This is a genomic window from Hyphococcus lacteus (genome assembly GCF_041058985.1).
GTDB lineage: Bacteria > Pseudomonadota > Alphaproteobacteria > Caulobacterales > Parvularculaceae > Hyphococcus > Hyphococcus lacteus.
In genome coordinates, this window is the sequence record NZ_JBEHZE010000001.1 from 1560387 (window position 1) to 1788407 (window position 228021).

Genomic DNA, 228021 nt, shown 5'->3' on the forward strand with positions numbered 1-228021 from the left:
TGGCAATGTTATCCGCGATGGCCGAGATCGAAGCCGGGCGGTACGATCTTATTGCCGTACTCGGAATTGAAATGATGCGGAATGTGCCTGGTGATCAAGCTGCTAAATTTATCGGTGGCCCGGCAATGTGGGCTGATCGTGAATGTCTTGATGTAAAATATCCGTGGCCGCACATTTTTTCAGAACTCGCCGACGAATATGACCAACGCTATGGTCTTAAGTTCGAGCATCTTGCGCAAATTTCTAAGAATAATTTTGACAATGCGACGCGTAATCCAAATGCTCAATCGCGAAAATGGACGTTCACGGAGGAAAGCTTTCAGGAAAATGATGAAGCAAACCCGCGAATTTCCGGTCGTATACGGCGGTCAGACTGTGGGCAGGTGACCGACGGTGGTGCAATCGTTTTCCTCGCGAGTGAGCGCGCAGCGCGCGAATACGCCAAAAAACATGGTAAGTCGTTAAACAACATAGCGCGGATTGATGGATGGGGTCACAGAACTTCACATATTTCGTATAAGGATAAAGTCGAAGCCAGTCGAGGCAAACCCTACGTAATACCGAATGTTCGGCGTGCAATCGAAGATGCGTTTTCGCGTGCAAATGTATCTATTGATGATCTCAGTGGCATCGAAACGCATGATTGTTTTTCAACAAATGAATATATGGCCATTGATCATTTTGGTATTTCTGCACCAGGTGAAAGCTGGAAGGCAATTGAGAATGGTGACATCGCCATGGGTGGGCGCATCCCCGTCAATCCCAGTGGTGGCCTGATCGGGCTTGGCCATCCTGTAGGCGCGACTGGCGTTCGCATGATGCTTGATTGTGCAAAGCAGGTAACCGGAACTGCTGGTGATTATCAGGTGGAAGGTGCAAACAAGTTTGGTATTTTGAATATTGGTGGAAGCTGTACGACGGCGGCATCATTCGTCGTATCCGCATAAAAAAAAGAGAGCGGCAAAGCGCTCTCTTTTGGATGTTCAGTCGGTCTATTAAATTAGACCGGCGGTCGTCCTCGGATTGCTCTTGCTACCATCGCCAAAACAAACAAGACGAGAAATACGAAGAACAAAATCTGAGCGATACTCGCAGCGCCAGAGGCAATGCCACCAAATCCAAAAATCGCCGCGATAACCGCAATCACAAAAAATGTTAATGCCCAACCAAGCATAAAGTCCTCCTTTGGGTTTCACGATCACGGCACCTAGTTTTCAAAAACGCCGCGATTGAATTGAAAACACAAAGGGTAGAATTTGGTTCCGCATCAATGACTGATGAACAATCAGTTAGCATGTTGCAGACGCCGTAGGCCCCGTTTTACCGGGCGGAATGTATCTGCTTCGCCGATAAGCAACCCAACGGGGCGCAGAAAATCAGAATGATCACAAACGGTTTTAAATATCACGAATATCGGGATTGAAATCACGGCTCCTGCGGGCCCCCACATCCATGTCCAAAAGCTGATATTCAATATAATCGCCAAAGGGCTAATCGTGAGCCTGACACCAATGAGGGTGGGCGTGACGAAGTTCGATTCGATAAAGTTAAATGCGATGAAAATTGCTGGTACCGTGAGGATTTCTATCCACGTATCGAAATAAACCAACCCCGAGATCGCTAGCAATGCTGTTAGAAGGATGGGTCCAAGATAAGGAATGAAATTCAGAATTGCGGCTAGACCCCCCCAGATGTATGGAGACGGCATTCCGATGGCCCACATCGCCAATCCTGTTGCTATGCCTAGCCCGATATTGATAATCAGCATCGTGAACATGTAGGCACCGACTTTTTGTTCGATCGCCCGCAACATTCGGGCGGTCTGCCGCATGCCCTTTATATCCCCCCGAAGAAGAATAAGCTTGCGACGTATATCGATCCTAGAAGCGAGAAAAAAATAAGTGAGAACCGCGGTGAAAAGAATTTGAACAATAAACGTTCGAGCCGATGCGAATAATAGATCACCGATTTCCGGTCCTTGAACGGTAACTTTTTCAGGCCCCTTATCATCACCGAGTTTCGCCAAATCATTGACCTGTTCAGAAACGTTTTGAACTTTTGAGACGGCGTCTTCTACGCCCGCGAGTTTATCGCGGGCTTGCTCCATGACTGTCGGCAATTTTTCGACCCAGACAGTACCCGGTTGGATCACGACGTAGAGGCCATAAATAAAGAGAGTGAATGCTACAACAACGACAATCCCGGCGCGCAAACCTGCGGGGACCGAGCGTTTGTGTAGCCATTCGGTCGCGGGTGCCAATAGTATGCTTAGAACAAAAGCGGTGCAGATAGGGATCAGCACAGGTCTGGCAAACCACAAACCGGTGCATGCGGCGACGATGGCGATGCAACAAGTGCTAATCGCGGTAATAATCAGTACTCTGTCATTAAACGAAAGGGTCTCCGGTTGCCTAAAAAAGTTAAATGCCCCGGTAAGCTTAAAATTGCTGGACGAACCTTTTTCTGTAGCCGAATAGTCAGCAGTCTCAGTGCCTATAGTTTCGCTCATCGATAGATTCCACAGAATTATTGCCCTAACCCAGCACAGAAACAGGGCGAGCAGGGATTGGTTCCGCTGGAAAGGCCGTTTAGGAAATGAGGTCGTTAGGTGGCGTGCCCAACCGTTAATAGGAAAAAACCGGAATAGGCCGCGATGAGTATGAGTGCTAGAATTGCCGCGAGGAGGGCCCGCGCTTTTACGTGTATAAAATTTGTGGTTCTTGCGACATCGGCGACAGCGGCTGCGACATCGGTCGAAATATTGTGGGTGTTGTATTTTGACAGAGCGATCCAAACTCTATGCGGACCGCTTTCGGTTGCGATCATCGCTTCTGCGTAAGCGCGTTCAAATGCGATGCCGGCTACAAGTTCGATTAATGCCTTTTTGGGATTCCATTTGTGCATTCGAATCATCTGCACGGCGGGGGTAATGTAGGGTAGGGTAACCATCGCGTCGCGCACCAAATAAACGCTGATCAAGCAGCCAACGACAATCTTTAGCCCTGTGGCCGTAAGATGCCCATGTGCATAGAGCAGATAAACCGCTCCGATCAGGCCGGCTTTGATGAGCAGATTGAGCGTGAATGAAAACAAGCGTTCAGAAATGACCTGTCCGATTTCCTTGTTCATTTCAGCAAGAGCGATTGCACGCGCCGTTTCAATTTCAGTGGGAAGCTGGGTTTCGATTCCACGATTGATGGCGCGCCGGCCCAGAATTGCTGCGCCGCCGATTGTAGCCGCCATAATAAGTATTCTAGCAATCATTAAGCGTTCCGATGGGATGAATTACGCAACTTCATCAGGGCCAAGCACTTCCACGGGCTCTTGTGCTGACGATGTTTTTACGAATTGCCGAAATAATTCACGCATATCACTTCGATAGATTAGCAATTCTGGATGAAACTGAACACCCATGAAATAATGCATATCTGGATCTTCGATCGCTTGGATAACACCATTTTTTTCTTTGGCAGTAATACACAATCCGTCACCAAGACGTTTTATTGCTTGTTTGTGTAGCGAATTCACGCTGGTGTCGGTGGTGTTAAAGGCCGCGTTCAAAAGCGATCCGGATTGTATTTCTATAGTCTTTCGGAACAGCACCTTTCCCATAAGGCCGTTTGGGTAAGCTGCATTTTCATACTCCGCAGAAACATCTGCATACAGCGCACCTCCGCGGACCACGTTCATCATCTGTGCTCCGCGGCAGATACCCAGTGCTGGGATATCATCACGCCGCGCCTGTTTCGCCAAGTTGATTTCTAGCGCGTCTCGGTTTCGGTCATAAATATAGCCTTGTTTCGGTGTCTGATCATAAAGCATGGGGAATATGTCTTGTCCGCCGCCGAACAACACACCATTGATTAGCGGGCGCTTGCGTTGCTCCGACGGGGTGAGGGCAACCGGATTCCCGCCGCCGATGCGAACAGCCGCCGCAACAGCAGCATATGCCCAATTATCCTTTTTGATTGGTTTGGTAATGCCAATGACAGGACGGGTTAGGTCACTCATTTTGCTGCTCTATCCTTTCATTTCTGGGGGCAAATGGCCGTGCCGCGCGAGCGAGCTAAGAACGAATAAAATACCAAGTCCGGCAAACGGATCTTTGACCTCTGAAAGTTCGTCACTGCTGTTTTTGGCGGTGTCGAACGCTTCGATTAGGCGGAAACAAGCGTCGTCGAGATCTACTGCGTCGGAAATAGCAGATGAGACATTGCCAACTTTTTGCAGGATGTTGGCATTATCCTCACTTTGCCAAGCGTCTTTTAACCGATCAAATTGGAAATCTGATTCAGCGATTTCTTGTGCAGTAGATGCGAGCCAAAGTCCGGGTGTTTTTGTAATTTCACCGACGCGCACAACTGGTGGCTGATCAGTTTCACCCGTCGTAAATAACTGATAAAGCAGCCACGGAAAATCTATTCCTGATTTAATAGAATGAAAAAGGCCCGCCCAAAAACGAGGGTTGACCTCGATAATAGTTGGTGCGTCATCTTTTTTTCCGGTCCAAAGAAAGTCAATTTCTGCGACGCCAGTCCAATTTGTTGCTTTCATCAACGCAGCAGCAGATTCAATAAACGGGCTATCTTCGACAGTTTTACGGAAAGACCCGGCACCTGTATCGATCGGGAAGGACTTTAAGTTGCGATACGCCATATGGGCAAGCAACTCGCCATTACGAAATAACCCTGTGAAACAATAATCTTCACCTTGTGCTTTTTCTTGTATTAATGGTGTTTCACCAGTTTCCTCTTTGAATGCCGTAAGGGCCTCGAGTGCCTCCGCGGTGGTTTCATGTGTGGTGATGCCTCGGCCGCCAACCCCCGCTGTGGGTTTAATCATAAGTGGCGCTTTTAAGGCCCGAATTTTATCTTCTACGTTGTTTAAATCATCAGCATAAAGTGTTTTGGGAATATTTGCGTTTGTTTCCGCTGCTGTTTTCGCTAGATTATGTTTGGGAAAAATTTTCTCGATACTTTCCCATTGCGGGGCAGCGATCGTTATGAGTTGTTCTAACCGGTTTCGGTTTCGCGCGATTGCCGCAGTGTTTTGAAAGACCGGCATTAACAAATATGGCCGGTCGTCTTCAGGCCGAAATTTCCCTATATTTTCGATTAGGCTATCGAAATAGGCGTCTTCATCATCCTCGAGGGGTGGGTGAACAAATGTATCTTCTACATGTCGTGAGAATGACAACACCGTAAGATCTACATTATCGCAGCCGATGACTTCCACGCCATGACGGCTTAGTGATTGCGCTATGACCAGGCTCATCAAGCTTCGACCATAAGTAACAATGACGCGTCCAGGTTTCACGATAACCCCAATTCTTCTTTGTTTCTGTCTGTAGGTTCGGAGGGGAAACGCAGAAGTTTTGTTCTTGGTTCCCTTGGGTTCGATTTACGCAAGACCCACCGGGCGATTCGATCTGGAACCAGACAAAAATGGTTGTGTTGGTTGGGTGGATAACAACAGAATTGAGGCGAAAAATGCAGAAATTAGCAATCGCAACCGCACTATTTGTCGTCAGTAATGTCCTCGGTGGTTGTGCGCTCGGTGTCGCCGCTGGCGCTGGCTATGTTGCCCATGATGAAGCGACCGAAGGTGACGGGAACTTTGATCCGCTTGAGGACGTTCGCGGTGAAGGCGACGGCAAAAACTAGCCCCACAATTGCCTCGCATAGTGACGCCGTCCGATATTCTGATCCATCGGGCGGCGTTGCATTTTAAATCAGGAGAAAATGATGAACGTTACGGATGAACTAAAAAGCGCAGAAACGAAACAAGCCTATGATGAGTTCGCGACCGATTTTCAAAAGCTTCGCGAGGACATTACGGCGCTAAAAGCGGACCTTGCTAACTTGACACAGCAAAGCGCGAATGATGCCAAATCTGCGGTAAAAGAAGGGCTGTCCACCGCCGAAGATCACACCCGTGAAGCAGTAGAAACAGCCGCAGACGAATTGCAAGAAATTCAAAAGCAAGCAGAACGCGCAGTCCGTAAAAAACCATTGAGTGCGTTAGCTGGTGCATTAGCGATCGGATATTTTGTTGCCAGTTTGCGTAGGTAAGTCATGATTATTAGCGCCATTAAAAAGGCACATGACGCTGTTGAGGATGTAGCAGCAGAGGCAGCATTCGGCATTGTCGCCATTCTGCTGGCATGTTTTGCGTATATTTTTGCTGCCATCGGTTTAGCGCTGTGGCTGGCGACGATTGTGCCATTATATGCGTCACTGCTGATTATTTCTATTTTGACAATCTTGTGTTCGGTAATTATTTATATGTTCGGTCAACGAGATACGCCGAGTACCGCATCAGAGGAAGAAGAGTTGTCTAACGGCAGTCAGCTAACAACTTTGGCAAAGACATTTTCCTCTATGGGTGCGCCTCTCGATATTGTTGCCTCAGGGCTTTTTGCTCGACAAATGAAAAAAGCACCGATTGCGACAATCGCGGCGACTGCGGCGCTTGGTGCATTTATTTCGATGATGGCGAATAGCGATAGTGAGGATGATTAGCCAGGCTTATGGCGCTAAGACGCGCAAAGCTTTCTGTCTGGTCTCTACGTTAATCGGGGAAGGCAACTCCATCGCTTCACCATCAATCGTCACTGATAGATACCCGCTATCAGTTGAAACGGACAATTTTTCACACTCGCGGAAGTCAATCAACTCTGAGTTTGCCAGATTACCTGTTACAGCGTCACTTAGGGTTGTGATGAAATCTAAAGCGGATGAAGAGCTTGCTACATATAAACCAATCACACCCTTATCCAAGGAAGATCTGATTGGGCGTAGCGCTTCTGCGCCTTCGTAAACATTATTCGCTGCCATGATTGTGTTCGTCTCGGCGACGCGTTCTTGGCCGTCAATGTGAAGGCGGTATTGCTCGACTGTAGTATGGGTGAGGGATCCGATGATTTCAGTGACAGAATCGATGGTTTCGAAAATGCCTTCCGCATCGCGTAATTGCTCTCGTGAGTCAGCGACAGCAGTATAGGTCCCGAACACAATGTTATTCAGAAATGCGAATTCATTGGCGAAGGCTAGATCGACCGCGCGTTCTTTGAGCGTAGGGATTTGCGCAATCGCGGTGCGGAGGTCGGCATTATAGCCGAGATCTCGGGAAAAAGCGTTCATGGTGCCCCCGGGAAGGGGAACGAGCTTTACGTTATGCCCGGCTACGATGCCGGCAATGGCGGCCAATGTACCATCACCGCCAAGAACAATAATGTATTCAGTATTGCCAGTCTCGATGGCTTTTTTGGCCTTTTCAATAAGTATGCGTGGATGGCCGTTGGCAACGGTTATATGCGCGATATCAGAGATATGTTCTGATAGCCCAGAGATGCATTCTTTAACGCCGAGGGTGCTAACGGCACCGGAACATTCGTTGATCAAAACAAGCGCGTTTTTCATAGGGCATTAACATAGGGAGTAAAATTTTCGTTCCCACCATATTTTGCTGCGAACTAATCGGTCTACCGTGTGTTTTCATTTTATGTTGAGTGAAAAATCCAAAATCGAATTGAATATCGTCACCATGGACGATGTTCGTTTATACGCCGAAAACCGCCTTCCGTCTTGTCGCCGCGAAATTGTAGAGCAAACTTTAATTGAAGACGACAGGGTCCGGGATTTCGTTGAAGCAAAATCCGACGGTCCCGAAAAGCCCGCCGAAGAAACAATGTCACAGCTCAAAGCGTCTCTGGGGGCGTGTGACGATAGTATCTCGTGCTACCGTTCACTTGCGAATTCAGAAGTCCCTGCAAAAGTGTCGGAATTTGCACAAAGTCGAGTTTGGGCAAGGCGGCGCTTATTAGATCGTCTTGTCGCGCTAACGGGCGTGACGGAAGCTCATGAAGGCGGAACAAAAGCCACAGCTTTTCAGAACAACGAAACCTCGGAAAAAATTGCGTCCGTGGTGCGCGCTGACTTGGGGCTGATGATTAAGCTGCGTTCAGCATTCGATTCCGCTAAAGCACCGCTTTGGAAAGCAAGAATAGCGAGTTGGATATCTGATGTCGATAACGACCGACTGCGTATTTCATGGCTATCGAGTGCAGTCGTCTAAGCCGAAAAACCCTTAAATTACAACTTTCTAACCCTTATGGTGCCGTGGGCCCATAGGGATATTACGTGCGGCGGTCGCAATTATCACAGATAGTATTGGAGTAAGTTACGCTTGTGTGGTAAGTGGATGCTAACTTGTTGAATTATTGGAATTTTAGGGTGTTGAATGGCGAATTCGGAAAATTTGAAGCGTACTGAAAAGCTTCAACTCATGTTAGACGAAGAAGAGTTGAAAGCGATTGATGATTGGCGCTTTGAAAACCGTATGCCAACGCGCGCTGCCGCAATACGCGAGCTTTTGCGCCGTGGATTGATTTCAGACCCACATTTTTCTGATCCAGAAACTGAAGATGCTTCGACGCGTGATTTTGGTGTTGTGGATGAGAAAGTGCGTGCAACGCGTGGCGACGATAACAGCTAAAATTTCCTGATTTTAATGCTAGCTATGAACCGGGCAATTTCATAATTGCCCGGTTTTTTTGTGCGTAAAAATTCTTTCAATATGTTCAGTGTTTTAGTGCGGACCTACACAACATACGTCTGTTGTGTAGATGACCCATAAGCGCATTGTACCGTAACAATATGCCTTAACGCATATAGTGTCCGTTGCTTCACAATAGTGAGCATATCCACTTCAGTGGAATAAGTGCCTTATGTTTCATGTGTGTAATGTGTACACGAATTACTTTGATAAATGATTTGGTTCGGTATAGATGGTTGGGTGCTCGCAGCAACTTACAGGTGAAAAAAATGAGCACGACATTTACAACTGACGAACTCAATAATGTTCTTCCCGCGTTGAATCGTTTTGCTTTATCTTTGACGCGGAATGAAGACGCTGCCCATGATCTGGTACAAGACAGTGTTGAACGCGCTCTCGTTAAGTCGGAATATTATGAGCCCGGCACAAATCTTCGGTCCTGGATGTTTACGCTTTGCAAGCGTCTCTTTCTAAATCAAATTCGCAAACAGAAATCTTACGGTGTTAGCGTTGAATTAAGTGATGCGCCACAACAAAAAGTGGCCGCTGATGCACCGCAGGACGTGATTCTTGAATGCAACGAAATGCTTGACTGTTTCGATAAATTACCAAAGCGCGACAGAGTCGTGCTTTCGTTAATCGTGATTGAAGGCATGAAATACGAAGAAGCTGCAAAAAAATTGCGGGTTCCAGTGGGCACAGTGCGCTCGCGCCTATCTAGGGCTAGGTCACGTCTAAAAGAAATGACAGCAGACTGGTCTTCATACAGACAGGATCAACAAGAACAGATGTCTGCCGCTTTCTAAAAGAGTGTTTATCTTTCGAAGCTGAATGGTCCGCCCAGAAATGGGCGGGCCTATTTTTTGAGGATTGTGGCGCAGCATATCGCATTGCGATTGTATCAAAAGGGAACGAAAAAATTGCTTGATCGTTTCTTTAGGAAGGGAATAGGAGAATCAAAATGAAGTCTAAGAATGGATTGATCGGGATTCTGGTGGTTGTTGTCATTGCCATCGGTGCAATTTTTTTGATCAACGAGAGTAACGAAGGCCCGCTGGAAAAAGCCGCCGAAGATTTTGGTGATGCAGCGGATGACGTTGGCGATGAGATCGAAGACGCCGGCAATTAAAATTCGTTTTTATTGACTCAAAAAGGGCATGATCTTCATGCCTTATTACCAGTTGATAAACAGAAAAATCACGAAAGTCGTTATAAGCACGCCCCCGATAAAGCCGAGCAAGATCCAGGCAACTCTTTTGTTACCCCGTGCGATATCGTCAACGTCCTGCATTAGTTTGTCGTGATAGGGCTTATGCGGGGCATTGGGTTTTAACATAGTGCTGCGGAGTTGATTGTCCTGCGCACGTTGATCGAGTAATGACCGCAGTGTTTTGGGGTTGTTCGTTAGCCACAAAAAAACCTGTTCACGCTTATCTGCTGGTAATTCATTGTCGAGATATGACTGCAATTCCAGCTCGCTAGGGGTTGATTTGTGTAATTTGTTCACCGCAAACCTAACTATAATACTCGTGTTTAGCGCTAATACATGCCCTTGATAATAGTTCCGCAGTTCGTTTACGGAAAGGTCTAACCTGACACCCAGCCGCCACAATCGGTGTTTTTGAAGGCTTTTTCGTTGTCAGCGATAAAACCATTTTCGTGGAAAACCCGGGTTTCCACGGTAATATTCGCGATTGAAGCCTTGATATGATTATATGCCGGTGGTTCCTGACGTGTACGAATAGATGTTGCCGTCCCCGCTTGTACCATTACAATTTTTTTGGCGTTGACTTCAAATAATTCTGCGCTGGAGTGATGTACGTGACCGGTGAGGGCGATATCTAATCCGTTTGCGGCAAAGGCCGACATGGCCTCGGCTCCGCGCCCCACTGTACGCGAACCGGCTCTGCCAGGACCAAGCACGAAGGGATGATGCGCCGCGATAATTTTTACGTTCCCCTTTGGGGCGTTTTCAAGATTTTCTGTCGCGCGGAGTATTTGACTACGTGATAGGCGACCATACGACCAATTTAAATCAAGCGCCGCCCGGCGGGCAGTATTAAGTCCTACGATTGTGACGCCCGCGTCGTTAAAAATGGGGTTAATCATGCCGGACATATATCGTTCAAAACGGTTATAGGGCGTAATAAACCGAGACCAGAGGTTTATAACCGGAAGGTCATGATTGCCCGGCACAATTACTTTATTCGCGCTGAGTGCGTTTAGGAAATCTCGTGCGGCTTCAAATTCACGTCGCCGCCCTGCCTGAGTCAGGTCGCCGGTAATGACGATGATATCTGGTTGCTGGGCTTCTAGATCATTCACAAGTGCGTTCACAGCCTGCTCAGAGGCTGCGCCAAAGTGAAGGTCAGAAATGTGCGCAATATGTGTGTTGTTTGCTGTCATTGCCGTACTAACACATATACTGCAATTTCGGCCGATAAATTAATTTGATTTTGTATTGGTTACACTGAAAACAGGCGAATTTGCCATATAGCCGGTCTGCGCTTCTATAGTTTGCCAAAATGGGTAGCGCGTTTGAGGTGTTAAAATTGGCTTTGCGCCAATTATCGCTGCAACCAATGAGAAAGTTGATGCTCTGTTGCTTTGCACGATAGTATTGCATTGAGCCAAACAAAGAAGTTCAAGCAATGCACCTTTAAGGCTTGTTTCCCTCAATGCGAACTCAGCAGAATTATCGATCCGATCTGATATGCTTGCTTTCTTTATACCAATTTTTTGGACTATGCCGTCAAACGCAGCTACGGATGCGGCGCTATCTGAAAATAAGACATAAGAATGGGTTTGGTGTTTTCGGAGTAGCATCCCAATAGTGACGTTCTCATATTGATGAACAATCGCTTCGGGTAGCAAGCCATACATTGCATTGAGGTAGAACGGTAATTCGCGATTCAAGCCTTGTTTGCGTAACAAGAACGCGCGGAATTGTTTACGATGAAGTTCGGCGCGGTCTGTCCGCCGTAAATGAACGCCGGTTAATCGGTCTGACTTAAATGAATCGCGCCATACTTTTGCATGTTGAGGAAATTCATCTTTAAACGGAAGGGTTCGTAAGGTATGAATGAACCGATGAGAAAATTCGGCACTAGATAGCCCAAGTGCCAAACGGTCGTTGAATGCTTCGTAAATGCTGAAGGGCTCCCACGGGTGGGTCTCTACCATAACGCAATTTGATGACGGCGTAGGGCTAACGATCCAGTCTGGTGAAGCTTTAAACAGGTCATGAAATTCGCCAGGGCATGAAGCGTCGTTGATCCAATGAAAATTTATGGGGCGGTCGGGGACACACGCTCTTGCAGCAGCGATTGCGATCAAGCGATTGCCTAAGCCGCCAATTGGCCCTGACCACCAGATATGTTTGGCCTCGTTCACGATCTTCTTATTCCTAACGGCACCTGGGTAGGGCCGGTGAATATCCAAAAAATACTTACCGGTTTATAGCGGGGTGGGAATTACATAATCGTAAAGCGTATATTAAGTATGCTTATGGACGCAAAACTGTTCGATTACCGCTCTGGTTTCTGCCCTGTGGTTTCGTATTGAATAGCTTTCGCGCTTAGCTGTATCCGCCAACGCAGACAGTAACGGTCGGCAATACAGACCATTTGCCAAAACTGGATTCGTAATTCATGTCATTGGGGCGAAAAAACTGGCGGCTGTCATAGCTTCAAAGTTTAACTGCTCGTAGTCGCAGCGCATTCCCTATAACGGAAACAGAACTAAAACTCATGGCCGCCGCCGCAATCATAGGACTAAGCAGCAATCCAAAAACTGGATAGAGAACGCCTGCGGCTATTGGTACGCCGAGTGCGTTATAGATAAAGGCGAAGAACAGGTTCTGACGGATATTTCGCATGGTTGCCTGACTAAGACGACGAGCTTTTGCGACGCCGCGCAAATCGCCTTTGACCAGTGTAATACCAGCGCTCTCCATCGCGACGTCTGTGCCCGTACCCATGGCGATCCCGACGTCGGCTTGGGCGAGGGCGGGGGCGTCATTGATGCCGTCGCCAGCCATGGCGACCTTCGCGCCTGACGTTTGCAGTTCGCGGACAATACGATTTTTGTCTTCCGGAGAAACGTCGGCATGGATTTCGTCGATACCGATCTTCGCGCCAACGGCTTTGGCGGTTGCGCGACTGTCGCCGGTTAACATAACCACTTTGACGCCTGACGCATGCAGCGCTTCTATCGCATCAGGTGTTGTTTCCTTGATTGGATCAGCAACACCGATCAAACCGGCGTGCTTGCCATCAACTGCGACGAACATCACGGTTTGTCCTTCGCGGCGATAGGTTTCCGCCAAAGATGAAAAACGCTCATCGTCGGCACCAACACGTATCATCATCTTTCGATTTCCGAGCGCAATCTTTCGGTCATCGATAGTCGCTTCGACGCCTTCGCCAGTGATGGAATTGAACGCAGATGCAGTTTTTATTTGTGCGCCGCGATCTTTGGCACCTTCGACAATGGCTGCGGCGAGAGGATGCTCGCTGCCCTTCTCGACAGAGGCGGCGAGGGTTAGCAACTCGCTTTCGGTGAACGGCGATTGCGGTTCTACAAGCGCTAATTTCGGGCGGCCCTCCGTCAGTGTGCCAGTTTTGTCGACGACAACGACATCGACTTTTTCGAAGGTTTCGAGCGCCTCTGCGCTTTTGATGAGGATACCGTTTGATGCGCCTTTGCCTGTTCCGACCATGATCGACATTGGTGTCGCGAGACCGAGCGCACACGGACAGGCGATAATCAGGACTGCAACAGCATTGACGGTTGCAAATGCCATTGCGGGCTCAGGGCCGAACAAACTCCAGACGATGAAGGTGACGACCGCAATGATGATAACGGCGGGGACAAACCAGCTAGCAACGACATCAGCGAGGCGTTGAATCGGTGCGCGGCTACGCTGGGCTTCAGAAACCATTTTTACGATCTGAGACAGCATCGTGTCCGCGCCGACCCGCGTTGCTTTCATGACGAAACCGCCGGTTCCGTTGACCGTTCCGCCAGTCACCGTATCACCGGTATTTTTCTCGACCGGGATCGGTTCTCCGGTAACCATAGACTCATCAACCGAACTCTTGCCTTCGATGACTTCGCCATCCACAGGTACTTTTTCACCGGGTCGGACGCGTAGCCGGTCGCCCTCGTGCAGCTCGTCGATGGAAACTTCCTCATCTTCGCCATGCTCGTTGATACGATTAGCGGTTGGAGGTGCTAATTCGAGTAATGCGCGGATAGCGCCAGATGTTTGACCACGCGCACGCAATTCGAGAACTTGTCCAAGCAAGACAAGCGTGGTGATGACCGCCGCTGCTTCAAAATAAACAGCGACATTTCCGTTCATGCCGCGAAAAGCATCCGGAAAAATGCCCGGCGACACTGTGGCGATAATGCTAAAGACATAAGCGACTCCGACACCAAGCGAGATCAACGTGAACATGTTCAAGTTCATGGTACGAAGTGATGCTGCACCGCGTATAAAGAATGGCCGCCCTCCCCATAAAACGACCGGCGTTGCCAATGCGAACTGAACCCACGGGCCCCATGCACCGGGCAGTAGGTGTTCAAACGGTTTGCCGGGGATGAGATCGCCCATCGCGTAAATAAATAGTGGGATACTGAGAGCGGCGCTCACCCAGAACCGGCGTGACATGTCGTCGAGTTCGCTGGTGTCTTCTTCGCCGACCGCAATGGTTTCCGGTTCCAGCGCCATGCCGCAGATCGGACAGCCCGTATTGTTGGTCGCGCGTACTTCAGGGTGCATGGGGCATGTGTAGACGGTACCTGTGTAGTCTTGCGGGACTTGATCGTATTTTCCAGCGTGTGCTGACGACTCGTTCTTCGGGGCGCAGCAATCATGACTGTGTGAGTTATGATTGGACATGGGGACCTCCAAAATGCGCGAAGAGGCGCGGGATTAGGGCGTTATGTGTGGTATACATAATACCCCCATGGGGTATGGTCAAGGTGCGTGATTGTTCTGCGATGGCTTAACACCGTCTTCGCCACGGCGGTCACGCAAGTAAAAGATTTCAACGCTGAAGATGAAAATGATAGCTACGAAGCCAATAGATACTATTAGCGGATCAGCAACGGACTTGATGATAAGAAGTGCCCCAAGCACCGTTGTGTCCAATGCGATAGCGGTAAGCAATATCCAACCCTTCGCATCAACATCATGTCGTAAATGCCGAAAAACGCCCCAATGAATTGCGATGTCCATAATAAGATAAAAAATCGCGCCGAGTGATGCGATGCGGCCCAAATCAAAGAAAACGGCCATGAGAGCCGAGAGTACGACAGTATAAACCAGCGTATGTTTTTGAATGCGCCCTGGCATGCCGAAATGACTATGGGGAATGAGGTTCATTTCCGTCAACATGGCAAGCATACGTGACACAGCAAACACACTCGCGAGCAATCCCGATGCCGTTGCGATGATCGCAATCACGACCGTGAAAATTACGCCGTATTGCCCGAGGGTCGGTCGCGACGCTTCAGCGAGGGCATAGTCTTTTGCCGTCACCAACTCTTCTATTGTCAGCGACGAACTGACAGCGAATGCAACCGACATGTAAACGGCAAGGCAAATGCCCAAAGATAGTATGATCGCCCGACCAACATTGCGATTGGGGTTTTTGACTTCGTCACCGCTGTTGGTGATCGTTGTGAACCCTTTATAAGCGAGGACCGCAAGCGCTACGCCGGCGAGGAATCCGGTAGCCGAAAATTCGCCGTTTTGCGAACTGGAAATTGCTTCAAAAGATAATCCGGACGCCCATAAACCGGCTCCCGCGAACGCAAGAATTCCACCTATTTTCAGAACGGCGGTGATTTTTGAAACCGTGCCGATATATTTGTTGCCTGCGAGATTAATCAAGAATGCGAATAAGATCAGCCCGACAGCAAGCAGTGGAACGAGCGCGCCATTCTTTCCTTCGGCATCGAATAGTTGAAGCGTATAGGTTCCGAAAGTGCGCGCGACGAGGCTTTCATTGATGATCATCGAAAGCGCCATCATTAGGGCGCAGGTACCAGTGACTGCCGATTGCCCATACGCCTTGTGAAGAATCATCGCAATGCCGCCAGCGGAAGGGTATTTGTTCGATACCTTGATATAGGTATATGCGCTGAAAGTGCTGATGATCGCCGCGAGAAAGAACGCCGCAGGAAACCAATCACGGGCGTATTCTGCTACCTGGCCGGTGAGGGCAAAGATGCCAGCGCCAATCATGACGCCGGTACCCATTGCGACCGTCCCTGAAAGTGTCAGGCTTCCTTTTTTGTAGTCACTTTTGCGGTGGTTATCGGACATTAATGTTCGTGTTCTCCTGTGATCGGGGTGGACGACCAATGGATATGGACGATTTTCCACTGATCTTCATTCCGATTCAACACTATCGTTTCCATCATGCGCGAGTGGATTGTCTGATCGCGAAAAGTTCCATGAACTTGAGATTCGGAAATCACTGTCGCTAGATCGTCCGAGGTAATCACATCCCGTTTTTTCAACGTGAATTCGACTGCTGCGGTGAATGCCATATCGGCTGACATGTGATGGCCGGCATATTCCTCGAATGACCGTTCGGCCCCACCACCTTCTGCGATAATCACGTCTGGTGCCAACAAGGCGCGCAGCGCGACTTTATCGCCGGCTCTTAATGCGGTGCCATAGGCTTGCACGACGGCTTCTGGTGAGCCTGCGTCTACGACCGGCGAAACCGTTGATGCGGCCGTGTCATCATCATGATGGCCGTCACTATTATCATGCCCGGAATCTCCGGATTCGCCGCCCGTAGTTTCATCATGGTGGCCATCGCTATTGTCATGATTGCCCGAGGGGCGTGCATTCGCATTGTCGCTATGTTCCTGACCGGGTGCATGTTCATGGTCGTGACCTTCGCCCGTGACAACTGGCATGCTTTTGACGCCAAGACCGTATCCGTAAACAATTTTACCGCCCCACCAGGCGGTTACAGTGAGCGCAAGAGCTGCTGTGGCGAGGAGTGCAATGAACAAAGTCGAGGCAGCCCTCGCGCGGTTTTTCCAGCGCCACAGCGCGAGCAGCAAAATGGCTAAGCCCGATGGAATCGCCCAATTACGGTGAACGGTCATGGCTGCATGCGAAGGCCCGTCATGAGCGACAGTATAATAAGCCTGCAATCCCGCGGCGATCGTTCCGATAATGGCGAGGGCACCAAAAGCGAGCATCCAATCAGCGGCAGGGCGAAGTGTTTCACGCCATTTTCCGTCGCGCACAAACGATGCCAGCGCATAAGATATAAAGGCGGTTATCGACAACGCGTAGGCAAAGTGAACAAGAATTGGATGAATGTTCGGTTCAATGATGTTTTCCATTTTTCTTCCCTTCCTAAAACCAAACTCGCAGGCCGGCGACAAGCGATACGCCACCGGGGTCTTCACCAACCGCGCGTACAAAGTCCGCCGTTTCGCCGATAGACCGCGTCCAGGAGACCCCAACATAGGGTGCAAACTGACGAGTGAATTCGTATCGCAGGCGCGCACCGACCGCCGCCGTGGATAGACCGCTGCCGACTCCAATTTCTTCGACCGATTGAATAGCGAGGTTAAGCTCAGTGCGTGGTTGTAAGATCAGCCGTTGGGTGAGTAATAGCTCATACTCTGCTTCAAAACGGGCAGAGACGTCGCCGTCGTCGCTGACAAACAAGGCTGCATCAATTTCAAACCAATAGGTGGCTAAACCTTGAACCCCGAGAACGCCGAAGGTGCGGTCAGCGCCGGCAATGAAGTCATGACGTATGCCAGCCTGAACATCGAAGTATCGCGAAATGGGCCGTGTCCAGAGCGCTTGGAATTCTGCTTCTTCAAATTCATCCGCGTTGAAGTCGTATTCAAGCTCGGATTTGAATGTCAGTTTGTTGCGGTCGCCGCCCCACCACGCTTGACCATCAAGCACCAGAAGTGGATCGCCATCATTGCTTTGATACTCCAACCGATCGGCGAGGACATAATAGGTGGTCGTGCCGCCGTGTTCTTTTTGAACGGCGCTTCGTGCCGCCGCCATATCCGATGGGCTGTAATATTCATCGGCTTGCGACCATGGCGGGGATTGGTCTTGCGCAGTCGCGGACGTAAATGGGGTGATAGAAACGAGGCTGGCACCGATGACGATTGAAAAATTCATGAACTTTGACATCAGTGTTTGCTCCCATGGTTTATAGTTGAGTGGTCGGGCGCTGAAGTGTCGAGGGACTTCTCGGTTTTGTCCGGGAGGTCCATAGAACCGTGCTTGATTCCTTCGTGTCCCGTTCCTTCATGGCCCATTGCCTCGTGATCCACCTTCATCGGTTCAGGTTTGGGCGGCATTGCGCTATCGCGCGGTAGCACTGAAACGACTTGCATCATGCCAGCGTGCATGTGGAACAAGAGGTGGCAATGAAACGCCCAGTCGCCCACATGTTCCGCTGAGACATCAAACGACAACTTATCTCCGGGTTTTACGTTGACGGTGTGCTTGCGCGGCTTGTGGTCACTGTCATCGACGACGAGATCGAAAAACATGCCATGCAAGTGAATCGGATGCGTCATCATTGTGTCGTTGACCAGCGTGACGCGAAGCCGTTCGCCCTCATGAAAGATGATCGGCTTTTCAACGGCTGAAAATTTCACACCATCGAATGACCACATATAGCGTTCCATATTCCCGGTGAGATGGATCTCCATCTCCCGTTCAGGTGCTCGCGTGTCCGGATTAGGCTCAAGGCTCCGCAACTGTGAATAGCGTAAGGCTCGGTGCGGAACATTCTCAAGGCCGAGCCCGGGTTCGTCGAGACGGTTGGTTGGGGCCATAGCGAGACTGTCGATGCCGGCACCGGTTTTGTGGTTGTGTTCCTGCATCTCGCTGTTGGACATGTCATGAGACATGCCAGCCATTGCGCCGTGCTCCATGCCGCCCATAGCACCATGATCCATCGCCATGCCCATATCCTTGTGTGTTAGGATCGGGCGTTCACGCAACAATGGTTCGCTGGCGCGCATGTCAGGTTCGGGGGCGAATGTCGCGACGACTTGTCCGGATCGGTCGATTGATTCAGCGACGATAGGGAAGGCGCGATTGCGCTTAGGTTCGACAATGACGTCATAGGTTTCGGCAACACCGATCTGAAATTCGTCAGTATCTACTGGCTGAACGTGTAGGCCATCGGCGGCGACTACGCTCATCGGCAAACCGGGAATACGGAAGTTGAAGATTGTCATCGCCGATGCGTTGATGATCCGTAGTCGGACGCGTTCGCCGGCATTGAATATGGCGTTCCAGTTATCCGCCGTCGAATGCCCATTAATCAGATAGGTGTATGCGGCGGCTGTGACGTCGGAAATATCCGTCGCGGACATTCGCATTTCGCCCCACATCGCCCGGTCTTTGATCGTAGCCCCGAGACCATTCTCGCTTGCGTCGCGAACAAAGTCGCCGACAGTGCGTTGCTGAAAATTATACAGCTCATTGTTTTTTTTCAGCTTGGTGAAGACTTTGTGCGGATGATCAAATGACCAGTCCGACAGCACCAGAACATACTCTCTGTCGAATGCGACGGGATCACGCCCAGCCGGATCGATGATGATCGGTCCGTAATGGCCGGCTTGTTCCTGTAATCCCGAGTGAGAGTGGTACCAGTAAGTGCCGCTTTGCGGCAGCGCAAACTTATATTCAAACGTCTCACCGGCACGAATACCGGGAAAAGAAACGCCTGGAACGCCGTCCATGTAAAATGGCACAAGTAAACCGTGCCAGTGAATAGACGTGTCTTCGTCCAGCATGTTTTGGACACGCAGCGATAATTCTTCGCCTTCGCGAAACCGTAAAAGCGGGCCGGGCAAGGTGCCGTTGACGGTGATCGCGTGGCCTGAGCGCCCGCCGATATTGACGGCGCTGTGACCCACGGAGAGGTCGAACGAATTACCCGCCAGTTCAAAAATGCCCTGATTGCCTGCGGTGGCGCTTTTTGCCCATGCAGGCAGCAGGCCGGAAGCGCCCGCCATCAAGCCCCCCGCTGCGGAAGCTTTTAAAAGGTGACGTCTGGTGTACATCAAAAATGCTCCTTGAAATTAGAATGGATGACGAAACTGCGGTCCGCTTTGTGCAGGCGGACCGGTTTTGCGCTAATGGTGGTCGCTGTGGTCCATTTTGTTCATGTCATCCATGGTGCACGAAGCATTGGTCTTCGTTGCCACTGCCATTGCAACTTTGTGCATCTGTGCCATGCAGGCTTCGTGAGCACCGTCATCGACATCGAGCGAACACATCGCGGCGATTGAATAAGATTTGCCCTTTTCCTGTTTCAACAGAAAATGAACATTCTCGCCGATGCCAAAGGCTGATAGATCCACCGGTTTTAGGACGGTGAAATCCATCGTCATTTCGGGCCAACTGATCGCTTCGATGGGTTTGTGAGTAAGATTGAGCCTGGACTTTTTTACGTCGAGCTTGTTGATCACACCTTCGCCCATGGGCTGGTTGCATTTGTCCATTTGTGCGGATGTGTCATCTTGTTTCGCCGCGCCGTGATTCATTCCATCATGACTTTGTTCAGCGATTGCGGGGACAGAGAAGATTGCGGTCGCAGCAATTGTCGCCGCGGCTAGGGATTTTATCATAGCGATATTCCTTTTGGGTACAGAAAACGTGCTGAGAAAAACTGAAGCTAGTAGCGGCGCCAGATAGCCTAGGGGGAGATTGGGCGAACTGGCGCCGCCTGAGCTCACGCGCGTATAAATCAAGATTTACAACGCACGTGATCCAAGCACTCTCTCGAGTGCGAGCTCACAATGGCCCTAGTTTTGCAGTTTGATTTTCAGAGAAATCGGCGTGTCACCGGGCGGACCGTGTTTCCGCAGTGCCGTCAGTACAGCGCGTGATACTATTCGTTCGCTTGAAACGATGATATCGCTCAAGGGTACCGCAACGAAAGGTGAGGGCGGATTGAGCGCGGCGATGAAGTTTATTGACGCCGCGTTGAAGAACTGCGCCGAGTCACAATGTTCGCATGTTGATTGATCAGGGCTGCAAGGAGCATGTTCGGCGGCTGGTTCCCTTTGACGGTCACCATGATGAGCAACATTGACAGCTTGTTTGTGTCCCTGATGGGCGTCATCAACGGTTTGTACTGCGAGCATTTGCGATGATGGGACGGATGCGGCCAGTTCAGCGCAAAAGCTGTGCCCAACGCTTAAGATTAAAGCGAGCGCGGTAAAAATGATGACTTTTAAGCGACTTGTGATCACACCTTGACCATTCTTTGGGTGCTACTTATCTATACCCATATAGGGTATATGTCAATGCTGGGAAATTCGATGTCAGATTCGTCACCAATCATAAAGCGTCTCAAACGGATAGAGGGACAGGTTCGGGGAATCGCCCGAATGATCGAGGATGATCGCTATTGTATTGATATTTTGCATCAGGTGCAGGCAATCAAATCAGCGTTATCGCGGGCTGAGAGTGAAATCCTAAAAGACCATGCCCATCATTGTGTTGCTGAAGCCATCAAATCGGGAAGTGCTAAGGCGCAACATGAAAAGTTTTCGGAACTGATCGATCTGTTCGAGAAAACAAAGCGTTAGATTTGACCAACCACTACTGGCGGGCTGCTGATCAAATCCACCTGCCAATAATATTGCTGGGCATATTATCGAGCTTGTCGAGCCAAAAGGGAATTTGCCTCCACCCGCTCGCATTGGGCAAGCTTTGCAGCGCCGACCATACGATGGCCGATTTCGACAAAGACATGCCGCCACGCCCGAGTGTCATAGCCATCCGCAGAAAAGACGCCGGTATTAATAGATGGCTAAGCGCTTAGCGGTAATCACCTTCGAGTTCAGAAGCGATATAGACTGCTGCTGCCCACGCGGCTACATTTTGGCGCAGCGACTCTAGTTCGATTTTATCCAGCGTGTCGTCCATCGTGTGATGGAGGTCGAAATAGTCTGATCCGTCCTGATACAGACGAAATGCCGGTACACCTACTTGCGACAATGGCATAACATCGGGGCCGCCGCTTGCGTTATTGTTACCGGGGCCAACGCCCAAGCGTCGCAGCGCCTTTTGATAGACGCGGGCTTTGGGAAGCGCATCTTCCGAAAACCGTGTGCGGAATTGCCAAACTTTGCCTGCACCGAAATCAGATTCGGATGCGAGAATATGCTTGTCGAGTTCGTCCGCATGTTCCGCCGCATAGGCACGGGCACCGACTAAGCCAACTTCTTCGGCACCCCACATGATTACGCGAATTGTGCGGGTAGGGCGGCCCGGTAATTCATCAATCAGTTTGGCAGCTGCGACGGTAATCGCGATACCTGCGCCATCATCCACAGCACCGGTTCCCAGATCCCAACTATCAAGATGTCCGCCGATGACGATGAGTTCATCGGTTTTGCCGGGGATTTCACCAATTACGTTGCCGGACTGAACTTTGGCGAGTGTTCGGACAGAGATGTCGAGGGAAACACGCACTGGTTCGTCAGCCAAGGATAGGGCGCTTGCCAAAAGATCCGCATCCGGATTGGAAAGTGCTGCAACCGGAACCGGTGTGACGTTTTCAGCGTAATTCATATTTCCGGTGTGTGGTGTTCGCGACTCGCTTGTGCCGGCAGACCGGATCAATGCCGCTGCAGCACCGCGCTTTGCGGCTTCATTCGCAGCGCCAGAACGCTTGGCAACAGCCCAGCCGTAACCGGAGCCATCCTGTGTGCGCGACATTACTTCGTCGACAAAAACAATCTTGCCTTCCAAGCCATCCAATGGAGCATCTTGCAGATCAAGCAACGTACGGAAGCGAACGATCTCTCCCACAAGGCCACCATCGGGCGTTGCCACGGAATTCCCGAGTGCAGTGATTTTCAAGTCTTGGGGAAATGGCGTTTCGATGCGCGCTGATTCATTGACGCGTTCCCAATAGGGCATATCAAATGTTTCAATACGAACATTTTTGAAGCCGAGGTCTTTCAGCGTTTCTACGCCCCAATCTCTAGCGCGTGCTTCCGCTTCGGAACCGCCAAGCCGCGGGCCAATTTTGGTCGTCAGGCTCTCTACGATGGTAAACGCCCGATCATCTTCCAACCCCTTATCAATAAGGCGGTCAACTGTTGCGGCCTGTTTTGGTGACAGGGCTGGCTCATTTTGCGCAAGAGCCGGCGTTACTCCCAGCAAAATAGAAACGGCTAATAGTATTTTTCGACGCATGGTGATCGCTTTCTATTTTGCTATGACGTTTATCAGGGAAGATGCTATGAGTCTTAGCAATAGTCATCGCTGCGTTAAATGCAACTTTGGCGAGACACGCTGTGTGGTAAATCATTATCGCCCTTAGCCAACCTTTTTTGCCCGCCCCCAGAAATTCTTATGACCATCGATAATAGAGGCGTTGCGCAACATTCTCGCGGCGGCACAACCGGGCAATCGAATATTCGTCGCGCAAACCCTCCAGAACAAATACGGACCTTTTCTTGTCTCGCATAACGCTTGCGCGTTGCACGCCCGCACTTTTTAATGTGGCGACTATTAATTAATGTGGCGACTATTAAATTTGAGAACGCCCCAGCAACAAAATTTGCAATCCAACTGCAAACTACGAACGCAAAAGGGAGCTCGTAAAATGCAAGCCGTTGTAAAACACAAGAGAAATGGCGCGCCTAGGCGACAATGAATTGAACCAATTATGGCAGGAACTTGAAGATTGGAAAAGGACTTTACGCGACTAATTTCAAACGCTTGGAAGTTTTAAGCTGTGCCTCGATTGTCGAACGGCGATGGCATGCCAATTTCGCGCAGTAAGAGTCTGCCAAGCGGGGAAACTTCTACGCCGCCTTTAAATTGTCCCGTGTTACTATCAAAGTCTGGGTATTCGCCGCGTTTCAAGCCGGGAAACCGCTGTTTCAATAGCCCCAGTCGCAATAGGTGATCTTTTCCAGCCTCATACAGAGCATTCTTATCGAGCTCATCGCGTGGAGATTGGTTGTGTATGGGGCCGGGTCTTTCGATTTTGTTCCAAGCATCATTTCGCATTCCGGCTGAACCATAGGACTGGCCATGAGCGTTCAAGATAGCGATTTCATCATCATCAAGCTCACCGAGCAGGCTTAGCAAACGCTTTCGGCGTATCACTTCGACTTCTGGTGCTTTTATGCCGTTAAATACGGCCTCCACAATATGCGTTACTCTTTGTTCTTGCGTTGCGCGCGCTGCCTGATAGCCGCCAGTTTCGATCAAGTCGATTTTTGCAGGGCTCGATAGCGCTTCTTGCATTTCTTGAGTTTCAAGTGACTTGATCCGATCTTCTAATTTCCTGATATAAGAAACCAGCCGATCAAGTCGCTGCTTTGGAATAACTTGGCTGATGATTTCGCCAAGGGGGCCGCCTGCCCATGGGATAATGCCTGCCGCTCCTTTCGCAGTCGAGACAAGCTTGTCTCGTATGTTGTCATCTAATTCATCGGTCATATGATTTGCCAATCACGATGGCTGAATATCTTTCTTCTTGATGATCGCCCATTTTTTGCGGTTCTCATAGGCTTTGCGGGCTTTAGCTCCTAAAAACAGGGTGGAGTTTCCAAGAATATAAAGGCCGGTGGCCTTCATCAGCTCAAGCGCGGTCACAAATGTGCGCATGTGCTGGGGCGGGATAACAGAGCGCGCTGTGTCATTGGCCTGAACGGTTGGGGCGGCGCTTTGCGCCCGCAAGGCTTCGACCTCACTTTGTAATTCTTCATAGCGCATTCTCGCGCCGATCTCAGCATCCTTGTTCATCATGTTGATAGGATTTTTGTCAGGATCAAGGTTGGCATAAGATTGCTCAATGGTCTCAATATCTCTCGGGATGGTGCCGCCATTTTGTTCAATGATGCTGTTCATCTCCTGCTGCGCGTCCGTAATCTGATAATTGAGCTGATCAAGCTCTGCGCCGCTCAGTTCAATGCCGTTCACTAATGTATCGGTCTGCACATGCAGGAAGTTCTGTGTGGCATAGATGTTTGTTGAAATCGCAATGGCGGCAACGGCCAAAGCCAGCATGGCTTTGCCGTAGGATTTGCGGCGCATCATAAAGCCAGCATAGGGAAGGGCGAAGAGCGCGGTGAGCTCCATGCCGCCAGATAAAACGCCATTGGGGATGGCTTGATGAATAGTTGCGGCCATCAAAACCCAGCCCGATATGTTCATATAGGCGCTTGATACCGTAATCGCTGCGATACCGCCAAACAGGCCCCAGCGGGCGTGGTTGAATTCCTCAACCAGTTTATTTGGTTTGCTCGAAGCTCTTGGTGAGGGTTCTGCCGTTTTGGAAAATTGATTTCGGAGTTTTGTTTTTGATGTGTGGTTTTTTGCTGTTTTCATTCCGTAGGGTAACAAAATGATAAATTCAAAAACAAGAATATATTCCTATTGTACCTTCAAAACCTGTGGATAAGTTTTGAGCGCCTGATCGATCCCAGCGCAGTTAAATACAAAATCAAGAATGTGCTGGACTACGGTGATCGGCATTTTGCATCAGGGTATTCCTGCTCAAACTTCCCAGCCGCAGACTAAAAATATATTCCCTTGGAGAGATAAAGCCGAAACATTCCCTCGGAGCCGATAAGCCCAACAAAATCACCTAAGCGTAATGCAGGTCAAGGATTTACCGCCGATAGGCGGCGCGCAGCGTCCTTGAGCAAATAAGCGGGGTGATAAACTCAAGCACACGGACAGCCAGAAGGTGTTGAGTAAAACCGATTTATAAACTTAGGCGGCTTAACCATGATCGCGGCTGTGAAAATGTAGAGTCGTATAGATAGCTATCCTTTGGGGAATACTTTTTTACAAGAGATAAAAATATAGGACGCTCTTTATATGTTAGCCCGGCATTCGGCAAACACCCATCTTTTTCGAATAGTGACAGATTACATTTTCTAGTGGCTAAGAGCATTTCTATAGTACGCATATCTCTTTGATATGATGCGGCATGAAGCGGAGTGTGATTATGGGTCGGCTCTTGGAAATTAACGTCAGCACCTTCAGCGATACACGCCTCTATTGTTGAATAATCTTGATCAACAACCGCCCACCAAAGTTTTTCATTCAGGTTTGGGTGCTTAGGCCGAACTGCTTTAGGTAGTTCCTCTAATATCTGTATTAGTTTATTTCTGTTGTAGTCGTCCATTATTAGTTTAGGCATAAAATCAGTATACATATTATTATTAGTATTGTCACGTTTTTTATTTCTTGACCCAATAGCAGGCCATATCCACGCCTTGTCAGCCGAGGTTGCATGGGCTTGTGTTGCTATAGCTTCTGTTTTGTTGAGGTGTAGTGATATGTGTTGATAAGTTGCGGACCTACCATGTTTAAGATTTAAAAGAATAATGTCTTTATCGTGATCAATAATAAGACCAAAACCTAGATTCACGGGCGAGCCCTTAGTTCTTTCTATCGATTGAGCAAGGAAAAAAGTAAAAGGCCGCTTATCATCAATAATGCCAGACCTAGAGGTCACCGATCCATTTCGCGTGGCCACATTGATCTTTTCCGGGATAAGTTCGATACCCAATTTAGAAGTGCCGGGAATACGCAAATCATAAATTGAAGCCAGCGTTTCGTATCTCGTCTCCACCTTTTCAGAAATTTTTGCATTGTTCATACATATCATGAAATAGCAAAGATGAGAAAATTGTTGTTCCCGAGTATGCAGTATGGATGGGGACAAGATGCCAATTTGTTCACCGTACAGATAAGCACGATAGTATTTCATCGCTCCCCACCGACTTGTGGAGCCATTGAGCAGACTCTGTATGTCCGCAGGAAGCAGGCGTGTCCCCGGCCATCTTATTTTATTTGCAGCTTTGGCGATCTCTTTAGGATCAAGCGACTTTCGATTATTTAAGTCCTGATAAGCAGATTGAATTTTTGCTATCTGGCTGCCGGCAAAAGTCAAAGGTCTCATAATTTCGTACATACAGTGCCCCACACACAATGCGCAGGAGAGTTCATTTTTGGGGCATGTCGTGTCAAGCACGATTTGAGTAGATGTTCTGCAATTTTGAAACAAAATTGCAGAACATAGCGCCCCTAAGCGATTGAAATAAAACGCCTATACGGACAGTTTATATGCATATTCCAATTTTGCGGCCCATTTGTCGATTACAGCGCGGCGCGAGAATACCAAAAGGAAACGGAGCAACAAATGAAAAATCGCAATCACAACGAAAGGGACATGCTTATCAGGAGAGATAAAGAGGGTACGAAGGCTGCATTGCCAGTTTACCTTGTTACTGGTTACGGCCTGGTCGAATTTCATATGACTTTAGCCAATACTGCGGATGCATGTTCCAATCGGGCGACGGTTGAGAATGCGCTGAGTGCGCTGCTTACTGAGTGGCCAATGTTTGGCTTTGGTAAAAGAGCGCTGCTTCAAAGTTTTAAATCCTCCGTTCAGACGCAATGCGATCATGTCAACATGCGTCCGGGTCGAATAAGCCGCCGGTTTATGCGCGCGCCCTTGCTTTTCAGCGTCTTTAGCACGCTTGAAATTCGTGATGCGCGCGAAGTACATAAGGTCTTAGCCAAAGCGGTTGCCGAGACTGATGGTGTGAAAAAGGTTGCGGTGATAAAAATGCATGGCAAACAATTGATTGTCGGCGCGGTCGATAGAGAAAAAGTACGGCGATTGATTGCAGACTCTGGATCAGCAGCGGCCTAATCCCTAACCATGAAATTGGAGCGTCACCGTAACGGGTGACGCTCTTTTTTTGCTCCATTTTTTTGACCATAGAAAGCAACCGTATGCTCACCACGCGGCAGAGAGAGATTTTGCGCCTAATTTCTGAGGGCTACCGGACGGCGTGGATCGCTGCGGCGCTTGGGATTAAACCGGAGACGGTGAATGCGCATATCTTGCGTATCAGGGAGAAATTAAATGCTAAATCAAATGCCCATGCGGTCGCATTGGCCAAGGATTTAGGGATTTTATAGAGACCCATGCCGGTTATTACGCGAGACGCAAGGCTGTTGCCTTGGCGGATACTGGCGGCGCATGGGCTTTAGCCAACTCACTAATGCTCTTTTGAATGGCGAGCTTTTTGGCAAGACGATTGATGCCTTGCGATTCCCGCTGTTCTTGCTTGGCAAGCTGATGCGTTTTGCGCGCCAATCTTGCGGCTTCCTCGCTATGCGCCTGTTTGAGCGCCGCGCGCGCCGCTGCATGTAATCTCTCTCGTTTTGCATCCTCCGCTCCATCAAGCCAGTGCGTGATTTTGCCAATGCCAATGGCCTCACAGACGACTTTGATAAAGCCAGTAGGTTTTTTATCGGCGCGTTTTCGTAAAAACAGTGCGGTTCGCTGGCGTTGCTTCATGGTCAGGGCGCGCCATTCGTGATTATGGCGCGTGGTCATCTCGCGGGACTGCGCGCGTATGCTCTCCCGCCGCATGTGATAAAGCCGGTCGGCCCGTTGGGCCATGCGCCGCAGCTTTTGCATTTGCCGCTGTTCATAAGCTAGATCGCTGCGTTTGGGCGGCGGCTTCTCGCCTGCTTGTTTTCGTAACGCCTGCTCATCCTTGGCTTGCTCAATCGTTGGGTAGGATTCTGGCAAGCCAAGGCGCGCTTTGACCGCTTTGGTTGTGACCCCTTCGAGCTGCCTTGCTAGTGCGTGGATTTGCGCGTCCTGATCAATGACGACAAAAGCGCGGCGCTCCCCTTGCGCGATGATAAACCCACTGTGCGATGCGGCCAGACAAAAGCCTTTCGGATTTTCCGCCTCTTGCCAGAGTTTGGTCAGGAGAGTTTTTCGGGCTTGGGCCGTTTGCTGGTCACGGTTCTTGCCATGCGATAAGCCGTGATCAAAGACAGGGCCGTTTTTACGAGGGCCGTTTTGCGCATAGCCAAGATCAAGCCCGAATTCCTTACTCAAGTCTCGGGCGCAGGTTTTGAGCTTAAAATAATCATGTCCTAAATGGATGGCTCTGAGCTGTCCATTATCAGTTTTGATACGTGACCAGACGACATGGCAATGTTTTCGAATTTTGCCATCCTCGCCTTGCTTTTCATGAAAGACGATAGCGCGCGGCTGGCCCGATAGCCCAAGCCGATCTTCAATATGATCAACAGCCCTTTGCCATTCCTTATCCTGCCAATCCCTCTGGGCCGGATCGGGATTGATTGAGAGCGAGTAAAACGCCTCTTTAGCGTTCGATTGATCGCAGATGAGTTGCCACTCTCTAAATCCATCATAGAGATTATCAGCAACCATGCCGCGCAGCTCGGCAATGCGCACCGTTTCATTGTCTACCGCATTGGATAGATGCAAAGCCAGATCATTGGCCCCGCGCCTTGCCCTGCCCTTTAAGATCATGGGTTGTGATCCATCAGGGTAAAGCACTGATCGCGCAGGAGAAGCAATTCAGAAGCAAGACCAGCGGTGCTATCCGCCTGCGGCTGGCTTTGCTCCAGTTTACGGAGATGATCCATCATCACGGCCAGCGATGATAATACGAGCGCTAAAAACTGGCCTTGGCTCTTGGTAAAGCGGGCCGCTTTTGGGAGCGGTTTATCAAGGGCGATCTCGCGGATGAATGCGCCCATACTTAAGCCGTAAGCGCGGGCTCTAGCCTTGATCGCATTTTTTTCGTCTGCAGTTGTGCGCAGCGTAATCATATCACGGCGCGCAGCTTTCTTATTCTGTGACGCGGTCATGCATCTCCTTTCGTGGTTAAATTTTTTGGAATTTATCCTCTCTTGACCCTGCATCTTGCAGGGTCTTCGCCTGCTGAAAGGCAGGCGAATTCGGGGAGGGATTCAACGGGAGGGGCAGCGCCTCTCCTTTGGCAAGGGCGGTGTGTAAAATACGAAAACGTATTACACCGCATACCTTGCACACATTCTAATGTGCGAAATTACTGTATCAAATGACACGCCAACGGCTCAATAAAAATCTACCCAAGGTCATACCCTGCGGATTCTTAGAACCATTGTGCTTTAGGTTCAGGCTACATCACTATTGATGATGTGACACGGCAGTTGCCTTTTCGTAATCGCCCTTAACGATGGTAACGCCATTACTGCCGCCGTCTATTGACGAGACAACAGACCTGACGATGTCACGATCTTCCCCTAAATCTATAGCGACAATATCGCTAAGATATTGATGGATGGTGTTGTCTGGCTTGCTACGCAAGTCGTTGTTCAAAAACTGCTCAACTCTGGCTGCCACGCGATTGTACTCGCGCGCTTTGCGCTTTTTGGCCTCGTTATTGCCGTGATAGGGATGCCACGAAACACTTATGGGATAGGTTCGCATTTCTCTCTCCGTTTGAAGGTAATACGGCTTCGCGATTCGGATCAACAATCAAGAGGTGCGGTCGAATGAGAAGAATTCCATTTAATATTTAAGCCGAGGTGATATCTTAGGTGCTGGAGAAAAATATAACATGCACTTTGATGATGAACTCTTGCATGCACTTCACAGTAACAATTGGAATGTGGAAGTTGCTTGCGAGGCCAACAAGGGGTTTTGCGATAAGCTGGGTCGACTAGGTCAACAAGGCAAAAAAAATGAATTCAGATAATGCCACGCCTCCAAGGCATGAACAACCAAATTTCAATTTAGAAATCCGCGATGACCGACCTTTCTTCGATTGTGTCCAAGGGGCTCTCAGCGATATTCTGCATCCATTTTTAGTAAACGCCTCAATCGTTGATGGGCAAGAAAAGGCAGCGCTTCTTGTTCAGCCCTTTAATAACGGCGAAACCGATCAACCAACTGAAATTCTGGCAGAGCTATTTGTCATCGACCTTTTGGATAAAGAAAATCTGGAGCGTCTATTTTCAATAATTGCCAAACACAAAGAACATGCTTCCGGACTTCGTAGTGAAGAAGGCGCTGGGAAAGAAAGAGGTGGATTAGTTTGCTTCATTCTGGCGGAAAGCTCAGCTCTCACTTTGCATGATATTTCGCGAGAAGTTCAAAAGCTAAATAGTCAATTTGACTCATCACTCTGGCCTGATGCTTATGCGGTATATGGTCTAGGGGTAATTAACTACGCCGCTTATGTCCCGGGCCGCAAAGAAACTGGTGACTTTTTTCTGCCCCCGAAAGGGATTCGCACAAAAGGGCCAGTCCCTTCGGTGTCAATCCAATTAATTATGCGGGCATCGCGCACGCATGTTTTTGCAAAGGTTGCAAGCCTTCTCGTGGCACGGTGCGGCATCTATGACAATGCAGCAGGGTTGCCGAATTTCATCACTGTTTCGTCGGGCTTTCCTGCGCAAGGTCTGTCGGCGATGACCTATCAGTTTAACCTTTCTGGGATACTCGCTCCCCAAATTTTTGAACAAGCAATTGCAGAGCGAATGCCTGGGGCAAGATTTAACGTCGTGTCAGGTGATGAAAGACTTGCTTCGGTGAGATATTTGGAATGGCAGGACGGTGGCGTCTTTGTCGTTCGGGGTCGTTTCCCAATTGATATATTCCTCTCCTTCATGCAAAGCGTAGTTCCTGCGTTAAAGCCAGAAGACCTGCATTTTTTTAGGCATGATGACGTTCAGGCTTCTTATGTTCTTCCAATTTCGTTCCAGCAGTTTGTACAAACGCTACAGGCATTTTCTCAATGCTCCTCAAACATGGCAATAGAGCCTGATACCCAAAAGCATGTTGTTGAAAAAATCTCCGATGAAGGGACATCTTCGCCATTTATAGCAAGGATGATGCTTGGAATATTTTCTATTAGAGACGCTGTGTTTCATGAAAGCTCACGCCGAAAACGGTTTGATGATCTTTATGAAGATGTCCTCAATGGGGTAAACAGCCTTCGAGAGGCTTGCCAAGAAATTCGATCTACATGGGAAACCCACAAAGGTAGGTTTGAGTCTGGAGAGATTGTAAAAATATCCGGCAATGCGATCCATGTTAACGAGAGCATTGACAGAAGTTTGCGCAGGGAATTTGAAACTCTCTTAAACGCCAGTGCGCGGGTGATAAAGCAGTCTACGCAGAGTCTCCTCAAGGAGTATGGTTTAGATATCGGCTTCTTGTTTAAAAAAGCCTCCACGTTTCAAACTGGTATCAATAAGCTCAGATTAAGTGATCCGCTTGTTGCGGACTATTTATTGTCGGCCCGATCATGGACCGAGCCATTGATACTGATGCGGAACGATCAATTAGAGCATGGGAAACCAATTAGCATAAAGGTTGCTTATTCTGCGTCTGCAAGCGCTCCGACGATAACCGAGCCAAGCATAAGTACTGAGCGCGTTACTGATTTTGCGGATAGGATATTGAATAGCACGTTGAATTTTGTTGAAGATATGATTGTTTATTGCCTTCAGAGGATGATGAGCGATGGCCTAACGGTAGCAGAGATACCAGTAGCGAACCGAGAAAAGTCATCGCCTGAACGATTTTATCTCACAATTGAACCTGGGGGCGATGCGCCATGGCGCATACAGTTTATTGAGGCGGCTTTTGATGATCGGTAAGCTTGCCGTATAACTCTCTAAACGCAGAAAGCGCAGCCTCATCTTGAGGCTGCGCTTTTTTGATTACGATGCGGACGGCGCGTCGTCATAAGGGCCGTGATTTTGGGTGACAGGCAGGATGAAGATGACGCCCTGATGCTGCGCGAGTTCGCTTGGCACAAGGTTGAGTTTTAGGATGCCGCCTTGTTTGCCGTTTTTACGCGGCCAGATTGCGCCAATCTCACAGGCTTGGCCGAGCTTGTCATTGCCATGATCGTCTTGGCCGATAATGCGCGCGAAGGTTACGCGGTGCGTTGGTCTGGTTTTAGCCGTTGCAGTTTTGGATGGTTGAGTGGTCATGAAGATGTCTCCTTTGATTACACAGGCGCGGTTCATTCTGCGCTGATGCAAACCGATAAGACTGGCTTAGACTCATAAAACGCACATGGATTGCCCGGGTCTTCGCAAGGGACTACGTCCCCGCAAGCGGTAAAGACTGGTGCGGTCTGTTCATTGCGTTTTGTGAGACGGCCTGTCAGGATTCATCACCTTGCGCGCGTGAACGCGGTTCCTTGTGAATCGTTAAGAATGTCCTTGCTCGCCTATCAATTCTGATAGGTATAAAAACCGATAGTATCAATACTGATAAATTGCGTGGTGCGCATGGCTGTGCATCAATGAGCCCCAGAGCGGTATGGGGCAACGGAATGACGCGCGCGTAAAATTGCGCAGCGTCAAGATAGCCTGCCGTTTCCCCCATTGCCATTTATGTGCTGTGTTATTGCGGAGTTGTGTTATGCGCAAAATTCTACCCCTTCGGTCTGTGCCGAATATCCGTTCCCTTCTCAAAACTATTTTTGCCAGCGGGCCGTCATTCTGGTTTTTGGCGCTGCATCTGATCCCGATTGCGGGCGCGGTTGCGCTAGTCGTTCTCACCTTCACCGTGTCACTGACACCAAAAATGCTGCAAACGTTTGCACTGCTTTATATGCCGTACTTGACGGGGCAGATTGTCTATCTGATCGCGAGCGGTGAGTGGAGGCAGTTCAGTCGCTGGCTGATAACGCGCCTCGCAGTGATGAAGGATAAGTTCTCATCGGTCACAACCAATGTGCAGCTTGCCGCCAGCCGCATTGGCACCTCAGCGCAGGACGGTTTTTTCTTGACCATGGCCCCGCCTGCGCTCTCCTCGGGTTTGAAAGCACAAAAAATCAGCTACCAAGATGACCGGCATGTCACCATGATTGCAGGCAGCCGCGCCGGTAAGGGCCGCGACTTCATCCTCCCCAATCTCGCCCATTGGCAAGGCTCGGTCATTGCCTATGACCCGAGCGGTGAGCTGGTCAGAGAGACGGCTGAATACCGCGAGAAAGTCTTAGGGCAAAAAATCATTGTGCTTGATCCGTTCGGCGTGAGCGAAAGGCAAAGCGATTGCTGGAATCCGATGGCCGAGATTGATTTTGATGATGATCCGCTCGCCGTTGATAAATGCTACCTGCTCGCCGAAAGCCTGCATCACGAACAATCACCCGATCCATTTTGGATGCATGCCCCGCGCAAGATGCTCGCCTCTGTGATTGGCTATGTTGGGACGCGCTCGATTAAAGAGAATTGCCACCTTTCCATGGTGCGCGATTTGCTGATGACCTCAGAGCCTAAAGCCTTGTGGCTGGCGATGAGCCAGAATGATGCCTTGGGCGGTGTCTTGAAGCGCTTTGGCGAGGCCAATGAGCATCGGCATTTGGAAGAGCTGAACTCAACGATGGAGCTGGCGCGCACGGCCATGAAGTGGCTGGATAGTCCAGTGATGACGCATTTTGCTTCCAGCTCTACATTTTCGATGAGGGAACTTAAAGAAGGCAAGGTCACGCTCTACATCGTCATGCCTGCAGGAATGGGCCAGAGCTATACCGCTTGGATGCGCGCGCTATTCAATGCCGCCTTTGACGTGATGCAAGATACATCCATCCCAAAGCCAAGCCGCGATGTGTTGTTCTTAATGGATGAGTTCCCGCTATTGGGGACGATGGAGCGCATTAAGCGCGCCGCCGGGGAGGCGGCCAAGTTTGGTGTTAAGCTGTTTATCTGCGCCCAAGATGTCACCCAGCTTAAAGAGCATTACGGCCAAAGCTGGGAAACCTTTATCGCCAATGCGGGGCTGCTGATCATGTTCGCCAATAATGATTTAGAGACGCAAAATTATCTCTCAAACCGTTTGGGCAAGGAATATTACAAAAAATATTCCAGCTCTAAAGGCGGCAGCGGGCCACATAAATCCGCATCCACTTCCACAAGTTTAGAACTACGCGATGTGGCGCGCACCGATCAGGTCGGCTGGCAAGTTTCGCGCCAATCGGGCGATGCGTTCTTCTTTATTCCCGGTCTCAAGCCGATGCGCTTGCCGCGCGCCAGCCATGATCAATGGAAGCTGTTACAACTGCCCGAGACGGCGATGAGCCTAAAATCAGAAACACCAGTAAGCCTCAACGGATCAGCGGTGTTGGCCAAGAATAGGGCTTTAAACCCACTGCGCAACGGATCGGCGGAGACACGCTCATGAAAAAGCCTTTTAACGCTAAATCAAATCAGACCTATGCCAGCCGCGAAGCGGAGCTAGAGGCACATGCCAGTCAGATTGATGAGTATCTGAAAACCCCAAAAGCGCCGGGTAGTCATTTTACGCCCCAAGGTGAGATGCGCCGCAACGGTACGCAATACGCGCATAATGCACTGGCTCAAAAGCGCGTTGATATCACCCGCGAGCTTAGCGATATCAAACAAGAAATGGCAAAGCGTAATAAGCAGGAGCAAGCCAAAGCGAAAGCTTTGTAATTAAGTGGACTATTCGGCGTTCTAGGAATGCAACTCCACAGCCTTAGTTTTTGCTCTGGCTCGTGCCTCGGCAAGACCTGTTTGTGCCTTAAGAAAATCTCTTTGATTGTGATAGGCCCGATTCTGAGCAGCAGCCAGTTTCTTTTTTGCCGAGTCAGAAATAGAAGATCCCGTATTGGGCGCTTCTTTCGAGAAAAGTGTTTTCAGAAATTTCATATCAATACTCATACTTTTTTGTGGTTCATCATCATACTCTATAGATTGTTTTTCGACAGGCTTTAAAAGAGTGTCCATTTCATCGGAAATTGTTCTCAATATGCCATTTTCAAATCTATTTCCGTTTAATTCTACCATAAATATTCTGTATACGTCAAATAAATCTGCGATCATCTTCTTCGCTGTAGCATTCACCTCAAGGAGGTGCTCTATTAAGTCCTCATCGACTAATTCGGTGTTTGCTCTTACTAGCCTGCGCGCTTCGGCTGCGAATTCAAGAAGGCTTTTGATCGTCAATATTCTCAATATTGTGATATTAAAGATGAATTCTTTGAGGTCTTCTCTGAGGGCTGCATATTCATGAAGTGTTTCACTCTTGAGGATGCTCACGCTACTCTCTGAGATTTCAAACTCAGTAAGTCCGCGCTGAAAAGTATCAACGAGTTCTAGCAGCCTTACTTCGTCAATATCTTCTTCTTGGAGCGCATACTCGATCTCGCGAAGTTTTATATAGGTTATATACGAGGCGTTGAACTGCGAGGCGCATGCATTGAAAAACCAATCATTAGTCGCCTGCTGAAATTTAAGATCGTCTAGTTCCTTCTTTTTGTGATCTCTACTCTGCGCAGCTCTAATACCCCACCACACACCAAAAATTGTGGCAATGCCGCCGACAAGAGCACCAATCGTTTCCGGTGCAATGTCCCACCAAGATACTGTAGCCTCGACGACTTCGACAGCGGCCTGCTCCGCAGTCGATAAAGACTCCTGTGCAGTATCATCGGCCTGCATGAATTATCCCCACATTACCCCGCTGGGATATTTGCTGTGCAACGTATATTAGTCAAGGCCGGTAAATCGCAGCGAGTTATGTTGTATTTAAGAAGGCAATTTGGCCTAGAATTCCACGCCTAACCTTGTGCCTCAATCACGAATTGGTATTCCATCGGCACGAAAATCAGCATGATGCCGTATGCAGCCAATATATAAAGCGGCAAATTCACGCCTAATTTTGTCTTGATGCTTCCATCCCCGCTGCGCATCCAGTTTATGAAGCGTAAAGGCGCGTAATAGAGAATTGTAATCACGACAATTCCAATCAAGCCGTGGAAGATCGGCTCAGGTGTTTTGTGGATTGTGCTGGCGGCGATAAAGCTACCGTACAGAATGAGTGTGAACAGGCAATCCCATAATGTTGTTGAGTGGGACGCATCATTATAGCCCATGACTTGCCTCTATACATGTGATGATAAATTTTTGTGTGAGCGCGGTTTTGTGCAACCGGGATCTAATACGGATTATCAAATATCAGCATCCATATAATCCAAATCCAAAAAACTATGCCTAAGACATTTAAGCCAAAGGCGGGACCGGGGCTAAAGAATCTGCCAACACCGTCCATAACTTTATCTGTCCTGCTGCCAGTTTTTGCTTTGGCCAGCCAAAGAACGCCCGAAAGAATAGCCACCGCCCCAGCAAGGAATGCGATAAAGCCAACTAATTCTGAATCCATGACGTATTTTCCCTCTACACCACAATTGTAGGCTGCGCCTGTTTCATTCGGCTACATATCAAAACTGATACGGCGTTATGATTGCCCCCTGATCATTTGTAGCGCTGTGACGTCGCGCGGGACGTCACTCGGGCTCACGCCTTTTTCAGCAAGTTATCCACTAGAAAAAGGTTCCCTTTTGCGCTATGCGAGAATGTGTTCCTCAAAGCCAGTATCTATTAGCCAAAACACGAAGGCTAGAAATTGCTTTGTAAGGGAACCCTTTGCGCAAGTCAATTTGCGCCGACCGTGTTTTTGAGCAACAAATATCGAGCAAAAGGAGGCTGGATGCTGATCGGCTATGCGCGGATATCAACGATAGACCAGAATTTAGATTTGCAGCTTGATGCGCTTAAAAAGGCGGGTTGCGAGAAAATCTATCGTGATACTGGCATCTCTGGGGCAAAGGCCAAACGCCCCGGCCTCGATAGGGCAATTAAGCGCCTTAAAGCCGATGACGTGCTGATGGTCTGGCGGCTTGATCGTTTAGGCCGCTCGATGCGGCATCTCATTGAGCTGACCTCGATGTTTGATGCGCGCGGGATTGGTTTTTGCTCGCTGGCCGATGCCATCGATACCTCAACTGCTGGTGGCAAGTTGTATTTTCATCTGATGGGCGCATTCGCCGAATTTGAGCGCAATCTGATCTCTGAGCGTACAAAAGCTGGTATGGCGGCGGCAAAAGCGCGCGGCATTAAAATGGGCAGGCCGAAAAAACACTGCGCTTCCCAAGACAATCAGGTCGCTGACTTTGAAAGCGATGTGCTGAATGAGGCCGCCCGCGCACTTGGGGCAGATAACAAAATTGTCCGTGATCGTCATGAGACGGTGCAATAGTTATCCACAGCTCATTTGTCTGTGTAGGAATATAATCCTCATATGGCGATGCTTATTCTGCTATAGTGAAAACGACATATGGTTTGCTCCCTTTCGCAAAAAAGGTCAGAGCGTTCCAGCTTACAAATTCCCCTTAACACCACGAAAGGAGGCTGCTTGATGACCGAGCGCCAAGAAGAGGCTTTGCCTCTAACACGACCAGATATTCTATCCCCCAATTTAGATGCGGGCCTGCCCCCCGGTTTTGACATCAATCATTATCTGGCGATGGCCCAAGAGTTTGAGATGTCTGAGGATCAAAAGCGCGAGCTGCTACTGATCTTATGGGACATCATGCGCCGCTTTGTTGAGCTTGGTTTTGGTGTGGATTCAATCTCGCTTTTGGGCGATGAAACGAGCCAAAAATCTCGCACAGATGGTGCAGATGTGCTATCATAATAGCGTTATTTAATCAGGTAAAAAGTAAGTTGCGTTGAGGTGTTTTGATGTCGCTGATGATCAATGAAAAAAAGAAAACCCTAGCCAATAGCGCAGTGATTTATGCGCGGGTGTCGAGCGTCAAACAAACAACGCGCGGCGATGGGCTGAACTCACAAATTACGCGCTGCACCGAATACGCCAAATATAAAGGCTATGGCGTGGTCGAGACGTTTAAGGATGATGCCTCGGGTTCGCTGATCAAGCGCCCCGGTATGCAAGCCATGCTCACATTCTTAAAAAAACACCGCGCCAATCCGCATGTGGTCATCATTGATGATATTAGCCGTCTGGCCAGAGGCATTGAAGCGCATCTTAATTTGCGCACCGCCATCTCAGGGGCGGGCGGCATTTTAGAAAGCCCCTCGATAGAATTTGGCGAGGATTCGGACAGCCAGCTTGTTGAGAATTTGCTCGCCGCCGTCTCCCAGCATCAACGCCAGAAGAATGGCGAGCAAACAAAAAACCGCATGCGGGCGCGCATCGCCAATGGCTATTGGGTGTTTCATCCGCCGCTGGGATTTACTTTTGAGAAAACATCCGGCCATTCCAAATTACTCGTGCGCCATGAGCCGATGGCTTCTGTTATCCAAGAAGCATTAGAAGGCTTTGCTTCTGGCCGCTTTGACACCCAAGCTGAAATCCTGCGCTACTTTGAAACTTTGCCCTACTTCCCGCGTGATAAGCGCGGCATCATCCGTCATCAACGGGTGCGTGATATCCTCACCCACCCAATTTATGCCGGAATGGTTGAAGCCCCCAAATGGGATGTATCCTTACGCCAAGGCCAGCATGACGGGCTGATTTCTTATTCGACCTTCAAACGCATCCAAGACAAGCTCAATAACCGGCCCAAGCTGGCGATTAAAAAGAACGTTGCTCAAGACTTCCCGCTTCGCGGTTTTGTAACCTGCGGGGATTGCGGCGTCCCGCTGACCTCATGTTGGGCTAAGGGCCGCTACCGCAAATACCCATACTATCACTGTCCAGCCAAAGGCTGTGCCAGTTACGGTAAGTCGATCAAACGCGCGAGCCTTGAGGGCGAGTTTGAAGAGCTTTTAAGTCAATTACAGCCCACGCGCGGCCTGTTCGATATCGCCCATGAGATGTTCAAAAAGCTCTGGGAGGGCCAGCTTGAGGGCGCGGCTGATGCGCGCCGCCAAATGCAAAAGCAGCAAGAGCAGATCGATCATCAAGTGACCCAGCTCATGGACCGCATTGTTGAGGCCGCATCACCAAGCGTCATAGCCGCCTATGAAAAGCGCATTCAAAAGCTCGAAGCCGACAAGTTGATCCTCACTGAGCGCATCGCGCTGAGCGGCAAACCGCGCAACACCTTCGAGGACTCATTTAGAACCGCCTTCGACTTCCTAAAAAGCCCAGTAAAACTGTGGCGTAGCGGCGAGCTTGCTGCGCGCAAAACAGTGCTGAAACTGACCTTTGCCCAACAGCTTTCCTACGTCCGAGGAGAGGGTTTTAGAACCGCATTCCCAAGCCTACCTTTTGAAATAATTCAAAGACTTAAGGGCGAAGCGCACGGAAATTTTAGCTCTGAAAACGAAATGGCGCACCCGTGAGGATTCGAACCTCAGACCCCCAGATTCGTAGTCTGGTGCTCTATCCAGCTGAGCTACGGGTGCGCAATGCATCGTAAAGGCGATGCGAGGCGCGGGTTTAACCCCAAGCAGCACCTAAATGCAATACCTCTTTGTAGGGGAATCTCCACAGAATTCCTGCGCCGGTCTGATGCGACGCTAATGCGACCCTGTAGGGGTCGAAAGCGTGGCCAAGCTCGCGTATGAAGAGCGATGACCGATTTTGGGTGGTGCGCACCCAAGAAACAACATTGAGGCATAGAATGAACGTTACCGGACTGAAGCTATTGGGGATTTCCAGTCTCGCGGCATTAATCGTGGCTTGCGGCAATAACGAGTCGAAGTCTTCGCAAGCAACGACCGCTGCGGATAACGGTGAACCGGCGACAGCAACAGAATCAGCGACTGAGCCGCAGTGGTTTATCGCGGCGGCAAACCCTTATGCGGTTGAAGCTGGAGCGGCGATTCTCAAAAAAGGGGGTTCCGCGGTTGACGCTGCGATAGCAACCCAAGCGGTATTGGGGCTTGTAGAACCGCAATCTTCGGGGCTTGGTGGCGGTGCCTTTATGATCCATTACGATCAAAACGCGGGAGTGCTTGAGACTTATGACGGTCGCGAAGTGGCACCGGCCTCGGCGACGCCAGAACGCTTTTTGAACGAGAATGGCGAGCCGATGAATTTCTACGATGCGGTGGTCGGTGGTCTTTCTGTGGGGGTTCCCGGCGCTGTGCGGATGTTGGAGCTTGCCCACCAAGAACATGGAAAGCTGGAATGGGCTGATACTTTGGCTGGTGCGACGGCTCTTGCAGAAAACGGGTTTGAGGTATCGCCGCGGTTGAACGAATTACTCGATCGGATTCCTCGTCTTAAACAGCTTCCTGCCGCTGCAAACTATTTTTATGGCGCGGATGGCGCACCGCGTCCGGTTGGTTATCAACTGAAAAATCCGGCCTATGCAAACACGCTCAAGACTATCGCGGAGGGCGGCGCTGACGCCTATTACGAAGGACCGATTGCTGAGGCGATCGTCGAAGCGGTGAACAACGCGCCAAACCCCAGTGGCATGACCCTTGAGGATTTGGCGAATTACCACCCGGTCAAACGCGATGCGGTTTGTGGTGATTACCGCAGCTATCAGATTTGTTCTATGGCCCCGCCAAGTTCCGGTGGGGTTACCGCGATTCAAATTCTTTCGATGCTGGAGCCATTTGATATGGCAGGTGCGGGTGCAGGGTCCATCGAAGCGGTGCACCTTTTATTTGAAGCGAGCCGATTGGCCTATGCCGATCGTAACCGCTACCTCGCGGATAATGAAAATCTTGCAAAAGATGGTGGCCTTACGCCAGCGCAGGTGATCTCTGGATTGTTAAACCCTGCGTATCTTGCTGATCGGTCAGCTTTGATTGACCCGGCGATGGCTGCGACATCAGTCGAACCAGGTGATCCATCAGCATATGAAGTTGATCCGTCAAATGGCACATGGAAGAAGTATGGCGAGGACGCATCGCCCGAACCGCCATCAACAAGTCACTTCGTTATTGTCGATGGTGAAGGCAATGTGGTTTCTATGACGACCACAGTTGAATTTGCTTTCGGAAGCCATTTGATGGCTGCTGGCATGGTGCTGAATAATCAGCTAACGGACTTTTCGTTTTTGCCAGTGCGTGACGGTCGACCGGTTGCCAATGCTGTTGCTCCCGGCAAGCGCCCGCGTAGTTCTATGACACCAGCTATTGTGTTCGATAAAAACGGAAAAGTATGGGCTGCTGTTGGCTCGCCCGGCGGTCCTGCGATCATAGGCTATGTGGTGAAAACGCTGATTGCGATGATTGATTGGGACATGTCGACCCAAGAGGCGGTCAATCTACCGAATGCGGTTTACCCACGTGGGAAACCGGTCCTTGAGGAGGGCGGTTTTGACCCGCAAGTCGTGGCTGGCCTCAAAGCCAAGGGACATGACGTTAGCGAGTCCGGCCTTACGAGTGGTGTACATGCATTTAAACTGCGTGCTGATGGCACTTATGACGGGGGTGCAGACCCGCGTCGTGAAGGTATCTGGATGACAGGTACTGTTGACGCCAACTAAGCTCGTTTAATTGCGATGGGGCAGGGAAATTAAAAACTCTGTCCCCGTCGTATCGCTTCGACCAAGTGAGAGACTGCCGCCATGAGCGCGGATAATTTCTGCAGCGATTGCGATGCCAAGGCCCGATCCGCCCGGTTTTCTTGAACCCTTGAACGGCTCAAATAACTCTGCGCGCGCATGGTCCGGGATGCCTGGGCCAGTATCTGTCACGCGAATTGCAACCTTGTTGCCGTCTATCGCCGCGTCTATTCCGACCTCACCAACAGGACTGTTATCATTGCTGTCGGCAGGCACAGTTTCTGTCATCGCTTCGGTCGCATTACGCACCAAATTAAAGAGCGTGCGATAGAGTTGGGTGCGGTCGGCGACGATCTTTAATTCAGGATCAATGTTGTTTGCATTGGTGACCCGCATCGCAGCGGTGTCTTCAAAGACCTCTTCAGCCAAATCATGCAGCCGGATCGGTGACATATCAAGTAGACGCGCCTCCATCCGGCCAAATGTTAGCGTGTCACGACTAAGGGTGATCGCTCGGTCGAGAGCGGAGAGAAGGCGCGGAGTTAACTTTCTGACGCTTGGGTCATCGGATTTCGATAGCCGGTCAGACATTAATTGCGCTGAGGCTAAGATGTTCCGTAAGTCGTGACTGATTTTTGAAATACCGGCACCAAGCGCGGCCAAACGGCGACGTTCGTTCAATAGATCACGAACACTGCGCTCCATATCAGCAAGGCTTTTTTCCGCGAGACCGATTTCGTCAGTACGCCCTGATGGTTCGAGTATGCCGCGCGCATTTTCTGGGTCCGCATCGAAAGCGGTGATGTTTTCGGTTAAACGGCGGACAGGCTGTACGATGATGCGGTTAAGCGCCCAATAGACCAACATGCCGGTCACGGTAGAGATGACTAAAGAAAGAATAAGAATATTCCGGGCATATGTGTATAAATCTGTGCGGAGAGATTTTTGCGAAACAATGATGTCGACATTCTGATCGGGCGCAAATTGTGGTGCGCCGGTCGCCTGAATCAGTCTGTCGCCGCGAGAAAAAATTGTGCTCCACGCATTTCCAATTAAACTCAATGGGTCATCATCAGCGAGGTCAACATGCTTCATGTTCGGTGCACCGTGGGGATTTACCTCCGGGGCAAGGATCAGCATACGCATGTCATCATTGTTGATGGTTACGCCCTGAATATCTGCGGTTGAAAACAACTGCCGGACTAAATCATCATCAAGGGAGTCTTGGCTAGGTCCTTCGAGGGCGAGTGCCACGAGGTAGGCGGCTTCGATCCGCATCGTAAACCAGTCAAGCCGCTGCTTTGCGATCGAAGGAACCATGACGACCAATTCCGCGATAAATACGAACAGCAATGTCAGCAGCAAGAGCTTCGCAGAAAGCGAGCGCCGGGTTGTCATTGCAGCAAGTGTCGGGATGGACGCCATATTTATGCTCAGTCAAAAATAGCGAGAAGGCTGATGAGTTTACGGGTTCGAGGAGAGAATAGGGTTTTTGAGTACCAATCACCAGCCACCCGTTTATTGGCTTCGCCGCGTGTGGGATAGGGGGCAATCATATCAGTAAAGGTTTTTATTTTTTGTCCGCTAGTAATGGCGAGCGTCCAAGGTTGTAGAAGGTCTCCCGCACCTTTTCCGACAATTCCAGCGCCTAAAACGACGCCCTTTTTATCGGTAATGACTTTGACCATACCGCGCGTGTCGCGCTCGGCGAGGGCGCGGTCATTTTCAAGAAATGGCCAGCGGACGACTTTAATTTCGTCACCATGTTTTTCGCGTGCTGTTTTTTCGTCTAGGCCAATTTGGGCAAGTTCAGGATCAGCATAGGTCACATGAGGGGCCAATCCTTCATTGTTTTTTGCAGGCATTTTGAAAAGAATATTCCGTACCAAAACCGATGCATGATATCCAGCAACATGTGTGAACTGCTTGCCGCCCGCAACGTCGCCAATGGCAAATATGCGTTTGTTTGTGCTGCGTAATCTATCATCTACCTTGATGCCGCTTCGTTCATATTCGACGCCTGCCGCCTCAAGGTTTAGATCATCCACTGTTGGTTTGCGCCCCACAGCCATCAACAAATGTGACCCAACAATAGTGCGATCATCGATATTCACACCGACGCCTGCGTCGGTTTTGATGATCTTGTTTGCTTTCGCACCTTCGACAATATCGATACCATCTTCGCGCAACTGATTTGCGACGATAGCGGTGAGTTCTGGGTCATCTTTGTTCAAAAGGCGATCGCCTTCGATGATTGTAACTTTCGCACCAAGACGCCGATGGGCTTGGGCCATTTCAACGCCGATGGGCCCGCCGCCAATAACAATCAGATGGTCGGGGCGCTCGCGGTTTTCAAAAATGGTTTCGTTTGTAAAAAATGGCACTGATGAAAGGCCATCAATAGGTGGTACAAAAGGCGTTGAGCCTGTCGCGATGACAAAGTGCTTAGCTTTGATTTTTTGGCCGCCAGCAACGACTTCGCGCGGTCCGATAAAGGTTGCATGTTCACGGATCACCGTGACGCCTAACCCTTCGAAACGCTCTTGGCTATCGACCGGCGCAATCGTCGCGATGACATTGTGCACGTGGTCCATCACGGCACCAAAGTCGACATCGGGTTCTGACGATCTAATCCCAAATTTATCGGCATGCCGAATTGCATGGGCGCGACCAGCGGCTGCGATCAATGCCTTCGATGGAACGCACCCGGTATTAAGGCAATCGCCGCCCATGTCACCTTTTTCGATCAATACGACTTTGCGACCTAGCTGTGCGGCACCTGCGGCAACGGAAAGGCCACCAGAACCCGCACCAATAATGCAAATATCTGCGGAAATTGTTTTTGCCATGGCTAATTTGTTTCCTGCGTAGTGATTGAACGATTTGAAAAGTGCTTGAGAAGAACGGGGATCAGAGCAAGCACAATAAGACCAATGATCGGCAGCATGGTTTCGGGTTTGAACAAGACGCCTGAAAGTGAAATGTCTTCACCTGCGTCAAAGGCCGCGCCAGCAGCCGCGCCGATGCTCGCGTAAACAAATGAGCCGGGAATAATGCCGAAGAACGTCCCGATAATGAAATTCCGTGTAGATACGCCCATAAGGCCTGATGCGATATTAACGGCCCAGAAGGGAAAAACCGGCGCTAAACGCAAAATAAACATGTAGCTAAGTTCGCCTTCACGAAAGCCTTGCTCCATGCGTTTGGCAAATCCGCCAGCTTTTTTCGCAAGAAGGTCGCCCAACGCTGTTTTGGCAGCGAAGAAAATGATTGTAGCGCCGAGGGTTGCGGCGAAGACGATCAAGGGTGTGCCTGGCCACAGTCCAAATAGAAATCCACCAAAGATGGTTAGTATGCTTGCCCCGGGAAAGGAGATCGCTACTGCCGCCGCATAAGCACCGACAAAAATGGCCATGGCTAAAAATGGCTGTGCGGTTACCCAATCGCGCAACGCCTCTCGATTGTCGCGGAGGGTATCAAGAGTAAAATAGCGGTGGAGTCCCAGCGAAAAGAAAATGGCTAGGGCCACCAGAATCACTGCGATCGGTAGGACCCGTTTAACAAGGCCGTTAGGGGCGGTAGAACGTGAAGACGACATATTTTCTTTGCTCTTTGTAAAAGTGCTCTCAGGAGAGAGCGTGAAATGAGAGGCACTAAACGGAGCACATGAAAAGCGCGAAGTGGTCTGTCTCGCTTGAGCGCACATCCAAACTGAGGGGCGTTCTAGCGGTTTTTGAGATGCTCAGTGGTAACGATGTCTTGGCGTATTGTAACATGCGCGAGATTACGGGGTGTTCGGGTAAAGGACACAAGAATCACGGGCAGCGGAGAATGTGCCATTTCGGGGAAGATTTGGCGTGAAAAGCCGCCTATAAGCTGAATTTCGTAGCAATAGTGTTGACGATTGCGTCTAGCCGGTTTATGCCCCCGCCTCTTATCAAGAGTATTTATTTTTCGCGGCGCGCGCCGCAGAAATCCGCCTTTAGAGGACTGAACGATGAAACGGACCTACCAACCCAGCCAATTGAAGCGCAAGCGTCGTCACGGTTTCCGCGCGCGTAAAGCGACAAAGGGTGGTGCACGCGTTCTGGCGTCTCGTCGTGCGAAGGGCCGCAAGCGGCTCTCAGCATAAGCCTGTCCTCGAAATCAAAACAAATTCAACGTGATAGCGCTGGAAACAGCGCTTTTGGCGAAGTCATGAAGGTAGGCGTGATCAAAAAACGCCGTGATTTTCTGGCGATGCGAAATGCGGAAAAAGCCCATTCTCCGTCATTTCTGATGCTGGCGCGGCGCAATCCCGATAACGGATCAGACGCGCGCCTCGGGCTTACGGTCACAAAAAAACTTGGTGGTGCTGTGGTGCGAAATCGCATCAGGCGTCGGCTTCGGGCCGCTGCACGCGAGGTTTTTCCGCAAAATGCGCGGGCCGGCGATGATTACGTGTTGATTGCGCGACAAGCGGCGTATGACCGCAATTATGATGCGCTGCTTGACGACATGAAGCGCTCCCTTTTAAGGCTCTCCGGCAACACTACATAGCAAGGGCACGACAGGTCAGTTTGGTCGCGCTCATTTAACCTATCCGCACTTGGCAATATGCCTTTGGCAATAATTCATCGGGAATATTCATGGACCGCAATTTGATCGTAGCGATCGTCCTTTCCATGGGCGTGCTTTTTGCCTGGGATTTTCTAATCGCTGGACCGCAACGCGAAGCTCAAGAGGCATTGCGCGCTGAACAAGCGACGCAAGCGGCCCAAAACAGCGTGGAGAGTGATGACGCTGATATGCTCGGCGGTGGTCCCAAGGTTGAAGACAAAGAACTGACTGTTGAAGCGGCGCTTGCGACCGACGCCAACCGCGTGAAAATTAAAACGCCGACCGTTGAAGGTTCGATCAATTTGCGCGGTGGTCGTCTCGATGATTTGGTGTTGCTGCAATATCATCAAGAAGTTGATGACACGAGCCCGCCCATCCGGCTTTTAAGCCCGTCAGACACAAAGCACGGGCATTTTGTTCAGCAAGGTTGGATGATCGGTCGCGACAACGCCACGAACGCAGAATGGACCTTAAAAGAAGGTTCTGTACTGACGCCAAGCACGCCAGTGACCTTAACGCGAACAAGTGGCGATCTTGTTTTCGAAAAAACCATCTCGATCGACGAAAGATATATGTTCAAGGTATCGCAGAAGGTGACCAACAATGGTGCCTCTGAACGGACCTTACGATCCTACGCGACGGTGACTCAGCGCAATACGCCCGAGGAATACCGGAACTTCATGATTCTTCACGAAGGGCCGCTGGGCGTCATCGGCGAACAACTCCACGAGCGGAAATATAAGACCCTCGCAAAGAACAAAGACAAAAAAGTCGCCGCATCCGGTGTCGGTGGCTGGGTTGGAATTACCAATAAGAACTGGCTCGCCGCAGCCATTCCGCCTGACGACATGGAAATCGAAGCGCATCTTTTAAATCGGGGCGACAACGTAAACCCGATCTTCGAGGCGTTTTACCTGATGCCAAGCGAGATTATCGCGCCCGGTCAATCGGTTGATATTACATCTTATATATTTGGTGGCCCGAAGAATGTTGATCTTCTCCAATCCTATGAAGCGTCTGTAGAAGATGGCGGTCTAAATGTTCGCGATTTCGACAAGGCTGTAGATTGGGGGCACCTGTTTTTCCTAACAAGACCAATATTTTACACGCTAAACTTCTTTGGTAGCCTTACGGGTAATTTTGGTATTGCGATCCTGATCCTGACCCTTTGCATTAAGCTCATTCTCTTCCCTGTGGCCAACAAAGGCTATGAGTCGATGTCGAAGATGAAGAAACTTCAACCAGAGATTAAAAAGCTTCAGGAGAAATATACCGACGACAAAATGAAGCTCCAGCAAGAGATGATGGCGCTCTACAAAAAGGAAAAGATGAACCCGTTGGCGGGCTGTCTTCCGATCCTGTTGCAGATGCCGATTTTCTACGCGCTTTACAAAACATTGTTCGTCACCATCGAGCTACGTCATCAGCCGTTCCTCTATATTTCTGATTTGTCGGCCCCAGACCCCACAACGGTTTTCAATCTGTTTGGATTGTTGCCGTTTGACCCGACCGTGCTGCCATTGATTGGCGGAATGCTGGCGATTGGTGTGCTGCCGGTGATGATGGGTATTGCCATGTGGTTCCAGACAAAGCTGAACCCGCCACCCGCTGATCCGGTACAGGCACAAATTTTTGGCCTGATGCCGTTCATCTTTGTGTTTATCTTTGCGCCATTTGCGGCGGGTCTTGTGCTCTATTGGTTCTGGAACACGACGCTCTCGATTCTTCAGCAATGGCTGATCATGAAAAAGAACGGTGTTTCGATTGATTGGGGCGAGCGATTCAAATTGCCGGGCGGAAAGAAAGACGCCGCTGGCGACGCAAAGTGACAAACCCCGAAGAGTTTTCAGCAGATCAGATAGAAGCCGGTCGGCTTCTATTTGCGCGTCTAGCGGTTTTCATGTTGGGCGTTGCTGAGCTTGATGGTCTGCCGGATGAGGAAGCCCCAGAAGTTGCATTTGCTGGACGGTCAAATGTCGGCAAGTCGTCTTTGTTGAATGCGCTGGTCAATCAAACCGGATTGGCGCGTGCATCGAACACACCGGGCCGCACGCGCGAGCTGAACTATTTTGATCTTGAGGGGCGTCTCCGGCTCGTTGACTTGCCGGGCTATGGCTATGCCCGTGCATCGCGCAAAGATTCGGCTCAATGGATGGCGCTCACCAAAGCGTTCATGCAAGGGCGATCAGTTTTGCGTCGTGTTTTTGTGCTCGTCGATTCGCGTCACGGCCTGAAAGACAGCGATATCGAGATTATGGAGCTGCTCGATGAGGCCGCTGTGATTTATCAGGTGGTTTTGACCAAATCTGACAAGGTCAAGCCGACGGCGCTGGCACACCTAATGAAGGTAACCAGTGATAAGATCGCTCGACGGCCCGCGGCGCATCCGTTTATCCGAGCAACTTCGGCAGAAAAAGGCGACGGTATCGACCTTCTGCGCGCCGATATCAATGCACTAATCACTGCGTAAAGGTTTTGTTAACCTTCGCGATGGCGTCTTAGGGCATGGCAGTTGCGCACTCAAAAAAACAGGACCGCTCACTGTGCCATTGGCGCAGCGTGTTCGCTCAACATTTGAAAGCGGAAAAACGCGCGAGTGCTTATACATTGCGCAATTATATATCGACCCTTAGCCGGTTCGACGGGTTCTTAACGGGTCATATAGGGGCCGTGCCGACCCTTGATGCATTGGCGCGACTAGAAACCAAGGATTTCCGTGCATTTCTCGCGCAACGCAGGAATGAGGGGCTTTCGCCGCCGAGCTTGAAGCTTGAGTTATCGGCATTGAAAACGTTTTTTCGTTTCCTGCGTAAACGTGCGGACATCGACAATGATGCGATCGCGACGATGCGTGGGCCGCGCGCGAAAGAGCGTTTACCGCGACCAATTTCGAAAAAAGATGCTGGTGCTGTGATCGAGGCAGCGGGCACGCTGAAGACGTCTACCCAGAAAGAGAATTGGGAGATGCTTCGAGATGCGGCCCTGATGACGCTGCTTTACGGCGTCGGGCTTCGTATATCAGAGGCGCTTTCTCTTAAGTGGGGAGATGCGCCCCTTGGAGATTCTATACGGATAAAAGGGAAAGGCGCAAAAACACGCGTTGTCCCAGTCGTCCCGGTGGCTCGCGAGGCAGTTAATGCGTATACGGCGCGTTGCCCATATGTGGGTGAGGTCGATGGTCCGCTGTTTTATTCTAAGCGCGGTAAGCCGTTATCAGCGCGCCAAGCGCAGCTAACGATGGCGAAGCTACGCGCTTCGTTGGGGTTGCCAGATAGTGCGACGCCACATGCTATGCGCCACTCTTTTGCGACGCATCTTTTGTCTGCGGGTGGTGATTTGCGCACCATTCAGGAATTGCTTGGCCATTCGTCACTGGCAGCAACACAACGTTATACGAAGATCGACAGTGAAAACCTCTTGCGCGTTTTTGATAAGGCCCATCCCCGGGCCTAGATGTTGTGTTTTAATTCATAGGCTTTCACGTCGCGCTTAATTTCCGGCAACATCAAATACAGAACCAATATGTTCGGAATCGCCATTGCGAAAATCATCGAGTCGATAAAGTCGAGAATTGACGATACCGATAGCGCTGCACTGGCGCACAACAAAACACAGAGTACGACTTTGAAGATTATGTCGATTTGTTTTGATCCGTTGGTTAAGTATCCAACCGCTTGCGCGCCATAAAAAACCCAACTGACTACAGAGGTAAATGCGAATAAAGTCGATGAAATGAGTAAAATAGCTGGAAACCATGCAAATGTTTCGGCAAACGCATTTGACGTGATTTGAATGCCCACGGCGTCTTCTTGATACATGAACGGCTCGTACGCTCCGGTTAGAATGACGACGAGTGCAGTGATTGTACAAACGACAACGGTGTCAATGAACGGTTCAAGAAGCGCGACGTAACCCTCGGTCAACGGCTCGTTGGTTTTGACTGCGGAATGGGCGATTGCGGCGGACCCTACACCAGCTTCGCTTGAGTAGGTCGCGCGGCGCATACCATTGATCAGGGCACCAACCAGGCCGCCTCCGGCAGCCTCGAGACCAAATGCGCTTTTGAAAATGGTGACGAACGCATCAGGTAGCGCTGAAATATTCAACGCAATAATGATGATTGCGGCCCCGAGATAAAGAATGGCCATGAACGGTACTAGCCGACTAGCCATCAGGCCAATGCGTTTTATGCCGCCCAAAGCGACAAAGGCCACGAGCGCCGACATAATCGTCGCAAAGGTCAAAGGCGCTGAAATGCCGGTTACATTCGAAAACTGGGCATGTGACTGATTGATTTGGAAAAAGCTGGCCGAGCCGCCAATGGTCATCAGTGCAAAGAAGATAGCCGCCCCTTTACCGATGGTTTTTAGGCCGCGCCGTTTGAATTCTGCCTCAATGTAATACATCGGCCCGCCGATGCTGCGTCCGTCAGGAAGAATTTTTCGGTATTTTACCGCCATGGCGCATTCGGCAAATTTGGTGGCCATACCAAAAAACCCCGCAAGGATCATCCAAAAGACGGCCCCGGGACCGCCAATGACAATGGCGATCGGAACGGATGCAATATTGCCGAGGCCAATGGTGCCGGAGAGCGCCGCGGAGAGTGCCTGAAAGTGAGAAATCTCGCCGTCCGCACCATGTTGGTCATGTGGGTTGAACACCATGGAGACAGCATGGCGGAAGCCGCGAAAATTGATGAAACGTAGTGAGACTGTCATCACCACGCCCGCAAGCATTAGCCAAACGACCACGAGTGGGAGTGATACGCCGCCAACGTCAACCGAGTAGAATATAATGGACGCAACAAAGTCGCTGACGGGGCTGAGCGTATTGTTGATTGTGTCGGCTAGGCTAGTGGAATTTTCGACGTCGTCCATCATTCCCCCCGAATGGGCTCGTGCCCTTTATTTCAAGCGTGCAAGCCTATCAGGGTTGTTTACTTTGTCACGACTATATTTTTATAGACCGGATAGCGCCAAATCGAGGTCGCGACGTAAATCATCTAAGTCTTCGACACCAACGGACAAGCGCACCAATGCGTCGTCAACGCCAAGCTCGGCTCGGCGCTCTGGCGGAATAGATGCGTGTGTCATAATCCCGGGGTGTTCAATCAGGCTTTCAACACCACCCAGCGATTCGGCAAGTGTGAAAAGTTGAACCCGTTCGAGCATCGTTTTCGCGGCATCTAGCCCGCCCTTTAGAAAGATTGTCACCATACCGCCGAAGGCATCCATCTGGCGCTTTGCGACTTCGTGGCCCGGGTGCGAATTTAGGCCCGGATATGAGACGCGATCAACCGCAGGATGGCTTTCTAGCCATTCTGCCAGGGCCAATGCATTCGACGTTGATCGCTCAAGCCGGAGCGCAAGGGTCTTTAGGCCGCGTAACGCAAGAAAGCTGTCGAACGGTCCTTGAATTCCGCCTACAGAATTTTGTAAAAATGCGAGTTGTTCCCCAAGCTCTTTATCGTTGACGACCAAAACCCCACCGATAACGTCTGAGTGCCCACCAAGGTATTTCGTGGCTGAGTGCATGACGATATCTGCGCCAAAGTCCAGCGGGCGCTGACAATAGGGCGAGGCGAAAGTATTGTCACAACCAACGATGAGACCATGTTTGTGTGCAATTTTTGAAATGGCTTCGATATCAACGACCTTTAATAATGGATTGGTCGGGGTTTCAAGCCAAACAAGCTTTGTCTCAGGCGTGATTGCCGCTTCTAGGTTTTCGGGTTTTGTCAGGTCTACGTAGGAAAACGACATATTGGCAGAGCTTTTCCGTACACGTTCAAAAAGCCGGAATGTGCCGCCATAGACATCATCCATCGCGATCACATTGCTACCTGCGGGGAATAATTCAAGCATGGTTGAAATTGCGGCCATGCCCGAGGCAAATGCAAAACCGCGTGAGCCATTTTCCAAATCTGCAATACAACGCTCATAGGCGTGACGGGTGGGGTTGGCACCGCGCGCATAGACAAAGCCTTTATGAACGCCGGGGCTTTCCTGGGCATAGGTCGACGTTTGATAAATAGGTTGCATGACGGCACCGGTCGTTGGGTCATGTTCCTGACCCGCATGGATGACGCGGGTTGCAAAGGCAGGTCGGTTTTTGCTTTGGTCAGACATAAATCATTGCCTCAATTATTTTTCGCGCGATGGGCGCGATTCTGGAAATGGACTTGGCGTGCGATGGCCCAGACGTCAACCCTGTCGCTTTAAGCGTACAACCGCTTCATCAAGGGTCGAAAGGAAGCGCGACCGATCAGATTTTTGAAACGGGGCAGGGCCGCCAACGGCGTCACCACCGGCCCGCAGGTCCGACATAATGGCCCGTGCGGCAATGGCTGAGCCGATCGAGTCCTTGGTGAACGGCGTGCCTTTCGGGCCGATGACAGTCGCATCCGCCTTGAGGCAGCGCTCTGCCAATAGGATGTCGGCAGTGATTACAATAGAATTCACATGCGCGTGTTCGGCCACGTAATCATCGGCGGCGTCGTAATGGTCATTGACGGTGACGCGATCAATCAATGGGTGGCGCGGGATACGGATCGGCATATTGGCGACTACGGTCACCGGAATTTCGTGCCGAAAAGCGACCTTATAGGTTTCTTCTTTTACAGGGCAGGCGTCTGCATCAATGAAAATCTGAAGTGGTTTGCTCATCTGTTTTGTTTAAACAATTCGGTGGAAATGAACAGGTGGGAAAGCGCTTCATCATGGCGATGGATCCCGGATCAAGCCCGGGATGACGGTGTGCACCAGTTGTCATCCGACGAAAGTCAGGATCCATAACAAAGTCGGTTCGGCGCTTTTAGCCCAACACAGTTTCTTGGGTGTCTTTTGACCAACCTACATAGACCTCAGTGGGCCCATTGACGATGATTGGGCGTTTCATCAACGCGGGGTTGTCATGCATTAATTTGACAGCGCCTTTATCGCTGAGGTTCTCTTTGTCTGTAGGCGGTAAATTGCGCCATGTTGTTGAAGCCTTGTTCAGCAACTTGTCTGTACCGACGGCGGCAGCCCAACGGCCAATTTGCGCCGCACTGACAGGTTCTTCGCGTACGTCATGAAATGCATAGGAAACACTAGCACCATCAAGTGCTTTTTTAGCCTTGCGGCAGGTGTCACAATTTTTAAGGCCGTATACGTCCATTTATGCCACCTGTAGACGAAGATAGTTCAGTAGATCTGTACGAGTGATCAAGCCTTCGAACTTGCCGCCTTTGGTCACAACCGCAACATGACCTTTTGCAAAAATCGGCAACAGCGATTGCATGTCTTGTTTCGCGTCGAGCGTTTCGACGCGATAGGTCATCGCAGATTTTACCGGGTCTTTGAATTTGTCGCGATTTCTAACGACTGCGAACAACAGATCTTCTTCGTCGAGGAGACCAGCCACGTTGCCATCTTCGTCGAGTACCGGTAATTGCGAAATGTCATAGAGTTTCATTTTTCCGTAAGCCGACATCAACGTATCGTCTGGCTGAACGGTAACGGTTTGTTGTTCTGAGTGATGACGGGTAATCAAATCGGTCAAATCATCTTTTGGCGCACGCTTTAGGAAGCCTTGATCATACATCCAATAATCATTGAACATCTTTGAAAGATATTTGTCACCGCGATCACAAACAAAGGCGACCACGCGTTTTTTCTCTTTTTGTTTGCGGCAATGTTTGAGTGCGGCGGCAAGAATTGTACCCGAAGATGATCCGGCAAGAATTCCTTCTTTACGCAGAAGATCTCGCGCTGCCTCAAAGCTTTCTCTGTCGGTGATGCCATATGCAGCCTTGACCCGCGAAAGGTCGGCGATATCTGGAATGAAATCTTCGCCGATGCCCTCGACCAGCCACGAGCCGACTTCGTTCGGAATGGCACCTGTGTTCACATATTCGGTGAGGATCGAGCCTTGTGGATCGGCAAGAATGATCTCTACATCTGGTGCGGCTTCATTGAAGAAATTTGATAGTCCGGTGATCGTACCGCCTGAACCGACGCCGGCAACGATGGCGTCCATATCGCCTTCCATCTGGCCCCAGATTTCGGGGCCCGTGCCGGTTTCGTGGGCCAATGGATTGGCGGTATTGCCGAACTGATTAACATAGAACGCGCCGGTTTCGTTGGCGATGCGTTCTGCCATGTCTTGGTAATAATCCGGATGGCCTTTGCCCACATCAGACCGCGTAAGGCGAACGTCTGCGCCCAGAGCCTTTAGGTGGAAGATTTTTTCCTGTGCCATTTTATCTGGCACAACAATTATTGTTTTATAGCCTTTTTGTGCCGCCACAAGCGCCAATGCAAGGCCCGTGTTACCGGCGGTCGCTTCGATGATTGTGCCGCCGGGCTTCAGTTTGCCTTCGCGCTCAGCGGCTTCGATCATGGCAATCCCAATGCGGTCTTTGATTGACCCGCCGGGGTTGGAAGCTTCGAGTTTCAAAAACAGTTCGCAAGGGCCGGTGTCGATATTTGAAATCTTGACCATGGGTGTCCTGCCGACCCCCTCAAGAACATTATCGTAGACCGGACCGAATGGCGTTTCTTTCATGGAGAAATCCTTAACTGGTGTTGCGGCGACTTAACCCAAAGCCGCCTTGATCCGCAAGTTAACTGGCCGCAGTTCGGCCCGAACCACGTTTAAGATCGCGGATAAAAAAACGAGCCGGGTGGATGGCCTCATAAATCTCGTGATCGGCGGGGGCGGGGCTATTGGCCATCTCTGCGACCATCATTGCGGCTACATAGGGCGCGGTGACCAGCCCTCGAGAGCCAAGCGCCGTGAGGACGAATAGGTTTGGCAACATACTCCCTGCGGGTAAGTTCTCTCGTCGTCCATGGCGTAATCCGTCATACGCCCCAGCGTAAAACCCCCAATCGGGCAATGGCCCCGCCACCGGCAGTTGGTCTGGCGTTGTGCAGCGCACGCTTGCGCGAGATTTGGCGTCGCCCAGGTCACGCACGAGATGGGGCAAATAATGTCCGACCGATTCTATATTGGCTTGGGTATTGTCATTGGTTGATATTGGCTGCGCGCCCAGAGCTATTGGTTCATAGGTCGCCCCGATCACAAGTCCGCCACCGGGAGACGGTGCGGCATAGGGGCCCGTCACATGGATGTGGTTCGGCATTGGCCCTGATGTGAAATGCTCGATTTGTCCTGCTGATCCCGTAAGTGGCAGCCCTCGAATTTGTGTGAATCGCAAGGCATCAAGACCATTGGCGATAATCACCGCATCATAACGATGTGCGTTTTGATCTGTCTCAAGCGACCAGCCATCGGCGCTGTGATCAAGTCGGGTAACGCGTTCATTTACAACAGGCGTATCGCCAAGCAGGCAGGACACAAAATGCGGCGGGGTAACCACGCCCGCTTGTGGGAAGTATAACCCATCCGCATGCTGTTCAATCCACCCTTCGGGTAGAATCTTTTGATCGACGAGCTTTTGATGACGCTCAGCTTCGCGTTCAGTCGCCGCATAGAGTTTCGCGCCGCAAGGCATGAAAAGTGTCGGATATGAAAGCCCGTCGAGCAATCGAAGCGTATGAACATAGGCACTGATATGAAAGCGTCCGGCGGGGAAATCACCCACATCAAGCCGAGGCATGATTAAGCCTGCGATATTTCCCGACGCACCATTTGCAGGCGATACCGATTCAAACACGGTCGGTGAAAATCCTGTGCGACGCAATTCATAGGCGAGGCTTGCGCCGGCGATACCGCCGCCAATTATTGCGACATTTGCGCCTGATTTAAGGGGCGAAGCTGGCGTGTACCAAGATGCACGTTGGGGCGACGGTTCATGGTTCGTTAGTGTACCAACCAACATGTGTTTTTTGCGGCCATGGCCGGGAATTTTTTTCCACGCGAAACCTGCACTTTCTAGGTTACGGCGGACCATTCCGGCGACAGTGAATGTCGCAAAACTTGCGCCTTTTGCTGACAGACGTGCAAGTTCGGTGAAAATTTCTTCCGACCACATGTCAGGGTTTTTCGAAGGCGCAAAACCGTCAAGAAACCAAGCATCGATCTGCCCGCTGGCGCGTCGAAGCCCGTCCAGTCCGTTGCCATAAAAAAGCGTGAGGGTTACGTCGTCGCCAAAGCTTAACTGATGATATCCGGGCAGGGCGGGTGGTAGTTGTTGCCTGAGTGCAAGCGTCAACTCGCTTAGTTCGGGCCATGCCTTATGGGCTTTTTCCAAATCATCCGGCGAAAGCGGGAACCCCTCTACGGACATAAAGTGCAGCTTTGCACCGGTCGGCTTTTTCGTTTTCAGCCACCGGTCCCACGTGACAAGAAAATTGAGACCAGTACCAAAGCCTAGCTCGCCAATATGAAAACGCTCAGCATGTTCAAATCGTTCGGGCAGATTATTGCCGCGTAGAAAGACGAAATCGGTTTCAGCGGGACCGTCACCGGAAAAATAAACATCGTCAAAAATGGGGGAGCGCGGTGAAAGCGTCGTATCCATAGACGAATGGGGCGCAAGCTCGGCGCTTGCACCCCATTCCACAACTGCGTGGTCAATTACGATCGTTGTTCTCTCGCCGCTCATGGGCGACAGACATAACGGATGACCGTCGTCTTGTCTGCGTTAAGCTTTCGCAGGAAACGCAAAGAATTTTTCGAAAGATTTGAGGTTCGCGAAAGGAACTTCAACTGGCTTCATCGTTTCGCGAGCCGTTTCTACTGATGTTTCAGTAAGTTCGCGCGCGCGCTCGATGCGCGTTTCGAATAGCTTTTTCCAGTATGATTGCTGAATGGTCAGCGCGTCAGCAAAGCTTTTTGCATTTGTCAGGTCGTTGGCAAACTGCACAGTTTCAGAAACTTCTTCCTGAGCCGCTTCCATTAAACGCGTGTTTGTTTCGGTCGCGCGTTCTTGGGTGGTTTTGAAACGAGCCTGAAGTTCTTCGGCCAATTCTTCGTTTTTCGCACGTGCTTCTTCGATGTTCTCGCCAAATGATTCCATCATCGTTTCGAACTGTTCTTTTGCCTTGGCGGTCCATTCAGCGCCATTTGAAAATGACATGATGTCGGCCATAGGGTTCGAAGCTTCAGCTTTAGAGGCTGAAGATTTTGTTGTTGTTTTCTTCGCTGCGGTCTTCGTGGTTGCCATGAGGGCCTCCTTTACAAAGTGGTTGCTGCCCGGCATTTGTGCGGTGCAGCATTGGCCTTCACTTAGTGGTTTTTGTGCAGCGCAACAAGGGCTATCTTGAAAATTTTTTATGACGTCAAAAAATGGCTTACTTTAAGGCTTCCAGCACCTTTGCGGACGCATATCCATCGGCAGGAATGCCGACTGATTGTTGAAAAGACCGTAACGCCTTTTTGGTGCCGGCGCCGATAATCCCGTCAACGGGGCCGGGATTGTATCCACGGTCTTTTAGCGCCTGTTGCAGGTCTTTACGTTCAGATAGCGAGAGGGGCCGGTCATCGCGCGGCCAAGCAGCCACGACAGCCCCGCTGCGCCCCGCAATTTCTTCTGAGAGGAGCGAGACCGCGAGTGCATAAGCCGTCGAGCGGTTATATTTTAAGATCGCTTCGAAATTTTCGAATACCAAAAATGCAGGTCCGCTTGCGCCCGCGGGGATAATCAGCCGACCGCGAATATTCGGATCGAAACCATCCACTAAGCTTGGTCCCCTGATTGATGAAAGCCCGGTGGCGGCCCATTCGACGACGGCTTTTTTGATACTTGTATCGGCTAAGGCATAATCGAAATCTGTGGGTAAGCGAACTTCTATGCCCCACGCTTCGTTACCGCGAAAACCGGAAACGCTCAGGTAATTTGCCGTAGAGGCGAAAACATCGCCGAGATTGTTCCAAATATCGCGCTTACCGTCGCCATCATGATCAATCGCATAAGCGAGGTAAGTGGTTGGGATAAATTGCGTGTGCCCCATGGCACCCGCCCAAGAGCCTTTTAGGTCACCACGATTTGCATATCCGTGCTGGATAATTTTGAGCGCGCCGATGAGCTGGCTGCGGCCATAGCCGGTCCGGCGCCCTTCAAAGGCGAGGGTGGCTAGCGCCTGGATCGCATCATAATTGCCCATGATCGCGCCATAAGAGGACTCAAGCCCCCAGATTGCCATGATGATTTCAGCATCAACACCATAAGCTTGATCAATGAGGGTCAAAAGCGCGCGGTTTTCCTGATATTTTGTGCGTCCATTCGCAACACGCGTCGCTGACACAGCGCTATCGAGGTAGTCCCAAATGCCACGTGAGAATTCTGGCTGGTTATCGTTCAGCTCATAGACACGGGTGTTGATGCTTAGGTTATTGAGCGCATCATCAAGCACGGATTGGGAAATGCCAGCGGCCGAAGCCTCGGCACGGAAGCCTGCAACCCATTGCTCAAAATCCGCTGGTTCAGCATGGGCAATATTGGCCAAGGACAGAATTGCGGCAGCGGCAATGGTGCCCAGTCGTTTCTTCATGCTGAATTCCTCATTTATTTTGCGAATCACTAGATCGGCTAAAAGCGCGCATAAATTAGCAATATTCAAACCCTATCGCGCCCGCAAGGCCGGATTATGGCGGGGTTTGTAGAACCAGCACAAGGCGCTAGATTGACCCCAAATCGAGCGGTCAGGACGGTTGCTCGGGTCATTTGAGGGATCATTATGAATAATTCTTTTGCTCGTTCCATGCTTGTTGTTTCTTTGTTTGCATTGAGCGCCGCGTGCTCGCAGCAAGAACCGCCAAAGGTTACCGAACCAAAAGCCGAATCTCATGACAAAGACGCAAAGCAGATTGCGGTTGCATCCAAAGAAGCGCTGGAAACGATGCGAGACCAATTTGCCGTTGTCGATATGGAAGCCGACACGTCATTTTTGACGGACGAAGAAAAAGCCGTCGTCAACAAACTCAACCAAGCGGCTGTGTTGTTGAATGAGATTTATTTCCGTCAACGGAGCGAGCAAAACCCGGAATGGCGCGAAAAAATTGTTGCGAGCGAAATAGCGAATAAAGATCTCGTTCTTGACTTGTTTGACCTCCATTTTGGCCCTTGGGATACGCTCGATCACAACAAGCCTTTTTATGGCAGCACGCCGATGCCTGCTGGCGCAGCATTTTACCCGGAAGATATGACCAAGGAAGAATTCGAAAATTGGATCAATGAACACCCCGAGGACGAGGAGGCGTTCACGAGCGGATACACACTGATCCGTCGAGATGGAAATGGCGGCCTGAAATCTATTCCGTATTCAGAGCATTATCGAGAGTGGTTGGAGCCTGCGGCTGAGCTCATGCGTGAGGCGGCGGATATGACTTCGAATGCAAGTCTTAAGCGGTTTCTAAATTTGCGCGCCGAGTCGTTCTTGACTGACGACTATTTTGAATCTGAAATGGCATGGATGGACCTTGATGGGCCAATTGAAGTCGCCATTGGTCCCTATGAGGTTTATACGGACAAATTGTACGGTTATAAAACGGCGTTCGAAGCGTTCGTTACAATTAAAAACCCCGAGGAAAGCGCGGCCCTTGCGAAGTACAAAAATTTCCTTCGCGATATGGAAGCTAACCTTCCGGTTGATGAGTCCTATAAAAACTTTAAGCGCGGTTTTGAATCACCGATCGCCGTGACCTATCAGGTTCATGGCGGCGGTGATAGTGTGCCGGGCGTTCAGACTGTAGCGTTCAACCTGCCGAATGACGAGCGCGTGCGCGAAGCCAAGGGCGCGAAAAAGGTTTTGTTGAATAATGTACTGGGTGCGAAATTCGATCTCATTCTTGCGCCAATGGCAAAAGATGTTCTGGTGCCGGAACAGGCAGACATGTTGATGAAAACATACATGTCAGGAGAGGTTCTTTTTCATGAGCTCTCCCATAGCCTTGGCCCGGGTTCAATCATCAAGGATGGTGTTGAAACATCTGTAGGTGCCGAACTAAAGGAACTTTATACGCAGACGGAGGAGGGAAAGGCCGATGTCATGGGCGCTTATAATGTTCTTTATATGATGGAGCAGGGCGAGCTGCCGATCGCTGAGAAAGATAACTTTCTTGCGACGTATTTTGTCGGTTTGTTCCGGGCTATGCGTTTCGGGATCAACGAGGCACACGGAGCCGGCGCAGCATTTCAATACTCGTACTTCCGCGAAGCTGGTGCGTTTACTGTTGAAGATGGCAAGTTCAAGCTTGATTTTCCAAAACTCGAACAGGCCGTCACGGACCTGACCCGCGACATCGTAGTTTTACAAGGTAACGGTGATTATAGCGCGGCCAAGGCGTTTCTCGATGAATACGCTCAGCTTGATACTGACGCTGAGAACGTGATCGCTTCGCTAACTCATCTACCGGTTGATATTCAGCCAATATACGACGACGCGCTTTAGTTTTCTGAGAGGAATTTTTGATGCGTAATTCAATTATTGGTTCGATTGCAGCTATTGGTGTTGTGATCGGGAATGCCAATGCGCAAGATGTCGATCTCGCGCATTTATCACTGGTCGCGGGGTATAAAGCGGCATTTACGTGCTCTGGGCATTTCAACGCTGGGCGCTCGCCGGAGCAAATCGCCGGTGACGAACTGAACCGAATTTACCCAGACTATCGTGACGCAATGGCAACGCTGCCAGATGCGGTGATTGATGAAGTAGCGAAAACCGTTTCGGTCGCCTATGCCGATGACGCTGTGCGTATAGCGGCATGGCGGCCCAGACTGGGGTGTGTTCAATATCCAACGGGTGCTGACGAAATAGACCTGCCTGAGGTGAGGTTCGAAAAACTTCGCGACAAGTCGCAAATTTCGTGGCCGCTCGGCGATAAAATTTCGGATGAAATTCTCGCCGATCAGCCGCAGGGGTATAGCCTTGCGGGCGTGGTTGCTGATGCATTTGACCGCGAAACCTATGGCGAAGGTACCGAAACGACTGCGGTATTGGTGGTTGAAAATGGCCGGATCATGGCGGAGAAATACCGCGAGGGATTTGACGCCTTCACGCCCCAACGAACCTGGTCAGTCGCAAAATCAATAGCGGCAAGCGTTATTGGCGCAGCCGTCGAGCAGGATCTTATTGTGGTTGATGCGCCAACAGGGCTGGCAGCATGGTCGTCACCAAACGATCCGCGCGGCGCGATTACACTCGAAAATTTATTGCATATGTCGAGCGGGCTGACTTCGCCAACCGCAGGCAACCGTACTGATGACATATACTTTGGTGGCGGCCGAGTGGTCGACCATGCGATTACCAATAGGTTGGTGGCGACGCCGGGAACGCGTTGGCGCTATGCCAATAACGACACTATGACCGCGATGCGCACGCTCCGTGAGCAGATGGATGATGATAAAGCTTATTTAAGCTTTCCATTTAGCGCCATTTTGGAGCCTTTGGGCATGGATCACACTTTTCTGGAAACAGATTGGAATGGTGATTTCGTAATGTCATCACAGGTCTGGACGACCGCACGGGATCTCGCACGGCTCGGTTTGTTGTATCTAAATGATGGTACGTGGGAAGGTGACCGTATTTTGCCGGAAGGATGGGCCAATTATGTGGCGACACCGGCCCCGGATCAGCCAACCGACCGCGAAGACGGGTCAATGCGACCCGGTTATGGGGCGCAGTTCTGGCTTTTGGGTGAAAGATTTGGATTGCCAGAAGGGACCTATGCGGCTTTCGGTAACCGTGGACAATCACTCGTGATCATTCCTTCACGGAATATTTTAGTGGTGCGTCGCGGGTTCGACGATGGTGGCGGGTTTGATATTGCTCAATTTACCGCTGACACCCTTAAAGTGTTGGAGCACTAAATTTCCGTGATCGCGAATATGTGAGCTCTATGAGATGCTTTACTAGTTGCGAATGATTCGCAAAAATACTAAATCTAATCCACTCAATAAAGTGGATTGGAAAATGGAACAAAGCGCTTTGAAAACAATGACCTATGCCGTCATGCATTTTTGCGTGGCGATTATCGTTGCTTTCGCTGTGACCAGAAGCTGGGTAGCGGCATTGGGTGTCGGGATGATCGAACCTGCGATCCAAACCATCGCCTATACATTTCACGAAAAAGCGTGGGCCCGGAAAAATACCGGGCTTCACCCCGCGCTTTGACGGGCAAGGGTAACTTTAGATCCGGGCTTGCGGCCGAGAATTTCTGAAATCCAAATACTGGTTTTGATGAGTGCATCAAGATCAACACCTGTGGCAAACCCAGAACGTTCAAGTGAATAGGCCACATCTTCGCTGGCGACATTGCCAGACGCGCCTTTGGCGTAAGGGCATCCACCTAATCCGGATACGGATGAGTCGAATACACGAACACCTTCGTCAACAGCGGCCCAAATATTCGCGAGGGCCTGTCCATAGGTGTCGTGAAAATGACCAGCCAATGCGCGTACTGGCACAGCGCCAGCGACGGCGCGGATCAGCGCGCGCGTTTCTTCCGGGGTGCCAACGCCAATAGTGTCACCCAATGATATTTCATAGCAGCCCATGTCGAATAATGCTTTGGCGACAGGAACAACGGCAGCGGGTGAAACATTCCCCTCATAGGGGCAGCCCAGAACACATGATACATATCCGCGAACGCGAATGCCGTCAGATTTCGCCGCTTCTATAACAGGTTTGAATCGCTCAATACTCTCTTCTATGGAGCAGTTGATGTTCTTCTGGCTAAAGCTTTCTGATGCTGCGCCAAAAACCGCAACAGTATCAGCATTAACGGCACGTGCGCCCTCAAAGCCCTTCATATTCGGTGTAAGAACCGGGTAGGACACTCCTTTTTCTCGTTTTACTTTGGACATGACCTCGTCGCTCGCCGCCATTTGAGGCACCCATTTGGGAGACACAAATGCACCGCCTTCAACTGATTTCATGCCCGCATGTGCGAGGCGCTCGATCAATTCGACTTTGGTTGATACGTCTACAGATTGTTTTTCGTTCTGTAATCCGTCACGCGGGCCGACTTCAACGATAGTGACATGTTGGGTCATTTAATCACTCTCTTCAAACTCGACCAAAAGGTCGCCGTCTTTAACCTGATCACCAGCAGAAAAACGATAGGCCTTAATCGTGCCGTCAAAGGGGGCCTTAATGGCATGTTCCATTTTCATGGCTTCCATCATTAATAACGGTGCGCCAGCTGCGATTTTGTCGCCAACCTTCGCAGATAACAATGTAATGACGCCGGGCATCGGGGCAATCAATGAACCTTCGCTAGATTGGTGCGCAGAAATACCCGCAATCGGATTGGGCATTGAAACGTCCCAATAGTTTGCGCCGATCCACACTCTCAACGTGTCCAGATGAGGGACTGCAAAAGCAACGACATTTTTTCCATCCACTTCTAACCTAACGTTACCGTCGTCACTTTTTGAGCCGGAAAAAGAAAAGCCTATCGGTTTTGCTCCACCGTCGCCCTCGCGTCGTGTCGCGGCCGAGGCGTCGGGTTCAAGGGTTGCAGAAAAATGTTTGCCCGATTGTGAAAGCCGTAGAATTGACGGTGTGTTTTCGTAATCAATCCACATGACTTCGTGGGTGGGGCGGTTGAGTCGGAACCCGTTTAATATTGCCCATGGGTCATCATTTGCGGGCTTCGATTGGGCATGCTTCCAAATCGCCGCTGTTGCCCAAATGCGGGCGTCCGCATCAGCGCGATGAAACAATGCGTCTTCGTGCTCTTCGATAAACCGAGTTGAAACATCGCCAGCAATAAAGTCAGGCGCGGCGGCAAGTTCATGCAGGAACTGCGCATTTGTTTCAAGGCCCGCGACGCGTGTTTCGCATAGCGCCGATCGAAGGCACCCTAACGCTTCGTCTCTGGTTTTGCCGTAAGTGATAATTTTTGCGATCATCGGGTCGTAATAGGGCGTGATCGCTTGACCTTGTTCAACACCGGAATCGATCCGCGCTATATCATTTGGAAGGCGCAGGGTTGTTAGTGTACCGATGGACGGTGCAAAATTGCTGACTGGGTTTTCCGCGTAAAGGCGGGCTTCGAATGCGTGCCCGTTTTCCTTTATCTCGCCTTGCGAAAGCGGCAGACCTTCGCCAGCCGCGATCCGTAATTGCCATTCGACGAAATCCAATCCTGTGATCGCTTCAGAAACGGGGTGCTCGACTTGAAGTCGAGTATTCATTTCCATGAAATAGACATTTTCGCTTTGCGGATCATATAGAAATTCAACAGTGCCCGCGCCGCGGTAATTGACGGCTTTGCCGGCATCCACACCTGCTTTTAATAGCGCGGCACGCAATGATGCCGATAGGCCGGGGGCGGGGGCTTCTTCGATAACTTTTTGGTGGCGGCGTTGGACTGAACAATCACGTTCAAACATATGAACAACATTACCCGTGCCGTCGCCGAAAATCTGAACTTCTACATGGCGCGCACGTGCAATATATTTCTCGATCAAAAAGCGATCATCACCAAACGCTGATTTTGCTTCACGTTGTGCTGATTTAAGCGCTTCTTCTAGGTCGGATTCACGTTCGACCATGCGCATGCCTTTGCCGCCGCCGCCAGCTGTCGCTTTTAGCAGTACCGGATAGCCGATTTTTGATGCTTCACGCTTGAATACAGAAACGGACTGATCCGTTCCCTGATAGCCGGGTGTGATGGGAACATTTGCGGCTTCCATCAAATCTTTTGCTGCCGATTTTGACCCCATAGCGCGGATCGTCTCCGCAGTCGGACCGATAAAAACAATACCGGCCTTTTCTAGCGCATCGGCAAACTCTGCATTCTCAGACAAAAATCCATATCCAGGATGAACAGCTTCAGCACCGGTTTTTTTAATTGCTTCAAGAATTGTATCGCTACGCAGATAGCTTTCTGCGGCGGGTGACGGCCCAATATAGACGGCTTCGTCGCATATGCGCATATGGGGGGCACCGCGATCTGCGTCCGAATAAACCGCGACTGTTGATACTCCCATGGCCTTAGCCGTTTTGGCAACACGCACAGCGATTTCACCGCGATTAGCAATCAAAATTTTCTTGAACATATTTGACCTTATGAAACGATATCAAAAGCGGGGTGATAGTGAATGGTTCTGATGTCGTCGGCTTCGACACCTACATCATCATGTGAAATTACGCGAAAAGCATCACCAGCATCAAACCCGGCCCAACTCATTTTGCGTTTGGACGCGGGTTCGAAACCAAAGCGGGCGTAATAGTTGGGATCCCCAAGCACAGCGATCAGGCGTGCATTGTTATCCTCGCATGTTTTAAGGCCGGTACGGACTAATTTAGTGCCGATGCCCTGATTTTGATGTTCGGGGGCAACAGCAAGCGGACCAAGCCCCAATAACAATCCGTCGAGGTCAGGTTTCGATGTTACCGGACTAAATGCACAATAACCCACAATAACACCGCTAATCTCGGTTACGCGCTCAAACTTGGTTGCGTGTTGTGCCCACAATTTTCGAACGAGATTGGCCTCATCCTGGCGTTCAAACGCACTCGCAACCAAAGCAGCCACGGCTTCATAGTCGTCGGTGGTGATCTTGCGAATGAGATGACCTAGACCGGACATTACTCAACCTGCCAATTCGGTTTGCGTTTTTCGAGAAATGCGGTGATGCCTTCTTTGCCGTCGGGACTGGTGCGGGCTTTGGCGATGATCCCGGCAGTTTCTTCCATCACGTTGTCTTGCGGTGTGCGATAGGAAACGCGACGGATCAGCTCTTTTGCGGTTTCTTGTGCGTTGGGGCTGCATAGTAATAGGTTTTTGAGCGTCTCTTCGAGTTCGTCATTGAGCTGGTCCGCAGGGACGCATTTGTGGAGCAGCCCGATACGTTCTGCGTGCGCCGCATCAAACCGCTCGCCCGTTACAAACAATCGCCGTGCTTGCCGCACCGTAATGGCCTGAATGACGAATGGTGAAATAACCGCGGGCACCAATCCTACTCGAACCTCGGTTAGCGCAAAAAACGACGTATCCGCACCAATGGCAATATCACAAGCGGCAATCAAGCCAAGGCCGCCACCCATGGCGGGACCGTTGACCAGTGCGATCGTTGGCTTTGGGGAGTGATAAATCGACGTCAACATATGAGCGAGGCGGCGCGCGTCGTCTTTGTTCTCGGCTGCTGAATATCCTGCGGCGCGTTTCATCATATTAAGGTCGGCACCGGCAGAAAATGCTTTACCATTACCCGTCAACACGATAACGCGAACATTTGGATCGGTGTTGAGCCGACCAATCGAATCGCAAATTTCGCTAATCAATTCTTCGTTAAAGGCATTGCGAATTTCAGGACGATTTAGCGTTAATCGCGCGACGCCACGGCTATCTATCGTGGTAATTAATACCTTGTCGTTCATTTCAGTATGCCTCCCAGTCTTTTTTATTTCATAAGGCAAAACAAGACGCTCCGCCACCATGCGAACTATTTTGCCAGCCTCGTTGTTAGCCCGCTAAATATACCACTCATAAAGGAGGTCCCATGATCCTCGATCCAGATACAGTATGTTCCCTCATATATAAGATTAGGCGTTTACACGGGAAAGAAGTGGCCGGGCAGGATGTCCTTGTGTCGAACAGCATTGACGAAGAAGAGCCTGGTCACAATAGAATGGATGATGCTCTCGTTGAAGGTCAGGATACGGGTAACATCGCAGAGATTGTGGGTCTATTAGAGGGGTTAGAGTCAGAGCAGTTGCAAGAATTAACAGGGGTGTTTCTCCTAGGTCGAGACAGCGAGACCTATGAAAATCTCGAAGCGGCGAAAGCTGCGTCAATGCAAATAACAAAACCAATCATTGATTTAATCCAGGACGACCCTGCGTCTGCGGAATATCTGGTAAGCGGGCTTGAACAGAACAATATTCATTGTGATGCCCGTACCGGGGCTGTTTAAGCATCACATCCGGAAAACACCGAACTTAGTTTCTTCGATAGGGGCATTGAGCGAAGCGGAAAGACACAAGCCCAGAACATCGCGTGTTTGGGCCGGGTCGATTATGCCGTCATCCCACAACCTCGCTGAAGAATAATATGGTGAACCTTGGGTATCGTAACCAGAACGGATCTTCGCTTTAAAGCTTTCTTCGTCTTCTTCTGACCACGTTTCGCCGTCGCGTAAACCGTCGCGTTTAACGGTCGCGAGAACACTTGCGGCTTGTTCGCCGCCCATGACCGAAATACGGGCGTTTGGCCACATGAACATAAAGCGCGGACCATACGCGCGGCCACACATGCCGTAATTACCCGCCCCGTAAGAACCGCCAACCACTACGGTGAATTTGGGGACGTTCGCAGTCGCGACAGCGGTGACGAGTTTTGCGCCATCTTTTGCGATACCACCTTCTTCGGCCGCGCGACCGACCATAAAGCCGGTAATATTCTGTAAAAAGATCAATGGGATTTTGCGTTGGCAGCACAGCTCAATGAAATGTGCACCCTTTTTTGCGCTTTCTGAAAACAAGATACCGTTATTGGCGATGATCCCGACGGGGACGCCATGAAGGCGCGCAAATCCGGTTACCAGTGTCGAGCCGTATAGTGGCTTAAATTCATCAAAGTCGGACCCGTCAACAATTCGTGCGATGATCTCGCGTGCATCATAAGGTTTCCGAGCATCAGCTTCGACAACACCATAAAGTTCTTCGGCATCATAGATAGGCCGAGCGGGTTCGGCCATGGTTACCTTGCCGAGCTTTACCCAGTTGAGGCGTGAGACAATTTGGCGGGCAAGGCCGAGAGCGTGGTCATCATCTTCGGCGAGATGGTCCGCAACGCCAGAGATGCGCGTATGCGTATCGCCTCCGCCTAGGTCTTCTGCTGAAACTACCTCGCCAGTGGCGGCTTTCACGAGAGGCGGCCCTCCGAGAAAAATTGTGCCTTGTTTTTTGACGATGATTGCTTCGTCAGACATGGCCGGCACATAGGCTCCGCCCGCCGTACAAGAGCCATGTACGACCGCAATTTGCGGAATTCCCTTTGATGACATTTGCGCCTGATTATAAAAAATTCTGCCAAAATCATCCTTGTCCGGAAAAACTTCATCTTGCATCGGCAAGAACGCGCCACCACTTTCAACGAGGTAAATACATGGCAAGCGGTTTTCTTGTGCAATTTCTTGGGCGCGAAGGTGTTTTTTTACGGTCAAGGGATGATAGGTACCACCTTTGACCGTAGGGTCATTGGCGACGATCATGCATTCTGTGCCATTGATACGGCCAATACCGGCGACGACCCCTGCGGACATCACATCGCCGCTATACATTTCCCATGCCGCAAACTGACCAATTTCTAAAAATGGTGCACCCTGATCAAGAAGCCGGGTAATACGCTCTCGCGCCAATAGTTTGCCACGCTTTTTGTGTCGCTCGTTGCGTTCTGCGCCGCCACCTTCTGCCACTTGGTCCATATTCGTGCGTAGGGCATCAACGGCCTTACGCATCGCATGTGTGTTGGCGATGAAGCTTTCTGAACGCGGGTCAATCTTGGATTGGATGACGGACATGATCTGTGGCGTTTCCCTTTTGTTTTGAACGGTCTATCAAAGCTATGCAATGAAGGGAATAGGAGCATAACCGATGAAAGTGATCCCAAAATCTGGTGGATTCGGCGCGGTTGTTACCGGTATTGACCTTACACGTCCTTTAACCAATCAACAGGTTTCCGATTTGCGGGCTGTATGGCTGGAACATCAAGTCTTGATATTTCCTGATCATGCTATGAGCGACGATGATCTTGAGCGGTTTACGCTTTATTTCGCAGGGTTTGGAGACGATCCTTTCATCGCACCGATAAAAGGGCGTGACCATATTATCGCTGTTCAACGGGCTGCCGATGAAACTGCCCCGATTTTTGCCGAAAACTGGCACACTGATTGGAGTTTTCAAGAAAAACCGCCAGCCGGGACCTGTTTGTTTGGCGTTACAATTCCGCCTCATGGCGGTGACACACTTTTTGCGAATCAACATTGGGCATTGGAAAGAATGCCGGATGAATTGCGCCAAAAACTTGAAGGCGTTGATGCGATTCATTCAGCGCGTGTGCCATATGCGCCCGGCGGTGTTTATGGTGAACAAGATGCTAAGCACCGTTCGATGGATATTCGTGCATCCAATGACGCAATGGTTGAACAACGCCATCCGATTATTCGGGCACACCCCGAAACCGGACGTGATGCCATTTATGGCTGTATTGGATATGTTACCGGTATCGCAGATATGGACCAGGCTACGGGCATGGCACTACTTGCTGAGTTATATGCCTGGCAAACCCGCGAAGAATTTCAGTATAGGCACAAATGGCAGGAAAACATGTTGGTGATGTGGGATAATCGTTCGGTATTGCATATGGCGACAGGCGGTTATGACGGTTTTGCCCGAAAGCTACATCGAACAACCATCGCGGCATGGGACGGCCACTAGGCGCGAATTGCGTTTAGCGCAATGCGGAATTCGTCGGGAAGGGGCACAGGGCGGCGGCTAGTCCGGTCTACATAAACGTGGACGAAATGCCCTTCGGCAGCGGGTGCTGTGTCCCCGAGTTTGAAGATCGCCAATTCATAACGAACCGATGAATTGCCGATATGGGCGACACGTAGTGCACCTTCGAGCTTTTGTGGAAACTCAAGCGGTGCGAAATATTTGCATCCCGTTTCTATAACAAGTCCGATAACATCACCATTATGGATGTCGAGGGCATTAGCGCTAATCAAATACTCGTTCACAATGGTGTCGAAATAACCGTAATAGGCGACATTGTTCACATGGCCGTATATGTCATTATCGGCCCAGCGCGTTTGTAGCGGTAGGAAATGTTTGTAATCCCCTCGACCGGACATCAAAGAACCTCAGTGTACAGTCGAAGTGCGTCATCATAAGTGACCTCGCGCGGATTACACTTCATCAAGCGCTCAACCTTTATGGCATCTTCGGCGAGTTTCGGCAGGACATTATGAGATACGCCGACATCTGACAGACGGTTCGTCACACCAGTTGCAGCACAGATAGAGAGCATTTTTTCAAGAAATGCATTGGCGTTTTGGGCCGTACCAATTACTGGTCCGAGTTCGGCGTAAAGCCTTTCTGCCACGGGCATATTATGACGCAATACGGGCGCGAGCATCAGCGAGTTAGCAAGCCCATGTGGCACATGGAAATGCACACCGAGCGGATAGGCCATGGCATGTACTGCGGCACAGGGCGAATTCGAAAATGCTTGTCCGGCCAAAAGCGCACCAAGCAACATTGCTTCGCGCGCCTTGGTGTCGCCCGGTTCGTCACATGCATGTTGTATATTGCGAGACAATAAGGCCAGAGCCTTAGTGGCAAGCGCATCCGAGATCGGGTTTTTATAAAGCTTATTGGTGAATGCTTCGATTGCATGGACCATCGCGTCAATGCCGGTGGCAGAGGTCACATGGCGCGGCATAGAAAGCGTTAGCGCGGCATCAAGGATTGCGACATCAGCATAGAGCTGTGGCGCGACAATACCCATTTTCAGATCATCATCGCTTGTAATAATAGAGATGTTCGTGACTTCCGAACCGGTGCCTGCGGTTGTCGGCAGCAACACCAAAGGCGCACGATCACCGCGCACCATGTTCGTGCCATATATTTCGTCGAGCGATTGAGCAGAGTTCAAAAGAACCGCAATGACTTTTGCGGTGTCCATGGATGAACCGCCACCAAAACCGATGACGCCATCGCTGCCATGGTCTTTTGCCGCGGTGACCGCGTTGCGCACGACTTTCGCGGGGGGGTCGGCTTCGACACCATCAAAAAGGAAATAGTCCAAACCGGCTTTTTTCAAACTCGCGAGTGCATCGCCAATCAACCCTGCGCCGATAACCCCCTTGTCAGTGACGATGCATGGCCGCTGCATCCGGTTTTTGATGATATCACCAAGGCGATTGGCCGCGCCGGTTTCGAAAATTAAATTTGCGACCGTATCAAAGGTGAAATTCATCGGTTTTTCCTGATTTATCCAAACCGAACCAATCGGCCAGGGCGAGCATTGGTTACTTCGTCATTGGCGATAACCCGTTGGCCCGCAACAAATGTCGCGCGATAACCGGAGACAGGTTGCAAGAGGCGTTGACCGCCAGCGGGCAGGTCCTGAACCATTTTGGGCGGGCCAAGCCGTAACTTGTCATGTTCAATGATGTTTATGTCTGCACGCAAACCAACTTTGATCCGTCCACGGTCTTTTAGCCTGAGGTAATCGGCCCCATCTGCTGTCAGAAATTTGATGGCGCGGGAAAGGTCAAGCCGGTCATGGTCGCGATCACGGCACCAATGGGTCAATAAATATGTGGGGAAGCTGGCGTCACAGATCGTGCCCACGTGGGCACCGCCATCAGACAAGCCGGGCAGGGCCGCCGGATGGGTGAGCATCTTATGGACATTATCATAGTTAAATTCGGTGTAATTATAGATCGGGAAATAGATGAGCTGTTTTCCATCTAGTTCTAACAACGTGTCGTAGAGTTTTTCTTTGGCGGTGACGCTGTCGCGCCGGGCTTCGGCCCCTAATGACTGTTCGGCAGATTGCTCGTAATCGGGGTTTTCACCAAGTCGGAAAAACTTATTGGCTACGAGTTCGAGTGCCGCAATCATCGTGTCTGCAATCGGCGGAACGGATGATCCTTCGCCCGCAAGCTTGACTGGTTCTTCAGCAAGGCATTTTTTCTTGAACGCCGGGTCGCGCATGATAGCTACACGCTCAGCCAGTGGCTTGTCTTTAATTTCGATATAACTCGGCTGCGCCATCATCGGGTGGAAGGTGCACTGAAGCCCTTGGAAAACGCCAATCGCACGCGGTGCGACCTGAACATGAAAATCGATGCCGTCTTTATTGAGGCGCTCTGTTTCATCAAGAATACGCCGCCAGTCATTGGGGGCCATATCGCGTTGCATTAGGGAAATTGATGCGGGTTTGCCGCCGCCGGCACGGACGAATTTTTCCACGATCTCGAATTCTTCGTCAAATTGGTCGCCCTCGCGTTCGAGATTGAAATCATTGACAATCTGAAGAACGCCATGATCGAGATCTGCCAACGTGCTTGATAGGGCCGTTAATTCACGCAAGCCCGCTTCGGCGCTGGGGGTCCAATCACCATCGGCGGTGCGGTGCACATCGGTGCGACCAATAGAAAACCCTGCGGCACCGGCCTTCATGGCGTCCGATACGATGCTCTGCATTTGTTTTAGATCGTCGTCGGTGGCTTTTTCAAAGGTACTCGCACGTTCGCCCATGGCGTAAACCCGAACAGGATCATGACCAATCATCACCCCAAAATCGATTGTGTGCGGCATTGCATCGATAGCGTCCATATATTCGGGGAAGGTTTCCCAATTCCACGACAAGCCTTCGTGAAGTGCCGTACCCGGAATATCTTCGACGCCTTCCATCAGGCGGATCAAACGGTCTTGATCCTGTGGCTTCACGGGCGCAAAACCGACACCACAATTACCCATGATAACGGTCGTGACGCCGTGGTTGACCGACGGGCGTAACTCTTCGTCCCAAGAAACCTGCCCGTCATAGTGGGTGTGAACATCGACAAATCCAGGGGTGACGATAGCGCCAGCGGCATCCACGGTTTCTTTGGCGGTGTCAGCACATTCGCCAATCTCGGTGATTACGCCGTCTTTAATCCCAATATTTGTACGTATGGCTTCGCCGCCGTTGCCATCGTAAATCAAACCATCAATGATTTTCAGATCGAAGCTCATGTCGCTTTTGCCTTTCGCCAATCAAGATAACGGAACAAAGAGATCATAACGCCGCCAGAGATGAAGTGCCAAACGCCCCATGCAGCTGCGATAGCGGCCGCACCGCCTAAACCTTTTAGTTGTGCCAGCAGCAGAACAACTGCGAGTCCCGCATTTTGAATGCCGACCTCAAAGGTCAGGGTTCTGCGTCGTGCGGGCGTAGCGCCCAAAAGTCGGCCTGATGACCAGCCAAGTCCAAAGGCAGCGGCATTGTGCAGTGCCACAGGAAGCAAAATCAACATCCAGCCCGCGACAAGCATTGGCCAAAAACTGATGACGCCGGTGACAATCACATATCCGAGCACGGCCCCGCCCAGCATCGCTAGTGGCTTGCGAATTTTTTGGGCAAGAGCGGGAAGGTATCTTGCGCCAGACATGCCTAGCCCAAGAGGCACAGCGAGCATCAATGTGGTCTGGATGACAAATTGGGTGCGATCAAAGGCAACAGAGTCGAGCAGAACGGATGTCGGGCCGTAAAGGCCGGACCACAACAAAATGGCCGCGGGGGTCCATAAGGTCGCGATGACACTAGACCCGGCGGTGAGCGAGACCGAATAGGCAATATCGCCCCGGGCACCCCATGTCATGAAATTAGAAACATTTCCCCCCGGACATGCCGCGACGACAATCATCCCGAGCGCAATCGACGGGTGTGGCGCAAGGATGGTGACCAATAGCAATGTTAAAAGCGGCAGCCCAATAATCTGCGCCGCAAGCCCACCCCAGAATAGCTTGGGATCGCTGCGTAGAAATGAGAAATGTTCGGTTCTCAGGCCAAGGGCGATTGCAAAAATCATCAGAATAATCGCCGCTGCCAAAAGGGCCTGTGCCGTGGGGTCTAGCGCGATGGTCAGCTGATCAAGGGCATTTTCATCCATTTAGGGAAATCAAACCACAATCCGCGCATTCATTGGCGCAATGTTTTTAGTAGTAGCCCCAGAGCAAGAGACGACTGATAATCAGGATTATAGAAACTCCTGCCCAGAAGGTAAGTCTGATGCGCAGTGTGCCATACCATTTCGGCGCGCCGCCGTTCGATACCCACGCTAGATCGCGGACGAGTAAATAGACCATCAACACCAAGATGATGAAATGCCGCTGAGCGGCACCAAGGGTTAGAAAGAAAACCCCATTGGGAATAATGGCGAAGAATGCGACGAGCGTAATCAACAAGTTTGGAATGATCGAGCCGCTTTTGTTTGCCCCCAGAGTTATACCCATTCCGGCACCAGCAAAAAAGATAACAAAAACAGCACCGGCGGCCAGCGCGATTTGATGGAAATCGAGCGCAATATATTGGGGTAAAAGGGCCGGGCTAAGCCACAGCGCTGCGGCGGCAACAGCCAATGGGATTAGCCCAAAAAGGCCAAACCGGTTGAGTTCGTGTGCTTGTTTATTTCGCGCCATTTATGCCCCCGCCATATCGCTCAGGCATGCTAACCGAAAAATGTCATTTACGGAATGCGACGCTAGCCAACCAACCCGCCAGCAAAGATATTATGACGCAAAAAATGCCGTAGGAGATCGGGCGCTCAAACGCGAAATCATAGATCCGGCGTTCAAGCCCGACGCGATTTACCCCTAGCTCGGCTTGATCGGACGAAAGCAATTCGCCATTGCGAAAGAGATAAACCGAAACCGTATATTCACCCACGGGCGTGTTCGCCGGAAGGCGTGCATTGATTGTGAATAGGGCACCTTTAGAGAATGCGATGCCGTCAATGCGGGCTTCGTAGAGGCCAAGGGCTTTGGCTTCGGTTAAAAACGCTTCGCGATAAAGTACGGTTTTGTCAATTTCATCTTTGTGATCTGACTGGGTATGAATTTCGATATCAAGAAAATCTGCACCAAGACGATATTGATCTTGGAGAGGGAGCGGGGCGATGTCGGTTACGGGTTTTGTTGAGTTAGTTAGATAAAGACCTGGCGCACCCTCGACGAGATGGGTCTTGCCCGGAACCCATATCAAATTTGCTTTTTCGATTTCGCGAATTTGAAAACGCGCATCTGGCCCACGAATGACCGAAACAATATCGACATTGCCCGCCGGGTCATCAATGCCGGTGATTGCACCGAACAAGGTTAGCTTTGCACCTGCAAAGCCTGTATCAACCTCGACCCGATCGTCCGCGAGGCCCAATTCAATGTTCGCGGCTTTTGCGGGTGAGAGGGCAATCACCGCAAGAATTACGACCAACGCCCTCATGATACACCGTGGACGGTGAATGGGGACGATGGCGGTAGCGCCAATCCGATCAAAAGACGCGCGCAAACTGCAAGTACAATGAGTGCTAATAGCGCCCGCAGATGTTCGGCCCGTAGTTTGATGCCGGCCCGTGCGCCAAGTTGTGCGCCAATAACGCCGCCGACCATCAACAATAGACCGAGTGCGATATCAACGGTTTGGTTTGCGGCTGCATGAAGAATGGTCGTTAGTGCGGTGACAAAAACGATTTGGAATAGCGATGTGCCCACAACCACATTGGTTGGCATGTTGAGGATATAAAGCATCACCGGGACCATGATGAACCCGCCACCGACCCCCATGATTGCCGCCATCAGGCCGCCAAAAAAGCCAAACATAATTGGTGCAAGCGGGCTTATATAAAGTTGGGAAGAACGAAAACGCATAGCAAACGGCATTGCAGCCAGCCATGTCGGGCTACGTCTTTTTCGCGGTCTTGGGCGCGTGTCACGAGCCCGGATCAGGGCGCGGGTACTTTCCAGCAGCATCAATCCGCCAATCGCACCCAGAAATATGACGTAGGAAAGCGAGATCATAAGATCGATCTGGCCCGTCGCACTTAAGGCGCGGAAAATCATCACCCCAATGAAAGAGCCAACCGACCCGCCAAGCACAAGAAAACCGCCCATTTGGAAATCGACGGTTTTGCGTTTTAAGTGAGCGGTGACACCGGATACCGATGACGCAACGATTTGCGTGGTTTCAGTGCCGACGGCGATGGCGGGTGGAATACCGTAAAAAATGAGAAGCGGAGTCATTAAGAAACCGCCGCCGACGCCAAACATGCCGGACAAAAATCCGACTGCTGCGCCCATCGTCATAATCACAAAAGGATCGACGGGCATCTCCGCGATGGGGAGATAAAATTGCATGAGTGAAGCGCCGAAGGTTTAGGAACGCAAATAGTTACAGGTGTTATAGGCTCGCCCGACGCACTGGCGCAAGCAATGGACGTTGCGACAAGGTCGTTATCGCAAGGTCAAGGGGCAATCCGCGAAAGGTTTTAGCCCGTTGTTGTGTTTAGGTTCGCATTTGGATTGGTCTCGTTAGCTGACCAAGCAGCAATGCGCTGATCAATCGATGATTTCTCATCCGCAGAAAGTGATGCGGCAACACCCGCGGCCAGAGGTTCGGCAGCGGCATCACCGTTTCGCGCCGCAAGCGCATACCAGTAATAGGCTTTGCTAGCGTCCTGAATGGCCGATGTCGCGTCGCCAGTGGGGTGGTAGATCGCGCCGAGATTGTATTGCGAATCGACCAGACCGTAATTGGCGGCGCGCTCGAACCACGCAATAGCTTCTTGGCTGTCAGCCGGGCCACCGTCGCCGCGAGCGGTCATGACACCAATGCGGTGCATCGCCAAAACATTGCCGCCATTGGCAGCGCGGCGGAACCATACGCGCGCTTGACCGAGGTCTTGATCGATCCCTTGGCCACTTTTGAACAACTCGCCAAGCTGTAGTTGCGCAGGTGGAAAGCCGAGTGCAGCCGCGTCTTGAAGAAGCGAAATTGCGGTCGCCGCGCTGGTTTCGTCTTCTGCGGCACTAAGGGCTGACATCGCCTCAAGATAAACAGACTGCGGATCAATAGCCGGTGCGGCAGGCACGGAAACAAGCTCGTCAGTGCCAGTGTTCTCGCCAGCAGTCGAAGGTGTGGCCGCGGGCGTCGAAATGGTTGCCGTTTGCGGGTCAGTATTCGGTTTAAGGATGAAGTCTTTCATCAAAAAGATGAGGGCCGCGACGGCCAAAACGATTGCGACACCCAGGGCAATGGTCACGGGTTTTGACGAAGCATTGGCTTGCAAAGATTCGAGCGCTGCACGGTCGTTATTCCGGCTTTCCTGTTCAGCTTCAGTGCTGTCGGGTGTTTCAGCGGTTGCGGCGAGCGGTTGCGGTTCTGTCTCGACTGCGTTGTCTTCAGCCTCACCTTTTTTGCGCGAAAGGCGGCTGCGGGCAGAAGAGAGCGCGGCTGTCAGTTTTGAAAAACGCCCGCCTGATGCATTTTCGGTTTCGTCTGAAGCTACAGTTTCCTGAGCGGCACGGCGGTCACGTGCTTTTCGCTCGCGCGCTTCAAATGCGGCTTCGACGGCTGCCGCACCTTCAAAAACATCTGCTGCTGCTTCGGCGCGTTCCTCGGTTTTTCCCTCTTGCTGGGCGCGTTTTTGGCGTGCGCGCGCCGCGAGAATGGCGCGCTGCTTTGCGGTTAGGTGGGCTAGGGACGGACGTTTATCTGTGGCGGTTGCCCTTGCCGCGTTGGCTTCTTTTGCCCGAAGTCGTGCGGCTTTCAAATAGTCGTCTTTGTTCTTTGGTGGTCCAGCGCTCTCATCGGTCGTGGCGGGTTTGCCTACGATTCCAGCATCGAGGGAGGCAGTGTTGGGCGCTTGCTCATCGTCATCATCATCGGTCGTGGACGCTTCTGTTGTGTCGCTATCGTCGGGGTCGTCGCCTACGATGTCTTCGATTTCGTCGTCCGTGTCTTTGTTGCCAAAGCCATCTCCGGTGAGGGCGTCGCGGACTTCGGCGAGCAAGGCACGAGCGCTGCCGGCTTCCTCGGGTTCAGTTTCAAGATCAGCGTCGGCGACATCATCTTCGATGGTGATGTCATCGTTGGTCTCGGCGGCCGCCTCGGTTTCATCATCCAGTTCGAAGCTGATATCTTCTATTGCAGTGGCTTCGTCGTCTTCATCAATTGAATCATGTGCTGCTTCAGGTGCGTTTTCGTCTGCATTCGCCGGTCCAGCCTCAGCCTCCACATCCGGTGTGTCGGAGAACGCAAACGGATCATCTTCCGGTTCGTCATCGAGGTCGAGCGCGGCCACGGCTTCTTCTATGTCGTCAATCGCCCCATCAACGTCATCGTCACTGAGTTCAGATGTTGTTTCTTCGCCGCTTTCAGCAGCGTCGCTTTCGGCTTCGGGTTCCGGCTCAGCGAGTGCAGAAGCGATATCATCGGAAACATCGGATTCGAGTTCAAAGTCGTCATCAAAGGATGCGACTGTTTCTTCGAAGTCGTCGATTGACGTGGCGTCGTCGGTTTCGACCGCGGTGCGATCAATCTCTTCGAATCGCGCATTCATATCTTCGAGAGAGCGTTGTAACTCTTCGATGCGGGCTTCAGTTTCTTTGCGCGCATTTTCCAACAACGCTTCGACGTCGGCGTTGTCAGCGTCGTTATCGTCTTCGGCCAATAGTTGAGTACGAACTTCGGCAATCGTCTCGGCAACTTTTTGTACGCCGTCTGAACTGCGCTTTTCTGCGGCTTCAATCTGGCTCGATAGTTTAACGATTGTGTTTTCGAGCGAGCGAATTTGATCGCCGCCGCGTTTGATCTCGTCACCCAGAACCCGCAAGCGCGCGCCAGTGCGTTCAACAAATTCCGGATCTGTAGAATCGGCAGCTGCATCTTTGAGCTGCGTCGCTTCGGTGGCAATTCGCTCAGCATTCGCGACGCGCCCGGCGAGGTCTTCGATTGCCGATTTCAGTGAACCGACATCGTTTTGCTCGGTTGGCTCGCCGACTTTATCAACGCGCGCCGCAAATTCTTGTAGTTGCTGTTCGGCGGAATCCAAACGGGTGAGGGTTGTCTTGTGTGCATTGCTGAACTGGACGGCAACCTGAGCGACGGCTTTTTCAAGCGCTTTCAGGGCATCAATGCGGTTGCGGTCGCCCGTGGCGCGCTCAACGCGTTCAATGCGGGTTAGGACATCTTCGTAAGATCCTTCGGCGGGTTTTACGCGTTCGAGTCGTTGGACGCGGTCAACAAAGCCGCCAACATTGCGCGACAGGTCGGTGACCATTTTGGTGTTGCGGTTTTCCGCTTCGACAACCCGATTGCGCAGATGTTCAATCGCGGTGACCAAATCGCGCAGTTTCAGCCCCTCGACTTCACCGTCAGAAATTTCACTATCATCTTGGCCGTGGCTATAGATTCTTCGGTTTAGCCATTCGCCAACGGTCATGCCTTCGCGCCGCGCCGCTTCTTTGGCGGTCTCCCGCGCATCGCGTTCTATGCCTTTGACGCTCCAGGGCGCGTTGGATTTCATGTCGTATCACCGTAATTCGCTGGGGCGAATTCCCCGTATTTCGTCCAAAATCGGCGCGTAAAGCACCAAGGCGAACATTTCACTGGTAAGCTGCTTCGCAAAAGGCGCAAACCCTTAATGAGCAAGGAAAAAGCCCTATTGATTAATGAAAGCTTAACGCTGATTCGGAGCCGATTGCAGGTCATAAACATCCCCACTGTCATCTGTGCTTTAACCTGATCGCGGGGATGTCTACATTACTGATCAAATCAAGACCCCACTGACGGAGTATCCGACTATGACGACCTATAATGCCCCCTTGAAAGATATGCAGTTTGTTCTCAACGACGTCCTGCAACTGTCTAAATATTCTAACCTTCCCAGTTTCTCCGAGGCCTCTGAGGATGTGATCGAGGCGATCCTTGAGGAAGGAGCCAAGATGACATCGAATGTGCTGCATCCGATCAATTTGAGCGGCGATCAGGAGGGGTGTACCCGACACGAGGACGGTTCAGTGACCACGCCGAAGGGCTTTAAAGAAGCCTACGAGATTTATAAACAAGGCGGATGGCAGGGCCTATCGTTTGATCCGGAGTATGGCGGGCAAGGGTTGCCTTATGTATTGGCGGTGGCTGTCAGTGAAATGGTATCTGCGTCCAACATGGCGTTCGGTATGTATGGCGGTCTGGCGCGCGGCGCGGCTGATGCGATCCACGCCCACGGCACCGACGAGCAAAAACAAACCTATTTGCCGAACATGATTTCCGGTGAGTGGGGCGGCACCATGAACCTGACCGAGCCGCATTGCGGCACCGATTTGGGGTTATTGCGGACGAAAGCCGTTCCAAATGGCGATGGCAGCTATAAAATCTCAGGCACCAAAATTTTCATCTCCGCCGGTGAACACGATTTGACCGACAATATCATTCACCTCGTGCTTGCGCGGATCGAAGGCGCACCAGATGGCGTCAAAGGAATTTCACTCTTTATCGTGCCAAAATTCATTCTCAATGAAGATGGCTCGAATGGCGACCGCAATGGCGTGACCTGCGGCTCTATCGAAGAAAAAATGGGTATCCACGGCAATGCGACCTGCGTGCTCAATTATGATGATGCGACCGGTTATTTACTTGGTGAGGAAAACAAAGGCCTGCGCGCCATGTTCACCATGATGAACGAAGCGCGCCTAGGCGTCGGTATGCAAGGCATGGCGATTTCTGAGGTGGCGTATCAAAACGGCGCTGCCTACGCCAAAGACCGGCTTCAAGGTCGTGCGCTAACCGGCCCAGCGGAACCAGAAAAGCCAGCCGACCCGATTATTGTTCACCCCGATGTGCGACGTATGCTGATGGACCAGCGAGCATTCACGGAGGGCGCGCGCGCATGGATGTATTGGTCGGCGCTTTATGGTGACCTTCATAAGCATTCGGAAGATGAAGCCACCCGCCAAAAAGCCGATGATTATATGGGGCTGATGACGCCAATCCTTAAGTCATATCTGACGGAAAAAGGGTATTGGCACGCCACCAACGCCCAACAGATATTGGGTGGACATGGCTATATCGCCGAGTGGGGCATGGAGCAATTTGTGCGCGATGCGCGGATTGCCATGATTTATGAGGGTGCGAACGGCATTCAAGCACTTGATTTGGTTGGCCGGAAACTCATGAAAGATGGTGGGCGTGCATGGCAGACCTATTTTGCGGAAATTGATCAGTTCATTTCCGACAATCAGGGTAATGACGAATTAAAGCCATTCCTTGATGGGTTGGAAAAAGCGAAAACACAGACATTGGAAGGTACCCAGTGGTTTGGCGCGAATGCGATGACCAACTTTAATAATGCTGGTGCAAGTTCCATGGATTATCTGTCACTATTTGCTTTGACCTGTCTTGCTTACTCATGGGCGATGATGGCCAAAGTTGCGATTGAGAAAAAAGATTCTGGCGATGATTTCTATAAGAATAAACTCATCACTGGCCGCTATTTTGTCGAACGCGTGTTGCCTGAAACCGGTATGCACCTTGAAAAAATAAAGACAGGCGCAGATGCGATGATGGCATTGCCAGAAGAAGCGTTTTAAATTTCGTTTTATCCAAACAAAGTGGCGCGAGGGGAAACTCTCGCGCCTTTTTATTTCTCTAATACCGCAAGCTGATTGCAGCCCATTTGAAACGATTGGTAATGCGAGAGTTTAAGACCGAATTCGCTCGCAAAAATTTCACATCGTTTGCGATTGAAAATTACGATGTGATCATCTGCGGCGGCTTTGCTAAAAAGCCCAAGCATCGCACCGATACGGTGAACGACGTCATTGCCAAAGGGGGTTGGGGTCGTAAGCACGATCCGGCCACCGGGCTTCAATGCGCGCGATAGGCCGTCACCGAGAAGTCGCAAATTAAAAATATGTTCGATCAATGCCGACATGACGATCGTGTCGAATTGATTTTCAAATGGCAGCGGATCTTGGTCGATGTTGAGTGCTACAAATTGTGCATGGGGTTTTTGAATACGTGCATCGGCTATTGCATCGGCGCTGATATCAACACCGGTATAGCTTGTGATTTTGTCGGCAACCAGGTGGCCCAACTGGCCGCGCTGGCACCCTATGTCCAATAATTCACCGCGTATGAACGGTTTTATTCGGGACAGTCTTGCTTCTGACAGGTGTTTCGACAGTAGGCCCATGACTAAGATACGCTTTTTATTGGTGAATATGTCGTAACAACGCAAAACTACAGTGAAATCAGTTTGAGCAAGAGACCGGTTCATGCTTAAAAAAAGGTTACACCACAGCGGGGTATTCCCTGATCCCCTGTATTTTCAAGACTAAAGACGCCAAGTTATAGACGCCAGACTACGAGAATGATTGGGCAACAGATCCGTAGGGGCGGATCGAAGCAGAAATTCACTAGGAAGGACTATTTATGGATATGCGCCATTTGACCCTAGCACTTTTAGGGTCAGTTTCTCTTGCCGCTTGTGGGCAAGGGGCTGATGAAGCGACGACAAAGACCGCACCGGTAGAAAACACAGAGGCAGCAACGACTGAGGTTAATGCTGATGCGGTGGCGGCTGAAAGCGAACGTCTAAATCAGTGGTTTGCTGAGCGTTGGGAAGAGGAACTTGATTTCTCGCCCATGTTTAAAACCTATCTTGGCCGCAAAGACGATCAAGAATTGGTCGATGACGTAAGTGAAGCCGCAGAAGATCGCCAATTAGAGTGGCGCCGTGATGCTGTCGCTAAGATGAAGTCGAGTTTTGATTACGATTCGCTGACACCGGAAGCGCAGACATCGTATGACATTTTTGCTTACCAGCTGGACGAAGCCGAAGCTGAACATGAGTTCCGTCGTCGGCATTATGTCTTTCATCAGATGTATGGACCGCATGCGGATCTTTCAAACTTCCTGATCAATTTCCATAGTGTCGAAACAGCTGAAGATATGGATGCCTATATCACGCGTATTGGCGGAATTTCGGTTGCGCTGGAGCAGTCACTTGAACGCGCCAAAATTGCGGCATCCGAAGGGGTTCGTCCGCCACGTTTCGCGTATGATGGCGTGATCAAACAATCGCGTGCGTTGATTGATGGTGCGCCATTCGAAGGCGAGGGCGATGCGCCATTATGGGCCGACGCCAAAAGAAAAATTGATACCTTGCTCGCTGCGGGTGCCATCGACGAAGAGCAGGCGGAAACCATGCGCGGTGAAGCTCGTGAAGCGTTGGTCTCTGTTTATAAACCGACCTATGACGCTGTTATTGCGTGGTTTGAAAGTGATATCGAAAACAGCGACGAGAATGCAAAAGGTGTTGGCAGCCTTCCGCAAGGGAAAGCGTTCTACGAAGAGCGTTTGGCGCACTCAACAACCACAGACATGACCGCTGACGAAGTACATCAGCTTGGTCTTGATGAGGTTGCGCGCATCAGAACCGAAATGGAAGCGATTAAAGAAAAAGTCGGCTTTGAGGGAACGCTTCAGGAGTTCTTTGATTTCGTTCGTGAAGACGAACAGTTCTATTATCCAAATACGGATGAAGGGCGTCAGGCCTATATTGATGCGGCCGATGCAAAGCTCGCTTATATCAAGGATTTGCTGCCGGATTATTTCGGTATCCTGCCGAAAGCGGATTTGGTCGTGAAGCGCGTTGAGGCATTCCGTGAACGTGATGGCGGTGCGCAGCACTATTATCCCGGTACGCCTGATGGTTCTCGTCCCGGTATTTATTATGCGCATTTATCCGATATGGGTGCGATGCCGATCCCACAGCTCGAAGTGATTGCTTATCATGAGGGGCTTCCGGGTCACCACATGCAACTTTCCATCGCGCAAGAGCTGACCGGTGTTCCTGAGTTTCGGACGCAGGCTGGCTTTACGGCGTATTCCGAAGGATGGGGGCTCTACTCAGAGCTTCTTGCTAAGGAAATGGGTGCCTATGATGATCCGTATTCAGACTTTGGCCGCTTGACTACTGAAATTTGGCGAGCCATCCGATTGGTTCTTGATACGGGTATTCACGCTAAAGGCTGGACGCAGGAGCAAGCTGTCGATTATTTCATCGAAAATTCGCCTGCGGCTGAGGGGCAAATCCGCTCTGAGGTAATGCGTTATATTGTGATGCCAGGACAAGCGACGGCCTATAAAATTGGTATGTTGAAAATCCTAGAGCTACGGGCGGAGGCGAAAGAAGCCCTTGGCGATGATTTCGATATCAAGGGTTTCCACGATACAGTGCTGGGTGGTGGTGCGTTACCGCTATCCGTTCTTGAGCGCCGTGTTGACCGCTGGGTCGAAGACCAAAAAGCGTCGTAGCACCAAGAGCTAAATTCAGCGCCGTCAAATGGCTCGAGCTTTATCGAGGTCCGGGCGGCGCTGAAATAATTTGTCTACATACGGACATTGTGGAATGATCGTTGTGTCGTGCAACAGCGCATCTTCCACTGTCTTTTCCACTAATTTCTGAGCAATGGTACCACCGCGCGCTTCGGGCGGCACAAAGGTGTGGTGAACGTTGATTATATTCTTCCGGACTTTGTCATAGGTCAGTTCCGCTGTACCGCCTTTAACCGTTACAAAATATCGTCCGCCCCGGTCGTGTTCCTCGTGTTTGATGTCCAAATGTTCACTCATGATCCGACCTCCGATTAACCGTTGATTAGTAACTTGTGCACAGAATTTAGCGTGCAGGCGGGAAACAATACGGCACCAATATAGTTGCCGCGGATGGTGAAGTCTATTGTCGAGTTTCCTGTAAGGCCATGAAAATAAATGGTAATTTAGATTTTTCATGGAACGCAATATGATCTTCGCTGTTTCCGATTTCTTAGATGTAGCAAAAACGGAGACGAAAATGCGTAAGTCTACTTACCTGTTTGTAGCATTAGACACTAAAGGCAAAACATTGCGCCGGTGTTCACAGCGTTGTGATGGTATTGCCGCTCATGAACGGACTCAAGGCCTGCTGACGTCTACGCCACATGCGGCGGCCGTCTATGGATATGAGCGTCGCGGCCATCAGGTGCATTCCGCTTATCGTACTTAATCAGGCGGCGTTTCTTGCGCGCTTGCTAGCTAGGGATGGCTCAAATATCTCTTCTGCTAGCCATTGCACCACAGGAACACAAACACCGTCGCCGATGAGTTTAAGTGCGGCGGTGTTGTTCGCAGGAAGGCGGTATTCCTCTGGCAAACCCATGAGCCGTGCGGATTCTATTGGCGACATAAGACGTGAGCGGACAGTGCCGTTTTCAACGGCAAATATTAGCTGTCGCGAAGACCCACCTGCAGGTGTTCTTAAACACCCGGCAAGGCCATCAAACCGGGCTTCAACACGCTGAACAGATCGTCCATTTTCGGTGCGGGTGCGCCGAAAGGCCGTTCCGGCTCGACGTGCACCATTTCTTATTAGCGCGTTGACGCGTTCACGCTGAGATGCGCTCATCATATTGAGAAGATGTTCTGTCTGGGCTTGTGAGTGCCAATTGTCGGCGTCCCAATCGACAAGATCGGAAAGACGCTGTTGGCGCAAAGGCGTCGGCGTTTTCGCGAGCCATACCCACTGCATGCGTGCCTGTGGCGATAGATATTCAAGCGCGCTGATCATTGCGGGAGGCGCGAGTGCTTGCGATGGGGGCGTGTCACTTAATGGTGGTGTCACCTCGTCGGCAAAGCCAAGAATAAATAAACGTGGGCGTGATTGTGGGGTAAAAGATTTTGCGTCGAGCACACAGGCCGTCGTGCGATATCCGTTCTGGGTCATACATTCGATGACTGTCGCAAAGTCATGGCCATTATTTGAGGTCAGTAAGCCGGTAACATTTTCGATTGCGATGATTTTTGGGGCGCGGGCACTGGCAATTAATTCTTCGATACGTGACCAGAACGGAAAGAACATGCCGCTACGTGCCGCATGAATACCGCCACGCTCGCCGGCCAATGATAAATCCTGACACGGAAAAGACGCCCAAATCAAATCAACCGGATCAGCGGGTAAATCACGAGTGGAAAGATCGTTGATGTCGCCTTCAATTAGATCTTTGTTTCCAAAATTCTCGCGATAGGCCGCGCATTTTTGCGTATCGATATCATTTGCAAAAAGGCAACGCCACTGATCGCCAAGGCCGATGCGTGCCATGCCGCCGCCGGCAAAAAATTCGAGAAATGTTCGTTGGCTATTCATGGCCAAAATTGATTCCGTTCAGTTCGCTTTCAGCCAATAACCACATAGTGATTTCATAACAGCGGCAATGCTTGTTGAGGATATTGCCGCAATCTAGCCATAATCATCCGCATACGCATGGGGTTCGCCATATTTGCGTCACGATTGCCGTGTTTCCGCCGTAATTCAAGCGATTTCTCGCATTTGTGTAGTCCCGTTTACATTGACCTAATGTTAAACCTGCCGCACATTGGGGTGGGCGCTAAGGGGGCCTCGCATCATTCTATAGGAGAGGCGAATGCCCTTGATGGAAACAATAACAATACTGGCGGATTTCCCGCGAAGGCGGGTTAAGCTAGTTTCTAAATTGGCGGCGATAGCCGTTACAGCCGCATTTAGTTCTGTTTCGTTCGTTGCTCCTGCCAATGCTGCAGGAACCTTTGTTAGTTCTATGGCTGTTTTAGCGGCACCGTCAGATATGATTGTGACGCTTGCTGATGCTCAGGATCGCTCTGGGCGTCGTGGGGGCGGCGATCGCAAGGCGGATCGGTCGAATAATCGTCGGGATGATCGCGGTGCACGGCGGAGTAATAACGCACGGGACGGCGCACGCCAGCGAAATCGCGAGTCACGTCGCGCGGATCGTCCACGCAATCAAGAACGCCGAAATGCGCAAAACCGCGAACAACGGCGCGATGCGCGAAACAATAACGAGCGTCGTCGCAACGCACAAAATGACGGTCAGAACCGTCGTAAAGCCCAGCAAAATGATCGACGGGAACGTCGGGCACAGGGGGCTGACCAACGTCGGGAAACCCGTAGGGCCGAACGCCGTGCTGACCGCAGAGATGCCCGCCGTGAAGCGCGACGCGAAGATCGCCGTGCTGATCGTCGAGATCGCCGCGAAGCTTATCGTGACGGTCGTCGGGATCAGCGCCAGATAGACCGCGGTAAACGACGCGAGGCCTATCGTGATGGCCGCAGAGACCAACGACGGAACTATCGCGACCGTAGAAATGATCGTTACGCACATGACCGCCGGTACCGCCGGGCCGATGGTCGGCGCTATCGCTCTGGTCACTATAAACATCCCAGAGTTCGCTATGGCGGACGGTATTATGGCCACGGGCACGGACCGCGCCGTGGGCATGGATATTGGTGTTCAAGCCACTCAATCTTCCACTATTACAAGGGCTATGACCCGTTTGGTTGGGCCTATGCCAGCTTTGGATGGAATTTATATTCCAGCGCTTATGTGCGCGATTGCGATGTAGTTTCTCAAACCTTCTATCGTCGTGGCCGCCGCTACGAAGAAGTCGCGCTGTTGTGTTATGATAGTTGGGGTTATGGCTATATCAAACCAGGCAGCCGCCGAGTTTATCGCGATTATTGAGCGTAACCACAACAGGTTCCAATCGGAGGGGTGTCGTTCTCGGCACCCTTTCTTTTTGTTTTGAAACGGCTTTCCGCCAACAGATCCATTGACCAAAGTACCCGACTCTGTGGAGAAGTAAGCGTTAATCGCCAGTTTTTGCGTGTCATATGAAATCTTTACTCAGGGCCAAGTCGCATCTGCTTGCCGCTGCATTACTCGCAGCGCCATTTGTTATGGGTAATGCGTTTGCTGCTGGTGGTATCGGGCTTGAGGATGTGCAGGTTGGTGAACGCGATCTGCAAACCCGCATCGCGCTTATCTGTGAGGGGCCGTGCAGTATTGAAAAACGTGCCGATCAACAGTTTTTCTTGCGCGGTGTTTCCTCTGATATGTCGCTTGACCTGACGGATCGTAGCAAAAACCTTGACGGTTTTGAGCTGATCCCCGAAATCTCGGGCAGCCTCATGAGCGTCAATCCTGCGCGATTGATTGAATACGCAAATGCGAAACCGTGCGTTATTTCAGAACGTGCTGCGACATGTATTGATCTATTCTTTGCCGATGCAAAACCGCGCTCAGCGCAGATAGCGACGCCGGTGTTAAATGCTTCGGTGCCGAGTGTTGAAAAGCCGGTTTTGCGTGAAAGTGCGCCCGAGCGGTTGTCGCGCTTTTCTGCGTTGGCCCCGCCAGAGCGTCTGACGCCGCCGACAGGTGCACGTCTCGCGAGTGTGCAACCCGTTCAACAGCCGCCGGTGCCTGCGCTGCGTGAGCAGCAGGTAGTTTCTCGTCCATTACAGGCGCAAGCCGCTCACCGTCAGCTGCAGACAACACCACGAGCGCCCGCGCAACCCTTTAACTATACCGACAGGGTCAAAGCCCTTTTGGGTAAGAACCTGTCGCAGGGATATTGCGCGTCCGCTAAGGCTAGCCTTCAGAGCGACGCATGGGCGCTCGAATCCATGGTTGATGTGGGTTTGTGTGAGGCTGCTGCGGGCAACGCCGAACTCGCCGAGACAATGCTGTCGCGGTTGTTGGAGTATACGCCTGACAATTATGAGGCCCATGTGGGCCGCGCGTTGATTGCGTTACAGGCTGGCGAGAAAAGCATTGCACGGCGCTATTTCCAAGACGCGCTTGATGCGCCGCCCCCAATTGAAGAATCGACCCGTATTGTCGAAGCAATGCGCGCACTTTAGGCGTATTTCCTGCAAATTAGAGGCGGGGGTAGCCTTCCAAAGCTTGACGTTGCTATGGGGCGCTCTTAGCGTCCGCGCAAATTTCAAATGGCTTTGACGAATTGGCGCGAAAACAATGACCACGCAGAAAAAGAAGCAATCCTTTCAGGGGTTAATCCTCACGCTCCAACAATATTGGGCGGATCAGGGCTGCGTTATTTTGCAACCCTATGACAAAGAAGTTGGCGCGGGGACGTTTCACCCGGCGACGACATTGCGTTCTTTGGGGCCAAAGCCATGGAAGGCAGCCTATGTTCAACCATGCCGCCGTCCGACCGATGGCCGCTTTGGATCGAACCCAAATCGCTTCCAGCATTATTACCAGTTTCAGGTGGTGCTTAAGCCGTCACCGGACAATATACAGGAGCTATATCTAGCGTCGCTTGATGCGATTGGGGTTGATCGTTCCGTACACGACATTCGTTTCGTTGAGGATGATTGGGAAAGCCCAACCCTGGGCGCATGGGGCCTTGGGTGGGAAGTCTGGTGCGACGGTATGGAAGTCACCCAGTTCACGTATTTTCAGCAAGTCGGCGGGGTCGATTGCAAGCCCGTAACCGGGGAGATTACCTATGGGCTGGAGCGCCTTGCGATGTATGTGCAGGGTGTCGATAATGGTTACGACCTCGACTTTAACGGTGCCGAAGGCGACGATGCGGTTACCTATGGTGACGTGTTTCATCAGCAGGAAGTTGAGTTTTCAAAGTATAATTTTGATCTCGCAGACACTGATGTATTGCTTGATCAGTTCCGCGAAGCAGAAGCCGCGTGCCTTAGTGTGATTAAAGCGGGTGAGGCGGCTGGGACGTCTTTTGCGCTTCCGGCCTATGATCATTGTATTGCCGCAAGCCATTTATTCAATTTGCTTGACGCGCGCGGCGTTATTTCCGCGACAGAGCGGCAGTCCTATATTCTTCGTGTGCGGACCTTGTCAAAGGCTTGTTGCGAGGCGTGGTTAAAAAGCCCGCAGGGCCGAAGTGCCGGTGCGGGGATCGTCGATTACGCGGAGGCATAATGGTCAGTTTGCCGCTTGAAGGCGGATGTCAGTGTGGGGCATTGCGCTATGAATTAGCGGCAGCGCCCCTGATGATTTACGCCTGTCATTGCACTAACTGCCAAAAACAAACCGGTAGTGCATTTGTTCTATCGGCGACCGTGCCAGAAGCTGCGTTTTCTTTTAATCGCGGTACGGCATCAAAAACCGAATGGACATCCGATGCGGGAAATAAGCGCTTTGGTTATTTCTGCAATGATTGCGGCAGCCGCATTGCCAATGGTCAAAGTCCATCAATTGGTATTTTAAGCCTGCGAGCGGGGACATTCGATGACACTAGCTGGGTTCGCCCTGCTGGTCATATTTGGGTGAAAAGCGCCCAAAACTGGTTCAAGTTTGCTGCTGATGATCTTTTGTCGGACGAGCAGCCTACGGACTACAGCCCTTTTATGACGCGGTTCCAGAGCTTTGGCCTATTCGCTAAATAGCCGAATTTACGCTCCATTGCTCGCTTATCGCGAAACACCGTATAATCCGCCCTCAACATAAAAGGGAGGGTCAACATGCCCAGAGTTTTAGGTTTGAATCTCGTTGGTGTTTTGGTCGCAACGCTTGCGTTCTGGATGGTTGGGTTCGTTTGGTATGGGTTGGTGTTTGCCGAAATTTGGATGGAGGCAAACGGCGTTACGGCTGAAACCGCTGGGGCCGGCGGTAGTCTTTATATGCTTGGGGGCTTCGTCATTACACTGATGCAAGTTATCGGCATTGGCTTGGTGCTGAAGTGGAAAGGTGTCGCCACCATGGGGGCTGCCGTGATGACGGCCGTTATCTTGTGGTTCTTTCTCGCGCTCCCCTTTGCGAATTATGCATATCTCTATAGTCCTGCGCACAACACGACCTTGTTGCTGATTGATGCATCGCATTTACTCGTCGGATGGGTTGTATCGGCGGTGGTGTTGTCCTTGATTAAATAGGGGCGAACGCCCATCATTGATGGAGACAGGGCGGCGTTTGCGCCGCCCGTTTTTTTTTTATGGAGTGCTGCATGGCGTTGACTGCGCCAAAAAGAACCAAACCAAAAACCAAGCGGCGCAAGAAAAAAGCGACTGCGAAAAACAAAGTTGCGCGCGGGTTTCGGCTTGCGGGGTTTGTGCTGTTCGGGCTGGTGCTTGGGTCGGTTGTTTGGGCGGGGCTTTATCGGGTTGCGCCGCCGCCGGGGACGATCTTGATGCTTCAGCGCAAGATGAGCGGCGACGTAATTATCCATCCTTGGGTGCCGCTCGACGAGATTTCGCCGCATCTGGTGACGGCGGTAATCGCTGCTGAAGACACGCGGTTTTGCCTTCATAATGGCATTGACCTAGAGGCCATTGATAAAGCGCTGATTGAGAAAAAGAACGGTCGCAAGCTGCGCGGTGCATCGACCATTTCGCAACAGACCGCGAAGAACGCTTTTTTCTGGAACGGCGGCGGTTGGGTTAGAAAAGGCGGCGAGGCGTGGATGACCGTCGTCATCGAAAGCCTATGGCCGAAACGCCGTATTATGGAAGTTTATCTGAACGTGGCCGAATGGGGTGATGGACATTTCGGAGCCGAGGCAGCTGCGCGTGCGCGCTTCGGCAAAAGCGCACGTGACCTGACCCGTCAAGAGGCGGCATTGCTTGCTAGCGTTTTGCCGAACCCTCATAAATGGCGCGTTGATCCGCCGGGGCCTTATGTTCGTGGCCGGGCAGGAACAATTCGCGCACGAATGAATAACGTGCGCCGCGACGGGCTCGATCACTGCGTTTTGCGTTAACAGGAGTTTTTATGCCCAACGCTTATATCCAATTAGCGATTGCCATTGTTGCTGAAGTTATTGGCACGAGTGCCCTTAAAGCGTCGGACAATTTTACGAACCTGATTCCGTCACTTTTGGTTGTTACCGGTTACGGCATCTCATTTTATCTTTTGGCGAATGTCGTCAAGGAGATTCCAGTTGGTATCACCTATGCGATATGGTCTGGCGCTGGCATCGTGTTAGTGGCACTGATCAGCATTGTTCTTTATCGTCAGATACCAGACCTTGCGGCGTGGTTGGGCATGGCCTTGATCATCGCCGGTATTATGGTGATGAATCTGTTTTCGAATATGAGTGGGCATTAAATGGCGAATACGACCTCCGAACGACACACTGACATCCTGAACGGGTATAAAGATGGTGGATCACGCTTTAATGATTGGTCGCGCGAAAAGCTGGGCGACTTTACCCTGACTGATTGGTCGTGGGGGGCGCTTAATTTGTTGTGGGATATTGATGACCGGTTTGTCATGCCCGATGGCGTGATGTTTGGGGGCCATATTGCGTCAGTGGCCGATCATGTGGCGGGTCTGACGGCGATGACAGTTCTGAGCGACAATAAAGAGCGATTTCGGACGTCCCGGCTTGAGACCAACTTTTTCCGCCCCCTCATGATGCCGCTGGCCAAGATTGCGGGGCGGGTGACCAATGCGTCCAAGACCCTGATCCACGTCGAGGCGGACTTTCTTAATGCAGAGGACAAACTGGCCGTTCGCATCAATGCGGTGCAGGTTCGGCGGATGACCGGCTAAAGCCGCTTGCTCATAGGGCCAAGCCCCACTAGAAACCGGCCCCATGCCAGAACTTCTTTTAGAAATCTTCTCCGAAGAGATCCCCGCCCGAATGCAGCCCCGCGCTGCTGCTGATCTTGAGCGCGCCGTCAACAAGGCGCTCATTGATGCTGGATATCTGCCCGAAGGGGTAAAAGCGTTCTCTGGCCCGCGCCGCCTGACGGTGGTCGCAACCGGTCTGCCGGCGCGTCAGCCCGACCGGCGCGAAGAGAAAAAAGGCCCGCGCGTTGGCGCGCCTGATCGCGCGGTGGAGGGGTTCTTGAAATCTGCGGGCCTAACCTCGCTTGATGAATGCGAGCAACGCGAAGACAAAAAGGGTGCCTATTGGGTCGCGGTGATTGATCAAAAGGGCCGCGAGACCGCCAGTTTTATTGCTGATCTGATCCCTGAAATTGTGAGCGGCTTTTCGTGGCCAAAGTCCATGCGTTGGGGTGATGGCGATCTACGCTGGGTGCGACCGATCCATTCGATCCTATGCGTGTTTGACGGCGAGGTCGTACCGTTTGAGATCGACGGCATTGCCGCCGGCGACAAATCTGACGGCCACCGTTTTATGGGCAAAGGCGAGATCACGGCACGGTCATTTGAGGCATATGCCGGTGCGCTGCGCGACGGCAAGGTGATCCTTGATGCCGAAGAGCGGAAAGAGCTAATCGCTCGCGATGCTGAAACCTTATGCAACGCGCAAGGATTAGCACTCGTTGAGGATGCGGGACTGTTGGCCGAGGTAACGGGGCTGGCGGAATGGCCGATCGTGATGATGGGCACCTATGACGAGAAATTCCTCGCGCTGCCCGATGAAGTGTTGACCGCATCCATGCGCGGGCATCAGAAATATTTCTCGGTCAGCAATCCAAAGACCGGACGGCTCGCGAACAAATTTGTCTATGTGGCCAATCTCGAAGCGCCCGATGGCGGCGCGGCCATGCGCACCGGCTATGAGCGGGTTTTGACTGCGCGGTTGTCCGATGGCTGGTATCTTTATAACCAGGATCTCGGCACGAAACTCGCCGACCGGATCGACGATCTCGACAAGGTTACATTCTTTGAAGGGCTTGGCTCTGTGGGTGACAAAGCCCGCCGGATTGCGGCCCTCGCGCGCGAGATTGCGCCTACGGTCGGCGCGGACCCCGATGTGGCCGAACGCGCAGCGAAGCTGGCCAAGGCCGATTTGGTCACGGGTATGGTCTATGAATTCCCTGAGCTACAGGGCGTGATGGGCCGTTATTATGCGATAGAGCAGGGCGAAAGCGCCGACATCGCTGATGCGATCCGCGATCATTACAAGCCAGCCGGCCAAGATGATGACGTGCCCACCAACCCGGTTTCCGTGGCCGTGGCGCTTGCCGATAAAATTGATACGCTTACGGCCTTTTGGGCGATTGACCAAAAGCCAACAGGCTCGAAAGACCCATTCGCACTGCGCCGCGCCGCATTGGGCGTGATCCAGCTGATCGAAGAAAACACAGTTCGCATAGAGTTGATGCTGCTGGTGAAAGAGGCAATCAGCGGTTTGGGCGCGATCGCAAAGGAAGGTGGATTCGGCGAGAACCTCGTTTCTTTCTTCCATGACCGCCTTAAAGTCTATCTAAAGGACAAAGGCCACAAGCACGATGCGATTGATGCCGTATTGGTCACCGCCGATGGCGTGCTTGCGGATGATTTCGTATTGGTCGCGTCAAAGCTTTCTGCATTGGAAGCATTTCTCAAAACTGATGATGGGGCGAACCTCGCAGCCGCCTATAAACGCGCAGCGAATATTCTGAAGGCGGAAGAAAAGAAAGACAAAAAACCCGCCGATCCGAATGGTGTAGAGGAAAACCGCCTCGCGGAAGCCGAAGAAAAAGCGCTCTTTAATGCGCTGAAAGACGCGGAAACCAAAACCGAAAAAGCGGTCGCCGCAGAGGACTTTGAAGCCGCGATGACAGCACTTAGCGGCCTGCGCGGCCCGCTTGATGCGTTCTTTGAAAAGGTCACGGTCAATGCGGACGATGCGGACCTTCGCGCCAATCGCCTATCGCTATTGGCGCGCTTCCGCGCTGCAACCTCAAGCCTCTCCGATTTCTCAAAACTAGAGGGCTAACACACGCAAGTATAGCTGCAGCGTTATCTTGCAGAATTTGATTTTCGTTACAATAATCGCTCCGCCGTCGGCGTTGAGGATAAGGCTCGCGGTGACAACCTTTTCGGGGTATCGTTGGAAAGCGACTAAACTACCGGGCCTCGTCAGTAAACAACAGCTAAGGCAATTAGAAATGTCACGTCTGGATTTGCTAGAAATGGGTATCTATACAATTCCCGATGTTGCGGAGCTTGTCGAAGCTACACAAGAAGATGTTCGTATATGGGTTGAAGGTAAAAAAAACAGACAAGACCCCGTCATCACAAATCAGCTTGGTCGTGTTGGCGGGAAAACTGCGGTTAGTTTTGCAAATCTGATGGAGCTTAGGTTTATTGCGCGCTTTTCTAACGCAGGAGTACGCTTGAATGAAATTCGGAACATAATGGATGAAGCAAAGGAACTATTGGATCATCCGCATCCGTTTGCAACTCGTTCAGTATTCAAAACAGACGGTCGAAAAATTGTTGCGGAGCTTGCTAGAAAAAACGGCCTAAATTTGATCTATGATCTGCGGTCTACGAATTACGAGATGCCATCTGTTGTAATGAAGTCCTTTAAAGAGAACGTTATATTTGATCCGGATGGAGAAGCTATACAATGGACTCCGAGGCCGGACATTGCGCCTAATGTAATTGTGCATCCGTGCATCGCTTTCGGGCACCCCGTATTAAAACGTAGTCAAATACCAACCGAAACTTTGGCTAAGTCTGTAAAGGTCGAAGGCAATATTGGGTTCGTTGCGGATATCTATGACATTTCTGAACGATATGTCAGAGAAGCTGTGAAGTTTGAGGCTAGCTTAGAGAAAGCCGCTTGAAAGTTGTATTTGATCAGAATGTTCCTATCGGCATGGTGAGAGTCCTAAGAGGCTTCGCTAACGAACGTCAATTTCGCAAAATTTCCGGCCATTTCGACATTAAAGCGGCGGATGATTACGCACCAAAACCCGGTGATTTGGATTATCGTCCAAACGACGACACACCTTGGTTACAGCGATTTGCTGACGATGGCGGCAAGGTAGTAATATCGGGTGATGTAAACATGCGACACCGGCCCCACGAACGGCTCGCTCTAATAGAGCACGGATTTATTGTCATATTCTTTGAGGCGCAATGGTCGGAGTGGAAGTTCTGGCGCAAGTGTGCACTCCTGGTTCTCTGGTGGCCCGAAATCGCAACGAAAGTTAAACGAACTAAGGCGAAAAAATCCTTTTTCGTTGTGCCGGCTAAATGGACAGTGGACGGAAAACTCCGGACCATTCCCAACAAAGACCCGAAGCTGTTAAAGATTGAACGGCGCAGAGCTGTGGAGCGCAGTAAGAAGAAAAAAACGAAAGTGGCCGCAAAGTGCGGTGATGGCCCTTTGTTCGAATATGCGGATAAAGCAACACGGAAACGGAAACGAAAGAAAGATGCCAAGAAAAAAGATAATAAGAAGCGCCCATCTGCACGAAAGCGAGTTGATTCCGGTAAATCACGCCAGTTAATAAAGAAGACATAAGAGATTGAGGTGGATCAGGAAAGCGATGAGCCCGCCGATTCTATCATGGAACGGCTCGGCTCAACATCGTCTAAGCAGTACAGGGATGAGAGGCAATGAAAGACGACGAATTGCGCGAAGTGATTATCACGATGTTTAGTGGCGGGGTCGTAAATACGAAGGCAATCGAAGCGCTTCACGATCGCGGATATATTCGTAACATCTCAGAAACGCCTGACGAAAAACGTTGCTGGGAGATTACCGACGAGGGAAAATCGTTCGCAGGATTGGATGTCTAAAAGGCGAGTCAAATTAGTCGGTTACGGACGTACTTTTTAGATGTATAATTCCTCCCCGCAGGGGCGGCGGCAAATAAATGGCGAACGAGCGAGCGCGGGCGTTACGTAAAAACCGAGCGCAAAGCTTTAGTCCTCATACCCCAGGGTCTTGAGGATGTCCGACCAATCACTGTTGAGTCTTGCGATTGTCTCTGGGCTGAGTTTCTCGCGGAAATCACCGGGCGTGGCTTTGCGGATATGGCGGGTTTTGTCTTCTCTTTTTACCTTTGCCGCAGGGTTGTCATTGGCGAGGCGACGATAGCGTTTTAGCCCGTCTTTCACCCCAAGCCCGTTTAAAAGTTTCTCGAGCCATGATGGCCGGTCGGCAATAAATTCCTCATAACGCAGGAATGTTAGATTGGGCAGGGACAAATATTCATTCGCGTAGAGGTCATAGCGTTTTATAAGGCTTTTGCTCTCGCTACGGACAAATTCGTCGACACCGCGCTCAATTTGGCGTTGACGCCATTCCTCGTCTACGCCGGGGTGGCTGTAGACATATGAAAAAAACATAGAGACGAGAACATCGCGCGGATCGCGCAAATGAAGAATGAATCTGTCGCTCGCGCGGGCATCATCAGGAATTAAAACCGGATAGCGCACCGGGCCGACAAGGCCGGTTTTGCCACCCAGTTGGTGATAAAAATTTTCGTCGCCGGGTTTTTCAGGCTCTTGCAGATTGGGCGTTCTGATATTGGCGGAATGCAGCGGCCAGCCTTCTTTGCGGGCGATGCGGCGCATTACGTCATATACGCCAAGCGAGGCCGCTTTATGTACCGTGAAAATAAGTGCGCGATGTTCCATCAAGGCTTAATCGCGTGAAACTGCGGACGTGTCAAAGTATGGTGTCAATCCTTATAACCCTCCGCGCGTTCGGCACTGGGAAAGAACAAAAATGCGAGCATCAATAGATAGGGCGCATAATCCCAGCTAAGGGCGAGGGCCCACACGTCAGAAAATATATTTGCGTGTTTCAAGACCGCGTCGCGCGGCGTGATGGTCGATAGGCCGGGTACGAATTCCGCATCGACAATTTCCTGACGGCGCGAGATGGTTTCGGGTTCAGGCGGTGGCGGCGTAGGTGAGATCATCTCGCGGAAAATATCGAGGCCACGCGCGGGTGACTTTTCCGCTTCGGATTTTAGCGGCACCGGGGGCTTTTGGCGCTTTTGTTTGCTGATCAAAGATTTTAGCGCGCGCTCTACATCATCTGCATAGCTATCAATGGCTTCGTGTTGGCGCGCAGAAATACGTGCGCCGACCGGGCGTGGATTGGCGCGGTCAAAATTCGAGAGCTGCTGATCGAGCAGGCGTTCGATCCGGCGGTCATGTCGCCAACGGTTGAGTACATTGGCGAAATCGTTGAATTCGGTTTCAAACTCTCGCGACCATTTATCGACATTTTCAAATGCGTTGAGGGAAAGGCGCTTGCTCAGGCTGCTAGTTTTGTTGGCGCAAATATTGGGGTCATACGGATTCATGCCTGACGGGTCATCGGCGTCAATCAAGGTTGTAACGCTTGCTTCTAGGCCCTGATACCACGCCGCCAGCCCTTTGTAGTAATCGCTCACCGCGCCTTGACCTGCGGCTCCAGATTGGCTGCCGCCGCTGCGTTCGGCATCGGCAACCCGCGTCACGTCACGTACCGACAGGCGCAAATCCTCGCGAAACAAGAAATCGCGCTGGCGATAGGTGGTGATTCCGGCGCATTCGGCAGCGAGGCGGTCTATTTCTGCACTATAAGTATGACGGACCGCATCGACGCCACCGACCCCCACGACGGTCGTCCATGTGGAGACAAAAAACAGGATCAACGCCAACGCCGGAATGACCACAAAGAGCTTAAAGGCACGTTCTATAAAAAAGATGAGATCGCCAATCGCACCGCCTTTGATATCTCGTAGCCAATCGCGATGACGAACGAATTCTGCGCCGCCGACCCAAATCGCAACCGCCAAACAAAACACAAAGACCCCAAAGGCAGGCGGCAGGACGGCATTTCGGAAAAAGTCGGTGGATTCCTGAGAGGTAATGAGCCCAAATCCGATGGCGGAGCTGACAGCGCTGAAAAATCCGGCGGTAACCGCCACCACCACGAACAGCCGGTTAAAGAGCGATGACCCTTCGAGCCGTTTGGAGGTGAGGGCGGCGAACAGAACAAGGCCGATAATGGCAACGACGATGCCAGCACCGATGACCGAGGCTGGATCAAGGAAACTGCTTAGTATTTCACCGGGTTCCTGAGCATGGCTACTGGGGTCTTGAGCAAGGGCATTGCCGAAAAAAAATAGCGGTGGGATTAAAAAAACTAAACGTGCGAATGCCCGTTTGAATAAAATGTCGCCGATCGACATAGATCTGGCGTGATGGGCTTTCTCTCCCATGCAATCCCCCAATTGCGCGGCATTCTGCCGGCCATATTCAAACTCAAGGCAACTATTGGCCCACAGAAAGGCGGCTATTGGTGGTCGAATAGCCCTTCGTGAGCCATCCTATCACGTAAAAAAATATGGTGAATAGTTATCCACCACTAATATTCATGGCGTTATATTGATCCGCGATATGTAGATGCGGCAATTTCTGGCTTGGCTGTACGGTTGCGGTGCATTAAGGCATGGTCTGACTGATTTGATGAATAAATTTTGGAATAAGTCTCTATTGGTCGATTGATTTTTAGTAACACATGGCGGGAGCACCATGGGCGATAATATGAAATGGGTTTACAGTTTCGGCGCAGACAACGCAGAGGGCGATGCCTCTTTGCGCAATCTTTTGGGCGGTAAAGGGGCCAATCTCGGTGAGATGGCGAGCCTTGGTTTGCCTGTGCCTCCTGGTTTTACGATCACGACCGAAGTCTGTACTGAATTTTATAAGAATGATCGCACCTATCCGGAAGGATTGAAGGCTCAAATTGATGCTGCGCTCATTCAGGTCGGCGAAAGCGTCGGCATGAAATTTGGTGACAAATCGCGACCCTTGTTAGTCTCCGTCCGGTCGGGCGCGCGTGCCTCTATGCCAGGTATGATGGACACTGTCCTTAATCTTGGCCTGACTGACGAGACAGTTGAGGGCCTAGCGACGCTTTCGGGTGACCCGCGCTTTGCCTATGACAGCTACCGTCGCTTTATCCAGATGTATTCTGACGTGGTGCTCGAAGTTGACCATCACTCATTCGAGGAAATTCTGGAAACCTATAAAGAAGAGCACGACTATTTCCTTGATACGGAAATGACTGCCGATGATTGGCGCACGATTATCTCTGGCTATAAGAAAGTCGTCGAAGACGCCCTCGGCAAGCCATTCCCGCAAGACCCCCAAGAACAGCTATGGGGCGCTATTTCTGCGGTGTTTAACTCTTGGCGTAATGATCGGGCCAACACTTATCGGCGGTTGCACCATATTCCTGAAAGCTGGGGCACTGCCGTTAGCGTTCAGGCGATGGTCTTTGGTAATATGGGGGCGACATCGGCCACGGGTGTTGCGTTTACACGTGATCCGTCAACGGGTGATAATTATTACTATGGTGAATTCCTGATTAATGCCCAGGGCGAAGATGTGGTTGCCGGGATCCGCACACCACAAGCGCTGACCAAAGAATCGCGCCTTAAAATGGGCGATGAAGAACCGTCGATGGAAGAGGCGATGCCGACCGCATTCGCCGAATTGTGTGCGGTATTTGATAAGCTCGAAAAACACTATCGCGACATGCAGGACATCGAGTTCACCATTCAAGATGGCAAACTCTGGATGCTTCAGACCCGTAACGGCAAACGTACGGCGAAAGCATCACTAAAAATCGCTGTCGATATGTGCAAAGAAGGTCTGATTACGGAAGAAGAAGCGATCAACCGTGTCGATCCACATTCGCTCGATCAGTTGTTACACCCATCACTCGACCCTGACGCAGAGCGTGATTTGGTGTTGACGGGTCTGCCAGCATCGCCGGGCGCTGCGTCGGGCGAGGTTGTTTTTAATTCTGACGAGGCCGAACGCCTCGCGCAGGAAGGCAAAAACGTCATCCTAATTCGCGTTGAAACCAGCCCAGAAGATATTCACGGGATGCACGCGGCAAAAGGGATTGTGACAGCACGCGGTGGTATGACTTCACATGCGGCTGTGGTTGCTCGGGGCATGGGGCGACCATGTGTTTGTGGTGCTGGCGATCTCAAGATCGACAAGAGCGAGGCGTTCTTTACTGTTGGCGGTCGCAAAGTCGAAAAAGGCGAAGTCGTTACGATTGATGGCGGCGCGGGTAAGCTCTTTTTTGGCGCTGTTCCTACGGTTCAGCCCGAGCTATCTGGCGATTTTGGCGAGCTAATGGGCTGGGCTGATAAGGTGCGGCGGATGCGCGTTCGGGCGAATGCGGAAACCCCGCATGATGCACAGGTCGCGCGTGACTTTGGTGCCGAAGGCATTGGTCTTTGCCGCACAGAGCATATGTTCTTTGAGGCTGATCGTATTGTCGCAGTGCGCGAGATGATTTTGGCGGAAGATAAAAAAGGCCGCGAGGCTGCATTGACAAAGTTACTGCCAATGCAACGTTCAGATTTCGAGGCGCTGTTCAAAGTGATGGCCGGCTTGCCGGTTACTATTCGCCTGCTCGACCCGCCGCTTCATGAATTCCTTCCGCATTCGGATGATGAGATTGAAGAAGTGGCGAAATCATCTGGTATGGACGCGCAAAAACTAAAGGATCGTGCGCACAAGCTTCACGAATTTAATCCGATGCTGGGTCATCGTGGTTGTCGTTTAGGTGTTTCTTATCCAGAAATTTCCGAAATGCAGGCGCGCGCGATTATGGAAGCCGCATGTAATGTCGCGAAAGAAACTGGCGAGAAGGTTACACCGGAGATCATGGTTCCGCTTGTTGCTAAGCGCGAGGAGTTGGCGTTCTTGAAGGAGCGGATTGATTGTATTGCAATCGAGGTACTCAAGGAAAACGGGATCAAGCTCGACTATCTTGTTGGCACAATGATCGAGTTACCTCGTGCTGCGTTGACGGCAGATGCCATTGCGCAGGATGCTGAATTTTTCTCCTTCGGGACCAATGACTTGACGCAAACAACCTTTGGTTTGTCACGCGATGACTCGGCGTCATTCCTGCCGGATTATATGCGCCAAGGCATTTTCGAGCGGGATCCATTTGTGACGCTTGACCCCGATGGGGTGGGCGCTTTGGTGGAAATTGCCGCAGAAAAGGGGCGTGCGACTCGTCCGAACATCAAGCTTGGGATTTGCGGTGAGCATGGCGGGGACCCGGATTCTATCAATTTTGTCGAAGGGGCGGGGCTGGATTATGTGTCTTGTTCGCCATACCGGACGCCAATCGCCCGTCTTGCTGCAGCGCAAGCAAAACTTCGCAAAAATGACGGTGGATCAACCGCCTAATTGGTAAATATTAATTTCCCCAATTCGCGAATCATAGCGAATACAATGGGTTAGCTCATCCTGAGTAGGGTTAATAAAAGGTTAACACACGCCGATTTCATTTGCGTAATCCACATTGCGGCGCCATATTCTGATCAATCGGCGCGCCCGCAAGGACGCGTCTTTTACGTCCGCCAGTTGTTCCTTGTGAAAGGGTTCATCTTTGGCGGGTCAGACTACGGCGTTACGCAGTTGACGCTGACCGTTGATAGAGATGCCTTTCGCACCAATATTCGCGCGGAAGATGAATTCGAAGAGACGAGTGCACGTTGAAAGTTAGTCGCGATCATCACGGCCACGAGGTCAATTGGACATTACGGAGCCTTTTGGCTGCCGGCATGTTGTCCATTTGTGCTGTCGCGAGCGCCATGAGCGCGACCGTCAATGCGAATCGTGCCGAAGTTCGGCGCGAAACACAAATGGCAATCGCGGAAGAGGCGGCATTAGTCGAAGATCTTGCAAAATATCTAGCGGCTGAAACCGCTGCAACGCGCCGCTCGCTTGAGCAGCCACGCTTGAAGCCAGCAAAAGCCACAAGTGATGTCCTAATGGAGGGCGATCCGCTGAAGTCATTGGCGACGTTTGATTTTACGGCTTTGACGATTGCCAAGATCAACGCCGAAGAGCGTAAATGTCTGGCTGAGGCTATTTATTATGAAGCCCGGTCAGAGCCGCGAATTGGGCAGCTTGCCGTTGCCGATGTAATCCTCAATCGGGTCGCGACCCCGGTTTATCCAAATTCCATTTGCGAAGTTGTCTACCAAGGTTCTGAGCGCCGGACGGGGTGTCAGTTCTCGTTCACTTGTGATGGGTCAATGCAGGCCACGCGCAACAAGCGTAAGTGGAAAGAGTCCGAAGATCTTTCGGGTGCTATTCTTGCTGGCTTGCATGCGCCGGTTAGCCGTAATGCGACACACTATCATGCAGATTACGTCACGCCCCATTGGGCGGATTCGCTGACGCCAACGGCGACTATCGGAACGCATAAGTTTTATAAATTCCCAAGTCGTCGTGCCGTGGCAGCAGCGCCAGCGGCAATGTAATCTGTAGGCAGATTAATTTATAAAAAATCTAAACCGAGATCGAGGTTTGGTGCTGAGTGGGTGATCCATCCAGATGAGATCACGTCAACGCCGGTTGCCGCAATGGCACGAACAGTTGCGGCTGTGACATTGCCCGAAGCTTCTAAAATGGCGCGGCCATCGTTGATTTTAACGGCTTGTCGCAAATCGTCCGTAGACATGTTATCAAGCAAGACTACATCGGCCCCATTGTTCAACGCTTCTTCGAGTTGATCTAGCCGATCGACTTCAATTTCGATTTTGGTCATGTGGCCAATGGTATTGCGCGCCGCCGTGAGTGCTTTTGTAATTCCGTCTGATGCCACAATGTGGTTATCTTTAATCATCACTGCATCATAAAGCCCAAAGCGATGATTATGTCCGCCGCCACAACGAACGGCGTGTTTTTCAAACGCGCGAAGGCCCGGTGTTGTTTTCCTTGTGCAGACAATTTTGGCGGTCGTGCCTTTGGCTTCGTGGACTAACGCCGCAGTCGCCGTCGCAATGCCCGATAGGTGACACATGAAGTTAAGCGCCACGCGTTCAGCCGATAAAATCGCGCGCGCAGTACCGTCGATTGACAGTATGACATCACCCTTTTTTACAGTTGTACCATCACCCTTTTTTACGCTGACAACAGTGTTTTGATCGACGAGTCGAAAGGCAGCGAGCGCTGCATCTACGCCAGCGACAATGCCGGGTTTGCGTGCAGCTATGACGGCACGATTTGTCGCGTCAGCCGGAATAGTCGCGTTGGTTGTGATGTCGCCTGCATCGCCAAAATCTTCGCGTAATGCTCGCGACACAGCATCTTCAACGATAATCGGTAACATCGGGGCAAGGGTCATTCGTCAAACTCGTCTTCATAATCCGCGCCATTCTCATAAGAATCTGTCGTGCAGATTTCTGTATGAAAGGCTTCATCTTCTGTGTCCGGATAGTCGCTTCGGTAATGCCCGCCGCGCGATTCCTCGCGCATCAAGGCTCCCTGAGCAATCAATTCTGCAGTGACTAACGCGCTTTTCAGGCCGCTAGTCATTGCTTTATGTTCGTTGAGTTCATGAATAACGCTCAGAACCTTATTGATGCTTTCGTCATCTCGAACCAGCGCACAACCTGTGCTCATGGCCTGTCGCAAGCGCATCATGGCGTTTTTGTCAGCTGGTTTAGATTCTAAATCCATGCGATCGCCCGGCGCGCCCGCATCATTGGGAACGGTGATTTCTGCGTCACGGAGCTGATCGGCAATTCGCGCACCAAAGACGATGGCTTCTAACAGTGAATTAGACGCCAGCCGGTTTGCGCCATGAACGCCGGTCGAGGCGACTTCGCCAACCGCCCAAAGCCCATCAACAGATGCTTTGCCGTTTAGATCAGTCAACACACCACCCATATGATAGTGGGCTGCGGGGGCAACGGGCATCAACTCAGTTTGCGGATTAATGCCGACGGCTTGGCATGATGCAAAAACCGTAGGGAAGGCTGTCGGGAATGCTTTGCCGATGCTTTCGCGGGCATCAAGACATGCCCCACGACCTGACCGGATTTCAGTTTCAACCGCCCGCGCAACGATATCGCGAGGCGCAAGGTCTCCGGCTTTGTGATAGTCGACCATAAAGGGCCGACCATCTTTGTTGACTAGCTTTGCTCCTTCGCCGCGTAATGCTTCAGTTGCGAGGGGGGCGGGGTCTGCACCGATATCAAGCGCGGTAGGATGAAATTGAACAAATTCAGGGTCGCGGATGATCGCGCCCGCCCGTGCAGCAAAAGCAAGGCCGTGTCCCTGTGCTGGCGTCGGATTGGTCGTGACAGCATAAAGACCGCCGAGACCACCAGTTGCTAAAATCGTTTGACCAGCATCGAACACGGCGCGTTCGCCGGCATCGACGTCAAAGACTAAAGCGCCGCCCACGGTTCCGTTATCATCTACTAAAAGGTCTTCAACAACGATCCGTTCAAGGATTGTAATATGTTTTGACGCGCGCGCGGCCTTGACCAGTGCATCCATGATAGCTGCACCAGCTTGGTCGCCGGTTGCATGCACAATGCGGTCGCGACAATGCGCAGCTTCGCGCCCGACTTTAAGGGCACCGTTTTCATCGACATCAAACGCGACGCCAAAGTGTAATAAATCTTCTACGGCATCTGGCCCGCCATCAGCGAGGATGCTGGCGGCTTCTGGATCAACCAGTCCGGCACCCGCTTGCATCGTATCGGCAAAGTGGAGGTTTGGCGTGTCGTTAGGCCCGACTGCTGCTGCAAGGCCGCCTTGCGCCCACGGGGTTGCGCCACCTTTTCCGACTGGTCGCGCAGTGATGATAGTGACGGGGCGAGGGGCTAGTTTTAGCGCGGTATAGAGGCCCGCAACGCCAGCGCCGACGATTAGAATCTCGTTAGGGGCGCTCATTGGATCACCAAGTTAAATTGATCTAAGGACGTATCCATAAATTTCTTGCCCGCGTCATGCACAGGCAAGAAGTAATCACTAATTTGGGTTTGTGTCATCCAGAATGTCTTTCCCCCGGCCTTTATGGCGCTGCGCGTTATTGGCCCCGTGACTCAACGGCAATGACTTCGGCTGGACGTTCCTGATTATACATTGATTGACGCTTGAGCGGTAATGCGATCATCCGTTCAATGGGGCGGCGTGCTTTCTCAATGATGTCTGCATCGATCAAGACTTCATGTTCCATTGTCTGCAATGCGCGTAGAATTTTTGGTAGCGAAATTCGCTTCATGTGTGGGCAAAGATTACACGGGCGAACGAAATCTACCTTCGGGTTTTCAAGTGCCACATTGTCTGACATCGAACATTCGGTGATGAGAACAACGTTCTTTGGCTGATTATCTTTCACGTAATTGCTCATGCCGCTTGTAGACCCGGCAAAGTCAGCCTCGGCCAAAACTTCCGGTGGGCATTCCGGGTGCGCCAAAACGATCACGCCCGGGGTGCCTTCACGCAGCTCGCGGATATCCTCTGCGGTGAAGCGCTCGTGGACTTCGCAAGCACCAGCCCATGTTACAATTTTGATGTCTGTCATCGCAGCAACATTTCGCGCCAAGAACTGATCCGGGATCATAATAACCGTATCGGTGCCAAACTCTTTTGCGGCATGTTCGACAATTTCAACCGCATTTGACGAGGTACAGCAAATGTCGGTCTCAGCTTTGACGTCGGCGGTTGTGTTTACATAGGTCACGACCGGAACACCGGGATAGCGCTCTTTTAGGAGTCTGACATCAGCACCCGTAATTGACGAGGCGAGGGAACATCCAGCGCGTAAATCAGGGATAAGAACAGTTTTCTCCGGACACAGAATTTTTGACGTTTCCGCCATGAAATGAACGCCGGCTTGTACAATGATGTCGGCGTCTGAGCGTTCAGCCTCTTTTGCTAATTGCAGACTGTCGCCAGCAAAGTCCCCGACGCAATGAAAGATTTCTGGCGTCATATAGTTGTGCGCGAGAATAACGGCATTCTTTTCTTTTTTAAGATTGTTGATCGCGGCGATATAAGGCGCATGGAGCTGCCATTCGATTTCAGGAATAAACTTGGCAACTTTCGGATAGAGATGATCCGTCTTCGCCTTTACGTCTGGGGTATAGGGAAGTTTCTTATTCTCAGCTCCGTTGCCAAAATCTGGCCCAGATGAATCAGGCATGAATGCCTCCAGCTCTTTCTAGCGCCCGGTGGATTGGGCAATATGCTCACCTAGAGCATATATAGGATGAAAAAATCAGCCCTCAAGGGCTTAAGGCCCGCAAATTAGCGATTTTCAGCGGCCCGTCAACAAAGTTTCCCTGAACTTTCAGTGAGTTATTTTGCGATAACCGCAGAAAGGCTTGACCCTAGGCAGGTGTTTCTCCGGGTCTTTTTAGGCGCGGCACAGCAAGACCGGCTGCGGCCCGGTCTTTTAATCCGGCTCGGTCAACTTGGAATAAACCAGCTGGCCGTCCGGCTTGAAGTTGTGCGGTCTCGCCGGTGCCTTCAACGAAGCCAGATTTTTCAACGCTGCGGCGGAAGTTTTGTTTGTGAAACTCAAATCCTACAATTGCTTCGACTGTTTGCTGAAGTTGCAGAAGCGTGAAGGTCGGCATGATCATTTCGAAAATGATCGGACGATATTTTAGCTTTCCCCTAATCCGTCCGATCGCCGTGGCAAGGATGCGCCGGTGGTCGGATATCATTGGCTGGCCCATCGTACCGGCAGTCGGTTGTTTACCTGCGGGGAGGTCGAGATGTGCATCTTTGCGGTCGCGCCAAGCCTCGAACACGAGGCCGGCTTCATACATTAACTCATATCGGTCAATCGTGCGTTCTTCTTCCCAGCCAAATCCGTCGAGACCAAAAGCAATATTTGCGCGGCGTTGACGGGTGTTTTTCTTTTCTGCGGTTGATGATCCATCAATCCATTTGCAGATGCCGGGGATGATCTGATCTCGGAGTATTTTCGGTTCACCCTTCCGCCAATCCTCCCACGGAAATATCGAGTACCAATCCATCCAGACAGCGTCTTCCGCAAGAAGGTCTGCGGGGCCGGGGGCCAGGGCTAGGTAACCAACAGACACAACGCGCTCGCCATGCCCGTCTAAAAGGGCGGCCGCAGGTGCTTCCCGACCTTTATCACCAAAGGTGTATAGTTGTTCCACATAACCTAGCGAGACATGGGTTTGTCGCTCCACCCATTCTCTGACACCGATTTCAAAGGTTCGGTGGCGTTCCGGGTCAAACGGCCCGTATGGCAGGGCAAGTTTATTTTCACCCGAACGAACGCATAGCACTTTGGGGCGATCACCATCGACAACTGCGATTACAGCATTAAGGGCAATCGCGACGTTGGTTGCGTGTGCGGGAACGGGTGTAACAGTCATAGCCGCAATCTATGCGGCGTTATCGGTCTAGTGGCAAGGTGACGATGGGTGCTCCAACGGTTCCGCAGCACGGACACATATCAAGTACCGCGCCAACCATTCGGTCATCGCGGCCCAATATTTTATCGGCTTCGGATACCAATAGCAGGTTCGGGTCAGCGTGGGGTGCCATTGTTCTTAACTGCTCGGCGATTTTACATTCGCATTCTTTATTGTCGCGGACACACATAAGAATATACGCGATGGCGGTTGATCGGGCGACACCGCGATGGCAGTGGATCAAAACGTCTTCGCCAGACTCAGCCCAGCTTTTGGCAAAGTCCAAAATTTTTGGACACCATTTGATTTCATCGTCCGCACCACCATCTAGTTTCATGTGGCGGTTTTCAGCCAGGCCGGAAAACGACGCAGGTTCACAATCATCACAATCAAGGATCGATATCACGAACCCTGGTTTATGGAGCTTGTAGGCCTGTTCCGCGGCCTCTAATGAGCTGATGATGATTGTCGTCATAACCTGTTTGTGCGTTACTTTCTATTTTTACACCGGTAAACCCTGCGGTGAACTATAGATATGCGCATATTTATGACTTTGTGAAGGACTGTGCCCTCACGCTCGCTTGAGGTCTCGCAAATGTTATTAAAGTTCTCAGGTCGTTAATGCGTTTGATAGCGTGTTAAAGCGCTCAATATAGGCGTTTTGCGCCTCTACCGTTGTCATGGCGACAAGGGTGATGGGCGACATGCCTTTCGGCGCTGAGAAAATTTTCCGGGCTTCAACGACGTCAAATCCAGCAAGTTGCACGGCTTCAAAATATGCGCTGGCACGGTCGGCGCGTTTGATAAGCTTTTCAACGCCATCGGGGAGGTGCGCTGGAAGCCCAAACCGCAGGTGAATCGCCTCCATCAACCGGCCTTCAATCGTTTTGTATTGTTCGCCTAGCTGCGCTTTAAATGGCGAGATCATATCGCCAATCACAAATTCTGGGGCGTCATGAAGTAGCGCAGCAAGGCGCCATTTCACCGGCCAATCGGGTTTTAATTCGCCGCAGAAATTTTCGACGATCAGTGAGTGTTGTGCGACGTTGAAGGGAAGATCGCCAATGGTCTGGCCGTTCCAGCGCGCAACACGCGCCAGCCCGTGCGCAATATCTTCGACTTCGATATCAACCGGCGAGGGATCGAGAATGTCCAACCGACGCCCCGACAGCATCCGTTGCCAAGCGCGTGCTGGTGGAGCTGTTTTTTTTATGGATCGCGTCGCCATGAGTCTCTTTTCGTTTTTGAAGGCCCCACGCCGTAGCAAAGGGCTACGGTTGTCGCAACTGATAAACCGATTGAAATTGACCTGCGGATGCGATGAGAGGGGAGATTCTCACGTTGTATCGGATTGAACAGTTCGATGATGTTTTTCAAAATACCCCCTAGTTGGCGTAAAAAAGCAATGAAGAGAGCAAATCAAAAGGCTCAAGAAAAGGGGGCTATGATGCCATCACCTGAATATGAAGAGGCACCGCGTTCAAGCGCTGCTTGGTTATATATTCCCGTATTGTTAATTTTATTCCTAGGCGGAGCGTTGTCATTCGGCGCGTATTTTTTTGGCGATACCCAACTCAGTATAGCTGAATCTTTAGTGGCGGGATATGTCGGCGTAGCAGCAATGATCGTCGCCATCATAATGACTATTGTGGGACTGGTGTTAGGGTTGGTCGGCGCGTTATTCGGAATTGCCACAGCGGGTGGGGCTGTTCTGTTTACGCTGTTTATTATCGGATCGCCGATTATAGCATTGGTATTGATCGTGGTGTTAATGCGCCGTTCTAAGTGTCCAAACCCAGCCGCTCACGAATAAGGTGCGCGCTTGGCATTAGGTTTAAAAAAGGCCGCCTTTAACGGGGCGGCCTTTTTTTGTTTTATTGTGGATCGCTTTGCTGCTCGTCTTCGGCGGCTGGTTTTTTCTTTTTGCTGCCAAAGAGCGCGTTCAGCCCTTCGTTGATAAGTATTTCCTCCGTCGAAGGCGCTTGCGCATTTTCGTCGGTTTCATTGTCTGTAGTGCTTGGTTGCTTGCCGAATAGATCGTCGATAATAGTTTTCCTAGGATCAGTCTTTTCGGTTTCACCGTTTTCTGTTTCGCTGCCTTCAGCATCGTCTTTGTTACGGTTCTTCAAAAGGTTTTGAAGACCGCGTTGCAGACCCGATTTCGCCAATGACTCTGCATCAACACCAATCGTTGGTTTCGAAAACGTACCGCCGATGCGCACCGGAATGGATATCGCACGGCCACCTTCGCCAGTTAATGTAGACATTGCCTTAGGTGATAACCGAAGATCGATTGTCTGCTGCGCGAGGTTTATGGTCCCATTACCTGACATGTTCAGATATGGTCCATTCATCGTGATTGTTGGGGCATTCACAAGCCCATTGGTGATCGAAAAGTCAGACAAAAATTCTGAGAAATCGGTCTGTTTTGATGGTCCGCGTGCCTCGGCCACAGCGCGCTGGAGCGCCGTTGGATTGAACCCTTGTTGAAATTCACCTACAGCGCGGACGAGACCCGCAATGTTGACGCCTTTGAGCGCGCCATCCGCGAGGTCAAATCCGCCTGCGCCGTCAATGCTGTTCATGATGGCGGCTTGGCTAGCGCCACTGGCGTTGAAGTTGAATTTGAATGACCCCAGTCCCAATAAGTTATCGTGTTTCAACAAGTCTTTTGAAAGTGGTTGTGCGCGAACGGCGTTCATGTCGAAATTGCCGGCAAAGGATGGTGTTGCACTGCGGGCATTGAGCACAAAACGACCAGAGCCTTGTCCACCATACATCGACAGTTCCGGAATTTCAGCGGTCATACGCCCCGCATCAACGATAAGCTTGATGCGGCTTTCACCCATTTCGAGATCATTGACATAAATAGCATTCGTCGAAATATCGAAAGCAGCATCCATGTTCCGCAAGCTGGAGAAATCCATTTTGGCATTTGACCATGCAGGGAAGCCATCAGGGCTTGTTGCGGGCGGCGGCATATAAGGGCGAAGGTCAAGTTTATCCGTAGAAAGAACGCCGTCCGCTTTTGGCCGTTGTCCTGACCAATCTAAATTAACAGCACCTTTCGCAGTGATGTCATCGAAAACAATCGTGGCATCGCCCAAGCGTGCAGAATTTTCATTACCGTCAATATTTCCTTGAACGGAAAGTTTGTCAAAGCCGGGTGCCTCAGCCAGCTCGGTACCCATTAGCGCGGCAAGGGCAGGAAGGTCTGGCGCGTTAATTGTTGTGGGACCGGAATACTCAATACCATTTTTCGTTGCGACCGTTAGATCAGCACCGGCGCTGGCCTCGCCTATTTTCAGGTTAAGCTTCAGGTTGCCCGGCTCGTCGGACATGATATCGGAAAGGCTTGTTAGAACCATATCAACCGTTGCTGGCGATCCTTGTAAGGTCATATCCCCACGAGCTTCGAGCGGTTCCGTCAGGCTTTTTAGAATGATTGTGAGGTTGATGTTCTCGGCCGTGTATTTTTGCCCCGCGGCGGCATCCGCATATGTCGCCGAGCCTTCGACGATGCGAACGTCGCCCAGTTTTAACTCGCGCAAAGAGCCGGATGATTCCGCGCTTGTGGTCTCCGATGTTTCGGTTGTGGCCAAATTCCAATTTATGTCGCCAGCTTTGTTTCGCGTCAGGTTGATTTCTGGGCGTGTCAAAATGAACCGGTCAATCTCAACGCTTTCTGACAATAGCGGTAGTAATTTTACACCGATGTCAGCTTCTTCTACGCGAATGAGATAGGGCGCTTCGAACCCATCTTCGTTTGCGATCTGAAGGTCTTTAACGTGAAAGGCGGTGCGCGGAAAAATCCGAAACGAAAGGTCGTCGCCAATAGTGACCTCTCGGCCAACCGCATTTGACGCTGCTGTTTCAATCCGCGCCTTAAAGGCGGAGACAGGAATGAGCCCCGGCAGAAACAGGACGACGGCGAGGGCGATACCGACTAAAGCGACAAGTAAAAATAGAATACGGCTCATGATGTCTCTTTCGCGATTTATTTGATTCCGGGGAAAGACCCGTCTTTGCATAACACATTTAACGGAAAACCACTCCCAATCCAGCAGCAGGCTTCGGAGTCAGTCTAGTTTATGGGCGTATTTTTACGCGCTGATTGTGACAATTCCAAGGGGCGCGGATGTAAGGCTACGGCGTCAGAATTTGGTGCAAACTCGTGTGAAACCGCCGCTGCCGTAATCATGACGTAATTAAGCCGCGAAATGATCAAGATAAGAACGGGCCTTTATGCGACGGAATTTCCGTAATGTACCGTTTGACATAATGAATACCCGTCCGCCCTTTACCCTACCTGCGAGAAAAACTGTCATGCGCCTATCAAACACAATTAGGAACAACCGAAAATTGGTGTTGCTCGTCATTGTCGCGGCGATCGTTGCCGCAGGTTGGCTGGTTATGCGAAGCGTCAATGAAAAGCCGACATACCAAACCTCTGTTGTCACCACGGGGGATCTCGAGGTTTCAATTTCGGCATCAGGTAAAGTACAGCCGAAAAACTATGTGGATGTGGGGGCGCAGGTTTCTGGTCAGTTGGAAACATTTTTCATTGAGGTTGGCGATAGTGTAGAAAAAGGTGAGCTGTTAGCACAAATTGACGAGACGCTTGCCGCAACGAAGGTCGAGGCTGATCGCGCGCAGCTAAAAGAAACCCAAGCAAGCTATGCCCAGCAAGAAGCATCGCTGGAGCTATCAAAGGCAAATGCCGTACGCGCTGAGATGTTGTTTGCAGCCGACGCGATTTCTGAGGCTGAGTACCAAGCCGCAGTTGCCGACAAGAAAATTGCGCTAGCGCGTTTAACCCAGCTTGAAGCGCAGATAGAGCGACAGAATTCTACGCTCGAAGCCGATTTAGCAACGCTTGAATTCACAAAAATCTATGCCCCCATTTCTGGCACTGTGGTCTCGCAAAGTGCGGTGGAGGGACAAACCCTAAACGCAAACCAAACCACCCCAACTATTCTGCGCATTGCCGATTTGTCAGTGATGACAGTAGAAGCCGAAGTCTCTGAGGCAGATGTATTGCGGGTAACCAAAGGCCAGGATGCCTATTTTACGACGCTTGGCGGTGAAGAAAAATGGCAGAGTACGGTTCGGCAGGTTCTTCCGCAGCCGGAGGTTTTGAACGATGTGGTACTTTACAAAGTTCTTCTCGACGTTGCGAACAAAGGTGATGTTCTAAAGCCCGAAATGACAGCGCAGGTCTTTTTCGTATCCGGGCGCGCGACGGATACGGTGTTAGCACCGGTCGCAGCATTGCGCGATGGCCGCGCCGGCAGAGGTGAGCGGGGCGAACGTGGGCGACAATCAGAACGAAGCGGCCTCATGTCGGCCAATGCCCAAGAAGCGAATAGCGAAGCACAACGCAATCCCAACCGTGATGCCATGCGCGATATTATTCGTGAAAACCCCGATGCTGAACGTAAAATGGTACTAGTCATGCGTGACGGGAAGCCAGAACCGCAACCTGTTTTGGTTGGCATTAAAAGCCGCACGCAGGCTGAAATTTTGTTTGGGCTAGAGCCTGGTGACGAGCTTGTCATCGGCGAGGCTCAGGTTCAGCGGCCTACACGACAGGGAAACGGTGATCGTTCGAACCGTCCGCGCGGTATGGGACGGCGTGGCCCGCGCTAACTCTATCAATAGTAAAAGAGCTTGAGATTAAAATGCCAGCCCTGATCAGCCTTGAAAATGTGAGCCGCGTTTACGGAAGTGGTGATGCCGAAGTACGCGCACTTGATGGTGTTAGCCTAACCATCGACGCAGGTGAGTTCGTGGCCATTGTCGGGCAATCGGGGTCTGGTAAATCCACCCTGATGAATATTCTGGGGTGCCTCGACCGGCCAACGGGCGGGTCATACCATGTTCGCGGCATTGAAATATCTTCGCTCGGTCCCGATCAGTTGGCTGGCTTGCGCCGCGAGACATTTGGGTTCGTGTTTCAGCGTTACAATTTGCTTGCGACAGCATCTGCAGCGGAGAACGTCGAAATCCCGGCGATCTATGCGGGAATTGACCGGACCGAACGCCAAGTACGTTCACAAGAGTTATTACAAAAGCTGGGCATTGGTGATCGTGGCCATCATAAACCGAGTGAGCTCTCGGGTGGTCAACAACAACGCGTCGCGGTGGCACGTGCGTTGATGAATGACGCCGAGATAATTCTAGCTGATGAACCAACGGGCGCACTTGATTCAGGTTCAAGCGAAGAATTGCTTCGTCTTTTGGAAGATTTACACAAGGCCGGACGCACCATCATTCTTATTACCCATGATCAATCGGTTGCCGCGCGCGCAAAACGGGTCGTTGAGATTAAGGACGGTAAAATCGTTTCCGACACTGGCGCGACAACGAAGCGATCTGAAAATACGCTATATGAACGTGCGAGCCAGGAAAGCTCTGCGTGGATGCAATTTAGTGAAGCTGTGAAAATGGCGTTTCGGTCGCTTCATGCAAATCTTTTCCGGACGTCGCTGACGTTGCTTGGCGTTGTAATCGGCGTTTCGGCGGTGGTCGCTATGCTGGCAATTGGCGAAGGCAGCCAAAAACAAGTGGTCGCCAGTATTGAAACGATGGGCGCAAATCTTTTGTTCGTAAGACCCGGCGCGCCGGGAACAAGAATCCGCGGATCGGCGATTGCGACTTTAACCGAAGAAGACGCTGCGCAACTGGCTGAGTTAGAGAATGTGATCGCTGCTGTTCCAAGTCGAAGCGGGAGTGAAACATTACGTGCGGGAGGGGCAGATTATAAAACAACTGTTGATGGTGTAACGCCAGCATGGGTTATTGCCAAAAACTGGCCAATGGCACACGGAACATTCTTCACTGACGAAGATGAAACCCGGCGTGCGGCGGTCGTCGTTCTCGGTGCGACAGTCGCCGACAGCCTATTTGATAATCAAGCAGCGGCGATTGGCGAATATGTATTTATTGGCTCTACGCCGTTTGAGGTCGGGGGCGTGTTGGCCGCCAAGGGCGCAACCGCTTGGGGCCAAGATATGGACGACATTGCGCTTGTGCCGTTGAGCACCGGTATGATGCGGATTTTTGGTCAAAACTACCTTAGCTCGATTACGGTTGCGGTCGAAGATGCCAAGAAAATCAGTGAAACCGAAGCGGCGGCAGAATCCCTGTTGCTGGCGCGACATGGTGGTGTCGTTGATTTTAATTTGCGGAACACCGCGTCTATTTTGGAATCTGTTGAAGAAACTCAAAACGCATTTTCTATGTTGTTGGGGTCGGTCGCCGCAATCTCTCTTATCGTGGGCGGTATCGGTGTGATGAACATTATGCTGGTTAGTGTTAGCGAGAGAACACGGGAAATTGGTGTACGGATGGCAACGGGTGCTCGCCGGTCAGATATCATGATGCAGTTTAATACTGAGGCGTTGGTCGTCGGCGGTATGGGCGGCTTATTAGGTGTCTTGATTGGGCTTGGGGTTTCTTTGGCGCTTGCGACGAGTGGCATGTCGATCGCGATAACACCGACGCCGGCGATTCTTGCATTTAGCTCTGCATTGGCGATTGGCCTCATTTTTGGATTTATGCCGGCGCGCAAAGCGGCGCGACTTGATCCCGTTATCGCATTGGCTTCGGAGTAATACGGATGAAAAAAGTTCTTTTAGCCACAACCTGTTTGATGTTGACGGCCTGCACCACAGTACAGCCCCGGAAGGCGACACCAATCGGGATGCCCACAGCCTATGATTTTGCGAGAGAAAACGAGTCCATAACAGAACAAGACACAGTTTGGTGGGAACATTTCGGCGACCCGGCGTTAAGCGCATTAATCGAACAGGCACTGGCTGAAAATCAAGATATTGAAGCCGGATTGGCCGCCGTTCGTGCTTCTCGCGCTGCTGTGCGTGTGACCAATGCGTCTCTTTATCCTCAGCTCAGTGCGGGAGGTTCTGCAAATTCTAATTCCGATGATGGATTAGACGATTTTTCGGCCTCTGCGCGTGGGACGGCGTCTTATCAGCTTGATCTTTTTGGTCAGAACCAAGCTAGCCGCGCATCGGCGACGGCAAATTATGAATCTCAATACTTTAATCAACGGACGTTGGAATTGACAATTTCTTCGGATGTTGCATTCAACTATTTTTCGGTCCTCACACTTCGGCACCGGCTGGAAGTGGCCCAATCTAATCTTACGATTTCCGAGCGGATCAATGAGATTGTAAAGGCTCGTTACGAGGCCGGTAGTGTGTCGCGGTTTGATCTAACTAGTCAGGAGGCTGCCGTTGCAAATGCCCGTGCGCGGCTTCCCCAAATTGAGCAACAACTTGTCAGTATAGAAACGGCACTTGCTATTTTGCTTGGGCAAACCCCGCAAGGTTATGCCGCACCTAGCGGAGAGCTTTTGGCTATGGTGCCGCCAGATATTAATCCAGGGTTGCCATCAGATTTATTGTTGCGTCGCCCGGATCTATTAAGTGCTGAGGCACAGCTGCGTGCAGCCGACGCAGATATCGCCGGCGCACGCGCGGCATTTTTTCCAAGCATTGACCTTAGCGCAGGTGTAAATGCTGGGCTGACCGGCGGCACGAGCGTGCTGGGCACGCTCGCAAGTTCGCTCTCTGTGCCAATATTCAGCGGTGGGCGTCTAGAAGGGCAATTAGAAAGTGCTAATGCGCGCGCCGATCAACAGCTTGCCCGCTATCGCCAGGCGACGCTTAATGCATTGCGTGACGTCGATGTGAGCTTGAGTGCGTTAACAACGGCGGAGAAGCGCGAGGTTCAGCTAGAGATTGCTCGGCGCGCATCGGACCAATCACTCCAGCTCGCGGAGCTTCGCTATAAAACTGGGGCCGATGATTTAACGAGCTTATTGAATGCTCAAACAACTGCGTTCAATGCGGCGGATAGTTTGTTCCAAGGACGGCTTGATCGCTTGTCGGCGGCTATTGATTTATTCGTCGCGATGGGCGGCGGATGGGCCGACGCACCAACATGGGCCAGCTTATAGCGTCGCCCGTTTTTCGTCGGTACGGCGAACCCGAATCGGGGGAAGGTCTCACTCCAGAAAATTCATGAATATGGATAACCTCGGAAGTAAAGGTGCGCGAACATAATTGGAACATTTTGTAAAAAATGTTATATTTCAATGCATTAATTTCTATTGTAAATTGAGAACAAATAGCGTACATAGGTTTTCACATTGACAGGGCGCGGTCCTGTGATGCAACGGAGGCGGCGGTGAATAAAGGCGGATTACGAGTGGTGGATACGGGCAAAGTGGATAAGTCAAAAGCATTGGAATCAGCGATCTCGCAGATCGATAAGGCATTCGGTAAGGGTTCGTTGATGCGCCTTGGTGATCGCGAAGTGGTTGATATCGAATCGATTTCAACAGGCTCAATCGGTCTTGATATTGCCTTGGGTATTGGTGGGCTTCCAAAAGGTCGCGTGATTGAAATTTATGGCCCAGAGAGTTCGGGTAAAACGACTTTAGCATTACATGTCGCGGCCGAAACTCAGCGAAAAGGCGGTACGGCTGCCTTTGTGGACGCCGAACATGCGCTTGATCCGATTTATGCCCAAAAACTTGGGGTCAACCTTGATGATTTGCTGATTTCCCAGCCAGATACCGGTGAGCAAGCACTTGAAATTGCAGATACTTTGGTGCGCTCTGGCGCTGTAGATGTTTTGGTGGTCGACTCGGTTGCTGCTTTAACCCCTCGGGCAGAACTAGAGGGCGACATGGGTGATTCGTTACCGGGTCTTCAGGCGCGCTTGATGAGCCAAGCGCTCAGAAAGCTTACAGGGTCCATTTCAAAATCGAATACGCTGGTGATCTTCATCAATCAGATCCGAATGAAGATCGGGGTGATGTTTGGTTCTCCTGAAACGACGACTGGTGGGAATGCGCTTAAATTCTATTCTTCGGTGCGTCTCGATATTCGCCGGATTGGTGCCATCAAAAATCGCGACGAAGTTGTGGGTAATCAGACCCGAGTCAAAGTCGTTAAGAATAAGGTGGCTCCGCCATTTAAGCAGGTAGAATTCGACATCATGTATGGCGAAGGCATCTCGAAAATGGGCGAATTGATCGATCTCGGTGTAAAAGCCGAAGTGGTCGAGAAATCGGGTTCGTGGTTCTCTTATAATTCTGAACGTGTGGGGCAGGGGCGTGAAAATGCGAAACAGTTCCTGCGCGACAATCCCGCAATGGCGGCTGAGATTGAGACTGCTATTCGGCAGAATGCTGGTCTTGTCGCCGAAGAAATGCTGACTGGTGAAAACGCTAGCGATAGCGGCGATGACGAAGCTGCTGCCGAAGCATAACGCTTAAGGGTATCCACCGGCTGTTAGCATAGGTGCCCTTTCTATAGGTTTGGGCATGATGCTCGGGGGAAAGATATTGGGTGATTTGCATATTCGACTGTCGAATGTGCGTTACGCTAAAAACGGAGGATATCATGCTTGGATACGTAATGCTGGGAACAAATGATTTTGAGAAATCAGTGGCGTTCTATGATACGCTTTTGGGGGAAATGGGGGCAAAGCGTATCTTAGAGGGGGATAGTTTTGTTGCTTGGGGTGTAGACCCTAATCAGGCTGGTCTCGCGGTTTGCAAACCATATGATGGCCAGCCAGCCACGGTGGGCAATGGCTCTATGTCGGCGATTGCATGCGATAAGCCTGAAACGGTGGATAAGTTATACAAAAAGGCGATTTCCCTCGGTGCGACGGATGAGGGGGCTGCGGGGCCACGGGGCGAAAATTTTTACGCGGGCTACTTCCGTGACCTAGATGGCAATAAGCTCAACTTTTTCTGTATTCCTGGATAGGTGCCTGTAATCGGCAGTTAGCGGTTGAGTGCTCAATCGGCGTTCCTTGTGTATTGTCTAGACGAGTGGCTTTGATAGCCTTATGACCATGAACCGCGCGCGCCCTTTAGGCGGCGCGGTTTTTTAAATGTATATGAACAGGCCCATTTCGCATGACGTCGTTAAAAGATATCCGGTCACAATTTTTGAGTTTCTTCGCTGAACAAGACCATTTTATCGTGCCGTCAGCGCCGCTCATTCCTCAAAACGACCCGACACTCTTGTTTGTGAATGCCGGTATGGTTCCGTTCAAGAATACTTTCACGGGTGCTGAAAAACGCGACTATGTTCGGGCAACATCATCGCAAAAATGCGTTCGCGCAGGTGGTAAGCATAACGATCTTGATAACGTAGGATATACTGCGCGCCATCATACATTTTTTGAAATGCTGGGTAATTTTTCTTTTGGTGATTATTTCAAGGAACAAGCAATTCAATCGGCATGGAGCTTGGTGCATAAAGAATTTGGGCTGCCAGCTGATAAGCTGACCGTTACTGTTTATCATACAGATGACGAAGCATTCGATTTGTGGCGTAAAATTTCAGGATTGCCGGAAGATCGGATCATCCGTATCGCGACTAATGACAATTATTGGGCTATGGGTGATACCGGCCCGTGTGGGCCGTGCTCTGAGATTTTCTTTGATCATGGCGATCATATTCCGGGCGGCCCTCCAGGATCGCCAGACGAAGACGGTGACCGATTTATTGAAATTTGGAATCTCGTTTTCATGCAGTTTGACCGAATGCCCGGCGGTAAAGAAGTTCCCCTGCCTAAACCTTCGATAGATACGGGTATGGGGCTTGAACGCATCGCGGCAGTGCTTCAAGGCGTTCATGATAATTACGATGTAGACCTGTTCAAAACACTTATCGCTGCATCCGTTGACCTTACGGGTCGGCCGGCGACGGGTGATGATGCCCCGGCGCACCGCGTTATTGCCGATCATTTGCGCGCAACAAGCTTTCTTATTGCTGATGGCATTGCGCCATCTAATGAAGGGCGTGGTTATGTATTGCGCCGCATCATGCGCCGCGCGATGCGATATGCTCATGGTCTCGGTGCCCGCGATCCATTGATGAACCGGCTTGCACCCGTGCTTGTTCGGGAAATGGGGGGCGCGTTTCCCGAATTGGTTCGTGCTGAAACGCTAATCGTTGAGACTTTACGGTCAGAGGAAGAAAAGTTTAAAAGCTTGCTTGAGCGAGGATTGAAACTTCTTGATGAAGAAACATCCGGCCTTGAGAGTGATGCTCCGCTTCCGGGCGCGGCGGCGTTTAAACTCTATGATACTTTTGGTTTCCCATTGGATTTGACACAAGATGCACTGCGCCGTCAGGGGCGCGAAGTTGATGTGGCAGGTTTTGAAACGGCTATGAAAGCGCAACGCGAGGCTGCGCGTGCGGCATGGGCCGGATCTGGCGATGCCGCAGATGAATCCGTTTGGTTTGATTTGCGTACGGAATATGGCGCGAGTGAATTCCTCGGTTATATCCACGACACGACCGAAGGCGTCATCCAAGCCATCGTTCGTGACGGTAAGCCTGTGGAGAGGGCTGACGCTGGCGACAATGTTGAGATCATTGTCAATCAGACACCGTTTTATGCAGAATCTGGCGGTCAGGCCGGCGATGCGGGTGTGGTGAAATCTGAAAGTGGCGCGAGTATCGTCGTTAAGGACACGAAGAAACGAGTGAATGCGCTTCATGGGCATATAGGCAAAGTTGAGAATGGCTCTGTCAGTGTCGGTGACGCCGTAACACTTTCTATTGATGTTCCGCGGAGAAACCGAACTCGGGCAAATCACTCTGCGACACATCTCGTTCATGCAGCATTACGTGAAGTGCTCGGTGATCATGTGGCGCAAAAAGGGTCTTTGGTTGCGGAAGACCGGATGCGGTTTGATATCACAAATCCAAAAGCAATATCCGAGTCGGAAATTTCAGAAGTCGAGCGCCGTGTAAATGCAGTTATCAGGCAAAATTCAAAAGTTGATACACGGATAATGCCTTATGATGATGCCGTGAAGTCCGGCGCTATCGCACTTTTCGGTGAAAAATACGATGATGATGTTCGTGTGTTAACAATGGGGCATTCCCTCGAGGGTGACGACAAGCCCTATTCGGTCGAACTTTGCGGGGGAACCCATGTTCGCAATCTCGGTGATATTGCGATATTTAAAATTGTCGGGGAGAGCGCGGTTTCGGCAGGTGTTCGCCGTATCGAAGCGGTGACGGGAGAGGCGGCGCGGCTTTATTTGGAAAATCAGGCGAATCTCGCACGGTCTGCTTCGGAAATTTTGAAAACCTCTATTGAAGATTTACCCCAGCGGGTTGAGGTGCTGGTCGCAGAACGTCGTAAACTAGAGCGCGAACTGTCCGAGGCCAAGAAGCAATTAGCCCTTGGGGGTGGTTCGACTTCGGCTGAAGATCAGGTCTTAGAGATTGCTGGGGTTAAATTTATCGGGAAGGTTCTCGATGGTGTCGCTGCTAAAGATCTGCGCGGATTGGTTGATCAGGCCAAGAAGCAACTCGGTTCTGGCGTCGCAGCTTTTGTCAGTGTGAATGGCGGCAAGGCAGCACTTGCTGTTGGCGTTACCGATGACCTGAAAGAACGCCTGTCAGCGGTTGAGTTGGTGCGCGTTGGCGCGAGCGCCATCGGTGGAGCTGGTGGTGGTGGTCGTCCGGATATGGCCCAAGCGGGCGGGCCCGATGGCAACAATGCATCCGAGGCGATCAATTCTATTGAACGGGCAATTAGCGCTTAGTCGCGAATAGACACGTTACCGCCAGAAGATTTTTCAATATTCGTCTGGGTCGGATTGCCATATACGGTTACGTTTCCACCGCTGGAGGCGTCTGCGCTTACACTCCGCGAGGCATAAACATTCAGATTTGCTCCGGATGACACGTCCGCTTCGACTGAATCACAACGTAATTTTTCGGCGTCGAGTTTTGCGCCGCTGCTGCCGTCGGCTTCGAGGTCTGAACAATGCCCCCGAAGTTCCGCGCGAGCGCCACTTGAAACCGATACTTCAAAGTCTGATGCGTCGATGCCATCTGCAAACAGCGATGACCCACTTGAAATTTCGGCTTCCTCAAGCGACGGCATTTCGATGTAAATAGTGACCTTTGAATTTTTGCGACCAAAGAATGCACCGCGCTCACGGCCAATTTCTAGACTGTCATCATCCAATTCAATTCTGAGGCGATCAATAGCTTCTTGCGACCCTTCTGCACGGATCGAAAAGTCTTTGCCGACTCGTGCTTCAACATAAATACCGGTGGAAATATCAAGCTGATCGAACCCGGTGATATCGTAGGTTTTTGTCTCAGCCATTGCCGGGGTAAGCGATAGCGCCAATGCTGCGCCAACAATAGATGTTAGTGAAGTTGAAGCTTTCATCTTTAATCCTCGTTCCGGTTGTTTAGTGGCGACTAGCCTGTGAAGCGGGGCGGATTTTTATCTGCCCGCCCGAAGACTTGTCGATGAATACACGTTCTGGAGCACCGTAGATTGCCATGTGACCACCGCTGGATGCGTCGGCAACGATGGATTGTTTGACGGAAACTTCGCCATGCCCGCCGCTAGATACATCGACGTTGGCGCTCACGCATGTTAGTTTGTGTGCTGTTAAATTGGCACCGCTTGAAATATCAACCGAGCAATCATCGCTGCGCCCATCGACAACTACATAAGAACCGCTTGATAAATCAGCATAGAATGTGGGTGTGTCGATCTTTGACAACGTTGACGTCGAGCCAGACGAAGCTTCAATGCCGGTGATTTTTGGCACCGTTACCACGACGCGGTAATCAGCTTTTTTTTGATGCCAACGTAGGCGATTGAATTCTCTAGTGACTATTAGGGTGCGGTTTTTCACGCTGATGTGGAAATCACTGAAATCGCCATCGGTGGATTGAACTACGACTGATTGGGGTGTGCCGACGGTGGCATCCATCACGATTCCGGCCGATATATCTATGCGCTCAAATTCGGCCAGATCAAAACTACGATCTTCTGCGGCAGCGGGCAGGCTCGCCGCGATAAACAGCCCAACAATAAGTGCGCAACGGTTCATTCAGGTTCTCCAGACGGGATCAATACGCGTATCCCGATAATGGTACCATGCTGCCACGCAGCCAAATGAATTACGAGATATATGCGGTGAGCTGCCGGTTAATTGCGGGGGGAGGAGAGAAATTGGCGTAAAAACTGGGCGGTAAACGCATTTCGGGAGGGTATCCCCCTCCCGAAACCAATAAAATGCTCAGTAAATCTGACCTTAATTGGCCATGGCTTTGCGGAAATTTTCGTCAACTTTTTCGAGGAAACCCGTGGTTGTAAGCCATTTTTGTTCGGCACCGATCAAGAGCGCGAGGTCTTTCGTCATATAGCCGCCTTCGACTGTTTTGATGACAGTTTGCTCTAGGGTGGTGGCGAAATTGGTTAGTTCTTGATTGCCGTCAAGTTTACCGCGGTGTGCGAGGCCACGTGTCCAAGCAAAAATTGACGCGATAGAGTTCGTCGAAGTTTCTTCGCCGCGTTGGTGCGCACGGTAATGACGTGTGACCGTACCATGTGCGGCTTCGGCTTCGACTGTCTTTCCGTCTGGTGACATGAGTACCGATGACATGAGGCCGAGTGAACCAAAGCCTTGCGCAACTGTATCTGACTGTACGTCGCCATCATAGTTTTTACACGCCCAAACATACCCGCCGGACCATTTCATGCAGGCCGCGACCATATCGTCGATCAAACGGTGTTCATAAACCAGATTGTGTTCAGCGAATTTTTCTTTGAATTCGGCTTCGTACATATCGGCGAAGATATCTTTGAAACGACCATCATATTTTTTCATGATGGTGTTCTTGGTTGATAGGTAAAGTGGGTATTTGCGCTGTAGAGCATAGTTAAAGCAGGCGCGGGCGAAATCTTGGATCGATGCATCAAGATTGTACATGCCCATATAGATGCCAGCGCTCGGTGCGTCGAACACTTCATGTTCAATGGTTTCGCCATTTTTGCCTTCCCATTTCAGGGAAAGCTTGCCTTCGCTCGGGAAGAGCATGTCGGTGGCGCGATACTGATCGCCGAATGCGTGGCGGCCGATGATGACCGGCTGCGTCCAGCCAGGCACGAGGCGAGGAACGTTACGGATGATGATTGGCTCGCGGAAAACAACGCCGCCAAGAATGTTACGGATAGTGCCGTTTGGCGACCGCCACATTTTCTTGAGGCCAAATTCTTCGACGCGCGCTTCATCAGGTGTGATGGTCGCGCATTTTACGGCCACGCCGTATTTTTTTGTCGCTTCGGCAGCATCGATGGTGATTTGGTCGTCTGTCGCATCTCGGCTTTCCATACCGAGGTCGAAATATTTCAAATCCAGATCGAGATAAGGATAAATCAGCTTATCCTTAATCATCTGCCAGATGATGCGGGTCATTTCATCCCCGTCCATTTCAACGACTGGATTTTCAACTTTGATTTTCTGCATGGAATTTCCTACCGGACGTAATGAATGCGCTATGAATGCGCGTAATGATGATTTCTAATTAAGGTGGGCGTGGCGCTCTTAGCATTGGGTGCCGCCTCGTGGAAGGGGGGCGCGCCCATTACCGCCCCGAATAGCGAATTTTTGAGTGAGGCAAGCCGAAAGGCAATGATAGACAAGACGATAACCAACCCACAGGCTCCAGGCCGGGTCGCGCGCCGGGATGGCCGAGGAACTTTGGGTGCCGCCCCGATTTTTGTACTGGTCGAGCCACAAATGGGCGAAAATATAGGGGCTTGCGCCCGGGCAATGCTGAATTTCGGGCTGTCCGGCCTTCGGTTGGTGAATCCGCGTGATGGCTGGCCGAATGAGCGTGCCGGCGCGATGGCGGCGGGGGCGACCATCGTTATTGACCAAGCACAAGTATTCGACGCCACGGCCGATGCAATCGCTGACTGCCAATACGTCGTAGCGACCACGGCCCGTCCTCGTGAAGCGTTGTTGCCGGTTTTGACCCCGAATGAAGCAGCGAACGCGCTGAAAAAGCGAATCAGTAATGGCGAAAAATGTGCGGTTCTGTTCGGTGGCGAGCGTTCGGGATTGGCTACAAAAGACGTGGTGCACGCAGATGCGATTGTCTCAATTCCCGTAAATCCGGCATTTGCATCGCTCAATCTTGGGCAGGCCGCGCTTTTAATCGCTTATGAATGGGCCATTGCCGATGGTCGAGAAGCCGTCGCCGTGGCGGCCCCCGATCTGATGCCTGCAACCAAGGAAGATTTCGAAAGGTTTTTTGGACATCTGATCGAAGAGTTGGATAGAGCGGGATATTTTTATCCTGAAGACAGGCGCCTTAATCGGCAGCATAAGCTCAAGGCGGCCTTCCAACGTGCAGGGCTTACGGAAAAAGAAGTAAGCGCGTTGCGTGGCGTAATTAAAGCCCTCGTGATGGGGGCGAAGAATAAATAAAAGTGTGTACTGATAATACCTGAATTGAGATTTTTAATGAGCCAGCACAATAACGTTGAGCGTATTGACCAAGCCGATGCGCTTAGCGGACATCGCTTTAAATACTATGATTTTGCAATGGCGGCATTTGTCGCGATTTTAGTTTGTTCCAATTTGATTGGAGCGGCGAAGTTGGTTCAGTTCTTCGAGTTCAACATTGGCGGCTGGAATGTTGGTATGTTCGGTGCGGGCATTTTGTTCTTCCCGCTCTCTTATGTTCTTGGGGATGTTTTGACCGAAGTCTATGGCTATGCGCGGGCGCGGCGCGTCGTGTGGATGGGATTCGCAGCCGTGATGTTCATGGCGCTCATGTCATGGGTCGTTGTTGCTATGCCGCCAGCACCGGGTTGGGAAGGGCAGGCAGCCTATGAAGCAGTGTTTGGTCTAACCCCCCGGATTGTCATCGCATCTATGGTTGCATTTTGGGCTGGCGAGATGGCGAATGCATTTGTGATGGCACGGATGAAGGTCATATCCGGCGGTAAGCACCTCTGGCAGCGGACGATCGGCTCGACCGTGGTTGGACAGGGCGTCGACAGTTTACTGTTCTATCCGATTGCGTTCCTCGGCATTTGGTCGGTGAACCAAGTGCTGACAGTGTTGGCCACAAATTACTTGCTTAAAGTTCTTTGGGAGGCCGTGTTGACCCCTGTGACCTATCGAGTTGTGCATGCGCTCAAGCGGGCTGAGGGCGTTGATGTCTATGATAGCGAAACGGCATTCACACCGTTCTCGATCAAGTCCTGATCAGCATGCTTGCGAAGGATAAAAAAACCTGAGTAAACTCATCGGTGTATCGATGATGTAAGCGGTGGCGTTTGTGTCGGCGGTGCAGCGAGGTAATGAAAATGCCTGACGATCACAAACAGAGCTTTGCGGTAAAGCCGGACAGATCTCGGACGGGGGGTGGGCCACGCATCGCAATACTGGGTGCCGGCTTTTCTGGGCTTGGTATGGCAATCCGTTTGCGACAAGAGGGTCACGAAAATTTTGTCATTTACGAAAAGGCCGACGAGGTAGGCGGCACATGGCGCGAAAACACCTATCCGGGTGTCGCGTGTGATGTACCGTCACATCTTTATTCATTCTCGTTTGAACCCAATCCGAATTGGTCAAAGCGCTACTCACCGGGCCCGGAGATATTGGATTATCTAAAGCATTGCGCTCAGAAATATGACCTCTACCGATCAATTTCGTTTGGAAAGACAATAACCTCGATCCGGCATGACGGGACGCGCTGGCATATCGAGTTTTCAAACAATGAAACAGCTACCGCGGATATTGTTATCAGCGGGTTAGGCGGGCTTCATGAACCGAACTTCCCGAATTTGCCGGGCATGAATGATTTTGATGGGCCGATGTTTCACACGGCGCAATGGCGCGAAGATGTGGACCTCAGTGGAAAGCGTGTCGCAATCGTTGGATCCGCCGCTAGTGCTGTTCAGGTCATCCCCGAAATCGTTAAGCAAGTTGCGCATCTCGATATTTATCAACGAACACCAAATTGGGTTATGGCGCGGGATAGTTATGCCTATCCCAAATGGCTTAAAGCGATTTTCAAGCGCGTCCCAATTTTGGCGCGCATATACCGTGGTCAATATTTCTCGATGGCTGAGTGGCGGTTTGCTTTATTCAAAAACAAGGAGTCTCGGATAAAGCGGCTATCGCGCAAGCTGTTTACAAAACATATGGAAGCGCAGGTGCCGGAACCTAGCTTGCGTAAAAAGCTAACGCCGACTTATCCAATCGGCTGCAAGCGCATTTTGATCTCGGACGATTATTTGCCTGCGGTTCAACGCGACAATGTTGATTTGATTACAGATGGAATTGAATGTTTCACCACTCATGGCATTCGCTCGGCTGGTGGCCGCGAACGTGATGTGGACGTCGTAATTTTGGCAACAGGCTTTAAGCCGTTCGATATTCTCGACTCAATCGGGGTCATTGGCCCGTCCGGCACGAGCCTTAAAGAAAGCTGGAAAAACGGAGTGGTTGCGCATCGAACAGTTGCGGCACCAGGGTTTCCGAATTTCTTTTTGTTGCTTGGTCCAAATTCCGGTTTGGGGCACAATTCTGTGGTTCTAATGATCGAAGCGCAGGTCAACTATATTCTCAAACTACTTAAAACTGCGGAAATTGGCGACCATCATTTGATTGAGCCTTCAGCCGCCGCCACGAAAGCTTTCGATGCGCGGTTACAAACCGATTTGCAAAGTCGGGTTTGGGCGTCTGATTGCGGGGCATGGTATGTGGACGAAAATGGCCGGAATTTCACGCTTTACCCCCATAGTGTCCGGGAGTATCTGCGAGAAATGAAGACACCGGATTTAAGTGAGTATGTTGTCACTGAACTGGTGTAAATTCTCCTTTTAATTGTAATGAAGAAGTTCACTCAATTCAGGGCCGTAATTTCCTGAAATTTTAGCTCAACTTTTATTGAAAACACTTGTGCGTTCGCGAAATAAGTGCCTTTTGGGGGGCGAGTAACTGTAGTGGGGAAGACCTATGTTGAAATTCTGCGTTTCGGCCTTTGCGGCCATCATGGCTTTCGCGATTGTACCAGCGCATGCAGGCCTAGTTTATATCGGGACCTATGGTGGGAACGATAACGTCTCCGGTAACAATAATGGCCAAAATAACGACATTTCGGATGAGATTTTTGCGTTTAATGGCGACACAACGGTTGAGCAATTAGCAAAAATTGATGTCTGTAATCCAACCTCAGATCAGGACTGCTTACCAAATGGGCAAAAGCCATCTAATGGCGCGGTAAACGCATCAGCGTTTACACTCGTCAATAATGGGGCCGCTGGTTCTGTTGATTTTGATCTGACCGGGACAGGCTACGGGCTAGAATATGTTGTTTTGAAAGCAAGCAATAACTTTGCGTTGTTTTACTGGGATATGGACCCGTTGGTTGGCTCATTCTTATGGCAAATTGCTGGCTTCATCACCAATAATGGTGGCCAGGTGCCGGATCTTTCGCACATCACCTTTTATGGCGGCGAGGCAGTGAGCGACGTCCCGCTACCGGCTGCTGTATGGTTGATGGGCGCTGGCTTGGCGGGCCTTGGTTTTTCAAGCCGCCGGAAAAAAGCGGCCTAAGAAAAGCCTAGAAATGGATGTTTCTGGAAAACCCGCCAACTGGCGGGTTTTTCATTTTCATAATGTTTGACTCGGATAGGACGCACCGGTATAGCCGGGCGCTCTGAAACGGGAAGACGCGTGGACCGCCGTTTTTATCGCATCAAAGATTGGCTTTGATGCCGGGCCGCGTCGTAAGTGAGGAAGAATGTCTAAGCGTATTAACGCCAAGCACAAGCTTGACCGCCGCGTTGGCGAAAACGTCTGGGGTCGCCCAAAATCACCTATCAACAAGCGTGACTACGGTCCCGGCATGCACGGCCAGCGCCGCAAAGGCAAGAAGTCTGACTTCGGCCTACAGTTAATGGCGAAACAAAAGCTTAAAGGCTATTACGGCAGCATTTCAGAAAAGCATTTCGAACGCACATATAATGAAGCCGTTCGTCGCCGTGGTAACACCGCCGAGAACCTGATTGGCCTTCTTGAATGCCGTCTTGACGCGCTCGTATATCGCGCGAAGTTCGTGCCGACTGTGTTCGCCGCTCGTCAGTTTGTGAACCACGGCCACGTTATGCTCAATGGCGTGAAAACAAATATCCCATCAGCGCGCGTGAAGCCTGGGGATGTTGTTGAAATTAAAGAGAAATCAAAGAATATGGCGCTGGTTCTCGAAGCGCTGCAAAGCGCCGAGCGCGATATTCCTGATTATATTGAAGTTGATCCTAAGAAGATGACAGTGACCATTCTGCGCATTCCGGAATTTGCTGAAGTTCCTTACCCGTGCACGATGGAGCCAAATCTGGTCGTCGAATATTACTCTTCGTAAATTCGAACTTCATCGCGAATCAAAAAAGGCTGCCTTCGGGCGGTCTTTTTTTGTGCGCGAAAATCGGTTCGTCGCACCAAAGACTCCATTTGTCCCGCCTAAGAGGCGGTTCATCCTGTTGTTTGAGCGCAACAGCATTGATCGAAGTGGGCCGAAAACTTCACGAAACTGACATAACCACGTGAGGTTCGCCATGATCTGGATATAGTTTTAACAAGTCTGGCAGGGGTGCGGGCCCACAAGTTTACACCGGAGGGGGTGTAAGGGTCGGAGCCGTTGCTGGTTTATGGATCATGCAAGGGAGCACAATATGTCCAAACCTGTAATGCGTAGGGGGGCTACCTGGTCTTTTGACTACGGCCTCTGTAGGGGCAATTATGATTTCTGCGCCAGTTTATGCGCAGGAAGTCGAGACCATCCCCGAAGCGAGTGAAGAGAGCCGTGACGAGCGCGATGTCGTCGTTGTTACTGGCTCACGTATTCGTAAAGATGAATTTTCAAGTTCTGGCCCAATTCAGGTCATTGACCCAGAAATCGGATCACTTGGTGGAACGATCGATGCGGCCGCGTTGATTCAGTCATCATCGGTGGCGTCCGGTTCGGCGCAAACAACTGCGGCGATTTCGTCAAACTTTGTTACCAACGGTGGTGCGGGTGCCGCGACGATATCACTACGTGGTCTTGGTGCTGAACGTACACTGGTTCTCCTGAACAGCCGTCGTGCTGGCCCGGCCGGTACTCGTGGCGCTGTGTCATCATTCGACCTCAACGTTTTGCCGACCTCAATTATTTCAAACATTGAGATCCTAAAAGACGGCGCGTCTTCTATCTATGGTTCAGATGCGGTTGCGGGTGTTGTGAACATCATCACAAAGCGTGACACCGACGGAATCGAGTTTGATTTCTTCGGCACGCAGCCCTTTGATTCTGGTGGCGAAGAATACCGTGCTAGCGCTACATGGGGTAAGACATTTGATCGTGGTCATATTCTTATGTCCGCTGACTATTATAAGCGGAAAGAATTGGCGCGCGGCGACCGCAAGTATCTTGAATGTGGCGAGGAACGCATCTTTGATGCGCCAGGCGGTAATCGGGTTGATCCAATTGATCCGCGCACGGGCAATTTCCGCTGCACAGATGACATCCCTTGGGGCCATGTCTGGGTCTATGACGCACACTATTATGACTATTTGTATGGGTATACGACAAATCCAACGTCAAATATCCCAGCAAGTGGTTTCTTCCAGGTAACACAGTTCCAATACAATTATGATGGCGATAATCTGCAGAACTACATCCCAGGTTTGCCAGCACCGCGTGATGCGTCTGATCTGGGCGTTCCTGCGGGCTTCTTCCCGGTTGCTTATGACCCTGCGTCATCCGCTGTGTTTAACGAGCAATCTCAGTTCGTTCCTGAAGTCACTGTTATTCCAGAAACCACCCGCTATTCGGCATACTTTGATGGAGCTTATCAGCTCACTGAGGGTGTCGAAGTCTATGGTGAGTTTTTGTTCAACCGCCGTGAAACTTATGTGAACAACTACCGTCAGTTCTGGACGTTTGGTCTGACATCTGCGCCATCATCGATTGAATTCTTTGGTGCGGGGCCAAATCCATTTGACGCAGCGACCGGCCCATATTTGACAAGCCCAACAGCGGTCACAAATCACAGCGATAGCTCGCAACGGGTTGACTACTTCCGTGGTGTAGGCGGTTTCCGCGGTGAGTTTGAAGGAGGCGGCCTCGATGGATGGGCATGGGACGTTTATTCCCAATATAGTCGTTCAAAAGGGTTGTACCGAAGTGATCAAGTCTTTCAGGACGCAATCGATTATCAATATGCAATCGGTTATGGTAATTTCCCTGCGGGCTGTGAGGGCAACGTAACACCAATCAGTGGCACAGAGTGTGTGACTGTTGACTGGTGGGATCCTGAGTTCCTTCGCGGTAACATTCCGGCAGACGCCGCTGCGCATTTGTTCGGTACTGAAGAAGGGTCAACAGTTTATACCCAGCTCTATTTCGAGGGTATTTTGACTGGTAACGTCGTTGACCTTCCGGCCGGGCCGTTGGGCGCTGCGTTTGGTGCAACGTGGCGTCGTGATAAAATTGACGATATTCCAGGTGAAATCACACGTGCTCCTGACCCTGCTAATCCGGGCGAATTCGTCAACAATGCTTGGTCAACAAGTGCTGCGGGTCGCACGATGGGGAGTAGTGAGACGCTGGAATTCTTTGGTGAGCTGAATATTCCGCTACTCCATGATATTCCGGGTATTCAATTATTCGAAGTTGGTGCCGCGGGCCGTTACACAGATGTGAGCACGGTGGGTACGGACGAAACCTGGAAGATCAGCGGTAATTGGGTTGTCACCGATTGGCTCAGCTTTGGTGCCACTATGGGTACTTCGTTCCGTGCGCCGGCATTGTTCGAATTATTCTTGGCGGACCAGACGTCATCGCTTAGCCAAAGAACGATCGACCCATGTATTCAATGGGGAACATTGTTGGCTAGTGGCGACATTTCCCAGCAACTTGCCGATAATTGTGCGGCTCAGGGCGTGCCTGCGAACCATCCTGGTGGCGGCATCAGTGCCACGATTATTACTGGTGGTGGCCTAGGAGTGCTTCAGCCCGAAACGTCTAAAGCGAAAACGGCGAGCGCGACCCTGCGCCTTGATCCGATTTTGCCAGACTCAACGCGGATCAGTATTCGTGGCGATTACTTTGATATCGAAGTGAACGGCGAGATCGCGCAACTCGGGGCGAACAACATTATTGCTGGTTGTTTGACGTCGGACTTCTTCCCGACAGATCCGCTGTGTAGTCTTTATACACGTGGCGCTCAGGGCAACGCCAGCAACATCTCTACGGTTCGCGACAGCTTCATTAACGTGAACAGTCAGAAAAACCGTGGTGTCGACGTAACTGTTCGCATCGACCAAGAGCTTCCAAAGAACTGGGGTGATATTCAGATTGTCTCTCAGATGACCTGGCAGCTTGAGGACAATATTGCATTGTTCGCTGGAACGACCGAAAATCTTAATGGTGAAGCGGGTGAGCCGAAATATACTGGTGACCTCAACTTCATCTGGGAAAAAGATTCTTGGTCATTCCTGTGGTCGATTGATTACTTCGGATCGACGAGCGATCTCGAAGACTTTACAAATGCTACCGGTAGCGTAGACGGTTGTGGAATCGCTGATACGTCGCATGTCGCACCTTATTGTGTTGATGTGTATGCGGAGCGGAAAATCTATAACAGTGCTTCGATTGCCAAGACCTTTAATGATGATCAGATCAAATTGGTTGTCGGTGTCGCTAATCTCTTTGACACTGAACCGCCACGTATTTCTGAGAATGGCACAAACCGACGTCAATCTTCGACGGTTGGTTCCGTACCTTATCAATCACAATATGATTTTGTCGGGCGTCGCGTGTTCGTCAATCTGAAAGCGTTTTTCTAAGTTTCAGATATCTTATTGCGGAGGGACGATGGTGCCGCCATCGTCCCTTTTTCTTTTTGGTCTTTTGCTATTTTGGTAAGAACGAATTAGATTTTCCGTTGAATGATCTTCAGAGAAATCAGACACAGGTGCGAGAATGCCACGCGTAAGAATGAAGCCGGACACCCTCAATGAGGAAAATAGGAAATTTGAGCAAACGCGCTTAAGGCAACCAGTTTTTGTGAATTCTGTTCCTAAAAGTGGAACGCATTTGTTGAGAAACATTGTTCGGATGTTTGTTCCAGTGGAGCAACAATATCACGCGCAGTTTATTCAGTACCCAAACCTGCAAGAGCACTTGGAAGCTTTTGATCAGGAGAAATGTAATTTGAGCTGGGGACACCTTTTGTTTTCGGATGCCTCAGCTATGGAATTAACAGGTGCGCGAAAAATCGTTTTGTACCGTGATCCGCATAGTTGGGTGCTCGCGCGCGCGCGATTTTTTCTATCCGACGAATTCACCGGGAATATCGAACACGTAAAGGGCGGCCGGATATCAGTTGAAGAACTGCTTAATTTGATGATTTTTGGCATCTATCAAAAGGTGCCTTCGCTTCTTGATCTTTATATGCATAACGCCGTTGCCTGGATGGGAACGGTCAATGCGATGGTAAAATACGAAGAACTTGTTGGTGCTGTTAAGCGGATCGACGATCTAGAATCTGAAGTTTATTTCCGGAAGTTGTTGGGACAGTGCGGTATTGATCCCATCCCGGACGATTGGCGCGAACGAGTTAAAATCGGCTCTGACCGCAAACAAAGCGGCACGGCACGAGAAAACCTCTCTGGATTGTCAGTGGAAATTCCGAATGAGTTACCAGAGACCCAAAAGAAACTGGTCGAGTTTGTAGCGCCGGGGCTTCGTAAGCTTTTAGGGTACGAATAACATCTATCTTTGGCGACTGCGATAAAGCCCTCCATCGGAGGGCTTTTTTCTATCCGCCTACGCGTTTCTTGAGTTCTACGATGAGGGCATCAATGCCTTTTTCGCGCCCGCCATTGTTGGCTATGATTGATGTAAATTGGCTTCGTTGTTCAATCGCGAGCCAGACATTATCCGCCCCAGCATCAACAACCGTCATCTCTTTGCTGTCACGAGCGCGATAAACTCGCCAGTGAATCACAGCATTGGCAAAAGGGTCGCCCGGTTCGGGGTTTTCGAGTTTTGAATTTACGATGATATCGCGTTCTGATCGATCTACAGAGCCAGTAACTTTAAGGGTTTGACCGGCATAATCGGAAAGCGTGTTTTGATATATTTGCGTCGCGTAGCGTTTAAACAGCGGATAATAAACATCAGCCTGTGTGTCAGTCATCTGGCGCGCATATTGGCCGAGTACGAAACGACCGATACGCCGCATGTCCACATGCTTATCGACGATGTCTTCTATTGCATCAAACATTTGATCGCGGTCACTAACGCTAAGCGCTGGTTCTGCTTCGTCTAGAATGGTTTGGACAAAGGTTTCAGCGTTTTGGTCCGCAAACGCGGGTTGTGCGGTAAGCGCGAGCGTCATTCCTGCAAGGCCGATTGCGGCGCGATTGATCGATCTATAAAGGGGCGGGAAGGGCTGCATGAAAGTCTCCAGTGAATACAAAAGCCAGGGCTATTCTAGATCGTCAAATTCTTCGAAGTCGCCAATGTCCGGAAGGTCGTCAAAGCTGGTCCGGCCATTGGTAATTTCACGCTGACGAGATTGCAGATAAAAACTACGGATCGACGCATAATAATCGAGAGAGTCAGCCTCGATATCGGCGAGAGATTCGATGAGCGGCTCGCGTGCCGAAAGAAGCGTCATACCCGTAGTGCTATACCGGAAATATGCTGCGGCGTCCGTGCGGATCCAAATTGCGGGGTCTGTCCCCATATCAACGGCGCGTCCAAATCCGTCGCGAAGCGTGCTCGGACCAAAGAACGGCAAGACCAAATATGGCCCAGAAGAAACGCCCCAAACGGCCAGTGTTTGGCCAAAGTCCTCAGAATGCTGATCAATGCCCATCCGTTCAGCCGGGTCACCCATGCCGCCAAATCCGATTGTCGAGTTTACAACAAAGCGACTGGCCGTTTTTCCGGCACGGCCAAATTCACCTTGAAGGATGTCGTTCGCGAGGGTGATAGGGGTGCCCAAATTGGCGAGGAAATTTCTGATGCCTTTGCGTTGTTTCTTATGGGTCACAGCGCGGTATGCCTTTGCGGCCGGTACGAATAAAGCCCCATCAAGTCCGTTATTGATCGCAAACATTTTGCGGTTGAACCCCTCCCAGGGGTCAGCAACCGCATTTGTTGATATTGGTGCGCTTTCGAGTTCTGCCGCTAAGCTATCAGGGTCTGGATTGCCAGTAATCTGTGCGTGTGCGGGGACCAGTAATGGTACACACATTGCGATCGGCAAAATGGCTTTGGTCAGAGCAGCAGTCTTCATGTGGGCTTTTCCCCGTAAAGCGAATCGAAACGTCTCGTTACACCGAAATGATGGCCGGTTTCGGGCATGAATATAAGAGGTCCGACCGTCCAAACAAGAAAACCTCGATAGAGTTCACGTGAGGTGAGGCGATCTAGTCCGCATATATCCCCTTGGCGTATGTTGGCGAATCGGTTATTTCGTCAATTTACTCGACTCCGAACCCGGAGTTCGGTCATGAGTAGGGTCTATGCTCAACTGGTTCAAAAAAAATACACCTGTTTGGCTGCCAACTTCTGGGTTTGCTATTACAGGCATTCTTGCAATCGTTCGGTTCAGCCCACCGTCGAGGTGGTCCATGCCTGATTGGTCTGTCGTCGCATTTGTTTTCTTTTCTGGGTGGTTGTTTTGCCAAGCGCTGCATTCTCTTTGGTTTCACGAGAGATCTGTTATTAAGAGGTGGATTGAACGGCGAAAGTTTCGCGCCGTTGTAGAGCCTTATTATCAAGATGAAGCAGAGCCGGGAATTCACTTAATATCCCTTCAGCTTCTCATTGTTGCTCCAGAGTCTATAGATACCAAAGATATTGAAATACATTATTGGCTGGGAGGTCCCAATAACCAGACGGTGGACTCGCGTGTTGATAAATTACCATCCCTTACTAGGGGAAAGCTGCACAATTCAGTGCTTGCTGGATTCATCGTTAATATGTCAAATAAGACCATCGAGTGTGTTTCCGACGATGGCAAAAATAATATTATGATAGACTCGAATACTGTCTATGAAGCGTGCTTCACAATTTCTGCGCAAAAGATAAATCCGAAAACCATTACTCGCAAAGTGACTTTCGAATTCGATTTGTCACGCTTTATTTCTGTGGATTAGGCCAATGTCTCGCGGTAAACATTTAAGCCTAGAAGAGGCTCGCAAGCAGGGCCTGCTCGATCAGTTCGCCAAGGAACACCCGAACGAGGCGGATACGGAACGTTTTGAACGCTTAATGAAGGCTATGGCTTCGGGAAAGAAGCCAACAAAATTGGGAACATCAGCTCGCCCCGTTTCCGAAGATTAAACCGAAACTCAAATTCACCTAAGTAGGTCGGCAAATGTTTCGGGGATACCCACACATGGGTTCCGTAGATGCCGCGTTTAAGCCAAGACCAGAAGCCTTCGATTGTGTTGGTGTGAGTGCTGCCACGAACGTATTCGCCTTTGCGATGGTTCACGCTCGTATGCTTAAAGCCGTGATCGCTTAGCTTTAGAAAGGCTGGACCTTCATCAGTAGCGATCCAGCTATCACGCTTCACCGCATCAGCAACGGAACCGGAAACGACTATGCCGCTGCGATTACGAACAATCTTGGTCATAACTTTGCCGTTGCGCTCAACCATACCGAGCACGATGGTTTTATCTTCTGCACCCTTCTTATCCTTACCGCCAATATATGCCTTGTCCGCCTCAACCAAAGCGCCACCACCACCGAGGCGGTCATTACCGTCAACTTGGCCCATATATTCGCGGATTTTGAAGGCAATGCGCCACGCTGTTTTATAGGTGACACCTAGCTGGCGCTGAATTTCCTTTGCGGAGACACCGTTGCGCGTCGTGGTGAATAGAAACATTGCATAGTACCACTTTTGCAGAGGTGTCCGGCTACGCTCGAAGGGTGTTCCGGCCATCGGGTGAATGTGATGACCGCAATTACAGGTATAGGCGGGCATATTGGAAAGGCGTTTGAAGTCACCAATCACGCCGCAGCGCTCACATACAGGCTCGCTTCCGTATCGGCTGTGGAAAAGGTGATCCAGACAAGCGTCGTCGTCAGGAAACTGTTTGAAAAAGTCTTGGATGTTCATTGCTTTTGCCATGAACCCAATATAGGTATTTGGCTAACATACGTCAAGGGGATATATGCGATCTAGTCCGCCATTGCCAGCATATAAAGATATCTTTATGTTTCGTGGAGGAATCGGTGGTTTGGGAACAGGAAACTAATGGCGCTTGATGTAGCGTTGAATATTTTTCGCGCCATAGGCGAAGAAACACGATTGCGGATCATGGTGCTCCTTAGTCGCGGCGAACTGACGGTGAGTGAAATCACGTCCATTCTCGGCCAGAGCCAACCACGGGTAAGTCGCCATCTAAAAATTCTAGCGGATGCAGGTCTGGTTGAACGTCATCGCGAAGGCGCGTGGATGTTTTATCGCACGACGGCCGACGCCGGGGATAATGATGAGCCGCCTCGGCAGGCTGTATTGCGTGCGGTCTGGGATATGGCAAAAGCGGATGACCGCATTTTAGCGCGCGATTCTGATCGTTTCGATCAAGTGCGGGTTGCCCGTGCCGCACAGGCAGCGGCGTATTTTGAAGAAAATGCCGGAGAGTGGAACCGGTTGCGGAATTTGCACCTACCGGAACAGGATATCGAAGCGCGGATACTCGATATTGTCGGCAGTAATCCGGTTGATCTTTTCATAGACATGGGGACCGGCACAGGGCGGATGCTCGAAATTTTTGCGCCCCTTTATAGTTCTGCGGTTGGCTATGACCTCTCGCCGGAGATGCTGGCGATTGCGCGCGCCAATCTTGATCAGGCGAAGATTGCGCATGCTCAGGTGCGGCATGGAGATATTTTTTCACTGCCCCTTGAAGCCTCAACGGCTGATGTCGTGTGTATCCATCAGGTCTTGCACTTTCTAGGAGATCCTGGCGCTGCGGTAGCAGAGGGCGCGCGGCTTTTGAAAACTGGGGGTAGGCTGATTATTTCAGATTTTGCCCCGCATGATTTAGAATTCCTGCGCGAGGAACATGCGCATCGGCGGTTGGGTTTTTCAGACGCAGAGGTTTCTGACTGGTGTGCAACATCGAAATTGAAGCTCACACAAGTTGAAACATTGTCACCGATTTCTGCTGATAAACAAAGACTTACAGTCAAAATCTGGCGATGTGAGTGATTCTAGTCTTAGCTGAAAACACCTGCCAGCAATAATGCAACAAGAGTAAAGCTGGCCCCACATACTACCCCCGCGATCAAAACCCCGAACACGTCAAATGTGCGCCCCATCATCATTCCCCACCGTGAGCACGACCCGAACCTTGATCGTCGTTTGACATTTTTTCAGGGCGAGACCGCCCTACGGCAAAATTGTGTCGCGTAAACGAAAGTTTTGCAAAGCCTCTAAATTCGCGCGGTACGCATCAAGTGCGCCAGAGCCACGTTAAGCATCTGCTCAGCTTCGAGAACTTTCTGTCTCGCTATTTTTCCACATGTTTGTTTCGCTAAATCGGGGATGGATGGGCCGATTTCTTATGGTGCGGCGTCGAGCCACTGGATTTTGCAGAGCGTGAGACCTATGACCGCTGCCATGTCATTTTGGGATCGCATAGAAACCATTCTGGCCGAGGCGCATAAACGCACCATCGGCGCGATGCTTGATGCGATTGCCGCGCGAAAACAGCGCCGCAATGAAGAGGCTTTTGCGATTGCCCTGATCGCGCTCTCTGCAAAAATGGCCAAAGCTGATGGCGTCGTGACCGACGACGAAGTGTCTGCATTCCGGGATTTTTTCAAAATACCAGAAAAACAGGCCGATCGCGTTCGGATGGTTTATCAGTTGGCACAACAAGATGTGGCGGGATTTTCAGAATATTTGGGGCAGGTCGCGCGGATTTTTGTGGATGCGCCGTCGGTTCTTGAAGATGTTCTCGATTGTTTATTCCACGTTGCTGTTGCTGACGGGGTCGCTCACCCGCGTGAATTGGAATTGCTTGATGAAACCGCAAAGGTTTTTGGGATTTCGAACAGAGCATACCATCGCTTAAAGGCCGCACATCTTGGGCTGGGCGAGGATGACCCGTATCTAATATTAGGTGTGGAGCCGGGAATCGCGCTTGATGAGCTTAAGTCTGTTTATCGCTCGCTGTCGCGAGACCATCACCCGGATGCCTTGATGGGGCGTGGTGTGCCTCCGGACCTTGTTCTGATCGCAGAGCGTAGAATGGCCACAATTAACGAGGCTTATGAGCGAATATTAAAGGACTACATGTAAAAAATATGGTTTCATGTGGGTATGCTGCTGGACGCTGGGCCGGGAGTTTGGTCAGATATAAACTGTAACAAGAGGCGTATTTGTGGATAGCAGTGGAAACAGCAAGGAAATCCAAACCACAGAAAAAGGGTTTTGGCTTCAAATGCTGAAGCAAGCAGAAGAAGCATTTTTGCTTGCTAGCATCATTGTGATCTCGTCGCTTGCTGTGATCTCTTTGGCTATCGTCGCGCCATTTGTTCTAATGATTTCAGCGATAAGCGGCATTTTCTCCGGCGGGAATGAAACCCGCAGATGGCGACCCGTCAACGCTTAATCGCCGTTTGATCAGGTTACTGCTTTTCTAATTAGATAATTTAGATTGATGCAGCACGCTGCATGGCATAAGGCGCGACAGACATGTTCGTCATCCTGAAAGGATAGTTGCTGTGTCTGTTCGTGAAGTCAGCCTGCTTGGTTTGATCTGCCTGGTATGGGGTTTCCATTTTATCATCATCAAGACTGCGGTTGGTATTTTGCCGCCGATTTTCTACGCGGCTGTGCGGCTGTTCTTGGTAGCGATTATTATGTCGCCATTTTTGCGCTGGCGACCAAAAGACATGGTTTTTGTGTTTATTGGTGGGTTATGTTTGGGGGCATTCAATTACGCATTCATGTTTACGGGGGTTGAACTTGCGACGGCTTCGACAGCCGCGATTGCAATGGAATTGACAGTGCCGTTCGCGACCATCCTCGCCATTCTTTTTTTGGGTGACAAGCCGGGCTGGCGACGGATTTTAGGGATCACGCTCGCATTTGTTGGTGTGGCAATCATTGCACTTGGCGACAATAGTAATGGTGATGCTGGTGCGCATGTAGGGCTAGGGATCGGGTTGGTCGCAGCCGGTGCGTTTACCGAAGCTGTGGGTGCTGTCATCGTAAAGCGGACAACGACATTTAAACCGCATGAATTACTTGCGTGGTTTTCGGTTATTGGAACAATCGGCCTGAGCATCATGACAGTGCTATTTGAAAGCGGGCAGCTTGAAGCTGTTCAGTCCGCCAACAAGTGGCTGGTTGTGGGCCTAATTCTTTATTCTGCGCTTGGAGCGTCAATCTTTGGCCATACGACCTATTATTGGTTGTTACAGCGTTTGCCGATTAGTCTCGTCGCGCCGAGTGTGTTGTTCACGACGCTATTGGCGATTACTTTTGGTGTGGTTTTGCTTGGGGATCCATTTGGGCCGCGCATGATCATCGGAGGGTTGATGACCTTAGCCGGCGTGGGCGTGGTTCTTTTGCGTAACGTGAAGAAACAGGCCAAGAATGACGCATTCGTTGAACCACAAGGGTAAATTATGAAGATCATCGAAGCCCCATCGCCGAATTTCGACCAGCGCGGGCGTTCGATCGACAGCGTTATTCTGCATTATACCGGAATGAAAACCGGGGCGGAGGCGCTAGAGCGGTTATGCGATCCCGCTGCCAAAGTGAGCGCGCATTATCTCGTCGAGGAAAACGGCGATACCTATAAGCTCGTGGACGAGGCGTGCCGCGCATGGCACGCCGGTGTCGGTTCATGGAAGGGTGAGGTTGATATCAATGCCCGATCTATCGGCATTGAAATCGTCAATCCGGGTCATGAATGGGGCTACCGCAATTTTCCCGACCCGCAGATTGATTCCGTCATTTCACTAATGAGAAGTATTAATCAACGGCATGATATCGCGCCGGAACGGGTGCTTGCACATTCCGATATTGCACCACGTCGCAAGGAAGATCCCGGTGAAAAATTTCCGTGGCAGAATTTGGCGGATGAAGGGCTTGCTATTGCGCCCTTTCGTGGGGACCAGAAATCCGGCAATGCCGTTGAATATGCTGATGCGCTAAAGGCGCTGTCCATGATCGGTTATGATGCGCCAGCCGGTGATCATGCGGCGGCACTATTGGCTTTTCAGCGACGGTTTTGTCCCCAGTCATTGGGGCAGGGCTTTGATGCGCGGACCAAAGCAGCGTTGATCGTGATTAGCGGCGGTTAAAAGTCAGTGTTAGGACGAGTGCAACCAATGCTGGCGTGGCCTGAGTAAATAAAATAGTTGGCTTTGCGGTCACCGCGCCAAAAATTCCGGCGACGATGACACATAATAATAAGAACACCACGATATCGGTTTTGCGGGTGAGAACACCCCACAAAAGGCCCGCGGCGAGAAAGCCATTATAGAGACCCTGATTTGCGGCAAGAACCGCTGTGTCGGCTGATTGTTCTGGCGTCATCGCAAAAATTTCGCGGCCAATGGGGTGATCCCAAAAGAACATCTCGAGGGCGAGAAAGCCAAAATGCAGTAATGCGACGATGATAACCGTGAATTTTGCCAGTAATTTCATGTCTGTCCCCCGATTTAAGCGCTAAAAGCTACCAGAATTGGAGCAATTCCGCCAATCGGCCTGTCTGCATTGCTGGATACCTTGACCACGGGGCCTAAGCGCTCCAAATCACTTAATGTCAGGCGGTTGGACGGCCGCGGGCGATGCGAATCGCGCGAGGAAAGTCCGGGCTCCATGGAGACAAGGTGCCGGGTAACGCCCGGCCGGGTTGCGCAGTAATGTTTAGCCTGAGGGATAGCGCCACAGAAAACAAACCGCCTCATTTTTTTGGGGTAAGGGTGAAAAGGTGCGGTAAGAGCGCACCGCCGTCTCAGCAATGAGGCGGGCACGGCAAGCCCCGCCTGGAGCAAGACCGAATAGGGATGGCGTGCCTTTCGAGGCGGGTGGGTCTTCGCGCCTAGTCATCCGGGTTGGTTGCTTGAGCGTCGTGTGCAAGCACGCGCCTAGAGGAATGGTCGTCGCTCAGAAATGAGTACAGAACCCGGCTTACAGGCCGTCTGACATTTTTATTCGGATTGGATTTCAATCCGCTGTTATATTCGGTCAAGAGAATCGAAAATTTGGAGACCTTTTTATGCCGTCTTTCGACATCGTTTCAGAAGTTGATCTCGCCGAAGCAGACAACGCTATTCAGAATGTAACCCGTGAAATCACAACGCGTTATGATTTCAAAGGGTCGAAATCGACCATTGAAATGAAAGAAGGCGTCATCACGATTTTTGCGGACGATGACATGAAGCTGCGTCAGATGCATGAAATTCTTCAAGGCAATATGCAAAAACGCGGCATCGAACCCGGCTCGCTCGATTATCAAAAAGAAGAACCCGCGGCGGGCCAGGCGGTTCGTCAACAGGTGTTACTGAAACAAGGGCTTGATAAAGAACTTGCCAAAAAAATCGTCAAAGCAATTAAAGGCGAGAAACTAAAGGTGCAGGTCGCTATTCAAGGCAACGAGTTGCGGGTGACCGGCAAAAAGCGAGATGATCTTCAAGACGTCATTGCGTTTGTGAAGTCCATGAAACTTGAACAACCACTGCAATATAACAATTTCCGCGACTAATTCGATAAGCTGACCAATTTTCGATGCGCTAGCCAATCTACGCTGTATCGGATAAACCAAAATCATGCGCGGTGGGGCGCGAAGGAGAACCGAGATGGCCGAATATGAAGCCAGCCTTTTGGAAATCATCAAAGAACATGCGGTGGGCCTCACCGGAGAATTGAACCGCGATACACCTATCGCGGATTTGGGGATCGATTCATTTTCGGTCGTCGAAATCATTTACGAAATCGAAGAAAAGCTGAATGTCGAAGTCCCGTTCAATGCGAACGAGAATCCATTTGGCGACATGGCGACCGTCGGCGATTTGCTTGACGCGCTCGATAAGCTGATCAAGAAAAAATAGCATGACCCGAAATGTTGTTGTCACGGGCATGGGTGTTGTCTCTCCGTTGGGGAACAACATTGAAACTTATTGGGATGGATTGCGCGAAGGGCGTAGCGCAATTATCAAACGCGAATATCAGGCAGCCGATAAATTCTCGCTAACGGTTCCGGTCGCACCTATTGACGACATTGATGATACGATCAAAAGCCTCGGTCGTGATATGTTGCGTGCAGATCGTTTTTCGCAGCTTGCGGTCATCGCAGCTGACGAGGCAATCAAAAATTCCGGCATTGAATTCGACGAAGCGCTGGGTGCCCGAACGGCCTGCATCATTGGTACAGGGATTGGTGGTCAAACAACACTTGATGATGGCTATCAAGCAATGCTCTGTCGGGACCGTCGACCGCACCCGTTGACAATTCTAAAAATTATTCCCAACGCGCCGGCCAGTCATTTATCGATCCGACATGGGCTGCGCGGGCCAACTTTCGCTGTCTCAAGCGCGTGTGCGACGGGTGCCCATGCGATTGGGGTTTGTGCAGATTTGATCCGCTCTGGTTCTGCGGATGTTGGCCTTGCGGGATCAAGCGAGGCAGCGCTTAGCTATGGTGCACTCGAAGCGTGGAAGGCGATGCACATTCTTGCGGATGAGACATGTCGGCCATTTTCGAAAAACCGGAATGGGTTGGTGATCGGCGAGGGTGCGGGCGTTCTGGTTCTCGAAGAGGAAGAGCACGCAAAAAAACGTGGCGCGGAGATTATTGCGCGAATTGCCGGTTTTGGCATGAATGCCGACGGTAACGATATGATCAATCCATCGGTTGACGGGGCGTCGCGTGCAATAGAATTGGCGATGGAAGACGTGAAGGTTGATGACCCAGCTGGGGTCTATGTTAACGCACATGGTACGGGAACATTGCTTAATGATCCGACAGAGACGAAGGCTATCCGCTCTGTCTTTGGTGATGATGCTGACGCACTGGTTGTGTCTTCAACAAAATCAATGCACGGACATTTGTTAGGTGCCGCTGGCGGAATTGAAACGATTGCCGCAATCCTTGCCATGAAAAATAGTATTGTACCGCCTACGGTCAATTATGAAGAGCCCGACCCAGCCTGTGACTTGGATTACGCGCCCAACACAGCAAAAGAGCGCAACATTTCTGTGGCGCTCTCAAACTCTTTTGCATTTGGTGGATTAAACGCAGTGGTTGCGTTTTCCAAACCTTAGGCCGCAGCCGTTTTACGCGATGGCATCGCATGAAGGCTTGAACGCATCCAGCGGAAACCGCCAACCATTAGGACAAGGCCAATATATCGAACGATGTAGATTCCGAGATCGTCAGGAAAGCTTTTGGCCATCGCGCCGATTGAGGCGTAAATCGTTTGAATGTCTGCGCCGCTCGATCCCATTGCTGCGATTGGCCAGACGGTACGGTCGATCAATAGAGCAAGCATTCCGACCTTCCAAATATTCGTCTCGCCTTTGGCGAACATGGCGAATAGGAATGTCAAAATAACTGCGCGCGGTAGGTCCGCGCCCGAAAAACCAATGCTCACGATGTACTGAAGATCTTCCATATAATGACCTCCTTTAATTTGTTGCGTCCGCATTTACGCATGAGTAGGGTTAATGACGCGTAAAAACTGTCTGCAAAGTGCGCAAGAATCGGGTGTCAGCATCCATAAAGATTTATTATTGCTACCGTCATGAATGATCTTTCCCATACCCAATTTTCGGTCGCGCGACTTGATGGTTATGAACCGGTGGCACGGGCAATCGACTTTTTAACGGTGAATGCTGAAACGCAACCGACGCTAGAGCAAACGGCGGCCCATGTCGGATTATCGGCTGCGCATTTTCAGCGGGTGTTCAAGGCGGGCGCAGGTGTCTCGCCGAAACGGTTTTTGCAATATCTAGCCGCGCAAGAGGCAAAACGCGCCATTACAAACGGCGAAGATGTTCTGTCTGCTGCTTATTCGGCGGGGCTATCCGGTGCGTCCCGGCTTCATGACCTTTTTCTTGCCGCAGAAGCGATGACGCCGGGTGACTATCGCCGCAAAGGGGCGGGGCTTCTTATTCGCTTTGCCTTGGTCGAAGGACCGCTTGGGCGCGTCCTGATTGGCGCAACGGATAAAGGTATCTGTTGGCTGAGCTTTGCGGACGATACCAATCTAGATGATAGCATGCAGCAGATGAAGCACGATTGGGCAGCGGCCACATTTGTTCAAGATGCGGACTATGTGACGCCGTTTGCGCGTCAGGCATTTGCCTTTGCGATGAACCGTCGGTTGAATGAACCATTGCGCTTGCATGTTCGGGGAACGAATTTCCAGCTCAAGGTTTGGGAGGCATTGTTGCGAATACCCTATGGGCACCTTGTGACCTATGGCGATATCGCAAAAAATATCTGTGCGGAAAAAGCGAACAGGGCTGTCGGTACTGCGGTGGGGGCGAATTTGATCTCGGTGTTGATCCCGTGTCACCGGGTAATCTTATCGTCTGGTATCGTCCACAATTATCGCTGGGGTGCGCCACGCAAAAAGGCGATCCTAGCGATGGAAGAGGCGCTTTCTCAGGCAAATTGACCCGCATAAAAAAACGCCCCGGTTAAACCGGGGCGAATTTTTTAGTCGGTGCAAGTGTAGGGTCGATTTCTATGACCGCGTCTCGTTTTTAGGCAACGGATGCGGCTTGTTCTTCTTGTGGATCACGCAGCACATAACCACGTCCCCAAACAGTTTCGATGTAATGTTCGCCAATCGTTGCGGCCGCGAGTTTTTTACGCAGCTTACAAATAAAGACGTCGATAATTTTGAGTTCAGGCTCGTCCATGCCACCATAAAGATGGTTTAGGAACATCTCTTTGGTGAGTGTCGTGCCTTTGCGGAGCGAAAGTAGCTCAAGCATTTGGTATTCTTTGCCAGTCAGATGAACGCGTTGGCCCGCGACTTCGACGGTCTTCGCATCAAGATTGACGATCAGCTTGCCGGTCGTGATGACTGATTGTGAGTGGCCTTTAGAGCGACGGACAATGGCGTGGATACGTGCCACTAGCTCGTCTTTGTGGAAAGGCTTCGTCATATAGTCGTCAGCACCAAAGCCGAGACCACGTACTTTTGTTTCGATATCGCCTTGACCCGTAAGAATAAGGATCGGTGTGTTTACCTTGGCGACGCGAAGAGATTTCAAAACGTCAAACCCGGTCATGTCCGGTAAGTTTAGGTCGAGCAAAATGATGTCGTAATCATAGACTTTGCCAAGATCGACACCTTCTTCGCCCAAATCGGTGGTGTAGCAATTGAACCCATCCGACTTCAGCATCAGTTCGATGCTCTGTGCTGTGGCGCCGTCGTCTTCGATCAGCAGAACCCGCATATTCAGTCTCCTGTTGGCGCGCTGTTCCCCTCGAAACGTGACCGCGCTCTCTTGCTTTGTCGTAGGGTAGGTAACGACTATAAGCTTTCATAATGGTTAACGGCATGAACGACATTTGTCGTTTTTGCGGCGGGTTTTTAATTTCCCGAAAATACTTATTACCAGCAGGTCCTAGTGATTACTTGATTTGCATGCCCTGTCATTAAGCATAATCAATTTTTTCCTCTTTAAATGCATTCACCATTTTACCGGAGATTAACGGCTCAGGAATTAACCTGGCGACGTTGAGGGTGCGCGGCATTGGTATCAATAAATGAAAGCACGATCAAAAGTGCGCGCCAAAGCTTTTGTGTCCATGACGTTCTCGGATGCGAAACGGTATCGAGCGCTTTCCGGGAGTTTGCGTTTTAAATTTGGATTCAGACTCTGGGTGCTGGAACGTTGCGGTAAATAAAAAAGAGGAGGCGTAAGGTGGGTTATAATTTTCAAAATGGGGTCAGCGCGCTACTTCGGTTATCGAGAGAAGAATGTGACGCCCTAGAGGCTGACCTCTCGGATCTTCGGTCTGCACAGCGCGCCGCAAGAATTTCACTTGATGGGCTTGGGGATGCGAATGACGAAGTTGCTCGGCATCGTCGCCACAAGCTGCTCGGTATGCTGGCGACTTTTGAGCAAGCCGAGGTTGAGGCGAACGAGAAATTGAACGCGGCGGTCGTGGAGGCTAAAAAGCTCTCAACGCTAACCAGTGATATTGAGCCAGTTTTTATGCCAATGACGCGGCGTAAACAGTCTGCTTAAAACGCTGCGGCGAGGCTGGCGACGTAGAATTATGTGCGTCGGTTTTTCTGTCGCTTTTGTTTTCCCCAAAGATTTTTGGACATTCATCCTTTGTTAACCGTTGGTTAGCGATTCTATCGCTGCACCATGATTTTGATGTTCCGTTTCTGTTCCGTAATCATGGTGAAAAAATCCCGTCCGGTGGCGAAACATCCTTTGACCACCCATGAAATCCCATGCTATCCCAATATTGCCCAAAATTTTCGGGTAAGGGGCGGCGAGCGGCTAATTGAAATCGAGCAATGGCTAGAGCGTCGCGGCGGAGGAGTTCGGCATGCGGCGCGGGGCCGAGGCTCGATTTTTCGGGTCATACGTCAATAAAATCGATGCGAAGGGCCGGCTTGCCACGCCGGCTGTGTTTCGGCGCGCGCTCGATCTCGCCAGTGAAAATGTCATCTATTGTATTCCGTCCACAGAGGAACCGTGTATCGATTGTGGCGGTGCCGATTACCTTGAGCATTGGATGCTGATGATTGATCAGCTTGATCCATGCTCGCCCAAGCGTGTCAGTCTGGAGCGCGCGATTGCAACACAGTTGACGCCAATCTCGCCTGACAAAGAGGGGCGCATCGTTTTACCGGATCATTTGCGTAAACATGCGCATTTAGACGGGCAGGCAATGTTTGCGGGTCACATTCGGTCGTTCCAGATATGGAATCCCGAAGCCTTTGATGAGGTTCTTGTGGCGGCGAAAAAATTTGCAAGCGATGCAAAGCTTTCGTTGCGTAATCCTCCGGCGATTGTGGAGGCGTCATGAACACGGCACCGCACACTCCTGTCATGTTGAAAGAGGTTATCACGGCACTGTCGCCAAAAGCAGGCGGGATTTATGTGGATGCAACTTTTGGCGCAGGCGGCTATTCGCGCGCAATTTTAAACGCAGCGGATTGTACGGTTTATGGTTTTGATCGTGATCCGACAGCGATTGAGCGGGCAAAAGATATTGTTTCCGAATTTGCCGGGCGGTTGTTCCTGATCAATCGCCCATTCGCCGAGATGCGAGAGGCGCTTGAGGAACGAGGCGTTGAGGTTGTTGACGGCGTTGTCTTCGATCTTGGTGTTTCTTCAATGCAACTTGACGAAGGCGAGCGCGGTTTTTCTTTTCGACATGATGGGCCTTTGTCCATGCGTATGGATGGCGCTAAGCCAGATGCAGGCGATGTTGTGGCACGCGCTGATGCGCGCGATCTTTCGGCGATTTTTAGGTCTTATGGCGAAGAAAAGCGCGCAGGTGCGATTGCGCGGGCCATTGTGCGTGAGCGCGACGTTGCGCCGATCGAAACTACAGCTCAGCTTGCTGCTATCGTTGAAAAGGCGGCGCCAGTTTATGGTCATCAACGTATTCACCCGGCCACACGCGTTTTTCAAGCGCTAAGAATTTTCGTCAATGACGAGCTGGGTCAGTTAATCACTGGCTTGTACGCGGCGGAGCGATTATTGCGGCCCGCAGGGCGGCTTGTGGTTGTTGCGTTTCACTCGTTGGAAGACCGAATTGTCAAGCGATTTATCGCTGCGCGTAGCGATGCGAAGCGCGGTGGATCCCGTCATCTTCCGCCTACTGATGAAGCAGCTGCGTCATTTGAGCTTCTGTATAAAAATTCAGTTGCGGCTTCGAGCGAAGAGGCCGAGATGAACCCGCGGGCGCGCTCGGCAAAGCTACGTGCGGCGCTTCGGACCGATGCACCGCCGGCACCAGATGGTGACGAGTTGCTTGGGGCACCCCGCGAAATAAAACTTTCTTTCATGCACGGAGGACATAAATGATACGTATTACGACCATATTCTTGTGCGTGTTGCTGGCAGCGGCAGCATTTGGGCGCTATCGCGCCGAGGTGTCAGTGCGCGAGTTACGTCAAGATATTAAAAAGATAGAAATCAGCCAAGTCGAAGAAGTGCGGGCAATTCAAATGTTGCGCGCCGAAATCGCCTATCTTGAAAATCCAGAGCGCCTTGCAAAGGTCGCGAATACGAAAACAGACCTTCGCCCATCAACTGGTGAGCAAATGATGAATGCCCGTGAATTTGCAGCGGCCTTTGGTGGTGAGGATTACGCATCGGATGAAATTGATAGCTCTCCTTCAGGGGACGTGATCATGCATGCGTTGGCGATGGCTCAGGTTACGGGCGCACAGTTGGATTAAACTTTAACGTGAAGGACGAAACGGACGGTGTTTCGCGGACGGCAGAAAAGACCAAAGCCCAAGGCTTATGTGATCGCCGATACAAGCGAGGATGCACCTGAATCCGTATCGCTAAAAATTCATGCGACCGGCGCTCGTGGCCGTACGGCGGAGCGTGCCCGGACGCGCGTTATGATGTGCGTGGTCGTTTTTGTTTTCGTCTTTGCTGCGTTGGGCGTGCGGTTAGCAATGGTTTCCTTTGGGCAGGACGGTCCGTCACGCATTGCGCATGTTGGCTCGCCGGTCAGTCATGAACGCCCTGAAGTCGTAGACCGAAATGGCGCTCTGCTGGCGGCTGACCTGCCGGTGATTGCGCTAGAAGTTGCGGGCGGGGAGGTATGGGACCCTGCTGAGGCCGCGCGTAAGCTGAGCAGCGTACTGCCAGATATAGATCCGGCTGAGCTTGAGTTGAAATTCAAAGAGGGTCGCTATGTGGAGGTTCGTGCTGATCTGGCACCAGCCGAACGCCGCGCTGTTTTTGATCTCGGATTGCCCGGGGTGCGATTTGCGGCGCGGACCAAGCGTTTTTACCCTCAAGGGGAGCTAGCGGCCCATGTAGTTGGTCATGACGAGCGCGGAAAAGGCGGCGTCATGGGGCTTGAGAAAGTCGCAAACCGTTTCCGTGGTGCAGGGCCAATGCGCGCATCAATCGACATCCGCGTCCAACAAATCCTCGAAGAGGAATTGTTCACGACGATGGAGAAATTCGATGCCATCGCTGCATGGGGGGCTGTGATGGATGTGCAGACCGGCGAGGTCATTGCACTTGCTAGCCTTCCTGATTTTGATCCCAATGTACCGGGCGCCGTCCCGGCCGATTTCCGCCGTAATCGGGCCGTTTATGACCGATATGAACTTGGCTCGGCATTCAAGGCATTTACGGCAGCGGCGATCATTGAGTTGGGATTAGGGGATGAGAAAACCGAATATGATGCGCGCGGGAGCTTTAAGGTTGCTGATCGCCGAATTACAGATTTTCACGGTGAGAACCGTATACTGAGTTTATCGGAAGTGGTTCAGTACTCATCCAACATCGGTGTGGCCCGCATGGCGCTTGAAATGGGCGCGACCCAACAGCAAAAAATGTTGCAATCATTAGGGCTGTTTGAAGCATTGCCCATTGAGCTTGCGGAAAATCGTTCGCCGGAACTCCCCCGACAATGGGGCCCGGTTGAGACAGCCACAATTTCTTATGGTCACGGAATTTCAGTTACCCCGTTGCATCTTCTGACGGCGTTTTCGGCAGTGGTGAATGGCGGCGTGTATCACACGCCGACTTTTCTGGTGTCGGAACGCTCGCCGGAAGGGCGGCGGGTTTTTGGCGAGGATACGAGCGCAGCAATGCGGCGTATCCTCCGCCGTGTTATCACAGACGGTACGGCAAAGTTTTCAGAAGCGCCGGGTTATTACCCAATCGGCAAAACCGCAACAGCCGATAAGCCGTCGCTGGGCGGATATAATCGCAATTCGCGCATCGCCAGCTTTATTGGCGCAGTGCCCGGTTATGCGCCGCGCTATGCCATTCTGATCAGTTTCGATGAACCTAAAGGCCTTAAAGAAACCTACGGCTATGCGACCGCCGGGTGGAATGCAGCGCCGGCATTTTCGCGGTTTGTTGAGCGCGCGGCCCCTTTGTTGGGCTTAACGCCTGTGAACGAAGCCACTGCGCTTTCATCATTTGTCTCCGGTAAGCCGCCGTTTTATGGCCGTCAGGCAAAGCTCGACCGTCAAGAGAGTGAAGTCGCACGATGAGGCTGTCGGAGCTTTCATATGATGCGTTTACGCCAGACCCGAATATTGTGGGCATTTCCGCCGACAGTCGCGAGATCGGCCCCGGTTTTTTGTTTGCGGCGCTTCCCGGCGTCGTCGCCGATGGCGCTAGTTTTATTCCGCAGGCAGAAGAGAACGGAGCCGCAGCTATTCTTGCAATGCCGGGTGTCAAAACATCAGTACCGACGATTCATGATGCCAACCCAAGGCGGCGCTTGGCACAATTAGCGGCTCGGTTTTATGCGCGCCAACCCGAAATCATTGCGGGCATTACCGGCACAAACGGTAAGACGTCAACGGCGCTTTTTACGTCTCAGATATGGGCTAGGTTGGGTAAGGACGCGGCTTCTCTCGGGACGCTCGGGGCGCAATCAAAAGCCTTTTCACGGCCGCTGCTACATACAACGCCGGATCCCGTAAAGTTGCATGAAACGCTTGATGCGATGACCCGGCTTGGGGTTACGCATTTGGCGATGGAGGTATCGAGCCACGGACTTGCTCAGGCGCGCGCAGATGCGGTTGAGTTTAGCGTTGCGGCGTTTACGAATATCACCCAAGATCACCTCGATTATCACGAGAATTTTGATGATTATTTTTCGGCTAAGGCACGCCTGTTTGACACGCTCCTGAAATCAAGCGGCACCGTTGTCATTAATATGGATGGCGAAGGCGCTGAAAAAATATCAGAAATTGCACGGGCGCGCAGCCTGCCAACTGTCAAAACAGGTGTGAATGGCCGCGATATTAAATTATTACAGTGTACACCGCATTTGAACGGACTTGTGCTTGATATCGAAATTCGCGGAAAGCAATACAACATCGACATTCCACTTATTGGCGGGTTTCAAGCAGAAAATGTTTTGCTCGCGGCGGGCATTGCGATCGCTTCCGGTGCGCGCATTGATGAGGTTGTTCCCGCGCTTGAACAAATCAAAGGCGCGCGGGGCCGAATGGAGCAAGCGGCGGAAGTCGCCGGTGCCGGCATTTTTGTCGATTATGCCCATACGCCTGACGCCGTTGCCACAGCGCTGCAAGCAATACGGCCACATGCTGAGCGGCGTGTTATTGCCATTATTGGTGCTGGTGGAGATCGAGATAAGTCAAAGCGTCCATTAATGGGCTCGGCCGCAGGTGAGTTTGCCGATGTGGTTATTGTCACCGATGATAATCCGCGCTCAGAGGACCCATCAGCTATTCGTGCGGATGTAATAAAGGGATGCCCTGACGCACAAGAAATTGGTGACAGGGAGCAGGCGATTGCAACGGGGGTTGCTGCGCTGAAGGAAGGTGACGTGCTGCTTATCATGGGGAAGGGGCACGAAACTGGTCAAAAGGTGGGTGAAAATCTGTTGCCGTTCGACGACACTGAAGTTGCGCAAAGCGCTGTTGCGAACCGCTTAAAGGAGCTCGGGCGATGACAAAAGAACAGGCGTCGGTTGATCGAATACATACGGAATTGTGGAACGCGTTTGAAGCTGCGGCCGCAACAGGTGGTGCATTATGCGCGCGGGGCGGTGATCCATCGCGCTGGATTGCGGAAGAATGGTCAGCCGCAGGGATATCTATTGATACCCGGACGTTAAAGCCGGGCGATATTTTTGTGGCGCTTCGCGATGCGCGTGACGGACATGAATTTCTAAAGAATGCGTTCGACGCCGGTGCTTCTGCTGCGCTGGTCGCGCGCGCACCTGATGACGCACCTGATGGTGCACCGCTTTTGGTTGTTGGCGATACTCTTGATGGATTGCGGGATCTAGCGGCTGCGGCGCGGCTACGGAATTTTGGTAAGCGTATTGCAGTTACGGGTAGCGCGGGGAAAACCAGCACCAAGGAAATCTTGCGAGCCATTTTGTCGCCGGCAGGTTCAGTTCACGCGGCAGATAAAAGCTTTAATAATCATTGGGGTGTGCCGCTGACGTTGGCGCGATTGCCGATGCATGCCGAACATGGCGTTTTCGAAATTGGCATGAACCATCCGGGCGAGATCACACCGCTTACGGAACTTGTTCGTCCCCATGCGGCGATTGTGACGACCGTTGCTGCTGCACATCTTGAATTTTTCAAATCGATCGAAGAAATCGCAGAGTCAAAAGCCGAAATATTTTCCGGTCTTGCGCCCGGCGGTATCGCGGTGCTTCCGTTTGATAACGAATTCTATTCACTTCTGAAAACCCGTGCTGAACAGGCGGGCGCAGCGTCGTTCGTAACGTTTGGCGAAGGTAAGGGAGCGGATTTTCAGCTTCTTGATTACCAGACCGAAGGCGATGGCGCGCGCATTGATGTCCAGATCAAAGGAAAGCGCCAGGCATTTTCAGTCGGAATTCCGGGGCGGCATCAGGCCCTTAATATGTTAGCTGCGCTCGCAGCCGCGGATGCAGTTGGTGCGCCGCTCGACAAAGCCATCGCGGCGCTTGCGGTCACGGTGCCCGCTGAAGGGCGGGGAGCGCGTTCTGTTGTTGACGTTTCCGGCGGAAAAGCAACCCTGATCGACGAGAGTTATAACGCCAACCCGGCTTCGATGGTGGCGGCAATCGGCCTATTGGGGGCGAGCGAGCCGAATCATGGGGGCCAGCGCATTGCCATTCTTGGCGAGATGCTTGAGTTAGGGCCGGAAGGGCCAAAACTCCATAAAAATCTAGCTAAAGCGTTAGTTGCGGCTAAGGTCGATAGGGTCTATGCGGCGGGCAAATTAATGCGCCATCTTTGGGATGAGCTACCGAGCAGTATGCGCGGGCTTTACGCAGATGATGCCGTGGGCATGGTTGGGCCAGTGCTTGATGCTGTCTCGTCCGGCGATATCATAATGGTCAAAGGATCAAACGCCTCTAGGGTGAGCGCCGTTGCGCGGGCACTTAAAGAGCGCGGACATAAACAAAATGAAGATAAGGAAAGTCAGGCCTGATGCTCTATCACCTGCTAACGCCGCTTGCGGATCAATTTCAGCTGTTCAACGTCTTTCGCTATCTGACGTTTAGGACGGGCGGCGCTATTATGACGGCGCTTTTGATTGCGTTTTTATTGGGGCCGTCACTCATTAGCTGGATGCGGCGTAAGCAAGGGCGCGGTCAGCCTATCCGAACCGATGGTCCGCAGACGCACATTATCGAAAAAGCGGGCACGCCCACAATGGGTGGCGTTTTGATTTTGCTATCGCTTGTGGTGGCAACTTTTCTTTGGGCACGGCTCGACAATGTCTATGTCTGGATTGTTATGGGCGTGACGTTGGCGTTTGGCGCGCTTGGCTTCATTGATGATTATATGAAAGTAACGAAACAAACTGCTGATGGTGTTGTCGGAAGTTTGAAATTGATTGTGCAATTTGCCGTCGCGCTGCTGGCCGCTTATTTGTGTATGTCGGCCCTTGCCGAAGCGCCCGATGCGCCCGCTGGTTTGGCAACGTCGGTGGGGGTTCCTTTTGTTCCTATAAGTTTGTTCGAAAAATGGTTCAGCGCACCGGGTGTTCCGTTCGGCCTTCTTATTATTCCGTTTGCGGCATTTGTCATCGTTGGCGCATCAAACACGGTCAATCTGACAGATGGGCTTGATGGGCTTGCGACTGTGCCGGTTATGATTGCATCCGGTGCATATGCGTTGATTGCCTACCTAGTGGGGAATGCGATTTACGCAGGATATCTCGGTGTTCCATTTGTTCCCGGCGTGGGCGAACTAACGGTGATTTGTGGCGCGATTATTGGTGCCGGGCTTGGTTTTCTTTGGTATAATGCACCGCCCGCGGCCATCTTTATGGGTGATACAGGTTCGCTTGCTCTCGGTGGCGCAATTGGTTCTATCGCCGTTGCATCAAAGCATGAAATTGTTCTCGCGATTGTCGGTGGCCTTTTTGTGCTCGAAGGTCTCTCGGTGATGATCCAAATTGCGTCGTTTAAGCTGACCGGAAAACGTGTTTTCCGCATGGCACCGATCCACCATCATTTTGAGCAATTAGGTTGGAAAGAGTCGACAATTGTTATTCGTTTCTGGATCATCGCAGTTGTGTTGGCACTGATTGGTCTTGCGACCTTGAAATTGAGATAGAGCGCATTGATGATTTTGATCCCTGATGTAAAACGAAAAAGTTTCGGCGTTTTTGGTCTCGGCCTAAGCGGGATCGCAACATGCGAAGCACTTGTGGCGTCTGGCGCGCAAGTCTATTCGTTTGATGAAAACCGGGATGCACGCGATAAAACAGCGGATACGGAATATCGTTGTGAGCACCCAAAAAACTGGCCGTGGAAAGACCTGGAAGCAATTGTTATTTCGCCGGGCATTCCGCTAACGCACCCCAAACCCCACGCGATTGTGCGGAAAGCCCAGCAAGAGAATGTCCCCATTGTTGGCGATACCGAGCTTTTTGCCCGCGCCATCAATGCGCTTGAACCCCAGGCGCGTCCTCGCGTCGTTGGGGTCACGGGATCAAACGGAAAATCAACGACCACAGCTTTGATTGGGCACATACTCAAACAGGCAGGCGAAGACGTATATGTGGGCGGCAATATCGGCGAGGCCGTTTTGTCACTGCCTGCATTCGATAGCGACGCAGTTTATGTACTTGAGCTTTCATCGTTTCAGCTTGATTTAACCCATTCAATGCGTCTCGACGTGGCGGTGTTCCTGAACCTGTCGCCAGACCATATCGACCGCCACGGATCGGTCGATGGTTATCTCGCCGCAAAGCGTAGAATATTCCTCAATCAAACGGCAGCAGATCTCGCGGTCGTTGGTGTTGATGACGATTATGGACAAAGTGTATGCACGCAATTAATGGCATCGAATAATGCCGATGTGCGTCTTGTGTCTTCGGGTAGTGCGTTGGGGCGCGGTGTTTATGCGCTCGACGATAAGTTGTATTTTAATCTCGACGGCAAAACTGCGGTTGCCGGTGCATTAACGGGCGCACGCAGTTTGCGTGGTTCGCATAACTATCAAAATGTTGCGGCTGCGATTGCTGTTTGTGAGCGCTTTGGCGTTGCACCGTCTTTAGCGATTAAATCGTCACAACGATTTGAAGGGTTGCCGCATCGTCTCGAAGAGGTTGGGCGCAATGGCAAGGTATTGTTTATCAACGATTCTAAAGCCACGAATGCCGACGCAACAGCGCGAGCACTTTCTGCGTTTGAGGATATTTTTTGGATCGCAGGTGGTAAAGCCAAAGATGGCGGGGTTGAAAGTCTAAAGCCTATGATGAACCGTGTGCGCACGGTCTATCTTATTGGCGATGCAGCGCCACAGTTTGAGGATCAACTCCACGGCTCGGTTCAGATCGTGACTTGCGGCAATCTTGAGAAAGCTGTGCTAGCGGCGAGTGCTGATGCGGCGAAAAGCGATGCCTCTGCGCCGGTTGTTCTGATGTCACCAGCGGGTGCGTCTTATGATCAGTTCAAAAACTTCGAGGCCCGTGGCGACGCATTCCGTGATCTTGTATCGGAGCTTTCTGTCGGTAATGGAGAAGCGGCGTGAAGCGTCTATCGCGATTAGATAACTCACCTTTTGCGCGGCTGTGGTGGTCGATTGATCGGCCTACTCTTGCTATATTGTCGCTTATTATGGTGATTGGCGGTGTGGTTTTGATGGCGGCGGGTCCGTCGGCGGCTGCGCGAATTCGTAATGTTAGCGAATTTCATTTTCCCATGCGTCAGCTTATTTTCCTTGGCCCAACAATCTTGTTGATGACGGCGCTGGCTTTTTTAACACCGCTGCAAGCAAGGCGTCTTGGCGTATTCGTTTTTGCTGGCGCAGTGTTTTTGATGATATTTGTACTGATCTTTGGCGGAGAAGTGAACGGAGCCAAGCGTTGGCTTTATATTGGTTCTTTGTCGTTGCAGCCATCTGAATTTGCCAAGCCTGGATTTGTGATTGCCGCTGCGTGGATGATGGCGGAGGGCGCGCGCGATCCGAAATTTCCCGGCGGCGCGGTCGCTATTGGTCTTTACGCGATTTTCGCAGGGCTACTGTTGGCACAACCTGATTTCGGGCAATGGGTTTTGATGACCGCCGTATGGGCCGTGATGTTTTTTGTTGCGGGCTGGAGTTGGCTTTGGATTGCACTTTTAGGCGTGGTGGGCGCGAGCGCGTTGACGGCGGGTTATTTTTTGTCGGCCCACGTGGCTGCGCGGGTTGATGGGTTTTTGAAACCTGGTGCGAATGAAACATATCAGGTCGACCGTGCAATGGAGACGATTGCCAATGGCGGTTTGTTTGGTCGTGGTGATGCGACGCCCATTAAAACCGCTTTGCCTGATGCCCATACGGATTTCATTTTTGCTGTGGCCGCCGAAGAATTTGGATTTGTTTTGACGCTTCTGATTATCTTGTTGTTTGCATTTTTTACGGCCCGCGTGATGACCGTCGCTGCTGGGCTTAAAAGTGTTTTTGCGCAATGTGCGGCCACGGGGCTTGCTGCGCTTATAGGCTTTCAGTCGATTATCAATATTGGCGTTTCATTACGGGCGTTACCGGCGAAGGGAATGACCTTGCCATTTATCTCTTATGGTGGGTCATCACTTTTAGCGACCGGACTGACGGTCGGGCTGATTTTCGCACTAACCCGTACGCATCATGGTGTTTATCGGCGCAAGGATATCATGCCATGACAGGGCATAGCCTAATTGCGCTGGCGGCGGGCGGCACCGGCGGACATTTGTTCCCGGCCGAGGCGCTCTCCCAAGAGCTGAAGCGCCGTGGTCATAGGATTTTGTTGGTCACCGATGCGCGTGGAGCGCGATACGCGCAGAGTTTTCCGGCTGATGAGCGGTTTGAAATTTCTGCGGCGACACCCTCGATAGGCGGCCCAATCGCAAAGGGTGCTGCGGCGGTTTCCATCGCAATGGGATTAGTCACGTCATTGCGAGAGTTTAAAAAGCGGCGCCCGGTTGCAGCAGTGGGTTTCGGTGGTTATCCATCCCTCCCGGCGATGAAGGCAGCATCGCTGATGGGTATTCCTTACGGGGTGCACGAACAAAATGGTGTGCTTGGACGAACTAATCGGCTTCTGGTGAAAAATGCTGCCTTCACGGCGCATGCATTCCCTGTGCTTGAAAAGCTGCCGCGCAATGTTGATACGATTGAAGTCGGAAATCCGTTGCGCGATGCCGTCGGTGCTGTTGAGGGGGCTCCGTTCCCAACCATTGAAAGCGATATCAATCTTTTGATTTTTGGCGGCAGTCAGGGCGCAAGTATTTTTTCGGCGGCACCGGTCAATGCCCTTGCGGGATTGCCTGCTGAAATTCGCGCGAGGCTGGTTGTAACGCATCAGGCACGCGATGCCGATAAAGGTGAAGTCGCGCGAAGGTATGAGGCAGCAAATATTCGTGCAGAAGTCGCTCCGTTCTTTGGCGATTTACCGCAACGCATGGCCAATGCACATTTGGTTTTGGCGCGCGCTGGGGCTTCGACAGTGACTGAGTTATCGGCGATTGGGCGACCGTCGATTTTGGTGCCGCTTGCCATCGCGATGGATGACCACCAAACCGGCAATGCGCGAACGCTTTCCGAACAAGGGGCAGCCGTTATTTTGTCGGAAAAGGAATTTACTGAGGAACGTATTGGCGCGACATTATCGGAATTATTGTCGTCGCCGGCGAAATTGGCCACCATGGCAAGCGCCGCTCAGGGTGTGGTAAAATCTGGAGCGGCGGCGCGATTGGCCGACCTGGTAGAAAATATTGTCGCGATTAAAGCGGCAGCGTGAGTATATATGACGAGTAAAGAGCAATATTCTATAATTGACCCACCGGAAATCAAAGTCCGGTTGCCATTCGGTGCGGGGGTCGTTCATTTTGTTGGCATCGGCGGAATCGGCATGAGCGGTATCGCGCATATCATGCGCAATCTTGGCTATGACGTTCGCGGGTCAGACGTTGCCGATGGGGCAAATGTTCAACGACTACGCGATGCTGGTATTCCGGTGGTGATTGGCCATGCGCGCGATAATGTTGAGGGCGCGGACGCGGTTATCATTTCGACCGCAATTCGCCGTGATAACCCAGAAGTTGCGGCCGCGCGCGCGCGGCATATCCCGGTGGTGAAGCGCGCGGACATGTTGGCGGAGCTGATGCGCCTCAAATGGACGGTGTCAGTTGGCGGTACACACGGAAAAACCACAACAACAACAATGGTTGCCGCACTTCTCGACGAGGCTAATCTTGATCCAACCGTAATCAATGGCGGGGTCATCAACGCCTATGGTACCAATGCCCGTATCGGCGAAGGCGACTGGATGGTCGTTGAGGCCGACGAAAGCGATGGAACGTTTATTCGCCTGCCGACGACTGTGGCCATTGTCACGAATATTGACCCCGAGCATTTGGATCATTGGGGCGGGTTTGAAGCGCTTCGTAACGCGTTTGACCGTTTCATTGAAAACACGCCGTTTTACGGCTTTGGGGTTGTTTGCCTTGATCACCCGGAAGTGCAAGCGTTGGTCGGGCGGGTAACTGATCGTCGTCTAATTACGTATGGTATCAATCCGCAGGCAGATGTTCGTGCGGCAAATATCCGTTTTGAAAATGGTATTTCCGTATATGACATTGTTTTCCGCGAGCGTGGCACCGAAATTGGTCGGATTGACAATGTCCACTTGCCCATGCCGGGCGCGCATAATGTTCTTAACTCACTGCCGGCTGCGATCGTGGCTAAACGGTTGGGGGCGACGGATGAGCAAATTCGATCCGGTTTTGCAAAATTCGCTGGTGTAAAACGGCGGTTCACGCAGGTCGGCGAATGGAAAGGCGTGAAAATTGTTGATGATTATGGTCATCATCCGGCCGAAATCGCGGCGGTGCTGCGGGCGGCGCGAAACATCACGCGCGGGCGGGTGATCGCCGTCATCCAGCCACACCGGTATTCGCGGCTTCACGATTTGTTTGATGAATTCTGTGCGTGTGCGAATGAGGCTGACATCGCGTTGATAACGGATGTCTATGCGGCGGGTGAACAGCCACTCGAAGGGGTTAATCGCGATAGTCTTGTGGCCGGGTTAGAAAGCCATGGTCATCGTGACGCCCGTGCATTGTCTAGTTTAGAAGACTTGCCAAAAGTTATTGCCGATATTGCAGAACCCGATGATTACGTTATCTGTCTTGGTGCGGGTGATATTACGAAGTATGCAAATAATTTACCTGACGCGCTAAAGGCGCTTGGGTAGATGACGAAAGTTACCGTTAAAACCCTTCCGGACGTTCGTGGGAAATATGTCGAAAACGCAGACCTTTCGACGTTGACTTGGTTTCGCGTAGGTGGCTTCGCGGATGTGTTGTTTTCTCCTGCCGATGAAGATGACCTTGCGCACTTCTTGCGAGCGACCCCAACGAACATTCCAATTTTTGTTATGGGGGTCGGGTCAAACCTGTTGGTTCGTGATGGCGGTGTTCGCGGCGTGGTCATTCGGCTTGGTTCGGGGTTCCGACAAGTTGTTGTGGATGGCCTAAAGGTAACGGCTGGCGCTGGCGCGATTGATGCGCAAGTCGCCAAGCGCGCGGCAGAGGCGGGTGTTGCGGGCCTTGAGTTCTTTCGTGGCGTCCCCGGGACAATCGGTGGTGCACTACGCATGAATGCGGGCGCTTATGGTGGCGAGACCAAAGATGTTTTGGTGAGTGCCGTTGCCTTTGATCGTGCGGGCAAGCGTCATGTTTTGAGCAATACCGAAATGGGGTTCTCGTATCGGCATAGCGACGCGCCGGAGGAATTGATTTTTACCAGCGCAACTTTTGAAGGGCAACGCGGAGACTCCAAAGATATTATCGCCCGTATGGATCAGATCAGCGCTCAACGAGAAGAAACTCAGCCCATTCGCGAACGTACGGGCGGATCGACCTTTGCTAATCCTGATGCGGCATTGTCGGGCGGTCGCAAATCATGGCAACTGATTGATGAAATTGGCGCGCGAGGCCGTGTTATTGGTGATGCGCAGGTGTCTGAGCGTCATTGTAATTTTATGATCAATCGGGGCAATGCCAGCGCCGCTGATCTGGAAGAGCTAATTGAATCCCTCCGCATTGATGTGCAGGAGAAGTTGGGTGTTGAGTTACGCTGGGAAATTCGGCGAGTAGGAGAGGCGACGCAATGAGTAAAAAGTTTCGGCGTGTCGCAGTATTAAAGGGTGGTTGGTCACCCGAGCGCGAAGTTTCACTTTCATCCGGTGCCGCCGCGGGAAAAGCCCTGATTGAAGCTGGCTATGACGTGGTTGAAATTGATGTCGATCGCGATCTCGCAACGCGGCTCGTGAGTGAAAAACCCGACGCAATTTTCAATGCGCTGCACGGGCAATGGGGTGAAGATGGGTGCGTGCAAGGGTTGATGGAAGTTATGGGTATTCCGTATACCCATTCCGGCGTGCTCGCGTCATCACTCGCGATGGATAAGCAACGCGCCAAAGCTGTTTTTGAAGATGCAAACATACCTTCACCGCAAGGCGTGATCGTTACGCGAAAAGAAGCTGCTGGCGGCCAGGTTATGAAACCGCCTTATGTGGTAAAGCCAAATGCGCAAGGGTCTTCGGTTGGCGTGTTTATTATTCGCGATGGCGATAACCGTCCACCATCGGAACTAACCGGCGAAAAGTGGACATTGGGCGAAGAAGTTCTCGTCGAGAAGTTCATCCCTGGCCGGGAGTTAACGGTTTCGGTTATGGGGGATCGTGCGCTTTGCGTTACAGAGATTACGACCGCGCTCGCGTTTTATGACTACGAAGCAAAATACTCGGCCGGTGGATCAAAACATGTTTTACCCGCTGACGTTCCAGAAGAAATAACCGATCGCTGTCTTGATCTAGCGCTTCGCGCGCATCAATCGCTTGGTTGTCGTGGGCTGTCCCGCGCCGATTTCCGTTATGATCCGGACGCGGATGGCGAGCAGATTTTCTGTCTTGAGGTCAATACCCAGCCCGGCTTAACCCCAACGTCGTTATCGCCAGAACAAGCCGCGCAGTTGGGAATTTCGTTCCCTGAGCTTTGCGCGTGGATGGTGGAGGATGCATCATGTCAAAGGTAAAAAAGAAACCGGCCAAGAAAACGCCCAATCGTCGCGGCAAGGCAAAGGAGGTTGGGTTTTTTGATCGTATCAGCGCGATCTGGACTCGCTTTTCTCATGCTTTGATTGCGAGTTCTGTTTTGCTGGCGCTACTCGGGATCGGCTTTCTTTGGGCGGGGGGCTATGTTGGCATGATGGGCGAACAGCTAAGCCGCTTTGCGGGCGCACGCGCAGTAAGCGCTGGGTTTGAAATCCGGAGGATTACCGCAAAAGGTGCAATCGAAACAGCGGAGCAGGAAATTTTGAACGCGGTCGGACCAGTTGTTGGCTCGTCGATGTTGCATTTCGATGCAGATCGCGCGCGTGCGCAGGTCGAGCAAATCGGCTGGGTCCGTTCGGCTGCGGTGTCAAAGCTATTGCCGAATACGATAAATATCTCCGTGCGAGAACGTGTTCCCGCAGCAGTGTGGCAGCTTTCTGGCGCGCTGCATTTGATTGATGAAAATGGTGCAATCATTCGCGAGGTGAACGCTTATGAATATGCGGATTTACCGCTGATTGTGGGCGCGGGCGCACCGGGCGCGGCGTCGGAAATGCTGCAGGCACTAAAAGGTGAGCCAGAATTATGGGGCCGCGCATCCGCGCTTATTAGGGTGAGCGACCGCCGCTGGAACTTGAAAACAAAAGACGGTGTTGATGTGAAATTCCCTGAACGCGGCGTGGGGGAGGCTGTGCGCTATCTTGGGCGACTACAGGGCGAACTTGCTTTGCTTGATGAACCGCTTGAATATGTTGACCTTAGAAACCCGGAAAACTTCGTCTACAGAGTAAAGGGTACTGCTGAGATGGAAAAACCCATCGGCGTGATCCAATAAATTTCGACGTAAACTATCACCGTGCGATAAAGGCTTGAACTGTGGCACATCCCCAAAAATCTCGTAAACGCCGTAAAGACGAAACGATTGCTGCTGCGCTTGATATTGGGGCGTCCAAAGTTTCTTGCTTCATTGCGCGCGTCAACGAAGAGCCGAGCCTTGCGCCACAAGCCGAAATTGTTGGCGTCGGTTGTTATGGGGCGGCGCTTAATGCGCGAATGGCCGCAACAGCAGATGTAATTGAAACGGGTGTTCGAAACGCTGTTGAAGCTGCAGAACGCATGGCGGGTGAGCATGTCGGTCGGGTGCTCGTTGGTGTCTCCGGAAAACATCTGCGCGCACGTCGGATCGGCGTCGATCTTGAGATCGCTGGCGGGGTTGTTGCCCAAGAAGATATTGATGACAGCCTTTCGGAAGGCGCAAAGATTGCAACACCCCCTGATTGTGCGCCCCTTCATGCGATGCCTATCGGGTATCGCGTTGACGGCGAAGAAGGACTAGCGGACCCAATAGGTCTTTCGGGCAGTGTTCTTTCGACCCAGATGTTCGCGCTTGGGGTGCGGCAGAGCTATCTTGATAATCTTGCAAACCTGATCGAGCAATGTGACCTCGGCGTCGAAGAGTTTGTCGCCGCACCTTACGCTGCCGCAGAAGCCGTATTGCTTGAGGATGAAAAAGAGCTGGGGGTCGTACTGATTGATATCGGAGCGACGTCAACGGGTTTCGCGGTCTATGATAATGGTGCCTTGGTTGAATGCGGCGGTGTGCCGGTCGGCGGTGGTCATATTACGCGTGACATCGCGCAGATTTTTGGCGCGTCGCTTGCGCATGCTGAGCGCGTAAAGACGCTTTATGGGGCGGCGCTGATTGGCCCCGGCGATGAGCATCGCTTCGTTGATTTTCCGCAACTCGGGGTCGCGGGCGAGGTTGCGCGGGCGTCACGGGCGGATGTTTGTGAAGTCATCCTGCCGCGTCTCGAAGAAGTTTTTGAGTTAGTGTCAGATCAGTTACCAGATGACGGGATGCGTCGGTCGGGTTTGCGGCGTGTGGTGATTACCGGTGGCGGGAGTCTTTTGGTTGGTGCGCGCGAGGTCGCGGAACGCACCCTCGGTATGAAAAGCCGCCTTGGTCGACCAACCGCAATTCCGGGCTCGCCAGAGGCGGCTTCGGCACCGGGCTTTTCTGTTTGTGCTGGGCTTATCCAGCATTACACAAATTTAGGTCGTGAAAGTGAAAAGGGTCTTGGCGTTTTGGGTCAATCACCCCATGCAGGATCAAGATCATCAGTGCTCGGCGGGTTAGACAGCTGGCTGCGTGCTAAATTCTAGAAAATGTTAAGGGGGCGTTAACCTTTTGGAAAGGGTTATGAACGATTCTTTAACGAGACATTATCCTTAATATTCGCGAATTGCGGATGTTGAGAGAAACCGAGAAATAAAACCTCCAACCTGCGCATCATCGGAGACATCCATGCCACTAAATCTAAGCGTGCCCGAACTCACTGAATTGAAACCCCGCATTACCGTCATCGGTGTTGGTGGCGCGGGTGGTAATGCTGTAAACAACATGATCGAAAGCCAATTAGAGGGCGTCGAATTTGTTGTTGCGAATACGGACGCTCAGGCAGTCGGCTTATCTAAGGCTGAAAAACGAATTCAGCTTGGGGTGAAGACCACGCAAGGTTTGGGTGCAGGGTCCATTCCGGATATTGGTCGCGCAGCCGCAGAAGAATCTCTTGATGAAATTCTTGAGCATGTTGGTAATTGTCACATGTTGTTCGTTACCGCAGGCATGGGCGGCGGCACAGGAACAGGCGCAGCCCCGGTTATCGCTAAAGCTGCAAAAGAGCGGGACATTCTGACCGTTGGTGTTGTCACCAAACCCTTCCATTTTGAGGGCGCGCGCCGGATGCGGCTTGCGGGCACCGGTATCGAAGAGCTGCAAAAGCATGTCGATACGTTGTTGATCATCCCGAACCAGAATCTGTTCTCAATTGCGAATGAGCGCACAACTTTTCATGAAGCCTTTTCGATGGCCGATCAGGTGCTTCATTCGGGTGTTCGTGGGATCACCGATCTCATGGTTATGCCTGGCTTGATCAATCTCGATTTTGCGGATGTTCGCACTGTGATGAGCGAGATGGGCAAAGCGATGATGGGGACCGGCGAAGCAGAGGGCGAGAAACGCGCTATTCAAGCAGCCGAAGCGGCAATCTCTAATCCGTTGCTCGACGAACAATCAATGAAGGGCGCGCGCGGCGTACTTATTAACATTACTGGGTCTATGGATATGACTCTGTTTGAGGTTGATGAAGCGGCTAACCGCATTCGCGCCGAAGTTGATCCTGATGCGAATATCATTGTCGGCTCGACCTTCAATCAGGACCTCGAAGGTAAGGTCCGTGTTTCTGTTGTTGCGACCGGAATTGATATTGCTGAGCGCGATGCGCACCAGCCGCAAATCAAAGTCAACACAGGTGCTGTCGCTAAGCCTTGGCGGGAACCTGTTGTTGTGGACAAGTCCGCGACACAGACACCAACTGCAGAAACATCAACACCGGAAGTTGACGCGGGGGCATCGGTTCCGGCGGCTAGCTTTCGTCCGTCGACCGTAACGCCACAAACACCAACGGCCACGGCAGCTAATCCAGTTGGTGATGTTCATGAGCGTATTCGTAAAATGTTGACTGAGGGTTCTGCCGGAGAAGCTGAGTCTCAACCGGGACCAACCGCTCCAAAGCGTTCGCAATCTGTGCCACAACGCCAGTCATTGCGCCCGGCAGGTGAGGCAAAGCCAAACCACAATCCTTTCCGCAGTGCGCAGAATTTGGGTAAGCACTCGCTGGAAGCGGCAGTCGATATGTTCAAATCATTCGGTGGAACCGAAGACCGGCGCGATATTGCCCCGCCACGTGCGCCCGAGGCTACGAAGCCAGCAACGAGTGCGCCACGGGGTGATCTGTTTGAAGATCATGAAGACGCGGATCTCGAAATCCCATCATTTTTGCGGAAAAAGAAGACTGGATGAGACCTCAAGGTTTCATGCCAAGTGATTGATAATCAACATAAAGAGCCACCTATCTTTAGCAAGATAGGTGGCTCTTTTGCTATCGCGCTTGAAGTAATCGACAATAAACTTTGATTATGCAAAAATTTCGCATCTGCGAGGATTCTGCTAACGTTCTTGCGTTAACACATCGAGTGGCGAAAGCCGCGTGTGCTGGTGCACCGGTATGTGATGGGTTTAGTAAGCCGGTTGATGAGCATAAGATGAGTTACAAATCTGAACGACAACATACGGTGAAGTCTGACATTCGGTTTTCTGGGATCGGTCTTCACACTGGGGTTGAGTGTCTGGCGGTTGTACGGCCCGGCGCGGCGAATACAGGATTGTTGTTCCGGCGGCTTGATGTCGAACAAGGCGACAACGTCATCCGCGCAAATCCAAATAATGTTCTGCATGCCTGTCACGGTACAACGGTGGCGAACGCAGATGGTAATAGTGTTGCGACGATCGAGCATTTGATGGCGGCGCTAGCGCTATGCGGTGTAGATAATGCTGAAATTGATGTCACCGGCCCTGAAATTCCAATTTATGACGGTAGCGCGTCTTTTTTTGTAAGCGCTATCAATAGCGCGGGGACTTGTGCGCAGGATGCAGATCGCCAACCAATTATTGTTGTTGACCGCACAAAGGTCGTTGACGGTGATCGTTGGATTGAAATTCAACCGAGCGATGATCGCATCATCGATATTGAAATCGATTTTGGCGATTGCTTGATCGGGCGGCAGGCATTGTCGATTGATTTAGATGCGGTGCAGATTTTGGAAAAACTGTCTTCTGCTCGGACCTTTTGTCGGCTTAACGAAGTTGAAGCATTGCGCGGGATCGGATTGATTTTGGGCGGGTCTTTGTCGAATTCACTCGTGGTTGATGGCGATCGGCTTCTTAATGAAGAACCTCTTCGGGATGAGGCGGAATTTGTCCTTCATAAAGCGCTGGACCTGATTGGTGATCTTTATCTCTTGGGGGCACCAATAGTAGGGCATATTCGGGCCATGCGCCCCGGTCATGACCTGAATACGCGATTGGCCCAAGCGATCGCGCGGCAAGCAAAACCGGCTTTGCGGCCTGCTGCCCAAGAACCTGTCCGTGTGACCGCCTGAATCCGATAATCAGGTTTGACAGAAGCGCATGCACCAAACTAGAAGTTAACACTCCTGAAACCATGCCAGTTGTTGGCATGAGCCTCGTTGGCGGAAAGGCTCGTCTCTAGTGAAAATGCGTATTGCGTTTCTTGGTAAGGCCATCTGTGTTCTGGTTGCGATTGCCGCAATCTCGGCCTGTAGCTCATCCTCCAAAAAGGCGAAATTCGCCTATGTCGAGCGTCCGGTGGAGTCGCTTTACTCAGCGGCTACCTACGAGCTTGAACGCCGCCGTTTTGATCGTGCTATTGCCTTTTTCGAAGAGGTTGAGCGCCAGCACCCATATTCCGCATGGGCGCGTCGTTCGATGTTGATGAAGGCCTTTGCTTATTACCAAGGCAATGATTACGACGAAGCGTTACAAGCGATTGAGCAGTTCACGACACTGCATCCGGGTAACAAAGACGCTTCATATGCCTATTACCTAAAGGCTATGTGCTATTACGAGCGAATTCGTGATGTAGGGCGCGACCAGGACTTTACGAATAACGCGGTTGAAGCATTGAACGATGTCATTCGGCGTTATCCGAATACGGAATATGCGCGTGATGCACGTCTAAAACTCGACCTTACATACGACCATCTCGCAGGTAAGGAGATGTATGTTGGTCGGTTTTACCTCAAACAGAACAAGCATATTTCTGCGATTAACCGCTTCAAATTTGTGATCGAAAATTACCAGACCACGAGCCAGGTGCCAGAAGCTTTGCACCGTTTGGTCGAGGCTTATTTGGAGCTGGGTATCGTCGAGGAGGCCCGGGCTGCGGCCGCAGTTCTTGGTTATAATTACCCCGGTAGCCGCTGGTATCAGGACTCGTATCGCTTGTTCAAAAGTCGGAATATTGTGGCTGAAAATTCCAGCCCGGCGCGGAAGAATGCAAAACCGCTGCCGCAACAAGTGCGCGATATCTCTGATATTGATCCGAAAGAGCTTCAAACAATCGCACCGCCATCAGCAAGCGAGCTTGAGGATTTGGCGGCGGGTGCAGATAATACCCCGAACGCTATTGAGCGGGCGCGCGACGAGCTTTAATCCGACCATGAATTACGGTATCCATGGAGCAGGAGCCGCGTCCGGTACATTCGGCGGCGGCATCGGTTTTATTTGGACAGGTTTAAACCCCGCGCATGTTGACCGCGCTTCACATCCAGGACTTCGTACTGATCGACCAAGCGCGCCTCGCGCTTGGGAAGGGTATGACCGCGCTTACAGGTGAAACTGGCGCGGGTAAATCGATCTTGCTTGATGCTTTGGGGTTGGCCGTGGGTGGACGCGCCGAGCGCGGCGCGGTTCGGCAGGGCGCTAAGCAAGGCATCGTGTCGGTTATTTTTGAGCCCGATGCCAATCACCCGGTTTGGGCAATTCTTGATGAAAATGGTCTTGATACCGGTGAAGACCAAATCATTCTGCGCCGTGTTCAAAATAGCGACGGGCGCGGGCGAGGCTTTGTCAACGATCAGCCGGTATCGATTGCCATGCTGCGGTCGGTCGGAGAAACGCTTATCGAGATCCACGGCCAGCATGACGGTCGAGGATTTTTGACGGCCTCTGCTCATCGCGGAATGCTTGATGAATTTGGTGGGCTTCAGAAAAAAGTCGAAAAGCTGGAGGGCATCTGGCGACAATGGCGTGATGCCCAAAATGAATTGGATGAAAAACGCCGCGAACGTGATGCGGCGGCGCGCGAGGCCGATTATCTACGGCATGTGGTAGAGCATCTCGGTAAACTGGACCCCGAAGAAGACGAAGAAGCAGAATTGTCACTCCGTCGGACCGAGCTTATGGCGTCGGATAAAATTGCGGATGATTTGAACGCAGCCGCAAAAGCGCTTTCTGAGGGTGGCTTTGATAGCAAGCTGGCTTCCGCGCTTCGGCGTATCGAAAAAGCAAGCGCGCAGTTTGAGGAAAAAGAAAACCCGTTGGCGCAGGCTGCCGCGCGGATTGATGGCGCGCTCAATGAAGCGGCCGAAGCGCGCGACGCACTAGAAGTTGCGATTGAACGATTTGGTGCCGATCCCGATGAGCTTGATCGGGTCGAAGAGCGGCTGTTTGCACTGCGTGCAGAGGCGAGAAAACACGGTGTACAGCCAGACGGTTTGCGTGCCTTTCTGACCAAAGCCCGAGTGACTCTGGAGACGCTTGAGCAAGGGGAAACGGCCTTTAGCGCGCTTGAGAAAACCGTAAATGAGAGTGCTGCGGCCTTCACCGAAGCGGCAAGGAAATTGACGAGAGACCGTGTGGCGGCCGCAAAAAAACTCGACAAGGCTGTCGCTAGTGAGCTTGCGCCGCTGAAATTAGGTAAAGCGATTTTTTCAACGCACATCACGACTGATGAAAACAATCCGACATCGGATGGGTTCGACCGGATCGAGTTTATGGTCGCGACCAATCCGGGTGCACCAGCCGGGCCACTCAAAACCATAGCTTCCGGCGGAGAGTTATCGCGGTTTGTACTGGCGATGAAAGCGGCGTTAGCGGCAAAAGAAAATCGCACTGTTATTATTTTTGACGAAGTTGATGCGGGCGTTGGCGGTGCGGTTGCTGATGCTGTGGGTGAGCGTCTGTTGCGCCTAGCTAGTGACGCGCAAGTTTTGGTGGTGACCCATAGCCCGCAAGTCGCCGCAAGAGCCGACGCGCATTGGCGAATAGAGAAGAAACAGACAAAAACGGCGACGTTAACATCAGTGACGATGCTCGCACCGGATGACCGCAACGAAGAGATCGCCCGAATGTTGTCAGGCGCGGAAGTCACTGACGAAGCGCGTGCCGCCGCTCGTCGGCTATTGTCTGTGCCCGACAAAAAGCCTGCGCGTAAAAAGCTGGCAAAATCGGCGTGATACGCATAAAAAGCGCGCTATGAAAAAGCCTCACGATAGCGCGTCCGTCCCCGTTAATAAGCTAACCCCAGAACAGGCTGAGGCGGAATTAGCCGATCTAGCCGAGGCCATATTAAAGGCGGATCAAGCCTATCATGAGCGCGACAAGCCAGAGATAAGTGACGCGGCCTATGATGCTTTGCGGCGTCGGAATTTGTTGATTGAAAAAAGATTTCCAAAACTGAAACGACAGGACTCGCCTTCGGATCGGGTCGGCGCGGCTCCATCAACAAAATTTGAAAAGGTAAAGCACGCGGTTTCGATGTTGTCGCTCGATAATGCGTTTAACGATGAAGACGTCGCGGATTTTGTAAAGCGCGTGAAAAAATTTTTGGGTATGGCGGAAGAGGCCATTGCATTCACGGCTGAACCAAAAATTGATGGGCTTTCTTTGAATCTCAGGTACGAGCATGGGGAGTTGAAAATCGCAGCCACACGCGGTGATGGCCAGGTGGGTGAGAATGTAACCATCAATGCACTGACCATTAACGACATTCCGAAAAAAATCAAAACTGATATTGATATTCTCGAAATTCGCGGCGAAGTCTATATGAGCCATGCTGACTTTGAAGCGTTGAATGCACGGCTTGAGAAAGAAGACGAAGAGCCATTTGCAAATCCGCGAAATGCTGCTGCCGGATCTTTGCGTCAGTTGGATGCCGCTATTACGGCTGCGCGCCCATTGCAATTTTTCGCCTATGCGTGGGGTGAGTTGAGCCAGCCACTCGGAGAGACTCAAGCAGCGGCCCTGTCGCAGCTCGCTAAATTTGGCTTTGCGGTAAATGCGTTGACCAAGCGCTGTGAAAGCGTGGACGAGATGATCGCCCATTATCGTCATATCGAAGAGCAGCGGGCGCACCTCGGATACGACATTGATGGGGTTGTTTATAAGGTTGATCGTCTTGATCTTCAGGAACGATTGGGTTTTGTCTCGCGCGCACCCCGATGGGCGATTGCCCATAAATTTCCTGCCGAAAAAGCAATCACCATTCTGGAAGATATTGATATTCAGGTTGGTCGAACCGGTAAATTGACGCCGGTGGCGCGATTAAATCCGGTCACTGTTGGCGGTGTTGTCGTGTCGAACGCGACACTACACAATGCCGAAGAGATTGAGCGGAAAGACGTACGCGTTGGTGACAGCGTTGTCATTCAGCGGGCCGGTGATGTCATTCCGCAGGTGGTTGAGGTCATCAAAGACAAGCGCCCCAAGAACGCTGTGAAATACAAGTTCCCAGAAAATTGCCCCGTATGCGGATCACATGCGGTTAATGAAGTTAATCCGAATACAGGCAAGGCCGATGTTGATAAACGCTGCACAGGCGGTCTGATTTGTTCTGCCCAAGCGGTCGAGCGATTGAAACACTTTGTTTCGCGTCAAGCGTTCGATATTGACGGGCTTGGCGAGAAACAGATTGCTGCGTTCTTTGAACAAGGCATAATCAAAGAGCCTGCCGATATATTTACACTGCGTAGACGCCAAGAAGCGAATGATGTTGACCTTTATGTCTATAAAAAGAAAACTAACGGGGATTTATCTTTAGATAAAGATGGGAACAAAGTTCCTACGAATGCAAAGTCGATCAACAATCTTTTTGATGCGATTGATGTAAGCAGAAAAGTTGATGCGGGGCGATTGATCTTTTCGCTTGGCATTCGTCATGTGGGCGAAACAAATGCTCGTATTTTTGCGCGGCACTATGGTGGTTTTGCTGCATTCTATGACGCGGCTCTTAAGGCGCGTGATGACGAAAGCGATGCCTATCAGGATATGTTGACCATTGATGGTGTTGGTGCGTTGGTCGCGCGAGGTGTTATCGATTTCTTTGATGAAAGTCACAACCGAACAGCCATTGATCACCTTTTGCAGGAAATCACGCCACAAAAGGTTGAAGCAATTGATTCGGCGAGTGCGGTCGCCGGGAAAATCGTTGTCTTCACGGGCACATTGGAAACAATGACCCGCGATGAAGCCAAAGCAAAAGCCCAAAGCTTGGGGGCTAAGGTTGCCGGGTCGATATCAGGGAAAACTGATTATTTGGTCGCCGGGCCGGGCGCGGGTTCGAAATTGAAGAAGGCTGAAAATCTTGGTGTTAACGTCCTAACCGAGCAGGAATGGGCGAAATTGATTGCAGATTAAGCGAATCTGTTAGGTCGTGAAATGCTATCCGTAGGCTAGGTATTGGCAGAAAAGACTTTATTTTCGCAATAAATGACGCCCCCTTGCTCTTTTTGTGAAGTCTCAATTTCCGCCATTGCCGACGGCTATTGTCGCGCGGTACAGACGTTCAAAAGAGGCCAAATTTCAAGGCTTAACGAAGACCGCAGAGTTAAGCGGGAGGAAAACCGGAGACCTGAATGAGCGACGTGAAACCGCTATCGCTGTATGTTCCCGAGCCTGAATTTCGTCCGGGTGATCAACCTGATTTCTCCGATGTGCCAATACCAAGTGCGGGCGCGGCCCCGAGACCCGCGATTGACGTCGAGGCGGGTGATATTCGTGATCTCGCCTATACTATTATACGGGTGATGAATCGCGACGGAGAAGCGGTCGGTCCGTGGGCTGATTTGCTGAGTGATGAAAAGGTCAAAGAGGGCCTTGAGGACATGCTTCGTGTACGCGCCTTTGATGCGCGTATGTTGATGGCGCAACGTCAAGGCAAGACCAGTTTTTACATGCAGGCACTTGGCGAGGAAGCAATTTCTTGTGCCAGTCAAAAAGCGCTTGAGCCGGGTGATATGAATTTCCCGAGCTATCGTCAGCAAGGTCTTTTGCTTTCGACCGATTATCCGATGGTTGATATGATCAATCAGATATATTCGAATGCGGCCGACCCGCTTAAGGGTCGCCAATTACCGATCATGTACACCTCTAAAGAACATGGGTTCTTTACGATCTCGGGCAATCTCGCAACGCAATTTGTTCAAGGGGTTGGCTGGGCAATGGCATCGGCGATCAAGGGTGACACTAAGATCGCAACATCATGGATTGGTGAAGGCTCTACGGCAGAAAACGACTTTCACTCTGCTTTGGTTTTTGCATCAACCTATCGGGCACCAGTGGTGATGAATATCGTCAATAATCAATGGGCGATTTCAACTTATCAGGGCATCGCGCGCGGTAAGGCGGCAACATTTGCCTCTCGGGGGTTAGGTTTTGGTATTCCATCGCTTCGTGTCGATGGGAACGATTATTTGGCTGTCTATGCGGTGGCAAAATGGGCCGCCGATCGAGCGCGGAACGGCCATGGGCCAACATTGATTGAACATGTTACCTATCGCATGGGTGGTCATTCAACTTCCGATGACCCATCGGCCTACAGACCAAAAGAAGAGTCTGTGAAATGGCCATTGGGTGATCCGATTGAACGGTTGAAAAACTACCTAATCAAGCGCGGCGTATGGTCAGAGGCGCAACATCTTCAAATGCGCGAAATGGTGGAATCTCAAGTCGCGGAAGCCCAGAAGCAAGCAGAGAAGAATGGCACGCTGCATGATGGGCCACATTCTTCGCCCGCAGAGATGTTTGAAGATGTCTTCAAAGAAATGCCGGCGCATTTGCGTCGCCAACGTCAAGAGGCAGGGGTTTAGACGATGGCACGCATGACAATGATTCAATCCATCCGAAGTGCGATGGATAATGCCATGGAAAAAGACGACAATGTCGTTGTTTTTGGCGAAGATGTCGGGTTTTTCGGCGGCGTTTTCCGATGCACGCAAGGGCTTCAAGAAAAGTACGGGAAAAACCGATGCTTCGATTCCCCCATTAGCGAGAGCGGAATTATCGGTACCGCGATTGGTATGGCTGCGTATGGTCTTCGCCCATGCGTAGAAATTCAGTTTGCTGATTATATGTACCCAGGGTATGATCAAATCACCCAAGAAGCAGCGCGTATTCGCTTCCGCTCAAATGGCGATTTTACAGTGCCTATGGTCGTTCGCATGCCGACCGGCGGCGGAATTTTCGGTGGTCAAACCCACAGTCAAAGCCCTGAAGCGCTTTTTGCGCATGTTGCGGGTATCAAAACGGTTATTCCGTCAAACCCTTATGATGCCAAAGGGCTCTTGCTCGCGGCTATTGAAGACGATGATCCCGTAATGTTCCTAGAGCCCAAGCGGCTTTATAATGGGCCGTTTGATGGGCATCATGACCGGCCTGTGACACCCTGGTCCAAGCATGAACTTGGTGAGGTCCCGGAAGATTATTATACCGTGCCCCTTAGCAAAGCGGCGATCCGCCGTGAAGGCAGCGACGTAACTGTCCTTGTTTATGGAACAATGGTTTATGTGGCCGAGGCCGCAGCTGAAGAGGCGGGGGTTGATGCTGAAATCATTGATCTACGGACAATTTTACCGCTTGATCTAGACGCCATTGTTACGTCAGTCAAAAAAACGGGTCGTTGTGTGATTGTGCACGAAGCGACCATGACTTGCGGTTTTGGTGCGGAGTTGATGGCGCTTGTCGCGGAGAATTGTTTTTACGACCTTGAAGCGCCGATTATTCGTGTGACGGGGTATGACACACCTTATCCCCACGCGCATGAGTGGGAATATTTTCCGGGGCCGAAACGCGTTGGCGAAGCGCTGAAAAAAGTGATGGAGTCAGCATAATGGGCGAACATGTAATCAAGCTTCCTGATGTTGGTGAGGGCGTCGCTGAGGCTGAATTGGTTGAATGGATGGTTGAGATCGGTGCCAATGTTCGTGAGGACGAAGTTTTGGCGGCGGTGATGACCGACAAAGCCACCGTTGAAATTCCATCGCCAGTCGAAGGGAAAATTATTTGGCGCGGCGGCACGATCGGAGACGTGCTTAGTGTCGGCTCGCCGTTGATCAAGCTCGAAGTCGATGGCGACGGAAATGTTAAGCCGGGAACGGAACCTGTGGCGGAAGCGCCTAAAAAGACAGCACCGGAAAAAGAGACGAAACCCGAACAGAAACCTGATGCGAAGCCTTCAGTGCCTAAGGACGAGCAGAAGCCTGAGCCGAAAACCAATCGCGCGGCTCCGGTATCGAACGTGCCGCGGAATGAGGGTGAAAAGCCTGTTGCTTCGCCTGCCGTTCGCAAGCGCGCCGCTGAGGCCGGACTTGATCTTCGTCGTGTTCCGGGCACTGGCCCTGCGGGACGGATTAGTCATCAAGATCTAGACGCATTTGTGGCGGCTGACGGGGCGGGGGGCATGGCAACCGGGAGTGCTTATCGTCGCGATACTTCGGTCAAGGAAGTGCCGGTCATCGGGTTGCGTAGGAAAATCGCGGAGAAGATGTCGATTGCGAAGTCACGTATTCCGCATATTACCTATGTGGAAGAGGTTGATGTCACCGCGCTAGAAACGCTGCGTGCGGAACTTAATGCATCACGTAAGGATGATCGTCCAAAGCTGACGATACTTCCATTTCTGATGCGTGCGATGGTCAAGGCGATCAGCGAGCAGCCCCACCTAAATTCGATCTTTGACGACGAAGCAGGCGTTATTCATCAATATGGCGGCTGTCATATTGGGGTGGCGGCGCAGACGCCAAACGGGCTTATGGTGCCGGTTGTGCGCCATGCTGAGGCGCGAGATATTTGGGGCTGTGCGGAGGAAGTTGCGCGGCTTAGCGATGCGGCCCGTGAAGGAAAATGCGCGCGGGATGAGCTATCGGGTTCAACCATTACGATCACTTCGCTTGGCGCGATGGGCGGTATTGTTACGACACCGGTTATCAATCACCCCGAGGTGGCGATCATTGGTGTCAACAAAATGCAAACTCTGCCGCGCTGGAATGGCTCGGAGTTTTTGCCGCGTAAAATGATGAATCTGTCTTCGAGTTTCGACCATCGTGTAGTTGATGGGTGGGATGCGGCTGTATTCGTACAACGCATTCGTGCGCTGCTCGAAAATCCGGCAATGATATTTATAGAGAATTAAGTCTATGAAAGATCTAACCTGCAAACTGCTTATTATTGGTGCTGGCCCTGGCGGTTATGTTGCCGCAATCCGGGCTGGCCAATTGGGTATTGATACAGTCATTGTCGAAGGCCAGTACAATGGCGGAACCTGCCTGAATGTGGGTTGTATTCCGTCCAAAGCAATTATTCATGCTGCGGATGAATTTGAAAAAGCCAATCACTTTGCGGGCGATTCCGAAATCGGCATTAAAGCCGCCAAGCCAGAAATTGATCTTTCAAAAACGGTCGCGTGGAAAGATAAAATCGTAAACCGACTAACAACGGGTGTTGGCGGGTTGTTGAAAAAGAACAAAGTTCGTTCGATTTCGGGGTGGGCAAGTTTTGTGGATGGCAAGACTGTCGATGTTGCGAATGGCGAGGGCACCCACCGAGTTCGCGCGGAAAATATTATCATCGCGACCGGCTCCGTTCCTGTTGAGCTTCCCTTTATGCCATTTGGCGACAATGTCATTTCTTCTACTGATGCATTAGCCCTATCGGCACCGCCGAAAACCATGGCGATCGTTGGTGCAGGGTATATCGGTCTAGAGCTAGGGATTGCCTTTGCAAAAATGGGCACCAAAGTCACGGTCGTAGAAGCGCTCGATAAAATTTTACCGCTCTATGACAAAGAAATGACGCGCCCTGTCGAAAAAAAACTAAAAGCGCTAGGCGTTGAGATTGTGCTCGGGGCAAAAGCCAAAGGCGCGGACAAAGCTGGCTTAAAGATCGAAACAAAAGACGGCGATGCAAAAACAATTAAAGCCGAGAAAATCTTGGTGACGGTGGGGCGTGCGCCTAAAACCGAAGATTGGGGCCGTGAGAACCTCGTGCTTGATATGTCTGGGCGTTTCATCAAGATCGATGATCAATGCAAAACGTCGATGCGTGGTATTTATGCGATTGGCGACGTGACGGGAGAGCCGATGTTGGCACACCGGGCAATGGCACAAGGCGAGATGGTCGCCGAGATCATTGCGGGCGAAAACCGCCATTGGGATAAACGCGCGATTGCCGCGGTTTGCTTTACTGATCCGGAGATTGTCTCCGTTGGCCTTTCAGCGGATGAGGCAAAAGCCGAAGGGTTTGACATCATCAGCCAGAACTTTCCGTTCACGGCCAATGGGCGCGCAATGACCATGGAAGCCGAAGACGGCTTTATTCGTGTGGTAGCGCGAAAAGATAATCATTTGGTGCTGGGGGTTCAGGCCGTCGGTGGGGGTGTCGCAGAATTGTCAGCTGCGTTTGCACTCGCGATTGAAATGGGTGCAACGCTCGAAGATATTACGGGAACGATACACGCACACCCAACTCAATCAGAAGCCTTCCACGAAGCCTCCCTAAGGGCGCTTGGTCACGCGCTACATATTTAGAACCAATCGGCTGGGTCCAGTCGATAATAGCGTGATAGCTGATCATACAGATCGCGGTTATATGCTTGCAGATCGTGTGGCTGCTCGAAGAAAGTTTCGGTCGCGACTGCAAAAAATTCTGCCGGGTTTGTAGCGCCATAAGGGTTGAGAAATGTTTCTCGACCTGCGCTTAAATCATCGCGTAATTGTGCAAAGGCCTGCCGAAAAACACGCGCCCATTGGCTTGCGCTTTGATCCGTATCGAGAAGGGGTGAACCGTCAGTAACACCGGTTTGTTCGTCAAGCTGATGGGCGAATTCATGAATAACAACATTCTCGCCATCATGCGGTGCGAATGCGCCATAAGCGGCGTGATCCCACGCTAAAATAACGGGCCCGCGCGCCCAGCTTTCTCCGGTGCGTACCGCAGCACGCTCAGAATGAACATGCCCATCAACCTTTTGGAGTTTGCTTTTAAATGCTGCGGGGTAAACAAAAACGGTTTTGAGCGATTTGAACCAACGGTTTTCTTTGTTGACGATCAAAAGGCATGCTTGCGCCGCGATGGTGACGCGAATGTCGTCAGTGATCTCTAATCCCTCTTGGCCATGGAATTTAACCTCGTCGATGAATCTATTGATCAAACCATCAAGGCGCTTGCGCAGATCGAGCGGCAGTCGATTATAAACTGGGACCCGTGCACGCACGATCTTCTTATGGGCCGGTTGTAACGGCGCATTCAATAATTCCTCGCGCCGCCGCCGTTCATAGGCCCAGCGCCCGCCGATAAACAAACCGGCACCAATGACCAAACTCATCACCAAGAAATTCATCATAGGTCCAGATATGGGGTGTCTAACCGAACTGTCTAGTGCCGTCGGGCCCTCGTCACTGTGGGCACTGTCGCGGCCTTCTGATGTGAGCGCCGTATGAATCCCGGCTCAAGGCCGGGATGACGTCGGAGGACGGGTTACGCCTATGCAACAGGCGTCATTGCGGGCATCGACCCAAAAACGGGCAATTCTAGTAGGTATCGAGAATATGAAAGGCTTGTTTTCCCTTCCAAATGTCAAATAAAGTTGAAATAATAATTCTAATTTTGGAAATAGAAGTTGGGGAGATAGAATGGATACGCGAATTTTGAAGCATGGGGTTCCCGCTCGTTTGTTTCCAGTAGTTCCTGAGTCTAATAAAGAGCAGAAAACGCTTTCTATCGTCCTTGCGACTTTGATGTCGGTTCGGCCTTTGGCTGAGCGCCTTCTACTTCCTCTATCAGTAAAAGTTGGAAAGAGAAGTGTACTGAGTTGTTATACGGAAGTTACGCTAACGAATGAAATTAAAGGTCTAAAAGATCGACCCGACGCGCTTCTGGTATTGCAGTCAGGAAAGCGATCATGGTCGGCGTTGATAGAGGCTAAGGTGGGCCGCAATGTAGTTGGTGAAGATCAGTTAGAGCGGTATATAGAATTGGCGAAGTTAAATAACGTTGATAGCGTTATAACTATCAGCAATGAGTTGACGCCATCGCCAGAAATTAACCCGACTGTATTAACTCGCGCTGTGCCAAAGAACTTTCAACTGTTTCACTTGTCGTGGGCCTCCATTCTAACAACAGCATTTTTATTGGCGTCGTCGGATGAAGACCCGTATGAAAATGATGACGAGGCATTTCTGGTAAGTGAGTTAATCCGTTATTTAGAGCATCCAAATTCTGGGTATGTTGCACTTAATCAAATGAACAAGGATTGGCCAAAACTGGTCAGCGATATACAAACAAGCCATCCGTTATTCGCTAAATCTTCGGAGGTTGTTGAAACGGTTACAGCTTGGCTTCAAGAAGCAAGGGATGTTGCATTGATAATGACGAGGCGTTTGAAAGAGCCGGTGTCAATTGCAACATCTCGGTCAAATCTTAGCAACCCATCAAAATGGACGGAAACGAACGCTAAAGACTTTGTCCAAGAAAAGGTTTTGTCTTTTGAGTTAGACGTTCCAAATGCTGCATCAAAAATTCTAATTGAAGGCGATTTTCTAAGAAGAACCATCCGTGTCTCGATGAAGCTATCGGCTCCTACTGACCGCGTTAGTAATGCAGCACGACTTAATTGGCTTTTGCGCCAGCTCGCAAAAAGTAATCGTGGAAAAGTAATTATACGCTGTATTACACGAGGGAAAGGGCAGAACTATGGGGCCATGGCGGATGAAATAGATCCGAAGTCGGATGAGATAAAAGAGCTTGGAGATATCTTGTCTTTTCAACTCGAAATGTCGAATGATTTGGGTGCAAAATTTAACAGCCGCAAAAAGTTTATTGAGTGCTTAGAAGAAATTGTTCCGGAATTTTACAGTAATGTGGGACAATATTTGCAAGCATATGTTCCGCCACCACCGAAGTATGAAAAAGCAAAGGCAAAGGAAGAAGAGGCTGTTGACGAATTGAATAAAGACGTTGCAAAGCCTCTAACGAGTAGTGTACTGCAAGAGCGCCCTGCATGGGCAGTGACTTGGCAAACCGGCGCAAAACTAGAAGAAACTAGTTAACTGCAAGCATTAGATAATTGGGTCCCGGACCAAGTCCGGGATGTGACGTCGGAGGATGGGTTACGCCTATGCAACAGGCGTCATTGCGGGCAATCGACCTGCACTCCATTTTTAAATATCCAGGGCGTCTTTGACGAAGGCTGCGTTTTCTTGGATGAACTGAAAGCGCGCTTCGGGTTTCTTGCCCATCAGGCGGTTGACCAAGTCACCGCAATTTTCGGATTTGTCTTCTGCGATGACGACGCGTGCAAGGACCCGTGTGGCCGGATTCATCGTCGTTTCTTTAAGTTGCGCCGGCATCATCTCGCCAAGGCCCTTGAACCGGCCTACGTCAACTTTTTGGTTGGGTTTGAATTCCGTTTTAAGCAGCTTTTCGCGCTCGGCTTCGTTCATGGCGTAAACGGATTTACTACCTGCGGTGAGGCGGAACAATGGCGGCTGCGCCAAATAGAGCCGGCCCTGATGAATGAGATCCGGCATTTCTTGATAGAAAAATGTAATCAACAGCGCGGCGATATGGGCACCATCGACATCCGCATCGGTCATGATGATTATTTTTTCATAGCGCAAATTGTCGATATTGAACTTCGAACCGATCCCAGCACCAAGCGCTTGCGTCATATCGGCGATTTCCTGGTTGGCCAGAATTTTATCGCGTGCCGCAGAAGCCACGTTCAAAATCTTACCGCGCAAAGGAAGGATTGCTTGGGTGGCGCGGTTGCGGGCTTGTTTTGCAGAGCCACCAGCCGAATCGCCTTCGACGAGAAAAAGCTCCGTGCCAGAACGGTTTGCGCTAGAGCAATCGGAAAGTTTGCCGGGGAGGCGTAGTTTGCGCGTTGCGGCGGCGCGAGAGACCTCTTTTTCCTTGCGACGGCGTTGGCGTTCATCGGCACGGTCGGCAACCCATTCGACCAGTGCGCTTGCTTGTTTTGGGTTAGAGGCGAGCCAATGGTCAAACGCAGGACGAATGGTTGTTTCTACAATTTTCTGGGCTTCGTTGGTGGCGAGCTTGTCTTTGGTCTGGCCTTGAAATTCCGGGTTGCGCACAAAAACAGAAAGCAGGGCGCCTGCTGTGCCTAAAACGTCTTCAGCCGTAATATTGGACGCGCGCTTGTAACCGGCCAGTTCGGCATAGGCTTTCAGGCCTTTGGTCAGCGCGGCGCGCAAACCAGCTTCGTGGGTGCCGCCCTCTGCTGTCGGAATGGTGTTGCAATAAGAATGAACAAAACCATCGGCCTCGCCAAATCCGGCCGTGCCCCAGATGACAGCCCATTCTAGATTGCCGTGACCGCCATCGTCTTTCTTTTCAACTTTGCCGGCGAAAATATCTTCGGTGACAGTCGGTTTTGCGCCGGCCAAGGTTTTTAGATAATCCGTCAGTCCACGTTCAAAATGGAAAACCGCTTCTGCTGGGGTGTCATCTTTGATAACGCTTGGCGCGCATTTCCAGCGGATTTCTACTCCACCAAAAAGGTAGGATTTTGACCGTGCCATTTTAAATAGGCGCGCCGGTTTGAACTTTGCGGTTGGGCCAAAAATCTTCGGGTCTGGGTGAAACATGATGCTGGTGCCGCGCTTGTTCGGGGCGGGGCCCACTTTTTCGATTTTCGAGCGCGGATGCCCTTCGGCGAAAGACTGGCGATACATCGTACGGCCACGACAAACTTCGACAATCAGATCGTCAGACAGCGCATTCACCACAGAGACACCGACGCCATGTAGGCCGCCGGAGGTCGCATAGGCTTTGCCCTCGAATTTACCGCCTGAGTGTAGTGTTGTCAGAATGACCTCAAGCGCCGATTTGTTTTTAAATTTTGGGTGTGGGTCGATCGGAATACCGCGTCCATTATCAATCACCGATAGATAGCCGTCTTCGTGAAGCTCGACTTCGATCCGGGTTGCGTGGCCGGCAACCGCCTCATCCATGGAGTTATCAAGCACTTCGGCGAAAAGGTGGTGGAGTGCCTTTTCGTCAGTGCCGCCAATATACATGCCGGGACGCTTCCGAACGGGCTCCAGCCCTTCAAGGACTTCGATATCCTTGGCGGTGTAATCTTCGAAGAGGTCTGAATCGTTCTTTTTGGCGGCGCGTTTGGACATAGAACTCACTACTCTGGCGGTGTGCGGGGTGATCTTGAGAGCACGATCTAGCGCGGTTCTGACGCTTCCGCAAAGCACTGGGGAAAACGGGCAACAAAACTGATGAAATATGCGCCCTTCGGCGGTTTTAACGGGCGTTCATTGATTAAACTGCGAAGGAATTGGGGGAATCATCCCTAAATACCGGTCCGAAATGAAAGCGCCGCTTTATGACCGACATCTCTTCGACCAGTTCGTTGTCTAAACCGCTATCCCTGCCCAGTGGAGGATCCCTCCGGAATCGTATCGCCAAGGGTGCGATGACCGAGGGGCTTGCAGATGAGTATAGCCGCGCCACCGAGCGGCACGTGACCCTTTATCGGCGCTGGGCCGAAGGTGGGGCGGGGATGTTGTTGACCGGTAATGTGATGGTTGACCGCCGGTATCTTGAGCGCCCACGAAACGTTGTGATTGATGGTCCGCAATCGGATGAACAGATCGACCGGTTAAAACGCTGGTCTGGAGCGGCGCGTGAGGTGGGCGCGGATATTTGGATGCAGATTTCCCACGCGGGCCGTCAAACGCCGCAAATAGTGACGACAGAACCCGTGGCACCATCGGCCATTGGAATGGGCTTGCCGGGGGATACCTTTGCTGCGCCGCGAGCATTGACCGAAACAGAAATCCACGAAGTCATCGGGCGGTTTGCACATACAGCGTCCGTTGCAAAACGCACAGGATTTAGTGGCGTGCAGATTCATGCGGCACATGGCTATTTGATTTCTGAATTTTTAAGCCCGCTGGTCAATCACCGTGAAGATGATTGGGGCGGTCCGTTGGAAAATCGTGCGCGATTATTGATGCAAGTTATCAAAGAAGTTCGCGCGCAAGTTGGCTCTGGGTTTCCAGTGTCTGTGAAGCTTAATTCATCCGACTTTCAAAAGGGCGGGTTTAGCGCCGACGATAGTTTGCAAGTCGCCCGCTGGTTGAATGATGCTGGTGTTGACCTGTTGGAAATTTCGGGTGGTTCTTATGAGCAACCTGCGATGATGGATATGGATGGCATGGATGCCCCCTATGAAGAAGAAAAGCGCGCATCCACAAAGGCGCGTGAAGCCTATTTTCTATCCTATGCGGAGGAAATTCGGCAAGTTGCGAAAATGCCATTGATGGTGACGGGCGGTTTCCGCTCGCGCGCGGGAATGGAAGATGCTCTTGCCTCTGGCGCGTGCGACCTTTGCGGAATTGCCAGGCCACTTTGTGTCAATCCGGATGTGCCGAATGAATTGATGCGGGGCGTGATTGATGCTGCGCCGTCATGGGAGAAAAAATTCCGAATTGGGCCAGGAATTTTGGGTCCGAACTCGAGTATAGGGCTTATCAAAATGCTCAACGGGTTTGGTGTTATGGCATTCTTTTATGAAAATATTTTCCGGTTAGCGGATGGAAAAGACACCAAGCAAAAAATGGCGTTGTTACCTGCGTTTATAAAATACCAGATGCAAGAAGCAAAAAAGGCAAAAGCGCTGGTTCGCTAATTTTTTCTATTATGGCATTACAAAAAAGCCGGGCACAGGGCCCGGCTTTTTCTTAAGAGAAGTTTGGTCTTAGCTGGAATAGTACATCGCAAATTCGACAGGATGCGGTGTGGTTTCAAACCGCATTACTTCTTCCATTTTCAAATTGATGTAGCCATCGATTTGATCGTCGTTAAAGACGTTGCCTTTTTTGAGGAATTCGCGGTCGCTATCGAGTGCCGCTAGTGATTCCCGCAATGATGCACATACCGTCGGAATGTCGTTCAACTCTTCCGGTGGAAGGTCATAAAGGTCTTTATCCATAGGATCGCCAGGGTGAATTTTGTTTTCAATACCATCAAGGCCAGCCATCAATAGCGCAGCAAATGTCAAATACGGGTTGCCGCTTGCATCCGGGAAACGAGCTTCAAGGCGCTTGCCTTTTGGTGACGCAACCCACGGAATACGGATCGATGCAGAGCGGTTACGCGCTGAATAGGCCAAGAGCACAGGCGCTTCGTATCCCGGGACGAGGCGCTTGTAGCTATTGGTTGTTGCGTTTGCGAAAGCATTGATCGCACGCGCGTGTTTAATAACACCGCCGATGTAATAGAGGCAGGTATCAGAAAGATCTGCATAGCGATCACCAGCAAAAATAGGCTGTCCGTCTTTCCAGATAGACTGGTGGACGTGCATCCCCGAGCCATTATCGCCATAGATCGGTTTTGGCATAAATGTTGCGGTTTTGCCGTAACCTGCGGCGACCTGATGAACCACATATTTATAAATCTGTAGCCGGTCAGCCATGGTCGTCAGTGTAGAGAATTTCATGCCCAGCTCATGTTGCGATGGCGCAACTTCGTGGTGGTGCTTCTCTGGTTCAACGCCCATTTCGGCCATCAGCGTTAGCATCTCGGAACGCATGTCCTGCTCGCTGTCTACTGGTGGGACCGGGAAGTAACCACCCTTAGGGCCGGGACGGTGCGCGAGGTTGCCGCCTTCGAAATCTGTTGAGCTGTTATATGGGCCTTCGACAGAATCGACAGCGTAACCCATATTGTTCTGTTCAGTTGACCAACGGACGTCGTCAAAGACAAAAAATTCGGCTTCCGGGCCAAAGAACGCTGTGTCGCCCACGCCAGACGACTTTACATAAGCTTCAGCAGCTTTTGCGGTTGTGCGTGGGTCACGGCTATAGGGTTGGCCGGTTGATGGCTCAAGGACGTCACAAACGATTGAAAGCGTGGGTTGTGCGAAAAATGGGTCCATGACAGCCGTTGCTGGATCAGGCATCAGCACCATGTCGGATTCATTAATGGCTTTCCAGCCAGCGATGGACGAGCCATCGAACATTGTTCCATCTGTAAATAAATCTTCATCGACCATGGTTTGGTCAAAAGTAACGTGCTGCCACTTACCTTTTGGGTCCGTGAAGCGGAGATCGACGAATTTAATTTTTTCGTCTTTTATACGCTTGAGAATAGCCTCTGAGCTCATTGGAGTAATGCTCCTTTTTTGTTTTCCGACGACATCCGCAAGCTCTGGAATTTAGCCATATCGCCGCGTGTCGCCTTAGTGTGCGTCGAGATTCGGTCCCCGCGCAACTGAATATTGCGGCGCAACATCTGAATCGCGATAGAAATCGAAAATAGTTTGTTTCTAACACCGTGCTGATCGAAAGTTCCAACGAAACGCATTTTTTTGCTACGATTTTCGACCAATTTCCGGGGTTTTTCCTTCGCTCATGAGGGGCGGAACATGGTAACCGGGATTGAAGAGGGAAAATTTGTGAATTCTGCAGATGCGAAAATTTGGGTGCTAACCGATGGAAAAATTGGCGACGACGTCCAATGCCTAGCCATCGCAAAGTACCTCGATCCCGGCTTTGATCAGCGGATCGTTGCGCCCCGCGCGCCTTGGGCGCATTTCGCGCCATGGGGCCCGGTGGACCCCCAGGAACAGCCGGGGCTGACAACCGGCCCGCTTGCCGGAGAGGCACCGGAATTGGCGATTTTTTCGGGCCGCCGCGCAATTCCGCACGCTAGAGCCCTAAAAAAAGCGAGCGACGGTCAGACACGGATTGTGATTCTAAAAGACCCGCGTTTGGGGCGGAGATATGCAGATGTAATCTGGATACCCCAGCATGACCGGGTCACGGCACCGAATGTGGTTTCAACGCTGACGTCGCCCCATGGCCTGACACCAAAAATTGCCAAGGCTCAAAATAACGCATCCCCCTATGCATCACCGTTTCTGGGCGTCGTACTCGGTGGGCCAAGTGGCGGGGCACGCTACACGGAAAAAGAGGCAGCGGATCTTGGTGCGCGGCTTTCAATAGCAGGGCGCGACTATGCGGCCATCGCGATCACGCCGTCACGCCGGACGCCACAATTATTTCTCAATAGGTTGCAAAGTGCTGTTCGGCATAATCGGGTACATATTTGGGACGGGCAGGGCGATAATCCGTATATTGATATTCTCGCCCACGCTGCTGCATTGGTGGTGGCGGCAGACAGTCACAACATGACCAGCGAAGCATTAGCTACGAATGTTGGCGTCTATGCGTGGTGTCCACGCGGGCTAGCGCCGAAAATGCAGTGGTTTATCAGCGAATTGAAAAAACGTGGCGAGATTGTTCCGTTTGCTGAAAATGCGGATCCATTCACGCGGACGCCAATGGATGGGACGCCGTTAATTGTCACGGAAATTCAACAGCGTATTAATTTCTAGCGCTTTGCTAGGGCCTCCATATGCGCGCGGGCTTCCTCTACATAGTGGCCAGCGCCGAGCGTTGCCATTGTATCTTCGCCTTCGCGCATATCGCGGAACTTTTTGGCGGGCATTCCCGCCCACATTTCGCCGGTAGGCACGATTTTTTTAGGCGAAAGAAATGCGCCGGCGGCGAGCATCCCGCCGGATTGTATAACAGAGCCATCCAGCATGGTTGCGCCCATACCGACGAAGCCACCATCTTCTATTTTTGCTCCGTGCAACATGCATTTGTGGCCGATCAAAACGTTTTCGCCGATGAGAGTCGGCAAGCCGCCCCATTGTGGATCGTCCACATGAATGATCGTGCCGTCTTGAACATTGGACCCTTTGCCCACAACAATCTTGTTGGTGTCGCCGCGCACAACACAACCATACCAAACCGACGCATTCTCATGCACTTCGACATCACCGCAAACGACTGCGCCGGGGGCGATGAATGCGGTTTCGTGGATTTTTGGGGTCTTGTCGCCAATCGCAAAAATTAGTGGTTCCATTTTTAACTCTTCACAGCGTCGGGTTGGTTGTCGGGGTGTGCTTTTATAAAGGCCGGATGTTTTAAGCACCGTTCATTGATTTCATTCAAACGAGGCATTTGCGAAATATCAACTCCAAAGCGCAGTGACGCGAACATCTGTGGTACCAATATGCAGTCCGCGAGGCTAGGCGTGTCACCCACACAAAAATCACCACCAGTTCGATTGATGATTTTTTCTGCGGCTTTCATTGCGCCTCCCGGCCACGTGTTCATCCAGTTAGACATTGCTTGATCATCAAAGCCACTCGTCTCGCGTAGATATTTCTGGATACGGAGGTTTCCGAAAGGTTGCGCCTCGCAGGCAATCGTTTGCGCGATGGCGCGCGCATTGGCGCGGGCGACCGCGTTGCCGGGTAAAAGTGTTGTTTCAGGATATTCTTCGTCGAGATATTCGATGATCGCCATTGATTGCGTGATGAGTGCGCCGTCATTGGTTTCTAGGGTCGGTACGACCGCGAGTGGATTGCGCGCTAAATAGGCATCGCTTTTTTGTTCCCCCTTGAGGAGATTCACGGGCTCATAATCATAGGGAATGTTCTTGAGCGCCAAGGCGATGCGGACGCGATAGCTAGCGCTAGATCGCCAATAACCAAACAATTTCATGGGCCTCTAAACCTCTTGGGTATAATTGCGAAAACAGGCTTGCTGCAAAAAGGTAACATATGTTACTAACTGCACAAATCAATATCCACTTATAGGCGAGGTATTATCATGGCTGATCTTTTCGAAAACCCCATCGGTACGGATGGGTTCGAGTTTGTGGAATATACAAGCAGCAATCCTGATGAGCTTGGGACACTGTTTGAACGCCTTGGTTTTACGGCGATCGGCAAGCATCGTTCAAAAGACGTGATTCATTACCGTCAGGGCGACATCAACTTTCTGTTGAATCGTGAACAAGCCGGCCAGCCGAATGTATTCCGCAACCAACACGGGGCGGGCGCGAATGCGATGGCCTTTCGAGTGAAGGATGCGCAAAAAGCGTTCGATGAAGCGGTAAAGCGCGGCGCAAAACCAATCGAAGCAAAAGCGGGCCCGATGGAGTTAAACATTCCGGGTATCGAAGGCATTGGCGGGTTGAATGTATATCTCGTTGATCGATATGGCGCGAAGTCAATTTATGATGTGGACTTTGCGCCAATCGAGGGGGCCGACCTTGCCAAAAATGATAAAGGACTGACCTATATTGATCACCTTACCCATAATCTACATCGTGGAAATATGGATAAATGGGCGGCCTATTACGAAGATATTTTCAACTTCCGCGAAATTCGTTATTTCGACATTGAAGGTAAGCAAACCGGCCTTATCTCAAAAGCGATGACGGCACCATGCGGGAAAATCCGTATACCGCTTAATGAAAGTCGCGACGATAAATCCCAGATCGAAGAATTTCTTCAGCGCTATAATGGCGAAGGTATTCAGCATATCGCGTTGGGGACTGGTGATATTTATAAAACGGTTGAAGCGCTGCGCGAACGTGATGTGCCGTTTCAGGATACACCCGACACCTATTACGAAAAAATTGATGAGCGCGTCGGCGATCATGGTGAGGATCTCGAACGCCTCAAGAAAAATCGTATCTTGATTGACGGCGCACCGACCCAAGGGCAGGGATTGTTACTGCAAATCTTTACGCAAGATGCTATTGGGCCGATTTTCTACGAGATCATTCAGCGCAAAGGCAATGAAGGTTTCGGTGAAGGGAACTTTAAGGCGCTGTTCGAATCAATCGAAGAAGACCAAATTCGTCGCGGCGTATTAAAAGAAACGGCTTAAAGGTAAGCTAGATGGCAGAACGCAATATCGATGAGCCTGCCAATGGGCGCAAAGAGATCATTCTCGAAGAATTTGCGCCCTATCGTATCGTCGCCCTTGGGCATGCGATTTCTCAGCGCTTGGCCAAGGCCTATGAAGATGAAAACATCACCATTCCCGAATGGCGCGTGCTGGCGGTGATCGCTCAGCATGAACGGGTGGCCGCGCGCGACGTGGTCCGTCGTACGCCTATGGATAAGATGAGCGTTTCGCGCGCAGTCACTAGCTTAGAGCACAAAGGTATCGTTGAGCGCGCACCTGACCCGGATGATCGGCGCGTTTCGGCGATGTCGCTTTCTCCGGTTGGGCGGGCATTGTTCGACCGAATTGCAGCGCTCGCGCTCGATTATGAACGACGTTTGCTTTCGGTGTTATCGCCAGAGGATGCAGAAATTTTCGGCGCGGCGCTTTCCAAGCTCGAAACACAGTTCCAATTGGATTAACGCAGCAATCGTCATAAGGTTCAGTTTTTCTTGAGCTGGACTTATGCGAATTTTTTTATTGTTCATTCTGGTTTCGCTTTGCGGCTGTGTATCTTTTCCCGACGCGCCGCAAGCGGTGCAGACACCAAACATCGAAGGCAATCGGTTTGTTGCGCGCGATGGTGCGCACTTAACGCTCGATATTTGGGAAGCCGAACAGCCCACGGCTATTTTCATCGCGCTGCACGGGATGAACGATTACGCCCATGCTTTTGCCTTGCCCGGACGTTATTGGGCCGATCATGCGGGGATCACCACTTATGCGCTTGATCAGCGCGGCTTTGGCCGCTCACCGCAATTTGGTCATTGGGTCGGGCAGGATACGCTGATTGCTGACTTAACGGGGTTGATAAAAGCAGTTCATTATCGGCATCCAAACACGCCGGTGTTCGTCGTCGGACATTCCATGGGTGCGGCCGTTGTTATGAGCGCGCAATTGAAAAATCCGTTGAACGTTGACGGCTTTATTCTGGCGGCACCCGGCATTTGGGGCGGCTCTGCGTTGCCGATACCGTATCGGTTATCAGCCAATTTCGCGGCGACATTTGCGCCGGGAAAAACGCTTACCGGCGAGAGGGCTGATCGTCAGGCATCGGATAATATAGAGCTTTTGCGGGCGATGTATTATGATCAGCATGTGGTCAAGGAAACCCGCCTTGATGCTATCGTTGGTGTGATCCGGGTCATGGGTACTGCCTATGAGGGAGCGGATGAAATAGACGGTAATATTTTATTTTTGATGGGCGAGAAAGACGAAATCATCCCGCTCAAAGCTATGGAGAAAACTGCGATGCGTCTTTCGGGCGATGTCACTATACGGCGATACCCCGATGGCTGGCACCTGTTGTTTCGTGACCTTCAGGGCGAAACAGTCTGGCGCGATGTCGCCGATTGGGTTTCGCGAATGACCGAAAATAAGTCGTCGCCCGAAGGTTAGACCTCGGCCTGGCTTTGCCATGGCTGCGCACGCAGGTAAGCGCTTAAAACATGCCGTTGGTGAAATCGGGATTTTAAGAAGCGATAAAAATACCAGTCTTTGAGCGCATAAGGCGTTAAGTGATAGAGCGTCACTTCAAACCAATTCCACGACACAGATTTTCGGTTGCTACGCCTGTCAGACGTCTTGCACCATAGGTCGCGATGATAAGCGATATGACCATGCTTAAGCATTCGATGAACGATTTCATGATCCTCTAGGGCAAACGGCCATTGTTCGCGCGAATACCCGCCTGCTTTACGTACTATTGATGTACGGAAGACATGACCATAACCACCTGAGTGACATTGGCACGCCAACAAAATTCCGGCAACTGCGCCCTTAAGACGCTTGGCATGTCCTGCGAGACTATCAGGTGTGTTTTGTATTCCAATGCCAATAGTCCCGACCAAATCGCCGTCTGACAGGGTTAAAAGCCGCATGGCCAGTGCAAAATAATGAGGTGGGTAATATGTATCCGCACCGACAAAAGCTACATAAGAAGAATTGACGGCTCGAAGGCCGGTCTCTAGCGCATTTGTTTTGCCGGGGCGCGGGTCATGCAAAACGCAAATCAAAATGTCTTTGTGCTTGTCTTTAAAGGCGTGGCAAATTTCTAGAGATCTGTCTGTGGAACCATTATTTACAAGAATGATTTCATCGGGTTGATGCTCTTGCGCTAATATGGATTCCAATGTGCGGGCGATATATTTTTCTTCGTTAAAAAATGGAACAACTACCGTTAACTGACGGTTTTGCGGGGTGTTCGATTTTGTATATTGAGGGGGCTGCGTGAATGGTGCGGTCATCAGCTTGCCTTTGCAGATTGAAGGGGAAAGTCGACAATTTTGCGCGACGTACGCTTACGCATGGCTTGGTCGTATATGTCAAAACACAATGTCTCGAACGTAGATTTCCAAGAGAAGTTAGCAATCGCATGCGTTCGAGCGCGGTTTCCGATATCGGATAAGCGATCCATCCAAATCGCCGATATATTTGACGCCATCGCTTCAGCATCACCGCATGGGCCAAGGCGACCAAGGCTAGGGGGTACACGGTCAATCATTGCCCCGGCATGAACGCCAACGACCGGCAACCCCGCCGCTTGGGCCTCAATGACTGAAATGCCAAACGTCTCATTCTCCATTGCGGAAACATAAATATCAGCAGATGCGAGATAGGTAGCGAGCATTTCGCGGTCATCAACAAACCCGGGGAAGTGGACGTTTAAACCTGCGCATTCTCGGATTAGCGTTTGCCGTTCATTGCCATCGCCCAACATCAAAAGATGTGTATTCCATGCAGGCGGCAGTTTACGGAAAGCGTCAACAATCAGGCGTGCTTTTTTCTCGCCATCTATCCGGCCCGCATAAATCAATAACGGAGCATCATCTTGAACGCCGATGCTCTGGCGCAGAGATTCGCTTCGTTGTGCCTTATGAAAAAGGGTTGTGTCTGCGCCAAGAGAAAGGATTCCTGCGTCTTTGATACCAAGATGCGCGAAATGTTCGGCTGCCATTTGGGTCAGAGTGTAGAACCCATCAAAGCGCTTATATAGGTTGACGGCATAACGATAGGCGAGCGATTTAACCTGTCTCGCCGTAAACCTGCCGGCGCGGGGCACCAGATACTTTTCGACATAAACAGTTGGAAAATCCGTGTGGTAACCAGCAACGACCGCGGTTGTTGGGTGGCGCTTTCGGTAGAAAAGTGCCGTCCAGGGAAGGTTATATGCATCTTGGCATTCTATCAAATCGGGGCGAACGAGGTCTAACGCACGAAGTACGGCTTGTGATCGAACCAACAATCGGTAGTTCGGGCTGCCTATAACGTGTGGTGATTTGATTTCGATTGTGGTGGTGCGTCCGTCACGATGTATGCGGTCTTCGGCACCGGGTACGATCAAGCAATGATTGGCATCAGTGCGGTCCAAAAGAAAACGCCGTTTCTCGGAGAGGAAAGTCCGTACGCCACCCCCTTTTGCAGCGTAGGATTGTGTGATGTCGCAAAAAGTAAGTGCGTTCGAACTATTCTGCACAACTGAAACGTCCCAACAGTTACAAACCCACAAACGAATGCAAATGGCTAGGCGTTGATTTTTGGGTGATTGTCGCAGTCTTTATCAAGGAAAATATTTATGACAAACGCGCACATATTGCGGAAAAATTGAAAACACAGCGTGCACAAACCAATTTTAATATGTCACATGACTGTCTTATATAGGGCTAGGAATTTGTATGGATTGCGCTTTTTGAATGGTGATTTGGGTTAGCCAAATTTAAGAAGAGCGTATGCGGAAGGGCGCATACTTTTTTGTCTAACTTTCATCACTTTGTCACATGAATCCGGCATCAAAAAGCTACCGCAAAATTCGGATTGATGGGGTAGGGATGATCAAGCGCAGTTTCGAACGTTTAGGCGATGCACTCGGTATGGTTATCGTTTTGATTGCTTTGCTTGTAGCAACAAAAAGCCTTTTTCGCGCCAATGATCAAAAGCTTGATCGTAAAGCGTTGGACAAAAAAACTGCGAGGCAGATCAGCCCGGTGAACGTACCGTTATCCGCATGAACGCAAAAGCTCGGAAAATAAGGCCGAACCAAGTTCAGCGCCGCCGCAGGCTACGCCGGAAATTAGGCGTCGCCATCATCAAAGCAAAATCATTGAAATAATGCTTAGGCGGCCTTTGACGAGGAGCCACGATCGGCCTGTGCAACCAGTGCGCGATAGTCGTCCATGTCGCCATTATACGGTTCGGCTTTTCCATTTTTGACGAGCCACAACTGATCCGCTGTCGCTTCTGCAAGGAAAACGTCGTGCGTAATCAAAAGCACTGCGCCTTGAAATTCATTGAGGGCATAGATCAGGGCTTCGCGGCTATCAATATCAAGGTGTGATGTCGGCTCATCAAGGATGAGGACATGGGGTTTATCCATGGACATCAAACCCAGAAGTAACCGGACCTTCTCCCCGCCAGAAAGGTTTTCGACTTTGGTGTCGACCTTTTCGTGGGAGAAACCCATTTGCGCTGCAGTCCCGCGCTGTTTGCCGACGCTTGTATCTTTGGGCAAGGCGCGGCGAACATGATCGAGCACCGTGTCACCCAAAGTCAATTCATCTAGCTGGTCTTGGGAGAAATACCCAATTCGAATCGATCTTGGTGCGGTGCATTCACCAGCCATGAGCGGTAAACGCTGTGCGATGGATTTCACCAAGGTGGTTTTACCCTGACCATTTGCGCCCACAATTGCGATCCGATCATCGGGATCTAGTCGCAGGTCGACACCGCGTAGAATAACCGCGTCATCGCCATAGCCAAGTTCAGCTTCTTTGAGCTGCAACATCGGTGGCGACAGTTCGTCCTTTGGCGCTGGAAAATGGAAAGGGACAGTTCTTTCGGCGAGCGGGATCGTGATGTCCTGCATTTTTTCGAGTTTTTTGACACGCGACTGAGCCTGACGGGCTTTTGATGCTTTTGCGCGAAAACGATCAACAAAGGCTTGTAGGTGCGCTTTGTCCGCTTCCTGTTTGGTGCGTTGGCTTTCAAGTTGTGCAAGCTTCGCAGCACGAAGTTTCATCCATGCATCATAGCCGCCAACGCAAAGGGTCAGTTGTCGGTGTTCCAGCGCCAGCGTGTGGGTGACACAGCGATTGAGCAATTCCCGGTCGTGCGACACCAGCAGTACCGTGTGGGGGTAGCGACGAAGATACCCCTCCAGCCATGTGGCACCTTCGAGGTCGAGATAATTGGTTGGCTCATCCAGCAACAACAGATCGGGTTGAGAAAATAACACACCGGCAAGGGCGGCACGCATACGCCATCCACCGGAGAATTCTTTTGTCGCGCGGCTTAAATCGTCATTGGTGAAACCAAGCCCCATTAATACTTCAGCGGCGCGAGCCTCGGCTGACCAAGCATCAATATCCACGAGCCGGGTGTGAATTTCCGCGATACGCATAGGGTCTTCGGCGGTGTCCGCCTCAGCCATTAGCGCGTGACGCTCGGTGTCAGCGGCGAGCACGACCTCGATTATCGTCTCATCTGTGGCCGCGACTTCCTGCGCCACCCAGCCAAGCCGGGCTTTCTGGTTGAGACGGATCGACGACTCGCCAGTGGGGTTGGCGACATCTTCGCGGATAAGGCGAAGCAGGGTGGATTTACCGGTGCCGTTCCGGCCAACAAGTCCGACTTTCCAGCCAGCGGAAATCTGGACAGATGCGCCCTCAAACAAAGGGCGAGAGTCTACGCGGTAATCGAGATTAGTAATGTTCAACATGGGCGCTGTGTAGACAATGCCCGCACGATAGCAAGAGCAGACCCAAAGACTGTGCGGATTACGTGCGACTAGTGCGTAAATATGACAGGCCAAGCCGCTAGAAATCAGGGCTGCACATTATCGTTAATCCAGTCGAGAAAACCTGCATTCGAGCCATGCTTTTCAATGGGTAGAGCAACCACGCAAGGGACCTCATGGGGATGTAGCGCGACGATCCGGTCGCGAGCCGCGGTAGCAGCATCGGCTGTTGTCTTGAAAATTATCGGCGTTTCCGCTGCGATTTCGACGTTTCCCTCCCACTGATAAACAGAGCGCATTTCCGCCAGAATATTGGCGCAGGCCACCAGTTTTTCCTGGACCAACGCCCGCGCCATCCGAGCTGCTATTTCGCCATTGGGGGCCGTGACATAAAGAAAGGTGATATCACTCATGCGCATTCCTTTGAAACTTGGTCAAAGTCTAGTGCCCGAAAAGCGCTGAAATCAATGACCGGAGCCTGTTTGGTTGCGCAATGGGTGCGATAAGATTAAGCCAGCGCCAGCTTGACGTTAGACGGAGTGAACATGCGAAAACTCGCGACAGATCGGGCCTTGGTGTTGTTCTCCGGGGGGCAGGACTCCTCAATTATACTACCTTGGGCGCTTTCTCGCTTCGCGCATGTTGAAACCATTGGCTTCGATTATGGCCAGCGACACGCGGTTGAACTGGGTGCACGCCAGGCGGTGAAGCGCGCCATTTGCGATGCTTTTCCGGATTGGGCAGCAAAGTTAGGCGATGATACGTTGGTCGATGCGGCGGGGCTTCGTGATCTCGGCGAGACGGCCATGACCCATGAAACCGAAATTGTACTCTCGGATGATGGTCTTCCATCGACATTTGTTCCTGGCCGAAACTTGGTATTTCTGTCTTTGGCTGGCGGGCTCGCCTATCGCCGCAATCTTGGAGTTCTTGTGGCTGGCATGTGCGAGACGGATTTTTCTGGCTATCCCGATTGCCGTCAAGACGCATTGAACGCCCAGCTAGACGCATTGCGCCTTGGGATGGATGCGAATTTTTCGTTGGAAACACCGTTGATGCGTATCGACAAAGCCGAAAGCTGGCGATTGGCCGAGCGATTGGGTGGAACAAAGTTAGTGGAGATTGTGAATGAACATTCCCACACTTGTTATGTCGGTATTCGGGGTGCCCGCCACGCGTGGGGTTATGGCTGTGGCGAATGTCCGGCTTGTGAGTTACGTGCTCGCGGCTGGGCCGAATATATTGCGTCGGGACAGTCGTGAATAACGATTTGAGCACTGAGCAAACTCCGAGTAAAAGCCGATTTGTCTCTGTGATATATGCAGGATTCTATGGCGGCCAATTTGTTTTACTGGGTATTCAACTGCCGTTTTTCGCAGGCTGGTTATTTCAAAAAGGTTTTTCGACCGCTGAAATTGGCCTGATTACTGGGGCGTCATTGATCGCGCGTCTTTTGTTGGGGCCGTTCGTGGCTTTTTGGGCAGACCACCAACATGACGAACGTCGTTCCCTGCGAATTATGTCATTTTTGTTTGCCCTTGGCGGTGTCGGGTTAATTCTTGCACCGACGAAAATACTCATTGGCGCAGCGGCGGCTTTGATCATCTGGACGTTTGGCATGTTGGTGCCGTTGACGGACACGGCGGTATTACGCGCTGATCGAAACGGCTGGGTTAATTACGGTCAGGTTCGCGCTGCGGGTTCCGCGTATTTTTTGGTGACGACGATTTTGGGCGGCGCATTACTTGGCCAGGTTGGTGTTTCTGCGGCGGCACCGGTGATGGCGATTGCGGCCGTTGCGGCATTCGGGATATCGCTACTCTTGCCCAAAGGTGTCGGTGGACGTGGTGGCGCAAAACCAGTGTCTTGGCGCGAGGCACCGAAGCTGTTGTCCAGTCCTGTTTTTCTTACGGTGTTGATCGCCGCGGGGCTAACCCAAGGGGCTCATGCAGTTTATTACGCGTTTTCTTTCCTTCGCTGGGAAGTGCTGGGTTATTCTACTTTGACAATCGGCTTGCTGTGGGCCACGGGTGTGATCGCGGAAATTGTTTTGCTGACACGGGCACGTGGCATAGCGCGTAGAATGGGGCCGGCAACGTTGCTGATCATCGGCGCAGCAGCGGCGACTGTCCGGTGGTTTTTTGTGGCGCTTGAGCCGCCGCTTCCGGTTTTATTCCTTCTACAGACGTTGCATGCGCTTACCTTTGCTGCGACTTACCTCGGGACGATCGAATTTCTTGACCGTGCTTCGCCATTGCGCCTCGTAAATACAGGGATGACCTTGATGTCGACCACTGGCATCGGGGCTTTCACCGGCCTTGCGACGGTCATCGCCGGTTATGTATGGCAGGCTGGCGGCGCAGGACCAGCTTATTTGATGATGTCATCAATGGGTGCTATCGCCGTGATTTGCGCATTTATGGTCGCGCGTATTTGGGATGGCGGGAAACTATTTGAGTGATGCCAGGTTATTACTCTCTACAATTTAATATCAATCTAGTTTGAGTTTTTATCTTGCTGTGCGAAAAATAATGCAGGGTGAGCAGGAAGTTTTATGCCGGTAGCAATTCGAGAAAATTTAGAGCAACGACTTCGTCGGTTTGTTCGTCGCTATAGATATCGCGGTGATGTACATTGTGCACTTTGCGGAGCGCATTTTGATGAATTCGTTGATACTGGTTTTCAGTCCCCACTAACAATTAGCCGAAATATTATTGGCATGGGACCAGCGAAAGATATGTGTCCCGTTTGTTCTGGCCGTGCGCGCACGCGGTTAATTCTGTTGTATCTTCAAGAACAAATTTTGTCACAACGTGGCGACGCGGAAATCCTACATTTTGCGCCTGAATATCCGCTTCAGAGTTGGATCAAATTATACCCACGTGTGAGCCTCACCATGTGTGACCTCATGCCTGAAGTTTATGATTTGATCGACGGCGTAGAGCAGACGGATATTACCGCATTGAAATATGCGGATCAGTCATTCGATCTTGTTATTTGCTCACATGTTCTAGAGCACGTGCCCGATGACCGCTTGGCAATGCGCGAGGTTATGCGTGTTTTGAAACCGGGCGGTAAAGCAATTTTACTCGCACCATTTGCCATTGATGGGATGGGTACGGATGAAGACCCTTCGATCACAGACGCAAAAGAGCGCGAACGTCGGTTCGGGCAATCTGACCATATTCGGATTTACGAACGCGATGAATTTGTAAGGCGTGTCGAGGAAACCGGTTTTTCGGTTAGGCTTTTTGACCCATACAAAGAATACCCTGCGCTCGCAAAAGAAATGGCCCTTAATCCACTAGAATTGCTGCCCATCGCAGAGCGCCCGAAAGCGTTGTCTTAACCGCCGATGGGATGGGCACCGTCCCATCCTTCAGGTGTTCCGGCGTCCGAGAATTTCTTGATCCGTTCTTCGTAAATATCGAACAGCGCAATTTTCGCACCTGGCGAGCTCTTGGCTTTCGCCAGCATTTCGCCAGCTTTGGTCATGTCGCCGGCGCGGTAAGAGGCAAGCAACTGGCGGTGAGCATCGTCAAGGGCACGGAAGGCTTTGCTCGACTTGATGAACGGATTGCCGATGAGCGCATAGACGGAGATCGGTCGTTTTTCGCCGCGAATTTTTAACCGGTCTAGTTCGAGGTAAGCGAAGTGGTGGTGAGATTCTTTGAAGACCTGCTCATCACAGATCATCGCAGGACCATAATATTCTGACTGACCACGAAGAAGCGCCGCACGATCAACCGCTGGCCCAATCGCTGAATAGCGATTGTTGCGGCCATGCCCCATCGGGCCGACGAAGCATTCACCAGTCGCAATGCCAATGGCCAAATGGATTTGTAAGCCCCGTGTATGGCTAGAGCCGTCAAGGTCAGCATTGACCTTGTCCATGCTTTCGATCAACCGAAGCGCAGCGGCGCAACCAGCTTGAACATGGTCGGCTTTTTCAAGCGGCGCGTTGAAATAGGCAAAGATACGCCCACCCTCGGCCTGATCGGCGACGCCGCCAGCAGTGATGATTGTTTGGCGTAAATCGAGGCTGGCCGCGGCGAGCAGTTTGGTGATTTCGTCCGGCAGGTTTTCCATCGTACGCAGATCTTCGTCCACAAGACGCAATTCACAAGCAAGGACTGTGATTTCTCTGTGAAGGCCGTTCAATACGCCGCTGGCTGGTGTTTCGCGCAATTTTTTCATGGCGTCTTCAGGCAGCGTGTCGTGGAAGGAGCCGCGCAAATTGTCATCGCGCAGCACGCCGCCGATAGATTTTCCGCCTGCAATCGACAGCGCACCAAGGAAAAGCGCGGCCGCAGAGGGGAGTGGGTTGAGCAACAGCCCTGCTGTCGAAAACGCAATGTAAGCGCCTAACAACAGGAACAAGCTGAGCAATGCGGCGACGCCCGCCGCCTGCCAGAACTGAAATCGCTGCGCAGTCATGATGGCCGCTGCACCAAAAATCATTACGGCAAGGGCTTCGATATAGCCCGTCCAGCCGGGGCGAGTGGGGGCGTTGCCTGATGTGATTTGTGCCGCTGTTAGGGCATGAATGGCCGCAGGCGAAAGATCACCACGCGCAGTGGGAATTGCCGGGCCAAGTTCCGTATCAAGACCAATAAGAACAACGGCACCGGATAGTTGATTATTGGATGATGCAACCCGGGCGTTCGCGCCCAAGCCTGATATCAGGCGTGATGCTGAGGTCGAGGGAATGGTCACGCGCTTAGGCAGGTAAAGTCTAACGGCTGTGGCCTCAGAAACCGGAAGGTCGATGTCGCCAATTTGAATGCCATCGATAATTCGACCTTGGGCGTTCGCTGCCGATGGATTGATCGTCACAGTGATATTATTGGCATCGAGAGCAAAGCGTGCGGCCTCCAGCGCAACTGATGGCGTTGGTGTTCCGTTCAATGTCCATAACAATGGCGCGCGGCGTAAAATTCCGTCACCATCTGCTGCAAGCGCCGAGACCGATGGCTGGGCAGCGGCCGCCAGCGTCGGGTTGATGGAATAGAAATACCGGGCAGAGGGCAGGGCAACATAATCTCCGCCGCTGCCATTAAACGATAACCAATCGGCGGATCGAATGTCGGCGCGGCCAAATGATGTGGCCCGGTTCGGATCAAGCGGCGGGGTCTGCGACACGCCGACTGCGCCTTTGATTGTGCTAAAGGCTTTGGCAAGACGCTCATCAGTGTGTGGCAATAGCGATAATTGTTGCGCTAAGGCTTCGTCGCGAGCACCAGAAAGCCAGAATTCACCTATTGTCTCAGGCGATAGCGGATCAGGAGCGTCTACGGACTCGGTCAATATGACCCCTTTTGCGCCAGCACTGCCCGCTGCTTCGACCAAATTTGCCAAAACGGTACGCGGCCATGGCCATGGGCCGACGGCCTCTATGCTCTCACGGTCGATGAGGACGAGGTGGAAATTATCCACAGTCGTACCGTCGGACGGGTTAAGTCGTTGAAAATAATCGAAAAGTCTCTCTCGCCAATGATGGTCAGGCGATTGTGCGCCGGCCAATGTGCCTATTGCAATGACAGCCAAAGCGCCCGTTACCAACAACAGTGGTAGCGCGGTTAACCATTGAAACGACTTCGAAAACATACGTTTAGACAAGAAAGGCCCCTTTAAGTGACAGACTTGACGCTCAACTTAGCCATATAAAGGCTTGATCGAGCAAAACTTCCTCGGTTTTCGCCTTTGGTCATGCTTCATTCAGGATGAATTTATTATCCTGCGTTAAAGCATAACACTGCAAGGGGTAGGCCGGAGTGGTTATTCCCTTCGGAAAGATTGGATAATGACGGATTCGGCGGCAGATTTCGACATTGATATGACACGGGGTGTGTTGAAACTCATCCCCCGTGGTGATTGGCGTGGAAAATTTCTCGGGTCTTTAGACGAAAAACTACGCGATTTTGGTGACGATTCTATTGGGCGCGACCTAATCATTGATATGAGCGCGGTGGATCGGCTTGATACTGTTGGTGCGATGATGCTTCAGCGGACATTTCTTGCCTGCCAAGAGCGCACAGACGAATCAAAAATTATCAATGCCAATGGCGCACAGCAGGCATTGCTGCAACAGATCCAAGAACATCTCGCGCCGTGCCACGTTGAACCGTTTCACCCGAATGCATTTAAAGCAATGCTTTATCGCCTCGGTCTTGGCGTTGTTGAAGCGATCCAGGCTGGCCAGGCGATCCTCAGTTTTGTCGGTTACATTTTAGCAAGCGCTTGGCGAGTTCTTATGAATCCGTCACGGATGCGCTGGACCTCGACTGTTCATCACATGGAAGAAGCGGGACTGAACGCAATTCCTATTGTTGGGTTGATGTCATTTTTGATCGGTGCGGTGGTCGCGTTTATGGGTGCGAAAATTTTGCGCCTGTTCAATGCCGATATTTTCACGGTCGAGCTTGTTGGTATTGCGGTGTTGCGTGAATTTGGTGTGTTGCTGACCGCGATCTTGATTGCAGGACGGTCGGGCAGTGCATTTACAGCGCAAATTGGGTCAATGAAGATCCGCGAAGAAATTGATGCGATGCGGGTTTTAGGCCTTGATCCAATCGAAGTTTTGGTTCTGCCGCGGGTGATTGCGCTTATCATCATGGTGCCAGCAATAGCGTTTCTTGCTGCCATTTTGGGGCTTATCGGTGGCGGGCTCGTTGCCGCAATGGCGATGGATATCTCGCCCGCATTGTTCATTTCTCGCTTTCAGGAAACGATCGTCATCAATCACTTTTGGGCCGGTCTAATTAAAGCACCGTTCTTTGCGTTCGTGATTGCGGTTGTCGGTTGTTATCAGGGCATGGAAGTCGAAGGCAGCGCAGAGTCACTTGGTAAGCACACGACGCTTTCTGTGGTGCAAGCGCTGTTTCTTGTCATTCTCATCGATGCGTTCTTTGCGATGTTTTATCTGGAGATCGATTTTTGACCACAGAGCAAGAAAAATATGTGATCGAGGTCGAAGGGCTGAAGACGCAATTTGGTGATTTTGTTGTCCATGAAAATCTGGACCTTAAAGTTCGCCAGAGCGAAATCATCGGGGTCGTCGGCGGTTCTGGTACGGGTAAGTCTGTGCTTATGCGCGCGATCATCGGCCTGAAAAAACCGAGCGCAGGTTCTGTCCACATCTTCGGTGAAGACTATTATCAAGCCGATGAACAAACCCGCGTAGGTATCGAACAACGCTGGGGCGTGTTGTTTCAGGGCGGCGCACTGTTTTCGTCAATGACGGTTGCTCAAAACGTCATGGCCCCAATCCGTGAACATATGGATATGGGTACATTATTGGCCCAAGATATTGCGGCGCTTAAAATTTCCATGTCGGGCTTACCCGAAGAGGCAGGGGCGAAATACCCATCTGAGCTATCGGGCGGCATGAAAAAACGCGCAGGATTGGCGCGCGCACTGGCTTTGGATCCGGAAATTGTCTTTCTGGACGAGCCGACAGCCGGGCTGGACCCCATTGGGGCCGCCAAATTTGACGAGTTGATCGTCAATCTCAAGGAATCCTTAGGGTTAACCGTGTTTATGGTAACCCATGATCTTGATACGCTACATTCGACCTGTGACCGGGTGGCGGTGCTCGCTGAAAAGCGGGTCATTGCGTGTGGTCCGCTGGATGAAGTCCGACGGAACGACCACCCCTGGATTCAGGAGTATTTTTCCGGCCCAAGGGGAAGGGCCGCGCTCGCTTCGTAAGCGAGCTTTCGGGGATGTGAGTAACAGCTAATGGAAACCCGCGCGAGTTATGTACTGATCGGTGCCTTCGTGATGATCGTCATGGGGGCTGCCTTTTTATATATTCTTTGGCTCGGTCAAGCGCAGCGGGAATATGATGAATACGACATTATTTTCACGGAACGCGTCTCCGGTTTGTCGGTTGGTGCCGCTGTGCGTTTTAACGGAATTCAAAAAGGCGAGGTGGATACCTTGTCGATTGACCCGCAAGATCCGTCGATTGTTATTGCGCGGGTTCGCGTTGATAAAGATACGCCCGTAAAAATCGACACTAAAGCCGAACTGGAGCTGGTGGGTTTTACCGGGCTTGCTATCATTCAATTCGTTGGCGGTAGCGCGAATAAACCGTTGCTGAAAGAACAAACTGAAGACCGGGTTCCTTCGATCAAAGCTGATGCGTCGGGCTTTGCGGCCTTTCTTGAGGGGTCGGGTGATGTCTTGGCACAGGCAAATCGTCTGCTGTCAGATGAAAATATCGAAGGCATTGCGTCCATCATTACGAATATCGAAGTGTTGACCAGCGCGTTTGCAGATAACAGCGATGAGATCGGGACAACGCTTGAAAATATTGATGCGATCACCACTGACCTCGCGAAAGTGACGGCCAAGCTTGATGCCGCCGCGACGGGCCTTCAAACTTTCATGGAAGAAGATGCGCCCGCGACGATGGACGAGGTCGATGCGTTGCTCGGGCAATCGCGTGCGCTTATCGAAGATTTGCGCGGCATTGCCGATGAGAACCGTTCGTCGATTAAAGTGTTTGCCGATCAGGGCTTGGGACAGGTTGCGCCAGCGCTTGGCGAAGCGCGTCGATTGTTCAGGACCTTGGATGCTATGTTGCGCGAGATTGATCGCGATCCGAACGCATATTTCTTTGGCGAGCGCGCCCCCGAATATGCAGGAAGTGACGAGTGATGAAAATGTTTCCGCGATTACTCGGTGGCCTTGCCGCTTTGTCGTTAATGGGATGCGTCTCCGTATTGCCAGAGGCTGCGCCCGCGAAACCCCGCTTTCATATTACGCCCGCTAGCGTCAGCGACATAAGTGGTGACGCGCTCGCATGGTCGTTGGTCATTGATGATCCGCGTGCCACGCGCGTTTATGACACGGTCAGAATTGCGGTGACACCAGCACCCGGGCGGACCGAATATCTTGGCGGTGCAGAATGGGCAGACCGTGCGCCGCGTCTTTTCCAAACAGCGCTGGTGCAAACATTCGAAGATGCAGGCCGTGTTCTTGCGGTGGGTGATCGCAATGCCATCCCGATTGCAGACCTTGTACTCCAGACAGATATTCGCCGGATGGATGTGTCCGTCGGCAATGGTGATGAACAAGCGGTTGTTTCGATCTATGTGCGACTAACGAATGGTAAGGGCACCGTTTACGCCGCGAACCGTTTTGATGCACAAGCGCGCACCAGTTCGTTAAAGCCAACAGATGTCTATAGCGCGTTCAACTCAGTATTCAGCGATGTCCTCGCCGATATTGTTCGCTGGAGCTATGAAGAGGGCAACAAGGCACGGGCAACAGCGAGCCGTTAAAGCGCACCCGTGCATGGCTGTTATTGGATCGCGGTTTTTAGCCAAAAGTTCAAAATATTGCTGACCATTTTTGTGCTCATATCAAAACCTATTGGTTTAACGACATAAGCATTGGCGTAATTTTGGTAGCAATAATGAACATCTTCGTCGCTCTCTGACGTAGACATCATCACGACGGGAATAGATTTAAGTCGCTCGTCTGATTTTATTTTGTTAAGCGCTGTGCGGCCATCCATGCGTGGCATGCGAATATCCATCAAAATTAAATCTGGACGGTCGCGGGAAAGTTGCCGCAATGCATCTTCACCTTCTGTGGCGCGCATGGTTTTTATGTCTGACGAATAAAGTTCAATCGCTTTTTCCAGCGCGATTGCATCAATATCATCATCTTCTACAAGCATGACAGTATTTGATTGAGTATTCATGGGCGAAATATATGTCCCCTAATATTATTTCGAAATAGGCAGAGTAAAACAGATTCTAGTGCCTTGAGAATACTTTACATCAAGCCAGCATAAGCCGCCATGGCTTTCGACAATTGACTTTACCAATGATAGCCCGATGCCGACGCCGGGATATTTGCTGTCTTTACCATGCAGACGTTCCATCGGCTCGAAAATTCTCTCTGAATATTCGGGGGCGATGCCAATCCCATTGTCGGTGACAGAAAATGTCGCCGTTTTAGCATTTGTATCGCATTGAATAATGATTTTTGGTTGGCGCTCATCATGTGTGTATTTCAGGCTGTTGGCGATCAAGTTATGAAAAACCCGTTTTAAAAGTTCGGGGTCTGCATCGATGATCGGTGCACTGCATTGTTGAATATCTGCGCCTTTAAGTTTGATCTCGGGTGCCATCTCTTTGATCGTGTCCGCAATGATCGCGTTCGCATTGAGGCGCGAGATTTCAGGTTTTTGAAAACCCGACTTCGTAAATTCAAGCAAACTCGAACACAAAAGGTGCATGCGTTCCGCAGCCTGTTTAATTGTGTTTATATGGCCTGACACTTTTTCAGGGTTGTCGATATCCTGCTTCAGCATATCCGACGACAGGCTGATATGGCGGATCGGGGATTTCAAATCATGCGAGGCAATGCCCGCAAATTGGCGCAGTGCCAGGTTTGAACGGGACAGGCTGGCATTGCTATCGCTTAGGGCGCTGTTGCTCTTCGATAGTTTCGCTGACTGCGTGGCGGTGCCATTAAGCGTTATACAGAAATAAAGAACGCCAAACATCAGCAGACCAAATATAATCTGGAGTTGCGTTTTGATTGCTGTCTCGAGTTTGCGCAAACGGTTATTGACCGCATTAGCCGTAGAAGATGTAAACCTATCAATTTCTTCAAGCGCGAAATCATCTTGAACCCGAACACTTTTATCGATGTCGAAAGGTGCAATTCCTTGTGTGTGGAGATCTGTGATCACGTCGAGGTTATTTGTATAGGTGTCGACAATTTTTCGCGTTTGAAGAAGGGTGACGCCATTGCCCATTTCTGCGGAGATGGTTTCTAGTTTTTCAATCAAGTTTAGGGCGTGGGAGGCATTTTTACGCGCAAGCTCGGCATATTGTTTTTCGTCAGGCCGAAGCACATAGTTTTTGAAATTGTGGATCAGGCCGCCAAATCCCAATTCTTGTTCTAATGAGATGCTTGTCGTGTAAATGTCCACAGTGGTCATGCGAAGGTCTTCGATGCGCTTGCCCTCGGAACGTAGGTAAAACAGTTCAGAGGCAACAAGTGCCATCAAAATAAGCGCGATGTACTTCCAGTTGATATTCATAACCTGAAACCTAGCCTTTAATTTGTGGGCTGTTTGTCAGTACTGATACAACATTGCACTGTACACAAAAATATTTATCACGGGAGAATAAATACTGTGTAAAATTTTACTTAATAATTGATTTGCCAACAGTTGCGGGCAAAATCATTTTGATTTTAAGCGAAATAGCCGACGGTTGCACCTATCAAAAGATACACCCGTCCTAACGGAGAGCTGAGATACTCCTCAAGCTCTTCGTCCGCCGTCTCAGAAGTGGTGGCGTCTTCCAGTAGCCGTTCAAAACCTTGCAGGAATTGGTGAACGCTATTTTCAAAATCGCGGTCGCGTGCCGATTCCGAACGAATTCGCCGTTTCACATCCGCTTCGTTCAGGCGCAAAATCCGGTTCGCAAAAACATTTCGGTCTCCATGGTCAAACCGATCCTGAAGAGCTGGGGGTGGGTCGCCATAAAGCCGCGTTTCCAGTTCATAGGTAAAATCCTGGAGTGTGGCGATGATACGGATCGCATCTTCCGCGTCCTGATTACTTTTGGCGTGCTCAGCTTTTTTTGCTGCCGCTCCAAGATCAAGTGGCGCACTGTCATCTGCGGCATCGAGTATTTCTTTCCACGACACATCACTCTTCATACGCTTTGTGCTTTTTGCATCGGCGGGCGGTGACGTTTTCGTGGTGCTTACTGGTGGCTCTTTTCGCTTTGCTTGTTTGGCTGGTCGACGCTCTGCAATGTCGCGGGCCAATTCTTCTAGCCGTGCTGCGCCCGAGCCGGTATTAGGTTTTGCTTGAGGAGGTTGGGTTGGTCGCGCGGCAGGCCGCTGGGGGGCTTGAACAGGCTGAGTAGGGGGCGATTTTTTCCGGGCGACGCCGCCTAAGTCGATGGTTTGATGTGACTCACTGACGGCTTTTTTAATCGTGGCCGCATCAAGTTCTTTTTGCGCGGTTTCTTGTGCCTTCTTTTTCTCTGCTGCTTGCCGATCGGCCCGGGCCTGAATTTCGTTCTGGGCTTCGGCGAGCCGGGCGGACGCTTCTTGTTCACGCAACTGCGCTTCGGCGAGACGGGAAAGCCTGTCGGTTTGCGAGGCAATCGCTTCGGCGAGGCGGTCCGCGCGCTTGCGTTGCTCGTCGATCAAAGATTCAAGGCGTTCGTTTTCTTCTTCGAGGGCTGCGCGTGCCTCAGCGAGGGCTTGATTGCGTTCTTCAATGCGCGAGGCTTCGCTTTCCGTAAACTTGATCGCGTCTTCTGATGACTGGCGCGCACGCTCGCTCGCTTCTGCGACATCTGATGAAGCTTTATTTGCGGCTTCGCCGGTTCTCTGTGCGGCCTCTGACACTTCCTGTGCGGCTAAGGTCGCTTTTTCTGCGCCGTCTTTTGCTGCAGCGATGGCCTCGGCGGTGGTGCGCGTAATGTCTTCGAGAGCTTTAGAGGCGGCGTCTTGCACACGAGCCGATTCCTCGCTCGCAGCTTCGATTGCGCCTCGCGTACCGCGTTCGGCATGTTGGCGTGCGGCCTTGATTGCATCGTCAGCGGCTTTTCTTGCATCTTCGCCAGCGCGTTGCGCCGATGACGCCACATTGGCTGCATTGCGGGCTGCCGATTCAGCGGCGGCGTCAGCCGCAGCATTTGCTCGCTCTGAGGCTTTTCGCGTTTCCTCCGCAGACGCATCAATAGATTGCGCAGAATTGCGCATGGATTCATCAACATCACGAAGTGCATCGCGAAGGGACTCAAAGCTATTGAATGCACGTTCGGCTGCGCCTTCAAGCCGGGTCAGGCGATCATCAAAGTCGCGTTCGGATTGAAGTGACGTTGCTTCGGCTGAATGAAGGCTTTCAATGGTTGCGCTTGCCTTTTCGGCGATTGCTGCCGCAAAGCTATCCGCATGCGCATTAAGGCTTTCGGTTAGTTCCATCAATTTTGATCGTTCATCGGCGACCCGGCCAACAGCGCCCGTGGCCTTTGTTTCGATGGCTTCGCCGGCAATACTAATGGCTTCTACGTGTTGGCGGATCATAGCTTCGACCGATGCCAGCCGAGAGAGCGCACCATCTAAGCCTTCGTTGAGTGCCGACATATGCGTTTGGACTACTGCGCCGACGCTTTGGACATTCTGAACGGCAGACGCATCGGGCATGGTCATGCGTTGTGCGGCGGCCGCAATAGATTCGGCGGCATTTAGCATCGTCAAAACGCGCGAAAGTGCATAACCAATAAACAAAACCAAAGCCGGGATGATAAAGGCAAAGAGCAGTGTCTCTAGCTGAAAAGCGGCCAAAGGCGACCAGGGGACTTCTTGGCCGCTTAGTTGTTCAATACGAAGGTGGGCAAAGTAATTCCCGAGCGGCAGACCGATGACGACAGAAAAGAAAACGAAAACAGCGGTTAGGCGCGACACCTGCCAGATTTGGCGGCTCATGGCGTTCCATTGCCGCTCGTCATGGCGAATATAGCTAAGGTCGTTATCGGCCTCAGTCGTGGTTTCGCGACCTTCAGCTTCGATTATGCCCTTCAAGCGCATACGCCCATTTCCCGTATTCTGATCGGCCTTCACTTCGTCGTTCACATTCTCGTCTTTCTGATCGGTCACGGTAATGTTCACTCGCCTTTGGTTCGGGCTAAATACAGCCCGCGTTCCTGAGCGGAAAACTCAGGGCTATTGTGTGGCCGTCCAACATGAAAGCGTCGTTTGTCGCCAGTCTGACGCCATATCTTGGCATAGGCCAGCTTGAACTCCGCCCGTAATCTCCCCGCATAGCGGAATTTGCAAGGCGCGCCAATTGTTTGAGCCGCGACTTTACTAGGTAATTTGCCAATGATCACTCGGGTTTGCCAAGAAACTCGTCGGGCAGATGTTTCACATTACTTTCCTAACAGGACAGAATCCGATTAGGTGCTTTGTTATTGGGGATCGAAGAGGAGTAAATCGGTTATGTCGGGGGCCGCTTCTTCGGAAAAACCAGCATTAGGGCCAGCAGGCAAACCGAAACCACAGACCCAACTTCAGCGTTTTGTGGAAAACCGCATTTTCCAGACCACGGTTCTTTTCCTGATTGTCATCAACGCCATTATTCTTGGCGCAGAAACATTTCGCGGCGTTGACGAAGCCGCCGGGCCGCTTTTGGTCACGCTGGATCGCATTATCATCTATGCGTTTGTGGTTGAAATCGGGATCCGCATCATTGCCTATCGCGGGGTCTATTTCCGCAATGGTTGGAACGTCTTTGATTTCCTGATCGTGGTGGTCTCCATCGGGGCAGCCACTTCGGGCCTCGCCGCATTGCGCGCCTTCCGGGTGCTTCGGGTGTTGCGGGTAATTACGGTGATCCCGCGCATGCGGGTGGTGGTCTCGGCACTGCTCGATTCCATCCCCGGTATTGCGTCGGTCGGGGTGGTGATTCTGTTGATCGTCTATGTTTTCGCGGTGATTGCCGCGAATCTCTATGGGGGTGATCATCCTGACCTTTTTGGTAATGTTTTCAGCGCGATGTACACGCTCTTTCAGGTGATGACCCTAGAGGGGTGGCCTGATATCGCCTCAGAGGTCGCCGAGACCCATGGACGGTCTTGGATATTTTTTCTGACTTTTGTGCTGATCGCTACATTTACCATGCTCAACCTATTTGTTGCGATTGTGGTACGTGTGGTGGACGAAGATTCCGAAGATGACACCCAAACTGTCATAGACGGCCAAAGTGCGATCCGGAACGAAATCAGCGCTTTGCGCGTTGAAATTGAAGCGCTTTCGAAACGTTTGCCGCCCGCATCTTAGCGCGGTATTGAATCGCCAAAAGTATAATAAACCCGGAGGAATTGCGGCCATGCTGTCTAATTCTCACGCCTTCATGAAGTTTGATCTCGACCCCATGATCGAGGAAATGCGCGATATGGTTTCCCGCTGGGCGACGGATAAGCTGGCCCCGCGCGCAGCTGAAATTGACGAGAAAAACCTGTTCCCGCGTGACCTCTGGCCTGAGCTGGGTGAGCTTGGCCTTTTGGGCATTACCGCCGACGAAGAATTTGGCGGATCGGGGCTTGGTTATGTGGCGCATGTGGTCGCGATGGAGGAGATCTCACGCGCATCGGGTTCGGTAGGGCTGTCTTATGGCGCGCATTCGAACCTTTGCGTCAATCAGATCAACCTCAACGGCAACAAAGAGCAAAAAGCAAAATATTTGCCCAAGCTTGTCTCTGGCGAGCATCTCGGTGCGCTGGCGATGTCAGAGCCGGGAGCCGGTTCCGACGTGGTGTCGATGAAGACCCGAGCCGAGAAAAAAGGCGACCGTTATATTTTGAACGGCAACAAGATGTGGATCACCAATGGCCCCGGTGCCGATACGCTGGTGGTTTATGCCAAGACCGACCCTGAAGCGGGGCCGCGCGGTATCACAGCGTTCCTAATCGAAAAAGGATTTAAGGGATTCTCGACCGCGCAAAAGCTCGACAAGCTGGGGATGCGTGGTTCCGACACTTGCGAGTTGGTGTTCGAGGATTGCGAAGTGCCAGAGGAAAATGTTCTGGGAAACGTCAATGACGGCGTTCGCGTGTTGATGTCTGGCCTCGACTATGAGCGCACGGTGCTTGCCGGTGGTTCGATCGGGATCATGCAGGCCTGTCTTGATGTGGTGCTGCCCTATGTTCACGACCGCCAGCAATTCGGCAAAGCTATTGGCTCGTTCCAGCTCGTGCAGGGAAAACTTGCGGATATGTATGTGACGACCAATGCCGCCAAGTCCTATGTCTATCAGGTCGCAAAAGCCTGTGATCGCGGCGAGACCACACGTCAGGATGCAGCCGGCTGTATTCTTTTTGCGGCTGAAAAAGCAACGCAAGTGGCGTTAGACGCGATTCAACTTTTGGGCGGTAATGGTTATATCAACGAATATCCAACGGGCCGACTTTTGCGCGACGCAAAGCTATATGAAATTGGTGCCGGAACGTCAGAGGTCCGCCGTATGCTGATTGGCCGCGAGCTTTTTGATAAGACGGGTTGAGCAAAACTTTCGGTTCTGACTACTCAGACGATGTGATATAGGCAGCGAGGCTTTTGAAGAGCCACGGATGCTGCTTGCATCCGCACCTTCTGTACCCATTATTTTGACAATGACAAAAGCGCAACAATCTTTCGGCCTGTCCAAAGGTGATCGCCTGACTTGGCGTTACGAGGTCATCGAATGTCTCGGCGCGGGGACCGAGGGTGAGGTCTATAAAATCCGCGAGAAGGCAACGGGGCTGACCCGCGCGGCCAAGCTTTATTTCAAAAGCAAAGAACAGAACGCCAAGCGGTTTGTACGCTATGCCCGCAAGCTCGATGCGCTGCGCGATTGTGATATCGTCATCAAATATCTCCACGCCGATGAGGTCTGGATCAATGATCGTTTTATCTTTTGCCTGATCTCTGAATATTTCGGTGGCGCGCTATTGGAAAATTTACAAGGGCAATATCGTGGCGGACGCATGCCCGCCTTTGAGGCGCTAAACGTCATTCATGCGCTGGCCGGCGGCATTGAGGAAATTCACGCACGCAAAGAATTTCACGGCGACCTTCATAAGGGAAACATCTTTGTGGAGCGGCGCGGCGTATTCTTTCAGCTCCGCACCATTGATTTTCACGAATGGGGGCGCACACCAGCGGTGGAACGGCGCTCAGATATTCTGGCAATCACCCGGCTTCTCTATGATCTGGTGGGTGGCCGCACCTACTACAAAGGCCAGCCGCAATTCATCAAAGACATCTGTCTGGGGAACCGATCAGATTTAATTCTCAAGAAATTCCCGACGATCTTTCATCTTCGGGCGCATCTTGAGACATTTGAGTGGTGATCAGACAAACATCGCACGTTTTTTAGCGAGCGCCGTTTGTTTAAGCAGCAGCGTCACGAGGGGCCGGGAGGTCACGCGCGCGGCGAATACACCAAACGCGACAGCAAGCGCGCCCGTGGTCAAGATCGCATCCTGCGCCATGATCGAGGGTGCATCGAGCAAAGAGATCAAGAAAAGTGCAGAGGCGGCACCTGGCGCACCACCGAACCAAGCGAGGAACATTTGGCTTTCGCGCGGGAGGGTGGTTTTCTTGAGCGAAGCCAATCGCGGACCCGCGCGCATGATGGTTACCGCCGCAGCGGCAAACAATACGGTTAAAAGATCGGCATTAAAGATGCGGGTCGCCAGCAATAGACCAAATCCGAAATAGGCGATTGGCGCGACGTTCCGCTCGGCGATCCGGCGAAGGCGAACCCGCGTCGTGACCAACGCCAGTGATTGCTCGCCCCAAAGAAGGCCAGCCGCCGCAGCCGCGATAACGGGATGAGCGCCAATGAGTGGTGAAATAACAAAGGCCAGTACCCCCGCAAGTATCGCAAGAGCGCCCGCTTTCGACTTATATTTCAATTTGTTGCCGTAATGTGCTGCGGCAAGACCTAAAGAGCCACCGAGCGCAAATCCAAAAAGAAGGCTGCGTGATGCCTCAAATACAGGGGTCACTAGTGGCATCCCCTGAGGCGCAGCGGTGGCAACGGATTCGAGCAGAACTGCGATGGGAATGCCCAATGCGAGTATGGCAGCACTTTCAAGCCGGACAGCAGCTTTTAAGGTGGCGGGGGCAGGTGCGCCCGTCACTGCGCGCCGATCAAACGCGGCACCGTTCAGAGTTAGCGCGCCAGCCAACAAGAAGGCAGCGCTGAGCGAAAGCTGAGGAACTAATATGAACGCAGCCAGCCCGCAAACGATCAAAAACAGTGGCGCGCCGCCAATGGTTAAACGGAACGATGCCGGGCAGACGCTGGCGAGTTTGGTGATGCGGAATTGGGCAGCAGCAGCAAAAGCGAGCATTGCCAATAATACGTCAGCGCCAGCGGCAACCCATTCGGACGGCATGAAGGGTGCGCCCGATGCGCGATAGGCAAGGGAGATTGCCGCACCGGTCAGCAGCATGAGCGCAGGCGCGCGCGCCACATTATTCACCAATTTGGTGATGCCAATTTTGGGCCGGTTCAGAATCCAGAATGTCACGGCAAATAGGGCCGTAGCCAACATTAAAGTCATAGGGAACGTTTTGACCGCCATTGTCGTTCGGCGCTACACAACTTCACCGAATCACTAATAGCGATAGTGGATTGATCCGACTGCAATTGCAAATTGAATTTTGGATAAGAAAGGCCGCATGCGGCCTAATTTTTTCCGCATCTTTTCCGCATAATTTTGAACATTAAGAAAACGCAATTCAAAATCATTCTTGATACCGGAAACCGTCATGCTGCCCAGCGGTGTCGGCGACACAGATTAGGTCGTACCATCCTAACACGGAAAAATATTTGGTGGATAGATATTCACGATCTTTTTTCTGCCCGTAACATCCTCGGCGTAAAACTAAGTTGAGGCTGTTATGTCAGACGGAAAAAACAAAAGCCGTATCAAGCGCGCCATTGCCGGGGTAGCACCGAGCCTTGCAACAGCATTAGGCGGGCCATTGGCTGGAGCGGCTGTTGCGCAATTATCGCGATTGATTTTTGGTGATGAAAATGTTGACGAAGAAACGCTTTCGAAAGCACTGGAAGAAGCGAACCCTGAAACGCTCTTGGCTATAAAAAAAGCTGAGCAGGAATTTCAAATTGCATTATCCGCAGCAAGCGTCGAAGCGCAACGTATAGACGCAGGAGATCGCGCCGATGCGCGTGCGCGACAAGTTACGATGAACGATTGGACGCCATCAATTTTGGGCGCGTTTGTGATTATCGGTTTTTTTGTGGTGCTTGGTTTTATGGTCGCGCGAAAACTGCCGCCGGGCACGGAGACAGAGTTTTCAATCATGCTCGGTGCGCTGGCGACCATGACCGCAGCTGTGGTGAATTACTTTTTCGGTTCATCCGCTAGCTCGCGCGAAAAGACACATCTGATCGCATATCCTGCAAAGCCAAAAAACGATGACGTGGCAGTGAGGTGACAAAGCGGCGTGCGAAGGACATAAGTTCAAAGTAATGACAACAAAGAATTTTGACATTGCGATTATCGGCGGCGGCGTCATCGGCCTGGCGCTTGCGCGTGCGCTCCAAAAGAGTGACGCGTCAATCGCGATCTTTGATGCGGGACGCGAAATTCCGCCCGCTAGTTTTGCGGCGGCGGGGATGTTGTCACCGTCATTTGAACTTGCTGATGGTAACGCTGAAGTGGCCGAAGCACTTTATCGGTTCGGTGCATATTCTTTGTCGCGCTGGTCAGATTTTGCGGCGACACTCGAAGATGAAACCGGCGCGTCGATTGACTACCGCACCGACGGAACATTGGGTGTTGCGAATTCCACCGACGAGCTAGAAGCGTGGCGCGAACAAACAGATCGTGTTGCATCGCTTGGTGGTGATGTCGCGATGATCACCGGAGATGAAGCCCGCGCGTTAGAGCCTGCACTCGCGTCAACAATTATTGGTGCGATGCTCGCGCCAAAAGATGCGCAAGTTGATCCGCGGCGATTGATGGCGGCGCTCACAAAATCATTATGTGCGAAACAAATCACGGCGCGTATCACGACCGTAAAAAAAGACGGGCATTGCTATCACATCAAAGCCTCGGACGGCGAGGCGTTTAATGCGCGAACTGTGGTCTACGCGGGCGGCGCAGTTAGCGGCTTAGTCGCGAAGGAAATTGTCTTTCCGGTAAAAGGTGAAGCAACAGCGATTGGATTGAGTGAGGGCATCGTGCGGCGGGTCATCCGGCATCGCGATGCATATCTTTGCCCCAAAGCGGGTGGGCGAATGGTCATTGGCGCGAGTGAAATGCGTGGGCGTGATGATCTAGAAATTGATGCTTCGGCGATTGCGCACTTACGGACCAACGCGGCACTAATTGTGCCAGAAAGTGAAAACGCAAAAGAGTTGGAGCGTTGGTCGGGGCTTCGCCCCGGTACGGCGGATGGTGCGCCGATATTAGGGCGAAACGCGGATGGCTGTTTCCTCGCACTTGGTCATTACCGCAATGGCATCCTCCATACACCTGCCGCAACCGAGGCAATGGCCGCACTCATCCTGGGTAATACGCAAACACCAGAAATTGCTGCGGCGCTGCGCGCTTTTTCGCCGGACCGCTTAGTGACCACCTAACAACCCGTTAAAAATATGGTTAGCGCTTTATTGACAATTTAGCGCCAAATTATCGGCAAAAGAGGCTTTTCATGACGACTGAAATCGCTGCCAATGCGACCTCCGGGGCTGCGCTTGTAACGGGCGCCGTTAAGCGCGCCAGTGCGTCTACCGGTACGGGCTTTGATTTCTTGATGAAAATGGCAGCCCGTGAAAGCGGGTTTGACCCGAATGCAAAAGCCAAAACATCAAGCGCTTCGGGCCTTTTTCAATTCATTGAACAAACTTGGCTGTCCACCGTTAAAAAATATGGTGGCGAACACGGCATGGCATCATCGGCGAATGCAATCACGAAAAATGCCAATGGTCGATACGAAGTGACAGATCCTGCCGCGCGTGAAAAGATTTTGAACATGCGTTTCGACGCCGATGCCGCGTCGGCTATGGCGGGCGAGTTGGCCAATGAAAACAAATCTATGTTGGAAACGCGGTTAGGCCGCGCAGTTTCCAGTGCCGATCTTTATACGGCGCATTTTCTAGGACCTTCAGGGGCGGTCAAACTTTTGTCTGCCGCATCAAATGCGAAAGCAGCAGATCTTTTGCCACAGGCGGCGAGCGCTAATCGTAACGTGTTCTATGATGGCAACCGCCCAAAGACCGTGGGTGAAGTTGCGGCTTCTATCGCCCGCTCGATGGGCGGCGAAACACCGATTGCACCCGAAGGGATAACCCCAAAAGCGCCTGAAACGCCGGTCAAGCGTTATGCTGGACAGATTTTTGATGCTTTCACCACGCCCGCGCCCCAACGCCAAGTGCCGTCGGGTCTTAGTGCGATGGCAATGGCCGTTCTTGATGCGCTCGATCCGACAGCAATGCGTTCGGACCGTAGTGAGCGCGATAAAGGCGATTTTCGCTAGCGCTTAACAGCGCGGCGCGGTTAAGCCATCGGGAAGTTTCGTCTCGCCATCAATGCAAGATTTTTGCAACTGTTCCGATGTCAGATTAACGGCACCAGAAATATCAGCACCATAAAACTGCGCGCCCGATAAATCAGCCGCTTTCATATCTGCGCCTGCGAAACTGCTTTTGTGGAGCTTTGCATTAATGAACCGCACGCCGGTCAGGTTCGCACCATTAAAATCGGCGTTTTTAGCCTCGGTACCAACAAAGGCTGCGCCCGCACTATAGGCTGCACGAAAGTCTGCGCCGTTTAGCTTTGCGCCAGAAAAACTAGAGAAGGAGAGGTCAGTCCCGACAAATAATGAATCGGTGAAATCCCCCGCGCGGGCTTTGGCTTCGCGCAGTTCTGCACCGGAAAAATCAGCGCCAATAAACATTGCTGCCGTTAGGTTGGCTTTTGCCATGCGCGCACCGTTGAAATTGGTCGTCTCGCCACTGGCACCTTCGAGGCTGGTATCATCGAGAAGCGCGCCGTTGAATTGCGCTTCGGTTAGTGATGCGCCCGCGAAGTTGTTTTTTGGAAGGTCTAAATTTGAAAATACTGCGCCGGTCAGGTCTTGCATACTGTGACCGACATTTTTGCGGTTGTTCTTATTACCTGACAGTGACGGCAATTTTATGCCGTTGCGTTCCAGCACTGAACTGATTTCCGGGCCGATATTCTCAGCATGGGTCAGCGGTTTGGCGATTTCCTTGCCGATATCCATCACCGGGTTCGGCTTTTTATAAGCTTTCGAACCAGGCGTGATCGTTGTTACTAGCGACATCACGGCAATCATCAACAGGATAATGAGCGCAACCAGTTTCATTCGTCGTCGTCTCCAGACCATTATCGGGACCAGAGTTTAGCGCGCAGGACGTCAAAGATCGCTTAAGGATGATATTTCAATTTATTGTGCCAGAATAGGACAAAGAAGTTATGATTTAAGAACAACCCGTTGATGTGCCACAGCTTTCGCATTTCAAACACGCACCGTTCCGGACCATCGTGAACTGGCCGCAATCAGGGCAGGCGTCGCCTTCGTAACCTTTGATGCGGGCGTCCTGTCGTGCTTCCTGCTGGGTGTTGCTTCGTGGGGTGGCAAGAACGCCCCGCGGCGCTTTTTGATTGACCGCGTCGGCTAGCTTGGCAACTTGCGCTTCAATTTCCGGAGCGCTCTCGGCGCGGACGGGTTCTTCCGCGTCTGTATCGATATCGGTAGCGTCGTTTTGGTTGTTTTCGTTACTTGGTTGACGGTTGCCGCTCTCGTTGGCGGAACTGCGTAACCGGTCAAAATCGCCACCGCGTAGGATCACGAGATTATCAGTCACCGTCGAGCGAGAAAAACCTTTGGAGATAAGTTTAGTGGCATCCGCTTGGGTTTTCTCTTGGTTGACGCCGCGCCCGATCGCATCGACCGCGGATTCTTCGGGGTTCACATGTGCAAGGTCGGTTCGCCCGAGATAGGAGATCGCAAGTTCGCGGAAGATATAATCCAATATCGAAGTGGCATTTTTTATCTGGTCATTGCCTTGAACTGGACCAGAGGGGTCAAAGCGCGTGAATACATAAGCGTCCACAAACTCTTCGAGCGGGACACCATATTGAAGGCCCAATGAAACAGCGATGGCAAAGTTATTCATCAGTGAGCGGAAGGCTGCACCTTCTTTGTGCATGTCAATGAACAATTCGCCCAGTTCACCGTCGTCGAATTCGCCTGTATGAAGGTAGACTTTATGACCGCCAACGATTGCTTTTTGGATATATCCCTTGCGCCGGTCGGGGAGGCGCCGCCGGCCAGGTGTACGTTCGATGATGCGTTCGACGATGCGCTCCGCAACAACCTTAGATTTCTGGGCTGAAGGCGCTGACATCAGTTCTTCTTCAAATGCGATGTCATCTTCTTCGTCCTCGCTATCACTTGCGAGTAGCGCTGAGGACAATGGCTGGGATAGTTTTGATCCATCGCGGTAAAGCGCGATAGATTTAAGGCCCATCTGCCATGCGAGCATATAGCTTTGTGCGCAATCGCCGATGCTTGCGTGATGGGGCAGGTTGACGGTTTTCGATATCGCCCCGGAGATAAATGGTTGAGCGGCAGCCATCATTTTCAGGTGCGCTTCAACCGAAAGCGAACGCGTGCCGATGCGGCCACACGGGGTCGCACAGTCAAACACAGGGTAATGTTCTAACTTTAGGTGCGGCGCGCTTTCGACCGTCATAGCGCCACAGCAATAAATATTAGCTTGGTGAATTTCCTCGTCGGAGAACCCTAAAAACCGCAGAACTTCATAGCCTGTCGCGCCAAGTTGTGATGTGTGAAGGCCCAAGACATGAACACAGAAATCTTCGCCGAGGGCTTGGGGCGTGAATGCGTAGGTCAGGTCGAATGTTGTTTTTAAACGGTCTTCGAGGGCTTTGATATGGCGATCTTCAAACCCTTCGCGGCGCAGGTCGTCAAGGCTAAACCCGGGTGCATCTTCTAAGGTGCCGCGTCCGGCGGCATAAAACCCAATGTCCGAGATTTGGCCGTCGCTATAGCCAAGTGACTTTAGCGCTGCGGGTACGGATCGGTTGACGATCTTCAACATCCCGCCGCCGGCAAGCTTTTTGAATTTAACCAGCGCAAAATCAGGCTCAATGCCGGTCGTGTCGCAATCCATGATCAGCCCGATGGTGCCGGTCGGTGCAACCACGCTAACTTGGGCATTGCGGAACCCGTTGATGGCACCAAGCTCATAAGCTTCGTTCCAGACACGGCGCGAGGCTTGGGTTAACTCATCCCAAGGACAGGCATTCGCATCGAATAGAACAGGTTCAACATCAAGCGCTTCAAATTCACCGCCAATCGCGGTGCCAACACAGGCGCGGCGATGATTGCGTAAAACGCGCATCATCGCGTCACGATTTTGTTGGTACTTTGCAAAAGGCCCGACAGCAGATGCCATTTCGGCTGATGCGCGATAGGCCGAACCGGTCATCAGTGCTGAAATACCGGCGGCGACGGCGCGCGCATTTTCACTGTCATAGGCAAGCCCCGATGACATAAGCAAGCCACCAAGATTGGCAAAGCCAAGACCAAGTGTACGGTAGTCAAATGAGCGACGAGCGATTTCCTGCGATGGGTATTGCGCCATCATCACAGAAATTTCGAGCGTCAAAGTCCATAACCGGCAGGCATGTTCAAACCGTTCGGCATCAAACCCGGTTTCAGTGCCGAATTTTAGAAGATTGATCGACGCAAGGTTACATGCGGTATCATCGAGGAACATATATTCCGAACACGGATTCGATGCACGTATGTCACCGCCAGCGGGGCAGGTGTGCCACGCATTAATTGTGTCGTGAAATTGAACGCCGGGATCAGCGCATGTCCATGCGGCTGTGCAAATAGAGCCCCATAAATCGCGCGCCTGAACGGTTTTGACCGTTGTTCCGTCGGTTCGGCGCGTAAGTTGCCATGGCGTATCTTCATTGACTGCATTCAGGAAATGATCGGTTACGCGAATGGAGTTATTCGCATTTTGACCAGAAACTGTTCGATAGCTTTCTGAATCCCAATCAAGATCATAGGTATCGAGTTCAATTTCGCGAAACCCTTGTCGAGCGAAATCAATGACCCGCCGAATTGAAGCGTCCGGCACAAAAGCTTTTTTTGCATCCTTGACGGCGGTTTTCAGCGTGGTGTTCTTTTTTGCATCAAACCGAGTTTCGTCATCATCGCTAATCCAACAAGCATCGAGTATTTTGGGTAAGTGTTTTGCGAGCGTTTTTGATCCGGAAACGAGCGCCGCAACTTTTTCTTCTTCGCGAATTTTCCAAGAAACGAAATCTTCAACATCCGGGTGATCGACATCGACAACGACCATCTTGGCCGCTCGGCGCGTTGTGCCGCCAGATTTAACGGCACCGGCAGCGGCATCACCGACCTTGAGAAAACTCAAAAGGCCAGAGCTTTTCCCCCCGCTCGAAAGCGGTTCGTCAGCACCGCGAATGTTTGAAAAATTTGTGCCTGACCCCGAGCCATATTTGAACAAAAGTGCTTCGCGCTTCCACAAATCCATGACGCCGCCATCACCGGTCAACGTGTCATCTACGGATTGAATGAAGCATGCGTGCGGCTGGGGCCGCTCATAGGCGCTTTCAGATTCGGTCAAAAGACCTGAGCTATGATCCACATAGTAATGACCCTGGCCGGCGGCATCTATCCCGTAGGCCCAATGCAAACCGGTGTTGAACCATTGCGGACTGTTCGGTGCTGCCACCTGCATGGCGAGCATCGCCCGCATCTCATCGAGATAGGCACGCGCACCGTCCTCGTTATCGAAATAGCCGCCCTTCCAGCCCCAATAGGTCCACGCACCGGCCATCCGTTCGAAGACTTGTTTGGCTGAGGTTTCCGAACTGTAGCGTTCTTCAGCGGGAAGTTTCGCGAGTGCGGCAATGTCGGGCATTGAGCGCTGAAGGAAGTCGGGGATGCCTTTTTCCCGAACTTTTTTCGTTTTTGCGGGAACGCCAGCTTTTCGGAGATATTTTTGGGCCAAAATGTCGACAGCAGTCTGGCTCCAGTCCTTGGGAACCTCCAGATCACGCATTTCAAAGATGATTTCGCCAGAAATTGAGCGAATCTCGGAATCCGCCCGCCGAAAGACAATCGTGCCATAGGGCGCGCTGGTCTTGTCGGAATATCGCCGGTCGATCCGCATTTTTTCACCTTATCTGGGCCATTTGGCCTCGGGGACCCTAAATATAGTCATTCACCCCCGTTGGCTCCACCCGTTTTCGCCTGATTTCAAGGGGAAATGAGTTAATTCAGCTTAGTTGCACCTGTGGCGCGGTGGTCTATTGCCCGACTAGGCAACGGGCGCCATATTCGCGCCGCGAGAGGCGGCTATAAAGGTCGCAAAAGAATTCGGGATATCCGCATGTTTTCACAGCTTTTCACATGGTGGAACACAACCACCTTCGGTACTTCCTTCACCCTATGGCGCAAAGGTGCGCGGCTCGTCGGCACGGATGAGCAGGGAAATCGCTATTATGAGGAAGCTGGTTCCAGTCTGCCGGGGAGCGAAGGAACGCGGCACCGCCGCTGGGTTGTTTTTCACGGCATTGCTGAGCCATCACGCGTGCCGTCTGACTGGCACGGCTGGCTGCATCACACATTTGAAGAGGCCCCAACCGTTGCGCCATTGGCGCGGCGTTCATTCGAAAAAGACCATCTACCCAACATGACCGGGACTCCGCTGGCTTATCACCCCAAGGGTAGTCTGGCATTGGCCGACGGTCCTGCAAACGTGAATGATGATTATGAAGCGTGGTCGCCGGAAAACGTCTAAACTGGGCTATTAAAAAACCGAAGCGAAAGGGAGTTTTCCCATGTCACGTGCTGGATTTTTTGAAACGATAATTGGCGTTGCCGTTATTGCTGTGGCCGCTGCTTTTATGGCTTACGCCTATGGCGCAAGTGGTAAGGCAATGGGGCGCGATCAATATCGTGTCGATGCTGTGTTCGGCAAAGTCGATGGTGTGACAATCGGATCGGATGTTCGGATCGCGGGTGTGAAGGTCGGTTCGGTATCGAGCAACGCACTTGATCTGCGCACCTACGAAGCCAATGTCGAATTGGCGATCAATGGCGGCATTATGATCCCCGAAGATTCAATCGCGAAGGTTGTCTCGGATGGCATACTGGGTGGTGCTCATATTGCGATCGAACCGGGCGCGGCTGAGGAAATGCTGCGTGAAGGCGATAAAATAACGATTACTCAAGGGTCGGTCGATTTGTTGGGGCTTGCGGTACAGGCATTCACAAGTCAGGCTTCTGGCGGCAAGGATCGTGAAAAACCGGAAGTTGATCCTTTGGGAGAATTCTAATGCTTAAGCGCACAGCGGTCGCGATTTTGGGATTGATGGTTGTTCCGGCATTTGCGCAGGAAGCCGAAGACGATCTAAGCGATCTTTTGGACGTGTTAGGCGAGGGTGAAAATCTGGAGGAGGAGAGCGAACTCGACGCGCTTTCTCGAAACCAAGATGACCCTTTTTCCGGTGTGATTGATGCTGAAGAACGCGAGCCGTTGTCGGTTACGTTGCGGGCGTTGAACAAGATTACCGCCCGTTACATCGATATTGAAATTAAAATGAATGAGATCGCTCGGTTTGGTTCGCTAGAGCTGCAACCTCGTACATGTGATAAACGCCCGCCCGAAGAAATTCCAGAAACCACAGCGTTTCTTGAAATCTTTGATCGAGAATACAACAACCGTCAAAGCGATTTAAAAATTCTTGAGCCTGAAATCATTCAAGACGAAATAGAAACTACAGAACTTGAAGTATTGCCAGGCAAGCCGGTTGGCGAACAACCTTTAACTACAGAACCACAAGAAGCAGTGGGACCATTGCCGATCGTTAGCGAAGGGCCCCAGGCGGAAGGCATCAATATTTTCCGTGGTTGGATGTTCGCGTCGTCGCCAGCGCTTAACGCTTTGGAACACCCCGTCTATGACGTGTGGGTAATCGACTGCAAAACCAAGCTGGTTGAAAATTGACTGGGCGCGGCAAAAAAATCGGCTTTTCGTCTAAGCGCGTCTTTTAAAACCAACTGATACTCTTCGTCATCCATGCCCACGAGGCCAAATTGCGCCAGATGTTCGTTATAGAATTGAGCATCAATGAATTTAAACCCGCCCACGATCAATCGCGCAATCAAGTGCGCCATCGCAACCTTGCTGGCGTTGGTCGCGCGCGAAAACATGCTTTCGCCGCAAAAGGCCGCGCCTAGCTCGACGCCGTATAAGCCGCCAACGAGCGCGTTATCTTGCCAACATTCGACCGAATGGGCGTATCCGCGAAAATGAAGTTCAGTATAGGTCTCAATGATTGCATCGTTGATCCATGTATCCGGACGGGCTTTCGTAGATTCTGCGCATGCTGCAATAACTTGATCGAAGGCAGTGTTAATCCGAATTTCGAACGGGTCTTGCTTCATGAAGCGTTGAAGCCGTTTGGGTAAATGGGCTTGTTCTAGCGGAATGACACCGCGTTCGTCGGGAAGGATCCAAACGGTTTGCTCGTCGTCGCGGGATCGGGCCATCGGGAAATAGCCAAGCGTATAAGCTTTCAACAGCTCCTCAATAGAAATTGCATTTGCTGAATCGCGGGCCATAGCGGCGATTATGCGCCTTCTCGACGCTATGGTCCAATGTCTATTTTATAGAATCCCGCCTTAGGGAGTCGTTTTCTCAAGCCATTCTTCCAGCCAGTGAATGTGGTAATCACCTTTTTGGAAGTCCGGATTTTCGATCAAATCGATAAATAGCGGAACAGTGGTTTCAATTCCTGCAAAAACCATCTCGGAAAGTGCACGACGCAACCGCGCAATACAATGGGCACGGTCATCGCCATAAACGATCAATTTGCCGATCATTGAATCGTAATAGGGCGGAATGCGATAGCCAGTATAAACGGCGCTATCGAACCGAACGCCGGGGCCACCGGCGGAATGGAATTGTTTGATTTCACCCGGTGATGGCCGGAATGTTCGCGGATTTTCCGCATTGACGCGGCACTCGATGGAGTGGCCAGTGAACTTAATATCGTCTTGGCTAAAGCTGAGTTTATGACCAGCGGCAACCATGATTTGCTCACGGACGAGATCAGTTCCGGTGACTTGTTCAGTAATGGGATGTTCAACTTGTAGGCGGGTGTTCATTTCGATGAAATAGAACTCGCCATTCTCATAGAGAAATTCCACGGTGCCAGCGCCCAAATAGCCGAGCGATTCTATTGCTTTCCGAACAGTGTCGCCAATTCGAACGCGCTCTTCTCGGGTTAAGGCCGGTGACAGCGCTTCTTCAAGCACTTTTTGGTGACGACGTTGTAACGAGCAATCGCGTTCGCCGAGTTGCACGACATTGCCATGCTTGTCGGCGATGACCTGGATTTCAATATGGCGAGGCTGTTGGAGATACTTCTCCAAGTAAACAGCGTCATCACCAAAGGAAGATTTTGCTTCTGATTTTGCGGTTGATAAAGCTTCTTCTAGATCAGCTGCGGTCTGGGCAACCTTCATACCTCGACCACCACCACCTGATGCGGCTTTTACAAGAACGGGATAGCCAATTTTTGCCGCAGCATCGCGCGCTTCTTCGAAACTATTCACAGCCCCATCGGAGCCCGGCACGAGCGGGATTCCTGCTTTGCCGACGGCGCTTTTTGCGGCGATTTTATCACCCATGACGCGGATATGTTCGGCGTCCGGTCCAATAAAGGTGATGTTATGAGCGGCCACGATTTCAGCAAAACGTGCATTTTCTGAAAGAAAGCCATAACCGGGGTGGATGGCATCGGCACCCGTAATCTCGGCGGCAGAAATAATTGCCGGGATATTCAGGTAGCTATCTTTTGGTGCGGGCGGGCCAATACAGACGCTTTCATCTGCGAGGCGAACATGCATTGCATTTTCGTCAGCGGTCGAATGAACCGCGACTGTCGCAATGCCGAGTTCTTTGCACGCCCGGTGAATACGAAGGGCGATTTCACCGCGATTGGCGATCAGAACCTTTTTGAACATTTCTTATCCGTTACTGGGCCAAGCATACCGCTCGGCAATTCGTATTACTCGATGATAATCAGCGGTTCATCGAATTCCACGGGCTGACCATCTGTCACAAGAACCTTAGTCACTCTACCAGAGCGAGACGCAGAAATGGGGTTCATTGTTTTCATGGCTTCAACGATCAAAACTGTCTGGCCTTCGGTAACCTGCGAACCCTCAGCCGCGAATGGTGCCGCGCCCGGAGAAGGTGAAAGATAAGCCGTACCGACCATGGGCGATTTAACGGCACCCGGATGATCCATTGCAGGAGCTGCCGCCGTTGTTGGCGCAGCGGCCACCGGAGCGGGGGCCGGAGTAGGCGCGGGAGCAGCCGCAAATGTCTGAGCGACGCCACCTTGACGTGAAACGCGCAACCGAACAGTGTCTTTTTCGATCTCGATTTCCGTGAGGCCAGTTTCTTCGAGGATCCCGGCAAGTTCGCGAATCCATGCCGCTTCCAGCCCGTGATCCTTATTATCCTTATTATTCGACATGCATTTCCCGCTTCTTCTTACACTAAACATCCACTTCCCATGCGAATCGCTAGGAAGCGCGGTTTTCTATTAGGCTTTTAAGGGCTTCTATCGCCAAGCGATACCCCGTTGCACCGAAGCCCATAATAACCCCATCGGCCGCCGCTGCGGTGACAGAATGCTGCCGAAAGGCCTCTCTCGCATGAATATTCGACAGATGCAGCTCGATTTTCGGAATGCTCGCCGCTTTGAGCGCATCAAGTAAAGCAATTGAGGTGTGCGTATAGGCCGCTGGGTTAATGATTAGGCCAGCCCCTTTTGAATTAGCTTCTTGCACCCAGTCAACTAGGTCACCTTCGCTATTTGACTGGCGAAATTCAATTGTCAGGCCCAACCCACGGGAACAAGCTGTGCAGGCAGTTTCAATATCCGCGAGGGTGTCGGAGCCATAAATTTCCGGCTCACGTTGCCCTAAAAGGTTCAAGTTTGGCCCATTGAGCACATATATAGTCTTCGCAGTCATAAATTTCTGCCGTTCTTCTTGCGGGGGCCTTAGCGCCTTAATAGAACGGCGCCTAGTTAGAGAGCCTAGATATAAAGTGGCTTGCCTGATCCCTGCAATAGAGGGAAGAGATTGAATTTTCATGGATATTACTATTAACGGAGAAAAAAAGTCACTCGATGGGCCGCTAACCGTAGCGGGACTTTTGAGTGTTTTGGCGCTTGAGACCCGAAAAATCGCGGTTGAGCGCAACCTCGAGATCGTTCCCAAGTCGAAATATAACGAGACGGCCCTGTCTGGCGGGGACAAGATTGAAATTGTACAATTTGTAGGTGGTGGTTGAAATGCCAGTTGATTCCAAAAAGGCAGACACTCTTGAGGTCGCAGGGCGCAAGCTAAATTCGCGTTTGATCATCGGCACGGGCAAATATGAAACCTATGAGCAGAATGCGCAGGCTGCCGAAGCGGCTGGCGCGGAAATGGTCACTGTCGCGGTTCGGCGGGTAAACCTAACCGACAAAGACAAACCTATGTTGGTCGATTTTCTTGACCCTGAAAAATATATTTATCTGCCCAATACGGCTGGTTGTTTTACTGCTGAAGACGCGATCCGAACACTGCGTCTTGCGCGCGAAGCGGGCGGATGGAATCTCGTAAAGCTTGAGGTCTTGTCAGACCAAAAGACGCTCTACCCCGATATGGAAGAGACATTACGTGCCGCGAAGCTCCTTATCAAAGAGGGCTTTGAAGTCATGGTCTATTGTTCCGATGATCCGGTTTATGCGCGTAAGCTTGAAGATGTCGGGTGTTGCGCCATTATGCCATTGGGGTCACTTATCGGTTCCGGTCTGGGCATCATGAACCCCGTCAATATTCGTTTGATTGTTGAGCAATCGTCTGTGCCCGTCATTGTCGATGCGGGTGTCGGAACTGCATCCGATGCGGCTATGGCGATGGAGCTGGGGTGCGACGGTGTGCTGATGAATACGGCGATCGCTGGAGCGCGTAACCCGATCTTAATGGCGAGTGCGATGAAACATGCGGTGATGGCCGGTCGTGAGGCCTATCTGGCGGGGCGAATGCCGAAAAAGCGCTATGCTGATCCATCATCGCCGTTGGCAGGGTTGATTTAGAAATTGGAGCAAGATGGTGCGGCGAAATGTTTGGTAAATCGCATTACGCAGGTCCCTTGTGAGTCCTGAAATCGAACCTATCTAAGATCAGAACGAGCATCGCCGTTTTGCGGGGTGTTGATGAAACTGACGCTCAGATGAGGTCGATATGCAATTTGAAAACTATACGGATCGCGCGCGCGGCCTAATTCAGGCTGCTCAAACAATAGCGCTGCGTGATGGGCACCAACAATTCACGCCGGAACATGTCTTAAAGGCGCTTCTTGACGATCAGGAAGGGCTAGCCGCCAATCTGATCCGTGCGGCGGGCGGGCAACCTGAAACAGCGTTGCAACTGACTGATGAAGCGCTGGCCAAACTTCCCAAAGTTGAGGGCGGCAATGGCCAGATTTATATGGCAGCACCCACGGCTAAGGTTTTTGCAACCGCAGAAGAAATCGGCAAAAAAGCAGGCGACAAATTCGTCACTGCTGAGCGTCTTTTGACTGCACTCGCCGTTGAGACCGACGCAGGAACCTCTAAAATTCTAAAACAGGCGGGCGTTACTGCGACTAAACTTAATGCTGCGATAAATGATATTCGAAAAGGACGCACGGCTGATACAGCGTCGGCAGAACAGGCGTATGATGCGCTCAAGCGTTATGCACGCGATCTAACCGAAGCCGCGCGAGACGGAAAGCTTGACCCAGTGATTGGGCGGGACGAAGAAATTCGCCGAACAATGCAGGTTCTATCGCGCCGTACAAAGAACAACCCAGTTTTGATTGGTGAGCCTGGTGTCGGTAAGACAGCTATCGCAGAAGGCTTAGCGCTCCGTATCATCAATGGTGACGTGCCTGAAAGTCTTCGTGACAAAAGCCTTTTGGCGCTCGATATGGGGTCACTGATCGCCGGTGCGAAATATCGTGGTGAATTTGAAGAACGCTTAAAAGCAGTGCTTCAAGAAGTAACCAGCGCAGATGGCCAAATTGTACTCTTTATCGACGAGATGCATACATTGGTGGGCGCGGGAAAAAGCGATGGCGCGATGGATGCGTCGAACCTTTTAAAACCGGCCCTTGCTCGCGGTGAATTGCATTGTGTTGGGGCGACGACACTTGAAGAATACCGGAAATATGTTGAAAAAGATGCAGCGCTCGCGCGTCGTTTTCAGGCTGTATTCGTAGATGAACCAACGATCGAAGATACGGTTTCTATCTTGCGCGGTCTTAAAGAGAAATACGAACTCCACCACGGAATTCGTATTTCGGATAGCGCAATTGTAGCAGCGGCGACGTTGTCCAACCGATACATCACCGACAGATTCTTACCCGATAAGGCGATTGATCTTGTTGATGAAGCGGCATCACGCCTACGCATGGAGGTTGATAGCAAACCCGAAGAGCTTGATGAGCTTGATCGGCGGATCATTCAGATGAAAATTGAGCGTGAAGCGCTTAAGAAAGAAGATGATCGAGCATCCAAAGACCGTCTTGAAAAGCTCGACAAAGAGCTTTCCGAGTTAGAGCAAAAATCTGCTGAAATTACGGCACGGTGGCGCTCTGAAAAAGACAGTCTGGCTTCTTCGACAAAGGTTAAAGAAGCGCTTGATCAGGCACGCCAACACCTAGCTGATGCAGAACGACGTGGCGATTTAGGCCGGGCGTCAGAACTAAAATATGGCGAAATACCGGCATTGGAAAAACAACTGGCACAAGCCGAAGCAAGTGCCAACGAAAATGCAAAAACATTGGTGCACGAGGTCGTCACTGATGAAAATATCGCTTCCATCGTTTCACGTTGGACCGGTGTGCCGGTGGACAAGATGCTTGAGGGCGAGCGCGATAAACTGCTTAAGATGGAAAGTAACCTCGGTCGCCGCGTCGTGGGGCAGAGTGAGGCAGTCGCCGCCGTTTCCGCTGCGGTTCGCCGTTCGCGTGCAGGGCTGAGTGATCCAAATCGGCCAATGGGCTCGTTTTTGTTCCTTGGGCCAACTGGCGTTGGTAAAACTGAGCTGACGAAAGCTCTTGCTGAATTTTTGTTTGATGATGAAACTGCTATTGCGCGGATTGACATGTCTGAGTTCATGGAGAAACATTCCGTAGCAAGATTGATTGGTGCACCTCCTGGCTATGTTGGTTATGAGGAGGGCGGCGTCTTGACCGAACAGGTTCGGCGACGACCTTATCAGGTTGTACTTTTTGACGAAATCGAAAAGGCGCACCCGGATGTTTTCAATGTATTGTTGCAGGTTCTTGATGATGGTCGACTAACTGATGGGCAAGGACACACGGTTGATTTTAAAAATACATTGATCTTGATGACGTCCAATTTGGGCGCTGAGCACCTAGCAGCGCTTGGCGAAAATGAACGCGCGGATCAGGCGCGGCCATTGGTAATGGACGCTGTTCGTGCAAAATTCCGCCCAGAATTTTTGAACCGTCTCGACGAGATCATTCTGTTCCATCGTCTGA

General features: G+C 51.4%; 212 protein-coding genes, 1 tRNA gene, 1 other RNA gene and 1 pseudogene (2 of these 215 running past the window's edge). 122 read left to right on the forward strand and 93 right to left on the reverse strand.

Going from position 1 to position 228021, the window contains the following annotated elements:
- Window positions 1-947, forward strand: the 3' portion of a protein-coding gene (locus ABFZ84_RS07465; RefSeq protein WP_369313343.1) for an acetyl-CoA acetyltransferase. It extends 283 nt beyond the left edge of the window; the window shows 947 of its 1230 coding nt (coding positions 284-1230); its start codon lies beyond the left edge, outside the window; its stop codon occupies window positions 945-947.
- A 53-nt stretch (window positions 948-1000) separates the two neighbouring features.
- Here ABFZ84_RS07465 and ABFZ84_RS07470 read toward each other — a convergent pair whose 3' ends face one another.
- The 5 genes from ABFZ84_RS07470 to ABFZ84_RS07490 all read right to left on the reverse strand — a co-directional run bounded on the left by ABFZ84_RS07470 (window position 1001) and on the right by ABFZ84_RS07490 (window position 5316).
- A complete protein-coding gene (locus ABFZ84_RS07470) occupies window positions 1001-1174 on the reverse strand; it encodes a DUF1328 domain-containing protein (RefSeq protein ID WP_369313344.1) in 174 nt (57 codons plus the stop codon).
- Between the two features lie 111 nt (window positions 1175-1285).
- The gene (locus ABFZ84_RS07475) at window positions 1286-2509 is read right to left on the reverse strand and encodes an AI-2E family transporter (protein ID WP_369313345.1); all 1224 of its coding nucleotides are present in this window, start codon (window positions 2507-2509) and stop codon (window positions 1286-1288) included.
- A 95-nt stretch (window positions 2510-2604) separates the two neighbouring features.
- Complete coding sequence (locus ABFZ84_RS07480) at window positions 2605-3264, reverse strand: hypothetical protein (protein WP_369313346.1); 660 nt, start codon at window positions 3262-3264, stop codon at window positions 2605-2607.
- Window positions 3265-3285: 21 nt separating this feature from the next.
- Entirely contained in the window at window positions 3286-4011 is a 726-nt protein-coding gene (locus tag ABFZ84_RS07485) for a gamma-glutamyl-gamma-aminobutyrate hydrolase family protein (protein ID WP_369313347.1), read from the reverse strand.
- Between the two features lie 9 nt (window positions 4012-4020).
- Window positions 4021-5316: a carboxylate--amine ligase gene (locus tag ABFZ84_RS07490; protein WP_369313348.1), complete on the reverse strand. Its 1296-nt coding sequence runs from the start codon at window positions 5314-5316 to the stop codon at window positions 4021-4023.
- Between the two features lie 173 nt (window positions 5317-5489).
- Between ABFZ84_RS07490 and ABFZ84_RS07495 the strand changes: the two genes are divergently transcribed.
- From ABFZ84_RS07495 to ABFZ84_RS07505, 3 genes are all read left to right on the forward strand, one after another.
- On the forward strand, window positions 5490-5663 hold the full coding sequence (locus ABFZ84_RS07495) for a hypothetical protein (RefSeq protein ID WP_369313349.1): 174 nt from the start codon (window positions 5490-5492) through the stop codon (window positions 5661-5663).
- 78 nt (window positions 5664-5741) lie between these two features.
- Window positions 5742-6071, forward strand: a complete 330-nt coding sequence (locus tag ABFZ84_RS07500) for a DUF883 family protein (RefSeq protein WP_369313350.1) — start codon at window positions 5742-5744, stop codon at window positions 6069-6071.
- Between the two features lie 3 nt (window positions 6072-6074).
- The gene (locus tag ABFZ84_RS07505) at window positions 6075-6521 is read left to right on the forward strand and encodes a hypothetical protein (protein ID WP_369313351.1); all 447 of its coding nucleotides are present in this window, start codon (window positions 6075-6077) and stop codon (window positions 6519-6521) included.
- 6 nt (window positions 6522-6527) lie between these two features.
- On the opposite strand, the gene ABFZ84_RS07510 is transcribed toward ABFZ84_RS07505, so the two are convergent.
- On the reverse strand, window positions 6528-7421 hold the full coding sequence (locus ABFZ84_RS07510) for a diacylglycerol/lipid kinase family protein (RefSeq protein ID WP_369313352.1): 894 nt from the start codon (window positions 7419-7421) through the stop codon (window positions 6528-6530).
- 82 nt (window positions 7422-7503) lie between these two features.
- Between ABFZ84_RS07510 and ABFZ84_RS07515 the strand changes: the two genes are divergently transcribed.
- The 4 genes from ABFZ84_RS07515 (at window position 7504) to ABFZ84_RS07530 (ending at window position 9685) form a co-directional block, all read left to right on the forward strand.
- Window positions 7504-8076 (forward strand): hypothetical protein, encoded by a 573-nt coding sequence (locus ABFZ84_RS07515; RefSeq protein ID WP_369313353.1) that lies wholly within the window; start codon window positions 7504-7506, stop codon window positions 8074-8076.
- Window positions 8077-8241: 165 nt separating this feature from the next.
- Window positions 8242-8496, forward strand: coding sequence for a hypothetical protein (locus ABFZ84_RS07520; RefSeq protein WP_369313354.1), 255 nt, complete (start codon window positions 8242-8244; stop codon window positions 8494-8496).
- A gap of 329 nt (window positions 8497-8825) precedes the next feature.
- Window positions 8826-9362, forward strand: a complete 537-nt coding sequence (locus ABFZ84_RS07525; RefSeq protein ID WP_369313355.1) for a sigma-70 family RNA polymerase sigma factor — start codon at window positions 8826-8828, stop codon at window positions 9360-9362.
- 155 nt (window positions 9363-9517) lie between these two features.
- The gene (locus ABFZ84_RS07530) at window positions 9518-9685 is read left to right on the forward strand and encodes a hypothetical protein (RefSeq protein WP_369313356.1); all 168 of its coding nucleotides are present in this window, start codon (window positions 9518-9520) and stop codon (window positions 9683-9685) included.
- Between the two features lie 45 nt (window positions 9686-9730).
- Here ABFZ84_RS07530 and ABFZ84_RS07535 read toward each other — a convergent pair whose 3' ends face one another.
- The 10 genes from ABFZ84_RS07535 to ABFZ84_RS07580 all read right to left on the reverse strand — a co-directional run bounded on the left by ABFZ84_RS07535 (window position 9731) and on the right by ABFZ84_RS07580 (window position 20841).
- Complete coding sequence (locus ABFZ84_RS07535; protein ID WP_369313357.1) at window positions 9731-10063, reverse strand: anti-sigma factor family protein; 333 nt, start codon at window positions 10061-10063, stop codon at window positions 9731-9733.
- Window positions 10064-10143: 80 nt separating this feature from the next.
- Window positions 10144-10962 (reverse strand): metallophosphoesterase family protein, encoded by an 819-nt coding sequence (locus ABFZ84_RS07540; protein WP_369313359.1) that lies wholly within the window; start codon window positions 10960-10962, stop codon window positions 10144-10146.
- A gap of 39 nt (window positions 10963-11001) precedes the next feature.
- A complete protein-coding gene (locus ABFZ84_RS07545) occupies window positions 11002-11949 on the reverse strand; it encodes a hypothetical protein (protein ID WP_369313360.1) in 948 nt (315 codons plus the stop codon).
- Between the two features lie 295 nt (window positions 11950-12244).
- Entirely contained in the window at window positions 12245-14461 is a 2217-nt protein-coding gene (locus ABFZ84_RS07550; protein WP_369313361.1) for a copper-transporting P-type ATPase, read from the reverse strand.
- 78 nt (window positions 14462-14539) lie between these two features.
- Complete coding sequence (locus ABFZ84_RS07555; protein ID WP_369313362.1) at window positions 14540-15892, reverse strand: APC family permease; 1353 nt, start codon at window positions 15890-15892, stop codon at window positions 14540-14542.
- Complete coding sequence (locus ABFZ84_RS07560; protein WP_369313363.1) at window positions 15892-16935, reverse strand: DUF2231 domain-containing protein; 1044 nt, start codon at window positions 16933-16935, stop codon at window positions 15892-15894. Before ABFZ84_RS07560 ends, ABFZ84_RS07555 begins: the two co-directional genes overlap by 1 nt.
- Before the next feature lie 13 nt (window positions 16936-16948).
- On the reverse strand, window positions 16949-17755 hold the full coding sequence (locus ABFZ84_RS07565; protein WP_369313364.1) for a copper resistance protein B: 807 nt from the start codon (window positions 17753-17755) through the stop codon (window positions 16949-16951).
- Complete coding sequence (locus ABFZ84_RS07570) at window positions 17755-19647, reverse strand: copper resistance system multicopper oxidase (protein ID WP_369313365.1); 1893 nt, start codon at window positions 19645-19647, stop codon at window positions 17755-17757. Before ABFZ84_RS07570 ends, ABFZ84_RS07565 begins: the two co-directional genes overlap by 1 nt.
- 72 nt (window positions 19648-19719) lie before the next feature.
- Window positions 19720-20214: a copper-binding protein gene (locus ABFZ84_RS07575; RefSeq protein ID WP_369313366.1), complete on the reverse strand. Its 495-nt coding sequence runs from the start codon at window positions 20212-20214 to the stop codon at window positions 19720-19722.
- Window positions 20215-20391: 177 nt separating this feature from the next.
- Window positions 20392-20841 (reverse strand): hypothetical protein, encoded by a 450-nt coding sequence (locus tag ABFZ84_RS07580; RefSeq protein WP_369313367.1) that lies wholly within the window; start codon window positions 20839-20841, stop codon window positions 20392-20394.
- Between the two features lie 69 nt (window positions 20842-20910).
- On the opposite strand from ABFZ84_RS07580, the gene ABFZ84_RS07585 reads away from it, so the two are divergent.
- Window positions 20911-21180: a metal-sensitive transcriptional regulator gene (locus ABFZ84_RS07585; protein ID WP_369313368.1), complete on the forward strand. Its 270-nt coding sequence runs from the start codon at window positions 20911-20913 to the stop codon at window positions 21178-21180.
- Window positions 21181-21412: 232 nt separating this feature from the next.
- Here ABFZ84_RS07585 and ABFZ84_RS07590 read toward each other — a convergent pair whose 3' ends face one another.
- The 4 genes from ABFZ84_RS07590 to ABFZ84_RS07610 form a co-directional block, all read right to left on the reverse strand.
- Window positions 21413-22798, reverse strand: coding sequence for a M20/M25/M40 family metallo-hydrolase (locus ABFZ84_RS07590; protein WP_369313370.1), 1386 nt, complete (start codon window positions 22796-22798; stop codon window positions 21413-21415).
- 537 nt (window positions 22799-23335) lie between these two features.
- Entirely contained in the window at window positions 23336-24055 is a 720-nt protein-coding gene (locus ABFZ84_RS07600) for a hypothetical protein (RefSeq protein WP_369313371.1), read from the reverse strand.
- 12 nt (window positions 24056-24067) lie between these two features.
- Window positions 24068-24946: a hypothetical protein gene (locus tag ABFZ84_RS07605; RefSeq protein WP_369313372.1), complete on the reverse strand. Its 879-nt coding sequence runs from the start codon at window positions 24944-24946 to the stop codon at window positions 24068-24070.
- A gap of 379 nt (window positions 24947-25325) precedes the next feature.
- Window positions 25326-26543: a hypothetical protein gene (locus tag ABFZ84_RS07610; protein ID WP_369313373.1), complete on the reverse strand. Its 1218-nt coding sequence runs from the start codon at window positions 26541-26543 to the stop codon at window positions 25326-25328.
- Between the two features lie 228 nt (window positions 26544-26771).
- On the opposite strand from ABFZ84_RS07610, the gene ABFZ84_RS07615 reads away from it, so the two are divergent.
- Window positions 26772-27287, forward strand: coding sequence for a hypothetical protein (locus tag ABFZ84_RS07615; protein ID WP_369313374.1), 516 nt, complete (start codon window positions 26772-26774; stop codon window positions 27285-27287).
- A gap of 83 nt (window positions 27288-27370) precedes the next feature.
- Window positions 27371-27559, forward strand: coding sequence for a helix-turn-helix domain-containing protein (locus ABFZ84_RS07620; protein ID WP_369313375.1), 189 nt, complete (start codon window positions 27371-27373; stop codon window positions 27557-27559).
- Window positions 27560-27575: 16 nt separating this feature from the next.
- Here ABFZ84_RS07620 and ABFZ84_RS07625 read toward each other — a convergent pair whose 3' ends face one another.
- The 3 genes from ABFZ84_RS07625 to ABFZ84_RS07635 all read right to left on the reverse strand — a co-directional run bounded on the left by ABFZ84_RS07625 (window position 27576) and on the right by ABFZ84_RS07635 (window position 29882).
- On the reverse strand, window positions 27576-28937 hold the full coding sequence (locus tag ABFZ84_RS07625; protein WP_369313376.1) for a relaxase/mobilization nuclease domain-containing protein: 1362 nt from the start codon (window positions 28935-28937) through the stop codon (window positions 27576-27578).
- A complete protein-coding gene (locus ABFZ84_RS07630) occupies window positions 28934-29278 on the reverse strand; it encodes a plasmid mobilization protein (protein WP_369313377.1) in 345 nt (114 codons plus the stop codon). Before ABFZ84_RS07630 ends, ABFZ84_RS07625 begins: the two co-directional genes overlap by 4 nt.
- Window positions 29279-29579: 301 nt before the next feature.
- Window positions 29580-29882 carry a dimerization/docking domain-containing protein gene (locus tag ABFZ84_RS07635; RefSeq protein ID WP_369313378.1) on the reverse strand — a complete coding sequence of 101 codons (303 nt, stop codon included), beginning with the start codon at window positions 29880-29882 and terminating at the stop codon, window positions 29580-29582.
- Window positions 29883-30136: 254 nt separating this feature from the next.
- Between ABFZ84_RS07635 and ABFZ84_RS07640 the strand changes: the two genes are divergently transcribed.
- Window positions 30137-32059: a hypothetical protein gene (locus tag ABFZ84_RS07640; RefSeq protein WP_369313379.1), complete on the forward strand. Its 1923-nt coding sequence runs from the start codon at window positions 30137-30139 to the stop codon at window positions 32057-32059.
- A gap of 63 nt (window positions 32060-32122) precedes the next feature.
- On the opposite strand, the gene ABFZ84_RS07645 is transcribed toward ABFZ84_RS07640, so the two are convergent.
- Window positions 32123-32398: a hypothetical protein gene (locus ABFZ84_RS07645; protein ID WP_369313381.1), complete on the reverse strand. Its 276-nt coding sequence runs from the start codon at window positions 32396-32398 to the stop codon at window positions 32123-32125.
- A gap of 436 nt (window positions 32399-32834) precedes the next feature.
- Between ABFZ84_RS07645 and ABFZ84_RS07650 the strand changes: the two genes are divergently transcribed.
- Together ABFZ84_RS07650 and ABFZ84_RS07655 are read left to right on the forward strand one after the other, a co-directional pair.
- Entirely contained in the window at window positions 32835-34598 is a 1764-nt protein-coding gene (locus ABFZ84_RS07650) for a type IV secretory system conjugative DNA transfer family protein (RefSeq protein WP_369313382.1), read from the forward strand.
- Window positions 34595-34870, forward strand: coding sequence for a hypothetical protein (locus ABFZ84_RS07655; RefSeq protein WP_369313383.1), 276 nt, complete (start codon window positions 34595-34597; stop codon window positions 34868-34870). The genes ABFZ84_RS07650 and ABFZ84_RS07655 overlap by 4 nt, the downstream gene beginning before the upstream one ends.
- 21 nt (window positions 34871-34891) lie before the next feature.
- Here the strand turns inward: ABFZ84_RS07655 and ABFZ84_RS07660 are convergent, their stop codons facing one another.
- From ABFZ84_RS07660 to ABFZ84_RS07670, 3 genes are all read right to left on the reverse strand, one after another.
- The gene (locus ABFZ84_RS07660; protein ID WP_369313384.1) at window positions 34892-35878 is read right to left on the reverse strand and encodes a hypothetical protein; all 987 of its coding nucleotides are present in this window, start codon (window positions 35876-35878) and stop codon (window positions 34892-34894) included.
- Window positions 35879-35997: 119 nt separating this feature from the next.
- Entirely contained in the window at window positions 35998-36312 is a 315-nt protein-coding gene (locus ABFZ84_RS07665; RefSeq protein WP_369313385.1) for a hypothetical protein, read from the reverse strand.
- 62 nt (window positions 36313-36374) lie between these two features.
- Complete coding sequence (locus ABFZ84_RS07670; protein WP_369313386.1) at window positions 36375-36599, reverse strand: hypothetical protein; 225 nt, start codon at window positions 36597-36599, stop codon at window positions 36375-36377.
- 327 nt (window positions 36600-36926) lie between these two features.
- On the opposite strand from ABFZ84_RS07670, the gene ABFZ84_RS07675 reads away from it, so the two are divergent.
- The 3 genes from ABFZ84_RS07675 (at window position 36927) to ABFZ84_RS07685 (ending at window position 39529) form a co-directional block, all read left to right on the forward strand.
- Complete coding sequence (locus ABFZ84_RS07675; protein WP_369313387.1) at window positions 36927-37475, forward strand: recombinase family protein; 549 nt, start codon at window positions 36927-36929, stop codon at window positions 37473-37475.
- Window positions 37476-37634: 159 nt separating this feature from the next.
- Entirely contained in the window at window positions 37635-37913 is a 279-nt protein-coding gene (locus ABFZ84_RS07680; protein ID WP_369313388.1) for a hypothetical protein, read from the forward strand.
- Window positions 37914-37960: 47 nt separating this feature from the next.
- The gene (locus ABFZ84_RS07685; RefSeq protein WP_369313389.1) at window positions 37961-39529 is read left to right on the forward strand and encodes a recombinase family protein; all 1569 of its coding nucleotides are present in this window, start codon (window positions 37961-37963) and stop codon (window positions 39527-39529) included.
- Here the strand turns inward: ABFZ84_RS07685 and ABFZ84_RS07690 are convergent.
- Window positions 39516-39592 (reverse strand) — tRNA-Arg (locus ABFZ84_RS07690). The two genes, ABFZ84_RS07685 and ABFZ84_RS07690, sit on opposite strands and share 14 nt — an antisense overlap.
- Window positions 39593-39810: 218 nt before the next feature.
- Here ABFZ84_RS07690 and ggt point away from each other — a divergent pair.
- Window positions 39811-41634, forward strand: coding sequence for a gamma-glutamyltransferase (gene ggt / locus ABFZ84_RS07695; RefSeq protein ID WP_369313390.1), 1824 nt, complete (start codon window positions 39811-39813; stop codon window positions 41632-41634).
- Window positions 41635-41640: 6 nt separating this feature from the next.
- Here the strand turns inward: ggt and ABFZ84_RS07700 are convergent, their stop codons facing one another.
- The 3 genes from ABFZ84_RS07700 to ABFZ84_RS07710 are packed head-to-tail and all read right to left on the reverse strand — an operon-like array spanning window position 41641 to window position 45250.
- Window positions 41641-43077 carry a sensor histidine kinase gene (locus ABFZ84_RS07700; RefSeq protein ID WP_369313391.1) on the reverse strand — a complete coding sequence of 479 codons (1437 nt, stop codon included), beginning with the start codon at window positions 43075-43077 and terminating at the stop codon, window positions 41641-41643.
- A gap of 8 nt (window positions 43078-43085) precedes the next feature.
- The gene (locus ABFZ84_RS07705; RefSeq protein WP_369313393.1) at window positions 43086-44501 is read right to left on the reverse strand and encodes a dihydrolipoyl dehydrogenase family protein; all 1416 of its coding nucleotides are present in this window, start codon (window positions 44499-44501) and stop codon (window positions 43086-43088) included.
- Between the two features lie 2 nt (window positions 44502-44503).
- Entirely contained in the window at window positions 44504-45250 is a 747-nt protein-coding gene (locus ABFZ84_RS07710) for a TVP38/TMEM64 family protein (protein ID WP_369313394.1), read from the reverse strand.
- A 399-nt stretch (window positions 45251-45649) separates the two neighbouring features.
- Between ABFZ84_RS07710 and rpmH the strand changes: the two genes are divergently transcribed.
- The 5 genes from rpmH to ABFZ84_RS07735 all read left to right on the forward strand — a co-directional run bounded on the left by rpmH (window position 45650) and on the right by ABFZ84_RS07735 (window position 49704).
- Window positions 45650-45784 (forward strand): 50S ribosomal protein L34, encoded by a 135-nt coding sequence (gene rpmH / locus ABFZ84_RS07715; protein ID WP_369313396.1) that lies wholly within the window; start codon window positions 45650-45652, stop codon window positions 45782-45784.
- Between the two features lie 65 nt (window positions 45785-45849).
- Window positions 45850-46191: a ribonuclease P protein component gene (gene rnpA / locus ABFZ84_RS07720; RefSeq protein ID WP_369313397.1), complete on the forward strand. Its 342-nt coding sequence runs from the start codon at window positions 45850-45852 to the stop codon at window positions 46189-46191.
- 89 nt (window positions 46192-46280) lie between these two features.
- Window positions 46281-48080 carry a membrane protein insertase YidC gene (yidC, locus tag ABFZ84_RS07725; RefSeq protein ID WP_369313398.1) on the forward strand — a complete coding sequence of 600 codons (1800 nt, stop codon included), beginning with the start codon at window positions 46281-46283 and terminating at the stop codon, window positions 48078-48080.
- 71 nt (window positions 48081-48151) lie between these two features.
- A complete protein-coding gene (yihA, locus tag ABFZ84_RS07730; RefSeq protein WP_369314556.1) occupies window positions 48152-48721 on the forward strand; it encodes a ribosome biogenesis GTP-binding protein YihA/YsxC in 570 nt (189 codons plus the stop codon).
- A gap of 35 nt (window positions 48722-48756) precedes the next feature.
- Window positions 48757-49704 (forward strand): tyrosine recombinase XerC, encoded by a 948-nt coding sequence (locus ABFZ84_RS07735; RefSeq protein WP_369313399.1) that lies wholly within the window; start codon window positions 48757-48759, stop codon window positions 49702-49704.
- On the opposite strand, the gene ABFZ84_RS07740 is transcribed toward ABFZ84_RS07735, so the two are convergent.
- From ABFZ84_RS07740 to ABFZ84_RS07775, 8 genes are all read right to left on the reverse strand, one after another.
- Window positions 49701-51131, reverse strand: coding sequence for an alanine/glycine:cation symporter family protein (locus tag ABFZ84_RS07740; protein WP_369313400.1), 1431 nt, complete (start codon window positions 51129-51131; stop codon window positions 49701-49703). The genes ABFZ84_RS07735 and ABFZ84_RS07740 overlap by 4 nt on opposite strands.
- A gap of 78 nt (window positions 51132-51209) precedes the next feature.
- Complete coding sequence (locus tag ABFZ84_RS07745; RefSeq protein ID WP_369313401.1) at window positions 51210-52379, reverse strand: cystathionine gamma-synthase; 1170 nt, start codon at window positions 52377-52379, stop codon at window positions 51210-51212.
- A 75-nt stretch (window positions 52380-52454) separates the two neighbouring features.
- Window positions 52455-52916, reverse strand: a complete 462-nt coding sequence (locus ABFZ84_RS07750; RefSeq protein ID WP_369313402.1) for a YaiI/YqxD family protein — start codon at window positions 52914-52916, stop codon at window positions 52455-52457.
- A gap of 148 nt (window positions 52917-53064) precedes the next feature.
- Window positions 53065-53409: a Spx/MgsR family RNA polymerase-binding regulatory protein gene (locus tag ABFZ84_RS07755; RefSeq protein ID WP_369313403.1), complete on the reverse strand. Its 345-nt coding sequence runs from the start codon at window positions 53407-53409 to the stop codon at window positions 53065-53067.
- Window positions 53410-54798, reverse strand: a complete 1389-nt coding sequence (locus tag ABFZ84_RS07760) for a pyridoxal-phosphate dependent enzyme (protein ID WP_369313404.1) — start codon at window positions 54796-54798, stop codon at window positions 53410-53412. It abuts the gene before it with no gap.
- Between the two features lie 58 nt (window positions 54799-54856).
- Complete coding sequence (mnmC, locus tag ABFZ84_RS07765) at window positions 54857-56803, reverse strand: bifunctional tRNA (5-methylaminomethyl-2-thiouridine)(34)-methyltransferase MnmD/FAD-dependent 5-carboxymethylaminomethyl-2-thiouridine(34) oxidoreductase MnmC (protein WP_369313405.1); 1947 nt, start codon at window positions 56801-56803, stop codon at window positions 54857-54859.
- Window positions 56804-56842: 39 nt separating this feature from the next.
- Window positions 56843-57364: a phasin family protein gene (locus ABFZ84_RS07770; protein ID WP_369313406.1), complete on the reverse strand. Its 522-nt coding sequence runs from the start codon at window positions 57362-57364 to the stop codon at window positions 56843-56845.
- Between the two features lie 127 nt (window positions 57365-57491).
- Window positions 57492-58691, reverse strand: a complete 1200-nt coding sequence (locus ABFZ84_RS07775; RefSeq protein WP_369313407.1) for a lytic murein transglycosylase — start codon at window positions 58689-58691, stop codon at window positions 57492-57494.
- A 186-nt stretch (window positions 58692-58877) separates the two neighbouring features.
- Here ABFZ84_RS07775 and ABFZ84_RS07780 point away from each other — a divergent pair, with 186 nt between their 5' ends.
- From ABFZ84_RS07780 to ABFZ84_RS07790, 3 genes are all read left to right on the forward strand, one after another.
- Entirely contained in the window at window positions 58878-60590 is a 1713-nt protein-coding gene (locus tag ABFZ84_RS07780; RefSeq protein ID WP_369313408.1) for a dipeptidyl-peptidase 3 family protein, read from the forward strand.
- A 20-nt stretch (window positions 60591-60610) separates the two neighbouring features.
- On the forward strand, window positions 60611-62008 hold the full coding sequence (locus ABFZ84_RS07785; RefSeq protein WP_369313409.1) for a serine hydrolase domain-containing protein: 1398 nt from the start codon (window positions 60611-60613) through the stop codon (window positions 62006-62008).
- 103 nt (window positions 62009-62111) lie between these two features.
- On the forward strand, window positions 62112-62312 hold the full coding sequence (locus tag ABFZ84_RS07790; protein ID WP_369313410.1) for a DUF2061 domain-containing protein: 201 nt from the start codon (window positions 62112-62114) through the stop codon (window positions 62310-62312).
- On the opposite strand, the gene ABFZ84_RS07795 is transcribed toward ABFZ84_RS07790, so the two are convergent.
- From ABFZ84_RS07795 to ABFZ84_RS07810, 4 genes are read right to left on the reverse strand one after another with little or no spacing between them, the layout of a single operon-like run.
- A complete protein-coding gene (locus ABFZ84_RS07795) occupies window positions 62297-63193 on the reverse strand; it encodes a hydroxymethylglutaryl-CoA lyase (RefSeq protein ID WP_369313411.1) in 897 nt (298 codons plus the stop codon). The two genes, ABFZ84_RS07790 and ABFZ84_RS07795, sit on opposite strands and share 16 nt — an antisense overlap.
- Window positions 63194-65206, reverse strand: coding sequence for an acetyl/propionyl/methylcrotonyl-CoA carboxylase subunit alpha (locus ABFZ84_RS07800; protein ID WP_369313412.1), 2013 nt, complete (start codon window positions 65204-65206; stop codon window positions 63194-63196).
- 8 nt (window positions 65207-65214) lie between these two features.
- Window positions 65215-65739: a GNAT family N-acetyltransferase gene (locus tag ABFZ84_RS07805; RefSeq protein ID WP_369313413.1), complete on the reverse strand. Its 525-nt coding sequence runs from the start codon at window positions 65737-65739 to the stop codon at window positions 65215-65217.
- Window positions 65739-66530, reverse strand: a complete 792-nt coding sequence (locus tag ABFZ84_RS07810; RefSeq protein ID WP_369313414.1) for an enoyl-CoA hydratase/isomerase family protein — start codon at window positions 66528-66530, stop codon at window positions 65739-65741. The genes ABFZ84_RS07805 and ABFZ84_RS07810 overlap by 1 nt, the downstream gene beginning before the upstream one ends.
- A 122-nt stretch (window positions 66531-66652) precedes the next feature.
- On the opposite strand from ABFZ84_RS07810, the gene ABFZ84_RS07815 reads away from it, so the two are divergent.
- Entirely contained in the window at window positions 66653-67066 is a 414-nt protein-coding gene (locus tag ABFZ84_RS07815) for a DUF3775 domain-containing protein (protein WP_369313415.1), read from the forward strand.
- A gap of 3 nt (window positions 67067-67069) precedes the next feature.
- On the opposite strand, the gene ABFZ84_RS07820 is transcribed toward ABFZ84_RS07815, so the two are convergent.
- Complete coding sequence (locus ABFZ84_RS07820; RefSeq protein WP_369313416.1) at window positions 67070-68674, reverse strand: carboxyl transferase domain-containing protein; 1605 nt, start codon at window positions 68672-68674, stop codon at window positions 67070-67072.
- 73 nt (window positions 68675-68747) lie between these two features.
- Here ABFZ84_RS07820 and ABFZ84_RS07825 point away from each other — a divergent pair, with 73 nt between their 5' ends.
- Complete coding sequence (locus tag ABFZ84_RS07825; protein ID WP_369313417.1) at window positions 68748-69590, forward strand: TauD/TfdA dioxygenase family protein; 843 nt, start codon at window positions 68748-68750, stop codon at window positions 69588-69590.
- Here ABFZ84_RS07825 and ABFZ84_RS07830 read toward each other — a convergent pair.
- The 8 genes from ABFZ84_RS07830 to ABFZ84_RS07865 all read right to left on the reverse strand — a co-directional run bounded on the left by ABFZ84_RS07830 (window position 69587) and on the right by ABFZ84_RS07865 (window position 79228).
- Window positions 69587-70006, reverse strand: a complete 420-nt coding sequence (locus tag ABFZ84_RS07830) for an acyl-CoA thioesterase (protein ID WP_369313418.1) — start codon at window positions 70004-70006, stop codon at window positions 69587-69589. The genes ABFZ84_RS07825 and ABFZ84_RS07830 overlap by 4 nt on opposite strands.
- Window positions 70006-71133 (reverse strand): iron-containing alcohol dehydrogenase, encoded by a 1128-nt coding sequence (locus ABFZ84_RS07835; RefSeq protein ID WP_369313419.1) that lies wholly within the window; start codon window positions 71131-71133, stop codon window positions 70006-70008. The genes ABFZ84_RS07830 and ABFZ84_RS07835 overlap by 1 nt, the downstream gene beginning before the upstream one ends.
- A 14-nt stretch (window positions 71134-71147) precedes the next feature.
- Window positions 71148-72902, reverse strand: coding sequence for an N-acyl-D-amino-acid deacylase family protein (locus ABFZ84_RS07840; RefSeq protein ID WP_369313420.1), 1755 nt, complete (start codon window positions 72900-72902; stop codon window positions 71148-71150).
- Entirely contained in the window at window positions 72899-73819 is a 921-nt protein-coding gene (locus tag ABFZ84_RS07845) for a bile acid:sodium symporter family protein (RefSeq protein WP_369313421.1), read from the reverse strand. Before ABFZ84_RS07845 ends, ABFZ84_RS07840 begins: the two co-directional genes overlap by 4 nt.
- Window positions 73820-73865: 46 nt before the next feature.
- On the reverse strand, window positions 73866-74348 hold the full coding sequence (locus ABFZ84_RS07850) for a DUF3429 family protein (protein ID WP_369313423.1): 483 nt from the start codon (window positions 74346-74348) through the stop codon (window positions 73866-73868).
- Window positions 74349-74391: 43 nt separating this feature from the next.
- Complete coding sequence (locus ABFZ84_RS07855) at window positions 74392-75147, reverse strand: TIGR02186 family protein (protein ID WP_369313424.1); 756 nt, start codon at window positions 75145-75147, stop codon at window positions 74392-74394.
- Entirely contained in the window at window positions 75144-76058 is a 915-nt protein-coding gene (locus tag ABFZ84_RS07860; protein WP_369313425.1) for a sulfite exporter TauE/SafE family protein, read from the reverse strand. Before ABFZ84_RS07860 ends, ABFZ84_RS07855 begins: the two co-directional genes overlap by 4 nt.
- A 131-nt stretch (window positions 76059-76189) precedes the next feature.
- Window positions 76190-79228 (reverse strand): hypothetical protein, encoded by a 3039-nt coding sequence (locus ABFZ84_RS07865; RefSeq protein ID WP_369313426.1) that lies wholly within the window; start codon window positions 79226-79228, stop codon window positions 76190-76192.
- Between the two features lie 277 nt (window positions 79229-79505).
- Between ABFZ84_RS07865 and ABFZ84_RS07870 the strand changes: the two genes are divergently transcribed.
- Window positions 79506-81290 (forward strand): acyl-CoA dehydrogenase C-terminal domain-containing protein, encoded by a 1785-nt coding sequence (locus ABFZ84_RS07870; protein ID WP_369313427.1) that lies wholly within the window; start codon window positions 79506-79508, stop codon window positions 81288-81290.
- Window positions 81291-81340: 50 nt separating this feature from the next.
- Here the strand turns inward: ABFZ84_RS07870 and ABFZ84_RS07875 are convergent, their stop codons facing one another.
- On the reverse strand, window positions 81341-81895 hold the full coding sequence (locus tag ABFZ84_RS07875) for a class I SAM-dependent methyltransferase (RefSeq protein ID WP_369313428.1): 555 nt from the start codon (window positions 81893-81895) through the stop codon (window positions 81341-81343).
- Window positions 81896-82140: 245 nt separating this feature from the next.
- On the opposite strand from ABFZ84_RS07875, the gene ABFZ84_RS07880 reads away from it, so the two are divergent.
- Window positions 82141-84021: a DUF885 domain-containing protein gene (locus ABFZ84_RS07880; protein WP_407067106.1), complete on the forward strand. Its 1881-nt coding sequence runs from the start codon at window positions 82141-82143 to the stop codon at window positions 84019-84021.
- A gap of 24 nt (window positions 84022-84045) precedes the next feature.
- Here ABFZ84_RS07880 and ABFZ84_RS07885 read toward each other — a convergent pair whose 3' ends face one another.
- Complete coding sequence (locus ABFZ84_RS07885) at window positions 84046-84339, reverse strand: GNAT family N-acetyltransferase (protein WP_369313430.1); 294 nt, start codon at window positions 84337-84339, stop codon at window positions 84046-84048.
- Window positions 84340-84559: 220 nt separating this feature from the next.
- On the opposite strand from ABFZ84_RS07885, the gene ABFZ84_RS07890 reads away from it, so the two are divergent.
- A complete protein-coding gene (locus tag ABFZ84_RS07890) occupies window positions 84560-84751 on the forward strand; it encodes a hypothetical protein (protein ID WP_369313431.1) in 192 nt (63 codons plus the stop codon).
- On the opposite strand, the gene ABFZ84_RS07895 is transcribed toward ABFZ84_RS07890, so the two are convergent.
- A complete protein-coding gene (locus ABFZ84_RS07895) occupies window positions 84752-85888 on the reverse strand; it encodes a DNA cytosine methyltransferase (RefSeq protein WP_369313432.1) in 1137 nt (378 codons plus the stop codon). It lies immediately after the preceding gene.
- 277 nt (window positions 85889-86165) lie between these two features.
- Here ABFZ84_RS07895 and ABFZ84_RS07900 point away from each other — a divergent pair, with 277 nt between their 5' ends.
- From ABFZ84_RS07900 to ABFZ84_RS07960, 13 genes and pseudogenes are all read left to right on the forward strand, one after another.
- Complete coding sequence (locus ABFZ84_RS07900; RefSeq protein ID WP_369313433.1) at window positions 86166-87260, forward strand: hypothetical protein; 1095 nt, start codon at window positions 86166-86168, stop codon at window positions 87258-87260.
- 149 nt (window positions 87261-87409) lie between these two features.
- Entirely contained in the window at window positions 87410-88438 is a 1029-nt protein-coding gene (locus ABFZ84_RS07905; protein WP_369313434.1) for a tetratricopeptide repeat protein, read from the forward strand.
- A gap of 115 nt (window positions 88439-88553) precedes the next feature.
- Entirely contained in the window at window positions 88554-89492 is a 939-nt protein-coding gene (locus ABFZ84_RS07910) for a glycine--tRNA ligase subunit alpha (RefSeq protein WP_369313435.1), read from the forward strand.
- A complete protein-coding gene (locus tag ABFZ84_RS07915) occupies window positions 89492-89959 on the forward strand; it encodes a GFA family protein (protein ID WP_369313436.1) in 468 nt (155 codons plus the stop codon). Before ABFZ84_RS07910 ends, ABFZ84_RS07915 begins: the two co-directional genes overlap by 1 nt.
- Before the next feature lie 75 nt (window positions 89960-90034).
- Window positions 90035-90445, forward strand: a complete 411-nt coding sequence (locus ABFZ84_RS07920; RefSeq protein ID WP_369313437.1) for a DUF1761 domain-containing protein — start codon at window positions 90035-90037, stop codon at window positions 90443-90445.
- Between the two features lie 71 nt (window positions 90446-90516).
- Window positions 90517-91269: a monofunctional biosynthetic peptidoglycan transglycosylase gene (gene mtgA / locus ABFZ84_RS07925; RefSeq protein ID WP_369313438.1), complete on the forward strand. Its 753-nt coding sequence runs from the start codon at window positions 90517-90519 to the stop codon at window positions 91267-91269.
- Window positions 91270-91280: 11 nt separating this feature from the next.
- On the forward strand, window positions 91281-91616 hold the full coding sequence (locus ABFZ84_RS07930; protein ID WP_369313439.1) for a DMT family transporter: 336 nt from the start codon (window positions 91281-91283) through the stop codon (window positions 91614-91616).
- Window positions 91617-92063, forward strand: coding sequence for a PaaI family thioesterase (locus ABFZ84_RS07935; RefSeq protein ID WP_369313440.1), 447 nt, complete (start codon window positions 91617-91619; stop codon window positions 92061-92063). It abuts the gene before it with no gap.
- A gap of 43 nt (window positions 92064-92106) precedes the next feature.
- Window positions 92107-94185, forward strand: a complete 2079-nt coding sequence (gene glyS, locus ABFZ84_RS07940; RefSeq protein WP_369313441.1) for a glycine--tRNA ligase subunit beta — start codon at window positions 92107-92109, stop codon at window positions 94183-94185.
- Between the two features lie 15 nt (window positions 94186-94200).
- A pseudogene (locus tag ABFZ84_RS07945) lies at window positions 94201-94346 on the forward strand (IS1595 family transposase); the annotation flags it as partial.
- Between the two features lie 11 nt (window positions 94347-94357).
- Window positions 94358-95041, forward strand: coding sequence for a hypothetical protein (locus ABFZ84_RS07950; RefSeq protein ID WP_369313442.1), 684 nt, complete (start codon window positions 94358-94360; stop codon window positions 95039-95041).
- Window positions 95038-95724 carry a PIN-like domain-containing protein gene (locus ABFZ84_RS07955; RefSeq protein ID WP_369313443.1) on the forward strand — a complete coding sequence of 229 codons (687 nt, stop codon included), beginning with the start codon at window positions 95038-95040 and terminating at the stop codon, window positions 95722-95724. The genes ABFZ84_RS07950 and ABFZ84_RS07955 overlap by 4 nt, the downstream gene beginning before the upstream one ends.
- Before the next feature lie 95 nt (window positions 95725-95819).
- Complete coding sequence (locus tag ABFZ84_RS07960; protein ID WP_369313444.1) at window positions 95820-96002, forward strand: hypothetical protein; 183 nt, start codon at window positions 95820-95822, stop codon at window positions 96000-96002.
- Window positions 96003-96128: 126 nt separating this feature from the next.
- On the opposite strand, the gene ABFZ84_RS07965 is transcribed toward ABFZ84_RS07960, so the two are convergent.
- The gene (locus ABFZ84_RS07965; RefSeq protein WP_369313445.1) at window positions 96129-96845 is read right to left on the reverse strand and encodes a sulfotransferase domain-containing protein; all 717 of its coding nucleotides are present in this window, start codon (window positions 96843-96845) and stop codon (window positions 96129-96131) included.
- A gap of 44 nt (window positions 96846-96889) precedes the next feature.
- Window positions 96890-98425, reverse strand: a complete 1536-nt coding sequence (locus ABFZ84_RS07970; RefSeq protein WP_369313446.1) for a TrbC/VirB2 family protein — start codon at window positions 98423-98425, stop codon at window positions 96890-96892.
- A 313-nt stretch (window positions 98426-98738) separates the two neighbouring features.
- On the opposite strand from ABFZ84_RS07970, the gene ppdK reads away from it, so the two are divergent.
- Complete coding sequence (gene ppdK / locus ABFZ84_RS07975; protein WP_369313447.1) at window positions 98739-101429, forward strand: pyruvate, phosphate dikinase; 2691 nt, start codon at window positions 98739-98741, stop codon at window positions 101427-101429.
- Window positions 101430-101737: 308 nt separating this feature from the next.
- Window positions 101738-102511 carry a cell wall hydrolase gene (locus tag ABFZ84_RS07980; protein WP_369313449.1) on the forward strand — a complete coding sequence of 258 codons (774 nt, stop codon included), beginning with the start codon at window positions 101738-101740 and terminating at the stop codon, window positions 102509-102511.
- A 17-nt stretch (window positions 102512-102528) separates the two neighbouring features.
- Here ABFZ84_RS07980 and nadC read toward each other — a convergent pair whose 3' ends face one another.
- From nadC to ABFZ84_RS08010, 6 genes are all read right to left on the reverse strand, one after another.
- The gene (gene nadC / locus ABFZ84_RS07985; RefSeq protein ID WP_369313451.1) at window positions 102529-103377 is read right to left on the reverse strand and encodes a carboxylating nicotinate-nucleotide diphosphorylase; all 849 of its coding nucleotides are present in this window, start codon (window positions 103375-103377) and stop codon (window positions 102529-102531) included.
- Window positions 103374-104936, reverse strand: a complete 1563-nt coding sequence (locus ABFZ84_RS07990) for an L-aspartate oxidase (protein ID WP_369313453.1) — start codon at window positions 104934-104936, stop codon at window positions 103374-103376. Before ABFZ84_RS07990 ends, nadC begins: the two co-directional genes overlap by 4 nt.
- Before the next feature lie 136 nt (window positions 104937-105072).
- Window positions 105073-106191 (reverse strand): quinolinate synthase NadA, encoded by a 1119-nt coding sequence (gene nadA, locus ABFZ84_RS07995; RefSeq protein WP_369313455.1) that lies wholly within the window; start codon window positions 106189-106191, stop codon window positions 105073-105075.
- Window positions 106192-106378: 187 nt separating this feature from the next.
- A complete protein-coding gene (locus ABFZ84_RS08000) occupies window positions 106379-107401 on the reverse strand; it encodes an NUDIX hydrolase (RefSeq protein ID WP_369313456.1) in 1023 nt (340 codons plus the stop codon).
- Window positions 107402-107420: 19 nt separating this feature from the next.
- Entirely contained in the window at window positions 107421-107915 is a 495-nt protein-coding gene (locus ABFZ84_RS08005) for a hypothetical protein (RefSeq protein ID WP_369313457.1), read from the reverse strand.
- A gap of 135 nt (window positions 107916-108050) precedes the next feature.
- Window positions 108051-108668 carry a YfbR-like 5'-deoxynucleotidase gene (locus ABFZ84_RS08010; protein WP_369313458.1) on the reverse strand — a complete coding sequence of 206 codons (618 nt, stop codon included), beginning with the start codon at window positions 108666-108668 and terminating at the stop codon, window positions 108051-108053.
- A gap of 135 nt (window positions 108669-108803) precedes the next feature.
- Between ABFZ84_RS08010 and ABFZ84_RS08015 the strand changes: the two genes are divergently transcribed.
- A complete protein-coding gene (locus ABFZ84_RS08015) occupies window positions 108804-109253 on the forward strand; it encodes a hypothetical protein (protein WP_369313459.1) in 450 nt (149 codons plus the stop codon).
- A 61-nt stretch (window positions 109254-109314) separates the two neighbouring features.
- Here the strand turns inward: ABFZ84_RS08015 and ABFZ84_RS08020 are convergent, their stop codons facing one another.
- A complete protein-coding gene (locus ABFZ84_RS08020; RefSeq protein WP_369313460.1) occupies window positions 109315-111420 on the reverse strand; it encodes an AsmA family protein in 2106 nt (701 codons plus the stop codon).
- A 265-nt stretch (window positions 111421-111685) separates the two neighbouring features.
- Here ABFZ84_RS08020 and ABFZ84_RS08025 point away from each other — a divergent pair, with 265 nt between their 5' ends.
- From ABFZ84_RS08025 to alaS, 6 genes are all read left to right on the forward strand, one after another.
- Window positions 111686-113089, forward strand: a complete 1404-nt coding sequence (locus tag ABFZ84_RS08025; protein WP_369313461.1) for an efflux RND transporter periplasmic adaptor subunit — start codon at window positions 111686-111688, stop codon at window positions 113087-113089.
- Window positions 113090-113121: 32 nt separating this feature from the next.
- Entirely contained in the window at window positions 113122-115056 is a 1935-nt protein-coding gene (locus ABFZ84_RS08030) for a MacB family efflux pump subunit (protein WP_369313462.1), read from the forward strand.
- Between the two features lie 5 nt (window positions 115057-115061).
- Complete coding sequence (locus ABFZ84_RS08035; protein WP_369313464.1) at window positions 115062-116423, forward strand: efflux transporter outer membrane subunit; 1362 nt, start codon at window positions 115062-115064, stop codon at window positions 116421-116423.
- 230 nt (window positions 116424-116653) lie between these two features.
- The gene (gene recA / locus ABFZ84_RS08040; protein ID WP_369313465.1) at window positions 116654-117742 is read left to right on the forward strand and encodes a recombinase RecA; all 1089 of its coding nucleotides are present in this window, start codon (window positions 116654-116656) and stop codon (window positions 117740-117742) included.
- A 134-nt stretch (window positions 117743-117876) separates the two neighbouring features.
- A complete protein-coding gene (locus ABFZ84_RS08045) occupies window positions 117877-118248 on the forward strand; it encodes a VOC family protein (RefSeq protein ID WP_369313466.1) in 372 nt (123 codons plus the stop codon).
- 152 nt (window positions 118249-118400) lie between these two features.
- On the forward strand, window positions 118401-121055 hold the full coding sequence (gene alaS, locus ABFZ84_RS08050) for an alanine--tRNA ligase (protein WP_369313467.1): 2655 nt from the start codon (window positions 118401-118403) through the stop codon (window positions 121053-121055).
- On the opposite strand, the gene ABFZ84_RS08055 is transcribed toward alaS, so the two are convergent.
- From ABFZ84_RS08055 to ABFZ84_RS08065, 3 genes are all read right to left on the reverse strand, one after another.
- The gene (locus ABFZ84_RS08055) at window positions 121052-121693 is read right to left on the reverse strand and encodes a head GIN domain-containing protein (protein WP_369313468.1); all 642 of its coding nucleotides are present in this window, start codon (window positions 121691-121693) and stop codon (window positions 121052-121054) included. The genes alaS and ABFZ84_RS08055 overlap by 4 nt on opposite strands.
- Window positions 121694-121715: 22 nt before the next feature.
- A complete protein-coding gene (locus ABFZ84_RS08060) occupies window positions 121716-122369 on the reverse strand; it encodes a GIN domain-containing protein (protein WP_369313469.1) in 654 nt (217 codons plus the stop codon).
- Between the two features lie 204 nt (window positions 122370-122573).
- Complete coding sequence (locus ABFZ84_RS08065) at window positions 122574-123788, reverse strand: NADP-dependent isocitrate dehydrogenase (RefSeq protein WP_369313470.1); 1215 nt, start codon at window positions 123786-123788, stop codon at window positions 122574-122576.
- A gap of 165 nt (window positions 123789-123953) precedes the next feature.
- On the opposite strand from ABFZ84_RS08065, the gene ABFZ84_RS08070 reads away from it, so the two are divergent.
- The 7 genes from ABFZ84_RS08070 to ABFZ84_RS08100 all read left to right on the forward strand — a co-directional run bounded on the left by ABFZ84_RS08070 (window position 123954) and on the right by ABFZ84_RS08100 (window position 133095).
- On the forward strand, window positions 123954-124754 hold the full coding sequence (locus ABFZ84_RS08070; RefSeq protein WP_369313471.1) for an RNA methyltransferase: 801 nt from the start codon (window positions 123954-123956) through the stop codon (window positions 124752-124754).
- A gap of 36 nt (window positions 124755-124790) precedes the next feature.
- Complete coding sequence (locus ABFZ84_RS08075; RefSeq protein ID WP_369313473.1) at window positions 124791-125540, forward strand: queuosine precursor transporter; 750 nt, start codon at window positions 124791-124793, stop codon at window positions 125538-125540.
- A gap of 101 nt (window positions 125541-125641) precedes the next feature.
- Complete coding sequence (locus ABFZ84_RS08080; protein WP_369313474.1) at window positions 125642-127153, forward strand: flavin-containing monooxygenase; 1512 nt, start codon at window positions 125642-125644, stop codon at window positions 127151-127153.
- Between the two features lie 145 nt (window positions 127154-127298).
- Window positions 127299-127898, forward strand: a complete 600-nt coding sequence (locus tag ABFZ84_RS08085) for a VPLPA-CTERM sorting domain-containing protein (RefSeq protein WP_369313475.1) — start codon at window positions 127299-127301, stop codon at window positions 127896-127898.
- A gap of 187 nt (window positions 127899-128085) precedes the next feature.
- Window positions 128086-128703, forward strand: a complete 618-nt coding sequence (rpsD, locus tag ABFZ84_RS08090; RefSeq protein ID WP_369313477.1) for a 30S ribosomal protein S4 — start codon at window positions 128086-128088, stop codon at window positions 128701-128703.
- Window positions 128704-129080: 377 nt separating this feature from the next.
- A complete protein-coding gene (locus ABFZ84_RS08095) occupies window positions 129081-132170 on the forward strand; it encodes a TonB-dependent receptor plug domain-containing protein (RefSeq protein WP_369313478.1) in 3090 nt (1029 codons plus the stop codon).
- Between the two features lie 253 nt (window positions 132171-132423).
- Window positions 132424-133095 carry a hypothetical protein gene (locus tag ABFZ84_RS08100; protein WP_369313479.1) on the forward strand — a complete coding sequence of 224 codons (672 nt, stop codon included), beginning with the start codon at window positions 132424-132426 and terminating at the stop codon, window positions 133093-133095.
- A 49-nt stretch (window positions 133096-133144) separates the two neighbouring features.
- On the opposite strand, the gene ABFZ84_RS08105 is transcribed toward ABFZ84_RS08100, so the two are convergent.
- Window positions 133145-133786, reverse strand: coding sequence for an MlaC/ttg2D family ABC transporter substrate-binding protein (locus ABFZ84_RS08105; RefSeq protein WP_369313480.1), 642 nt, complete (start codon window positions 133784-133786; stop codon window positions 133145-133147).
- Between the two features lie 30 nt (window positions 133787-133816).
- Window positions 133817-134632, reverse strand: coding sequence for an MlaA family lipoprotein (locus ABFZ84_RS08110; protein ID WP_369313481.1), 816 nt, complete (start codon window positions 134630-134632; stop codon window positions 133817-133819).
- A 229-nt stretch (window positions 134633-134861) separates the two neighbouring features.
- Here ABFZ84_RS08110 and ABFZ84_RS08115 point away from each other — a divergent pair, with 229 nt between their 5' ends.
- Window positions 134862-135497 (forward strand): hypothetical protein, encoded by a 636-nt coding sequence (locus ABFZ84_RS08115; protein ID WP_369313482.1) that lies wholly within the window; start codon window positions 134862-134864, stop codon window positions 135495-135497.
- A 122-nt stretch (window positions 135498-135619) separates the two neighbouring features.
- On the opposite strand, the gene ABFZ84_RS08120 is transcribed toward ABFZ84_RS08115, so the two are convergent.
- Window positions 135620-136480 carry an IS1595 family transposase gene (locus ABFZ84_RS08120; RefSeq protein ID WP_407067080.1) on the reverse strand — a complete coding sequence of 287 codons (861 nt, stop codon included), beginning with the start codon at window positions 136478-136480 and terminating at the stop codon, window positions 135620-135622.
- Window positions 136481-136606: 126 nt separating this feature from the next.
- On the opposite strand from ABFZ84_RS08120, the gene ABFZ84_RS08125 reads away from it, so the two are divergent.
- The 5 genes from ABFZ84_RS08125 (at window position 136607) to ABFZ84_RS08145 (ending at window position 140676) form a co-directional block, all read left to right on the forward strand.
- The gene (locus ABFZ84_RS08125; protein WP_369313484.1) at window positions 136607-137566 is read left to right on the forward strand and encodes an ArsR/SmtB family transcription factor; all 960 of its coding nucleotides are present in this window, start codon (window positions 136607-136609) and stop codon (window positions 137564-137566) included.
- 399 nt (window positions 137567-137965) lie between these two features.
- On the forward strand, window positions 137966-138661 hold the full coding sequence (locus ABFZ84_RS08130) for a TerB family tellurite resistance protein (RefSeq protein WP_369313485.1): 696 nt from the start codon (window positions 137966-137968) through the stop codon (window positions 138659-138661).
- A gap of 82 nt (window positions 138662-138743) precedes the next feature.
- Window positions 138744-138974 (forward strand): hypothetical protein, encoded by a 231-nt coding sequence (locus tag ABFZ84_RS08135; RefSeq protein WP_369313487.1) that lies wholly within the window; start codon window positions 138744-138746, stop codon window positions 138972-138974.
- 112 nt (window positions 138975-139086) lie between these two features.
- Window positions 139087-139992, forward strand: a complete 906-nt coding sequence (locus ABFZ84_RS08140; protein ID WP_369313488.1) for a DMT family transporter — start codon at window positions 139087-139089, stop codon at window positions 139990-139992.
- A gap of 3 nt (window positions 139993-139995) precedes the next feature.
- Window positions 139996-140676, forward strand: coding sequence for an N-acetylmuramoyl-L-alanine amidase (locus ABFZ84_RS08145; RefSeq protein WP_369313489.1), 681 nt, complete (start codon window positions 139996-139998; stop codon window positions 140674-140676).
- On the opposite strand, the gene ABFZ84_RS08150 is transcribed toward ABFZ84_RS08145, so the two are convergent.
- Window positions 140663-141022 (reverse strand): DUF1304 domain-containing protein, encoded by a 360-nt coding sequence (locus tag ABFZ84_RS08150; RefSeq protein WP_369313490.1) that lies wholly within the window; start codon window positions 141020-141022, stop codon window positions 140663-140665. The two genes, ABFZ84_RS08145 and ABFZ84_RS08150, sit on opposite strands and share 14 nt — an antisense overlap.
- A 118-nt stretch (window positions 141023-141140) precedes the next feature.
- Between ABFZ84_RS08150 and rnpB the strand changes: the two genes are divergently transcribed.
- The 4 genes from rnpB to ABFZ84_RS08170 all read left to right on the forward strand — a co-directional run bounded on the left by rnpB (window position 141141) and on the right by ABFZ84_RS08170 (window position 143641).
- Window positions 141141-141527: RNase P RNA component class A (gene rnpB / locus ABFZ84_RS08155), an RNA gene on the forward strand.
- Between the two features lie 69 nt (window positions 141528-141596).
- Entirely contained in the window at window positions 141597-142082 is a 486-nt protein-coding gene (locus tag ABFZ84_RS08160) for a YajQ family cyclic di-GMP-binding protein (protein WP_369313491.1), read from the forward strand.
- A 94-nt stretch (window positions 142083-142176) separates the two neighbouring features.
- Window positions 142177-142428 (forward strand): acyl carrier protein, encoded by a 252-nt coding sequence (locus tag ABFZ84_RS08165; protein ID WP_369313492.1) that lies wholly within the window; start codon window positions 142177-142179, stop codon window positions 142426-142428.
- A 1-nt stretch (window position 142429) separates the two neighbouring features.
- A complete protein-coding gene (locus tag ABFZ84_RS08170; RefSeq protein ID WP_369313493.1) occupies window positions 142430-143641 on the forward strand; it encodes a beta-ketoacyl-[acyl-carrier-protein] synthase family protein in 1212 nt (403 codons plus the stop codon).
- Here ABFZ84_RS08170 and ABFZ84_RS08175 read toward each other — a convergent pair.
- Entirely contained in the window at window positions 143638-143991 is a 354-nt protein-coding gene (locus tag ABFZ84_RS08175) for a hypothetical protein (RefSeq protein WP_369313494.1), read from the reverse strand. The genes ABFZ84_RS08170 and ABFZ84_RS08175 overlap by 4 nt on opposite strands.
- 129 nt (window positions 143992-144120) lie before the next feature.
- Between ABFZ84_RS08175 and ABFZ84_RS08180 the strand changes: the two genes are divergently transcribed.
- Window positions 144121-144999 carry a bifunctional transcriptional activator/DNA repair enzyme AdaA gene (locus tag ABFZ84_RS08180; RefSeq protein ID WP_369313495.1) on the forward strand — a complete coding sequence of 293 codons (879 nt, stop codon included), beginning with the start codon at window positions 144121-144123 and terminating at the stop codon, window positions 144997-144999.
- 88 nt (window positions 145000-145087) lie between these two features.
- Here ABFZ84_RS08180 and ctrA read toward each other — a convergent pair whose 3' ends face one another.
- Window positions 145088-145789, reverse strand: coding sequence for a response regulator transcription factor CtrA (gene ctrA / locus ABFZ84_RS08185; protein WP_369313496.1), 702 nt, complete (start codon window positions 145787-145789; stop codon window positions 145088-145090).
- Between the two features lie 471 nt (window positions 145790-146260).
- Here ctrA and ABFZ84_RS08190 point away from each other — a divergent pair, with 471 nt between their 5' ends.
- The 25 genes from ABFZ84_RS08190 (at window position 146261) to lpdA (ending at window position 176803) form a co-directional block, all read left to right on the forward strand.
- The gene (locus tag ABFZ84_RS08190; RefSeq protein WP_369313497.1) at window positions 146261-146587 is read left to right on the forward strand and encodes a hypothetical protein; all 327 of its coding nucleotides are present in this window, start codon (window positions 146261-146263) and stop codon (window positions 146585-146587) included.
- Between the two features lie 313 nt (window positions 146588-146900).
- A complete protein-coding gene (locus ABFZ84_RS08195; RefSeq protein ID WP_369313498.1) occupies window positions 146901-147383 on the forward strand; it encodes a division/cell wall cluster transcriptional repressor MraZ in 483 nt (160 codons plus the stop codon).
- Window positions 147380-148390, forward strand: a complete 1011-nt coding sequence (gene rsmH, locus ABFZ84_RS08200) for a 16S rRNA (cytosine(1402)-N(4))-methyltransferase RsmH (protein WP_369313500.1) — start codon at window positions 147380-147382, stop codon at window positions 148388-148390. The genes ABFZ84_RS08195 and rsmH overlap by 4 nt, the downstream gene beginning before the upstream one ends.
- On the forward strand, window positions 148387-148767 hold the full coding sequence (ftsL, locus tag ABFZ84_RS08205) for a cell division protein FtsL (protein WP_369313501.1): 381 nt from the start codon (window positions 148387-148389) through the stop codon (window positions 148765-148767). The genes rsmH and ftsL overlap by 4 nt, the downstream gene beginning before the upstream one ends.
- Before the next feature lie 69 nt (window positions 148768-148836).
- A complete protein-coding gene (locus ABFZ84_RS08210) occupies window positions 148837-150558 on the forward strand; it encodes a peptidoglycan D,D-transpeptidase FtsI family protein (RefSeq protein WP_369313502.1) in 1722 nt (573 codons plus the stop codon).
- The gene (locus ABFZ84_RS08215) at window positions 150555-151994 is read left to right on the forward strand and encodes a UDP-N-acetylmuramoyl-L-alanyl-D-glutamate--2,6-diaminopimelate ligase (protein ID WP_369313503.1); all 1440 of its coding nucleotides are present in this window, start codon (window positions 150555-150557) and stop codon (window positions 151992-151994) included. The genes ABFZ84_RS08210 and ABFZ84_RS08215 overlap by 4 nt, the downstream gene beginning before the upstream one ends.
- Entirely contained in the window at window positions 151991-153478 is a 1488-nt protein-coding gene (locus ABFZ84_RS08220) for a UDP-N-acetylmuramoylalanyl-D-glutamyl-2,6-diaminopimelate--D-alanyl-D-alanine ligase (RefSeq protein ID WP_369313504.1), read from the forward strand. The genes ABFZ84_RS08215 and ABFZ84_RS08220 overlap by 4 nt, the downstream gene beginning before the upstream one ends.
- A complete protein-coding gene (gene mraY / locus ABFZ84_RS08225) occupies window positions 153478-154611 on the forward strand; it encodes a phospho-N-acetylmuramoyl-pentapeptide-transferase (protein WP_369313505.1) in 1134 nt (377 codons plus the stop codon). Before ABFZ84_RS08220 ends, mraY begins: the two co-directional genes overlap by 1 nt.
- Before the next feature lie 9 nt (window positions 154612-154620).
- Window positions 154621-156033 carry a UDP-N-acetylmuramoyl-L-alanine--D-glutamate ligase gene (murD, locus tag ABFZ84_RS08230; RefSeq protein WP_369313506.1) on the forward strand — a complete coding sequence of 471 codons (1413 nt, stop codon included), beginning with the start codon at window positions 154621-154623 and terminating at the stop codon, window positions 156031-156033.
- Window positions 156030-157166, forward strand: a complete 1137-nt coding sequence (locus ABFZ84_RS08235; RefSeq protein WP_369313507.1) for an FtsW/RodA/SpoVE family cell cycle protein — start codon at window positions 156030-156032, stop codon at window positions 157164-157166. The genes murD and ABFZ84_RS08235 overlap by 4 nt, the downstream gene beginning before the upstream one ends.
- Window positions 157163-158263, forward strand: a complete 1101-nt coding sequence (locus tag ABFZ84_RS08240) for a UDP-N-acetylglucosamine--N-acetylmuramyl-(pentapeptide) pyrophosphoryl-undecaprenol N-acetylglucosamine transferase (RefSeq protein WP_369313508.1) — start codon at window positions 157163-157165, stop codon at window positions 158261-158263. The genes ABFZ84_RS08235 and ABFZ84_RS08240 overlap by 4 nt, the downstream gene beginning before the upstream one ends.
- A 6-nt stretch (window positions 158264-158269) precedes the next feature.
- Window positions 158270-159718: a UDP-N-acetylmuramate--L-alanine ligase gene (gene murC, locus ABFZ84_RS08245; protein ID WP_369313509.1), complete on the forward strand. Its 1449-nt coding sequence runs from the start codon at window positions 158270-158272 to the stop codon at window positions 159716-159718.
- Window positions 159719-160639, forward strand: coding sequence for a UDP-N-acetylmuramate dehydrogenase (gene murB / locus ABFZ84_RS08250; protein WP_369313511.1), 921 nt, complete (start codon window positions 159719-159721; stop codon window positions 160637-160639).
- Window positions 160636-161562, forward strand: coding sequence for a D-alanine--D-alanine ligase (locus tag ABFZ84_RS08255; RefSeq protein ID WP_369313512.1), 927 nt, complete (start codon window positions 160636-160638; stop codon window positions 161560-161562). The genes murB and ABFZ84_RS08255 overlap by 4 nt, the downstream gene beginning before the upstream one ends.
- Window positions 161550-162416, forward strand: coding sequence for a cell division protein FtsQ/DivIB (locus tag ABFZ84_RS08260; RefSeq protein ID WP_369313513.1), 867 nt, complete (start codon window positions 161550-161552; stop codon window positions 162414-162416). Before ABFZ84_RS08255 ends, ABFZ84_RS08260 begins: the two co-directional genes overlap by 13 nt.
- A gap of 41 nt (window positions 162417-162457) precedes the next feature.
- Window positions 162458-163744, forward strand: a complete 1287-nt coding sequence (gene ftsA, locus ABFZ84_RS08265) for a cell division protein FtsA (protein WP_369313514.1) — start codon at window positions 162458-162460, stop codon at window positions 163742-163744.
- A gap of 142 nt (window positions 163745-163886) precedes the next feature.
- Window positions 163887-165443, forward strand: a complete 1557-nt coding sequence (ftsZ, locus tag ABFZ84_RS08270; RefSeq protein ID WP_369313515.1) for a cell division protein FtsZ — start codon at window positions 163887-163889, stop codon at window positions 165441-165443.
- Window positions 165444-165685: 242 nt separating this feature from the next.
- Window positions 165686-166582 (forward strand): UDP-3-O-acyl-N-acetylglucosamine deacetylase, encoded by an 897-nt coding sequence (gene lpxC / locus ABFZ84_RS08275; RefSeq protein WP_369313517.1) that lies wholly within the window; start codon window positions 165686-165688, stop codon window positions 166580-166582.
- 115 nt (window positions 166583-166697) lie between these two features.
- Window positions 166698-167654, forward strand: a complete 957-nt coding sequence (locus tag ABFZ84_RS08280) for an outer membrane protein assembly factor BamD (RefSeq protein WP_369314557.1) — start codon at window positions 166698-166700, stop codon at window positions 167652-167654.
- A 95-nt stretch (window positions 167655-167749) separates the two neighbouring features.
- Window positions 167750-169459 (forward strand): DNA repair protein RecN, encoded by a 1710-nt coding sequence (gene recN, locus ABFZ84_RS08285; RefSeq protein ID WP_369313518.1) that lies wholly within the window; start codon window positions 167750-167752, stop codon window positions 169457-169459.
- 19 nt (window positions 169460-169478) lie between these two features.
- Window positions 169479-171638 (forward strand): NAD-dependent DNA ligase LigA, encoded by a 2160-nt coding sequence (gene ligA / locus ABFZ84_RS08290; RefSeq protein WP_369313519.1) that lies wholly within the window; start codon window positions 169479-169481, stop codon window positions 171636-171638.
- Window positions 171639-171856: 218 nt separating this feature from the next.
- Window positions 171857-173089, forward strand: a complete 1233-nt coding sequence (locus ABFZ84_RS08295; protein WP_369313520.1) for a 3-methyl-2-oxobutanoate dehydrogenase (2-methylpropanoyl-transferring) subunit alpha — start codon at window positions 171857-171859, stop codon at window positions 173087-173089.
- Window positions 173090-173092: 3 nt separating this feature from the next.
- Entirely contained in the window at window positions 173093-174109 is a 1017-nt protein-coding gene (locus ABFZ84_RS08300; protein WP_369313521.1) for an alpha-ketoacid dehydrogenase subunit beta, read from the forward strand.
- On the forward strand, window positions 174109-175410 hold the full coding sequence (locus ABFZ84_RS08305) for a dihydrolipoamide acetyltransferase family protein (protein ID WP_369313522.1): 1302 nt from the start codon (window positions 174109-174111) through the stop codon (window positions 175408-175410). Before ABFZ84_RS08300 ends, ABFZ84_RS08305 begins: the two co-directional genes overlap by 1 nt.
- 4 nt (window positions 175411-175414) lie before the next feature.
- The gene (gene lpdA, locus ABFZ84_RS08310; RefSeq protein WP_369313523.1) at window positions 175415-176803 is read left to right on the forward strand and encodes a dihydrolipoyl dehydrogenase; all 1389 of its coding nucleotides are present in this window, start codon (window positions 175415-175417) and stop codon (window positions 176801-176803) included.
- Here lpdA and ABFZ84_RS08315 read toward each other — a convergent pair.
- The gene (locus tag ABFZ84_RS08315) at window positions 176800-177600 is read right to left on the reverse strand and encodes a M90 family metallopeptidase (protein WP_369313524.1); all 801 of its coding nucleotides are present in this window, start codon (window positions 177598-177600) and stop codon (window positions 176800-176802) included. The two genes, lpdA and ABFZ84_RS08315, sit on opposite strands and share 4 nt — an antisense overlap.
- A gap of 307 nt (window positions 177601-177907) precedes the next feature.
- Here ABFZ84_RS08315 and ABFZ84_RS08320 point away from each other — a divergent pair, with 307 nt between their 5' ends.
- Window positions 177908-179323, forward strand: a complete 1416-nt coding sequence (locus ABFZ84_RS08320; protein WP_369313525.1) for a hypothetical protein — start codon at window positions 177908-177910, stop codon at window positions 179321-179323.
- 111 nt (window positions 179324-179434) lie between these two features.
- Here ABFZ84_RS08320 and parE read toward each other — a convergent pair whose 3' ends face one another.
- A complete protein-coding gene (gene parE, locus ABFZ84_RS08325) occupies window positions 179435-181423 on the reverse strand; it encodes a DNA topoisomerase IV subunit B (protein ID WP_369313526.1) in 1989 nt (662 codons plus the stop codon).
- A gap of 209 nt (window positions 181424-181632) precedes the next feature.
- Between parE and ABFZ84_RS08330 the strand changes: the two genes are divergently transcribed.
- A complete protein-coding gene (locus tag ABFZ84_RS08330; protein WP_369313527.1) occupies window positions 181633-182940 on the forward strand; it encodes an NADH:flavin oxidoreductase/NADH oxidase family protein in 1308 nt (435 codons plus the stop codon).
- A 69-nt stretch (window positions 182941-183009) separates the two neighbouring features.
- On the opposite strand, the gene glnA is transcribed toward ABFZ84_RS08330, so the two are convergent.
- Window positions 183010-184416, reverse strand: coding sequence for a type I glutamate--ammonia ligase (glnA, locus tag ABFZ84_RS08335; protein WP_369313528.1), 1407 nt, complete (start codon window positions 184414-184416; stop codon window positions 183010-183012).
- Between the two features lie 261 nt (window positions 184417-184677).
- Between glnA and ABFZ84_RS08340 the strand changes: the two genes are divergently transcribed.
- On the forward strand, window positions 184678-185649 hold the full coding sequence (locus tag ABFZ84_RS08340; RefSeq protein WP_369313529.1) for a mitochondrial fission ELM1 family protein: 972 nt from the start codon (window positions 184678-184680) through the stop codon (window positions 185647-185649).
- Here the strand turns inward: ABFZ84_RS08340 and ABFZ84_RS08345 are convergent.
- Window positions 185646-186185 carry a gamma carbonic anhydrase family protein gene (locus ABFZ84_RS08345; RefSeq protein WP_369313530.1) on the reverse strand — a complete coding sequence of 180 codons (540 nt, stop codon included), beginning with the start codon at window positions 186183-186185 and terminating at the stop codon, window positions 185646-185648. The two genes, ABFZ84_RS08340 and ABFZ84_RS08345, sit on opposite strands and share 4 nt — an antisense overlap.
- A 2-nt stretch (window positions 186186-186187) precedes the next feature.
- Window positions 186188-186829 carry a maleylacetoacetate isomerase gene (gene maiA, locus ABFZ84_RS08350; RefSeq protein WP_369313531.1) on the reverse strand — a complete coding sequence of 214 codons (642 nt, stop codon included), beginning with the start codon at window positions 186827-186829 and terminating at the stop codon, window positions 186188-186190.
- Window positions 186830-186937: 108 nt separating this feature from the next.
- Between maiA and hppD the strand changes: the two genes are divergently transcribed.
- From hppD to ABFZ84_RS08365, 3 genes are read left to right on the forward strand one after another with little or no spacing between them, the layout of a single operon-like run.
- The gene (gene hppD / locus ABFZ84_RS08355; protein ID WP_369313532.1) at window positions 186938-188005 is read left to right on the forward strand and encodes a 4-hydroxyphenylpyruvate dioxygenase; all 1068 of its coding nucleotides are present in this window, start codon (window positions 186938-186940) and stop codon (window positions 188003-188005) included.
- A gap of 11 nt (window positions 188006-188016) precedes the next feature.
- A complete protein-coding gene (locus ABFZ84_RS08360; protein WP_369313533.1) occupies window positions 188017-188487 on the forward strand; it encodes a MarR family winged helix-turn-helix transcriptional regulator in 471 nt (156 codons plus the stop codon).
- A 43-nt stretch (window positions 188488-188530) separates the two neighbouring features.
- Complete coding sequence (locus tag ABFZ84_RS08365; RefSeq protein ID WP_369313534.1) at window positions 188531-189463, forward strand: alpha/beta fold hydrolase; 933 nt, start codon at window positions 188531-188533, stop codon at window positions 189461-189463.
- Here the strand turns inward: ABFZ84_RS08365 and ABFZ84_RS08370 are convergent.
- Window positions 189460-190311, reverse strand: coding sequence for a glycosyltransferase family 2 protein (locus tag ABFZ84_RS08370; RefSeq protein ID WP_369313535.1), 852 nt, complete (start codon window positions 190309-190311; stop codon window positions 189460-189462). The two genes, ABFZ84_RS08365 and ABFZ84_RS08370, sit on opposite strands and share 4 nt — an antisense overlap.
- Complete coding sequence (locus ABFZ84_RS08375; protein WP_369313536.1) at window positions 190311-191540, reverse strand: glycosyltransferase; 1230 nt, start codon at window positions 191538-191540, stop codon at window positions 190311-190313. The genes ABFZ84_RS08370 and ABFZ84_RS08375 overlap by 1 nt, the downstream gene beginning before the upstream one ends.
- A 352-nt stretch (window positions 191541-191892) precedes the next feature.
- Here ABFZ84_RS08375 and ABFZ84_RS08380 point away from each other — a divergent pair, with 352 nt between their 5' ends.
- Window positions 191893-192072, forward strand: coding sequence for a hypothetical protein (locus ABFZ84_RS08380; RefSeq protein WP_369313537.1), 180 nt, complete (start codon window positions 191893-191895; stop codon window positions 192070-192072).
- Between the two features lie 104 nt (window positions 192073-192176).
- On the opposite strand, the gene ABFZ84_RS08385 is transcribed toward ABFZ84_RS08380, so the two are convergent.
- Together ABFZ84_RS08385 and cutA are read right to left on the reverse strand one after the other, a co-directional pair.
- Window positions 192177-193778, reverse strand: a complete 1602-nt coding sequence (locus ABFZ84_RS08385) for an ABC-F family ATP-binding cassette domain-containing protein (RefSeq protein ID WP_369313538.1) — start codon at window positions 193776-193778, stop codon at window positions 192177-192179.
- Between the two features lie 104 nt (window positions 193779-193882).
- On the reverse strand, window positions 193883-194209 hold the full coding sequence (gene cutA / locus ABFZ84_RS08390; protein ID WP_369313539.1) for a divalent-cation tolerance protein CutA: 327 nt from the start codon (window positions 194207-194209) through the stop codon (window positions 193883-193885).
- A gap of 132 nt (window positions 194210-194341) precedes the next feature.
- Between cutA and queC the strand changes: the two genes are divergently transcribed.
- The 3 genes from queC (at window position 194342) to ABFZ84_RS08405 (ending at window position 197145) form a co-directional block, all read left to right on the forward strand.
- Window positions 194342-195058, forward strand: a complete 717-nt coding sequence (queC, locus tag ABFZ84_RS08395; protein ID WP_369313541.1) for a 7-cyano-7-deazaguanine synthase QueC — start codon at window positions 194342-194344, stop codon at window positions 195056-195058.
- The gene (locus ABFZ84_RS08400; protein WP_369313542.1) at window positions 195055-196257 is read left to right on the forward strand and encodes an MFS transporter; all 1203 of its coding nucleotides are present in this window, start codon (window positions 195055-195057) and stop codon (window positions 196255-196257) included. The genes queC and ABFZ84_RS08400 overlap by 4 nt, the downstream gene beginning before the upstream one ends.
- Before the next feature lie 93 nt (window positions 196258-196350).
- On the forward strand, window positions 196351-197145 hold the full coding sequence (locus ABFZ84_RS08405) for a class I SAM-dependent methyltransferase (protein ID WP_369313543.1): 795 nt from the start codon (window positions 196351-196353) through the stop codon (window positions 197143-197145).
- On the opposite strand, the gene ABFZ84_RS08410 is transcribed toward ABFZ84_RS08405, so the two are convergent.
- Window positions 197142-199415: a CHASE2 domain-containing protein gene (locus ABFZ84_RS08410; protein WP_369313544.1), complete on the reverse strand. Its 2274-nt coding sequence runs from the start codon at window positions 199413-199415 to the stop codon at window positions 197142-197144. The genes ABFZ84_RS08405 and ABFZ84_RS08410 overlap by 4 nt on opposite strands.
- Window positions 199416-199599: 184 nt before the next feature.
- Between ABFZ84_RS08410 and ABFZ84_RS08415 the strand changes: the two genes are divergently transcribed.
- Genes ABFZ84_RS08415 through ABFZ84_RS08430 form a run of 4 tightly spaced genes read left to right on the forward strand, consistent with a single transcriptional unit; the run spans window position 199600 to window position 203086 of the window.
- A complete protein-coding gene (locus ABFZ84_RS08415) occupies window positions 199600-200736 on the forward strand; it encodes an MlaE family ABC transporter permease (RefSeq protein WP_369313545.1) in 1137 nt (378 codons plus the stop codon).
- Window positions 200733-201506 (forward strand): ABC transporter ATP-binding protein, encoded by a 774-nt coding sequence (locus ABFZ84_RS08420; RefSeq protein WP_369313546.1) that lies wholly within the window; start codon window positions 200733-200735, stop codon window positions 201504-201506. The genes ABFZ84_RS08415 and ABFZ84_RS08420 overlap by 4 nt, the downstream gene beginning before the upstream one ends.
- 30 nt (window positions 201507-201536) lie before the next feature.
- The gene (locus ABFZ84_RS08425) at window positions 201537-202460 is read left to right on the forward strand and encodes an MlaD family protein (RefSeq protein WP_369313548.1); all 924 of its coding nucleotides are present in this window, start codon (window positions 201537-201539) and stop codon (window positions 202458-202460) included.
- On the forward strand, window positions 202460-203086 hold the full coding sequence (locus tag ABFZ84_RS08430) for an ABC-type transport auxiliary lipoprotein family protein (protein WP_369313549.1): 627 nt from the start codon (window positions 202460-202462) through the stop codon (window positions 203084-203086). Before ABFZ84_RS08425 ends, ABFZ84_RS08430 begins: the two co-directional genes overlap by 1 nt.
- A gap of 20 nt (window positions 203087-203106) precedes the next feature.
- Here ABFZ84_RS08430 and ABFZ84_RS08435 read toward each other — a convergent pair whose 3' ends face one another.
- From ABFZ84_RS08435 to ABFZ84_RS08445, 3 genes are all read right to left on the reverse strand, one after another.
- On the reverse strand, window positions 203107-203511 hold the full coding sequence (locus ABFZ84_RS08435; RefSeq protein ID WP_369313550.1) for a response regulator: 405 nt from the start codon (window positions 203509-203511) through the stop codon (window positions 203107-203109).
- A 24-nt stretch (window positions 203512-203535) separates the two neighbouring features.
- Window positions 203536-204864, reverse strand: coding sequence for a sensor histidine kinase (locus ABFZ84_RS08440; RefSeq protein ID WP_369313551.1), 1329 nt, complete (start codon window positions 204862-204864; stop codon window positions 203536-203538).
- 155 nt (window positions 204865-205019) lie between these two features.
- Window positions 205020-207446, reverse strand: a complete 2427-nt coding sequence (locus ABFZ84_RS08445) for a coiled-coil domain-containing protein (protein ID WP_369313552.1) — start codon at window positions 207444-207446, stop codon at window positions 205020-205022.
- A 342-nt stretch (window positions 207447-207788) separates the two neighbouring features.
- On the opposite strand from ABFZ84_RS08445, the gene ABFZ84_RS08450 reads away from it, so the two are divergent.
- The 3 genes from ABFZ84_RS08450 (at window position 207789) to ABFZ84_RS08460 (ending at window position 210679) form a co-directional block, all read left to right on the forward strand.
- On the forward strand, window positions 207789-208628 hold the full coding sequence (locus tag ABFZ84_RS08450; protein WP_369313553.1) for an ion transporter: 840 nt from the start codon (window positions 207789-207791) through the stop codon (window positions 208626-208628).
- 94 nt (window positions 208629-208722) lie between these two features.
- Window positions 208723-209850 carry an isovaleryl-CoA dehydrogenase gene (locus tag ABFZ84_RS08455; protein ID WP_407067107.1) on the forward strand — a complete coding sequence of 376 codons (1128 nt, stop codon included), beginning with the start codon at window positions 208723-208725 and terminating at the stop codon, window positions 209848-209850.
- 67 nt (window positions 209851-209917) lie between these two features.
- Complete coding sequence (locus ABFZ84_RS08460) at window positions 209918-210679, forward strand: protein kinase domain-containing protein (RefSeq protein WP_369313555.1); 762 nt, start codon at window positions 209918-209920, stop codon at window positions 210677-210679.
- On the opposite strand, the gene ABFZ84_RS08465 is transcribed toward ABFZ84_RS08460, so the two are convergent.
- Window positions 210680-211900: a cation:proton antiporter domain-containing protein gene (locus tag ABFZ84_RS08465; protein ID WP_369313556.1), complete on the reverse strand. Its 1221-nt coding sequence runs from the start codon at window positions 211898-211900 to the stop codon at window positions 210680-210682.
- A gap of 340 nt (window positions 211901-212240) precedes the next feature.
- Here ABFZ84_RS08465 and ABFZ84_RS08470 point away from each other — a divergent pair, with 340 nt between their 5' ends.
- The 3 genes from ABFZ84_RS08470 to ABFZ84_RS08480 all read left to right on the forward strand — a co-directional run bounded on the left by ABFZ84_RS08470 (window position 212241) and on the right by ABFZ84_RS08480 (window position 214844).
- Window positions 212241-212798 carry a hypothetical protein gene (locus ABFZ84_RS08470; RefSeq protein ID WP_369313557.1) on the forward strand — a complete coding sequence of 186 codons (558 nt, stop codon included), beginning with the start codon at window positions 212241-212243 and terminating at the stop codon, window positions 212796-212798.
- A 34-nt stretch (window positions 212799-212832) separates the two neighbouring features.
- A complete protein-coding gene (thiO, locus tag ABFZ84_RS08475; protein ID WP_369313558.1) occupies window positions 212833-213948 on the forward strand; it encodes a glycine oxidase ThiO in 1116 nt (371 codons plus the stop codon).
- A 71-nt stretch (window positions 213949-214019) separates the two neighbouring features.
- Window positions 214020-214844: a lytic transglycosylase domain-containing protein gene (locus ABFZ84_RS08480; protein WP_369313559.1), complete on the forward strand. Its 825-nt coding sequence runs from the start codon at window positions 214020-214022 to the stop codon at window positions 214842-214844.
- A gap of 3 nt (window positions 214845-214847) precedes the next feature.
- On the opposite strand, the gene ABFZ84_RS08485 is transcribed toward ABFZ84_RS08480, so the two are convergent.
- Both ABFZ84_RS08485 and ABFZ84_RS08490 read right to left on the reverse strand, forming a co-directional pair.
- Complete coding sequence (locus tag ABFZ84_RS08485; protein ID WP_369313560.1) at window positions 214848-215696, reverse strand: pentapeptide repeat-containing protein; 849 nt, start codon at window positions 215694-215696, stop codon at window positions 214848-214850.
- A gap of 115 nt (window positions 215697-215811) precedes the next feature.
- Window positions 215812-219573, reverse strand: coding sequence for a vitamin B12-dependent ribonucleotide reductase (locus tag ABFZ84_RS08490; RefSeq protein ID WP_369313561.1), 3762 nt, complete (start codon window positions 219571-219573; stop codon window positions 215812-215814).
- A gap of 219 nt (window positions 219574-219792) precedes the next feature.
- Between ABFZ84_RS08490 and ABFZ84_RS08495 the strand changes: the two genes are divergently transcribed.
- From ABFZ84_RS08495 to ABFZ84_RS08505, 3 genes are read left to right on the forward strand one after another with little or no spacing between them, the layout of a single operon-like run.
- Window positions 219793-220203: an NADH:ubiquinone oxidoreductase subunit NDUFA12 gene (locus tag ABFZ84_RS08495; RefSeq protein ID WP_369313562.1), complete on the forward strand. Its 411-nt coding sequence runs from the start codon at window positions 219793-219795 to the stop codon at window positions 220201-220203.
- Between the two features lie 40 nt (window positions 220204-220243).
- Complete coding sequence (locus ABFZ84_RS08500) at window positions 220244-220741, forward strand: MlaD family protein (protein WP_369313563.1); 498 nt, start codon at window positions 220244-220246, stop codon at window positions 220739-220741.
- Window positions 220741-221412 (forward strand): DUF2155 domain-containing protein, encoded by a 672-nt coding sequence (locus tag ABFZ84_RS08505; RefSeq protein WP_369313564.1) that lies wholly within the window; start codon window positions 220741-220743, stop codon window positions 221410-221412. The genes ABFZ84_RS08500 and ABFZ84_RS08505 overlap by 1 nt, the downstream gene beginning before the upstream one ends.
- Here the strand turns inward: ABFZ84_RS08505 and aat are convergent.
- From aat to aroQ, 4 genes are read right to left on the reverse strand one after another with little or no spacing between them, the layout of a single operon-like run.
- On the reverse strand, window positions 221364-222029 hold the full coding sequence (gene aat, locus ABFZ84_RS08510) for a leucyl/phenylalanyl-tRNA--protein transferase (RefSeq protein WP_369313565.1): 666 nt from the start codon (window positions 222027-222029) through the stop codon (window positions 221364-221366). The two genes, ABFZ84_RS08505 and aat, sit on opposite strands and share 49 nt — an antisense overlap.
- 60 nt (window positions 222030-222089) lie before the next feature.
- Window positions 222090-223436 (reverse strand): acetyl-CoA carboxylase biotin carboxylase subunit, encoded by a 1347-nt coding sequence (accC, locus tag ABFZ84_RS08515; protein ID WP_369313566.1) that lies wholly within the window; start codon window positions 223434-223436, stop codon window positions 222090-222092.
- A gap of 44 nt (window positions 223437-223480) precedes the next feature.
- The gene (accB, locus tag ABFZ84_RS08520) at window positions 223481-223954 is read right to left on the reverse strand and encodes an acetyl-CoA carboxylase biotin carboxyl carrier protein (protein WP_369313567.1); all 474 of its coding nucleotides are present in this window, start codon (window positions 223952-223954) and stop codon (window positions 223481-223483) included.
- Between the two features lie 49 nt (window positions 223955-224003).
- Window positions 224004-224456, reverse strand: a complete 453-nt coding sequence (gene aroQ, locus ABFZ84_RS08525) for a type II 3-dehydroquinate dehydratase (RefSeq protein WP_369313568.1) — start codon at window positions 224454-224456, stop codon at window positions 224004-224006.
- 121 nt (window positions 224457-224577) lie between these two features.
- Here aroQ and thiS point away from each other — a divergent pair, with 121 nt between their 5' ends.
- From thiS to clpB, 3 genes are all read left to right on the forward strand, one after another.
- Window positions 224578-224778 (forward strand): sulfur carrier protein ThiS, encoded by a 201-nt coding sequence (gene thiS / locus ABFZ84_RS08530; RefSeq protein ID WP_369313570.1) that lies wholly within the window; start codon window positions 224578-224580, stop codon window positions 224776-224778.
- A gap of 1 nt (window position 224779) precedes the next feature.
- The gene (locus ABFZ84_RS08535; protein WP_369313572.1) at window positions 224780-225568 is read left to right on the forward strand and encodes a thiazole synthase; all 789 of its coding nucleotides are present in this window, start codon (window positions 224780-224782) and stop codon (window positions 225566-225568) included.
- A 148-nt stretch (window positions 225569-225716) separates the two neighbouring features.
- A protein-coding gene (gene clpB, locus ABFZ84_RS08540) for an ATP-dependent chaperone ClpB (RefSeq protein ID WP_369313573.1) crosses the window boundary here: on the forward strand, window positions 225717-228021 show its 5' portion. 353 nt of this gene lie beyond the right edge of the window; only the first 2305 of its 2658 coding nucleotides appear in the window; it begins with the start codon at window positions 225717-225719; its stop codon lies off the right edge, out of view.

What these genes read in the sequence shown, in the direction of transcription:
- ABFZ84_RS07470 (WP_369313344.1), bottom strand. Translation starts at nt 1,174, where the DNA reads ATGCTTGGTTGGGCATTAACATTTTTTGTGATTGCGGTTATCGCGGCG.
- ABFZ84_RS07475 (WP_369313345.1), bottom strand. Translation starts at nt 2,509, where the DNA reads ATGAGCGAAACTATAGGCACTGAGACTGCTGACTATTCGGCTACAGAA.
- ABFZ84_RS07480 (WP_369313346.1), bottom strand. Translation starts at nt 3,264, where the DNA reads ATGATTGCTAGAATACTTATTATGGCGGCTACAATCGGCGGCGCAGCA.
- ABFZ84_RS07485 (WP_369313347.1), bottom strand. Translation starts at nt 4,011, where the DNA reads ATGAGTGACCTAACCCGTCCTGTCATTGGCATTACCAAACCAATCAAA.
- ABFZ84_RS07495 (WP_369313349.1), top strand. Translation starts at nt 5,490, where the DNA reads ATGCAGAAATTAGCAATCGCAACCGCACTATTTGTCGTCAGTAATGTC.
- ABFZ84_RS07500 (WP_369313350.1), top strand. Translation starts at nt 5,742, where the DNA reads ATGATGAACGTTACGGATGAACTAAAAAGCGCAGAAACGAAACAAGCC.
- ABFZ84_RS07505 (WP_369313351.1), top strand. Translation starts at nt 6,075, where the DNA reads ATGATTATTAGCGCCATTAAAAAGGCACATGACGCTGTTGAGGATGTA.
- ABFZ84_RS07510 (WP_369313352.1), bottom strand. Translation starts at nt 7,421, where the DNA reads ATGAAAAACGCGCTTGTTTTGATCAACGAATGTTCCGGTGCCGTTAGC.
- ABFZ84_RS07515 (WP_369313353.1), top strand. Translation starts at nt 7,504, where the DNA reads ATGTTGAGTGAAAAATCCAAAATCGAATTGAATATCGTCACCATGGAC.
- ABFZ84_RS07520 (WP_369313354.1), top strand. Translation starts at nt 8,242, where the DNA reads ATGGCGAATTCGGAAAATTTGAAGCGTACTGAAAAGCTTCAACTCATG.
- ABFZ84_RS07525 (WP_369313355.1), top strand. Translation starts at nt 8,826, where the DNA reads ATGAGCACGACATTTACAACTGACGAACTCAATAATGTTCTTCCCGCG.
- ABFZ84_RS07530 (WP_369313356.1), top strand. Translation starts at nt 9,518, where the DNA reads ATGAAGTCTAAGAATGGATTGATCGGGATTCTGGTGGTTGTTGTCATT.
- ABFZ84_RS07540 (WP_369313359.1), bottom strand. Translation starts at nt 10,962, where the DNA reads ATGACAGCAAACAACACACATATTGCGCACATTTCTGACCTTCACTTT.
- ABFZ84_RS07550 (WP_369313361.1), bottom strand. Translation starts at nt 14,461, where the DNA reads ATGTCCAATCATAACTCACACAGTCATGATTGCTGCGCCCCGAAGAAC.
- ABFZ84_RS07555 (WP_369313362.1), bottom strand. Translation starts at nt 15,892, where the DNA reads ATGTCCGATAACCACCGCAAAAGTGACTACAAAAAAGGAAGCCTGACA.
- ABFZ84_RS07560 (WP_369313363.1), bottom strand. Translation starts at nt 16,935, where the DNA reads ATGGAAAACATCATTGAACCGAACATTCATCCAATTCTTGTTCACTTT.
- ABFZ84_RS07565 (WP_369313364.1), bottom strand. Translation starts at nt 17,755, where the DNA reads ATGTCAAAGTTCATGAATTTTTCAATCGTCATCGGTGCCAGCCTCGTT.
- ABFZ84_RS07570 (WP_369313365.1), bottom strand. Translation starts at nt 19,647, where the DNA reads ATGTACACCAGACGTCACCTTTTAAAAGCTTCCGCAGCGGGGGGCTTG.
- ABFZ84_RS07575 (WP_369313366.1), bottom strand. Translation starts at nt 20,214, where the DNA reads ATGATAAAATCCCTAGCCGCGGCGACAATTGCTGCGACCGCAATCTTC.
- ABFZ84_RS07585 (WP_369313368.1), top strand. Translation starts at nt 20,911, where the DNA reads ATGTCAGATTCGTCACCAATCATAAAGCGTCTCAAACGGATAGAGGGA.
- ABFZ84_RS07590 (WP_369313370.1), bottom strand. Translation starts at nt 22,798, where the DNA reads ATGCGTCGAAAAATACTATTAGCCGTTTCTATTTTGCTGGGAGTAACG.
- ABFZ84_RS07600 (WP_369313371.1), bottom strand. Translation starts at nt 24,055, where the DNA reads ATGACCGATGAATTAGATGACAACATACGAGACAAGCTTGTCTCGACT.
- ABFZ84_RS07605 (WP_369313372.1), bottom strand. Translation starts at nt 24,946, where the DNA reads ATGAAAACAGCAAAAAACCACACATCAAAAACAAAACTCCGAAATCAA.
- ABFZ84_RS07610 (WP_369313373.1), bottom strand. Translation starts at nt 26,543, where the DNA reads ATGTACGAAATTATGAGACCTTTGACTTTTGCCGGCAGCCAGATAGCA.
- ABFZ84_RS07615 (WP_369313374.1), top strand. Translation starts at nt 26,772, where the DNA reads ATGAAAAATCGCAATCACAACGAAAGGGACATGCTTATCAGGAGAGAT.
- ABFZ84_RS07620 (WP_369313375.1), top strand. Translation starts at nt 27,371, where the DNA reads ATGCTCACCACGCGGCAGAGAGAGATTTTGCGCCTAATTTCTGAGGGC.
- ABFZ84_RS07625 (WP_369313376.1), bottom strand. Translation starts at nt 28,937, where the DNA reads ATGATCTTAAAGGGCAGGGCAAGGCGCGGGGCCAATGATCTGGCTTTG.
- ABFZ84_RS07630 (WP_369313377.1), bottom strand. Translation starts at nt 29,278, where the DNA reads ATGACCGCGTCACAGAATAAGAAAGCTGCGCGCCGTGATATGATTACG.
- ABFZ84_RS07635 (WP_369313378.1), bottom strand. Translation starts at nt 29,882, where the DNA reads ATGCGAACCTATCCCATAAGTGTTTCGTGGCATCCCTATCACGGCAAT.
- ABFZ84_RS07640 (WP_369313379.1), top strand. Translation starts at nt 30,137, where the DNA reads ATGAATTCAGATAATGCCACGCCTCCAAGGCATGAACAACCAAATTTC.
- ABFZ84_RS07645 (WP_369313381.1), bottom strand. Translation starts at nt 32,398, where the DNA reads ATGACCACTCAACCATCCAAAACTGCAACGGCTAAAACCAGACCAACG.
- ABFZ84_RS07650 (WP_369313382.1), top strand. Translation starts at nt 32,835, where the DNA reads ATGCGCAAAATTCTACCCCTTCGGTCTGTGCCGAATATCCGTTCCCTT.
- ABFZ84_RS07655 (WP_369313383.1), top strand. Translation starts at nt 34,595, where the DNA reads ATGAAAAAGCCTTTTAACGCTAAATCAAATCAGACCTATGCCAGCCGC.
- ABFZ84_RS07660 (WP_369313384.1), bottom strand. Translation starts at nt 35,878, where the DNA reads ATGCAGGCCGATGATACTGCACAGGAGTCTTTATCGACTGCGGAGCAG.
- ABFZ84_RS07665 (WP_369313385.1), bottom strand. Translation starts at nt 36,312, where the DNA reads ATGGGCTATAATGATGCGTCCCACTCAACAACATTATGGGATTGCCTG.
- ABFZ84_RS07670 (WP_369313386.1), bottom strand. Translation starts at nt 36,599, where the DNA reads ATGGATTCAGAATTAGTTGGCTTTATCGCATTCCTTGCTGGGGCGGTG.
- ABFZ84_RS07675 (WP_369313387.1), top strand. Translation starts at nt 36,927, where the DNA reads ATGCTGATCGGCTATGCGCGGATATCAACGATAGACCAGAATTTAGAT.
- ABFZ84_RS07680 (WP_369313388.1), top strand. Translation starts at nt 37,635, where the DNA reads ATGACCGAGCGCCAAGAAGAGGCTTTGCCTCTAACACGACCAGATATT.
- ABFZ84_RS07685 (WP_369313389.1), top strand. Translation starts at nt 37,961, where the DNA reads ATGTCGCTGATGATCAATGAAAAAAAGAAAACCCTAGCCAATAGCGCA.
- ggt (WP_369313390.1), top strand. Translation starts at nt 39,811, where the DNA reads ATGAACGTTACCGGACTGAAGCTATTGGGGATTTCCAGTCTCGCGGCA.
- ABFZ84_RS07700 (WP_369313391.1), bottom strand. Translation starts at nt 43,077, where the DNA reads ATGGCGTCCATCCCGACACTTGCTGCAATGACAACCCGGCGCTCGCTT.
- ABFZ84_RS07705 (WP_369313393.1), bottom strand. Translation starts at nt 44,501, where the DNA reads ATGGCAAAAACAATTTCCGCAGATATTTGCATTATTGGTGCGGGTTCT.
- ABFZ84_RS07710 (WP_369313394.1), bottom strand. Translation starts at nt 45,250, where the DNA reads ATGTCGTCTTCACGTTCTACCGCCCCTAACGGCCTTGTTAAACGGGTC.
- rpmH (WP_369313396.1), top strand. Translation starts at nt 45,650, where the DNA reads ATGAAACGGACCTACCAACCCAGCCAATTGAAGCGCAAGCGTCGTCAC.
- rnpA (WP_369313397.1), top strand. Translation starts at nt 45,850, where the DNA reads ATGAAGGTAGGCGTGATCAAAAAACGCCGTGATTTTCTGGCGATGCGA.
- yidC (WP_369313398.1), top strand. Translation starts at nt 46,281, where the DNA reads ATGGACCGCAATTTGATCGTAGCGATCGTCCTTTCCATGGGCGTGCTT.
- yihA (WP_369314556.1), top strand. Translation starts at nt 48,152, where the DNA reads ATGTTGGGCGTTGCTGAGCTTGATGGTCTGCCGGATGAGGAAGCCCCA.
- ABFZ84_RS07735 (WP_369313399.1), top strand. Translation starts at nt 48,757, where the DNA reads ATGGCAGTTGCGCACTCAAAAAAACAGGACCGCTCACTGTGCCATTGG.
- ABFZ84_RS07740 (WP_369313400.1), bottom strand. Translation starts at nt 51,131, where the DNA reads ATGATGGACGACGTCGAAAATTCCACTAGCCTAGCCGACACAATCAAC.
- ABFZ84_RS07745 (WP_369313401.1), bottom strand. Translation starts at nt 52,379, where the DNA reads ATGTCTGACCAAAGCAAAAACCGACCTGCCTTTGCAACCCGCGTCATC.
- ABFZ84_RS07750 (WP_369313402.1), bottom strand. Translation starts at nt 52,916, where the DNA reads ATGAGCAAACCACTTCAGATTTTCATTGATGCAGACGCCTGCCCTGTA.
- ABFZ84_RS07755 (WP_369313403.1), bottom strand. Translation starts at nt 53,409, where the DNA reads ATGGACGTATACGGCCTTAAAAATTGTGACACCTGCCGCAAGGCTAAA.
- ABFZ84_RS07760 (WP_369313404.1), bottom strand. Translation starts at nt 54,798, where the DNA reads ATGAAAGAAACGCCATTCGGTCCGGTCTACGATAATGTTCTTGAGGGG.
- mnmC (WP_369313405.1), bottom strand. Translation starts at nt 56,803, where the DNA reads ATGAGCGGCGAGAGAACAACGATCGTAATTGACCACGCAGTTGTGGAA.
- ABFZ84_RS07770 (WP_369313406.1), bottom strand. Translation starts at nt 57,364, where the DNA reads ATGGCAACCACGAAGACCGCAGCGAAGAAAACAACAACAAAATCTTCA.
- ABFZ84_RS07775 (WP_369313407.1), bottom strand. Translation starts at nt 58,691, where the DNA reads ATGAAGAAACGACTGGGCACCATTGCCGCTGCCGCAATTCTGTCCTTG.
- ABFZ84_RS07780 (WP_369313408.1), top strand. Translation starts at nt 58,878, where the DNA reads ATGAATAATTCTTTTGCTCGTTCCATGCTTGTTGTTTCTTTGTTTGCA.
- ABFZ84_RS07785 (WP_369313409.1), top strand. Translation starts at nt 60,611, where the DNA reads ATGCGTAATTCAATTATTGGTTCGATTGCAGCTATTGGTGTTGTGATC.
- ABFZ84_RS07790 (WP_369313410.1), top strand. Translation starts at nt 62,112, where the DNA reads ATGGAACAAAGCGCTTTGAAAACAATGACCTATGCCGTCATGCATTTT.
- ABFZ84_RS07795 (WP_369313411.1), bottom strand. Translation starts at nt 63,193, where the DNA reads ATGACCCAACATGTCACTATCGTTGAAGTCGGCCCGCGTGACGGATTA.
- ABFZ84_RS07800 (WP_369313412.1), bottom strand. Translation starts at nt 65,206, where the DNA reads ATGTTCAAGAAAATTTTGATTGCTAATCGCGGTGAAATCGCTGTGCGT.
- ABFZ84_RS07805 (WP_369313413.1), bottom strand. Translation starts at nt 65,739, where the DNA reads ATGTCCGGTCTAGGTCATCTCATTCGCAAGATCACCACCGACGACTAT.
- ABFZ84_RS07810 (WP_369313414.1), bottom strand. Translation starts at nt 66,530, where the DNA reads ATGAACGACAAGGTATTAATTACCACGATAGATAGCCGTGGCGTCGCG.
- ABFZ84_RS07815 (WP_369313415.1), top strand. Translation starts at nt 66,653, where the DNA reads ATGATCCTCGATCCAGATACAGTATGTTCCCTCATATATAAGATTAGG.
- ABFZ84_RS07820 (WP_369313416.1), bottom strand. Translation starts at nt 68,674, where the DNA reads ATGTCCGTCATCCAATCCAAGATTGACCCGCGTTCAGAAAGCTTCATC.
- ABFZ84_RS07825 (WP_369313417.1), top strand. Translation starts at nt 68,748, where the DNA reads ATGAAAGTGATCCCAAAATCTGGTGGATTCGGCGCGGTTGTTACCGGT.
- ABFZ84_RS07830 (WP_369313418.1), bottom strand. Translation starts at nt 70,006, where the DNA reads ATGTCCGGTCGAGGGGATTACAAACATTTCCTACCGCTACAAACGCGC.
- ABFZ84_RS07835 (WP_369313419.1), bottom strand. Translation starts at nt 71,133, where the DNA reads ATGAATTTCACCTTTGATACGGTCGCAAATTTAATTTTCGAAACCGGC.
- ABFZ84_RS07840 (WP_369313420.1), bottom strand. Translation starts at nt 72,902, where the DNA reads ATGAGCTTCGATCTGAAAATCATTGATGGTTTGATTTACGATGGCAAC.
- ABFZ84_RS07845 (WP_369313421.1), bottom strand. Translation starts at nt 73,819, where the DNA reads ATGGATGAAAATGCCCTTGATCAGCTGACCATCGCGCTAGACCCCACG.
- ABFZ84_RS07850 (WP_369313423.1), bottom strand. Translation starts at nt 74,348, where the DNA reads ATGGCGCGAAATAAACAAGCACACGAACTCAACCGGTTTGGCCTTTTT.
- ABFZ84_RS07855 (WP_369313424.1), bottom strand. Translation starts at nt 75,147, where the DNA reads ATGAGGGCGTTGGTCGTAATTCTTGCGGTGATTGCCCTCTCACCCGCA.
- ABFZ84_RS07860 (WP_369313425.1), bottom strand. Translation starts at nt 76,058, where the DNA reads ATGCAATTTTATCTCCCCATCGCGGAGATGCCCGTCGATCCTTTTGTG.
- ABFZ84_RS07865 (WP_369313426.1), bottom strand. Translation starts at nt 79,228, where the DNA reads ATGAAATCCAACGCGCCCTGGAGCGTCAAAGGCATAGAACGCGATGCG.
- ABFZ84_RS07870 (WP_369313427.1), top strand. Translation starts at nt 79,506, where the DNA reads ATGACGACCTATAATGCCCCCTTGAAAGATATGCAGTTTGTTCTCAAC.
- ABFZ84_RS07875 (WP_369313428.1), bottom strand. Translation starts at nt 81,895, where the DNA reads ATGGGCCTACTGTCGAAACACCTGTCAGAAGCAAGACTGTCCCGAATA.
- ABFZ84_RS07880 (WP_407067106.1), top strand. Translation starts at nt 82,141, where the DNA reads ATGCGCCATTTGACCCTAGCACTTTTAGGGTCAGTTTCTCTTGCCGCT.
- ABFZ84_RS07885 (WP_369313430.1), bottom strand. Translation starts at nt 84,339, where the DNA reads ATGAGTGAACATTTGGACATCAAACACGAGGAACACGACCGGGGCGGA.
- ABFZ84_RS07890 (WP_369313431.1), top strand. Translation starts at nt 84,560, where the DNA reads ATGCGTAAGTCTACTTACCTGTTTGTAGCATTAGACACTAAAGGCAAA.
- ABFZ84_RS07895 (WP_369313432.1), bottom strand. Translation starts at nt 85,888, where the DNA reads ATGAATAGCCAACGAACATTTCTCGAATTTTTTGCCGGCGGCGGCATG.
- ABFZ84_RS07900 (WP_369313433.1), top strand. Translation starts at nt 86,166, where the DNA reads ATGCCCTTGATGGAAACAATAACAATACTGGCGGATTTCCCGCGAAGG.
- ABFZ84_RS07905 (WP_369313434.1), top strand. Translation starts at nt 87,410, where the DNA reads ATGAAATCTTTACTCAGGGCCAAGTCGCATCTGCTTGCCGCTGCATTA.
- ABFZ84_RS07910 (WP_369313435.1), top strand. Translation starts at nt 88,554, where the DNA reads ATGACCACGCAGAAAAAGAAGCAATCCTTTCAGGGGTTAATCCTCACG.
- ABFZ84_RS07915 (WP_369313436.1), top strand. Translation starts at nt 89,492, where the DNA reads ATGGTCAGTTTGCCGCTTGAAGGCGGATGTCAGTGTGGGGCATTGCGC.
- ABFZ84_RS07920 (WP_369313437.1), top strand. Translation starts at nt 90,035, where the DNA reads ATGCCCAGAGTTTTAGGTTTGAATCTCGTTGGTGTTTTGGTCGCAACG.
- mtgA (WP_369313438.1), top strand. Translation starts at nt 90,517, where the DNA reads ATGGCGTTGACTGCGCCAAAAAGAACCAAACCAAAAACCAAGCGGCGC.
- ABFZ84_RS07930 (WP_369313439.1), top strand. Translation starts at nt 91,281, where the DNA reads ATGCCCAACGCTTATATCCAATTAGCGATTGCCATTGTTGCTGAAGTT.
- ABFZ84_RS07935 (WP_369313440.1), top strand. Translation starts at nt 91,617, where the DNA reads ATGGCGAATACGACCTCCGAACGACACACTGACATCCTGAACGGGTAT.
- glyS (WP_369313441.1), top strand. Translation starts at nt 92,107, where the DNA reads ATGCCAGAACTTCTTTTAGAAATCTTCTCCGAAGAGATCCCCGCCCGA.
- ABFZ84_RS07950 (WP_369313442.1), top strand. Translation starts at nt 94,358, where the DNA reads ATGTCACGTCTGGATTTGCTAGAAATGGGTATCTATACAATTCCCGAT.
- ABFZ84_RS07960 (WP_369313444.1), top strand. Translation starts at nt 95,820, where the DNA reads ATGAAAGACGACGAATTGCGCGAAGTGATTATCACGATGTTTAGTGGC.
- ABFZ84_RS07965 (WP_369313445.1), bottom strand. Translation starts at nt 96,845, where the DNA reads ATGGAACATCGCGCACTTATTTTCACGGTACATAAAGCGGCCTCGCTT.
- ABFZ84_RS07970 (WP_369313446.1), bottom strand. Translation starts at nt 98,425, where the DNA reads ATGGGAGAGAAAGCCCATCACGCCAGATCTATGTCGATCGGCGACATT.
- ppdK (WP_369313447.1), top strand. Translation starts at nt 98,739, where the DNA reads ATGGGCGATAATATGAAATGGGTTTACAGTTTCGGCGCAGACAACGCA.
- nadC (WP_369313451.1), bottom strand. Translation starts at nt 103,377, where the DNA reads ATGACCCTTGCCCCGATGTTACCGATTATCGTTGAAGATGCTGTGTCG.
- ABFZ84_RS07990 (WP_369313453.1), bottom strand. Translation starts at nt 104,936, where the DNA reads ATGAGCGCCCCTAACGAGATTCTAATCGTCGGCGCTGGCGTTGCGGGC.
- nadA (WP_369313455.1), bottom strand. Translation starts at nt 106,191, where the DNA reads ATGCCTGATTCATCTGGGCCAGATTTTGGCAACGGAGCTGAGAATAAG.
- ABFZ84_RS08000 (WP_369313456.1), bottom strand. Translation starts at nt 107,401, where the DNA reads ATGACTGTTACACCCGTTCCCGCACACGCAACCAACGTCGCGATTGCC.
- ABFZ84_RS08005 (WP_369313457.1), bottom strand. Translation starts at nt 107,915, where the DNA reads ATGACGACAATCATCATCAGCTCATTAGAGGCCGCGGAACAGGCCTAC.
- ABFZ84_RS08010 (WP_369313458.1), bottom strand. Translation starts at nt 108,668, where the DNA reads ATGGCGACGCGATCCATAAAAAAAACAGCTCCACCAGCACGCGCTTGG.
- ABFZ84_RS08015 (WP_369313459.1), top strand. Translation starts at nt 108,804, where the DNA reads ATGATGTTTTTCAAAATACCCCCTAGTTGGCGTAAAAAAGCAATGAAG.
- ABFZ84_RS08020 (WP_369313460.1), bottom strand. Translation starts at nt 111,420, where the DNA reads ATGAGCCGTATTCTATTTTTACTTGTCGCTTTAGTCGGTATCGCCCTC.
- ABFZ84_RS08025 (WP_369313461.1), top strand. Translation starts at nt 111,686, where the DNA reads ATGCGACGGAATTTCCGTAATGTACCGTTTGACATAATGAATACCCGT.
- ABFZ84_RS08030 (WP_369313462.1), top strand. Translation starts at nt 113,122, where the DNA reads ATGCCAGCCCTGATCAGCCTTGAAAATGTGAGCCGCGTTTACGGAAGT.
- ABFZ84_RS08035 (WP_369313464.1), top strand. Translation starts at nt 115,062, where the DNA reads ATGAAAAAAGTTCTTTTAGCCACAACCTGTTTGATGTTGACGGCCTGC.
- ABFZ84_RS08045 (WP_369313466.1), top strand. Translation starts at nt 117,877, where the DNA reads ATGCTTGGATACGTAATGCTGGGAACAAATGATTTTGAGAAATCAGTG.
- alaS (WP_369313467.1), top strand. Translation starts at nt 118,401, where the DNA reads ATGACGTCGTTAAAAGATATCCGGTCACAATTTTTGAGTTTCTTCGCT.
- ABFZ84_RS08055 (WP_369313468.1), bottom strand. Translation starts at nt 121,693, where the DNA reads ATGAAAGCTTCAACTTCACTAACATCTATTGTTGGCGCAGCATTGGCG.
- ABFZ84_RS08060 (WP_369313469.1), bottom strand. Translation starts at nt 122,369, where the DNA reads ATGAACCGTTGCGCACTTATTGTTGGGCTGTTTATCGCGGCGAGCCTG.
- ABFZ84_RS08065 (WP_369313470.1), bottom strand. Translation starts at nt 123,788, where the DNA reads ATGCAGAAAATCAAAGTTGAAAATCCAGTCGTTGAAATGGACGGGGAT.
- ABFZ84_RS08070 (WP_369313471.1), top strand. Translation starts at nt 123,954, where the DNA reads ATGATAGACAAGACGATAACCAACCCACAGGCTCCAGGCCGGGTCGCG.
- ABFZ84_RS08075 (WP_369313473.1), top strand. Translation starts at nt 124,791, where the DNA reads ATGAGCCAGCACAATAACGTTGAGCGTATTGACCAAGCCGATGCGCTT.
- ABFZ84_RS08080 (WP_369313474.1), top strand. Translation starts at nt 125,642, where the DNA reads ATGCCTGACGATCACAAACAGAGCTTTGCGGTAAAGCCGGACAGATCT.
- ABFZ84_RS08085 (WP_369313475.1), top strand. Translation starts at nt 127,299, where the DNA reads ATGTTGAAATTCTGCGTTTCGGCCTTTGCGGCCATCATGGCTTTCGCG.
- rpsD (WP_369313477.1), top strand. Translation starts at nt 128,086, where the DNA reads ATGTCTAAGCGTATTAACGCCAAGCACAAGCTTGACCGCCGCGTTGGC.
- ABFZ84_RS08095 (WP_369313478.1), top strand. Translation starts at nt 129,081, where the DNA reads ATGATTTCTGCGCCAGTTTATGCGCAGGAAGTCGAGACCATCCCCGAA.
- ABFZ84_RS08105 (WP_369313480.1), bottom strand. Translation starts at nt 133,786, where the DNA reads ATGCAGCCCTTCCCGCCCCTTTATAGATCGATCAATCGCGCCGCAATC.
- ABFZ84_RS08110 (WP_369313481.1), bottom strand. Translation starts at nt 134,632, where the DNA reads ATGAAGACTGCTGCTCTGACCAAAGCCATTTTGCCGATCGCAATGTGT.
- ABFZ84_RS08115 (WP_369313482.1), top strand. Translation starts at nt 134,862, where the DNA reads ATGCTCAACTGGTTCAAAAAAAATACACCTGTTTGGCTGCCAACTTCT.
- ABFZ84_RS08120 (WP_407067080.1), bottom strand. Translation starts at nt 136,480, where the DNA reads ATGGCAAAAGCAATGAACATCCAAGACTTTTTCAAACAGTTTCCTGAC.
- ABFZ84_RS08125 (WP_369313484.1), top strand. Translation starts at nt 136,607, where the DNA reads ATGGCGCTTGATGTAGCGTTGAATATTTTTCGCGCCATAGGCGAAGAA.
- ABFZ84_RS08130 (WP_369313485.1), top strand. Translation starts at nt 137,966, where the DNA reads ATGACCGCTGCCATGTCATTTTGGGATCGCATAGAAACCATTCTGGCC.
- ABFZ84_RS08145 (WP_369313489.1), top strand. Translation starts at nt 139,996, where the DNA reads ATGAAGATCATCGAAGCCCCATCGCCGAATTTCGACCAGCGCGGGCGT.
- ABFZ84_RS08150 (WP_369313490.1), bottom strand. Translation starts at nt 141,022, where the DNA reads ATGAAATTACTGGCAAAATTCACGGTTATCATCGTCGCATTACTGCAT.
- ABFZ84_RS08160 (WP_369313491.1), top strand. Translation starts at nt 141,597, where the DNA reads ATGCCGTCTTTCGACATCGTTTCAGAAGTTGATCTCGCCGAAGCAGAC.
- ABFZ84_RS08165 (WP_369313492.1), top strand. Translation starts at nt 142,177, where the DNA reads ATGGCCGAATATGAAGCCAGCCTTTTGGAAATCATCAAAGAACATGCG.
- ABFZ84_RS08170 (WP_369313493.1), top strand. Translation starts at nt 142,430, where the DNA reads ATGACCCGAAATGTTGTTGTCACGGGCATGGGTGTTGTCTCTCCGTTG.
- ABFZ84_RS08175 (WP_369313494.1), bottom strand. Translation starts at nt 143,991, where the DNA reads ATGGAAGATCTTCAGTACATCGTGAGCATTGGTTTTTCGGGCGCGGAC.
- ABFZ84_RS08180 (WP_369313495.1), top strand. Translation starts at nt 144,121, where the DNA reads ATGAATGATCTTTCCCATACCCAATTTTCGGTCGCGCGACTTGATGGT.
- ctrA (WP_369313496.1), bottom strand. Translation starts at nt 145,789, where the DNA reads ATGCGGGTTCTGCTGATCGAAGACGACGGCGCCACAGCACAGAGCATC.
- ABFZ84_RS08195 (WP_369313498.1), top strand. Translation starts at nt 146,901, where the DNA reads ATGCGGCGCGGGGCCGAGGCTCGATTTTTCGGGTCATACGTCAATAAA.
- rsmH (WP_369313500.1), top strand. Translation starts at nt 147,380, where the DNA reads ATGAACACGGCACCGCACACTCCTGTCATGTTGAAAGAGGTTATCACG.
- ftsL (WP_369313501.1), top strand. Translation starts at nt 148,387, where the DNA reads ATGATACGTATTACGACCATATTCTTGTGCGTGTTGCTGGCAGCGGCA.
- ABFZ84_RS08215 (WP_369313503.1), top strand. Translation starts at nt 150,555, where the DNA reads ATGAGGCTGTCGGAGCTTTCATATGATGCGTTTACGCCAGACCCGAAT.
- ABFZ84_RS08220 (WP_369313504.1), top strand. Translation starts at nt 151,991, where the DNA reads ATGACAAAAGAACAGGCGTCGGTTGATCGAATACATACGGAATTGTGG.
- mraY (WP_369313505.1), top strand. Translation starts at nt 153,478, where the DNA reads ATGCTCTATCACCTGCTAACGCCGCTTGCGGATCAATTTCAGCTGTTC.
- murD (WP_369313506.1), top strand. Translation starts at nt 154,621, where the DNA reads ATGATTTTGATCCCTGATGTAAAACGAAAAAGTTTCGGCGTTTTTGGT.
- ABFZ84_RS08240 (WP_369313508.1), top strand. Translation starts at nt 157,163, where the DNA reads ATGACAGGGCATAGCCTAATTGCGCTGGCGGCGGGCGGCACCGGCGGA.
- murC (WP_369313509.1), top strand. Translation starts at nt 158,270, where the DNA reads ATGACGAGTAAAGAGCAATATTCTATAATTGACCCACCGGAAATCAAA.
- murB (WP_369313511.1), top strand. Translation starts at nt 159,719, where the DNA reads ATGACGAAAGTTACCGTTAAAACCCTTCCGGACGTTCGTGGGAAATAT.
- ABFZ84_RS08255 (WP_369313512.1), top strand. Translation starts at nt 160,636, where the DNA reads ATGAGTAAAAAGTTTCGGCGTGTCGCAGTATTAAAGGGTGGTTGGTCA.
- ABFZ84_RS08260 (WP_369313513.1), top strand. Translation starts at nt 161,550, where the DNA reads ATGTCAAAGGTAAAAAAGAAACCGGCCAAGAAAACGCCCAATCGTCGC.
- ftsZ (WP_369313515.1), top strand. Translation starts at nt 163,887, where the DNA reads ATGCCACTAAATCTAAGCGTGCCCGAACTCACTGAATTGAAACCCCGC.
- lpxC (WP_369313517.1), top strand. Translation starts at nt 165,686, where the DNA reads ATGAGTTACAAATCTGAACGACAACATACGGTGAAGTCTGACATTCGG.
- ABFZ84_RS08280 (WP_369314557.1), top strand. Translation starts at nt 166,698, where the DNA reads ATGCGTATTGCGTTTCTTGGTAAGGCCATCTGTGTTCTGGTTGCGATT.
- recN (WP_369313518.1), top strand. Translation starts at nt 167,750, where the DNA reads ATGTTGACCGCGCTTCACATCCAGGACTTCGTACTGATCGACCAAGCG.
- ligA (WP_369313519.1), top strand. Translation starts at nt 169,479, where the DNA reads ATGAAAAAGCCTCACGATAGCGCGTCCGTCCCCGTTAATAAGCTAACC.
- ABFZ84_RS08295 (WP_369313520.1), top strand. Translation starts at nt 171,857, where the DNA reads ATGAGCGACGTGAAACCGCTATCGCTGTATGTTCCCGAGCCTGAATTT.
- ABFZ84_RS08300 (WP_369313521.1), top strand. Translation starts at nt 173,093, where the DNA reads ATGGCACGCATGACAATGATTCAATCCATCCGAAGTGCGATGGATAAT.
- ABFZ84_RS08305 (WP_369313522.1), top strand. Translation starts at nt 174,109, where the DNA reads ATGGGCGAACATGTAATCAAGCTTCCTGATGTTGGTGAGGGCGTCGCT.
- lpdA (WP_369313523.1), top strand. Translation starts at nt 175,415, where the DNA reads ATGAAAGATCTAACCTGCAAACTGCTTATTATTGGTGCTGGCCCTGGC.
- ABFZ84_RS08315 (WP_369313524.1), bottom strand. Translation starts at nt 177,600, where the DNA reads ATGAGTTTGGTCATTGGTGCCGGTTTGTTTATCGGCGGGCGCTGGGCC.
- ABFZ84_RS08320 (WP_369313525.1), top strand. Translation starts at nt 177,908, where the DNA reads ATGGATACGCGAATTTTGAAGCATGGGGTTCCCGCTCGTTTGTTTCCA.
- parE (WP_369313526.1), bottom strand. Translation starts at nt 181,423, where the DNA reads ATGTCCAAACGCGCCGCCAAAAAGAACGATTCAGACCTCTTCGAAGAT.
- ABFZ84_RS08330 (WP_369313527.1), top strand. Translation starts at nt 181,633, where the DNA reads ATGACCGACATCTCTTCGACCAGTTCGTTGTCTAAACCGCTATCCCTG.
- glnA (WP_369313528.1), bottom strand. Translation starts at nt 184,416, where the DNA reads ATGAGCTCAGAGGCTATTCTCAAGCGTATAAAAGACGAAAAAATTAAA.
- ABFZ84_RS08340 (WP_369313529.1), top strand. Translation starts at nt 184,678, where the DNA reads ATGGTAACCGGGATTGAAGAGGGAAAATTTGTGAATTCTGCAGATGCG.
- ABFZ84_RS08345 (WP_369313530.1), bottom strand. Translation starts at nt 186,185, where the DNA reads ATGGAACCACTAATTTTTGCGATTGGCGACAAGACCCCAAAAATCCAC.
- maiA (WP_369313531.1), bottom strand. Translation starts at nt 186,829, where the DNA reads ATGAAATTGTTTGGTTATTGGCGATCTAGCGCTAGCTATCGCGTCCGC.
- hppD (WP_369313532.1), top strand. Translation starts at nt 186,938, where the DNA reads ATGGCTGATCTTTTCGAAAACCCCATCGGTACGGATGGGTTCGAGTTT.
- ABFZ84_RS08360 (WP_369313533.1), top strand. Translation starts at nt 188,017, where the DNA reads ATGGCAGAACGCAATATCGATGAGCCTGCCAATGGGCGCAAAGAGATC.
- ABFZ84_RS08365 (WP_369313534.1), top strand. Translation starts at nt 188,531, where the DNA reads ATGCGAATTTTTTTATTGTTCATTCTGGTTTCGCTTTGCGGCTGTGTA.
- ABFZ84_RS08370 (WP_369313535.1), bottom strand. Translation starts at nt 190,311, where the DNA reads ATGACCGCACCATTCACGCAGCCCCCTCAATATACAAAATCGAACACC.
- ABFZ84_RS08380 (WP_369313537.1), top strand. Translation starts at nt 191,893, where the DNA reads ATGATCAAGCGCAGTTTCGAACGTTTAGGCGATGCACTCGGTATGGTT.
- ABFZ84_RS08385 (WP_369313538.1), bottom strand. Translation starts at nt 193,778, where the DNA reads ATGTTGAACATTACTAATCTCGATTACCGCGTAGACTCTCGCCCTTTG.
- cutA (WP_369313539.1), bottom strand. Translation starts at nt 194,209, where the DNA reads ATGAGTGATATCACCTTTCTTTATGTCACGGCCCCCAATGGCGAAATA.
- queC (WP_369313541.1), top strand. Translation starts at nt 194,342, where the DNA reads ATGCGAAAACTCGCGACAGATCGGGCCTTGGTGTTGTTCTCCGGGGGG.
- ABFZ84_RS08405 (WP_369313543.1), top strand. Translation starts at nt 196,351, where the DNA reads ATGCCGGTAGCAATTCGAGAAAATTTAGAGCAACGACTTCGTCGGTTT.
- ABFZ84_RS08415 (WP_369313545.1), top strand. Translation starts at nt 199,600, where the DNA reads ATGACGGATTCGGCGGCAGATTTCGACATTGATATGACACGGGGTGTG.
- ABFZ84_RS08425 (WP_369313548.1), top strand. Translation starts at nt 201,537, where the DNA reads ATGGAAACCCGCGCGAGTTATGTACTGATCGGTGCCTTCGTGATGATC.
- ABFZ84_RS08430 (WP_369313549.1), top strand. Translation starts at nt 202,460, where the DNA reads ATGAAAATGTTTCCGCGATTACTCGGTGGCCTTGCCGCTTTGTCGTTA.
- ABFZ84_RS08435 (WP_369313550.1), bottom strand. Translation starts at nt 203,511, where the DNA reads ATGAATACTCAATCAAATACTGTCATGCTTGTAGAAGATGATGATATT.
- ABFZ84_RS08440 (WP_369313551.1), bottom strand. Translation starts at nt 204,864, where the DNA reads ATGAATATCAACTGGAAGTACATCGCGCTTATTTTGATGGCACTTGTT.
- ABFZ84_RS08450 (WP_369313553.1), top strand. Translation starts at nt 207,789, where the DNA reads ATGTCGGGGGCCGCTTCTTCGGAAAAACCAGCATTAGGGCCAGCAGGC.
- ABFZ84_RS08455 (WP_407067107.1), top strand. Translation starts at nt 208,723, where the DNA reads ATGATCGAGGAAATGCGCGATATGGTTTCCCGCTGGGCGACGGATAAG.
- ABFZ84_RS08460 (WP_369313555.1), top strand. Translation starts at nt 209,918, where the DNA reads ATGCTGCTTGCATCCGCACCTTCTGTACCCATTATTTTGACAATGACA.
- ABFZ84_RS08465 (WP_369313556.1), bottom strand. Translation starts at nt 211,900, where the DNA reads ATGACTTTAATGTTGGCTACGGCCCTATTTGCCGTGACATTCTGGATT.
- ABFZ84_RS08470 (WP_369313557.1), top strand. Translation starts at nt 212,241, where the DNA reads ATGTCAGACGGAAAAAACAAAAGCCGTATCAAGCGCGCCATTGCCGGG.
- thiO (WP_369313558.1), top strand. Translation starts at nt 212,833, where the DNA reads ATGACAACAAAGAATTTTGACATTGCGATTATCGGCGGCGGCGTCATC.
- ABFZ84_RS08480 (WP_369313559.1), top strand. Translation starts at nt 214,020, where the DNA reads ATGACGACTGAAATCGCTGCCAATGCGACCTCCGGGGCTGCGCTTGTA.
- ABFZ84_RS08485 (WP_369313560.1), bottom strand. Translation starts at nt 215,696, where the DNA reads ATGAAACTGGTTGCGCTCATTATCCTGTTGATGATTGCCGTGATGTCG.
- ABFZ84_RS08490 (WP_369313561.1), bottom strand. Translation starts at nt 219,573, where the DNA reads ATGCGGATCGACCGGCGATATTCCGACAAGACCAGCGCGCCCTATGGC.
- ABFZ84_RS08495 (WP_369313562.1), top strand. Translation starts at nt 219,793, where the DNA reads ATGTTTTCACAGCTTTTCACATGGTGGAACACAACCACCTTCGGTACT.
- ABFZ84_RS08500 (WP_369313563.1), top strand. Translation starts at nt 220,244, where the DNA reads ATGTCACGTGCTGGATTTTTTGAAACGATAATTGGCGTTGCCGTTATT.
- ABFZ84_RS08505 (WP_369313564.1), top strand. Translation starts at nt 220,741, where the DNA reads ATGCTTAAGCGCACAGCGGTCGCGATTTTGGGATTGATGGTTGTTCCG.
- aat (WP_369313565.1), bottom strand. Translation starts at nt 222,029, where the DNA reads ATGGCCCGCGATTCAGCAAATGCAATTTCTATTGAGGAGCTGTTGAAA.
- accC (WP_369313566.1), bottom strand. Translation starts at nt 223,436, where the DNA reads ATGTTCAAAAAGGTTCTGATCGCCAATCGCGGTGAAATCGCCCTTCGT.
- accB (WP_369313567.1), bottom strand. Translation starts at nt 223,954, where the DNA reads ATGTCGAATAATAAGGATAATAAGGATCACGGGCTGGAAGCGGCATGG.
- aroQ (WP_369313568.1), bottom strand. Translation starts at nt 224,456, where the DNA reads ATGACTGCGAAGACTATATATGTGCTCAATGGGCCAAACTTGAACCTT.
- thiS (WP_369313570.1), top strand. Translation starts at nt 224,578, where the DNA reads ATGGATATTACTATTAACGGAGAAAAAAAGTCACTCGATGGGCCGCTA.
- ABFZ84_RS08535 (WP_369313572.1), top strand. Translation starts at nt 224,780, where the DNA reads ATGCCAGTTGATTCCAAAAAGGCAGACACTCTTGAGGTCGCAGGGCGC.